202 protein-coding genes, 3 tRNA genes, 1 other RNA gene and 3 pseudogenes are annotated in these 219,078 nt (G+C 63.6%); 109 read left to right on the top strand and 100 right to left on the bottom strand.

Features of this window, described 5'->3' with window-relative positions:
* From MF134_RS16365 to MF134_RS24075, 4 genes and pseudogenes are all read left to right on the top strand, one after another.
* The coding region (locus tag MF134_RS16365) for a hypothetical protein (protein WP_255340530.1) at positions 1–274 on the top strand (274 nt) is incomplete at its 5' end.
* Positions 271–789 (top strand): hypothetical protein, encoded by a 519-nt coding sequence (locus MF134_RS16360; RefSeq protein ID WP_255340529.1) that lies wholly within the window; start codon positions 271–273, stop codon positions 787–789. The genes MF134_RS16365 and MF134_RS16360, both read left to right, overlap by 4 nt.
* A 106-nt stretch (positions 790–895) precedes the next feature.
* Positions 896–1,558, top strand: a complete 663-nt coding sequence (locus MF134_RS16355; RefSeq protein WP_255340528.1) for a hypothetical protein — start codon at positions 896–898, stop codon at positions 1,556–1,558.
* Between the two features lie 355 nt (positions 1,559–1,913).
* Positions 1,914–2,900: pseudogene (locus MF134_RS24075) on the top strand (recombinase family protein); the annotation flags it as partial.
* A 550-nt stretch (positions 2,901–3,450) separates the two neighbouring features.
* Here MF134_RS24075 and MF134_RS16345 read toward each other — a convergent pair.
* Positions 3,451–3,527: transfer RNA gene (locus tag MF134_RS16345), tRNA-Arg, on the bottom strand.
* A 361-nt stretch (positions 3,528–3,888) separates the two neighbouring features.
* Here MF134_RS16345 and MF134_RS16340 point away from each other — a divergent pair.
* Positions 3,889–5,007, top strand: coding sequence for an anhydro-N-acetylmuramic acid kinase (locus MF134_RS16340; RefSeq protein ID WP_255340526.1), 1,119 nt, complete (start codon positions 3,889–3,891; stop codon positions 5,005–5,007).
* 58 nt (positions 5,008–5,065) lie between these two features.
* Here the strand turns inward: MF134_RS16340 and MF134_RS16335 are convergent, their stop codons facing one another.
* Complete coding sequence (locus MF134_RS16335) at positions 5,066–5,506, bottom strand: outer membrane protein assembly factor BamE (protein WP_457590012.1); 441 nt, start codon at positions 5,504–5,506, stop codon at positions 5,066–5,068.
* A 237-nt stretch (positions 5,507–5,743) separates the two neighbouring features.
* Between MF134_RS16335 and MF134_RS16330 the strand changes: the two genes are divergently transcribed.
* From MF134_RS16330 to MF134_RS16305, 6 genes are all read left to right on the top strand, one after another.
* A complete protein-coding gene (locus tag MF134_RS16330) occupies positions 5,744–6,277 on the top strand; it encodes a ubiquinol-cytochrome C chaperone family protein (RefSeq protein WP_255340525.1) in 534 nt (177 codons plus the stop codon).
* A gap of 3 nt (positions 6,278–6,280) precedes the next feature.
* Positions 6,281–6,847, top strand: coding sequence for a DUF177 domain-containing protein (locus tag MF134_RS16325; protein ID WP_255340524.1), 567 nt, complete (start codon positions 6,281–6,283; stop codon positions 6,845–6,847).
* A 54-nt stretch (positions 6,848–6,901) separates the two neighbouring features.
* Complete coding sequence (gene plsX, locus MF134_RS16320; RefSeq protein ID WP_255340523.1) at positions 6,902–8,014, top strand: phosphate acyltransferase PlsX; 1,113 nt, start codon at positions 6,902–6,904, stop codon at positions 8,012–8,014.
* Positions 8,011–8,988 (top strand): beta-ketoacyl-ACP synthase III, encoded by a 978-nt coding sequence (locus tag MF134_RS16315; protein WP_255340522.1) that lies wholly within the window; start codon positions 8,011–8,013, stop codon positions 8,986–8,988. The genes plsX and MF134_RS16315 overlap by 4 nt, the downstream gene beginning before the upstream one ends.
* A 202-nt stretch (positions 8,989–9,190) precedes the next feature.
* Complete coding sequence (locus tag MF134_RS16310; protein ID WP_255340521.1) at positions 9,191–9,547, top strand: integration host factor subunit alpha; 357 nt, start codon at positions 9,191–9,193, stop codon at positions 9,545–9,547.
* 239 nt (positions 9,548–9,786) lie between these two features.
* The gene (locus tag MF134_RS16305) at positions 9,787–10,362 is read left to right on the top strand and encodes a MerR family transcriptional regulator (RefSeq protein WP_255340520.1); all 576 of its coding nucleotides are present in this window, start codon (positions 9,787–9,789) and stop codon (positions 10,360–10,362) included.
* Between the two features lie 10 nt (positions 10,363–10,372).
* Here the strand turns inward: MF134_RS16305 and MF134_RS16300 are convergent, their stop codons facing one another.
* Together MF134_RS16300 and MF134_RS16295 are read right to left on the bottom strand one after the other, a co-directional pair.
* Positions 10,373–11,404, bottom strand: coding sequence for a sodium:calcium antiporter (locus MF134_RS16300; protein WP_255340519.1), 1,032 nt, complete (start codon positions 11,402–11,404; stop codon positions 10,373–10,375).
* Positions 11,405–11,668: 264 nt separating this feature from the next.
* Entirely contained in the window at positions 11,669–12,670 is a 1,002-nt protein-coding gene (locus MF134_RS16295) for an NAD(P)H-quinone oxidoreductase (protein ID WP_255340518.1), read from the bottom strand.
* A 374-nt stretch (positions 12,671–13,044) separates the two neighbouring features.
* Between MF134_RS16295 and rcdA the strand changes: the two genes are divergently transcribed.
* Together rcdA and aspS are read left to right on the top strand one after the other, a co-directional pair.
* Complete coding sequence (gene rcdA / locus MF134_RS16290; protein WP_255340517.1) at positions 13,045–13,572, top strand: protease adaptor protein RcdA; 528 nt, start codon at positions 13,045–13,047, stop codon at positions 13,570–13,572.
* 251 nt (positions 13,573–13,823) lie between these two features.
* Positions 13,824–15,614 (top strand): aspartate--tRNA ligase, encoded by a 1,791-nt coding sequence (gene aspS / locus MF134_RS16285; RefSeq protein ID WP_255340516.1) that lies wholly within the window; start codon positions 13,824–13,826, stop codon positions 15,612–15,614.
* A 95-nt stretch (positions 15,615–15,709) separates the two neighbouring features.
* Here the strand turns inward: aspS and MF134_RS24070 are convergent, their stop codons facing one another.
* The 6 genes from MF134_RS24070 to MF134_RS16260 all read right to left on the bottom strand — a co-directional run bounded on the left by MF134_RS24070 (position 15,710) and on the right by MF134_RS16260 (position 21,527).
* Positions 15,710–16,075 carry a hypothetical protein gene (locus tag MF134_RS24070; protein ID WP_369695433.1) on the bottom strand — a complete coding sequence of 122 codons (366 nt, stop codon included), beginning with the start codon at positions 16,073–16,075 and terminating at the stop codon, positions 15,710–15,712.
* Positions 16,076–16,203: 128 nt separating this feature from the next.
* Positions 16,204–17,592: an Mbeg1-like protein gene (locus MF134_RS16280; protein ID WP_255340515.1), complete on the bottom strand. Its 1,389-nt coding sequence runs from the start codon at positions 17,590–17,592 to the stop codon at positions 16,204–16,206.
* A gap of 126 nt (positions 17,593–17,718) precedes the next feature.
* A complete protein-coding gene (locus tag MF134_RS16275) occupies positions 17,719–19,008 on the bottom strand; it encodes a glycosyltransferase (RefSeq protein ID WP_255340514.1) in 1,290 nt (429 codons plus the stop codon).
* Positions 19,009–19,061: 53 nt separating this feature from the next.
* Entirely contained in the window at positions 19,062–19,592 is a 531-nt protein-coding gene (locus MF134_RS16270) for a 2'-5' RNA ligase family protein (protein ID WP_255340513.1), read from the bottom strand.
* A 46-nt stretch (positions 19,593–19,638) separates the two neighbouring features.
* Positions 19,639–20,286 carry a DUF421 domain-containing protein gene (locus tag MF134_RS16265; RefSeq protein WP_255340512.1) on the bottom strand — a complete coding sequence of 216 codons (648 nt, stop codon included), beginning with the start codon at positions 20,284–20,286 and terminating at the stop codon, positions 19,639–19,641.
* Between the two features lie 47 nt (positions 20,287–20,333).
* A complete protein-coding gene (locus MF134_RS16260; protein WP_255340511.1) occupies positions 20,334–21,527 on the bottom strand; it encodes a hypothetical protein in 1,194 nt (397 codons plus the stop codon).
* Positions 21,528–21,891: 364 nt separating this feature from the next.
* Here MF134_RS16260 and parC point away from each other — a divergent pair, with 364 nt between their 5' ends.
* The gene (parC, locus tag MF134_RS16255; protein WP_255340510.1) at positions 21,892–24,144 is read left to right on the top strand and encodes a DNA topoisomerase IV subunit A; all 2,253 of its coding nucleotides are present in this window, start codon (positions 21,892–21,894) and stop codon (positions 24,142–24,144) included.
* A 20-nt stretch (positions 24,145–24,164) separates the two neighbouring features.
* On the opposite strand, the gene MF134_RS16250 is transcribed toward parC, so the two are convergent.
* From MF134_RS16250 to hemB, 7 genes are all read right to left on the bottom strand, one after another.
* The gene (locus tag MF134_RS16250; RefSeq protein ID WP_255340509.1) at positions 24,165–24,491 is read right to left on the bottom strand and encodes a type II toxin-antitoxin system PemK/MazF family toxin; all 327 of its coding nucleotides are present in this window, start codon (positions 24,489–24,491) and stop codon (positions 24,165–24,167) included.
* Entirely contained in the window at positions 24,478–24,708 is a 231-nt protein-coding gene (locus tag MF134_RS16245; RefSeq protein WP_255340508.1) for a hypothetical protein, read from the bottom strand. Before MF134_RS16245 ends, MF134_RS16250 begins: the two co-directional genes overlap by 14 nt.
* Before the next feature lie 165 nt (positions 24,709–24,873).
* Positions 24,874–25,761 carry a DMT family transporter gene (locus MF134_RS16240; RefSeq protein ID WP_255340507.1) on the bottom strand — a complete coding sequence of 296 codons (888 nt, stop codon included), beginning with the start codon at positions 25,759–25,761 and terminating at the stop codon, positions 24,874–24,876.
* 135 nt (positions 25,762–25,896) lie between these two features.
* Entirely contained in the window at positions 25,897–26,646 is a 750-nt protein-coding gene (locus MF134_RS16235; RefSeq protein ID WP_255340506.1) for an arginyltransferase, read from the bottom strand.
* Positions 26,647–26,662: 16 nt separating this feature from the next.
* Positions 26,663–28,489: an SLC13 family permease gene (locus tag MF134_RS16230; protein WP_255340505.1), complete on the bottom strand. Its 1,827-nt coding sequence runs from the start codon at positions 28,487–28,489 to the stop codon at positions 26,663–26,665.
* A 127-nt stretch (positions 28,490–28,616) separates the two neighbouring features.
* Positions 28,617–29,066 (bottom strand): RDD family protein, encoded by a 450-nt coding sequence (locus tag MF134_RS16225; protein ID WP_255340549.1) that lies wholly within the window; start codon positions 29,064–29,066, stop codon positions 28,617–28,619.
* A gap of 176 nt (positions 29,067–29,242) precedes the next feature.
* Positions 29,243–30,271 (bottom strand): porphobilinogen synthase, encoded by a 1,029-nt coding sequence (gene hemB, locus MF134_RS16220; protein WP_255340504.1) that lies wholly within the window; start codon positions 30,269–30,271, stop codon positions 29,243–29,245.
* A gap of 301 nt (positions 30,272–30,572) precedes the next feature.
* Here hemB and MF134_RS16215 point away from each other — a divergent pair, with 301 nt between their 5' ends.
* Positions 30,573–30,995, top strand: coding sequence for a DUF6163 family protein (locus MF134_RS16215; RefSeq protein WP_255340503.1), 423 nt, complete (start codon positions 30,573–30,575; stop codon positions 30,993–30,995).
* 159 nt (positions 30,996–31,154) lie between these two features.
* Entirely contained in the window at positions 31,155–31,664 is a 510-nt protein-coding gene (gene ldtR, locus MF134_RS16210; protein WP_255340502.1) for a transcriptional regulator LdtR, read from the top strand.
* Positions 31,665–31,901: 237 nt separating this feature from the next.
* Here the strand turns inward: ldtR and MF134_RS16205 are convergent, their stop codons facing one another.
* On the bottom strand, positions 31,902–32,132 hold the full coding sequence (locus MF134_RS16205; RefSeq protein WP_255340501.1) for a hypothetical protein: 231 nt from the start codon (positions 32,130–32,132) through the stop codon (positions 31,902–31,904).
* Between the two features lie 274 nt (positions 32,133–32,406).
* On the opposite strand from MF134_RS16205, the gene MF134_RS16200 reads away from it, so the two are divergent.
* A complete protein-coding gene (locus MF134_RS16200) occupies positions 32,407–33,750 on the top strand; it encodes a L,D-transpeptidase family protein (RefSeq protein ID WP_255340500.1) in 1,344 nt (447 codons plus the stop codon).
* A 628-nt stretch (positions 33,751–34,378) separates the two neighbouring features.
* On the opposite strand, the gene MF134_RS16195 is transcribed toward MF134_RS16200, so the two are convergent.
* The 4 genes from MF134_RS16195 to MF134_RS16180 form a co-directional block, all read right to left on the bottom strand.
* On the bottom strand, positions 34,379–35,137 hold the full coding sequence (locus tag MF134_RS16195) for a Bax inhibitor-1/YccA family protein (RefSeq protein ID WP_255340499.1): 759 nt from the start codon (positions 35,135–35,137) through the stop codon (positions 34,379–34,381).
* Positions 35,138–35,329: 192 nt separating this feature from the next.
* Positions 35,330–37,081, bottom strand: a complete 1,752-nt coding sequence (locus tag MF134_RS16190) for a hypothetical protein (RefSeq protein WP_255340498.1) — start codon at positions 37,079–37,081, stop codon at positions 35,330–35,332.
* 153 nt (positions 37,082–37,234) lie between these two features.
* Positions 37,235–39,724: an ABC transporter permease gene (locus MF134_RS16185; RefSeq protein ID WP_255340548.1), complete on the bottom strand. Its 2,490-nt coding sequence runs from the start codon at positions 39,722–39,724 to the stop codon at positions 37,235–37,237.
* Positions 39,725–39,828: 104 nt separating this feature from the next.
* Complete coding sequence (locus tag MF134_RS16180) at positions 39,829–40,572, bottom strand: ABC transporter ATP-binding protein (RefSeq protein WP_255340497.1); 744 nt, start codon at positions 40,570–40,572, stop codon at positions 39,829–39,831.
* Positions 40,573–40,671: 99 nt separating this feature from the next.
* Between MF134_RS16180 and MF134_RS16175 the strand changes: the two genes are divergently transcribed.
* The 5 genes from MF134_RS16175 (at position 40,672) to MF134_RS16155 (ending at position 44,415) form a co-directional block, all read left to right on the top strand.
* Positions 40,672–41,370: an arylesterase gene (locus MF134_RS16175; RefSeq protein WP_255340496.1), complete on the top strand. Its 699-nt coding sequence runs from the start codon at positions 40,672–40,674 to the stop codon at positions 41,368–41,370.
* Between the two features lie 177 nt (positions 41,371–41,547).
* Positions 41,548–42,141 (top strand): RNA 2',3'-cyclic phosphodiesterase, encoded by a 594-nt coding sequence (thpR, locus tag MF134_RS16170; protein ID WP_255340495.1) that lies wholly within the window; start codon positions 41,548–41,550, stop codon positions 42,139–42,141.
* Between the two features lie 119 nt (positions 42,142–42,260).
* The gene (locus MF134_RS16165) at positions 42,261–42,629 is read left to right on the top strand and encodes a YkvA family protein (RefSeq protein WP_255340547.1); all 369 of its coding nucleotides are present in this window, start codon (positions 42,261–42,263) and stop codon (positions 42,627–42,629) included.
* Positions 42,630–42,988: 359 nt separating this feature from the next.
* Positions 42,989–43,495, top strand: coding sequence for an invasion associated locus B family protein (locus tag MF134_RS16160; protein WP_255340494.1), 507 nt, complete (start codon positions 42,989–42,991; stop codon positions 43,493–43,495).
* A 164-nt stretch (positions 43,496–43,659) separates the two neighbouring features.
* Positions 43,660–44,415 carry a sulfate transporter family protein gene (locus tag MF134_RS16155; protein WP_255340546.1) on the top strand — a complete coding sequence of 252 codons (756 nt, stop codon included), beginning with the start codon at positions 43,660–43,662 and terminating at the stop codon, positions 44,413–44,415.
* A 305-nt stretch (positions 44,416–44,720) separates the two neighbouring features.
* On the opposite strand, the gene fabI is transcribed toward MF134_RS16155, so the two are convergent.
* Genes fabI through fabA form a run of 3 tightly spaced genes read right to left on the bottom strand, consistent with a single transcriptional unit; the run spans position 44,721 to position 47,378 of the window.
* Entirely contained in the window at positions 44,721–45,563 is an 843-nt protein-coding gene (gene fabI / locus MF134_RS16150) for an enoyl-ACP reductase FabI (protein WP_255340493.1), read from the bottom strand.
* Positions 45,564–45,580: 17 nt separating this feature from the next.
* The gene (fabB, locus tag MF134_RS16145; protein ID WP_255340492.1) at positions 45,581–46,810 is read right to left on the bottom strand and encodes a beta-ketoacyl-ACP synthase I; all 1,230 of its coding nucleotides are present in this window, start codon (positions 46,808–46,810) and stop codon (positions 45,581–45,583) included.
* Positions 46,811–46,844: 34 nt separating this feature from the next.
* A complete protein-coding gene (gene fabA / locus MF134_RS16140; protein ID WP_255340491.1) occupies positions 46,845–47,378 on the bottom strand; it encodes a 3-hydroxyacyl-[acyl-carrier-protein] dehydratase FabA in 534 nt (177 codons plus the stop codon).
* 258 nt (positions 47,379–47,636) lie between these two features.
* Here fabA and MF134_RS16135 point away from each other — a divergent pair, with 258 nt between their 5' ends.
* Both MF134_RS16135 and irrA read left to right on the top strand, forming a co-directional pair.
* Positions 47,637–48,113, top strand: coding sequence for a hypothetical protein (locus MF134_RS16135; RefSeq protein WP_255340490.1), 477 nt, complete (start codon positions 47,637–47,639; stop codon positions 48,111–48,113).
* 179 nt (positions 48,114–48,292) lie between these two features.
* Complete coding sequence (irrA, locus tag MF134_RS16130) at positions 48,293–48,742, top strand: iron response transcriptional regulator IrrA (protein ID WP_255340489.1); 450 nt, start codon at positions 48,293–48,295, stop codon at positions 48,740–48,742.
* Positions 48,743–48,996: 254 nt separating this feature from the next.
* On the opposite strand, the gene MF134_RS16125 is transcribed toward irrA, so the two are convergent.
* The 3 genes from MF134_RS16125 to MF134_RS16115 all read right to left on the bottom strand — a co-directional run bounded on the left by MF134_RS16125 (position 48,997) and on the right by MF134_RS16115 (position 53,321).
* Positions 48,997–49,803 carry an OmpA family protein gene (locus MF134_RS16125; protein WP_255340488.1) on the bottom strand — a complete coding sequence of 269 codons (807 nt, stop codon included), beginning with the start codon at positions 49,801–49,803 and terminating at the stop codon, positions 48,997–48,999.
* A 19-nt stretch (positions 49,804–49,822) separates the two neighbouring features.
* Complete coding sequence (locus MF134_RS16120; RefSeq protein ID WP_255340487.1) at positions 49,823–51,520, bottom strand: hypothetical protein; 1,698 nt, start codon at positions 51,518–51,520, stop codon at positions 49,823–49,825.
* Positions 51,521–51,629: 109 nt separating this feature from the next.
* On the bottom strand, positions 51,630–53,321 hold the full coding sequence (locus MF134_RS16115; RefSeq protein ID WP_255340486.1) for a COG3904 family protein: 1,692 nt from the start codon (positions 53,319–53,321) through the stop codon (positions 51,630–51,632).
* Positions 53,322–53,735: 414 nt separating this feature from the next.
* On the opposite strand from MF134_RS16115, the gene MF134_RS16110 reads away from it, so the two are divergent.
* From MF134_RS16110 to trmD, 4 genes are all read left to right on the top strand, one after another.
* A complete protein-coding gene (locus tag MF134_RS16110) occupies positions 53,736–55,247 on the top strand; it encodes a sensor domain-containing diguanylate cyclase (protein WP_255340485.1) in 1,512 nt (503 codons plus the stop codon).
* A gap of 138 nt (positions 55,248–55,385) precedes the next feature.
* Complete coding sequence (gene rimM / locus MF134_RS16105) at positions 55,386–55,961, top strand: ribosome maturation factor RimM (protein WP_255340484.1); 576 nt, start codon at positions 55,386–55,388, stop codon at positions 55,959–55,961.
* Positions 55,962–55,964: 3 nt separating this feature from the next.
* On the top strand, positions 55,965–56,267 hold the full coding sequence (locus MF134_RS16100; protein WP_255340483.1) for a putative quinol monooxygenase: 303 nt from the start codon (positions 55,965–55,967) through the stop codon (positions 56,265–56,267).
* Between the two features lie 7 nt (positions 56,268–56,274).
* Positions 56,275–56,973, top strand: coding sequence for a tRNA (guanosine(37)-N1)-methyltransferase TrmD (gene trmD, locus MF134_RS16095; RefSeq protein WP_255340482.1), 699 nt, complete (start codon positions 56,275–56,277; stop codon positions 56,971–56,973).
* A gap of 893 nt (positions 56,974–57,866) precedes the next feature.
* Here the strand turns inward: trmD and MF134_RS16090 are convergent.
* Positions 57,867–59,087, bottom strand: a pseudogene (locus MF134_RS16090) (polyhydroxyalkanoate depolymerase); the annotation flags it as partial.
* Positions 59,088–59,251: 164 nt separating this feature from the next.
* A complete protein-coding gene (locus MF134_RS16085; protein ID WP_255340481.1) occupies positions 59,252–59,761 on the bottom strand; it encodes a GNAT family N-acetyltransferase in 510 nt (169 codons plus the stop codon).
* A 301-nt stretch (positions 59,762–60,062) separates the two neighbouring features.
* Between MF134_RS16085 and MF134_RS16080 the strand changes: the two genes are divergently transcribed.
* Positions 60,063–61,361: a lysozyme inhibitor LprI family protein gene (locus MF134_RS16080; protein WP_255340480.1), complete on the top strand. Its 1,299-nt coding sequence runs from the start codon at positions 60,063–60,065 to the stop codon at positions 61,359–61,361.
* Positions 61,362–61,433: 72 nt separating this feature from the next.
* Here MF134_RS16080 and MF134_RS16075 read toward each other — a convergent pair whose 3' ends face one another.
* The 4 genes from MF134_RS16075 to thrC form a co-directional block, all read right to left on the bottom strand.
* Positions 61,434–64,328, bottom strand: coding sequence for an EAL domain-containing protein (locus tag MF134_RS16075; protein WP_255340479.1), 2,895 nt, complete (start codon positions 64,326–64,328; stop codon positions 61,434–61,436).
* 185 nt (positions 64,329–64,513) lie between these two features.
* Positions 64,514–65,149: a GNAT family N-acetyltransferase gene (locus tag MF134_RS16070; RefSeq protein ID WP_255340478.1), complete on the bottom strand. Its 636-nt coding sequence runs from the start codon at positions 65,147–65,149 to the stop codon at positions 64,514–64,516.
* A 29-nt stretch (positions 65,150–65,178) separates the two neighbouring features.
* The gene (locus MF134_RS16065; RefSeq protein WP_255340477.1) at positions 65,179–66,486 is read right to left on the bottom strand and encodes a M16 family metallopeptidase; all 1,308 of its coding nucleotides are present in this window, start codon (positions 66,484–66,486) and stop codon (positions 65,179–65,181) included.
* On the bottom strand, positions 66,483–67,898 hold the full coding sequence (gene thrC, locus MF134_RS16060; RefSeq protein WP_255340476.1) for a threonine synthase: 1,416 nt from the start codon (positions 67,896–67,898) through the stop codon (positions 66,483–66,485). Before thrC ends, MF134_RS16065 begins: the two co-directional genes overlap by 4 nt.
* 190 nt (positions 67,899–68,088) lie before the next feature.
* Here thrC and MF134_RS16055 point away from each other — a divergent pair, with 190 nt between their 5' ends.
* From MF134_RS16055 to MF134_RS16045, 3 genes are all read left to right on the top strand, one after another.
* Positions 68,089–68,637 (top strand): hypothetical protein, encoded by a 549-nt coding sequence (locus MF134_RS16055; RefSeq protein ID WP_255340475.1) that lies wholly within the window; start codon positions 68,089–68,091, stop codon positions 68,635–68,637.
* A 794-nt stretch (positions 68,638–69,431) separates the two neighbouring features.
* Complete coding sequence (locus MF134_RS16050; protein WP_255340474.1) at positions 69,432–70,910, top strand: DEAD/DEAH box helicase; 1,479 nt, start codon at positions 69,432–69,434, stop codon at positions 70,908–70,910.
* 42 nt (positions 70,911–70,952) lie between these two features.
* Positions 70,953–71,960, top strand: a complete 1,008-nt coding sequence (locus tag MF134_RS16045) for a hypothetical protein (protein WP_255340473.1) — start codon at positions 70,953–70,955, stop codon at positions 71,958–71,960.
* 19 nt (positions 71,961–71,979) lie between these two features.
* Here MF134_RS16045 and uvrB read toward each other — a convergent pair whose 3' ends face one another.
* A complete protein-coding gene (uvrB, locus tag MF134_RS16040; RefSeq protein WP_255340472.1) occupies positions 71,980–75,231 on the bottom strand; it encodes an excinuclease ABC subunit UvrB in 3,252 nt (1,083 codons plus the stop codon).
* Positions 75,232–75,339: 108 nt separating this feature from the next.
* Positions 75,340–75,903 (bottom strand): flavin reductase family protein, encoded by a 564-nt coding sequence (locus tag MF134_RS16035; protein ID WP_255340471.1) that lies wholly within the window; start codon positions 75,901–75,903, stop codon positions 75,340–75,342.
* A gap of 145 nt (positions 75,904–76,048) precedes the next feature.
* Here MF134_RS16035 and MF134_RS16030 point away from each other — a divergent pair, with 145 nt between their 5' ends.
* Positions 76,049–77,041, top strand: coding sequence for a CAP domain-containing protein (locus MF134_RS16030; RefSeq protein ID WP_255340470.1), 993 nt, complete (start codon positions 76,049–76,051; stop codon positions 77,039–77,041).
* A 17-nt stretch (positions 77,042–77,058) separates the two neighbouring features.
* Here MF134_RS16030 and MF134_RS16025 read toward each other — a convergent pair whose 3' ends face one another.
* From MF134_RS16025 to MF134_RS16015, 3 genes are all read right to left on the bottom strand, one after another.
* Positions 77,059–77,790 carry a peptidase gene (locus MF134_RS16025; protein WP_255340469.1) on the bottom strand — a complete coding sequence of 244 codons (732 nt, stop codon included), beginning with the start codon at positions 77,788–77,790 and terminating at the stop codon, positions 77,059–77,061.
* A 333-nt stretch (positions 77,791–78,123) separates the two neighbouring features.
* Positions 78,124–79,077, bottom strand: a complete 954-nt coding sequence (locus MF134_RS16020) for an alpha-E domain-containing protein (protein ID WP_255340468.1) — start codon at positions 79,075–79,077, stop codon at positions 78,124–78,126.
* 3 nt (positions 79,078–79,080) lie between these two features.
* Entirely contained in the window at positions 79,081–80,475 is a 1,395-nt protein-coding gene (locus tag MF134_RS16015) for a circularly permuted type 2 ATP-grasp protein (protein ID WP_255340545.1), read from the bottom strand.
* Between the two features lie 287 nt (positions 80,476–80,762).
* Between MF134_RS16015 and MF134_RS16010 the strand changes: the two genes are divergently transcribed.
* From MF134_RS16010 to MF134_RS15985, 6 genes are all read left to right on the top strand, one after another.
* The gene (locus MF134_RS16010; RefSeq protein WP_255340467.1) at positions 80,763–81,719 is read left to right on the top strand and encodes a sugar-binding transcriptional regulator; all 957 of its coding nucleotides are present in this window, start codon (positions 80,763–80,765) and stop codon (positions 81,717–81,719) included.
* A gap of 199 nt (positions 81,720–81,918) precedes the next feature.
* Entirely contained in the window at positions 81,919–83,238 is a 1,320-nt protein-coding gene (locus MF134_RS16005; protein ID WP_457590010.1) for an ABC transporter substrate-binding protein, read from the top strand.
* A 220-nt stretch (positions 83,239–83,458) separates the two neighbouring features.
* Positions 83,459–84,331: a carbohydrate ABC transporter permease gene (locus tag MF134_RS16000; RefSeq protein WP_255340466.1), complete on the top strand. Its 873-nt coding sequence runs from the start codon at positions 83,459–83,461 to the stop codon at positions 84,329–84,331.
* Between the two features lie 15 nt (positions 84,332–84,346).
* A complete protein-coding gene (locus MF134_RS15995) occupies positions 84,347–85,177 on the top strand; it encodes a carbohydrate ABC transporter permease (protein WP_255340465.1) in 831 nt (276 codons plus the stop codon).
* Positions 85,178–85,190: 13 nt separating this feature from the next.
* Positions 85,191–86,195, top strand: coding sequence for an ABC transporter ATP-binding protein (locus tag MF134_RS15990; protein ID WP_255340464.1), 1,005 nt, complete (start codon positions 85,191–85,193; stop codon positions 86,193–86,195).
* A 75-nt stretch (positions 86,196–86,270) separates the two neighbouring features.
* Positions 86,271–87,743 (top strand): mannitol dehydrogenase family protein, encoded by a 1,473-nt coding sequence (locus MF134_RS15985; protein ID WP_255340463.1) that lies wholly within the window; start codon positions 86,271–86,273, stop codon positions 87,741–87,743.
* A 39-nt stretch (positions 87,744–87,782) separates the two neighbouring features.
* Here MF134_RS15985 and MF134_RS15980 read toward each other — a convergent pair whose 3' ends face one another.
* Entirely contained in the window at positions 87,783–89,492 is a 1,710-nt protein-coding gene (locus tag MF134_RS15980; RefSeq protein WP_255340462.1) for a tetratricopeptide repeat protein, read from the bottom strand.
* Between the two features lie 386 nt (positions 89,493–89,878).
* On the opposite strand from MF134_RS15980, the gene MF134_RS15975 reads away from it, so the two are divergent.
* Positions 89,879–90,163, top strand: a complete 285-nt coding sequence (locus MF134_RS15975; protein WP_255340461.1) for a hypothetical protein — start codon at positions 89,879–89,881, stop codon at positions 90,161–90,163.
* Positions 90,164–90,318: 155 nt separating this feature from the next.
* Here MF134_RS15975 and MF134_RS15970 read toward each other — a convergent pair whose 3' ends face one another.
* A complete protein-coding gene (locus tag MF134_RS15970) occupies positions 90,319–91,248 on the bottom strand; it encodes a hydrogen peroxide-inducible genes activator (protein WP_255340460.1) in 930 nt (309 codons plus the stop codon).
* A 112-nt stretch (positions 91,249–91,360) separates the two neighbouring features.
* Here MF134_RS15970 and MF134_RS15965 point away from each other — a divergent pair, with 112 nt between their 5' ends.
* The 3 genes from MF134_RS15965 (at position 91,361) to MF134_RS15955 (ending at position 93,982) form a co-directional block, all read left to right on the top strand.
* The gene (locus MF134_RS15965; protein WP_255340459.1) at positions 91,361–91,591 is read left to right on the top strand and encodes a YdcH family protein; all 231 of its coding nucleotides are present in this window, start codon (positions 91,361–91,363) and stop codon (positions 91,589–91,591) included.
* A 181-nt stretch (positions 91,592–91,772) separates the two neighbouring features.
* Entirely contained in the window at positions 91,773–93,419 is a 1,647-nt protein-coding gene (locus tag MF134_RS15960) for an FGGY-family carbohydrate kinase (RefSeq protein ID WP_255340458.1), read from the top strand.
* Positions 93,420–93,475: 56 nt separating this feature from the next.
* Positions 93,476–93,982: a DUF3429 domain-containing protein gene (locus tag MF134_RS15955; RefSeq protein WP_255340457.1), complete on the top strand. Its 507-nt coding sequence runs from the start codon at positions 93,476–93,478 to the stop codon at positions 93,980–93,982.
* Between the two features lie 13 nt (positions 93,983–93,995).
* On the opposite strand, the gene MF134_RS15950 is transcribed toward MF134_RS15955, so the two are convergent.
* The gene (locus MF134_RS15950; protein ID WP_255340456.1) at positions 93,996–94,493 is read right to left on the bottom strand and encodes a lysozyme inhibitor LprI family protein; all 498 of its coding nucleotides are present in this window, start codon (positions 94,491–94,493) and stop codon (positions 93,996–93,998) included.
* An 80-nt stretch (positions 94,494–94,573) separates the two neighbouring features.
* Between MF134_RS15950 and MF134_RS15945 the strand changes: the two genes are divergently transcribed.
* Entirely contained in the window at positions 94,574–95,080 is a 507-nt protein-coding gene (locus MF134_RS15945; protein WP_255340455.1) for a TspO/MBR family protein, read from the top strand.
* 44 nt (positions 95,081–95,124) lie between these two features.
* Positions 95,125–95,889 carry an SDR family NAD(P)-dependent oxidoreductase gene (locus tag MF134_RS15940; protein WP_255340454.1) on the top strand — a complete coding sequence of 255 codons (765 nt, stop codon included), beginning with the start codon at positions 95,125–95,127 and terminating at the stop codon, positions 95,887–95,889.
* Positions 95,890–95,953: 64 nt separating this feature from the next.
* On the opposite strand, the gene MF134_RS15935 is transcribed toward MF134_RS15940, so the two are convergent.
* Positions 95,954–96,808 (bottom strand): D-amino-acid transaminase, encoded by an 855-nt coding sequence (locus tag MF134_RS15935; protein ID WP_255340453.1) that lies wholly within the window; start codon positions 96,806–96,808, stop codon positions 95,954–95,956.
* A gap of 212 nt (positions 96,809–97,020) precedes the next feature.
* Here MF134_RS15935 and MF134_RS15930 point away from each other — a divergent pair, with 212 nt between their 5' ends.
* Positions 97,021–97,560, top strand: coding sequence for a hypothetical protein (locus tag MF134_RS15930; RefSeq protein WP_255340452.1), 540 nt, complete (start codon positions 97,021–97,023; stop codon positions 97,558–97,560).
* 18 nt (positions 97,561–97,578) lie between these two features.
* Here the strand turns inward: MF134_RS15930 and MF134_RS15925 are convergent, their stop codons facing one another.
* Positions 97,579–98,259, bottom strand: coding sequence for an HAD family hydrolase (locus MF134_RS15925; RefSeq protein ID WP_255340451.1), 681 nt, complete (start codon positions 98,257–98,259; stop codon positions 97,579–97,581).
* A gap of 202 nt (positions 98,260–98,461) precedes the next feature.
* On the opposite strand from MF134_RS15925, the gene MF134_RS15920 reads away from it, so the two are divergent.
* Positions 98,462–99,598, top strand: a complete 1,137-nt coding sequence (locus MF134_RS15920; RefSeq protein ID WP_255340450.1) for a site-specific DNA-methyltransferase — start codon at positions 98,462–98,464, stop codon at positions 99,596–99,598.
* A 517-nt stretch (positions 99,599–100,115) separates the two neighbouring features.
* Here MF134_RS15920 and MF134_RS15915 read toward each other — a convergent pair.
* Entirely contained in the window at positions 100,116–100,328 is a 213-nt protein-coding gene (locus MF134_RS15915; RefSeq protein WP_134763778.1) for a cold-shock protein, read from the bottom strand.
* 296 nt (positions 100,329–100,624) lie between these two features.
* Between MF134_RS15915 and MF134_RS15910 the strand changes: the two genes are divergently transcribed.
* The 3 genes from MF134_RS15910 (at position 100,625) to MF134_RS15900 (ending at position 102,769) form a co-directional block, all read left to right on the top strand.
* The gene (locus MF134_RS15910) at positions 100,625–101,269 is read left to right on the top strand and encodes a pyroglutamyl-peptidase I family protein (RefSeq protein ID WP_255340449.1); all 645 of its coding nucleotides are present in this window, start codon (positions 100,625–100,627) and stop codon (positions 101,267–101,269) included.
* Positions 101,266–102,090, top strand: coding sequence for a class I SAM-dependent DNA methyltransferase (locus MF134_RS15905; RefSeq protein WP_255340448.1), 825 nt, complete (start codon positions 101,266–101,268; stop codon positions 102,088–102,090). The genes MF134_RS15910 and MF134_RS15905 overlap by 4 nt, the downstream gene beginning before the upstream one ends.
* Before the next feature lie 594 nt (positions 102,091–102,684).
* Positions 102,685–102,769 (top strand) — tRNA-Leu (locus MF134_RS15900).
* 63 nt (positions 102,770–102,832) lie between these two features.
* Here MF134_RS15900 and MF134_RS15895 read toward each other — a convergent pair.
* Positions 102,833–103,693 carry a hypothetical protein gene (locus tag MF134_RS15895; protein WP_255340447.1) on the bottom strand — a complete coding sequence of 287 codons (861 nt, stop codon included), beginning with the start codon at positions 103,691–103,693 and terminating at the stop codon, positions 102,833–102,835.
* A 242-nt stretch (positions 103,694–103,935) separates the two neighbouring features.
* On the opposite strand from MF134_RS15895, the gene ade reads away from it, so the two are divergent.
* The gene (ade, locus tag MF134_RS15890) at positions 103,936–105,738 is read left to right on the top strand and encodes an adenine deaminase (RefSeq protein ID WP_255340446.1); all 1,803 of its coding nucleotides are present in this window, start codon (positions 103,936–103,938) and stop codon (positions 105,736–105,738) included.
* Positions 105,739–106,418: 680 nt separating this feature from the next.
* Positions 106,419–107,678, top strand: a complete 1,260-nt coding sequence (ilvA, locus tag MF134_RS15885) for a threonine ammonia-lyase IlvA (protein WP_255340445.1) — start codon at positions 106,419–106,421, stop codon at positions 107,676–107,678.
* A 22-nt stretch (positions 107,679–107,700) separates the two neighbouring features.
* On the opposite strand, the gene ggt is transcribed toward ilvA, so the two are convergent.
* Positions 107,701–109,473 (bottom strand): gamma-glutamyltransferase, encoded by a 1,773-nt coding sequence (gene ggt / locus MF134_RS15880; RefSeq protein ID WP_369695432.1) that lies wholly within the window; start codon positions 109,471–109,473, stop codon positions 107,701–107,703.
* A 254-nt stretch (positions 109,474–109,727) separates the two neighbouring features.
* Between ggt and MF134_RS15875 the strand changes: the two genes are divergently transcribed.
* Entirely contained in the window at positions 109,728–110,036 is a 309-nt protein-coding gene (locus MF134_RS15875) for a hypothetical protein (RefSeq protein WP_255340444.1), read from the top strand.
* A gap of 7 nt (positions 110,037–110,043) precedes the next feature.
* On the opposite strand, the gene MF134_RS15870 is transcribed toward MF134_RS15875, so the two are convergent.
* Both MF134_RS15870 and pimC read right to left on the bottom strand, forming a co-directional pair.
* Entirely contained in the window at positions 110,044–111,192 is a 1,149-nt protein-coding gene (locus tag MF134_RS15870) for an acyl-CoA dehydrogenase family protein (protein ID WP_255340443.1), read from the bottom strand.
* 109 nt (positions 111,193–111,301) lie between these two features.
* Positions 111,302–112,504 (bottom strand): pimeloyl-CoA dehydrogenase large subunit, encoded by a 1,203-nt coding sequence (gene pimC, locus MF134_RS15865; RefSeq protein WP_255340442.1) that lies wholly within the window; start codon positions 112,502–112,504, stop codon positions 111,302–111,304.
* Between the two features lie 408 nt (positions 112,505–112,912).
* Here pimC and MF134_RS15860 point away from each other — a divergent pair, with 408 nt between their 5' ends.
* The 3 genes from MF134_RS15860 (at position 112,913) to MF134_RS15850 (ending at position 114,889) form a co-directional block, all read left to right on the top strand.
* Positions 112,913–113,455 (top strand): SRPBCC family protein, encoded by a 543-nt coding sequence (locus MF134_RS15860; RefSeq protein WP_457590009.1) that lies wholly within the window; start codon positions 112,913–112,915, stop codon positions 113,453–113,455.
* Positions 113,452–114,438, top strand: coding sequence for a YVTN family beta-propeller repeat protein (locus MF134_RS15855; protein ID WP_255340440.1), 987 nt, complete (start codon positions 113,452–113,454; stop codon positions 114,436–114,438). The genes MF134_RS15860 and MF134_RS15855 overlap by 4 nt, the downstream gene beginning before the upstream one ends.
* Positions 114,439–114,583: 145 nt before the next feature.
* Positions 114,584–114,889 (top strand): hypothetical protein, encoded by a 306-nt coding sequence (locus tag MF134_RS15850; RefSeq protein WP_255340542.1) that lies wholly within the window; start codon positions 114,584–114,586, stop codon positions 114,887–114,889.
* 68 nt (positions 114,890–114,957) lie between these two features.
* Here the strand turns inward: MF134_RS15850 and MF134_RS15845 are convergent, their stop codons facing one another.
* Together MF134_RS15845 and MF134_RS15840 are read right to left on the bottom strand one after the other, a co-directional pair.
* Positions 114,958–115,818 (bottom strand): quinoprotein dehydrogenase-associated SoxYZ-like carrier, encoded by an 861-nt coding sequence (locus tag MF134_RS15845; RefSeq protein ID WP_255340439.1) that lies wholly within the window; start codon positions 115,816–115,818, stop codon positions 114,958–114,960.
* A gap of 156 nt (positions 115,819–115,974) precedes the next feature.
* A complete protein-coding gene (locus MF134_RS15840; RefSeq protein WP_255340438.1) occupies positions 115,975–116,910 on the bottom strand; it encodes a quinoprotein relay system zinc metallohydrolase 2 in 936 nt (311 codons plus the stop codon).
* Positions 116,911–117,573: 663 nt separating this feature from the next.
* On the opposite strand from MF134_RS15840, the gene MF134_RS15835 reads away from it, so the two are divergent.
* The 4 genes from MF134_RS15835 to MF134_RS15820 all read left to right on the top strand — a co-directional run bounded on the left by MF134_RS15835 (position 117,574) and on the right by MF134_RS15820 (position 122,223).
* Positions 117,574–119,424 (top strand): methanol/ethanol family PQQ-dependent dehydrogenase, encoded by a 1,851-nt coding sequence (locus tag MF134_RS15835; protein WP_457590008.1) that lies wholly within the window; start codon positions 117,574–117,576, stop codon positions 119,422–119,424.
* A 413-nt stretch (positions 119,425–119,837) separates the two neighbouring features.
* Positions 119,838–120,599, top strand: coding sequence for a c-type cytochrome (locus MF134_RS15830; RefSeq protein WP_255340437.1), 762 nt, complete (start codon positions 119,838–119,840; stop codon positions 120,597–120,599).
* A 3-nt stretch (positions 120,600–120,602) separates the two neighbouring features.
* On the top strand, positions 120,603–121,565 hold the full coding sequence (locus MF134_RS15825) for a substrate-binding domain-containing protein (protein ID WP_255340436.1): 963 nt from the start codon (positions 120,603–120,605) through the stop codon (positions 121,563–121,565).
* Between the two features lie 4 nt (positions 121,566–121,569).
* A complete protein-coding gene (locus MF134_RS15820) occupies positions 121,570–122,223 on the top strand; it encodes a PQQ-dependent catabolism-associated CXXCW motif protein (RefSeq protein WP_255340435.1) in 654 nt (217 codons plus the stop codon).
* Positions 122,224–122,340: 117 nt separating this feature from the next.
* Here MF134_RS15820 and MF134_RS15815 read toward each other — a convergent pair whose 3' ends face one another.
* The 5 genes from MF134_RS15815 to MF134_RS15795 form a co-directional block, all read right to left on the bottom strand.
* Complete coding sequence (locus MF134_RS15815) at positions 122,341–123,867, bottom strand: malonate--CoA ligase (RefSeq protein ID WP_255340434.1); 1,527 nt, start codon at positions 123,865–123,867, stop codon at positions 122,341–122,343.
* Positions 123,864–125,219, bottom strand: a complete 1,356-nt coding sequence (locus MF134_RS15810) for a malonyl-CoA decarboxylase (RefSeq protein ID WP_255340433.1) — start codon at positions 125,217–125,219, stop codon at positions 123,864–123,866. The genes MF134_RS15815 and MF134_RS15810 overlap by 4 nt, the downstream gene beginning before the upstream one ends.
* Positions 125,216–126,544 carry a TRAP transporter large permease gene (locus tag MF134_RS15805; RefSeq protein ID WP_255340432.1) on the bottom strand — a complete coding sequence of 443 codons (1,329 nt, stop codon included), beginning with the start codon at positions 126,542–126,544 and terminating at the stop codon, positions 125,216–125,218. Before MF134_RS15805 ends, MF134_RS15810 begins: the two co-directional genes overlap by 4 nt.
* Positions 126,541–127,089 (bottom strand): TRAP transporter small permease subunit, encoded by a 549-nt coding sequence (locus MF134_RS15800; RefSeq protein ID WP_255340431.1) that lies wholly within the window; start codon positions 127,087–127,089, stop codon positions 126,541–126,543. Before MF134_RS15800 ends, MF134_RS15805 begins: the two co-directional genes overlap by 4 nt.
* A 115-nt stretch (positions 127,090–127,204) precedes the next feature.
* Entirely contained in the window at positions 127,205–128,194 is a 990-nt protein-coding gene (locus MF134_RS15795; protein ID WP_457590007.1) for a TRAP transporter substrate-binding protein, read from the bottom strand.
* Positions 128,195–128,488: 294 nt separating this feature from the next.
* On the opposite strand from MF134_RS15795, the gene MF134_RS15790 reads away from it, so the two are divergent.
* Positions 128,489–129,127, top strand: coding sequence for a GntR family transcriptional regulator (locus tag MF134_RS15790; RefSeq protein WP_255340539.1), 639 nt, complete (start codon positions 128,489–128,491; stop codon positions 129,125–129,127).
* 164 nt (positions 129,128–129,291) lie between these two features.
* The gene (locus tag MF134_RS15785; RefSeq protein ID WP_255340430.1) at positions 129,292–129,837 is read left to right on the top strand and encodes a superoxide dismutase family protein; all 546 of its coding nucleotides are present in this window, start codon (positions 129,292–129,294) and stop codon (positions 129,835–129,837) included.
* Positions 129,838–129,976: 139 nt separating this feature from the next.
* Here MF134_RS15785 and MF134_RS15780 read toward each other — a convergent pair whose 3' ends face one another.
* The gene (locus tag MF134_RS15780) at positions 129,977–130,594 is read right to left on the bottom strand and encodes a glutathione S-transferase family protein (RefSeq protein WP_255340429.1); all 618 of its coding nucleotides are present in this window, start codon (positions 130,592–130,594) and stop codon (positions 129,977–129,979) included.
* Between the two features lie 226 nt (positions 130,595–130,820).
* Here MF134_RS15780 and MF134_RS15775 point away from each other — a divergent pair, with 226 nt between their 5' ends.
* From MF134_RS15775 to MF134_RS15765, 3 genes are all read left to right on the top strand, one after another.
* Positions 130,821–132,023, top strand: a complete 1,203-nt coding sequence (locus tag MF134_RS15775; RefSeq protein WP_255340428.1) for a pyridoxal phosphate-dependent aminotransferase — start codon at positions 130,821–130,823, stop codon at positions 132,021–132,023.
* A gap of 568 nt (positions 132,024–132,591) precedes the next feature.
* On the top strand, positions 132,592–133,917 hold the full coding sequence (locus MF134_RS15770) for a hypothetical protein (protein WP_255340427.1): 1,326 nt from the start codon (positions 132,592–132,594) through the stop codon (positions 133,915–133,917).
* A 37-nt stretch (positions 133,918–133,954) separates the two neighbouring features.
* On the top strand, positions 133,955–134,965 hold the full coding sequence (locus MF134_RS15765) for a COG3904 family protein (protein WP_255340426.1): 1,011 nt from the start codon (positions 133,955–133,957) through the stop codon (positions 134,963–134,965).
* A 12-nt stretch (positions 134,966–134,977) separates the two neighbouring features.
* On the opposite strand, the gene MF134_RS15760 is transcribed toward MF134_RS15765, so the two are convergent.
* Complete coding sequence (locus MF134_RS15760; protein ID WP_255340425.1) at positions 134,978–135,430, bottom strand: MgtC/SapB family protein; 453 nt, start codon at positions 135,428–135,430, stop codon at positions 134,978–134,980.
* A 66-nt stretch (positions 135,431–135,496) separates the two neighbouring features.
* Positions 135,497–136,444 carry an alpha/beta fold hydrolase gene (locus tag MF134_RS15755; protein WP_255340424.1) on the bottom strand — a complete coding sequence of 316 codons (948 nt, stop codon included), beginning with the start codon at positions 136,442–136,444 and terminating at the stop codon, positions 135,497–135,499.
* A 163-nt stretch (positions 136,445–136,607) separates the two neighbouring features.
* On the opposite strand from MF134_RS15755, the gene MF134_RS15750 reads away from it, so the two are divergent.
* Both MF134_RS15750 and MF134_RS15745 read left to right on the top strand, forming a co-directional pair.
* Entirely contained in the window at positions 136,608–137,696 is a 1,089-nt protein-coding gene (locus MF134_RS15750) for a ribonuclease T2 family protein (protein ID WP_255340423.1), read from the top strand.
* A gap of 245 nt (positions 137,697–137,941) precedes the next feature.
* Positions 137,942–139,879, top strand: coding sequence for a hypothetical protein (locus MF134_RS15745; protein ID WP_255340422.1), 1,938 nt, complete (start codon positions 137,942–137,944; stop codon positions 139,877–139,879).
* A gap of 72 nt (positions 139,880–139,951) precedes the next feature.
* On the opposite strand, the gene MF134_RS15740 is transcribed toward MF134_RS15745, so the two are convergent.
* The gene (locus MF134_RS15740) at positions 139,952–140,854 is read right to left on the bottom strand and encodes a PilZ domain-containing protein (protein ID WP_369695431.1); all 903 of its coding nucleotides are present in this window, start codon (positions 140,852–140,854) and stop codon (positions 139,952–139,954) included.
* Positions 140,855–141,031: 177 nt separating this feature from the next.
* On the opposite strand from MF134_RS15740, the gene MF134_RS15735 reads away from it, so the two are divergent.
* Both MF134_RS15735 and MF134_RS15730 read left to right on the top strand, forming a co-directional pair.
* The gene (locus MF134_RS15735) at positions 141,032–141,778 is read left to right on the top strand and encodes a rhomboid family intramembrane serine protease (protein WP_255340421.1); all 747 of its coding nucleotides are present in this window, start codon (positions 141,032–141,034) and stop codon (positions 141,776–141,778) included.
* Between the two features lie 129 nt (positions 141,779–141,907).
* Positions 141,908–142,339, top strand: a complete 432-nt coding sequence (locus MF134_RS15730; RefSeq protein WP_255340420.1) for a CBS domain-containing protein — start codon at positions 141,908–141,910, stop codon at positions 142,337–142,339.
* Between the two features lie 113 nt (positions 142,340–142,452).
* Here the strand turns inward: MF134_RS15730 and MF134_RS15725 are convergent, their stop codons facing one another.
* From MF134_RS15725 to MF134_RS15715, 3 genes are all read right to left on the bottom strand, one after another.
* Positions 142,453–143,280, bottom strand: a complete 828-nt coding sequence (locus MF134_RS15725) for a TerC family protein (protein ID WP_255340419.1) — start codon at positions 143,278–143,280, stop codon at positions 142,453–142,455.
* A 114-nt stretch (positions 143,281–143,394) separates the two neighbouring features.
* Positions 143,395–144,216 carry a TIGR00282 family metallophosphoesterase gene (locus MF134_RS15720; RefSeq protein ID WP_255340418.1) on the bottom strand — a complete coding sequence of 274 codons (822 nt, stop codon included), beginning with the start codon at positions 144,214–144,216 and terminating at the stop codon, positions 143,395–143,397.
* Positions 144,216–144,857 (bottom strand): glutathione S-transferase N-terminal domain-containing protein, encoded by a 642-nt coding sequence (locus tag MF134_RS15715; protein ID WP_255340417.1) that lies wholly within the window; start codon positions 144,855–144,857, stop codon positions 144,216–144,218. The genes MF134_RS15720 and MF134_RS15715 overlap by 1 nt, the downstream gene beginning before the upstream one ends.
* 108 nt (positions 144,858–144,965) lie before the next feature.
* Here MF134_RS15715 and MF134_RS15710 point away from each other — a divergent pair, with 108 nt between their 5' ends.
* Entirely contained in the window at positions 144,966–145,538 is a 573-nt protein-coding gene (locus tag MF134_RS15710; RefSeq protein ID WP_255340416.1) for a CAP domain-containing protein, read from the top strand.
* On the opposite strand, the gene MF134_RS15705 is transcribed toward MF134_RS15710, so the two are convergent.
* Together MF134_RS15705 and ssrS are read right to left on the bottom strand one after the other, a co-directional pair.
* Positions 145,495–146,076 carry a 5-formyltetrahydrofolate cyclo-ligase gene (locus tag MF134_RS15705; protein WP_255340415.1) on the bottom strand — a complete coding sequence of 194 codons (582 nt, stop codon included), beginning with the start codon at positions 146,074–146,076 and terminating at the stop codon, positions 145,495–145,497. The two genes, MF134_RS15710 and MF134_RS15705, sit on opposite strands and share 44 nt — an antisense overlap.
* A 60-nt stretch (positions 146,077–146,136) precedes the next feature.
* A non-coding RNA gene (gene ssrS / locus MF134_RS15700) (6S RNA) lies at positions 146,137–146,293 on the bottom strand.
* A gap of 626 nt (positions 146,294–146,919) precedes the next feature.
* Between ssrS and MF134_RS15695 the strand changes: the two genes are divergently transcribed.
* The 5 genes from MF134_RS15695 (at position 146,920) to gpt (ending at position 149,397) form a co-directional block, all read left to right on the top strand.
* The gene (locus tag MF134_RS15695) at positions 146,920–147,336 is read left to right on the top strand and encodes a c-type cytochrome (RefSeq protein ID WP_255340414.1); all 417 of its coding nucleotides are present in this window, start codon (positions 146,920–146,922) and stop codon (positions 147,334–147,336) included.
* Between the two features lie 135 nt (positions 147,337–147,471).
* A complete protein-coding gene (gene msrB / locus MF134_RS15690) occupies positions 147,472–147,879 on the top strand; it encodes a peptide-methionine (R)-S-oxide reductase MsrB (protein WP_255340413.1) in 408 nt (135 codons plus the stop codon).
* A gap of 114 nt (positions 147,880–147,993) precedes the next feature.
* The gene (locus tag MF134_RS15685) at positions 147,994–148,308 is read left to right on the top strand and encodes a nucleotidyltransferase family protein (RefSeq protein WP_255340412.1); all 315 of its coding nucleotides are present in this window, start codon (positions 147,994–147,996) and stop codon (positions 148,306–148,308) included.
* A gap of 89 nt (positions 148,309–148,397) precedes the next feature.
* Entirely contained in the window at positions 148,398–148,802 is a 405-nt protein-coding gene (locus MF134_RS15680; protein ID WP_255340411.1) for a gamma-glutamylcyclotransferase family protein, read from the top strand.
* 97 nt (positions 148,803–148,899) lie between these two features.
* Positions 148,900–149,397, top strand: a complete 498-nt coding sequence (gpt, locus tag MF134_RS15675) for a xanthine phosphoribosyltransferase (protein WP_255340410.1) — start codon at positions 148,900–148,902, stop codon at positions 149,395–149,397.
* Positions 149,398–149,433: 36 nt separating this feature from the next.
* Here gpt and MF134_RS15670 read toward each other — a convergent pair whose 3' ends face one another.
* Positions 149,434–150,561 (bottom strand): sensor histidine kinase, encoded by a 1,128-nt coding sequence (locus tag MF134_RS15670; protein WP_255340409.1) that lies wholly within the window; start codon positions 150,559–150,561, stop codon positions 149,434–149,436.
* A gap of 510 nt (positions 150,562–151,071) precedes the next feature.
* Between MF134_RS15670 and MF134_RS15665 the strand changes: the two genes are divergently transcribed.
* The 12 genes from MF134_RS15665 to MF134_RS15610 all read left to right on the top strand — a co-directional run bounded on the left by MF134_RS15665 (position 151,072) and on the right by MF134_RS15610 (position 165,772).
* On the top strand, positions 151,072–154,980 hold the full coding sequence (locus MF134_RS15665; RefSeq protein WP_255340537.1) for a vitamin B12-dependent ribonucleotide reductase: 3,909 nt from the start codon (positions 151,072–151,074) through the stop codon (positions 154,978–154,980).
* 686 nt (positions 154,981–155,666) lie between these two features.
* The gene (locus MF134_RS15660; RefSeq protein WP_255340408.1) at positions 155,667–155,855 is read left to right on the top strand and encodes a hypothetical protein; all 189 of its coding nucleotides are present in this window, start codon (positions 155,667–155,669) and stop codon (positions 155,853–155,855) included.
* 35 nt (positions 155,856–155,890) lie between these two features.
* Complete coding sequence (locus MF134_RS15655) at positions 155,891–156,097, top strand: type II toxin-antitoxin system HicB family antitoxin (protein ID WP_255340407.1); 207 nt, start codon at positions 155,891–155,893, stop codon at positions 156,095–156,097.
* A gap of 379 nt (positions 156,098–156,476) precedes the next feature.
* Positions 156,477–156,764: a GIY-YIG nuclease family protein gene (locus MF134_RS15650; protein WP_255340536.1), complete on the top strand. Its 288-nt coding sequence runs from the start codon at positions 156,477–156,479 to the stop codon at positions 156,762–156,764.
* A gap of 298 nt (positions 156,765–157,062) precedes the next feature.
* The gene (locus MF134_RS15645; protein WP_255340406.1) at positions 157,063–157,551 is read left to right on the top strand and encodes a cupin domain-containing protein; all 489 of its coding nucleotides are present in this window, start codon (positions 157,063–157,065) and stop codon (positions 157,549–157,551) included.
* A gap of 115 nt (positions 157,552–157,666) precedes the next feature.
* Positions 157,667–158,011, top strand: a complete 345-nt coding sequence (locus MF134_RS15640) for a hypothetical protein (RefSeq protein WP_255340405.1) — start codon at positions 157,667–157,669, stop codon at positions 158,009–158,011.
* 710 nt (positions 158,012–158,721) lie between these two features.
* Complete coding sequence (locus tag MF134_RS15635; RefSeq protein ID WP_255340404.1) at positions 158,722–159,918, top strand: D-alanyl-D-alanine carboxypeptidase/D-alanyl-D-alanine-endopeptidase; 1,197 nt, start codon at positions 158,722–158,724, stop codon at positions 159,916–159,918.
* Between the two features lie 262 nt (positions 159,919–160,180).
* Positions 160,181–160,903: a Crp/Fnr family transcriptional regulator gene (locus MF134_RS15630; RefSeq protein ID WP_255340403.1), complete on the top strand. Its 723-nt coding sequence runs from the start codon at positions 160,181–160,183 to the stop codon at positions 160,901–160,903.
* Positions 160,904–160,949: 46 nt separating this feature from the next.
* A complete protein-coding gene (locus MF134_RS15625) occupies positions 160,950–161,621 on the top strand; it encodes an HWE histidine kinase domain-containing protein (protein WP_255340402.1) in 672 nt (223 codons plus the stop codon).
* Between the two features lie 218 nt (positions 161,622–161,839).
* On the top strand, positions 161,840–165,022 hold the full coding sequence (locus MF134_RS15620) for a PAS domain S-box protein (protein WP_255340401.1): 3,183 nt from the start codon (positions 161,840–161,842) through the stop codon (positions 165,020–165,022).
* The gene (locus tag MF134_RS15615; RefSeq protein ID WP_255340400.1) at positions 165,019–165,408 is read left to right on the top strand and encodes a sensor histidine kinase family protein; all 390 of its coding nucleotides are present in this window, start codon (positions 165,019–165,021) and stop codon (positions 165,406–165,408) included. Before MF134_RS15620 ends, MF134_RS15615 begins: the two co-directional genes overlap by 4 nt.
* A complete protein-coding gene (locus MF134_RS15610) occupies positions 165,395–165,772 on the top strand; it encodes a response regulator (RefSeq protein WP_255340399.1) in 378 nt (125 codons plus the stop codon). Before MF134_RS15615 ends, MF134_RS15610 begins: the two co-directional genes overlap by 14 nt.
* A 137-nt stretch (positions 165,773–165,909) precedes the next feature.
* Here MF134_RS15610 and MF134_RS15605 read toward each other — a convergent pair whose 3' ends face one another.
* Together MF134_RS15605 and MF134_RS15600 are read right to left on the bottom strand one after the other, a co-directional pair.
* On the bottom strand, positions 165,910–166,032 hold the full coding sequence (locus tag MF134_RS15605; RefSeq protein ID WP_255340398.1) for a hypothetical protein: 123 nt from the start codon (positions 166,030–166,032) through the stop codon (positions 165,910–165,912).
* Positions 166,029–167,285, bottom strand: coding sequence for a hypothetical protein (locus MF134_RS15600; protein WP_255340397.1), 1,257 nt, complete (start codon positions 167,283–167,285; stop codon positions 166,029–166,031). Before MF134_RS15600 ends, MF134_RS15605 begins: the two co-directional genes overlap by 4 nt.
* A 991-nt stretch (positions 167,286–168,276) precedes the next feature.
* On the opposite strand from MF134_RS15600, the pseudogene MF134_RS15595 reads away from it, so the two are divergent.
* Together MF134_RS15595 and MF134_RS15590 are read left to right on the top strand one after the other, a co-directional pair.
* Positions 168,277–168,880 (top strand): annotated as a pseudogene (locus MF134_RS15595) (recombinase family protein).
* Positions 168,881–168,919: 39 nt separating this feature from the next.
* Entirely contained in the window at positions 168,920–169,276 is a 357-nt protein-coding gene (locus tag MF134_RS15590) for a hypothetical protein (protein WP_255340396.1), read from the top strand.
* Positions 169,277–169,394: 118 nt separating this feature from the next.
* Here MF134_RS15590 and MF134_RS15585 read toward each other — a convergent pair.
* Positions 169,395–169,470 (bottom strand) — tRNA-Ala (locus MF134_RS15585).
* Positions 169,471–169,644: 174 nt separating this feature from the next.
* Between MF134_RS15585 and MF134_RS15580 the strand changes: the two genes are divergently transcribed.
* From MF134_RS15580 to MF134_RS15570, 3 genes are read left to right on the top strand one after another with little or no spacing between them, the layout of a single operon-like run.
* Entirely contained in the window at positions 169,645–169,947 is a 303-nt protein-coding gene (locus tag MF134_RS15580) for a YggT family protein (protein WP_255340395.1), read from the top strand.
* A gap of 23 nt (positions 169,948–169,970) precedes the next feature.
* The gene (locus MF134_RS15575) at positions 169,971–170,288 is read left to right on the top strand and encodes a DUF167 family protein (protein ID WP_255340394.1); all 318 of its coding nucleotides are present in this window, start codon (positions 169,971–169,973) and stop codon (positions 170,286–170,288) included.
* Positions 170,289–170,311: 23 nt separating this feature from the next.
* The gene (locus MF134_RS15570) at positions 170,312–170,929 is read left to right on the top strand and encodes a hypothetical protein (protein ID WP_255340393.1); all 618 of its coding nucleotides are present in this window, start codon (positions 170,312–170,314) and stop codon (positions 170,927–170,929) included.
* Between the two features lie 215 nt (positions 170,930–171,144).
* On the opposite strand, the gene MF134_RS15565 is transcribed toward MF134_RS15570, so the two are convergent.
* The 6 genes from MF134_RS15565 to aroC form a co-directional block, all read right to left on the bottom strand.
* Positions 171,145–171,294, bottom strand: a complete 150-nt coding sequence (locus tag MF134_RS15565; RefSeq protein ID WP_255340392.1) for a DUF1127 domain-containing protein — start codon at positions 171,292–171,294, stop codon at positions 171,145–171,147.
* Between the two features lie 471 nt (positions 171,295–171,765).
* Positions 171,766–172,308, bottom strand: a complete 543-nt coding sequence (gene ppa, locus MF134_RS15560; RefSeq protein ID WP_255340391.1) for an inorganic diphosphatase — start codon at positions 172,306–172,308, stop codon at positions 171,766–171,768.
* A gap of 200 nt (positions 172,309–172,508) precedes the next feature.
* Positions 172,509–174,425: a 1-deoxy-D-xylulose-5-phosphate synthase gene (dxs, locus tag MF134_RS15555; RefSeq protein ID WP_255340390.1), complete on the bottom strand. Its 1,917-nt coding sequence runs from the start codon at positions 174,423–174,425 to the stop codon at positions 172,509–172,511.
* Between the two features lie 262 nt (positions 174,426–174,687).
* Positions 174,688–174,960: an exodeoxyribonuclease VII small subunit gene (locus MF134_RS15550; RefSeq protein WP_255340389.1), complete on the bottom strand. Its 273-nt coding sequence runs from the start codon at positions 174,958–174,960 to the stop codon at positions 174,688–174,690.
* Positions 174,961–175,036: 76 nt separating this feature from the next.
* Entirely contained in the window at positions 175,037–175,963 is a 927-nt protein-coding gene (locus MF134_RS15545; RefSeq protein WP_255340388.1) for a histone deacetylase family protein, read from the bottom strand.
* 77 nt (positions 175,964–176,040) lie between these two features.
* A complete protein-coding gene (gene aroC, locus MF134_RS15540) occupies positions 176,041–177,141 on the bottom strand; it encodes a chorismate synthase (protein WP_255340387.1) in 1,101 nt (366 codons plus the stop codon).
* Positions 177,142–177,432: 291 nt separating this feature from the next.
* On the opposite strand from aroC, the gene MF134_RS15535 reads away from it, so the two are divergent.
* Positions 177,433–177,690 (top strand): DUF1344 domain-containing protein, encoded by a 258-nt coding sequence (locus tag MF134_RS15535; RefSeq protein WP_255340386.1) that lies wholly within the window; start codon positions 177,433–177,435, stop codon positions 177,688–177,690.
* Here the strand turns inward: MF134_RS15535 and MF134_RS15530 are convergent, their stop codons facing one another.
* From MF134_RS15530 to MF134_RS15465, 14 genes are all read right to left on the bottom strand, one after another.
* Positions 177,691–178,449 carry an ABC transporter ATP-binding protein gene (locus MF134_RS15530; protein WP_255340385.1) on the bottom strand — a complete coding sequence of 253 codons (759 nt, stop codon included), beginning with the start codon at positions 178,447–178,449 and terminating at the stop codon, positions 177,691–177,693.
* Entirely contained in the window at positions 178,397–179,200 is an 804-nt protein-coding gene (locus tag MF134_RS15525) for an ABC transporter permease (RefSeq protein ID WP_255340384.1), read from the bottom strand. Before MF134_RS15525 ends, MF134_RS15530 begins: the two co-directional genes overlap by 53 nt.
* The gene (locus MF134_RS15520; RefSeq protein ID WP_255340383.1) at positions 179,190–180,176 is read right to left on the bottom strand and encodes an ABC transporter substrate-binding protein; all 987 of its coding nucleotides are present in this window, start codon (positions 180,174–180,176) and stop codon (positions 179,190–179,192) included. Before MF134_RS15520 ends, MF134_RS15525 begins: the two co-directional genes overlap by 11 nt.
* A 128-nt stretch (positions 180,177–180,304) precedes the next feature.
* Positions 180,305–180,895 carry an energy-coupling factor transporter transmembrane component T family protein gene (locus tag MF134_RS15515; RefSeq protein WP_255340382.1) on the bottom strand — a complete coding sequence of 197 codons (591 nt, stop codon included), beginning with the start codon at positions 180,893–180,895 and terminating at the stop codon, positions 180,305–180,307.
* Entirely contained in the window at positions 180,892–181,566 is a 675-nt protein-coding gene (locus MF134_RS15510) for an energy-coupling factor ABC transporter ATP-binding protein (protein WP_255340381.1), read from the bottom strand. The genes MF134_RS15515 and MF134_RS15510 overlap by 4 nt, the downstream gene beginning before the upstream one ends.
* Positions 181,553–182,140, bottom strand: coding sequence for a biotin transporter BioY (locus MF134_RS15505; RefSeq protein ID WP_255340380.1), 588 nt, complete (start codon positions 182,138–182,140; stop codon positions 181,553–181,555). The genes MF134_RS15510 and MF134_RS15505 overlap by 14 nt, the downstream gene beginning before the upstream one ends.
* Before the next feature lie 153 nt (positions 182,141–182,293).
* Positions 182,294–183,235 carry a 2-hydroxyacid dehydrogenase gene (locus MF134_RS15500; RefSeq protein WP_255340379.1) on the bottom strand — a complete coding sequence of 314 codons (942 nt, stop codon included), beginning with the start codon at positions 183,233–183,235 and terminating at the stop codon, positions 182,294–182,296.
* A complete protein-coding gene (locus MF134_RS15495) occupies positions 183,235–183,894 on the bottom strand; it encodes an NUDIX domain-containing protein (protein WP_255340378.1) in 660 nt (219 codons plus the stop codon). Before MF134_RS15495 ends, MF134_RS15500 begins: the two co-directional genes overlap by 1 nt.
* A complete protein-coding gene (locus MF134_RS15490) occupies positions 183,891–185,546 on the bottom strand; it encodes an ABC transporter ATP-binding protein (RefSeq protein WP_255340535.1) in 1,656 nt (551 codons plus the stop codon). Before MF134_RS15490 ends, MF134_RS15495 begins: the two co-directional genes overlap by 4 nt.
* Positions 185,547–185,565: 19 nt before the next feature.
* Entirely contained in the window at positions 185,566–186,702 is a 1,137-nt protein-coding gene (locus MF134_RS15485) for an ABC transporter permease (protein ID WP_255340534.1), read from the bottom strand.
* 113 nt (positions 186,703–186,815) lie between these two features.
* Positions 186,816–187,946, bottom strand: a complete 1,131-nt coding sequence (locus tag MF134_RS15480; protein ID WP_255340377.1) for a microcin C ABC transporter permease YejB — start codon at positions 187,944–187,946, stop codon at positions 186,816–186,818.
* A 142-nt stretch (positions 187,947–188,088) separates the two neighbouring features.
* Positions 188,089–189,966: an extracellular solute-binding protein gene (locus MF134_RS15475; protein ID WP_255340376.1), complete on the bottom strand. Its 1,878-nt coding sequence runs from the start codon at positions 189,964–189,966 to the stop codon at positions 188,089–188,091.
* Positions 189,966–191,915, bottom strand: coding sequence for an extracellular solute-binding protein (locus tag MF134_RS15470; protein WP_255340375.1), 1,950 nt, complete (start codon positions 191,913–191,915; stop codon positions 189,966–189,968). Before MF134_RS15470 ends, MF134_RS15475 begins: the two co-directional genes overlap by 1 nt.
* Positions 191,916–192,155: 240 nt before the next feature.
* Positions 192,156–193,388 (bottom strand): c-type cytochrome, encoded by a 1,233-nt coding sequence (locus MF134_RS15465; RefSeq protein WP_255340374.1) that lies wholly within the window; start codon positions 193,386–193,388, stop codon positions 192,156–192,158.
* A gap of 227 nt (positions 193,389–193,615) precedes the next feature.
* On the opposite strand from MF134_RS15465, the gene MF134_RS15460 reads away from it, so the two are divergent.
* A complete protein-coding gene (locus MF134_RS15460; RefSeq protein WP_255340373.1) occupies positions 193,616–194,344 on the top strand; it encodes a 3-deoxy-manno-octulosonate cytidylyltransferase in 729 nt (242 codons plus the stop codon).
* A gap of 4 nt (positions 194,345–194,348) precedes the next feature.
* Entirely contained in the window at positions 194,349–195,314 is a 966-nt protein-coding gene (locus MF134_RS15455) for a prephenate dehydratase (protein ID WP_255340372.1), read from the top strand.
* Positions 195,315–195,541: 227 nt separating this feature from the next.
* On the opposite strand, the gene MF134_RS15450 is transcribed toward MF134_RS15455, so the two are convergent.
* Both MF134_RS15450 and MF134_RS15445 read right to left on the bottom strand, forming a co-directional pair.
* Complete coding sequence (locus MF134_RS15450) at positions 195,542–196,420, bottom strand: alpha/beta fold hydrolase (RefSeq protein WP_255340371.1); 879 nt, start codon at positions 196,418–196,420, stop codon at positions 195,542–195,544.
* 107 nt (positions 196,421–196,527) lie between these two features.
* Positions 196,528–198,603: a lytic transglycosylase domain-containing protein gene (locus MF134_RS15445; RefSeq protein ID WP_457590011.1), complete on the bottom strand. Its 2,076-nt coding sequence runs from the start codon at positions 198,601–198,603 to the stop codon at positions 196,528–196,530.
* 421 nt (positions 198,604–199,024) lie between these two features.
* Here MF134_RS15445 and dapA point away from each other — a divergent pair, with 421 nt between their 5' ends.
* The 3 genes from dapA to MF134_RS15430 all read left to right on the top strand — a co-directional run bounded on the left by dapA (position 199,025) and on the right by MF134_RS15430 (position 200,923).
* Positions 199,025–199,906 (top strand): 4-hydroxy-tetrahydrodipicolinate synthase, encoded by an 882-nt coding sequence (gene dapA / locus MF134_RS15440; protein WP_255340369.1) that lies wholly within the window; start codon positions 199,025–199,027, stop codon positions 199,904–199,906.
* Between the two features lie 93 nt (positions 199,907–199,999).
* Positions 200,000–200,470, top strand: a complete 471-nt coding sequence (gene smpB, locus MF134_RS15435) for an SsrA-binding protein SmpB (protein ID WP_255340368.1) — start codon at positions 200,000–200,002, stop codon at positions 200,468–200,470.
* A 105-nt stretch (positions 200,471–200,575) separates the two neighbouring features.
* Positions 200,576–200,923 carry an SPOR domain-containing protein gene (locus MF134_RS15430; protein WP_255340367.1) on the top strand — a complete coding sequence of 116 codons (348 nt, stop codon included), beginning with the start codon at positions 200,576–200,578 and terminating at the stop codon, positions 200,921–200,923.
* A gap of 38 nt (positions 200,924–200,961) precedes the next feature.
* On the opposite strand, the gene MF134_RS15425 is transcribed toward MF134_RS15430, so the two are convergent.
* Together MF134_RS15425 and MF134_RS15420 are read right to left on the bottom strand one after the other, a co-directional pair.
* Entirely contained in the window at positions 200,962–201,648 is a 687-nt protein-coding gene (locus tag MF134_RS15425) for a uracil-DNA glycosylase (RefSeq protein WP_255340366.1), read from the bottom strand.
* 30 nt (positions 201,649–201,678) lie between these two features.
* Positions 201,679–202,263 carry a LabA-like NYN domain-containing protein gene (locus MF134_RS15420; protein WP_255340365.1) on the bottom strand — a complete coding sequence of 195 codons (585 nt, stop codon included), beginning with the start codon at positions 202,261–202,263 and terminating at the stop codon, positions 201,679–201,681.
* Positions 202,264–202,592: 329 nt separating this feature from the next.
* Here MF134_RS15420 and rpoZ point away from each other — a divergent pair, with 329 nt between their 5' ends.
* The 7 genes from rpoZ to recO all read left to right on the top strand — a co-directional run bounded on the left by rpoZ (position 202,593) and on the right by recO (position 209,656).
* Positions 202,593–203,024, top strand: a complete 432-nt coding sequence (gene rpoZ, locus MF134_RS15415; RefSeq protein WP_255340364.1) for a DNA-directed RNA polymerase subunit omega — start codon at positions 202,593–202,595, stop codon at positions 203,022–203,024.
* A gap of 124 nt (positions 203,025–203,148) precedes the next feature.
* Complete coding sequence (locus tag MF134_RS15410) at positions 203,149–205,362, top strand: RelA/SpoT family protein (protein WP_255340363.1); 2,214 nt, start codon at positions 203,149–203,151, stop codon at positions 205,360–205,362.
* 404 nt (positions 205,363–205,766) lie between these two features.
* Positions 205,767–206,417, top strand: a complete 651-nt coding sequence (locus MF134_RS15405; protein ID WP_255340533.1) for a DUF2062 domain-containing protein — start codon at positions 205,767–205,769, stop codon at positions 206,415–206,417.
* A gap of 88 nt (positions 206,418–206,505) precedes the next feature.
* Positions 206,506–207,240 (top strand): signal peptidase I, encoded by a 735-nt coding sequence (gene lepB, locus MF134_RS15400; protein WP_255340362.1) that lies wholly within the window; start codon positions 206,506–206,508, stop codon positions 207,238–207,240.
* Entirely contained in the window at positions 207,228–207,938 is a 711-nt protein-coding gene (gene rnc, locus MF134_RS15395) for a ribonuclease III (RefSeq protein ID WP_255340361.1), read from the top strand. Before lepB ends, rnc begins: the two co-directional genes overlap by 13 nt.
* An 11-nt stretch (positions 207,939–207,949) precedes the next feature.
* Positions 207,950–208,879 carry a GTPase Era gene (era, locus tag MF134_RS15390; RefSeq protein WP_255340532.1) on the top strand — a complete coding sequence of 310 codons (930 nt, stop codon included), beginning with the start codon at positions 207,950–207,952 and terminating at the stop codon, positions 208,877–208,879.
* 21 nt (positions 208,880–208,900) lie between these two features.
* A complete protein-coding gene (gene recO, locus MF134_RS15385) occupies positions 208,901–209,656 on the top strand; it encodes a DNA repair protein RecO (RefSeq protein WP_255340360.1) in 756 nt (251 codons plus the stop codon).
* A 22-nt stretch (positions 209,657–209,678) separates the two neighbouring features.
* On the opposite strand, the gene MF134_RS15380 is transcribed toward recO, so the two are convergent.
* Positions 209,679–210,908 carry an MFS transporter gene (locus MF134_RS15380; RefSeq protein ID WP_255340359.1) on the bottom strand — a complete coding sequence of 410 codons (1,230 nt, stop codon included), beginning with the start codon at positions 210,906–210,908 and terminating at the stop codon, positions 209,679–209,681.
* Positions 210,909–211,105: 197 nt separating this feature from the next.
* On the opposite strand from MF134_RS15380, the gene panC reads away from it, so the two are divergent.
* Positions 211,106–211,990 (top strand): pantoate--beta-alanine ligase, encoded by an 885-nt coding sequence (gene panC / locus MF134_RS15375; protein WP_255340358.1) that lies wholly within the window; start codon positions 211,106–211,108, stop codon positions 211,988–211,990.
* Positions 211,987–212,805 (top strand): 3-methyl-2-oxobutanoate hydroxymethyltransferase, encoded by an 819-nt coding sequence (gene panB / locus MF134_RS15370; protein WP_255340357.1) that lies wholly within the window; start codon positions 211,987–211,989, stop codon positions 212,803–212,805. Before panC ends, panB begins: the two co-directional genes overlap by 4 nt.
* Before the next feature lie 163 nt (positions 212,806–212,968).
* On the opposite strand, the gene ilvD is transcribed toward panB, so the two are convergent.
* The 6 genes from ilvD to MF134_RS15340 all read right to left on the bottom strand — a co-directional run bounded on the left by ilvD (position 212,969) and on the right by MF134_RS15340 (position 217,852).
* Positions 212,969–214,813, bottom strand: coding sequence for a dihydroxy-acid dehydratase (ilvD, locus tag MF134_RS15365; RefSeq protein ID WP_255340531.1), 1,845 nt, complete (start codon positions 214,811–214,813; stop codon positions 212,969–212,971).
* Positions 214,814–214,981: 168 nt separating this feature from the next.
* Complete coding sequence (gene arsH, locus MF134_RS15360; protein ID WP_255340356.1) at positions 214,982–215,725, bottom strand: arsenical resistance protein ArsH; 744 nt, start codon at positions 215,723–215,725, stop codon at positions 214,982–214,984.
* Positions 215,726–215,747: 22 nt separating this feature from the next.
* Positions 215,748–216,164: an arsenate reductase (glutaredoxin) gene (gene arsC, locus MF134_RS15355; RefSeq protein WP_255340354.1), complete on the bottom strand. Its 417-nt coding sequence runs from the start codon at positions 216,162–216,164 to the stop codon at positions 215,748–215,750.
* Between the two features lie 41 nt (positions 216,165–216,205).
* Complete coding sequence (locus MF134_RS15350; RefSeq protein WP_255340353.1) at positions 216,206–216,919, bottom strand: MIP/aquaporin family protein; 714 nt, start codon at positions 216,917–216,919, stop codon at positions 216,206–216,208.
* The gene (locus tag MF134_RS15345; RefSeq protein ID WP_255340352.1) at positions 216,916–217,440 is read right to left on the bottom strand and encodes an arsenate reductase ArsC; all 525 of its coding nucleotides are present in this window, start codon (positions 217,438–217,440) and stop codon (positions 216,916–216,918) included. The genes MF134_RS15350 and MF134_RS15345 overlap by 4 nt, the downstream gene beginning before the upstream one ends.
* Positions 217,433–217,852, bottom strand: coding sequence for an ArsR/SmtB family transcription factor (locus tag MF134_RS15340; RefSeq protein ID WP_255340351.1), 420 nt, complete (start codon positions 217,850–217,852; stop codon positions 217,433–217,435). The genes MF134_RS15345 and MF134_RS15340 overlap by 8 nt, the downstream gene beginning before the upstream one ends.
* Before the next feature lie 337 nt (positions 217,853–218,189).
* Here MF134_RS15340 and MF134_RS15335 point away from each other — a divergent pair, with 337 nt between their 5' ends.
* Complete coding sequence (locus MF134_RS15335) at positions 218,190–218,735, top strand: hypothetical protein (RefSeq protein ID WP_255340350.1); 546 nt, start codon at positions 218,190–218,192, stop codon at positions 218,733–218,735.
* 35 nt (positions 218,736–218,770) lie between these two features.
* Positions 218,771–219,078 (top strand): hypothetical protein (locus tag MF134_RS15330; RefSeq protein WP_255340349.1); only part of this gene is annotated, 308 nt, incomplete at its 3' end.

The raw sequence follows: 219,078 nt of genomic DNA, 5'->3' as shown, positions 1-219,078 counted from the left end.
CAGGTTGGCGATGAAACGCGTTCCGCTCCTTCGCCCTGCCTATTTCATCTGGATTGCCCTGCCGGCAGCGCTCTATGCGGGCTATCTCGCTCTCGGCGATCCCTACGTGATCTGGAGCTGGACGGCGTCTTCAGCCGGCGGCCATGGCTATCCCACCTTCAGGGCCGGCAACCATATCACCTGCACCTATGTCGGCTGGCCGGGCACTCTGCGTGAGCCGGCCGAAGGCGGGCAATGCGCTCTCCTGCGCTTCTCCAAGGCAGGCTGGCAATGAGCGCGCGCTTCGACAAGGCAGCAGGCCCCCGCGAGAATCCCTATCAGGCGATTCACGGCTACTTCGATCGGGCGATCATGAAAGCCGAGATCGAGCGCGGCTTTACCGGCGAAGACTGGCGCGAATACCAGACAATTGTCGCCGAGCACGATCGCCGCAAACAGGCGGCGGAAGAGGTCTACCGGTCCGAATACGAGGTGCGCGTCGCAAGTGTGCGCGGGCACCTGATCGACCAGGCCGGAAACGATCAGCCGGCGCTGAACCATCCCTGGTTCCGGTTCGACAGCTTCGGCAAGGAACGCCTCGACCGCCAGGCGCAGCGGATGGTCCAGGCCGATCATGCCCGCACCCTTCAGGCGATCACCCGGGATCAGGACGAAGCGCTCGCCCCGATTTACGCCCGCGCCGAAGCGCGGCTGCCCCCGGAAGATCGCGAGCAAGAACCGTTGAAATTCGAGACGCCCGTTACTCGCGCGACCAAGCAAAACCGGCGCATCGGTCCGCTTCAAACGTAGTCGATTATAGCAAACGCCGAGATAATCCGGAGATTTATCTTGCATTTTTAGGACCTGTGTCCTATTGTTCTTGTTATGTTCTTATTTGGGAGAAAGGAGACAGAACATGGCCATCCCGGTCGAAGACACGAAAAAGAAGCGATACCAGGAAGCCCGCGAAAGCTTTTCCGGGCGGCTCCTGACCGATACCCAGTTCGATGAGGCGGTGGCGATCACCGGCATCATCGAACGGGAAATCCACCGCACCGGCTCCTTCAAGGAGAAGCTCGGCGATTATTCCTACGCCTTCGCCCGCTCCGAACGGTTCGATGCCATGAAGGCGGAAACGATAATCCGTGACCTGTTCAAGGAGCGCTACGGGCGGACCATGAACGCCCTGCGCGAAGGGCTCATCGAGCGCGAGGACGCCCTTGGCGAGGATGATATTGCCCGCGGCCACGAGATGGCGCTTTCCATCGGCGAGATGGTCGAAAAAGGCGACAAGCTGACCTTCAACCGGGCGCTCGCCCATAAGAGCGGCGAGTTCGCCAAGCAGCTCGGGATCACCCACACCGTCGCCCGCAATATCATGGCCGAGCAATTCGAGGCCGTGGAAGGCCAGTCGATCTATGACTGGGGCAAGCAACTCGACGAAAACAACTACCGGGCCCAGGTCGAGGCCGAAAAAGAGGGCCGCTCGCGCAGCAACGGCCGCAGCCCGTATCGCAGTTCCTACCGGAGCGCCGCATCCCGGTCATCCCGGGATCGCACCGGTCCGGCCGGCCCGTGATGGCGGAGGGTATCCTGATGACCGAATTCGCACAGGAGGCCGGCAGCGGCGAACGCCGCGCGCCGGCGTACGCCGGTATTGCCTGCGATGCCGAGAAATATCAGGCGATGCTGGAGGAATCCGACCTCAGCGACGCCCAGAAACGCGAATTCATCGAGACGCTCTGGCAGATTATGGTCCAGTTCGTCGATCTCGGCTTCGGCGTCCATCCGCTCCAATCTATCCCCAGTGACGCCAAGGACAGGGCGATTTCGCTCGATGATCTGCTCGCGGGCGTGGTAAACTCAAGCTCTTCCGACAACAAGAAGAGCAAAGCCCTGTCTGCCCTCCGGGGCCCGGGCGGAGAAGAGGAGTCATGAGGCCGATCCCCACTGAAATCCCGCGCGGCGCCAAGGCCGTCATCTATGCCCGCGTCTCGTCGGCCGCGCAGATGAAGCGCGGCGATGGGATCGGTTCGCAGCTCACGCGCTGCAAGGAATACGCCCGCTATAAAGGGCTCGACGTCGTCAAGACGTTCCAGGACGACATGTCCGGCTCGCTGACGACGCGCCCCGGCATGGTCGAAATGCTCGCCTGGCTCCAGAAGAACCGCGGCGCCGACCCGATCGTCGTTATCATCGACGATATCTCGCGCCTGGCGCGCGGCATCGAAGCCCATCTCCAGCTCCGCGCGGCCATCGCCGAAGCCGGCGGCATGCTTCGCAGCCCGACCATCGAGTTCGGCGAGGATTCGGACTCGATCCTGGTCGAAAACATGCTGGCCTCTGTCTCCCAGCATCAACGGCAGAAGAATGCCGAGCAAACCGTCAACCGCATGCGCGCCCGGATCATGAACGGCTACTGGGTCTTCGCCTGTCCGCTCGGTTACAAATACGAGCGCGTTGCCGGCCACGGCAATATGATCGTGCGCAATGAACCGATCGCCTCGATCCTGCAGGAAGCCCTCGAAGGGTATGCCTCGGGGCGCTTCAAAGCCCAGTATGAGGTGAAGGAATATCTCGAAGCCCAGCCCGTCTTCATGCAGACGCAGCCCGGCGCCGTCATTCACAGCCAACGCATCCATGAGTTTCTGACGCGGGCCGTTTATGCCGGATACGTCCATGCGCCCAAATGGAACATTCCCCTGATGAAGGGCCGGCACGAGGGCCTGATCTCCTTCGCCACCTACGAGAAAATCCAGGCGCGCCTGCGGGAGAACTATTCGCCGCAGCTGCGCGGCGTGATCGGCGAGGACTTCGTCCTGCGTGGCCATGTCGAATGTGCCGAGTGCAATCGCCCCATGACGTCCTGCTGGTCGAAATCCAGCACCGGCGACAAGCATCCTTACTATATGTGCTTTACCCGCGGCTGCCCTGACTATCGCAAGAGCATTCGCCGCGATGAGATGGAAGGTGCCTTCGAAGGCATCGTTCGCTCGCTCCAGCCATCCGAGGGGATGATTGCGGTCGCCCGGACGATGTTCAAGGATGCCTGGGATCATCGCGCCCGGGCCGGAAACGAGCAACGCTTCGAGATCGACCAGCAGATCAAGAAAATCGACAAGCAGATCGAGAACCTTGTCGACCGCGTGGTCGAATCTGACAACGCGACGCTGGTCAAAGCCTATGAGCAAAAGATCGCGAAACTGCAAAAAGAGCGGCTGCTGGCCGAGGAAAACCGCGAAAAAATCGGCAAGCCGCAGCACGCCTATGACGAGATTTTCGAACTCGCCATGACCTTCCTCTCAACCCCCTGGAACCTCTGGGAAAGCGGACAGACGAACCTGCGCAAGCTAGTGCTGCGTCTGGCCTTTCCGGAACGGATTTCCTACAAGCGCGGATCGGGGTTTTCGAACGCCAAAAAAGCGTTGCCATTCAGACTCTTAGAGTCGATTTCCGGCTCTGAAATGGGAATGGCGCGCCCGAAAGGATTCGAACCTCTGACCCCCAGATTCGTAGTCTGGTGCTCTATCCAGCTGAGCTACGGGCGCCCTTGCGATTGTTCAGGACCGGTGCGGCCCTGTCGCTTGGCGCGCTAGGTAGCCGCTCATCGCGCCGATTGCAAGCGTCGATCCGTCATGGATCTGCAATCTTTCTTCTTTGCGGGGTCGCTTCGTTCTGGTCGGGCTCGGCGCAGATGGGCTATGGCATGCCCCAAGTCCCGGTTCCGGGCGGCGGGCCCGGACGGGGCGAGGGCGCGTCGAGGGACATGGCAGGGGCAATCTCCCGTCAGCGCGGGCCTTTGCACGGCAGGAGGCGCTGTGTTGTGATCCGTGACAAGCGCTGTGAATAGGCTCAGCGCGGCGTGCCGTGCCCTAACAGGACCGTCGTGGAAGAGAAGGAACGATCCGAATGAATCCGCAATGGGCCATCGGCCTCATGACCGGCACCGTCCTCGACGGCAATATCGACATTGCGGCGATTCGTACGGATGGCGAGACGATCGCCGAACTCGGTCCCTATGAACTGGCGCCCTATGGCGAGGACATTCCGCCGCTCCTGCAGGCGGCGGTGGCCGATGCGCGTCGGTGGCAGTTCGAAGGCGCCGAGCCTGAAAGTTTCAAGGTCGCCGAAACGGCTCTGACCGAGGCCCAGGCGCAAGCCGTCAATCGCTTTCTCGCAAAGCACGGGCTTGCGGCCTCCAAGATTGCTGCGGTGGGATTTCATGGCCAGACGGTCCTGCATCGTCCACCCGAGCCCGACCGGATCGGCCGGACCCGGCAATTGGGCGACGGGACGATGATGGCACGCATCGTCGGCGCCCCGGTGGTGCATGACTTTCGCTCCGCCGACATGGCGGCGGGCGGGCAGGGGGCACCGCTCTCGGCGATCTATCATCGCGCCATGCTCGATCGGATCGGGGCCGGACCGGAGACCGCGATCCTCAATCTGGGGGGCGTCGCCAACATCTCCTGGCGCGACGAAGATTCGCTCGTGGCCTTCGATACAGGCCCGGCCAACGCCCCGATCAACGACTGGACCAAGGCCCATGACGCCGGTGCGATGGACCGCAACGGGCGGCTGGCGCTTTCCGGCCGCGTCGACGAGGCTCGGCTCTCCAGGCTGCTCGAACACCCCTATCTCACAAGGGTCTATCCGAAGTCGCTCGATCGGTTCAGCTTCCAGATGGCCATGGCCGACGGCCTGTCCCTCGAAGACGGCGCTGCGACCCTGACCGCGTTCACGGCCGGCGCCGTCGGCAAGGCGCTCGATCTCCTGCCAAGTCGGCCGGATAAGCTGATCGTCTGCGGCGGCGGGCGGCACAATCCGGCGATCATGCAGGCGCTGGAGGTGCGGGCCGGCGTGGCGGTCGAGGATGCCGATTCCGTCGGCCTTCGTGGCGACGCCGTTGAGGCGGAGTGTTTCGCCTATCTCGCGGTCCGGGCGCTTCGCGGCCTGCCGATCAGCTTTCCGCTGACAACCGGCGCGCCGGAACCGATGACAGGCGGCATCGTCAATCGACCCGCATAGACGAGGCCGCGCCATCTTCAGGCACGGCCTTGGTCTTCGCCCGTGGGCAAAGGCCGGCCTACATGTTCGGGCGACCAGGCGTGCTGTCGGAGACGGTGTCGCTCAGGATCTGGCCGAGGAAGGAGGCGTCCTTGCCGCCGGTCGGCGTGGTGCGCGAGATGAAGTCGAACAGGCGGCCGTCCTGCAGACCGTAATTGGCGATGCGTTCGACGCGGTCTTCCTCGTTGAAATAGATGGCGAGGACGCGCTGGTCGACGAGGCGCGGCTGCATGAAGGCGACGGGTCGCACGCGCTTTTGCGAAATGTAGTAGAAGACCTCGTTGTCGAAGGTCGCCGTGGTCGAAGGCGAGCCGAGCGCCAGAAGAACCTGTTCGCGGCTGGAGCCTTCCGGGACGAGTTCGAGCGACTTCTCGTCGACGACATAGCCCTGGTTCAGGACCTCGCTGGTGTTGCAGGCCGCCAGCGGCACGAGACACAGGATGGCGGCACCGACGGCGATCGGCCGCGTCTTACGCAAGAAATAGGTCACGCTTTTCCTCTCCAAACCATGCGCCCCGCCGATGATCCCGCATCGTCCCGCCTCAGCCTCGGCATTGCTTTTGGGCAGCTTCGCGGCGAGGCCGCCACAGAACGTCTTTTTTTGCCGCCGGGCGTGTCGTAATCCACCTCAGGCGGCGTTGCAATCGCACACCGCCTATGGCACCGCCACTGAACAAGGCCCAACTCCGGAACAGACATGTTGAAACGTTGGAGGATCGCTCGCCAGAATCGCGCGATCGTCGACCTACTTTATCAGGAACTCGTTTCGCTGACCCGGCAGCCGAAGCTCTATGAGGCGTTCGGCATCGCCGATACCTTCATGGGGCGCTTCGAGGCGCTGAGCGTCCACGTCTTCCTTTGCCTGAGGCGCTGCCGGATGGATGCGGAACTGGCGCCGCTGGCCCAGGATCTGGTCGACCGCTTCATGGCCGATATCGACAACACCGTGCGTGAGCTCGGCGTCGGCGACCAGTCGGTGCCAAAGCGCATGCGAAAGCTGGCAGGTATTTTCTACGATCGGGTGCGGCGCTATGAGGACGCGTTCGACCAGGCGTCGCCAACCGATCAGGCGCTCGCCGAAAGCTTCGCCGGCCGCGCGATCGAAAGGCCGGAAGAAGCACCGGAGGGTGCAGCCGCCGGCCTCGCCGCCTACATGATCACGATGGAGGATCGGTTTCGCTCGGTGCCCACTGAGCGGATCCTGACCGGAAATCTGATCGGAGAGAATTGAGCCATGGCCGAGGAGGAAAGACCGGCGCTGCGCTACCCGGTTCAAGTCGCGAAACTGCCGAAGGACGGCCGGCCGATCAGTTTTTCCGCTGGTCGCAACGTCTGCGACGCGGTCGCCGCGCAGCTGGGCATCCTGGCCATCGAGCAGCTTTCGGCTGAACTCGTGGCACGCCCCTACCGCAAGGACGGCGCCCGGGTGAAGGGGCGCATCCAGGCCCGGGTGAGCCAGGAGAGCGTGGTGACCTTCGAGCCGGTCGAACAGGTGATCGACGAGCCGTTCGAGGCCGCCTATGTCCGCGAGGCGGCCAGACCGCGTCGGAGCGACCAGGACGAAGGCGAGATCGTCATCGACCCCGAAGCCGACGATCCGCCCGAGACCTTCACGGGCGACACGATCGATCTGGGCGAGCGGATCGTCGAGACCGTGGCGCTCGCTCTCGACCTCTATCCGCGCCGAAAGGGCGAGAGCTTCGATCGATTGACCACCGACGAAGCGGAAGACGAGCGGCCGGCTTCCGCCTTCGACGTGCTGGTCGAACTGCCGGTGGAAAAGCGACGGGAAGGCGAATGACGCGCATGCGGTGGTTGCCGATGCCGTCGAAATCGATATTTTCGCGCCGCGCCGATGAGCCACAGGGCGGCGACGGCGGAAAGCGAGAGTGAGTTGACCTCGAAATCCGGCATTACGATTTCGCTCGATGCGATGGGCGGGGACCACGGCCCGGAGGTCGTGCTGCCCGGTGCCACGATCGCGCTGCAGCGGCGCCCCGGGACGCGCTTCATCCTCTTCGGCGAGGAGGCGCGGGTGCTTCCGGTGTTGGAAGAGCACCCGGAGCTGAAGGCGGCTTCGACGTTTCATCACTGCGAGGTTTCCGTCCGCATGGACGACAAGCCCTCGCAGGCCCTGCGCCAAGGGCGCTACAAATCCTCCATGTGGCGTGCGATCGATGCGGTGAAGACGGGCGAGGCCGACGTCGCCGTCTCGGCCGGCAACACGGGCGCCCTGATGGCGATGGCAAAGTTCTGCCTGCGCACCATGGCGAATATCGAACGTCCGGCGATCGCTGCGATCTGGCCGACCCTCAAGGGTGACAGCGTTGTCCTGGACGTCGGCGCCACGATCGGCGCCGATGCCCAGCAACTCATCGATTTTTCGATGATGGGCGGCGCGATGGCTCGGGCGCTGTTCGGCCTGGAGCGTCCGACCGTCGGGCTTCTCAATATCGGCGTCGAGGAGGTGAAGGGGCAGGACGAGATTCGCGAGGCGGGCCGGCTGCTGCGTGAGACGCCGCTGCCGGGAATCGACTATCGCGGCTTCGTCGAAGGCGACGATCTCGGCCAGGGCACGGTCGACGTGGTGGTGACGGAAGGCTTCACCGGCAACATCGCGCTGAAGACGGCCGAAGGCACCGCCAAGCAGATCGCCGCCTATCTGCGCGCCGCCATGTCGCGAACCTTCCTGGCGCGGGCAGGCTATCTGCTGGCCAAAAGCGCCTTCGACCGCTTGCGGGACAAGATGGATCCGCGCAAGGTCAATGGCGGCGTCTTTCTGGGCCTCAACGGCATCGTCATCAAGAGCCACGGCGGCACCGACGCCGAGGGGATCGCCGCTGCCATCGACCTCGCCCACACCATGGCGCGGGCAGGTCTGCGCGAAAAGATCGAGGCGGACCTCGCCAGCTATCACCGCCGCATTTCCGAGGAAGCGGCGATCGTTTCCGAAAGCACTGTCTCATGAATGACCGGCTGACCTCCGTCATCCGCGGAACCGGATCGGCTTTGCCCGAGCGGATCATGCGCAACCAGGATTTCGAGGGGATCGTCGATACCTCCGACGAATGGATACGCCAGCGCACCGGCATTGCCGCGCGACACATTGCGGGCGAAGGCGAGACCACGGTCTCGCTTGCGGAGGCGGCGGCGCGGCGCGCTCTGGATGCGGCTGGAATGGCGGCGGACGATATCGATCTCATCATTCTCGCCACGGCGACGCCGAACAACACCTTTCCCGCCTCTGCCGTGCAGGTGCAGGCGGCTCTCGGCATCACCCACGGCTTCGCCTTCGACGTCCACGCCGTCTGCAGCGGCTTTGTCTACGCCCTGACCACGGCAGATCTCTATCTGCGCGGCGGACAGGCAAGGACCGCGCTGGTGATCGGCGCGGAGACTTTTTCGCGCCTCCTCGACTGGGAGGACCGGACCACCTGCGTGCTCTTCGGCGATGGAGCCGGCGCGGTCGTTCTTCAGGCGGAAACGGCGGAGGGGCCCGAGCCGCACGGCGTTCTCGTCTCGCGGCTGCGCTCGGATGGCTGCCATCAGGAAAAGCTCTATGTCGACGGCGGTCCTTCGACGACCGGAACGGTCGGTCATCTCAGAATGCAGGGCCGCGAGGTCTTCAAACACGCGGTGGGCATGATCACCGACGTGATCGAGGATTCCTTTGCGGCCGCTGGGATCGGACCTGACGATATCGACTGGTTCGTCCCCCACCAGGCAAACCGCCGGATCATCGAGGCATCGGCCAAGAAACTCGGCATTGCGCAGGAAAAGGTGATCATCACCGTCGAAGGCCATGGCAACACGTCGGCCGCCTCGATCCCTCTGGCGCTCGATGCGGCGGTGCGCGACGGGCGCATCAGGCCGGGTCATCTTGTTCTGCTCGAGGCCATGGGGGGTGGTTTTACCTGGGGGGCAGTCCTGATCCGCTGGTAAAAGCAGCTTGATTCACATGGTGGTTTGATTAAAGTGACCAACCGTTAATGTGCTGTGTTAGGTCATTGCGCAGCCATGTGTTTGGCCCGGACGTCGAAGCTCTTTTTGACGTCTGCGATATTTGAAGTCAGGAGTTGGTGCGCTCCGTCGCCTCAAGAGGGACGCGGCGCTTTCCGGTCTTCCAAAGGAGCAGGGGACGGGGATGGGAGACAAGACGCTTACCAGGGCCGACTTGGCGGAAGCGGTTTTCAAAGAGATTGGACTGTCCCGGACGGAATCGGCCCAACTCGTCGAGATGGTGCTCGAAGAGATCTGCTCGACGATCGCCAAGGGCGAGTCGGTGAAGATCTCATCATTCGGGTCGTTTCTCGTTCGCCACAAGAACGAGCGCGTGGGTCGCAATCCGAAGACCGGTCAGGAAGTGCCGATCTCGCCGCGGCGCGTGGCGGTTTTCAAGCCATCCAACGTCCTGAAGGACCGGATTCTCGAGGCGCACACAAAGCGCTCCTCTGCGCCGGCCGAACAGCCGGAGATGGAGTTGATGCGCGCCGCGGAATAGCGCGTCATCTCAGGTTCCCGCTGCGCGGTTGTCGCCAGTGGTCGCGATAGCTGTGCGTCGGTGAAGCGACGCCGTCACCGATTTCCCTTGTCGTCATCGCGTGAGCGCCACTCCAGCTTGCCATGGCAAGCAGCGGGCGAATGCGCACGTGGCCGGATTTGAGGTCGATGGGCCGGGCGGGGATCAGGGGTCGGGAGCGAGCCTTCAGACGCCGTCGCATCCCGAGGGTGGGGATTGATATGTCCGACAAGGGCGAGGAAGCGTTTCGAACGATTTCCGAAGTCGCGGAGGAGCTTGATCTTCCGCAACATGTGCTGCGCTTCTGGGAATCGCGCTTTGCGCAGATTCGCCCGCTGAAGCGCGGCGGCGGTCGCCGCTACTACCGGCCCGACGATGTCGAGCTGTTGCGGGGCATTCGCTATCTTCTCTATGTGAAGGGCTTCACCATCAAGGGTGTGCAGCGCATCCTGAAGGAAAACGGCAGCCGCTTCGTCGTGGCGATCGGATCCGGCGATCTTGCCGGGCTCGACAGTCTGCAGTCGTCCGAACCCGGTGGGGCCGCGCCCGCCGAAGAGCCCGAGCGGCATGTGGACGATCTCGATCTCATCCAGCCCGACCCGGAGACGGTGGCAGAGGTAAGCGAGCCGGTTGCCGCGCCCGAGGCCATGCGGCCGCGTGGCGGCGGCTTCTCCGGCTTCCTGCGCCGCGACCGCGATGCCGAGGGTCTGAAACTGCCGAAGAGCAGTCTGGAGACCCTCGACGCGGTCCTGCTCGACCTTCTTGAATGCAAACGGCTGCTCGATCAGGTCCGCTGAGCGGCAAGCCTCAGATGAAGAGCACGCCGACCGACAGCGCGTAGAGCACGAATACCAGAACGCTTTCGAAGCCGATATTGAAGGCGCCGCGCTTCTCCCGTTTCATCATGCCGAGAAGCACGATGATCACCATCAGGCCGGCGAAGAGGCCGGTCGCCTGATCGTCCGGCTTCATGTCGAGATAGATCGGCTCCGGCGTGACGAAGTCGGCCATGCTGAGGAACAGGATCTCGAACGCATTGCCGCCGATGATGTCGCCGACGGCAAGGCCGACGGCGCCAATGCGCACCGCCGCGATCGCCGTGACGAGTTCGGGCAGCGAATTGGCGATCGCCGTGAAGGTGGTTCCGAAGAGCGTGGACGAAACGCCCGTGATCGATACGAGCGCGATACTGGATTCGCCGACGGCGTAACCGGCAAGCGCCGTCAGGGCGGCGTAAACGCCAAACAGAGACCAGAGCTTCCCGTTGCTGCGGTCGTCCTCGCTTTCCGAGGCGTCGGATATCTCTTCGCGTGTCTCGTCCGTGACCGTAGCCCGCCACATGTCGCTGTCATGCACCGAATTGAGCAGAAGCAGGCCGAGCACATAGCCGATCGGCAGGATGATCGAGACGGGGTGGACGCCGAAGACGGAAATATCGGGAACGGAAGCGGCGATGAGTGCGGTGGCGAGGAGACCGAGCAGGAGCAGCCCCTGGGCGAGCGCCACCGGTGTCGCGGCGGCGTGTTCCAGATTGGCGCGCCGGTAGAAGATGTCGGCCACAGCGATGAACAGCGTCTGCGCCGTCAGTCCGCCGAGGGCGTTGCCGATCGCCAGCGACGGAAAGCCCTGCCAGGCGGTGGCGACGGAGGTGATGGCGCCCGGCAGGGAGGTCGATGCGCCGACGAAGAGCGCGCCGGCAACGACCTCGCCGAGTCCCGTCCTGTCGGCGAGTTCGTCTGCCAGATGCGAAACCTTGACGCCGGCATAGGTAATGACGGCCGCCGCCGCGAGGAAGATCGCAGCATTTACCGTGAAGCCGTAACTTTCGAATTCAAACATGCGGGCTCTTGGCGCCTCTTGTCGGGAGGAACGGGCGCGATGCCCTCGGGCAGGCGATGAAACTACCAACCCAAAGGCCTGAGTGACGGCTTTGGTTTCATCTGCGGCTCGGGCCGACCCAGGACAACGGGTTTCGCAGCCTGCGGATATCCAGGGCTGCCCGGCTGTGGAACGAGCGGGTAGCTGCAAGCCCAGCCCTGGAAACGTTAATGGCTGTGGAGAGTTACCGCTCGCCGACGCGCGGCCGGGAGGCTGAGGCCGGTTTCAATCACGCCCGGTGGTGAGCACGATCTTGCCGATATGATCCCGGTCGAGATGCCGGTGGGACTCCGCCGCCTCTTCGAACGGATAGGTCGCCTCGATCACCGGCTTGACCTTGCCGCTCTCGATCAGTGGCAGGACCTGCGCGCTGAGTTCGTCCGCGATCGTCTTCTTGAAGGCGACGGAACGATTGCGAAGCGTGGAGCCTGTGAAGGTCGCGCGCTTTCGCATCAGCAGGAAGAGGTCGATTTCGGCCTTTCGCCCCTTCTGCACCGCGATCTGAACGATGCGGCCGTCTTCGGCGACGAGTTCGAGATTGCGGCCCGCATATTCGCCCCCGACCATGTCGAGGATCAGGTCGATGCCGTGCCCGCCCGTCGCTTCCTTGAGAACGGCGACGAAATCCTCGGACTTGTAGTTGACGGCGGCATCGGCGCCGAGGGCTTCGGCGGCGCGACATTTCTCGGGGCTGCCGGCGGTCGTGAAGACACGGGCGCCGAAGGCGTGGGCCAGTTGGATCGCCGTCGTGCCGATCCCCGACGTGCCGCCATGGACGAGAAAAGTTTCCCCCGACTTCAGCCCGCCGCGCTGGAACACATTGTGCCAGACCGTGAAGAAGGTCTCCGGAAACGCGGCCGCCTCGACGAAGCTCAGGGCCTCCGGCACCATCAACGCATTGTCTTCGGCAACCGTCACATAGTCCGCATATCCGCCGCCCGGCACCAGCGCCATCACCCTGTCGCCCTCGGCAAAGTGCGAGGCGCCTTCGCCGTGCCCGACGACACGGCCAGCGACTTCCAGCCCCGGCCACTCCGGTGCGCCGGGGGGGGGGGGATAGGCCCCTTGCCGCTGCATCGCGTCCGGCCGGTTGACGCCGGCGGCGGCGACTTCGACCAGGATTTCGCCCTGCCCCGGCTGGGGAACCGGCCGGCTGCCCAGAACGAGAGCCTCCGGACCGCCCGGTTCCCGGATTTCCACTACGCGCATCTCACCGGACGAACCCATCGCAAGAACTCCTTCCCCATGTTTTGGCCTCGTGTTCGAGCGTCGAAAGGTAGAGGAATTCTTTCGAGGAGAAGCCGTCGTTAATCCCCGGGTAAGGTTTCTCGTGTTTATATGATTTCAGTCCAGTTCGCTGGACAGACGGCGCGGCCCGCCGCTCCGTTTGACGCCTCCCTGTTGAAAACTCCTGAGAGCCGTTCGCTGCGGCTCTTTTTTTTGCCTATTCACAGCCAAGTATCGCGTTAACCTTTATTAACGAAAACAAGGAAGTCTCAGCTTGCATTGTGCGCCGACTGGACGCACCTTGCCCGGGCTGCCGATTTGCCCAGTTTGGCGGTATTGATGATTTGGCTCGGCCGGGAGATGAGTGACAGGCGATGAGCACGCAAATGACCGACTCCAAGGACGACGATCGCACCGTCAAGCTGGCCGAGCATCTGGCGTTTTCGCGCTCCTTTCAGCCCTTGTTCAACGAGGGCATGGCGATGGTCGACGAGACCGCGGCCTATCTCGACGAACAGGGGCGAAAGGAAGCCAAGCAGCTGACCAAGGCCGGCGCGACGCTCTACGCCGCCGAATCGATGCGCCTGACCACCCGGCTCATGCAGATCGCGTCCTGGCTGCTTCTCCAGCGCGCGGCCAATCAGGGCGACATGTCGCGCAGCCAGGTCGAGGCCGAAAAGGTCAAGGTGCGCCTGGAAGGGCTCGGGACGGCGAAGGACTCACCGCAATATGGTGAGTTGCCGGAGCGTTTTCGTGACCTCGTGGAGCGTGCGATCAAGCTCGAGCGGCGAATCGCCATGCTCGATCGCGAGATTTACGGGGCCACGACCGAGGATGCGGGCGAGACCGCCAATCCCGTCGGCCAGCAGATCGATCTCCTGAAGACCGCTTTCCACGGCTGAAGCCGAGCCCGGCTCCGGACCGTCACTGCCTGCGGATATGCCCTGGCGACGATGAATGAATGTCATGCGTGCGATCGCTTGGTGGTGATCGGACGCATTTTTTCGCGCGAAAGCCGGGCCAATCTTGACATCACCGGGGGGCCATGTGCTTGTCCCGCCCGATTCAGACAATTTTGGCGCTGCCGGATGACTGCGGCTGCCTTTGCGGTCGAAGATGCCGACCGCTGAAAACCGATCGAAGAGAGACTGCCATGCACCGCTACCGCTCCCACAACTGCGCCGCCCTGCGCCAGGCGGATGTCGGCCAGAGCGTGCGCCTGTCCGGCTGGGCGCACCGCATTCGCGACCATGGCGGCTTGCTCTTCATCGATCTGCGCGACCATTACGGTCTGACCCAGGTCGTGGTCGATCCCGATTCGCCGGCCTTTGCGACCGCCGAGACGGTGCGCGGCGAGTGGGTGATCCGCATCGACGGCGAGGTGAAAGCGCGCTCTCAGGAGACCGTGAACCCGAAGCTGCCGACCGGTGAGATCGAGGTCTTCGCCCGCGAGATCGAGGTGCTTTCGCCGGCCAAGGAACTGCCGCTGCCGGTCTTCGGCGAGCCCGAATATCCCGAAGACATTCGCCTCAAATACCGTTTCCTCGACCTGCGCCGCGAGACGCTGCACAAGAACATCATGCGACGCACGCAGATCATCGCCAAGATCCGTGAGCTGATGCAGGGCGCGGCCTTCACCGAATTCCAGACGCCGATCCTGACCGCGTCGAGCCCGGAAGGCGCCCGCGACTTCCTGGTGCCGTCGCGCATCCACAACGGCATGTTCTACGCCCTGCCGCAGGCGCCGCAGCAGTACAAGCAGCTCCTGATGATGTCGGGCTTCGACCGCTATTTCCAGATCGCGCCCTGCTTCCGCGACGAGGATCCGCGCGCCGACCGTTTCTATGGCGAGTTCTATCAGCTCGACGTGGAGATGAGCTTCGTCGAGCAGGAAGACATCTTCCAGACCATGGAGCCGGTGATCCGCGACGTCTTCAAGGCGTTCGCCGACGGCAAGAAGGTCTCCGAAACCTTCCGCCGCATTCCCTACGCCGAGGCGATGGAGAAATACGGCTCCGACAAGCCGGATCTTCGCAATCCGATCGAGATGCAGAAGGTCACCGAGCATTTCGCCGGTTCCGGCTTCAAGGTCTTCGCCAACATGATCGCGAATGACGACAAGGTCGAAGTCTGGGCGATCCCGGCCAGGACCGGCGGCTCACGCGCCTTCTGCGACCGGATGAACTCCTGGGCGCAGGGCGAGGGCCAGCCAGGCCTCGGCTACATCTTCTGGCGCGAGGAGGGCGGGGCCATCTCCGGCGCCGGGCCGCTTGCCAAGAACATTGGCGAGGAGCGCACCGAGGCCGTCCGCAGCCAGCTCGGCCTCGAGACGGGCGACGCCTGCTTCTTCGTCGCCGGCCGGCCGGAGAAGTTCGTGCAGTTCGCAGGCGCCGCCCGCACTCGCGTCGGCGAGGAACTGAACCTCCTCGACCGCGACGCCTATGAGCTCGCCTGGATCATCGACTTTCCGTTCTACGAATGGGACGAGGACGAAAAGCGCGTCGACTTCGCCCACAACCCCTTCTCCATGCCGCAAGGCGGCATCGAGGCCCTGGAAAGCCAGGAGCCGCTGGCGATCAAGGCGTTCCAGTACGACGTCGTCTGCAATGGCTACGAGATCGCGTCTGGCGGCATCCGCAACCAGCTGCCCGACACGATGGTCAAAGCCTTCGAGATCGCCGGCTATTCCCGCCAGGACGTCGAGGAGCGCTTCGGCGGCCTCTACCGCGCCTTCCAATACGGCGCCCCGCCCCATGGCGGCATGGCCGCCGGCATCGACCGCATCGTCATGCTCTTGTGCGGGGCGAAGAACCTGCGAGAGATCGCGCTCTTCCCGATGAACCAGCAGGCGTTCGACCTGCTGATGGGAGCGCCCGCGGAGGCGACGCCGGCGCAGTTGCGGGAGCTGGGGCTGCGGGTGGCGCCCACACCCAACAGAGAGTAAGGCTTTCGCCTTTAAATGTGCTTCTTTAACTGACCCGCCTTGCTTAATTTCCATATGACGGGCTCAGATTATGCGTAAACTCGTCGGATCAATCCTTACCGGTCCAGATCCCTTCTGACAGCGGTAGGCTCTTTCACGTTCGACAACATACCCTTTTCTCGAAGCTGCCTCTTGAGAGATTGCAACGCTTTGCCATCGGAAGAGTTCGGGTCAATTCGAGAACTGAAGGCTAGCCAAGGAAGCGAAAAGCCACGCTTATCAACTGCATTCGGGTTAGCCCCGCGCTGTAGAAGAGCAAGTACTATTTTCCAAGCATCAATTGAAGCTGCGTGAAGAAGGGGGGTCGTCTTCGCGAACCCCTTGATCTCGATATTTGTGCCAGCTTCCAACTCGGCAATTACGCCCTTTTCGTCGAGCTGGGCAATTCGCCAAAATATTAGTGGTCGTCCGTCGGGTCCCATAGATTCTGCTGTTGCCATAGTCGTCGCTCCAAAGAGAAGAAAAATAAATATAATGAATATGAGAGAATTCCGCATGAAGTCCGGCCTGTTTATATAAACCTATTGCTACAATAATTTTTTAAAATACATTAAATCTGAAAGCAATTGTGAGATATTTGACTGTTTGATATGTTGCGGGCTTTATGTTCGAGCGCTTCAATAACCGACTCCATCATGTGAAGCCGAACGCTGCGCCCTATCCCAAAACCTAAAGCAGCCCCAAAACTCGCAGCTGAGCCTCCACTAAGCACAGATCCCAGAAGGGCGCCACCGACACCAGCCTCAACATCCGACGAGGATAGATTTCTTGCTGGAGTAAGGGGCTTTCGCTTGCCGACCGCCCGTGGAGCGACAGATCGTGTTCCGTCCTGCAGTGAGCTGAGTGCATCTCCCTCAACGTAATAGGCTTCAATGGGCGCAGAAGGTCCATCGCCTCCGTATCTCATAAGTGTTTTATTATGCAATCCCGCAGCGTTGAAGGTGTAACCTCGGCCACCCGATGCGGCGGAGGCGACGGAAGCAAGGCCACCACCTAAAGAATGCCCAACAAATCGCACGTGATTAGGTCGAGCTTCGTTGGCAGTTCTACCGATCAGTGCGGCGCTCGAATAATAGGGCGTCTCCATACCAAGACCTTGCCTGATATTTGCGGACCAGTCAGCGATTGAAGTTGGCCGCGTACCGCGAAAAGCTATAGTATATTCGGTCTCGTGGTTCTCAGGATTAGTGCGTGCAAAAACCTGATAGTGGAACTCGTCGTTCGACAAGTCGCCGGTAATTTCCTCGCCGTCGATAACTAGGCCCAAGTCCTCTAGGTCGTTTTGGGAAGCTGGTCGCCAGTTGCCTGGAAGCGGCGATTGAGAATCAGACGGTTCATACACTGCGGCAGCTAGCACTGCCATCTCATGTGCGATGGCATTTTCCTCGGCTGAGACGGCCAATTGTACGCAAAGCGGTGAGAGAGCAGCCGTCATACCGCTGGCCCGCTGCCCGATGATCACCGTCGGCAACCCCAGCAAGATCTTGTTCATCGGGCCGAAGGCTTCGAGGATGGTGTCGCCCTGGCGGCTGGCCGGGAGGCCGTTGATGAGGACGGTGGGCGAGCCGTCGATGACGACGCCGGGGCCATGGGCGGGGAGCGGGGTTGCGCAGACATGCTTGTCCGCGCCGCCGGAGGCGCTCGCGATCGTTGCGGCCATCGCGGTGATTTCGGCCGCTTTCAGAGCCATTTCGGCGGCCTTGGCAGCGGGATAGCCGGGGGTGCCGGATGCGGCCGTGGTAGCGGTCTCGGCGATCTTGATGCGGGCGTTCGAGGCGGCTTTTGCCGCTTGCAAACCGGACGCGGCACCTACGGGGATGGCGCGCCAGGCGGGTCTGCCGCCAATGACCACGTTGAAGCTGCCGGGGCCCGGCTGAAGGACGCCGGGGATCGGATGCACGACAGGATCAAGGACTCGGGCGGCCGGGCCGGTCGGCATGGTGCTCTCTTTGGTTGTCTAATCTTATCGTATAACAACCAAAACGAGTTTTTACGTCAAGCTGCAATCAAATGCTCTGCGGCTCCATGATCGCTCGGATTCCGGTTGGCGACCGCGTGTGACCTATCAGTGGTGACCGTCTGCATGCTCGCCGGTGATGATTTCCACCGCTTTCGCCACCCCGTCCTCCACCCTGAGCCGCGTGCCGAGCTGCCGGGCGTTGTCGCGCAGTCGCTCGCTCGTCACCGCTTCGCGGATGGCGGCGGCGAGGCGGTTTTCGGTCAGCTTTCTGCGCGGGATCGGCGGCGTTGCGACACCTAGGTCGGCGGCGAGGCTGGCCCAGCCGGGCTGGTCGCCGAAGAACGGGCAGATGACGGAGGGCACGCCGGCATGAAAGGCTTCCAGGGTCGTGCCGGCGCCGCCGTGATGGACCACCGCCGTCATCTGTGGAAACAGCCAGTCATACGGGGCAGGCGGGATCGAGATGATGGTCTCGTCGGCGGCGATCTTGAGGTTTGCCCAGCCTTTCGCGACGACACCGCGCTGGCCGGCCTTGTGCAGGGCGCACGTCACCAGGCGGCCCAGCGCCGCTCCGTCAACGCTCGTCATGCTGCCGAAGCCGACGAAGACCGGCGGGGCGCCGCGTTCCAGGAAGGATCGCAGCGCTTCGGGTGGCGTGTAATCGCGTGCCTTGTCCAGTCGCCAGCTGCCGGTGATGAAGGCCGTTGCGGGCCAGTCGTCCGGTCGCGGGATCAGATGCGGGCTGTAGGCATGCAGGACGCGAAGGGGGCCGGTGCCCGGCGGGGCGAGGACATCGCGGCCATGCCGGACCGGGGGCAGGTCGAGGTCGTCCTGACGAAAGCGGTTGATGCGGCCGCGAAAGGCACCGATCGACTTTTGGACCAGCGCATAGGTCAGCCGGTTATAGCCCGGAAACGGCAGGTGCGGCAGGCCCATGGCCGGAAAGGCCCGCGTCGGCACATACATGGGCTGCAGTGCTCCCAGAAAGGCGGGCACGTTCAGCTTCTCGGCGATGTGGGGCGCGGCAAAGAGCTTGGCGTGGAAGACGATGACGTCTGGAGGAAAGCCTCTCGCCGCTTCCCAGCACTGGCGCATCAGCGCGTCATTGATCGGTCCGGATCGGCGCGCCAACCGGATGCCGGCGGCGATCCGCCGGGTAAGGCCGCGGCCGCCTTCGAGCATTGTCTTGCCGTCTTGTGTCTCGATCGCGGCAAGCGAGGCGTCGGACAGGGGGAAGAAGGCGATGCCATGCTCCGTGACGAAGTCGCGAAAGCGCTCGGAGGTCGCGAAGAGGACGTCGAGACCGGCGCCCTGCAGCCCCTTGGCGAGCGCCAGAAACGGCTCGACATCGCCGCGGCTGCCATAGGTGAGGATAAGGGCGCGCCGGGGAGACATGGCCTCGGATCATTTCCCAATTGGGCGGCCGAAACAATGCCGCCGGCGTGCGTTCAAGATCCGTCCTCCGGCATCCGGGAGGCGACAAAGGGAAACGATCCCGCGGCCTCCCACGGACCGCCGCGATAACGCCACAGGAGGAGACCGGTGCCGGTCGCGGTGAACGGCCGGAAATCTGCACGGAGTGCAGCGAAACCGGCTTTCGCCGCCTCCGCCGGCACCTTGTTCTGGATCGTCACATGGGGGCGAAAGCCCTGGCCGTCCTGAGGCGTCAGCCATTCGTGCCAGAGACTGGCGAGTTCCTTGCGCAGCGCGACCAGGGCCGGCGCGTCGATTTCATAGGCTGTGCCACGCCCCAGAAAGCGCAGTCCCGAAACGGACAGGGGAAAGGGTGCGGTCCGCGCGGCGAGGCCCGTGAGAGTCGCGGCGATCTCGTTCTCCTGCTCACCGGGCAGGTGATGAAACAGCGTGAGATGCGCCGGAATGAGATTGCGCTCGGGCGGAAAGTGCTGGCGTCGCATCCGATCGAGGAAGGCGAAGCTCGCCGCGTCGAAGCCGAGCGTCAGAATGACCGGGGCGGTCATCGCCGGGGAGGAGCCGCAGCGGCGGGCGGCCCGGTGACGGGTCGCCTCACGCCTTCTCGCTCGCGCTGTGGCCGGCCAGGTCGCCCGGCGGCGATCCGACGTCGGCGCCGCGCACGTGGCGCAGCAACTCGGGTGCCACGGTCTCGCCATGTAATACGCTGATGTCGCCGGTGGTCTCCAGCACGACGGCGCGGACTTCGCTCATCGACTGGATGTTGGCGCCGCGCAGCTTGGCATAGACATCACCCGGCGAGACACGGCTCGTGGCCATCGCCTCGTCGATGAAGACGCCGTCGCGCATGAGAAGCAGAGGCTGATTGTCGACCAGCCCGGTGACGAGACGGCTACGGCGGCGGGCGAAGGCTAGAACGACCTGGATCGTCATGAGCGCAAGGATCGCGACCACTGCCTGGAGGAAGCTCGCCCAGTTCGAGGCACTGCTGGCCGTCGCCAGCAGCGAACCGGTGGCGAGCGTGATGACGAAATCGAAGGCCGTCATCTTCGAAAACGAGCGCAGCCCGATCGTTCGCACGAGCGCGATGATCACGGCGAGCGCCAGACCCCCCAGGAGAAGGCCGGCGATCAGGCTGTCGGCGATGTCGGGCAGACCGAAGATGGCGGTGTCCTTTCCGTCGGGCGTGTGGGTTCTACGCCAGGATGAGGACTGACCTTGCCCAACGAAAACGCCGGTCAAGCCCAGGAGGCCGACCGGCGCGAAGTTTTTCGCTATGCGGCTAAGCCTTATTCGTCGGCCTCATTGGCCGTCACGTCGAGCGAAAGCACCTGCGGCAGTGTCTGCGGTGCGCCCATCGCGGCTCCGACGATCTGCATGGCCGGAACCGGGCTTTCGGGATCGATCGAAATCGAAATCGACTGCGGATCCTGAAGGAAGCTCGAGACCGCGTCGTTGACCTTCTGCTGAAACTCCGGATTCTGCAGTTGTGCCAGCATCATCGGAGCCATGCCGGAGATCATCTGGACAAGCTGCTCGCGGGTCTGGCCCTGCTGTCCGGCGTAATAGTCGAGAAGCTTGTTGGTCAGGGAATCATCGGTGAAGGTGAGGTCCGCCGAGCCGATCGAGAGCTGCGACATCAGCCCCATCATCGCCATGCCGGAATTCTGGTTGCCCTCCGGATTCTGCGCCATCTGCTGGGAAATCTGCTGCATCGACTGGATGAAAGCCGGAGTGTAGCCCGACATGTCGAAGGTGAAGGACAGATTCCCGACATTCTCCACATCGATCTCGAAGGGGTCGAGGTCGATCGAACCCGAGGTCGGATCCCAACTGCTGCTGCCCTTGATCGTGCCCGACAGCGTCTCGTAGCCCAGCTCGGTCATCGTCTTGGCCGCTTCGGGATCGGCCGTGGTGAAATCGACGTTGAAGGTGCCGAGATCCATGTCGGACGAGAATGTGCCGTCGTCGGCGATGGTGTTCTCCACCTTCACGCCTGAAAGATCGAAGACCTGCTGGCCGTCCTTCTCAACGGTGACCGACTCGACGCCAGCCCGCTCGAAATAGAGTTCGGAGACCTGCTTGACCGCCGGCATGTCGCTTCGCGCCCCCTCCGGCAGAAGCTCCACGCCTTCGATGCTGATCCCGGAGATTGTCGTGCGCATGCCGTCTTCGGTGACGTCGATGTCCTGGACAGGGATGCGCTCGACGCGCCAGCCATCGGCTGTCGATCCGGTGACGTTCTCGAAGGTGACGTCGCCAATTTCTTCCGCGCTTTCACCCGTGGGAGCGCCGGAAACACCCTGCAAGATGACATTGTCTCCTTCCGAGACCGCGCTGTCATAGGTGAGGGTGAAGTTCTGCTTGCCGGCGACTGCCTTCAGGCGCTCGGCGAATGCCTCCGCGTCGGCGGCGAACGCCGAGGTCGACATGAGAAGACCGGCGGTAAGCGCGGCGAGGGGGACCGAAGTCTTGGCGAACATGAAAAACCTTCTCTTGCTTGTGGCCGGCGAAAGGGCCTCCTGATCGTACATGGGCCCACATGTCGCCGAAGCCTTGCCCCATCCGCAGTTTAGGGCGGCACCCGGCCGCAATCTACGGCGAATTCGGGCGCCGGAAAGGCGTGAACCTCGCAATCGGGGATGAGAGGGTTAATCGCTTTCGAAATCGAGGTCGCACGATGGTTCGGGATCGAGGGCTCATCTTCGACGCCGCAAGCGCTCAGGCCTTGCCGGGACCCTTCAACACCCATGTTTGTCGTGGTTGAACTACACCTAAATCACAAAAAGCTGAGGATCGCTTCGTTCCGGTCTTGTTCCGCTTTGACGGGTTGGCTACACGATCCCTATGGGCAAGGACGCGGAACCGCCTCAAGACGGCGGCGGCATCGAACCGATCGATCTCAAGGCGGCGCTCGAGGAGCGCTACCTCGCCTATGCCTTGTCCACGATCATGGGCCGCGCGCTGCCCGACGTGCGCGACGGGCTGAAGCCGGTTCACCGGCGCATCGTCCATGCCATGCGCATCCTCCGCCTCGATCCCGGCGACGCCTACAAGAAATGCGCCCGCATCGTCGGCGACGTGATGGGCAAGTTCCATCCCCATGGCGATGCGGCGATCTACGACGCGCTGGTGCGTCTCGCCCAGGATTTCTCGGTCCGCTATCCGCTGATCGACGGGCAGGGCAATTTCGGCAATGTCGATGGCGATAGCGCCGCGGCCATGCGCTACACCGAAGCACGGATGACCGACGTCGCCACGCTGCTTCTGCGCGGCATCGACGAGGACGCGGTCGATTTCCGCCCGACCTACAACGAGGAAGACAAGGAACCGGTCGTCCTGCCCGGCGCCTTCCCGAACCTGCTCGCCAACGGTTCGTCCGGCATCGCCGTCGGCATGGCGACCTCGATCCCGCCACACAACGCCGCCGAACTGTGCGACGCGGCCCTGAAGCTGATTGAGAACCCGGACGCCACCACCGACCAGCTCCTGCGCTTTGTGCAGGGCCCCGATTTTCCGACCGGTGGCGTGATCGTCGACAGCCAGGCTCAGATCCGCGAGGCCTACGAGACCGGACGCGGTGGGTTCCGGGTCCGGGCGCGCTGGGAGAAGGAGGATGTCGGTCGCGGAAATTACGTGATCGTGGTCACGCAGATTCCCTATCAGGTGCAGAAATCGCGGATGATCGAGAAGATCGCCGAACTCCTGCAGGCCCGCAAGCTGCCGCTTCTGGCCGACATTCGCGACGAATCCGCCGAGGACGTCCGCATCGTTCTGGAGCCGAAGAGTCGCACGGTCGATCCCGAACTCCTGATGGAATCGCTTTTCCGCACCACGGATTTCGAGACCCGCATTCCGCTCAACATGAACGTCCTGTCCGGCGGCAAGGTGCCCAAGGTCCTGTCGCTCAAGGAAGTGCTGTCGGAGTGGCTGGCCCACCAGCGCGAGGTTCTGCAGCGGCGCACGCGCTTCCGGCTCGGCCAGATCGAGCGTCGGTTGGAGATCGTTTCCGGCTACCTCATCGTCTTCCTGAATGTCGACGAGGTGATCCGGATCATCCGCGAGGAAGACGAGCCGAAGAAGGAACTGATCCGGACCTTCGAGCTCACCGACAATCAGGCCGAGGCGATCCTCAACATGCGGCTGCGCTCGCTGCGCAAGCTCGAGGAATTCGAGCTGAAGCGCGAGTTCGACGCGCTGACCGCCGAGAAGGCCGAGAAGGAGGCGCTGCTCGCCTCCGGCGAGAAGCAGTGGGCGGCGGTCGCCGACGAAGTGCGCGAAGTTCGCGAGACCTTCTCCAAGAAGACCAAGCTCGGAAGAAGGCGCACGCTCTTTGCGGACGCGCCGAGCCGGGCTCTGGACGACATTGCCGTCGCGCTCATCGAGAAGGAGCCTGTGACCGTCGTCCTTTCGCAGAAGGGCTTCCTGCGCGGCATGAAGGGCCATTTGTCGGATCCGAAGGCGCTGAGCTTCCGTGAGGGCGACGGGCTGAAACTTGCCTTTCATGCGATGACGACGGACAAGCTGATCTTCCTCTCGACCGGCGGCCGGGCCTTCACGCTCAATGCCGACAAGCTGCCCGGTGGGCGCGGGCAGGGCGAGCCGATCCGTCTGGCGATCGAGATGGAGGACGAGCACGACATCGCCGACGCCTTCGTCGCCGAGCCGGAGCGCCAGCGCCTGATGGTCGCGTCCGACGGCACCGGCTTCGTCGCCGGCGAGGGCGACATGCTGTCAGGCACCCGCAAGGGCAAGCAGGTCGTCAATATCGCGGCGAAAAATCGTCTGCGCTTTGCTGTGCCGATCGCGGGCGGCGACATGGTCGCGATCGTCGGCGAGAACCGCAAGCTTCTCGTCTTCCCACTCGCGCAAGTGCCGCAAATGGCCCGCGGCAAGGGCGTGCGCCTGCAGCGCTACAAGGATGGCGGCGTTTCCGACGCCAAGGTCTTCAAACTGACCGAGGGGCTCACCTGGACCGACTCCGCCGGCCGCGCCTTCCTGCGCTCGGAAGCCGAGCTCCTGGAATGGCGCGGCGACCGCGCCCAGGCCGGCCGCCTGGTTCCGAAGGGTTTTCCGAAGAACAACAAGTTCGTGGGCTGACAAAGTCCGGAAAGCGCCTGTCAGGGCGAAAGGGCAAGATGCTGCCTGATCGCGGCTTCTACCGCTCTCATATCTTCGCTCGACAAGACTCCCAATCGATCCCCGAGCCGCGATTTGTCAGCAGCCATGATCTGGTCGGCCATGGCTTTGCTCGTTCCTTTCCCCACAGAAACCAAAGCCTCACCGGGATAGACCCGCTGAACAGCGCTCGTCAGCGGAACGACAACGAGGCGCCTCAGATGGCGGTTGGCGGCGTCGTTGCTAACGATGACGGCTGGCCGCCGCTTGCGGATCTCGCTGCCGACAGAAGGATCGAATTCAACCCACCAGACTTCACCGCGCTTCATTCGCGAGGTCCGCGGAAAGGCCTTCGCACCACTCCTGGGCCTCTGCCTCTCGATCGTCGTCCGCTGCCATCGCACGGTAGCCATCGTCGAGCGTTCTATCGAGCACCAGCGGACGCAGGAGGTTTTCGATGACGAGATTCAGGTCGCGTTGACCGGCTGTCCGCAGGAGTCCCTCATAGATCTCCGCATCGATGGTAATCGTCATCTTGCGTCGCATGGGGCTGCTCCAACAATTGCAAGAAATCGGTTCTCGCAATTCTACAGCATCGGCCCGAGGATCGAAATCGTTTCTCGGGAATGCCCGAGGCGGAGCCCAGATATCGCGAGTTTGGGCAGCTGGTCCGGAACAGGACCGTATGGCTCTTGCTGGATCCGGACAGGGCTACGACCGAGCCCGACCGGCCCGCCTCGCCCGGAGTTCGGCGAGGGAGTGCGCCACCAGGGTCAGGATGATCAGCGCCCCGCCGACGAGGGACAGGGTCGAGGGCTCTTCGGCGAAGATCATCCACATCCAGACGGGTGCCAGAACCGTTTCCAGGAGAAATCCCATCGCCACCACGGGCGAGGGAACGAAGATCGGGGCGGCGGCAAGGCAGGTCAGCGCCAGTGGCACGACGAGCGCGCCGTTCAGCGCGAGCCAGCCGATGTGCTCCGATTCCAAACCATTCGAGGCCACGAAAGGCAGGACGATCAGCGCCGGCACGGCCGCTGCCAGCGCTGGGGCGTAGCGCATGTCCTGGCGGCTTCGCCGCGCCAGCGTCAGCGCCAGGGCCATGGAGAAGGCGGTGCAGAGTGCGGCGATGTCGCCGAGCCATCCCCCCGTTTCGAGCCCGGCCCCGATGATCAGGAGTACGCCCAGGAGTGTCAACGGAATGGCGAGGAGGGTGGCCCTGGAGGGCCTTTCTCCCGCGATACCCCAGGAGAGAAGGGCTGCGAACATCGGATTGAGGGCGAGAATGAACACGACATTCGCGGCCTTGGTGTTGAAGACAGCGATGAGGAACGTGGTGGCGCCGACGGCATAGACCGCCGTCACCAGAAGCCCGGCGCGGCCGGCGATCAGCCGGCGGCCGCTCGAATGGCCGGTGCGGCGCGCGAGCGTCCAGAGCAGAAACGCGGCGCAGCAGGTGAGCAGCCCGCGCACGCAGATGACGGTGTAGAAGCCGCTTTCCGACAGGCGAATGAGCGGAATGTCGACCGAGAGGATCAGCCCGCCGAAGCCGATCAAGGAGAGGCCGCTGGCATAGCGCGCGGCTTCGTTCGCCGGCATGAGAGATTCGGAGGATGGGATGGACATCGCCGGCTGGTAGCCGGTTTCAGGGGGCTATTCCAGAGGGAACATCGAAGTCCGCAGGGAGGGCCGGAGTGCGCTTGCCGGTCGGGAGATTGGCGGCCTGCTCTCCGCTCAGCCCTCGTAGCGTTCCCAGCCACGGGCCGTCAGATGTTCCTGGGGCTGGAAACGGATCTTGTACTGCATCTTCCGCGATCCCTTCACCCAGTAGCCGAGATAGAGATAGGGCAGGCCGAGCTTGCGGGTGCGCTCGATGTGATCGAGGATCATCAGCGACCCGAGGCTGCGATCGTCCTCTTCCGGATCGAAGAAGGAATAGACCATCGACATGCCGTCGCCCATGACGTCGGAGAGGGCGACCGCGACGAGATCGCCGTCGGAATGGCTGGTGAAGGACGAATCCGGGCCGCGCCGGCGGTATTCGATGACCCGCGTATCCACCTGACTGTCTTCGAGCATCATCGCGTAGTCGAGAATGCTCATTTCCGCCATGCCGCCATTGGCGTGGCGGTCCTCGATATAGCGGCGAAACAGCGCGTATTGTTCTTCCGACGGGTTGGGCGCCGACATGCGACCAACGAGGTCGGAATTGCGGGACAGGATCCGGCGCATGGATTTGCCCGGGGCGAACTCGTCCACGAGGATGCGCACCGAGATGCAGGCCCGGCAGCGCTCGCAGGCCGGCCGGTAGGCGATGTTCTGGCTCCGGCGGAATCCACCCTGGCTCAGAAGGTCGAGGAGCGCCGGCGCGCGTTCGCCGATCAGATGCGTGAAGACCTTCCGTTCCGATTGACCCTCGAGATAAGGGCAGGGCGAGGGCGAGGTCAGGAAGAACTGCGGCGTCTGCGGGTGATGGACGGTCACGTGCGATCCTGAATATTCAAAACGCGTAGTAGATCGGCGCAATGAGAGAGAATGTTAACCACACGATGATCACGAGGGGAACACCGGCTTTTACGAAGTCCATGAAACGGTAGCGGCCGGGCCCCATGACCAACAGGTTGGTCTGGTAACCGATCGGGCTGGCAAAGGATGCGTTTGCCGCGAAAATGACGCAGGCAAGCCATGGTTCCGGCGTCGAGCCGAGGTTTGCGGCGATGTCGAGCGCGATTGGCGTGAACAGAACCGCGGTGGCATTGTTGGACAAAAGATTCGTAAAGACCGCGACAACGAGGAAGAGTCCGGACAGGATGATCACCGGGGCTGCACCCGCAAGCGCCTGAACCACGCCGTCGGCGATCAAATTGGCGCCGCCGGTTCGCTCGAGCGCGGTCGCAGCCGCGATCGAGGCGCCGACGAGCATGAAGATTGACCGGTCGATCGAGCGCGCCGCTTCGCCGATCGTCAGGCAGCCGGTCATCACCATGGCAATGGCGCCGGAGACGGCCAGCACTTCGATCGGCAGGAGGCCCGCGGCTGACAGGGCAACGATCGTGAGAAAGATCGCCGTGGCGAGCAGCGCCTTGGCCGATTGTGGGACCGGCTGGGCGGAATATTCCAGGAGCAGGAGGTCGTGGTTGCCCCGCAGCGCCGAGATGTTCTGTTCGCGCCCGCAGAGAAGCAGCGTATCGCCCGGTTCGAGCCGGATCTCCGAGAGGGCGGCGCGCGCCATGCGGCTCTTGCGCTGGAGGCCGAAGAGCGTGATGCCGAACTGGGTTCTCAGTCCCGAATACTGCATCGTCCGGCCGGCATAGCGAGAGCCGGGCGCGACCACCGCCTCCGCCATCACGATGTCCGGTCCGATCTTGTTCGCGCGATCCCCCTGTTCGCCGCCGGAAGGGTCGAGCGTCTTGACCTTGAGATTGCCGCGCGAGAGGGCGCGGGAAAAGGCCCGGCGGGTCGCCGTCACGATCAGCCGGTCGCCGACCGAGAGCTGAATGTCGTCGAACGGGGGCAGGATCGTCGCTTCGTTGCGGATGATCATGCGCGGCATCAGATCGCCGAGGCCCGGGAAGAGGCCGGAGCGGGCGCGAAGCCCCAGAAAGCTGTGCCCCCGGGTGATGTCGATCTCGCCGAGGAATTGTTTGCCGCCGGGATCAACGACCCGGCCTTCCTGCCCCGCGCGCGGCGTCAGCGCTCTTGGCATGACGCGAATCACATAGATCGCGCCGACCACAGCGATCACCAGCCCGGGAACGGTGATGTCGAAGAAGTCGAGCGTGATGCCGGAGCGGGCGGCGACGCCCGCAACGAGAAGGTTGGTCGAGGAGCCGATGAGCGTGGTCATGCCGCCCAGAATCGAAAGGAAGGACAGCGGCATGAAGACATGTGCCGGCGAGATGCCCCGCTGGGTAGCCAGCATGGTGAGGATCGGTATGAAGATCACCACCACCGGCGTGTTATTGAGAAAGGCCGAAAGCGTCGCGGCGCTGATGAGCACGACTGCAACGGCGCCGGCGCCGGCATTGCCGCCGATCCGCGTAAGCCAGGCGGTCGGGCGGGCCATCGCATCCGTCGCGAACAGTCCCTGTCCGACGATCAGCAGGCACAGGACGGTGATCAGCGCCGGGTTGGCGAAGCCCGCCAAGAGGTCCGTCGAAGTGACCCGGTCACCCGACGCATCGACATAGGGAAATACGGAAAACAGGAGCAGAAACGCGCTCAGCGACGCCGCTGCCACGCCTTCGATGGGCCAGCGCTCCAAGGCATAGCCCACGATGCTCACCAGGATGAGAGCGTAGGTGAGCCAGATATGCAGCAAATCCATGAAAAATCGCGAGCCGTTGTCCCCGCGACTTTATCCCCGGCATGACCTCTCGTGGCAACCCGCCCGTGTCATTCTCCGCCGTGCCATGGCTTGCCGGCCACGCCCGGTGGCCGGCGAGGCCCGCGTCTTACAGGCCCTCGCGATCGCGGACGATCACCGTGCCGAGCAGCAGATCATGAAGAAGCTGCTTGCGCGGCGTGAACAGTCCGATCAAGAGGATGAAGGGCGTCAGGACGGCATTGGCCGCCCAGAAGAGGACGCCGTGCAGCACGGCGAGCGGTGGGTCGACGCGGCCGCCATCGAGCCGGGCGACGCGAATGCCTGCCATTCGCATTCCGGGCGTCGCCTGCTTTTCGCCACCCATGGTGAAGGCGAGGTAAAGAATCGCGATCAGCGGCAGAAGAAAGGCGTAGAGGCCCCAGGCGAGGCCGAGGGAAAGGATGCCCAGCACAAAGATGATGATCGCCGCCGGCACGGACAGAAGCAGCACCATCGTGTAGTCGAAGACGAAGGACAGCATCCGGCGCGTGCGCACGCCGCTGTAGGCCCGGGGCGCATCGAGAGACTGAGCATGCATCTCGCGAAGAGGTGTTGCGGTATAGTCGCTCACGGCAGGGTCCTTTGCGTCCAGGAAAAAGAAGGGCCAAGAAGGACGTATGTCTTTCCTGGCGAGTTGCTTGCTGAACATCAAATGGGGATCGTAACCCCGATTTGCAATGGACCAGGAGAGGGGCCGAAGGTCGATCCGAACCCTTAGCGACCGTCCTTCAGCATTTGGGCGACATGCGGCGAGAAATAGCTGAGGATGCCCGCAGCGCCGGCGCGCTTGTAGGCCGAGAGGGTCTCGACAATCGCCTTGTCGCGCTCGAGCCAGCCATTCTGCACCGCAGCCATGATCATCGAATACTCGCCGGAGGTCTGATAGGCGAAGGTCGGCACGCCGAGTTCCCGGGCAAGCCGTGTCAACACGTCGAGATAGGGCAGGCCGGGCTTCACCATGATCATGTCGGCGCCTTCGGCGAGATCCTGGGCGGCCTCGCGAAGAGCCTCGTCGGTGTTGCCGTAGTCCATCTGATATGTGCGCTTGTCGCCCTTCAGCATGCCGCCGGAGCCGACCGCGTCGCGGAAAGGGCCGTAGAAGGCCGAGGCGTATTTGGCGCTGTAGGCCATGATCATCGCGTCGCGGCAGTCGGCCTGGTCGAGCGCGGCGCGGATGCAGGCCACGCGCCCGTCCATCATGTCCGAGGGACCGAGAATGTCGCAGCCGGCCTTGGCCTGGACGACGGCCTGCTGACAGAGCACCGCGATCGATTCGTCGTTGAGGATGCGATCGCCCTCCATGATGCCGTCATGGCCATGGCTCGTATAGGGGTCGAGAGCCACGTCGCACAGAATGCCGACCTCCGGCACGGCATCCTTGATCGCGCGCGTCGCCCGGCAGACGAGGTTGTCTTCGTTCAGCGCCTCGCTGCCGCCCTCGTCGCGCTTGTCCGGATCGGTGTAGGGAAAGAGCGCGATCACCGGGATGCCCAGATCCCGTGCGCGCTTCGCAGCCTCGACGCAGTCTTCGACCGAGAAACGGAAGACGTCGGGCATCGAGGCGACGGGCTGGGGCTCGCCGCCGCCCTCGCGTACGAAGATCGGCCAGATCAGGTCGTTCACCCCGAGCGCTGTCTCTCGAACCAGCCGCCGGCTCCAGTCGCTCTGGCGCAGACGCCGCATGCGCAAGCCTCCCGTCGCGGCGTCGATGCGTTCGGTGATGGCGGTCGGGGATCGGGTCATGGGAAGGGCCTGTGGTCGGCTGGCGTTCTACGTGACGTGGGATGATGCAGATCCATGGAAGGACGGATGCGCACCGGTGGGTGGTCCTTGAAATGGTTTTCTGCCGACTCCGGTAGGCCTTTGGGCGTCCGGCTGCAAGATTGACGTTGCCAAGGCCAGACACCTAGGCTCCAGGCAGCTATGCTTTTGACTGTGCGCTCGACGCCGTTTCGTATTCGATACGGGAAGCGGTGCGAGTTCGGCATTTGAATGCCGCTTTCGATTCATAAGGCCAGGTGCCGACCGGGAGTTTGCCCCACGCATGACGATCGAGCTTTCCGAGAGCGAGAAGGCGGCGACCCTGAACCGCCGATTGACGGTCTGGCTGTACCGGCTGGTGGGCATCGGCCTGATCGCAGTCGGCGTCCACTACTGGATGCGTCTGATCGGTATCGACAGTTCGTCCCTCGGCCGGTTCGATCTGATGCCGATCTGGTGGCGGATCGCCGCGCCGGCGCTGGCCGTGCTTTATCCGATCGCCGGCATCGGTCTGTGGATGACGGCGGTCTGGGGCGCGGTGGTCTGGGTCATGATCGTGATCATCGAAGCGGTGATGCATCTCGGCTTTCCCGCTCTGTTCGGGCCGGAACTCCTGTGGCTCGGCATCCATCTGTGGGGTTTGTCGATGCTGGCGGTGCTCAGGATCATCGGCTGGCGCGAGCGCCGGCAGGCTCGCGGTTACTGATTGATGAAAAGTCGATTTGTTAAGCAAGAAGATTGGATCGATCGTTGTAACACCGTGTTAAGTCTGCGGTTTAAGTCGAATTTTAGATGCGGCCCGTAGATTGCGAGGCAAGATGGAATTCAAAACAAAAATCCATCGCCTCAACAGTGGAGCAATACTATGGTCGCGAATAACAAGGTTCAGCCGGTCCCCGTTCCCGAAGAGAAGGCGGAGCTGAAGACACTCTACCTGGAAACTCTTCAGCTGGTCGAGCGTCTGCATCGCCGTCTTCTGGATGTGATCAAGGACGAGTTCGACCGGTCCGGTCGCACCGACATCAATGCGGTTCAGGCGCTGCTCCTGTTCAATATCGGCGACTCGGTCCTGACCGCCGGCGAATTGCGCACCCGCGGCTTCTATCTGGGATCGAACGTATCCTACAATCTGAAGAAGCTTGTCGATCTCGGCTTCATCGACCATCAGAAATCCCGCGTCGACCGCCGTGCGGTGCGGGTCTCCCTGACCGAGGCGGGCATGGAAATCGCGCAGATCGTCGGCGAACTCTACGACCGGCACATCGGCTCGATCGACAAGGTCGGCGGGCTCGACGAGCAGGAATTCCAGAAGATGAACAAGTCGCTGCAGCGCCTCGACCGCTTCTGGAACGATCAGATCCTCTATCGGCTCTGATAAGCGAGTAATCGACGACCTCCAGCGTCGACGCACTCAGCCCCAACACCCCGCATCGTTAGTCGATGGCGGGGTGTTCGTCGTGGGAGGCCGCATCTCCGCGCAACGCGCCGTCGAAGCGATGTCAACGGCGTAGCTCCTCGCGATGGTTTCGGCTGCGGTCATGCAGGGCGAAGGCTCCGACCACCGCAAGAGCCACCACCACCGGGATGAACAACATCAGCACGTTATAAAGGCTCATCTGTCCAACTCCTCGAGATGGGAAGCCGCGTAAAAATGTAGGATGAGGCCGACGGCAAAGCAAATCACCGCTGTTGCGGCCATGAGAAAGAAGGCATCCCTTGTCGCCTGCCGATTGTATATGGCGCTCGTGATCGGAGCGAGCGTCCCCACCAGCCAGAAACCGATCCCGACGCCGTTGAAGAATGTTGCCCGGAGTTTGATCCGCTCTCGTTCACCTTCGGTCATTCAGCTGCTGGTCTCCATCATGTCGTTTCCGGTCCGGGCGGCTGAAGGAAGATAGTGAAATCAAATCACCAGGCGCACGCCACGCCATCTTGCGGACTAGGTCGTCCAAGCTGGTCCAGTTCGCCCCGCTGCTTCACGCTTTGGCCATATTGACCGGAATAATACGCGTCAGAGGGTGGTGTCTCGGCATAGCGCCGTGGATGTGATGGTTTCGTAAGTCTTATCATGCATCCTGCGACGCCGAAGACGTCTTGCAGACCAAATGGGGGCATTCATGACGAGAGCATCGCATCGCGGCGCCGATCTGTCGACGCGTCGACGGTTTCTTCTGGGCGCGGCTGCGACGGGATTGGGATTGGCGCCTGGCGCCGCCTTCGCTCAGAACGCACTGGAAGACATCCTGCGCGCGCCCTCGCGCGGCAATTGGGATGACCAGTTCGACACCCGCGGCTCGAATGTGCGGCAGGTCGCCTCGAATACACCGATCTTCTCCCAGTACACGCAGCTTGCGACCCAGAGCGCCATCGGCGCCTATCAGGGAATCGTGCAAAGCGGCGGCTGGCCGATGGTGCCCCAGGAGCATGTCCTGAAGCTCGGCGTTCAGACGCCCGCGGTCTCCGTTCTGCGGCGCCGTCTGGCGATTGCCGGCGATCTGGCCACGAATGCCTCGGCGTCCCCGGCTTTCGATACCTATGTCGAGGCGGCGGTGAAGCGCTTTCAGGCACGCCATGGCCTGCCTGCCGACGGTGTCGTGTCGACCCATACCTTCAAGGCGCTCAATGTGCCGGCGCATCTGCGGCTCAACCAGCTCGTCACCAACGCCCAGCGGCTGGACGAGATGGTCGGGCAGGATCTCGGCCAACGCTTCGTGATGGTCAACATTCCGGCCGCGGCGATCGAAGCGGTGGAAAACGGTCAGGTCGTCCAGCGGCACACCGCCATCGTCGGCAAGGTCGACCGGCAGACGCCGATCCTGTCCTCCCGGATCACCAATCTGAATCTGAACCCTTATTGGCACGCGCCGGCGTCGATCGTGAGGAAGGACATCATTCCGCTGATGCAGAAGGATCCGACCTATCTGCAGCGCAATGACATCCACATCTTCGACGGCAATGGCGACGAGATCCCGCCACAGGCGATCGACTGGAACACCGACGAAGCGGTGAAGTACCTCTTCCGTCAGGAGCCGGGCAAAAACAACGCCATGGCTTCGGTGAAGATCAACTTCCCGAACCCCCATGCGGTGTACATGCACGACACGCCGCAGCAGGGGCTCTTCTCCGAACTGATGCGCTTCGAATCCTCGGGCTGCGTGCGGGTCCAGAACGTGCGCGACCTGATCGTCTGGCTCGCCCGCGACGAAATGGGCTGGGATCGCCAGGCGATCGAGCGCATCATCGCAGCGCGCCAGCGCCAGGACATCGATCTCACCAATCCGGTGCCGGTCTATTTCACCTATGTCACCGCCTGGGCGACTGACCCGACCGTGGTCCAGTTCCGCGACGACATCTATCACCGCGACGGTGCAGAGCAGCTCGCCATGAGCGAACTCACGACGACGGCCTATGCTGGAAACCAGCAGAACCCCTACGTCCAGGGCGACGACTTCTATCAGTGACGGAAAGCTCTCCGTCCGCCTCAGCGAGGTCGTTCCTTGCGTAGGGCGGGCGGTTTCGGTTTTTTGCAGGGCCATCACGCGCCACAGTCAGGGTGAAGGTCCTTCCCCTCCCAAATTGATCCCGATTTCGGTGGGCATGAGAATGCGCCCGGTCGTCTGAAGAGATTGAGGCTTCGAGCCCTGTCGACTGTGCCGATTGCGCTGTCGGCTGACGGTCTCCTCCTACACAGCTTCCCCGGTGCCTGCCACCCCGATGAAGGGTCTTTGCGATACGTCATGTCAGTGCGCGTCGGGGCTTGCAGGCTCCCGACCAGAGCTTGCTGCGCAACATAGGGCCGGGTCCCCTCACGTTGCCTGTGCCCGCCTCGCCGCGAGAAGTCCGCAATAATCAAAAGAGCAAGATCGGTGGTGCACAGACAGCAGCATCGCCGCGATGGCGCGTCAGATGAATGCGAGACGGGTCCGGGTCTTCCGCGATGTTCGTTTCGATCGAGCTGTAAACTGTCAGGCTTGGAGGTGCGCCGAGATCGTCTCGGCCTAACGAAAAACCCCGCCGAGAGCCTCGGCGGGGTTTTTGTCTTGCATCACCTGTCTGCGGCGGGACGGCCAGCGGCCATGCGCCGGGTCTTTACTCGCGGCTGCCGAAGAGCTGCAGCAGGAAGAGGAACATGTTGAGGAAGTCGAGATAGAGACGCAGCGCGCCCATCACGGCCTTGCGGCCGGCCACGGCCGAGCCGTCGCCCTCATAGTACATTTCCTTGATCTGCTGCGTGTCGTAGGCGGTCAGGCCCGCGAAGACCAGAACGCCGATCACCGAGATCGCGAACTGCAGCGCCGGCGAGGCCAGGAAGATGTTGACGATCATCGCGATGATGATGCCGACCACGCCCATGAACAGGAACGAGCCCCAGCCCGAAATGTCGCGCTTGGTGGTGTAGCCCCACAGCGACAGCGCGCCGAAGGCGGCGGCCGTGATGAAGAACACCTGGGTGATCGACTCGCCCGTGAACACGGCGAAAATCGAGGCCAGCGACACACCGACCATCGCGGCGTAGATCCAGAAGGTCGTCTGCGCAGCCGCCACGCTCATCTTGTGAACGCGGAACGAGAGGAAGAACACCATCCCGAGGGGCGCAAGCATCACCACCCATTTGAGCGGCGTATTGAAGAGCGTATTGCCAAGCTCCGTCACGCCGACGACCTGGCCGGCATCGTTCGTGACGAAGGAAAGCATATACATGACGTAGGCCGCGACGCCGGTGAGCGCCACGCCGCCTGCCATCAGATTGTAGACCTTCAGCATGTAGTTGCGAAGGCCCTGGTCGATATCAGTCCGAGCACCGGCAGCGGGTACGGACCGCACGCTGGCATTCCGATAATCAGCCATGGATTGAATTCCTTTCTGCGTGTCCCGTCCGGTGTCCTCGCGCGCCAGGGCGACTGACCGAGGAGGCGCCGCTGGCGGGACGCCCAGCAGTCCTGCCGGTAATATGCGGATTGAAGGGTTGCGGCACAAGAGTTTCCGCCCGCGCCGCGGCGTTTTTCGTCGGCTTCGGCGCTGACTTCGGCGTGATTTTCGTTAACGACTTCTTTCCGGCGACCAAGCCAGCGGCCCGGCCGCACTTCTCCCGGCGGGCAAGACGGAATCACGCGTAGCATCGCCGCGAATAAAGCCGTCCCAGCAAGGGGAGAGCGAGACGGCGCGCCTGCCTTCGAGCCCGGCCGCGTAGATCTGCCTGATCTTTCGGTTGGCGATTGTCTCGAAACATCTGGGCCAGAGGATGAGATCGGTCTCGGCGAGCGCCTTGACAGTCCTTGCGTCGGGGGGCGGGATCGTCCGGAAGGGATCGGCGCCGATCGAGACGTGTTTGGGTCCCTTCCGATCCAAGAGATAGGGAAAGGGATTGACGAAGTTGAGGTTGAGGATCGTCTCGAAGCGAGCGCCAGTCCTTTGCTCATAGGCCCGGATTGCGGAAACGCCTTCGCCGATGGCACGGAGCCAGGCGATCTGAAAGTCGGGCTCGTTATAGACGATGTAGTTCGGCAGATGCCCCTTGTCGGCGGCATGGGCATAGAATTCGGGGAAATTCACCGAGAGTTCACGGATCAGCGCCGCGCGTTCGAAACTTTCCGGATGCTGGGTCACCGCGGCGAGAGGCCCGAGTTCCGGAGCCTCCATCCGCACATAGCGGGTGTCGGCTGCAAAGCTGCGCAGGGCGCGGCCGGCGACATTGTCCACGGCCGGCAGAACCGTTGCCGCCCCCAGCACTGCGATTACGGCCTGGCGCGCGCCTCCCTGAAGATCGCGGTCGAGGAGGCAGCGAAGAACCGGCGGCCACAGGAAGATGAAGGCCTGACCGCCCCAGTTCTCGCTTTCGAAAACGATACCGACCGCGATCGAAAGCGCGATCCAGGCGGTATGGCTGTCGAAACCGGCGGCAAGGCTCGGCCAGCCTGTGCGCCGGACCAAGGCGCCGAGAGCGGCGAATATGCGATGTCGCTCGTAGACCATCAGGGCGGCAGCGAGCAACAAAGCCGGGACGATCTGGCCGAGATGGATCGACGTTCCGCGCAACAGGCTGAAGGTCAGCGAGTTGCCGTTGATGGCCACCAGCCTTGCGATGTCATGGAGATAGGCTCCGATCACGCCGCTCCAAAGCTCGAGACCCGCCAGGGGCAGCACGACGAGCACCAGAACGAGGGTCCCCATGCGCCATGAGAGCCGTCCCGACAGCAGCGCCAGCGCGATCAGGGGCAGGGCGACGAGAAAGCCGGTGATCTTGATCAGAAACAGCGCCAGCAGCGTCGCTGCCGCGCAGATGACGCGAATGGCGCGAGCCTCGGCGAAGAGCAGGGCGGCCAGAAGGACGAAGAGCAGCTGGGCGGGCTGACGATTGTAGATGCCGTATCCGTCGGCGCCGGGATAGGGATAGAACTGCTCGACATTGAAGGGCAGGACCGAAAAGAACAGGAACGGCGCCGCGAGGCCGAGCGCAGTGAGCGGGCTTCGGCGGGAGACGTCGTAGACGACCAGCGCCATCAGCGGCCCGGTGATCAGAAGCAGCATCCAGGAGGCGGCGTAGAGTCCCTGGGCGTTCGGAAAGACCTGCAGGATTGCATAGAACAGCCAGTAGCCCAACGGTCCGCCGGGCGTCATGAAGTCGACGCTCGGGATCTGCCCGTCAGCCACCCGCGCCGCGCCGTCGTAGTAGATCAGCGTGTCCCAGTAGAAGGGCCCCACCGGCACCGTGAGCGGCAGAGTGAGGAGACCGATCACGCCCAGACAGACGGCCAGGAAGAGTGCGGCAGGACCGGTGGCACGGACGGACATGATAGGCTCGAGCTCGGGGGCGGCATGGGCGACGATCGACGCGCGCCAAGCTCCACTCTCGGCCTGAAATTTCCGTTAAGTCACGGGCCTATGCCATTCCAGACGCGCCGTGTCCTCGCCACATCATCAGCCCGCTTCGTGCATCATCGTGACCTACAGGTTCCGCAGGACCGGTGCTGCCTTCTGGCCGAGAATGCGCCAGGTGCCGGCGAGGCCGAAGCCGACGGTAAGCACCAGCGAGACGATCAGCGTGGTCAGCGCCACCGTCCAGTTGAAGACGTATGGCAGCGTCATGATCCAGTCGACGACAAACCAGGAGGCGGCAGCGCCGGCGGCGATCGCGAAGACACCGGTTGCGAGCCCCAGAAGCATGTACTCGGTCGCAAAGGCCTGGATCAGGGTGATGCGCGTCGCGCCGAGCGTTTTCAACACGACCGCGTCGTGCATGCGGCCGCGATTGCCGGCGGCGAGCGCACCGGCGAGCACGAGAACGGATGCCACGAGCGCGACCGCGGCGGCCACGCGGATCGCCAGCGCGAGCTGCGCGATCAGGCCGTTGACGGCATCGAGCGCTTCCTTGACGCGGACTGTGGTGACCGCCGGAAAGCGGTTGGTGACACCGTTGACGACAGCCTTTTCCTCGGCCTCCGTGTCGGCATCCATCGAAAGGGTCGCGAGCCAGGAATGCGGCGCGCCGGCAAAGGCGTTCGGCGAGAACACCATGACAAAATTGATCGACAAACTCTCCCACTCGATCGCGCGGAAATTGGCGATACGGGCGGTAATGTTGCGCCCGAGCACGTTGACGGTGAGCGTGTCGCCGACTTCGAGGCCGAGTTCGCCGCCTTCCTCGGCGGCGAAGGAGACGAGCGGCTCGCCCTGATAGTCTTCCGGCCACCATTCACCCTCGGTGAGCGTCGCATTGTCGGGCACCACCGGCGAATAGGTAACGCCGCGATCGCCCCTAAGGACCCAGCCGCCTTCGGCCGGGATCTCCATCGTGGCGACGTCCTGATCGTTCAGATGGGTGATGCGACCGCGCAGCATGGGGGCGGCATCGAGCGTGGCGTTCGGGGCGAGCGTCGCGATCTCCTCGCGAAAGGCGTCCATCTCGCCGTTCTGGATGTCGACGAAGAAGAAATCCGGCGCGCGATTGGCCAGCCCCGAGCCGATCTCCTGTCTGAGGTCGTAGTCGATGATCGCCAGGGTCACCAACAGCGTCAGGCCGAGGCCGAGCGACAGCACCACCGAAGGGGTCAGTGCGCCGGGGCGGTGGATGTTGCCGATCGCAAGCCGGAGGGGGGTGGACCTCACGCTCGGCGCGCGTCGGGCAAGCGACTGGATGCCCATCGCGACCAGCCGCAGGATGATGAAGGACGCCGCCGTCCCGCAGAGAAAGATCAGCGCCACCGTCTTGTCGCGCGCCATGAACAGCGCCAATGCGGAGATCATCAGCGCCAGGACGATCGCCGCCCCGAGATAGGTCCAGCGCATCGGCGCGGTGCCGCCGCTGCCGGCCTCGCGGAACAGGGCGGTGGCGGGGACGTCGCGGGTGCGCCCGAGCGGGATCAGCGCAAAGGTTAACGCCGTGAGCACGCCGAAGGCCGCGGCGATCGCGAGTGCTCCGGGGTAGATCGATGCGTCGGCGGAGACCGGAATCAGGCTTTCCAGGAAGCGGGCGGTCAGGAACGGCGCGATCATGCCGAGCACGAGGCCGAGCAGGATGCCGAGCGCCGCCAGCGTCATGATCTGGATGAGATAGAGCACCACCACGAAGCGGCCCGAAGCGCCCATGCTCTTGAAGGTCGCGATCACGTGGCGTTTGGCGTCGAGATAGGCGTTGACGGCATTCGCCACGCCGACGCCGCCGACGATCAGCGCCGTAAGGCCGACGAGGGTCAGGAATTGCGAAAAGCGCTCGATATTGCGCTGGAGCGAGGGAGCCGCCTCGTTGGCGGTACGGATTCGAAAGCCCGCCGTCGGAAAGCGGTCGTTCGCCTGCTCGGCGATGACCTCGGCATCGGCGTTCGCCGGCAGTCGGACCTTGTAGTCATATTCGACGAGGCTACCGGGCTGCACGAGGCCGCTTGCCTGAAGCGCGTCGCGTGAGACCATCAGCCGCGGGGCGAACGCCATTCCTTCCGACAGGAGATCGGGTTCGCGGTCGAGAACGCCGGTCAGAGTCAGGTTTAGATCGCCGAGCCGGATCGTATCCCCGGTGGAGAGGCCGAGCCGATCGAAGAGCTCCTGCGCCGCGACGGCGCCGAACCCGCCCTCGGTCTCGGCAAGGAGTTCGCCCAGTGGACGGTCCGGCGTGGTGGCGACACTCCCATAGAGCGGATAAGTGCCGTCGATCGCCTTCACTTCGGCAAGCGACTGGTCGCTGCCGTCGGAAAGGCGCGCCATGGAGCGCAGGGTGGCTGTCTCGGAAACCTGTCCGAGGCCTTCGATATAGCTGCGCTCGTCGGGCGCGACCTCGCGCTGGACGAGGGCAAAGCGCAGATCGCCACCCAGGATCGCGCGGCCTTCCGTGCGGATGCCCTCGGCCATCATCGAGGCGACGGAGTTCACCGCCGCGATCGCGAAGACGCCAAGCGTGATGCAGGCGAGGAAGATGTAGAAGCCCGACAGCCCGCCCCGCATCTCGCGGAGCGCAAAGCGGAAGGCCAGTCTTAGCCGGTCCCGCGTGCCAAGCGACTCGTGACCTGTGCCAAGAGAGATGTCGGAAGCGTCCGCGAGCGTGGTCATCAGGCGGTCTGCTCCGAGGCCGTTTCGTGGGCCCTCGATCCGGGCCCATGGCCGTAATCGCCCGTCACCCGATCATCATGGATGTTGCCGGAGCGGACGGCGATGGTGCGCTGGCAGCGCTTCGCCAGACCTTCATCATGGGTGACGAGAACCAGGGTCATCTGCCGCCTTGCCTGCTCGGCAAAGAGCAGGTCGGCGATCTGCCGCCCGGTTTCCTGGTCGAGATTGCCGGTGGGCTCGTCGGCGATCAGGATCGCCGGCTCCGGAGCAAGTGCCCGGGCCATCGCCACGCGCTGCTGCTCGCCGCCCGACAGTTCGCCGGGGTAATGCGTGGCGCGATCCTTGAGCCCGACATTGCCGAGTTCCCGCTCGGCCCGTTCGAAGGCGTTGTCGACGCCGGCCAGCTCCAGTGGAACGGCGACGTTCTCGAGCGCCGTCATGTTGGGAATCAGGTGAAAGGACTGGAAGACGATGCCGACATTCTGGCCGCGAAAGGCGGCGAGCGAGTCCTCGCTCATGCCCTTGAGCGATGTTCCCGCGATCTCGATCAGACCCTCATCGGCGCGTTCGAGCCCGGCGAGCACCATCAGGAGTGTCGACTTGCCGGAGCCCGACGGGCCGACGATGCCGACCGATTCTCCGCGATCCACTTCGAGGTCCACGCCTTTCAGGACATGCACCTCGCTGCGGCCGGTGCCGAGCGTCAGATGAACATTTCGTAATCGGATCGCCGTTTCCGCCAAGATCGTCGCATCCTATGTCAGTCGTCGTCAGGTCGGCGGGCATCGTTCAACAGCCCGCACGGCGGTCTCGGCCCGATCGGCTGACCATATGGGTGATTGATGCAGCGCTTCCAACCGTTCCGTAGCCGAACTTTCGGTCTCGTCACGACCTTGTCATGGCTCGTCCTCCTCTCTTTCACGCCCGGCTACGCGCAGGATGCCTCGGAACAGGCGGGCGGCGAGCCGATCGAGATCGTCGCCTTCGGCGACAGTCTGACGCAGGGCTATGGTGTCGCGCCGGGCGAGGCGTTTCCCGAACAGCTTCAGGCCGCGCTGCGTGAGGACGGCTACGATGTCGAAGTCCTGAATGCCGGGGTTTCCGGCGATACGACGACGGGCGGGCTCTCACGGCTGGATTGGTCGGTGCCCGCGACGGCGGAACTGGTCATCGTCGAACTCGGGGCCAATGATGCGCTACGCGGGATCTCGCCCGAAATCACGCGGGACAATCTCGACCAGATCCTTCAGAAGCTGACCGATCGCGGTCAGGAGGTCGTCTTCACCGGGATGATGGCACCTCCCAATATGGGCTCGGACTATGCGGCAGAGTTCAATCCGATCTTTCCGGATCTTGCCGAAAAATACGACGTCACCTTCTATCCGTTCTTTCTGGAGGGGGTCGCGGCCGAACCTGAACTGAACCAGGACGACGGCATGCATCCGAACAGCGAAGGAGTGGCAAAGATCGTCGCGGAGATGAAGCCGGTGATCGAGAACATTCTTTCCGGCCTCGGCGAGAGCGTTCCGCAATCCAACTGAGAAGGTCGCGAGAGGGGCGAATTCCGGGCTTTCGCCACGTTCAAAGCTCAGCGCAGATACTTGTGCATGGCAGCAAGATGCGTTCACCAAATGCCGCCCAAAGCGCGCTGCGTCCTTGAAACGGGATTCTCGAGATGAAAGTGTCTCCTTGAGGCACCGACGCACGGAGGTCATCCGATGCCGCGACTGTTCACTGCCCTCGAGATCCCCCAGGATGTCGCCTTGTCCCTTTCGCTGTTGCGGGGCGGATTGCCCGCGGCACGGTGGATCGATCCGGAAAACTACCATCTGACCCTGCGCTTCATCGGCGACGTCGAGGCACGGATCGCCGACGAACTGGTGGCCGGACTCGACCGGATCGAGCGCTCTGGCTTCCAGCTGACGCTGAGAGGGCTCGCCGCCTTCGGCAACCGCAAGCCCCATGCTGTCTACGCCGAAGTCGCGCCATCGCCAGAGCTTCATGCTCTCCAGGCGGATATCGATCGGGCCTGCAAGCGGCTGGGGCTGGACAGCGACCAGCGCAAATTCGTGCCGCATGTGACGCTGGCGCGGCTGCGCCAGGCCAAACCGGCAGACGTCGCCCACTATCTGGCCCTGCGCGGCGGCTTCCAGAGCCGCAGTTTCGAGGTCAAGCGGTTCGGTCTGTTTTCCGCCAAGGATTCGGTCGGCGGCGGTCCGTATTTGCTGGAGGAGGCGTTCGATCTCCACGCGCCGGAAGCCGGGCGCCCGGTGCATGAGGAGGCCTTCGCCTACGCGCCGAACTATCGCTGACAGGGGCTAAGGGCCCGTCCGAAAAGGAAAAATCGAGCAATTCTCCGGGCACCGGGGCTTGAGCCACAGCGCCTGCTTCGCCATTTCTCTCATCAACGTGATGGGAGACTGTAATGTCGTTGGATGACCGCAAGATCGGCGAAATCCTGAGGATCGGCTCGCACAAGGAGCATAGCCGGCGCGAAAAGCGTGTGCGGTCCTCCTTCTTCGACACGGTGCGTCGTGCCATTCGCCACATCCCGTTTATGGAGGACGTGGTCGCCTCCTATTATTGCGCGCTCGACCCGGAGACGCCGAGCGCCACGCGCGGCATCCTGATTGCGGCCCTTGCCTATTTCGTGCTGCCGACGGATTTCGTGCCCGACATTCTCTTCGGCCTCGGTTTCACCGACGACATTGCCGTGCTGCTGGCGGCCTTCCAGGCCGTCCAGCACAACATCAGGCCCGAGCATTATGAACGGGCGCGTGAGACGCTGGCAGATCTGTAGCGTGCGCAAGCCTTTCCGTCCCGCGTGAAAGCGCGGTTCGGGTCAAACTGTTGCCGGATTCCTTTTCTTGTTCATAAGCCGTGATCGCCGGCGGAGGGGCGGGCATCCTGTCAAAACGGGTGGAGGTCCTGTCAGGGGCGGGGAGCGAACCGGGCCTCGCATACTTCGATCAGGCAATGCTGACCGGCCTGGCTGCCCTGACGATTGCAGAGATATGTCGCGAAGCCTTTTGCGGTTCTTTAACCATCGATAAAGGGGCCTCGATTAATGTTTTCAAAGTCATCGACCCTGGGCGGCCACCGAACGCGATTCCCGGTGCGACCGTCGCTTGAGATATGCACACCGGAGAGCAGGAAGCCATGAAATACAAGAACGTCCTGACCACTGCGGCGGCCATGCTGATCTGTTCGAGCGTTGCCAGCGCGGCACAGACCCCGACGCGCATGAACACGTTCAACGACTGGGGCACCTACTCCTACACGAGCTCGAACGGGAAGGTCTGCTACATCCTGTCGACGCCCAAGCAGAAGTTGCCGACCAATGTCGATCATGGCGACATCTTCTTCCTGGTCTCCCAGCGGCCCGGTCAGAACGTTTCCTATGAGCCCCAGGCCGTCATGGGCTACCAGCTCAAGGAAGGCTCGAAGGTCAATGTCGACGTGGACGGCAAGGACTACACCATGTTCGTCAAGGGCGAATCGGCCTGGATGGAGAACGCCGCCGAAGAGCCCCAGCTCGTGGCAGCGCTCAAGGCCGGCCGGACGCTGACTGTCGAAGCGACCTCGCGCCGGGGCACGAATACCAGCTACACCTATTCGCTGTCAGGTGTGACAGCCGCGCTGAACTCGATTCAGAGCTGCAATTAAAGCTCCTTCCGGCGATCCCTTGCGACTCTCGTCGCGGATCGCCGCAACACGCTGACCGTCCGGTTTCGCGCCAAAGCCCTGCATGCCATTGGCAGCGGGGCGTCGTAACGTTTGGTCAAAGCCAGATGTTGCGGGGAGCCGGGGCGCTGCCTATCTCCAATGGCATGATCGTCACCGCCGCCCGCCTCGCCCTTGCCGATATCCTGTCGCCGCCTTTCCGTGCCGCCTTGTGGAAGTCGCTCGGGCTGACCCTGATCGTGCTCATTGTCCTGTGGTTCGCGGTCGAGGCGGTGTTCGAATGGCTTGCGGTGCCGCTCCTGACGAACCTCTTTCCCGACGCGCCCGGCTGGGTCGATTCTGCCGGCACAGTCGCCGGCTGGGGGGCAGGGATCGCGCTTGCCATCGCGCTCGTCTTCCTGATCGGCCCCATCAGCGCGATCATTGCCGGCCTGTTCCTGGACGATGTCGCGGAGGTCGTCGAGAAGCAGTCCTATCCCAATACGCCGAACGGCCGTGCCGTCCCTTTCGTCCAGGGCGTGATCCTGTCGGCCAAATTCTTTGGCGTGGTCATCCTCGGCAATCTTCTGGCATTGCTTCTGCTCGTTGTGCCGGGCATCAACCTCGTCGCCTTCTTTCTGGTGAACGGCTATCTGGTCGGCCGGGAATATTTCGAGTTCGCCGCGATGCGCTATCGCTCGGAGGCCGAGGCGAAGGCGATGCGCGGGCGCCACGGCACGACGGTCTTCTTCGCCGGCCTCGTGGTCGCGCTGTTTTTGATGATCCCGATCGTCAATCTGCTGGCGCCGCTGTTTGCCGCCTCGATGATGGTGCATCTCCACCAGCGGATTTCGCTGAAGACAGGCGGGCTCCCGGCACCGGAACGGCGGGAGCCGCTCGCGGAGGGGCATAGCTCGGTTTGACGTCTGGGTGACGGTTCGACGTGAGGTCGCGGCTTGGCAATGACGAGGCGCGGGTGACTGCGAATCCCGTCATCCTCGGGCTTGTCCGAGGATCTACTGCCAGCGACGAGTCAAAATCGTTTCCGAATGCCTTTCCGCCCGAGGAGGGCCGTATGAACTCGCCTCGGTAGATCCTCGGGACAAGCCCGAGGATGACGACGTCGCAGCATGGGGCGCCACATCTCATGCCGCCGCCGCTATGACACCTCTGCTCTTCTAAGCCTTAGTATGCGCAATGTTTCCCGCCGCCTCACGCGAAAGGCCGCTCAACCCTCGCCGGGATCCTCGCCTTCGACGATCACCTTGCGGTGCTCCTGCGCTTTCAACTCGTCGAGCGCCGGCATGGACATGATGTTGTAGCCGGAATCCACATAGTGGATCTCGCCGGTCACGCCGTTGGCGAGTTCCGACATCAGGTAGAGGACCGCGCCGCCCACTTCCTCGATCGTCGTGTTGCGGCGCATCGGCGCGTTGCGGCGCTGATAGTTGAACATCAGCCTCGCATCCGAAACGCCGGCACCGGCCAGCGTGCGGACAGGGCCAGCCGAGACCGCATTGACGCGAATGTTGCGTGGGCCGAAATCGGCCGCGAGATAGCGCACCGACGCCTCGAGCGCCGCCTTGGCGACTCCCATGACGTTGTAGTTCGGCATGACGCGCACGGCGCCGCCATAGGTCATGGTGACCATCGACCCGCCATTCTCCATCATCTCGGCCGCGCGCTTGGCGACTTCGGTGAAGGAGAAGCAGGAAATCACCATCGTTCGGGTGAAATTTTCCCGCGTCGTGTCGGCGTAGAGACCCTTGAGCTCGCTCTTGTCGGAAAAGGCGATGGCGTGGAGAACGAAGTCGATCGAGCCCCATTCCTCCTTGAGCGCCGCGAAGACGGCGTCGAGGGATTGGGGGTCTTCGACGTCGCAGGGAAGAACGAGCTTCGTGCCGATTTCCTGTGCGAGCGGCTTGACGCGGCGGCCGAAGGCCTCGCCCTGATAGGTGAGCGCGACCTCTGCGCCTTGCCCGGCCAGCGCCTTGGCGGCGCCCCAGGCGATGGAGTTGTGGTTGGCGACGCCCATCACGAGCCCGCGTTTGCCTTGCATCAGATCGCCCATGGCGGTCGCCCTCTTCCTCAATCGGATACGCGTTGGAAGACAAGGCAGGCATTGGTGCCGCCAAAGCCGAAGGAATTGGAGAGAACCCGGTCGAGTTGGATGTCGTCGCGACGTTCCTGCACGATCGGCAGACCCTCGAATTCGGGATCGAGATTCTCGATGTGTGCGCTCTTGGCGATGAAGCCGTCGCGCATCATCAACAGCGAATAGATCGCCTCGTGCACGCCCGTTGCGCCCTGGCTGTGCCCGGTCAGCGACTTGGTTCCGGATATCGGCGGGATGCTCTCCCCGAACACCTCGCGGATCGCCTGGATTTCCATGCGGTCGCCGACGGTCGTCGAGGTGGCGTGCGGGTTGATGTAGTCGATCGGGCCGTCGAGGCGGCCCTTGAAACCGGAGAGGGCCTGGCGCATGCAGCGCACCGCGCCTTCTCCGGAAGGCGCGACCATGTCGGCGCCGTCGGACGTCGCACCGTAGCCGACCAGCTCACCATGGATCGTCGCGCCCCGTGCCTTGGCGCGCTCATACTCCTCCAGAACGAGAACGCCGGCACCGCCGGAGATCACGAAACCGTCGCGATCGGCGTCGTAGGCGCGCGAGGCGACGTCCGGGCGGTCGTTGTACCCGTCCGACAAGGCGCCCATGGCGTCGAACAGGTTCGAGAGCGACCAGTTGAGATCCTCGCAACCACCGGCGAACATCAGGTCCTGCTTGCCCATCATGATCTGTTCAGCAGCGTTGCCGATGCAGTGACTGGAGGTCGAGCAGGCCGAGGAAATCGAATAGTTGATGCCCTTGATCTTGAACCAGGTGGCGAGCGTCGCCGAGGCGGTGGAGGACATGGCCTTCGGCACCATGGTCGGTCCGACCCGCTTCGGGCCCTTTTCGCGGGTGATGTCGGCGGCGGTCACGATGGAGATGGTGGACGCGCCACCCGAACCCATCACGATGCCGGTTCGCTCGTTGGAGATCTCGTTCTCGCCGAGCCCGGCATCCTTGATCGCCTGATCCATGGCGATGTGGTTCCAGGCCGTGCCGCCGCCGTGAAAGCGCATGGCCCGGCGGTCGAGCACCGTCGTCGGATCGAGGGTCGGCTTGCCGTGCACCTGGCTGCGGAAGCCGAGTTCCTTGTATTCCTCGGAAAAGCTGATTCCGGAGCGTGCTTCCTTAAGGGAGCGCGCCACCTCCTCCACATCGTTGCCGATGGGGGAGACGATTCCCATTCCGGTCACGACAACCCGTCTCATCGCGCGCTTTCCTCTCTGTCCTGCCGGCAATGGTTCATGCGCTTGCGGCGGCTGCCGCCTGTTCGTCGGTAAACAGCCCGACGCGAAGATCGCTGGCCCGATAGATCTCCTCGCCATCGGCCTTCATCCAGCCATTGGCGATGCCGAGCTTCAGTCGGGAACGGATGACCCGACGGAACTCGACGCCGTACTCGACCGTCTTCACCTTCGGCGTGACCTGGCCGGAGAACTTGACCTCTCCGACGCCGAGGGCGCGCCCGCGACCCGGCTCGCCCAGCCAGCCGAGGAAGAAGCCGGTCAGTTGCCACAGAGCGTCGAGGCCCAGGCAGCCCGGCATGACCGGATCGCCCTGAAAATGGCACTGGAAGAACCACAGGTCCGGTTTGACGTCGAACTCCGCGGTGATCAGACCCTTGCCGTTCTCACCACCGGTCTCGTCGACCTTTGTGATGCGATCGAACATCAGCATCGGGGGCAACGGAAGCTGCGCGTTGCCGGCACCGAACAACTCGCCACGACCACAGGCGAGAAGGTCGTCGTAGTCGTAGGAGGATTTGCGCGCTGTCATCGGTGTTGGTTTTCCACCCTGTCGTTGGTCGGCCGTCATCTCCGCAACGGCCGGATTCGCTTGCGCCCTTAGCACGTCCGGTGCGGGGCTGAAAACCGCGATGGCGGACAGCTCCGAACAGGCCGGAACGCGAGGACCTGCGCCAGGGCTATGTGTGGCGGGAGAGGACGCATTTCGATAGGTTTGCGCCGTTTGTCGAAAATGACCGGCCCATGATCCGGCATATGGGTCGGATTTCCCAAAGGATTTGCGGACTGCATGTCACTTCTGCGTACCGTCTTGCCGTGGAGCCGCGCATCGAGCCTTGCGGCGCTTCTCCCCTTTTTTGCGCTTTCGCCGGCCGGCGCGCAGAGTTGGGGCTATGCCAATGGCACGGCAGGCTTGTCCGTCGAAGATCGCTTCACCGGACTGACGGTGGAATGCGCCGGCGCCGGGCTTGCCCTCGGCTTCTCCGGCTTCTCGACGCGGCTGCAGGCGGGCGCAGCCTATACGGTCGTGATCACCATCGATGGGATCGCCCGACGGTTCCGAGCGATCGCCTTCACGGGTGGCAGAGAGGCCGGATCGGTGCTGCGTGCGGCCGTCACCGGAGGTGAGGCGACCGATCTCGTCGAGGCGCTGCGAAGGGGGCGGAAGGCCGTCGTCGCGACGCCGGCCGGCCGTTACGAGGTGCCGCTGGCCGGCTCGGCCCAGGCACTCGAAAAGTTGCGCACCGGCTGCGGGTTCGCGGATTGAGGTGCGGCCTTGCCACGCCGGGGTTGCCCCGGCTGCGATAAAGCTGATAAATTTTGTCAACGTAATCGCTGTTTTTTGATGCTTGACACTTACCTATATGCTATGTCCAAGCATCGAAACGGCGTTGCCGCTTTTCTGCGGTGATCGAGACACCAATACCAAGCGTGGCATTGTCGGGAATGGAAAATCAGACGCGTAACCAGAGCTTTTGTGTGTTCGAGCGGCTTCGGTCGGTGGGCCTGCGGCCGACACGGCAGCGTGTTGCCCTGTGCAACCTGATGTTCGGCTCGGGCGATCGGCACCTTTCGGCCGAGGAGCTCTATGAGGAAGCGCACAAGGCCGGCGAAACCGTTTCGCTTGCCACCGTGTACAACACGCTTCACCAGTTCACCGATGTCGGTCTGGTCCGTCCGCTCTCGGCGGAAGGACAGCGCACCTATTTCGACACCAATACCTCCGATCATCACCATTTCTTCGTGGAAGAGGAAAACGAGATGATCGACATCCCGCGCAACACGTTGAAGTTCGACGATCTCCCCGAGCCGCCCGAAGGCATGGAAATCGTCAATGTCGACGTCGTGGTTCGTGTGCGCCGGAAGAAGGATGCCGAAGCGCGCAGCGCGGATTGAGACGGCGCGGCTCCGCCGCGACGAAACACCCTCTCTTGCTTTGTAAAGACCCGGCCGCTGACAAGCGATCGGGTCTTTTTTTGGCCTTTGGCCCCGCCGCGGCAAGAGGGGTGCAATTTCAATCAGGTTCCGGCCGTGGCGGGCGGCCAAGGGCGGATGGCATCGGCCAGCGCCCGGTGGGAGCGGCAAGGATCTCAGTGCCGACCCATCCTCGGGCTGCGATCGGCCTCCTTCGGTGCTCGACGACCGGCGTCTCAGCGGTCGAGAAGCACGATCTGAACCCGGCGGTTTTCGGCTGCCTCGGGAGCCCAGGGCGTCTTCAGATCCCGCTCCCCGCGCCCAGCCGTGACAAAGCGGTGGCGCGGCAGGCCGGAAGCCCGCACAAGGGCCTGGGCAAGCGCCTCCGAACGACGCTGAGAGAGTTCGAGATTGTAGGCGTCACTCCCGGCCGCATCCGTATGGCCCAGGAGTACGAAGCGCTTATCCGCGAGCCGCGGATCGCTGAGCGCCGCCGCAAGCTCGTAGATCTTGCCGTATTCCGAGGGCAGAGGCTGGGCGTCATTATAGGCGAACAGCACCTCGATATCGATCGAGGGAAGGGGCTTTGCCTTTTCGACCGCGATCGCCGCCTGACGGCGTTCCTGATCCCGCCGCTCCTGCGGCGTGGCTTCGGTCGCGGCGATCGGGGGCGGTGCCGGCTCCTCCTCGATGACGCCGAGATTCTGCAGATCATCCAGCGAAAAGCTCTTGGAGGATTTCTTGGCCTCGCCGGAGCAATTGTCGCCGCCGCTCACCAGGCAATCCCCGAGGCCAGTGGAGGCGTTGAGAAGCGAATCGTCCACTTTCGGCGCTTCGTAGGCGGTGGTGTTGGACTGGCCGGCTCCGGGTGCGATGGAATCGAGGTCGAAGCTGTCGAGCGACGTGCCCTGTGAAAGCGTCGGCGTCGCGGCGACACAGGTTGCCGCGAAGAGGGCGCCCGCCAGGGCGAGGCGGCGTCGAGACGACCTGACGGACGGGGCCGAGAGAGCCTTTCGAAGCCGGAGGTGCTGTTGCGTCTTCATCGACAAGTCTCCCTTCATTTCAATTGACCTTTTCGACCGAGCCGAAGGCATAGCCCACCCCGTTCGGAAGCGTCGCAGCCCCGGAGCGCTGGTCACTCGCAAGCCTGTCCCGGACGCCGCGCAGCCATTCGACCAGATCGCTCTGAGCGGGATTGACCACACAGCTCGAACAGAACAGCACGATCTTGTTCAGGCCGACGGGATCCTGCTCTTCGAGGTAGAGCTTGATCTTCGTCTCCGGCGAGGATTCATAGGAGATCGCGCCGGAAGGCTGTGATCCAAGTTCGAAGATCCGCAAGGGAACCGGCGTCACCTTGCCGGAGGCATAGGCGAAGAAGACCGGCTGGCATTGGCGGACGAGGCCCCGCAGCGAAAGCCGGTCGCCGGTCCGGGCGATCCGGGGCCCGACGGTGAAGTCGAGGATCTCGCCGCGTTCCTGACAGGCCGGCGCCGAGGACTGATCGAGCGTGGCCAGATCCTCTCCCGGTTCTGTGGCGTCCGGATCGTCGATCGGCTGCGGCACGGAGTTGACGGTTCCGTCCCGCGCCACGTCGGGCGCACCACCCGGCTCATCCGGATTGCCCGTGCTCGCGACCCGGTCGGCGCCGTCCCCGGCCTGACCCGTGTCGGCGGCGTTCTGGGGATCGGTGGGCGGGACTTCGCCGCCGTCGACCGGTGTCGCATCGGCCGTTGCCGGCGCCGGCCGACAGGCATCGAGATCCTGCGTCTCCGCGGCCACGGAAAAGCGCTGGCGCGACAGGACGCGACCCTTCGCGGTCAGCGAGACGAGAAGATCGAGCGTATTCTCCACACCTTCGGGAACGCTGTACTTGAGCGCCAGCGTGGCTGCGCCGTCGCCCTCGCCGGGCTCTTCGAGAAGGAAGTCCGGCAGGTTGCGGTCGGTCAGGCCGGCCGAGAAATTGACCTGGCCGTTGCCGTAATAGGCGTCTTCGAAACGGGAAACCGCCCGCGAGATATAGGGGCAGCTGTTGTCGGTCTGCGTGTCGAGCCAGATGCCGGTGACGCCTTTCAGCCTTGGCGCGAGGCTGTCGAGCGCCATTCCATAGGCGCCGTCGAGGGTGACGTAATCCCTGAAGCCGCGGCTGTCGCGAACCGGCTCCAGCGTGCCGAGATCGAGATTGAAGGTGATCGAGCGGTTGCAGCCATAGGCGCCCTCGGCGCCGCGTGCGAAGACCGCCATGTCGAGACGGGCGATGTTCGGCTCCGGGCGCGTCGCCTTGAGGACGATCGGCAGGGTCGAGGAGCCCAGGCGGGAGAGCGCGTTGGCGAGAGCGGTGCGGTCGCTGGCATCCTGCCCGGAGATCGGAGCGAGGGCGCCGGCGTTCTCGGCCGCGCTGACGTCGATCGAGACACGCCGTGCCTCGCGCAGGCCGGTCAGCACGGTCTGATTGATACGCTCGCGATCGTTCTGGGAAAAATGCGGGTCGGTGAAGGGCAGGCCGTAGAAGGTCACCGTGAAGGGCCGCGGCTCGCCCGGTCCGATGCAATTGCGGGTGAGAATGTCGGCGACCGTGTTCTGCAGCCGGTCCTCGATCAGGGCAAGGGTGTCGTCAGTCCCCTGGGCACGGGCCGTGCCGTTGACGCCTGCGACGAGCGGTGCCGAAAGGACCAGCATTATCACGGCGGATAGCATCCGGCGCGCCTCACCTCGGCCGATCCGGCTCTTCGACGTGGCGGCATCGTTGTTCTGGACCACCTGGCCTCCCCTTTTTTGATCTCGATACGCGAATTCGTCCGTCAGCGTATTGGAAACCCGAGATCGGTCATTGATCAAGCTTGGCGGCATGCGGACAGGCTGCCGGCCGTCATTTCTTGGCGCAAGGTAAACCGGCCGCCCCGAACCGCGCCGAGCATGCGATCTGGCCGATGAGTCTCTGAGCTTCCTGCGTGGCGCGGCCATCGGCCCCGAGCGCAAAGCCGATCCGGACAACGGCTGTGGCGTCGCCATCGAGAAGTGCGAAATTGTAGAAGCCGCTCTGGCGGTCGGCCTCGACACCGGAATAAACGAAGGAATCGTCGAAGTGTTTGTTATAGGTGAGCAGCCGCTGGTTCAGCCTGTCGCGACGCGCCGCTTCAGTGCTGTAAAGCGAAAACGAACCCACGGTGACCTCCACGTCGAGATCGCCGAATCGGTACAGCCTTCGGCTCTGGTCCTCGATCGTCGGCACGGCGTCTGAAATCACGGCCGCGCGGAGGCGCGAGAAGTCGGCGGTGCGGGGAGGCGTTGCTGCCGGGCCGCGAGTGAGTTGCGGCGTCGGGCGCGCTGCGATGCCTCTCTTGTCCGCTTCTATGGCGGCACGCACGGGTCCCGGCAGATCCGCAAGCCGCATCTGCTTCGGCAACAGCCAGGAAACCATTGGCGTCAGTCGCAGGATGCTTTGGGTCGCGCGTTGACCGTCATAGGCGGCCTGGTTCCAGCCGACCTTGGAAAAGACGAAGTTCGTGAAGGGCTCCGTATAGGTTTCGCTCACATCGTCCTTCCAGGCCATGCGCGCCAGCGAGATCGTGAAGTCGTCAGATGGAATGGCCTGGGATGCGTTGGCGCCGCAAAAGGCGATCGTCAATGGCCTGTCCGAAATCTCGAAGCCCAGGAAAGCCTCGCCGCTCCTGGTCTTGCCGGTCTGCGCTTCCCCATAGGATGACTCCAGATTGCTCGGCGCGTCGAGATCAGTGCCGTTATGGTGCGCAAGGAGCTTCAGGCAGACATTGTACGTGATCGCCCGACGGTCGAAGCCGAGGGTCGAAACCGGCACCGGTGGCAGCTCGCCCCTGAATGCCACCACATCGGCCACGGTCTCGATCGTCATCACTTCGTCCGGACCCATGGCGACGATCCGGTCGATGACCAGAGGATCGACGCCGAAGCTCGCGAGAAACCGCACCATCTTCGAAATGCCGAGCCGCAGGCCGGTCGCCTGGGTGCCCAGGCGTTCCTCCTCGGGCAAGGCGGCAATCGCCGCGTCGGAGAGGTAGGGCGAGTGGAAGCCGATCTGCCCGTCCGGCTCGACATAGCGGTCGATATAGGTGCCGACGCCGCCGGTCGGATGGAAGCTCGACCCGCCGAGCCAGGCGAGCGCGCAGGCCGACAGGCATAGGCTGCCGTTCTCGACGATGCTCGCAACCTGTTTCTCGCGCATGGTCTCGGCCAGCGCGATCCCTTCGGTGAACGAGCCGCCCGGGCTGTTCAGGCTCAGCATGGCCGCGGTATTCTGATAGTCGCACTCGCGACTCGCACAGACCTCGTCGATCAATGCGGCGAGCCGCTCGGCGTCACCCTTCTCGATCGGTCCTGATAACAGGATCAGCGGTTCGGATCGCGTTGCGCTGAATTGCTCACGCACCAGACGGAATTCGCCGGCCGCGGCCGAGGCTGCTGACAGAGCCCAGGCCGCGACAATGAAGAGGCTCACCACGAGGTGAATCAGGTTCGCCTGAGCATGATGGGCCGCATCTTTGGCCTCAGGCCCGCGGGACGCAGATCCGTTCGCGCCAAGCATCGACGTTTCGCACCCGGCATCTGGCATGTCAGAAAGCCGCATCGAGCCCACTCTCAAAGATTGTCGTCAAAGGCAAAGCTGCCGGGTCAAAGACAACGCCACCCAGCCTGCCATGAGGATATGACGTTCCATGCCGTAAGGGAAGAACGTGCTCTCAGCCCGAACGAATCGTCCCGGTCGCGGACATTGGTCGAGTGCGCCGCGCTCGAAGACGGCAAATCGAGTCCTGAATCGCTTCAACGTTGCGGAAAAGCGTCGGGCAGGGACAAGGAAAATTTATTAAACTGTTTACATAACCGATGCGCTTTGCAACCTGTTAGTAAGCATTCGAACCTAAATTTCCGCCGCGGCGGCCGTGATTCGCGTCGCGACAACGTTGGCACATGCCGCAAAAATCTGGAGGTCGAGGCGCTCATGGACACCCTGTCATCTGAGGCACTTCCCCTGGAAGCTTTGCTCGACGAGTCTTCATCGAAGGGCGGCGTATTCGAACTCGCTCCGCTCCCCCTCTGGCTCGAAGATTACAGCGGCGTGAAAGCCCTGATGGATCGGTGGCGGGCGGAAGGTGTCGTCTCCCTGCGCGAGCATCTCGAAGCCCGGCCGGATCTGGTCGAAGAGGCGGCCCATGCCATCCGCATCCTGGCGGTCAACGGTCCCACGCTCGAACTGTTCGAGGCCGCCGATTTCGACGAACTGACGGCCAATCTCGGTGTCATCTTCTCTCGTGAGATGTTCTCCACCCATATCGGGGAGCTCTGCCAGCTCTGGGACGGAGCCACCGGCTTCGAAAGCCAGGCCGTCAACTACACGCTGTCCGGCCAGCGCCGGGAGGTCCAGCTCAAGGCCCGCATCCTGCCCGATTACGAGGATGACTGGAGCCGGGTGCTGATTTCCACCGAGGACATCACCGAGCATGTCGAGCAACGCCGTCGTCTGGCCGACAAGGAGAACTTCGCCCGCGGCTTGTTCGAACACTCGCCGATCTCGCTCTGGGTGGAAGACTTCTCGACCGTGAAGGAACTGATCGATGGGGTGCGCGCAAGCGGCGTCGTCGATTTCCGCACCTTCACCGATGTGCATCCCGAATTCGTTCGCCGCTGCATGAGCGAGATCCGGATCATCGACGTCAATCGCCACACGCTCGAACTATTCGAGGCACCCAGCAAGGAGATGCTTCTGCGCCGGATCGGCGAGGTGTTTCGCGACAACATGGAACAGCCCTTCCGCGAACAGCTCATCGATCTGTGGAACGGCAAGCTCTTCCAGCAGCGCGAGGTGGTGAACTATTCGCTGTCGGGTGAAGAGCTTCATGTGCACCTGCAGTTCTCGGTATTCCCTGGGTGCGAGGACGACTGGTCCCTGGTGCAGGTCGCGCTGACCGACATCACGGCGCGCAAGAAGGCCGAGGCCTATCTCGAATTCCTCGGCAAGCACGACATTCTGACCAAGCTCTACAACCGCTCCTTCTTCGTCGACGAGCTCAATCGTCTGGAGCGCAAGGGGCCTTCGCCGGTGACGATCGTCATTGCCGATCTCGACGGGCTGAAGGCGGCCAACGACACGATGGGCCATGCCGCCGGTGACGCGCTGCTCAGGCGCGCGAGCGAAGTGTTCAAGGAAGGCGTCAAGAAGCCGGCGACCGTGGCGCGCATCGGCGGCGACGAATTCGCCGTTCTGATGCCGGGAAGCACGCTGGCGGAAGGCCGGCAAATGGTGGCCGAGCTTCAGGAACTCGTGGAGGTCAACAACCAGTTCTACAGCAATGCCCGCCTGTCCTTTTCCTTCGGACTCGCCACGGCGAAGGACGGCGAACGGCTGGAAGATGCGGTGATCCGCGCCGACGAGAACATGTACGCCGAAAAGCGCAGGCACTACGCCAAGCGCGCCGACAGCGGGACGGCCTCCGCCTCCTCATCGGTGCAATAGCCGCTCGGTCCGGGATCGCCGCTCACGGAGACCTTGCCGAGCGCTCGTCGCCTCCTGTATCTGCCCGTCCATGTCTAGGGCAGAAGATCCCATCGAGAACGGTCGGCGAGCGGCGTGACGCTGGAAAATCCTATCCTCATGGCCGTCATCGGCGGCGCCCATGGCATTCGCGGAGAGTGCCGCGTGCGCTCCTTTACCGAAGAGCCGGAGGCCTTCAGTGCCTACGGTCCGCTCTTCGACGCCAAGGGAAACCGTTACACGGTGAAGGCCGCCCGGCCGCAAAAGAACGTGCTTCTGGTCCGGTTCGAAGAGGTGGGCGACCGCAACCATGCCGAAAGGCTGAACGGGACCGAGCTCTTCGTCGACCGCGCGGTGCTTCCCGAGACCGAAGACGATGAAGAATTCTATCTGGAGGATCTCGTCGGTCTGGTGGCTTCGACGGCCGCCGGCGAGACCATCGGCGAGGTGGTCGCCGTCCACAATTTCGGTGCCGGCGACATCCTGGAGATCGCGCCACCCGAAGGCGCGACGGTGATGATCCCGTTTTCCGAAGCCGCCGTCCCCGCCCTCGACGTCGAGGCCGGAGTCCTGACGGTCGACCCGGTCGCGGCAGGCCTTGCTGCCGGGGAGGATGAAGAAGATGTCGAGGACGAGCGGAGATCGGTCGAAGCGGCGCGGGTCGCGCCCTCGCAGGACAGGAATGAGGAGGAATAGGCCATGATCATCGTTGCGGGCACCCTGCGCTTGAGCCCGGAAGATCTTGCCAGTGTCCGCGACGCGGCCAGGACCGTGCTGACGGAAACGCGCAAGGAGACGGGCTGCCGTGTCTATTCCTTTGCCGAAGACCTTCTGGAACCTGGCCTCGTGCGCATCTACGAGGAATGGGATACGCGCGCCGATCTCGATGCCCATGCCCGTGCGCCGCACATCGCCGACTGGCACAAGGTCCTCTCCGGGGTCACGATCCTCAAGCGTGAACTGAGCGTGATCGAGGCCGGTGCGGTCGAGCCACTCGGCTAGGCGTCCCATGGCGTTTCACGCGACGGTTCTGACGCTCTATCCCGAAATGTTTCCGGGTCCACTCGGCATATCGCTCGCGGGGCGGGCGCTGGAGCGAGGCGATGTCCGCCTCGAAACCCGGCAGATTCGGGATTTCGGCCGTGGCCGTCATCGCGCGGTGGACGATACGCCGTCAGGCGGCGGAGCCGGCATGGTGTTGCGGGCCGATGTCCTGGCCGAAGCGATCGATGCGGCTTCGCCCGCGGCGGACACGAGGCCACGGCTCCTGATGAGCCCGCGGGGACGCCCGCTCACGCAAGGATTCGTGCGGCAACTCGCGGCGGGGCCGGGCGCCGTGATCCTGTGCGGCCGTTTCGAGGGCGTCGACGAGCGGGTCATCGAAGGGCGGAATCTGACGGAAGTCTCGATCGGCGACTATGTGCTGTCGGGCGGGGAAATCGCCGCGTTGGTGCTGCTCGATGCGGTGATCCGGTTGCTTCCCGGCGTGATGGGGAACACGCTGTCCGGGGAGACGGAGAGCTTCGAGGAGGGGCTTCTCGAACATCCCCACTACACGCGACCGGCAGAGTGGGAAGGGCAACGCATTCCGGACGTTCTTGCCTCCGGCGATCACGGCGCCGTCGAGCGCTGGCGCCGCGCCGAGGCCGAGCGCATCACGCGCGAACGTCGGCCCGATCTGCTGGCTGCAAAAGGAAGCGGCGACTGAACGCCTCAGTCGCCGCCTTTCGAACTCTGCCTTCGTCTCCGCTCGAAAGCGGTGCTCTCACATCTTCATTGGCAGCGCGCGGTCGCTCAATGTCGCCGCCTGCCGGTGCCGGACGACTGCGGACTCTTGCGGCGGGCCGGCCGGCGCGGCTTGGTGCTGCGCGTCGCGCCCTTGGTTGTCGTCGCAGCGGCGGCCGGCTTGCTCTCGGCTTTGTCCTCTGCGGTCTTGGCCGTGTCTACGGCAGGCTTTGGCGCTGACTTGGCTTCCGCGGGTGCCGCCTCGCTCTTGGCTTCCTTGCCTGCGTCATTGGCTGGTGCCTTTTCCGCAGTCTTGGTGGCGGCAGTGGGCGCCTTCGCCTTTTCCGCCGGCTTGGCCGCTTCGGTCGATGCCGGTGCGGATTTCGCGGCGGCTGGAGTCGCTGGAGCCTTCCCGGGCTCGGCGGGAGCGACAGCTTCGGTCTTCAGCGCCGCGGGAGTTTCGAGCGTTGCGGTCTCCGAGGCTTCCGGCTCAGGCTGCGGCGCCGGCTGGGCCTCCATCGTCTTCGGACCGCTCGGATAGCTTTCCGTCCCGTTCGGCTTCTTCGCCTGGAAGGGAAGCCCGATCGGGGCCGAGAACCCGGCATTGTTGCCGCCGGCGAAGGAACCGAACGAATAGTTCGTGGCCTCCATGGCGCCTTCCATCATCGCCTTGGCCGGCGCGGTCATCACGCTCATCGCGGCGTTGAAGCTCGGCAGGCCGGCCGCGGCGTCGAAAGCGCTGTCGCCCGATTGCGAGAGGTTGCGCCCCAGCTTGCCGGCCTTGGCGACGCGTTCCGCATACGCGCCCATGCGCCGCGGCGTATGGTCGACATTGGCGTCTTCGCGCGGCTTCGTGGCGCCGGTGTGTGTGGTGCCATGGGTCAGGGCGAAGTCGACGATACGCGGGCAGATCTCGGCGCGGTAGCGCGAGCCGTTGAAGACGCCGTAATGGCCGACCTTCGCCTGGACGTAGTGGACGCGCTTCTCGCCGGGAATGTTGATGCACAGGTCCTGGGCGGCCTCGGTCTGGCCGACGCCGGAAATGTCGTCGTTCTCGCCCTCGACGGTCAGAAGTGCCGTGCGCTTGATGGCCGTCAGGTCGACGCGCCGACCGCGATGGGTGATCTCGCCCTTCGGCAGGGAATGCTTGATGAAGACGTGTTCCACCGTCTGGAGATAGAACTCCGCGGTCAAATCCATCACCGCATTGTATTCGTCGTAGAAGGTCCGATGCTTTTCGGCAGAGTCGCCGTCATCCTTCACCAGATGCCAGAAGAAATCCTTGTGCGCGATCACGTGGCGGTCGAGATTCATCGACATGAAGCCGGTGAGCTGCAGGAAGCCCGGATAGACCTGCCGCATGAAGCCGGACTGGGGAAACGGCACCGACATGATGACATTGTCGCGGAACCAGTCGATCCCCCGCTCTTCGGCGAGATCGTTGACCGCGGTCGGGTTGATGCGCGTGTCGATCGGCCCGCCCATCAGCGTCATGGTGGCCGGGGCGCAGGGATCCTCGTCCTCCTCCATCACGGCCGTCGCCATCAGAACGGGAACGGCGGGCTGGCAGACGCCGATCACATGGGTGTCCGGCCCGAGGACATGCAGCATGTCGATGATGTAGTCGACGTAATCGTCGAGATCGAACCGGCCCAGGGTCAGGGGAACGGTGCGCGCATCCTTCCAGTCCGTGATGTAGACTTCGGCATAGGGTAGGAGCGCTTCGACCGTGCCGCGCAGGAGCGTGGCGTAGTGTCCCGACATGGGTGCCACGATCAGGATGCGCGGGTCCTTGCCGTGATTCTTCGGCAGTTCCCGTTCGAAATGCAAGAGATCGCAGAACGGCTTGGAGAGGATTGGCTTGTCGGTGACGGGCACACGCTGGCCCTTGATGAAGGTCTCGTAGAGACCGAATTCCGGCTTGCCGTAGACGCGCGTCGTGCGTTCGAACAATTCGGCCATGGCCGCCATCGACCGCCCGGCCGTGGTGTGGGACAGCGGATTGAGCGGGTTCTGGTAAAACAGCCGGGTAGCATCCGCGACAGCACGAAACGGCGTCAGCGCAGCGTGATTCCATTCATAAAGTTGATACAACATGGCTTTTGCCTTCCGTTTGCGTCAAATATAGCAATTTTTGCTGCAATGCACAAATTTCGAGTGGGTCGTCTCGCCTCGGATCGGGTCGACGGTTACTACTAAAAACCCAGAACTCGCCGCTCTTCCGCCGTCCAGTTCGTGTCAGCTTCGAGTTCGGTTTGTCGTCAAAGCCATTTGACATGGATTGCCCGCGGCAAGGATGTCTTGAGCGCGTTTGCTTCTTCCGCGACCATCTCCTCGATACTAGGCGTCCAATCCTTTCGTGAAACCTTCATGAAACCGTGTCGGACATGAGAGGGCGGATCGACCTGCGAGTCCAGTGGGGCTCTGAGAGCGATCGCGCGATGGTGGAACCAGCGTGCTCTCTCCGTCACACAGACGAGGAGCGCGTCTTCGAGACTGGCCTGCGGACGGTCGGGATCGACCATGATTTCGGATATCCAGTAGAGATCGATCCAACCCCCGGCCGCCGCATAACCGGCAATCTCGCCTGTGGCCTTTTCTTCTGCGACGTAGATCTCGCGGGTCACGAGGAAGGTGACGAAGTCGGAAAGGCTGATGGCCGGGGCAGTCGCCGTGTCGATGGCGGCCATGAGCACGCGCCCCCGCAAAGCATGGAGGGCAGGGGCTTCGCCCGGCTCCATCATGCGAATGCGATAGCCTTTCGGGGCCATGCCCTTGAAGGGTTTGCGTCCTGGCTTGGCTGTGGCCGTCTCCGCCTCCTGCTGCAGTCATGCCTGACGCGACCATCTCGGGCCATGTGACCGCGCGGCAAGGGGGCCGCTTTCACAGAACCCTTCGGCCGGAAACACAGGCGATATGACGTAGGGTCGCCGAGAGCCGTTGCCGTTCCGCGCATGATCTGGTCTGATCCTTCCAAGATGTTCCTGACAAGGTCCGGCCACTGCAACATCGCGGTGACCGGAGAGCGCAGGAAGACGTCAATTGGAGGACGGCGAGGCAAGAGCTGGGACCATGATGATACAAGCTCTGGCAAGAGGTCTTCTGTTGGTGACCTTCTTCTACACGGCTCTGCCGGCCGCTGCGCAGCAGGCCTTGCCCGCATGGCAAACGACGACGATCATCAACTTCCTGGCCTTGCAGACGAAGCCCCAGTGTTTCCCTGGCTCGGAGCGGGTGAGGAGCGTGCATATTCTCGGCGTGACCGGCGAAGCGGTGAAGATCGAACACGCCGCGCAGATCGAGATCCTGAACCAGCTCCTGCAACTCGTCTCCACCCAGTCCGGCGCCCGGATCACCAAGGCGGATTCCTTCCGTTTCATCGCCACGAGCGGCACGGATTTCAGCGAAGCAAAGGTGCGCGAACTCCAGACGCTGATCGACGGCGCCTCGGATGCGGATGTCACGATCCTCCTGCGCCCCTACCGCGAAGTGGGACGCAACGTCGACACCGAGATCATTCTCTGGGCACGGGGGGCGGGCAAGGACGGCCGGCGCGAGATCCAGTGCACGCCCTCCTTCAGCGTGACCATTCCCGTCACCCATGTGGATCCACGCTGCGATGCGGCCTACCAGTCGGCCGTCGAGAAGGGCTCCCTCGATCTTTTGCAGAGCTTTGTCGCCTTCTTTCCTGATTGTCCCCAAGTGGGCGAAGCCACCAGCCGGATCGCCGAACTCAAGGCGGTGGAGAAGGGATTGCAGTGCGAGCGGAGCCTCGCCATCGCCCAGGCCAAGAACACGGCGGCAGCGCTGACGGAATATCTGGAGACGACCGACTGTCCGGGCCAGAACTCGGTCAAGGTGCTGCGCGATCGCCTTTTGAACAACGAGCGCTGCGACACCAATTTCACCGCGGCCAAACGCACCAATACGAGCGAAGGCTTCGAGCGCTTCATCATCGAGAACCGCGATTGCAGCCTGCAGGTGGAAAACGCCCAGATCCAGATCCAGCTGATCAAGACACGGGATCGCCAGGTGCCGGCACCGGTGACGCCCAGTCCCGCGCCGCAGCCCGCGCCCGTCCTCCAGCCCCAACCCAAACCGCGTTTCGTCTCGCCGAGTTTCGATTGCCGCAAGGCCGGCACAGCGACGGAATTCGCCATCTGCGGCAATGCCGAACTCGCCACGCTCGACCGCGAACTCAGCCAAAGCTATGCCAGCACGCGCGGCCGGGTCGGCGCGAGGGACCGGCAATATCTGACCGAGGAGCAGAAGAGCTGGATCGCCCGTCGCGATTCCTGTGGCAACGATGCGGGCTGCATCGCCCGGTCGATTCGTGAACGGATCGACGAGTTGTCCTGGTGGAGCCGATAGGCCGAACCCGGCGGTTCGCCGCTCCCGGCTTCATCTCCCACCTGCTGATGCGCAGACCGCCGCGCTTCCCGATCAGCTTGCCCGCTTGAGGCTCGCCGAGCGATCGACAAGAAGCCGTTTCGCCATCTCGAAGGAGAGCGGCGGCGAGAAGGCAAAGCTCTGGGCGTACTCGCAATTGAGCTGGCGCAGCTGGACGATGTCGGTCTCGCTCTCGGCGCCTTCGGCGACGACCTTCAGACCGAGGTCATGCGCCATGGTGACGATCGAATGCAGGATGATCGGGCGCTGCGGGCGATTGTCGTTGCGCAGGAACGACTGGTCGACCTTGAGCGTGTCGAAGGGAAAGCGCATCAGATAGGCGAGCGACGAATAGCCGGTTCCGAAATCGTCGAGCGACAGGCCGACGCCGAGATCCTTCAACCGGCTCAGCAACTGTGCCGAGCGCTCCGGATTGTCCATGACCATGGATTCGGTCAGTTCCAGCTTCAGGGTCGCCGGCGGCAGCTTGTAGCGCTCCAGCGCCGCCTTCACGTCGGCGATCAGATCCTGGCGAATGAGTTGTCGGCTCGAAATGTTCACCGACATGAAGAGCTTCTCGGCGGACGTCGCGCGATGAAGATCGCTGAGACGCTTCGCCGCTTCCTCCAGCGCGAACTGGCCGAGCGGCACGATCAGGCCAGTGCTTTCGGCGATCGGCACGAATTCCGCCGGCGAGATCGCCCCTCGCTTGGGATGCTCCCAGCGCAGCAGCGCTTCGAAGCCGGCGACCTTCTCGTTGTCGAGATGAACGATGGGCTGGAAGGCGAGGGACAATTCCGAGCGCTCGAAAGCTCGGCGCAGATCTGATTCGAGCTGCAGGCGGCCCGATCCGATGGTCTTGTAGGCCGGGCGGAAGGGTTCGATCCGGTCGCCGCCGAAGCGCTTCGCCTGATACATGGCCAGTTCGGCCTCCTTGAGAACGTCTTCCGCCATGGCGCCTTCGGCCCAACCGCTGAGGCCGATGGAGCCGGTCAGCACGATCTCGCGGCCAGCCAGCGAAATCGGGGCCTTGATCGCCTCGCGCAGTTCCTCGGCGAATTCCGCGACCGCAGCCACCTCGGTCTTGGAGATGAGGATCAGGCCAAACTGGTCACTGCCGAGGCGGGCGAGTGAATCCTGCGGGTTGATGATGCGCTTCAGCCGGCGGCCGACGGTGAGAAGGATCGTGTCGCCCACCGCCAGACCGAAATCGTCGTTCACCTGCTTGAAGCGGTCGATGTCGATGACGAAGAGCGTTGGCCGGACATCGGGCCGCGAGGCGGCGAGGATGCCAATCGCCTCCATACGGTCATTGAAGAGTTCGCGATTTGGCAAACCCGTCAGCTGGTCGTGCAGCGCATCGTGGAGAAGCCGCTCCTCGGCCTTCTTGCGCCCGGTCACGTCCTTCAGCGTGCCGACACAGCGCACCACCTCGCCATCGGATCCGAGCACCGGCCGTGCCCGCAGCGACATCCAGTGATAGTGCCCGTCCTCATCGCAGACCCGGAATTCCTGGTCGATCCGGCCGCGGCGGTGTTCCAGTATGGTGTCGAAGGTGAGCTTGAAGCGGTCGCGATCGTCGGGATGGAGGATCGGCAGCCAGTCTCGCGCCGGCCCGTTCATCGCGGCGATCGGCATGCCGCTCAACACGTCGTCCTCCGCGCCGGTGAAGATCCGGTCGCGGGAGACGTCCCAGTCGAAGACTGCATCACCCGCACCGGCGAGTGCCAGCGAGCGCCGCTCCATGTCTGACAGGAGCCCCTGCGCGAAAGTGCCGCCGGCAAAGGCATGCTGCATGACCGTAAAGCCGATCAGAAGTACGATCAGGACGAGGCCGCCACCCAGCGCCGGCTGGATGATGTCGTTGTCGATCTGGCCGGTTACCGTCATCCAGCTGGCCGCAAGCCAGAGGATGATCAGGCACCAGGTGGGCACGAGCATGACCGCGCGGTCGAAGCCCTGGAAGGAAAAGCCGGCGATCAGCGCGAGCCCTATACCGGCCGTCGCCGCCAGCGAAAGCCGGGCGATGCCGGAGGCGACGATCGGTTCGAACACGGCCAGCGCACCGAGCCCAGCCAGCATCGCCAGCCAGATCAGGAGCGAGATCGACAGCGCCCGGTGCCAGCGATTGAGGTTGAGATAGGCAAACAGGAAGACTGCGAGGGTGAAGGCGAGTGCCACCTCCGTGCCCGCGCGCCAGATCGTCTCCTGTCCGGGCTGAAGCGGAACGAGCTTCTGCCAGAAATCGAAGTCGATGCAGATATAGGCGAGTACCGCCCAGGCGAGCGCGGCGGCGGCCGGAAACATCGCCGATCCCTTGACCACGAAGAGGATCGTCAGGAACACCGCGAGAAGGCCGGCGATGCCCAGCACGATGCCGCGATAGAGCGTGAAGGCGTTGACGGTGTCCTTGTAGGCGTTGGGCTCCCACAGCCGCAGTTCCGGCAGCCGGGAGGAGGTGAGTTCGGCGACGAAGGTCACGACCGAACCCGGGTCGAGGGTCACCAGAAAGACGTCGGCGTCGGTGCTCGCCTGCCGCTCCAGGGCAAAGCCCTGTGAGGGGGTGATCGAGGCAATGCGTTGGGAGCCGAGATCCGGCGACAGGATGCCGGAATCGACAAGGCGGAAATGCGAGGCAACGACCAGTCGGTCGAGCTGTTCGTCGGTGTTGTTGGCAAGCGCGAACACGGCCCAGTCACCGGAGGCCTGCGCCGACTTGGCTTCCACCTCGATGCGGCGCACGATCCCGTCGGCGCCGGGCACGGTGGTGACCTGAAAGCTCCGGCCCTGGCCGTAATAGATGTCGGCGGCCGGCTTCAGGTCGATTGCGGTATCGTCACGCGATACGCCGACCGGCTCCAGAGCGTAGGCCGAAGAAAGCTGGGCGAAGGCGACGAGAAAGGACGCGACGAGCAGCTTGAGGATAAAACGCGAAACGATACAGTGCATGCCCCCCGGCACTTTCTTTTCTTGGCCCGGACGGAGGCCGCGCCGAACCCCGTCGCGCTCCTCCACAGGAAACATTCGCCCGCGATCGATCGCCCATGATCCGACGCGCCCACCCGCCCCGACATGTCATGCCGGGACGAACGGATGCGCCAAGACCGCGCGCCGATCACGTCCATTCGAACCGTTTACGACACGGACACGCGATCGCCTTGATGCCGCGAAGTGGGATCGCCTGTCTGCGTCACGGCACTAGCCGTCGAACGCGACCATTGTTCGGCAAGAAGAGCATATAAGCAATGGTCTTCCCACCGCCCTGCGATCTTAAGGTAACCGCGCAGGTGGCCTTCGTGGGAGAATCCACAACTCTCCAGCAGGCGGATCGAACGTTCATTGCGCGGCAGGCAGGCCGCCTCGATCCGGTGGAGCCCCTCGATGTCGAAGGCGAAAAGCTTCACCGCCTCGACGGCGCGCCGCATGTGGCCCTGGCCGGCATGGCGCTCGCCCATCCAGTAGCCGAGCGTGCAGGACTGGGCGACACCGCGGCGGATGTGGCCGACCGTCACGCCGCCGAAGAGTGTCGTCTCAGCAGCGTCGAAGATGAAGAAGGAATAGCCGCTCCCTTCCCGGGCCTCCTGATTGTAGCGGCGGATGCGCCGCCGGTAGGCTGGCCAGGAGAGTTCGTCCAGCGTCCACATCGGCTCCCAGGGGCGCAGGAAGTCGCGGCTTTCCTCACGCAGATTGCGCCATGCAGGAAAGTCCGTATGGCGCGGCAGCCGCAGGAGAACGCCATCGCCCGTCAGGACCGGCGCGGAACTTCCCATGAAATGGTCGATCAGGCCCATCGCCCCGGTCAGGCCCCGGCAGCCGCCCGGACAGGCGCATTGCGCCCTTCAGAGAACCGGTTCGCAAGCTCGTCCGCCGAGGGCAGGCGGCTGACCGGCCCGATTGCGGCGAGGGTCGGCGTCGAGCCGCCGAAGATGCGTTCGGCAAGATCGGCGAGCCGCGGCGCGGTAATCGCGTCGAGCCGCGAGATCAGTTCCTCGTTGGGAATGATCCGGCCGTTGAACATCAGCTGCCGGGCGATCTGGCCGGCGCGCGCCGTCGGGCTTTCCTGCGACATCAGCAGGCTGGCGCGCATCTGCGCCCGAGCGCGGGTGACCTCGCTCTCCTCGATGCCGTGCGCCGCCTCGATCAACTCGTCGACGATGACGGGGGCGAGCTCGGCGAGTTCCTCCTCGCCGGTCGCGGCGTGGATGCCGAAGATGCCGGAGTCGGAAAAGCTCCAGTGAAAGGCGTAGATCGCATAGCACAGGCCGCGCCGCTCGCGGATCTCCTGGAACAGGCGCGAGGACATGCCGCCGCCGAGGATGATCGAGAGCACCTGGCTCGCATAGAAGTCGCGGGCGTAATAGGGCCGGCCCTCGAAGCCGAGCACCAGCTGGGCGTCCATCAGGTCGCGGGTCTGGCGGAACTCGCCGCCGACATAGGAGGCGGGCGTGCGGGCCTCGGTGTCCGGCGGTGCCGGGGTGGCGCCCGAGCCGAGAGCAGCACTCACCTGATCGACGACGGCCTTGTGGGAGACTGCGCCGGCGGCGGAGATGATCATCCGGTCCGGCCCGTAATGGCGGGCGAGATAGGCCCTCAGATCGTCCGGCTTGAAGGATTTCACCGTCTCGCGCGTGCCAAGGATGGGGCGGCCGACGATCTGATCGCGAAAGGCGGTCGCCTGGAAATGGTCGAAGACGATGTCGTCGGGCGTGTCTTCGGCGGCGCCGATCTCCTGCAGGATCACATGCTGCTCGCGTTCGAGCTCGACCTCGTCGAAGCGCGAATCGACCAGGATGTCGGTCAGGATGTCGAGGGCGAGCGGCACGTCGTCCTTGAGGACGCGGGCGTAATAGGAGGTGGTCTCGACGCTGGTCGCGGCGTTGAGGTCGCCGCCGACATCCTCGATCTCCTCGGCGATCTGCCGGGCGCTGCGCCGGCTGGTGCCCTTGAACGCCATGTGTTCGAGGAGATGGGCGATGCCGTGCTCGTTCTGCATCTCGTCGCGGGCGCCGGACTTCACCCACACGCCGAGCGCCGCGCTTTCCAGATGCGGCATCGTCTCGGTGGCGATGGTCAGGCCGTTGGCCAGTTGCGTCAGTTCCACGGTCATGCGTTTTCTCCCGCCGTCACGGCTCTGGAGCGCGTGCGGATATAGTCTTCCACCGCATCGAGGCTGGCCGGCAGCCGGTCGAAGCGCTCGGCGCGTTCCATCAGCCCGTCATGGGCGGGCGGCAGGGCCGGGGTGACCCCGGCCGCGTGCTTCACCGATTCGGGGAATTTCGCCGGATGCGCGGTGCCGAGCGTGATCATCGGCACGCTGTCGCTCGTCTCCTGCGCCTCGGCGACATGGACGCCGACGGCGGTGTGCGGATCGAGAAGGTAGGCGTTTGCCGTGAGCACGCGCTTGATCGTCTCGGCCGTCGCCGTCTCGTCGCTGGCGCCGGCGTCGAACTGCGACCGGATCGCCCCGAGCACGTCCTCCGGGAGGTCGAAGCCGCCCGATTGCGACAACTGCTGCATCAGCTGGCGCACGAGGCCGGCGTCGCGGCCGCTCGCCTCGAAGATCAGCCGCTCGAAATTGGACGAGACCTGAATGTCCATGGAGGGCGACATGGTGGCGTGGACGTCGCCGGTCTCGTAGCGCCCGGTCGCAAGGGTGCGGGCGAGAATGTCGTTGGCGTTGGTGGCGATCACCAGCCGCTCGACCGGCAGGCCCATGCGCATGGCGGCATAGCCGGCGAAAATGTCGCCGAAATTGCCGGTCGGCACGGTGAAGGACACCTTGCGATGCGGTGCGCCGAGGCTGGCGGCGGCGGTGAAGTAGTAGACGATCTGGGCCATGATCCGGCCCCAGTTGATCGAGTTCACCCCCGACAGACGCACATCATCGCGGAAGCGCCGGTCGTTGAACATCGCCTTCACCAGCGCCTGACAGTCGTCGAAATGCCCGTCGACGGCGACGGCATGGACGTTGCCGGCGCCCGACGTGGTCATCTGGCGCTGCTGGACGGGCGAGACCCGGCCGTTGGGAAACAGGATGAAGATGTCGGTGCGTTCGCTCGCCGCAAAGGCGGCGATCGCCGCGCCGCCCGTGTCGCCCGAGGTGGCGCCGACGATGGTCGCGCGCTCGCCGCGTTCGGCCAGCACATGGTCCATCAGCCGGGCAATCATCTGCATCGCCACGTCCTTGAAGGCGAGCGTCGGCCCGTGGAACAGCTCCATGACGAAATGCGACGGCCCGACCTGGACCAGCGGCGCCACCGCCGGATGGGCGAAGGTGCCGTAGGCCTCCGCGATCATGCGCTTCAGGGCGTCGGCCGGAATGTCCTCGCCGACGAAGGGCGTGAAGATCGCCTCGGCGACTTCCGCGTAAGGCCGGCCCGCGAAGCCCGCGATCGTCTCGGCCGAAAATTGCGGCCAGGTCTCCGGCACATAGAGCCCGCCATCGGCCGCCAGCCCCGCCAGCAGAGCGTCGGCGAACCCGAGCGTCGGGGCCTCGCCGCGCGTACTCACATATTTCACGTCGTCTTCACTCCCTGGCGGATCGCGCCCGTCATCTCTCGTCCATGGTTCGGGCTCCGTCATCGCCCGTCTGCCCGAACCGTTCCGGCGCCGGTCCGGCTCCGCTCGGCGCGTGTCGCGCCGCCGCTGTCGCCTAACCGAAATCGACCTGATATAGAACGCCGCCTCACACTAAAGGAAGAACCGCGCGATGCATACCGCCTGGACCCTGAGGAGCCTTCTCGCCACCGCGAGCCTCGTGATTCTGTCCGCCTGTTCGACCACCGCCAACAACGAGCTCGCTGCTCTCGATCCACCGGCCGCCGCCTCCGAAGACGCCGCCCCCCGGATCGCCGAAGGCACCGAGGCCCGCTTCTGTCCGAAGGTCTCGATTCGCGAGGGCACGGCGATCATCGAGAAGAAGGAGGGCGAAGCGGTCGACTATGTCGCCTCGATCGCCGACGCCAAGCGCGACTGCCGCATCGTCGACGGCAAGCTGAAGATCGTCGTCGGCGTCGAAGGCCGCGTCATGCCCGGCCGCGCGGCAAAGAACCGCAATGTCGAACTCCCGATCCGCGTCGCCGTGGTCGGCAATGACGGCGTCATCTACTCCGAACTCGGTCAGCGCACCGTCCCGGTCCAGAAGGGCGGCACCGCCCAGAATTTCCGCTATGTGGACGAGGAGATCCTGCTCGAGCCGATGGCCGGCGGCGTGGTGATCTACACGGGGTTCGACGAGGGGCCGCCGAAGCGGGGGTGAGGGGACTGCGGGGCGTGGCGCTGTGTTTGGCCTGAGCGAAGACGGCCGCTGACGTCCGCGATTGGCATTGAAGGCCGCGGAAGGCCGCGCCCGCCCGCGATTGTCGTCATCCTCGACCCGCAGGGTCGGGGATCCATGCCTCAGACGTTTTCGCGTCTCGGCGGCCGAACCCCCGCCACACATCCCCCACTGCTCTTGATGAAAGGGCGCCGCCACCCCCGATGATCGTCATCCCGGACTTGAGCCGGGATCCATGCCACGAACGATTTCGCATCTCGACGGTGCCGAGTCACCGCACCCCATCCTGCGCCGGACTGCTCCGTCACCGGCGAGGCATGGATCCCGGCTCAAGGCCGGGATGACGGCGGTGGTATGATGGATATTCACAGCCCAGCGCCACGTAATCCCTTCTTGTGCGACCGTCTGCATGAACCCAGCGAACAACATAACCGCTTCAACAAAAAAGGGCTTCTGATGCCCGGCCCCTTAGTCGCAATCGAATACGACTAGAAGCGAGCTACCGAACGGGCCTAAGTCGGAGTCCCAAATTTCCAACTAGTTCTGTTCGGCTGCGTTGGCAGGGTAAATGATTTAACCTACCGCACGAGACCCGGGTTTGAACCGGCGTCCGCTCTGAGAATGGCTTTGCATTTTTAACCAGGGATGAAAGCGACCCATTGCTAACGAACAACAAGCCTCAGTCTGCTATTTAAGGTTATATCTTGCAAAATCCGCTACCAACAAGCAGGTTTAGGTCGAACGCGCAATCGATTCGTTAATGGGGCAATTATTGAATGAGCAATGGTTTCGACTTTGGTGGACTGAAAAAACCAAAGAAAGGCGAAAAGGCAACTCATCCGCGCGAAATTTTTCGTAGCCGCCCTTCGGGCAAGGCCAAGATCAAAGAGTTGTGGCAAGGGCAGGCGCAGGCTCTCGACAAGTGGTACGAGGACCCCTCCAGAAACACTCTCATTTCGATGTACACGGGTGCGGGAAAAACGCTTGTTGGTGTTCTTATCGCACAAAGCTTCATGAACCAGGGTATCCGAAACGTTGTATATGCGTGCCCCACGATTGATTTGATACATCAGACCATAAAGGAAGCAAATGGCGTCGGTATACGGCCGACAACGTATTTTGAATCACAATTCTCTGACCAAAATTTTGCACAAGGGAAATCATTCTGTATTACCACGTACCAAGCACTGTTGAATACGAGAAACAAATTCCGAGGCCAGGCCGCCCCGGGCGCCTTAGTTCTTGATGACGCGCATGTCGGCGAAAGGCTTGTGCGCGATTCTTTTACATTGCGCGTTGCAAAAAAGGATTATGAAGAGACTTTCAATGCCATTGCAAGGGAAGTCCGCGACGCCTACGAAGAAATAGGCAAAAGATACAATTTCGACAGCGTATTTTCGGAAGTTGGATCGCCAGGTATATTGATTTGCCCTCCAACAGAGTTATACGCGCGTGGAAATAAAATTGAATCGCTTATTGAAGCAATAAAAGACAGCGATATTTCGTTGCAATTACCCTTTGATTATTTGCGCGGTCATTTTGGTTCATGTGTTCTAACCATAAGTAGGCGTCTGGTTGAAATAACACCAGCGTTTCTTCCCGCTTTGGAAGTGGGAGCATTTAAAGACAACAATGTGCCGCGAGTGTATCTCTCTGCGACTGTTCAATCGAAGGGAGATATAACTCGTGCGTTCGGGCGGGCTCCGCACGTGATTGAACCTGATGTCGATGCCGGGCTTGGCGAACGGGTCCTATTGTTTGGATCCGCTTTGGGGCAGATAGCTTCTGACGCAGCGAGCATCAATTCTATATCGGAAGAACAGAAGGTGCTCATCGCGGTACCTAGTGATCGGGAAGCCACGAATTGGGAGGACGTTGCGATCCCGCCGCAAGGGGCAAAGTCTTTTTCCGTCGAACTAGATAAATTTCGGCACGCTGCAAATGGTTCGTTTCTCTTGCTTGGTCGCTATGATGGTATCGACCTCCCCGATGATGAGTGCAGGTTGATGATCGTTGATGGCTTGCCAGTTGGATCGTCCCAGTTTGAGCGATACCAATTTGACAAAGTTCACTTAGACCAAGCATTCTTTCCTCGAGTTGCGAACCGAATTACACAATTATTTGGGAGAATAAATCGCGGGAAAAACGATTATGGAATATATATTATAGCATCAACGGATGTTGAAAATTGGCTGCGGAATCCTGCTAATCAAGCTTATTTCCCGCGAGTGCTGCAAGAGCAAATTCGTCTCTAGGAAGAATTTTGTGATCAATTGGGAGATCCAAAACTCGATACGGTGAAAAGTATTATTAATCAGATTATTGAGCGAGAAGCAGGCTGGGTTGACTACTATACGGCGCAAATTGGCCTCAATCCAATTGACGAAAAAAGAATTCAAGAGCGAGAAGCAGATGCAAGACTTGATGATCAATTGGCAAAGCACGAAATCAAATTTATCACGAAGCTGTGGCACGGTGATCAAAATGGTGCTGCCGACGAACTAGTTGGTGTAATTGAGAAGGTCCGGACTGAAAATCCTAGGCTGGCTGGGTGGTATGCGCTATGTATTGGACAGGCATACTGCAATTGTGGTGACTTCGAGAATATGCATGGATGGTTTGATGAAGCGCGAAACCGACTCGGTGGCGGGCTTCCTCTGCCGCGGCAAGACAGTGGAGAATCAGAGGTACCGAAGCCCCCTCGGTCGATAGTTGAGGAAGGTCTTCGTGCAATTTGCACTGGAAAGATACCGCAGATCAATCGCCGATTAAACAATATTGAAGATCGCTCAAAAGGAGCATTTCAGGACTGTTCGCACAAAGTCGCGGAAGAGGCTGTTCGCCATATTGGAAGCGTCCTAGGCTTTGATTCCAGGCGGCCATGCACCGACGTTCACGACGGGCCGGATAATATCTGGATTGATCATCATAAAAAGCTTGTTATTCCATTTGAGCTTAAGACGGATAAAAAGAATAATAATCTTAATCAAGAGGAGGTCGGGCAAGCGTTTCAACATCTTCAATGGACACGTGAAAATTACTCTGATTATGACGTTCCTGGGATTTTGATGTACACCGAATCAGCGGGGATTTCGAATGAGGCTAATCCGTCCGCGGAGATGTTTTTCTGCAATAGAGAGAAAATGCAATTACTGTGGGCTGAGTTCATCGGCGAAGCTCGTAGCATGGCGAAGAAGACACCGTTGGAAATGCACGGAGCTGCATCTGCCCTCGGAGAAGAGGAAAGGTGGACTGTACGCGGGATCTTTGAGCGCCTTATCTACAAGCCGTTAAAGCCGACGTGATCTGAGTTAGAGTTTATGGTTACCGCCCCGGCCGCCCCGTCTTCGTCGGTCGCCGCTTGCGCTTCTGATCCCCCGCATCCTCATACGACCCGCGCCCGATGCGTTCGCGCCTGATCGGGGCGGGGGAGTCGTCCTTGCCGTCTGCCGCCGGACCCTTCGCGCCACCCTCTGTCCTGCCGGACATCTCCCCCTCACGGGGGGAGACTGGCTGTGTCTTCGTGGGTGTGTCGGGCTTCTTGGGTGGGGTCTTGCCGGTGGGCTTTTCCGTGCGGCCGACAGTCATTTCGTCGAGGGTGTTCTTGCGGAAATAGGAGCGGGGGGCTTCCCCTCGCCCTTCGAGGCCCGTTCCGGGCTCCTCAGGATGAGGGGAAGCGGTGCCCTTGCCGGCGGGGACCGCCGTGTCGGTGCCGGGGCCCATGTCGTCGAGGCTGGGTTTGCGGAAGAGGGAGGCGGGGGCGCTGACGGCGCCGGAGCCGGGGGCCTTGAGGACTTCGCCGCGCGGGCCGAAGCGCTCGTCGCCCTGGGGGGCGCGGTCGCGCTTGGCTTTCTTGCCGTGCTTGGTGCGGCCGGTGGAGGGGCCCATGACGGATTCCTCCAGCTCGACGGCGGCGGCCATCGGGTCGGCTTCCTCGACGGCGTTCTTCGCGCCGCCCTTGCGGCGGCCGGAGCCCGGGCCCGAACCGCCGAATTCCAGCTCCTTGGCGTTGAGCTTCTTGATCTCGTCGCGCAGGCGGGCGGCGGTTTCGAAGTCGAGATCGGCGGCCGCCTCGCGCATCTGCTTTTCCAGATGCTCGATATGGGCGCGCAAATTGTTGCCGACGAGTTCGCCTTCCTTGGCGGCCGGGCCGGCGTCGATGCGCACATGGTCCTTCTCGTAATAGCTGTCGAGAATATCGGCGATCTTCGCCTTCACGCTCGCTGGGGTGATGCCGTGCTCGGCATTGTAGGCTTCCTGCTTCTCGCGCCGGCGATTGGTCTCGGCCATCGCCCGCGCCATCGAGCCGGTGACGTGGTCGGCATAGAGGATCACCTTGCCGTCGACGTTTCGCGCCGCGCGGCCGATCGTCTGGACCAGCGAGGTCTCCGAGCGCAGAAACCCTTCCTTGTCAGCGTCGAGAATGGCGACGAGCCCGCATTCGGGAATGTCGAGACCCTCGCGCAGCAGGTTGATGCCGACCAAGACGTCGAAGGCGCCGAGGCGCAGATCGCGGATGATCTCGATGCGCTCCAGCGTGTCGATGTCCGAATGCATGTAGCGCACCCGGATGCCCTGTTCGTGCAGATATTCGGTGAGGTCCTCGGCCATGCGCTTGGTCAGCACCGTGCAGAGGACGCGGTAGCCGCGCTCCACCGTCTCGCGGATCTCGCCGAGAAGATCGTCGACCTGCGAGCGCGCCGGGCGCACCTCGACGGGCGGGTCGGTGAGCCCCGTCGGGCGGATCACCTGTTCGGCGAAGACACCGCCGGATTCCTCCAGCTCCCATGACCCGGGCGTCGCCGAGACCGCCACGGTCTGCGGCCGCATCGCGTCCCATTCCTCGAAACGCAAGGGTCGGTTGTCCATGCAGGAGGGCAGGCGGAAGCCATATTCGGCCAGCGTCGCCTTGCGGCGGAAGTCGCCGCGATACATGGCGCCGATCTGCGGCACGGTGACGTGGCTCTCGTCGATGAAGACCAGCGCGTTGTCGGGGAGATATTCGAACAGGGTCGGCGGCGGGTGGCCGGGGGCGCGGCCGGTGAGATAGCGCGAATAGTTCTCGATGCCGGGGCAGGAGCCCGTCGCCTCGATCATCTCGATGTCGAAGCGCGTGCGCTGCTCCAGCCGCTGGGCTTCGAGCAGCCGCCCGGCCTTTTCCAGCTCGACCAGCCGGTGCTTCAGCTCCTCGCGGATCTGCTTCACGGCCTGATTGAGCGTCGGGCGCGGGGTGACATAGTGGGAATTGGCGTAGATCTTCACCGACTTCAGATTGTCGGTCTTCTGGCCGGTGAGCGGGTCGAACTCCTGGATCGCCTCGATCTCGTCGCCGAACATGGAGATGCGCCAGGCGCGATCCTCCAGGTGGGCGGGGAAGATCTCGATCGTGTCGCCGCGCACGCGGAAGGAGCCGCGCTGGAAGTCCATGTCGCGGCGCTTGTATTGCTGGGCGACGAGATCGGCCAGAAGCTGGCGCTGGTCCAGCCGGTCGCCCACACTCATCTGGAACGTCATCGCCGTATAGGTCTCGACCGAGCCGATACCGTAGATGCAGGAGACCGAGGCGACGATGATCACGTCGTCGCGCTCGAGCAGCGCGCGGGTCGCCGCATGGCGCATCCGGTCGATCTGCTCGTTGATCGAGGATTCCTTCTCGATATAGGTGTCCGAACGCGGGACGTAGGCTTCGGGCTGGTAGTAGTCGTAATAGGAGACGAAATACTCGACGGCGTTGTTCGGGAAGAAGCTCTTGAACTCGCCATAGAGCTGCGCCGCCAGCGTCTTGTTGGGCGCCAGCACCAGCGCCGGACGCTGGGTCTTCTCGATGACATTGGCGACGGTGAAGGTCTTGCCCGAGCCGGTCACGCCGAGCAGCGTCTGGGTCTTGTCGTGATCGGAAATGCCGGAGACGAGATCGGCGATCGCGGTCGGCTGGTCGCCCATGGGCGTATAGTCCGAGGCGATCTCGAAGGCGACGCCGCCTTCCGACTTGTTGGGCCGGGCCGGCCGGTGCGGCAGCCAGACCTCGCCATTCTTGATCAGCGGGTTGCCCTCGGAGATCAGCTTGGTCAGCGCCTCCACCGTCGCGGTGACGCCGCCTTCCGGCAGGCTCTTGGCGTCCTCCAGGCTGACATCCATGCCGGCGACGGGATTGAGTCCGGCGGCGGCGCGCTTCTTCGGGTCGTTGGTGCCGCCCATCGACGTGCCGCGCGAAGTCTTACCCGGCTTTTGCCCGGTCTTCTGCGTCTCGCCCCGCGCCGATTTCGGCTTCTTCCCGGCCGCTTTTTCGGGCGCCTGCTCTGCATCGGCCGTCCGCTCGGCCCGGGTCTCGGCGTTCTTCGCGATCTCGTCGGCCCAGCCAGAAATCGGCCCGGAAAACGCCTCGCCCGAATCGAAGCCCGCCTGCGGGGCCTCTTCGAATCCGCTCGGCTCGTCGGCGCGCTCGGACGCGTCGGAAAAATCGCTCAACGGCCCACGCCGCGGCGGCGCGGAGGGATCGAAAACGGCGTCGTCGGATGCGTCGTCGCGATCGGCGGAAGCGGGGCGGCGCGGAGCCTTGCGGGGTCGGGAAGCCATGGCGGAACATATAGAGATCACGGCAGGCGGATGGAAGGTGCGGCCACCCGCGAAAGGCGCCCCGCGCACAAGGACGTGAGGACCACTTTCGACCCCCACTTGCGGTCGTCAGTCCAGCATTTCCGGTTGGAACAGCTCTCGACGGTCGATGATGTCGCCCGAGACCATGAAGATGCCGTCGCCCTTGTAGTGCAGCGTTTCGGGATGTTCGGGCGACGGCGCCGCATGCGCCTTGACCACCTCGAAGACGAAGAAGCCGTGGCGACCGACCAGCGCTTCGTCGGCCAGACGGCATTCGAAACTCGCGTGGCACTCGCCGATCAGCGGCGCGCCGACCTTCGACGCCGGCTCGGCGGTCAGGTCGAAATGCGCGAATTTGTCGATCTCGGTGCCGCTGGTGTTGCCGATGCCGATCACCGTGTCGGTCAGCGCCGTGGTCGGCAGGTTGATGACGCATTCGCCGGTGTCGCGGATCAGCGAATGGCTGTGATTGCCGGCGGAGATCATCAGCCCGACATGGGAAGGCAGGAAGGACAGGACGACGTGCCAGCCGAGCGTCATGATGTCGGTCTCCTCGCCGCGCCGGGACGAGACGAGCACGACCGGGCCGGGCTCGAGGAAACGCCGCACGCGGCTGACCGGAAAGTCCTCCTTGGCAATGACGTCAGGCATCTTGTTCCCCTCGTGGTCGTTGCGCACCGTGCGGCATTCTGCCCGACGGCTTGTCCGGCACCGACGCAGCCATCCGGCGGCCGGCGCGTTGGTCGATGACGGCAATCGAGAGCGTCCCGGCGCAGGGACAAGAGGATCGACGAGGATGGGTGGACTGATGACGATGGGGCAGACGGGTGCGGGCCTTGCAGGAATTTTGCGGTCCGTCGTCGGCGGTGCCGGGCTCGGCCTTCTTGCCATGACGACCCAGGCGACGGCGATCGAGACCGGCGATTTGGACGCGTTGCGGGAGAAGGCGCTGGCGGTGATGAACGCCGATCGCGCCGAGCATGATCTGCCGCCCCTGAGCCTGGAGGAGAGCCTCAACGCGGCCGCGCAGGCCCATGCGGTGGAGATGATCGAAGAGGACTATTTCGCCCATGTTTCTCCGGACGGCGTCAGCCCGCAGGATCGCTACCTCGATGAAGGTGGAAGCCGGGCGAAACTGGTGGAAGAAAACATCGCCCGCTGCTCCGAATGTCCGCTGCCGCCGGGTGAAGAGCGGGTCGAATCCTTTGAACAGGGCTGGATGAACAGCCCGGGGCACCGCCGCAACATCCTCGCGGAAGGACTGGAAACTTTCGGCTTCGGGATTGCCGGCGAGGATGGCCGCATCGTCGCGGTGCAGACATTCGCCGGCCCCGGAACTTCTCCGGCCCATGGGCCCGACCAGTCCGCCGAGGCGGTGCCGGAAGCCCAACGCTCGGAGGAGTTGATCGCGCTTCTGAACCGAGCTCGCGAGCGGCAGGGGCTCTCCGGCCTGAAGTCAAACGAGACCCTGGCGCAGACCGCGCAGGCGCTACTGCCGGAGAGTCCCGACGATATTCTGGAACAGGATGGCGAACAGGATCTGTTTGCCGCGCTTCCCGAAGCAGCCCGCAACGACTGGCGATCCCTGCGCGTGGTCTCGGCCGGGTGCGGGGGCTGCGGCACCGAGATTACCGACTCGGATCTGCACTTCTTCAAGGACCAGTGGCTGGACAATCCGCAGTTCGCCTCCGCCATCCGGAGCGAGCGCTTCGGTCAGGCGGGCGCCGCCTTTCTCAGCAATGGCGACGGGGCGAAGCGCGCGATTCTCGTTCTGGGCGTCGAGCGGTAGCGTCTTGCGACGCCGGCTCAACGCTCGAAGGCGGGCAGGGCGTCGAAGGCGCTCTTCAGGGCGTCGGACCAGCCGCCGGAAATCGTCTGGTAATATTCGTCGTTCTGGTCGAAGCGCCGGCGGTAGCCGCGCTCGAAACTGTCGGTCTCGTAGAACTGCATGTCGATCGGCAGACCGACCGAAAGGTTCGACTTGATGGTCGAATCGAAGGAGACGAGGAGCAGCTTGGCGCATTCCTCCAGCGACATCTGCGGATCGTAGGTGCGGATGATGATGGGGCGGCCGTATTTGTGCTCGCCGATCTGGAAGAAGGGATTGTCGGCACCAGCCTCGATGAAGTTGCCTTCCGGATAGATCATGAACAGGCGCGGGCGGCCGCCCCTGATCTGACCGCCGAGGATCAGCGAGGCGAAGAAGCGTCCGTCGGCGGTCGGGCCAGTCGGTGTGCTTTCCGAGATCACCTCCTTCAGCGTCTCGCCGACCAGCTTCGCAGTCTGAAACATCGAAGGCTGCGAGAGGATCGAGGGTTCACGCTCGGAGGGTGCCAGCCGGCGCTCATCGAGAAGCGAGACGGTCGCCTGCGTCGTGGCGAGATTTCCGGCCGAGAGGAGACAGAGAAAACGGTCCCCCGGGATCTCCCAGGTCTTCATCTTGGAGACCACGGAAATGTTGTCCACGCCGGCATTCGTCCGCGTGTCGGACATGAATACCAGCCCGGCCTCGACCATCAGCCCGACACAATAGGTCATCGCGGCTCGCCGCCCCTCCACCGCAAACCGCTTTGGCCCTGACGATCGGGGTTCGACTCGAACCGCTAGGATCGCCCGGCGTCAGCCCGCGCGCATTCATGTCGTCAATCGGACCACGCCCGCCATCGCGGAATGGAATCACTTCCCGAGCGACTCTCACCGAGTCCACTTTGGAATGATTCCGCCAAGTCGCACGCTTTGGCAATGGGCCACATGGACCTCGTCCCCATGTTCGGGCGAAATCCTGCACCATCGTGGCGGAAAAGCGACGGCTTTCGTAGCGCGCGCCCGGCATACCCGACGCGCGCCCCAAGAGGAGGCCTGGGCCTGCGCTTATCGATCCGGATAGAAGCGATAGTTCCAGCCGATCTCCTGGGCGAGGCGGTTGTTGTCCATGATGAACTGTTCGAGAAATTCGTGCAGCCCGTTATCGATGATCTGGCGGACGGTCAGACCGGCGAGTCGCTCGTTCATCTCCGTCGCGATCTGATGGCAAGGCTGGTGGACCTCGTAGTTGCGGTCGAGATAGTCGAGGCTGTCCTTGATCACCCGGTAGCAATAGCCGAGGGATCGCGGCATGCGACGGTTCAGCATCATGAAGTCGATGATGTTCACCGCGCGATATTCGCCGTCATACTCCCAGGCGTAGGAGCGGTGGGCGGCGACCGATCGCAGCACCGAGCGCCATTGGAAATCGTCGAGCGCGGAGCCCACCTGGCTGTGCTCGGGCAGAAGCAGCCAGTACTTCACGTCGAGAATGCGGGCGGTGTTGTCGGCGCGCTCGATAAAGGCGCCGAGATTACAGAAGTCGAAGATCTCGTTGCGCAGCATCGTCGAATAGAACGTGCCGCGAATGAGCGCCGCCTGCCGCTTCACGAGATCGATCGCGGTCGGCAGTTCGCTTGCCGTGATCCGGCTCGAGAGACGCCGCTGGATCGTCATCCAGCTCTCGTTGACCACTTCCCACAATTCTCGGCTGAGGGCGGTTCGCACCATGCGCCCGTTCGTGCGCGCCGTCTCGAACGAGCAGCGCACGCTCGACGGGTTGTCCCGGTCGCACAGCATGAAGTGGATGATATTCTCAGGCTCGAAATCATCGTATTTGGCCTTGTAGGCCGTCTCGACTCCAGCCGAGACCAGGACCGACTGCCATTCCTCGGGCTCGGCTGACAGGTTGGTGAGTGCGATGCGCTGGCCGGCATCGAGCAGTCTTGCGGTGTTTTCCGCCCGTTCGATGTAGCGAAACATCCAGAACAGGCCGTTTGCGGTGCGTCCGAGAAGTGCCATCGCTCAGTCCCTCAAAACCCAGGTGTCCTTGGTGCCGCCGCCCTGGCTGGAATTCACGACCAGGGAGCCCTCCTTGAGGGCGACACGCGTGAGGCCGCCGGGAATGATGCGGACCTTGTCGGAAACGAGAACGAAGGGACGTAAATCCACATGCCGGGGGGCGAGCCCGCCATCGACCAGGATCGGGACGGTGGACAGGGCCAGCGTCGGCTGGGCGATGTAGTTCGCCGGGTTCTTCTTCAGCTTGGCGGCGAAGAGCTCCTGCTCGTCCTTCGTGGCGGTGGGCCCGACCAGCATGCCGTAGCCGCCCGAACCATGGACCTCCTTCACTACCAGTTCGCCGAGATGTTCGAGCACATATTTCAGGCTGTCGTCCTCGGCGCAGCGCCAGGTCGGTACGTTCTCCAGAATGGCCGGTTTGCCGGTATAGAACTCGACGATTTCCGGCATGTAGGAATAGATGGCCTTGTCGTCGGCGATGCCTGTGCCCGGCGCGTTGGCGATCGTGATGCCGCCATTGCGATAGACGTCCATGATGCCGGGAATGCCCAGCATGGAGTCCGGGTTGAAGACTTTCGGGTCGAGAAACGCGTCGTCGACCCGGCGGTAGATGACGTCGATCGGCTTGTAGCCCTCCGTCGTGCGCATCTGGATGCGGCCGTCGATCTCGGCGACGTCGGAACCCTCGATCAGCTCGACGCCCATCTGATCGGCCAGGAAAGCGTGTTCGAAATAGGCCGAATTGTAGATGCCCGGTGTCAGGACCGCGATGGTCGGTGTGCCCTCGCAGGCAGGCGGCGCGACATTGGCCAGCGAACGGCGCAGATGATGCGGATAGGTTTCCACCGGCCGGACCCGATTCTGCGAAAACAGCTCCGGGAACATCTGCATCATCGTCTCGCGGTTCTCGATCATATAGGAGACGCCGGAGGGTGTGCGGGCATTGTCTTCGAGTACGTAGAACTCGTTCTCGCCAACGCGGACGATGTCGGTGCCGATGATGTGGGTGTAAACGCCGCCGGGCGGACGAAGACCGCGCATCTCTTCGAGAAACGCTTCATTGCCCGCGATCAGCCGCTCGGGCACTTTGCCGGCCTTGATGATCTCCTGATCATGGTAGAGGTCGTCGAGAAAGGCGTTGAGCGCAATGACCCGCTGCTCGATGCCTTCGGCCAGGCGGTCCCATTCGGCCTTGGCCATGATCCGCGGAACGAGATCGAAGGGGATCAGCCTTTCGGCCGCCTCCTCCTCGCCATAGACATTGAAGGTGATGCCGGTCCGCCGGAAGAAGGCTTCGGCCTCGCCGGCCTTTTCGCCAAGAGCGGCGACATCCTGTTCCTTAAACCACTGGTAAAAGCGCGCGTAAGGATCGCGGACGGTGTCGTCCGTTACGAGCATCTCATCGAATGGTTTCACTGGCCATCTCCGTTTTGCTGCCAAATAAAGAGAAAGCCGAATTCGAGAAAATCAAGCCATCTGGTCGCACGCTTCAACGCTTGCCCGCGATTTGGGCGGGTTTTCGGGTGGCAAGTCAGGGATATGCCTGTTTTCTGGGCAGTGCTACCGGAGTCTCCCATGGGATGATGTGACCGGCGAGGTGGCGGACGTCTTTTCCTGCTCGCATGCATTTGCCTTGGCGTCGCCGGCCGACTTAAACAGAGGCCGAGCGAAAGAGCAGAGGGCCAATGGCAAGAACGCGGGACGACGACACGACGCGCCTGGACGAGGCGGCGAGGGCCGGCTGGCTCTACTATGTCGCTGGGAACACCCAGGAAGAGATCGCTTCCAAACTCGGCATCTCGCGGCAGGCGGCGCAGCGGCTCGTCTCCCTGTCGGTGACGTCCGGGCTGGTGCGCGTGCGTCTCGATCATCCGATCGCCGCCTGTCTGGAACTCGCCGAACGGCTGAAGACGCGCTTCGACCTTCGCTACGCCGAGGTCGTTCCCTCCGATCCGACGTCCGCGTCGACGACGCTCGGCATTGCCGAAGCCTGTGCCACTGAAATGGAGCGCCGGCTCAAGCAGGAGAACCCGCTCGTCATCGCCATGGGAACCGGGCGGACGCTGAAGGCGGCGGTGGAGAACCTGCCGCCGATGACATGCGAGCACCACCGAATCGTCTCCCTGACCGGCAACATCGCTCCGGATGGTTCTGCTTCGGTCTACAACGTGATCTTTTCGATGGCCGACCAGGTCAAGGCGCCGCACTATCCGATGCCGCTGCCGGTCATCGTCTCGACCCCTGAAGAGCGCCGCCTGCTGCACCGGCAGACGGTGGTGCAGTCGACGCTGCATCTTGCGGCCGAGGCAGAGGTCACTTTCGTCGGCGTCGGCGAGATCGCCGCCAATGCCCCCTTGCTCGTCGACGGCTTCATCACGCCGAAGGAGCGGGAGGAACTTTTGGCGATGGGCGCGGTGGGAGAGATTGTCGGATGGGTCTTCGACGCCCGCGGCAGGCTGATCGAGTGCGCTTTCAACGAACGCGTGGCAAGCGCGCCGATCCCTTCGACCGAAACCAGTGAAGTGATCGCGGTGGCCATGGGGCCGGCCAAACGGTCGGCCATCCGCGCCGCCGCCGAGGGGGGGCTGGTCAACGGTCTGATCACGGACGAGGCGACCGCGGAGCGCCTTCTCAGGAACTGAGGTCTCCTCCCGGGTGCATCGAGCGGTCGAGCCCTCGATCCGGCATTGCCCGCCGACCGGATCGTCCTAGCATTTCCTTCAGTCTGCGAGTCGCGTCGTGCTGCGCTGCGGCATGGAATTCGTTTGACATTAGCTGTGTAGCGGACGAACATTTGCCCCGCCATTGAACAAATGCTCAAGCGAGAGCTGGGAGGCTTTTATGAGATTCACCAAAATGGCGGCTGGCGCGATTTCGCTGCTCGCCGTCGCGGCTGCGCCTGCTGCCGCGCAGACCACGATCACGATCGGCACGGTCAACAACTCCGACATGATCCGCATGCAGGGTCTGACCAACGTGTTCGAGGAGGCTCATCCCGACATCAAGGTGAACTGGGTGACGCTGGAGGAGAACATCCTGCGTCAGCGCGTCACCACCGACATCGCCACCGGCGGCGGCCAGTTCGACATCATGACGATCGGCACCTACGAGGTCCCGATCTGGGCCAAGCAGGACTGGCTGAAGCCGCTCGACGATCTCGGCGAGAACTACGACTATGACGATCTGATCCCGGCGATCCGCTCGGCGCTTTCGGTCGACGGCACGCTCTATGCCGCACCGTTCTACGCCGAGAGCGTCCTGACGCTCTATCGCAAGGACCTCTTCGAAAAAGCCGGGCTGGAGATGCCCGAGCAGCCGACCTGGGACTTCATCGCGGAGGCCGCCGAAAAGGTCACCGACAAGGACGCCGGGGTCTACGGCATCTGCCTGCGCGGCAAGCCGGGCTGGGGCGAGAACATGGGCTTCCTCGGCAACATGGCTCGCAGCTTTGGCGCGAATTACTTCAATGCCGACTGGCAGCCGCAGTTCGAGTCGGAAGGCTGGAAAGAGGCGATCACCCTCTATGTCGACTTGATGACCAAATATGGCCCTCCGGGTGCGGCGTCGAACGGCTTCAACGAGAACCTCTCGCTGTTCAGCCAGGGCAAGTGCGGCATGTGGATGGACGCCTCCGTCGCCGCTTCCTTCGTGACCGATCCGGACCAGAGCCAGGTGCCTGACCAGGTCGGTTTCGCTCCGGCACCCTGCGGCGTCGAGAACTGCCCGAACGACGGCTTCAACTGGCTCTGGGCCTGGTCGCTGGCCGTCCCGGCATCCTCGGAGAAGGCGGATGCCGCGCAGACCTTTATCGGCTGGGCGACGTCGAAGGAGTATCTCGAGCTCGTCGCGGAGAAGGAAGGCTGGGCCAACGTGCCTCCCGGCACCCGCACCTCGCTCTATGAGAACCCGAACTACACCGAGGCGGCGGACTTCGCGGACGCGACAATGAACGCGATCGAGCACGCCGATCCCTCGCCGACGGACGACAAGCCCTATTACGGCCTGCAGTTTGCTGCGATCCCCGAGTTCCAGGGTCTCGGCACGGCGGTCGGCCAGCAGATGGCCGCGGCGCTGTCGGGTTCGACCTCCGTCGATCAGGCGCTGGCCGCAGCTCAGCAGATCGCGACCCGCGAAATGACCCGAGGCGGCTACATCAAGTAGGCCTCTGCGATATCCGGGCGGGCAGCCCGAACTTGAGAGAGTCTCTGCCCGCCCGGCTCGGCCGCACTGGGAGGAGTGGCCGCCGGAACGCAATCTGAGACGCCGCATGCTGGGCATGCCGCGCCGGGTTCGCCAGCCGACACCCTTTCCCCTGGCCATCCGATCCTTTTGACGAAGCCGGCGCATCGCCCGATGCGTGGGCCGGAGGCGGGACAACACCATGGCGACGATGCATACCAAGAGCGCGGCGCGGGCGATGATGGCCCCGGCGGTGATCGCGCTTCTGATCTGGATGGCGGTCCCTCTCGCCATGACGCTGTACTACTCGACCCTCGGGTACAGCCTCTACAATCCCATCTCCACGCCCTTCGTCGGCTTCGAGAACTACTCCTATTTCCTCTCCGACCCGACCTTCGTCGCAGCGCTGACGAACACGCTGATTTTGGTGGTGGGCGTGCTTTGCATCACGGTCGGGGGCGGCATCCTGGTCGCGCTCCTCCTCGACCAGGACTTTTACGGCGTCAACATCGTCCGCCTACTGGTCATCGCGCCCTTCTTCGTCATGCCGACGGTCGCGGCGCTCGTCTGGAAGAACATGATGATGAACCCGGTCTACGGCGTCATCGGCCAGTTCCTCTCCTCGATCGGACTGCAGCCGATCGACTGGATGACGGATGCACCGCTTCTGTCGATCATCATCATCGTCGCGTGGCAGTGGCTGCCCTTCGCGACGCTCATTCTCCTCACCGCGCTGCAATCCCTGTCGGAAGATCAGAAGGAAGCGGCGGAGATGGACGGGGCCGGGGCCCTGTCGATCTTCTGGTACATCACGCTGCCGCACATGAGCCGGGCGATCACGGTGGTGATCCTGATCCAGACGATCTTCCTCTTGTCGATCTTCGCCGAAATCCTGGTGACGACCAATGGCGGGCCGGGCTCCCAGTCCACCAACATCACCTACCTCGTCTATCAGCAGGCGATCTCCTTCGGCGATGTGGGTGCGGCGTCGGCCGGCGGCATCGTGGCGGTCATTCTCGCCAATATCGTCGCGATCTTCCTCGTCCGCCTCATCGGCAAGAACCTCGACGCGTAAAGGGGAGAAAACACCATGGCACGCCGCGTTTCCCCCCGTCGCAAGATCGGCATGACGATCCTCGCCTGGTCGGTCGGGCTCCTGATCTTCTTCCCGATCCTCTGGACGTTCCTGACGTCCTTCAAGTCGGAGCTCGTCGCGATCTCGATCCCGCCGCAGTTCCTGTTCTTCGACTGGACGACCGAGAACTATGCGACCATCCAGTCGCAGTCGAACTACTTCCACTTCATGATGAACTCGATCTATCTGTCGATCGGCTCGACGGCGCTGGGTCTGCTCTTTGCGATCCCGGCGGCCTGGGCGATGGCGTTCTCGCCGACGCCGAGGACCAAGGACATCCTGCTCTGGATGCTGTCCACCAAGATGCTGCCGGCGGTCGGCGTGCTCATTCCGATCTACCTGCTCTTCGTCAATTTCGGGCTGCTCGACTCCCGCCTCGGCCTGATCGTGGTCCTGTTCCTGATTAACCTGCCGATCATCGTCTGGATGCTCTACACCTACTTCAAGGAGATCCCCGGCGAGATCCTCGAGGCCGGCCGGATGGACGGCGCGACGCTGCGCCAGGAGATCACCCAGATCCTCGCCCCGATGGCGGTGCCCGGCATTGCCTCGACGGTGCTCCTCAACGTCATCCTCGCCTGGAACGAGGCGTTCTGGACGCTGAACCTCACGACATCGAACGCTGCGCCGCTGACGGCCTTCATCGCCTCCTTCTCCTCGCCTCAGGGCAATTTCTACGCCAAGCTGTCGGCCGCCTCGATGCTCGCCATCGCGCCGATCCTCATCGTCGGCTGGTTCAGCCAGAAGCAACTCGTGCGCGGTCTCACCTTCGGCGCGGTCAAGTAAGGGACATCAGACAATGGGTGCCATTCGGCTCGAAAAGGTCCGCAAGGCGTTCGGCGACGTCGTCATCATTCCCGAACTCGACCTCGACATCGAGGAGGGCGAGTTCGTCGTCTTCGTCGGCCCGTCGGGCTGCGGCAAATCCACACTCCTGCGCCTGATCGCGGGTCTCGAGGACGTCACCGACGGCAAGATCACCATCGACGGCGTCGACGCCACGACCCTGCCGCCGGCCAAGCGCCGGCTGGCCATGGTGTTCCAGTCCTACGCGCTCTATCCGCATATGAGCGTCAGAAAGAACATCGCCTTCCCGCTGAAGATGGCGGGAATGGATCAGGCCGAGATCGAGAAGCGGGTGAACAACGCCGCCAAGATCCTGAACCTCGACAATTACATCGACCGGCGCCCGGGCCAGCTTTCGGGCGGCCAGCGTCAGCGCGTCGCGATCGGTCGGGCGATCGTGCGCGAGCCGGCAGCCTTTCTGTTCGACGAGCCGCTTTCGAACCTCGACGCCGCGCTGCGCGTCGGCATGCGTCTCGAAATCTCCGAGCTGCATCAGCGACTGAAAACCACGATGATCTACGTCACCCACGATCAGGTCGAGGCGATGACCATGGCCGACAAGATCGTGGTGCTGAACGCCGGCAATATCGAGCAGGTGGGCTCGCCGCTGGAGCTCTATTCCAAGCCCCGCAACACTTTCGTCGCCGGTTTCATCGGCTCGCCGAAGATGAACCTGCTCAATGGCGGCGAGGCCAAGAAGCACAATGCCGCGACGATCGGTGTCAGACCCGAGCACATCTCGCTGTCCACCTCCGAGGGCCAGTGGAAGGGCACGGTGAAGGTCTCCGAGCATCTGGGCTCCGACACCTACCTGCACGTAGAATCGCCGGTCCACGCCGAGCCGCTCACCGTGCGCGCCGGCGGCGAGTTTCCGGTCCATTATGGCGATACGATCTATCTGACCCCGCAGGAGGACAAGATCCATCGCTTCGACGACAAGGGTCTGGCGATCCGCTGAGTTGCTCGAGATCCGAGCCCGCGATCCCCTGTCTTTCCAGACCGTTTCGAACCGACTGAACCAGGAGGTTTTTCGATGAGCGTACGGCTTTCGTCCGCCAACCTCCCGCAGATTGCGGGCAATGCGTCCATTCCGGCCTATGATCGCGGGGCGCTCACCGCTGGCATCCTGCATTTCGGCGTCGGCAATTTCCACCGCGCCCATCAGGCGGTCTATCTCGACGACCTGTTCAACACCGGCGAGGGCCATGACTTCGCGATCGTTGGCGCCGGCGTCATGCCTTCGGACGCGGCGATGCGCGAGAAGCTCGCAGGCCAGGACTTCCTGACCACCGTGGTCGAACAGGACAACGCCCGTTCGGCCGCCCGCGTCACCGCGCCGATGGTCGACATCCTGCCCGTCGGCGAGCCGCAAGCGATCATCGACAAGCTCGCCGATCCGGCGATCAAGATCGTCTCGCTGACGGTGACCGAAGGCGGCTATTTCATCGATTCCGACGGCGTCTTCGATCCGAGCCATCCGGCGATCGCCGCCGATGGCCACAATCCCGCCGAGCCGAAGACCGTCTTCGGCCTGATCGCGGCGGGGCTGAAGCGGCGCCGCGCGGCGGGCACCATCCCCTTCACCGTCATGTCCTGCGACAACATTCCGCACAACGGCAAGGTCGCGCGCGCCGCCGTGGTCGGCACCGCGAGGCTATCCGATCCCGAACTCGCCGACTGGATCGACAGCAATGTCGCCTTTCCGAGCGGCATGGTGGATCGCATTACGCCGGCCACCGGCAAGCGCGAGATCGACATCTGCCGGGACACCTACGGCATCGACGATTCCTGGCCGGTCTTCTGCGAGGAATTCAAGCAATGGGTTCTGGAGGACGACTTCCCGGCTGGGCGGCCCGCTCTCGATAAGGTCGGCGTCCAGTTCGTGCCGGATGTCAGCCCCTATGAGACGATGAAGATCCGCATCCTCAACGGCGGCCATGCGATCATCGCCTATCCGGCCGGGTTGATGGACGTGCATTTCGTCCATGAGGCCATGGAGCACGACCTCGTCGCGCGGTTTCTCGACAAGCTGGAAGCCGAGGAGGTGCTGCCGATCGTCCCGCCGGTGCCGGACACGGACCTTGCCGAATATTACGCCCTCATCAAGCGCCGCTTCGCCAATCCCAAGATCGGCGATACCATTCGCCGGCTCTGCCTCGACGGTTCGAACCGCCAGCCGAAATTCATCGTCACCTCGATCCTCGACAATCTGAGGGCGGGCAGGGAGCCGACCGGTCTCGCGCTCGAATCGGCGCTCTGGTGCCGCTACTGCCGCGGCGTGACGGACTCCGGCGCCAAGATCGAGCCGAACGACCCGAACTGGGATCGCCTTGTCGAGCGCGCCAAGGCCGCCGAGTCGGACCCGATGGAGTGGCTCGCAATGAGCGACGTCTATGGCTCGCTGAAGAACGAGCCGCGCTTTGCCGAACCCTTCGCCGCCTGGCTCAAGATGCTGGCGGAAAAGGGGACGGCCGAGACGCTGAAGGTCTATCTCGGCGACAGTTGAGAGCCGGACGGCTGCGGAAGTTCTGAGCGAGAACGTCGGCTACCGGGCGACGCCGTCCATTTTCGCGTCCAATTCGACCTGCCACGACCGACTGGTGGATTTGTAGTCGAGTTCGGGCGCGGCGATGTGCCGTGTATAAAGGCTCCGTGGTATGCCCTGAGGCAGGGTTTCGCCAAGTCCGAGGACAATCTCGGCATGGAGCCGCGCAAAGCCCACCGAGAAGAGCCCGGGTCCGGTGTTCCACCAGATCCCGCCATTCAACAGCTCATCCTCCGGCATCCCCAGAACGACGTCGATCAGCCTGTGAAGCAGCGGGTCGTGTCTGACGAGCGCCAGATACATGTTCGGCAACTCGACGGGCACGGTGATCGGCTGAAGCCTCACGCATCGCGCGGCGCCGGTGAGAAAGGACGGCGGCGATTTCAGATATTCGTCGGCGTCGACATAGACCCCGCCGCGATCGTAGAGATAGGAGATCCGAAAGAGATCGGCCTTCATGGCGGGGTGTCCCGCCCGCTCGAAGCGTCGCGCGACATCGTCGCCACAGGCGGTCTTCAGGAAATCGCGAGCCTCCGCCTCGTTGAAGATTGCGTAGTCGAATCCATCTTTGGCCGCCATCGCCCGCCATGTCCGGCAGCATCGCTCGACATCGCTCGGAACCGCTGCGCTATCCCAGAACTGCACGAGCGATCTCGGAACTCGCCTGTCGGGCTCGGGCCCATCGTCCAGCATGCGGATATGCGGGTCGTCGCGGTGAATGACTTGCGAGAGGTAATGCTGGGAAAGGCAGACCCTTTTCTCCTGTCCCGCAGCCTTGAGGTCGAGCCTGAGATAGCGCTCGGCCATTTCCTCGAGGGAGCCTGCCTCGTTGAGATCAGAGAGGTTCTTGGTCGCCACGAAAACGCTGGCGTAGAGGCTTCGCATCTTGTCGATGCCGGAGATCGAGAACTTGCTGGAAATCCGGGTTGCAGCCGCAAGGCAGTGCTGCATCTCCTCCGACGCGCGCCGGACGCCATCGCGATCCGCCGCATGCATCGCACTGTAGAATTCCTGGGCCCATCCGGCCTTTCTTACAAGCGGATCGTGAACGGCTTTCGCCTCTTCGGCGAGTTCCTTGTCCCGGGCATCGGGGGCGAACATGCTCTGCCGCGCTTCGAGGAGTTGCAGACGGAGACGCAGATCGTCCTTGATCCGTAGAAGCAATGCACGTGCATCGTCGAGGCGTTCAACTCGAATGGCATGATGGGCGAGAAGGGTCAGGGAGCGTTGGGACAGTGACAGTGCCCCTGACGCAAGCTGCGTCAGCGACGTGTGATACGAGCCCGATTCAAGGCCATGGAAGGCGAGTATCTTGAAGTTCATCCGCCATATGTTGTCCGTCCAGGTGGCGAAGTCGGAAGAATCCAGCCTTGAACACAGCTGTCGGAACGCGGCGTTGGCTTCGTCGATCAGCGCAGATCCCAGAAGTTCGTCGATTTCGCGTTCGGTGAGAGCGACCAGGTTCTCGACGGCAAGCCCACGCCAGTTCGACGGTCTGTCGGTGCTCAGATAGCTCGCCAGCGTGGCGCGTGCTTCGGAAAACCGCGACAATTCGCGAAGGCTGATGGCGATGTCGATCCAAGAGCGTTGATCTGCGGGATGCTGTTCCAGTAACTGTCGGAAAAGACCCAGGGATTCCTCGTGATTGCCGCTCTTTCGCGCCGTCAAGGCACGGCTGCGCAGATCCTCGATATCATGCATGTCACTCATTTGCGGGGCCGGTTTGGATCGGGAATCGGATCGATATCATGTGCTGGTTTCGAGTGTCGGTGAGGCCAAACACCCGCGAGATTGAAGGATACATGCCTGTATTCAGCAGATGGGAAGATGTTTCCACTTTCAAGAAGAAGACGGCGCGCGGGCTTTGGTTCGACTTGCAGAAGGGGTTGAGAAGTCTGCTTGAGGCATGGTGAGAATGCTGCTGGAAATCACCGATTGGACAGGAGAGCGAAGGCATCGGGGGTCCTTGAGCATTCATCGGAAAAAACTATCAAAATGCGCGTAGTTGTCTATTAGATACTATCGTCGTCACTCCCCAGATCTCTCTCACGGCGGTTTCGCGCCGTCATGGGAAGAAGACAATATGGGAGACCGACATGTCCAGACTGACGACCTCGATCCTGCTCGCAAGCGGCCTTGTTCTCGCTGCCGCGCCCGTCCATGCGATGGTGAAGGTCACCAACGAGACCGACGCCACCCATTCCGTGACCTTCGATCACGGCGCCGAAGAGAACCGCCACGACCTCGAACCCGGCGCGACGGTCGAGGAAGCCTGCCCGAACGGTTGCGGCGTCCGCTTCACCGGTCATGACTTCCTGGCGAACAACGGCGACGAATTGCTCATTCAAGACGGTGCCACGCGTCCGGTTCTCCAGAACTGATCGACAGAACAGCATCGCCGCCGGCACGACACGAGAGCACAAGGCCCGATTTCGGAATCGGCCTTATGATCCAAGCTTTCGGTCTTGCATCGGAATTTCCGAGAACCGGTCCCAAGGTTCCGGTCCGATGCGTTGGGCTGGCGGCGATGCCGGCACTATTCCAGTGTGATGCCGGTAAAATTCTTCCCGGCGATCGACCGCATCATGGCGGCGATCGTCTCGAAGACATGCGCCTGTCCGGACCGCTCGCGCCAGACGAGGCCGATGGAACGGGTGATCGGTCGGCCGGCGAGGGGAATCGCCACGACGTCGGATCGTCCAGTCACTTCCGATTGGACGTAGAGCGCGGGAAAGAAACTCAGGCCCATTCCCATTCCGACCATCTGCCGCAGGGCATCGAGGCTCGTTCCCTCGTATTCGCGCAGGAAGTGCGCGCCATGCTCCTCGCAGAGGGCGCGGATGCTTTCATGCAAATGATATCCGCTGCGCATGCCCAGAACCGGGCGTCCGCGCAATTCCTCCGGGTTGATGCTCTCGCGCCTGGCAAACGGATCGTCGGCCGCGACAGCGATATAGAGCCTTTCGCGGAAGAGGCGCCGGACGACGAGGTCGTCGCCTGAGACCGGCAGCTGGGCCAGAATGAGGTCGTGCCTGCCCTCGCGCAATTCGCGTTCCAGATCGAGCGGCATCGCGTCGCGGATATAGAGGCGCAGCGATGTATATTCGCGATGCAGATGCGCGACGATCTGCGGAAGCATGTAGGGCCCGAGAGTTGGCTTGGCGCCGAGATTGATCGTGCCGACGATTCCCTCCTGACAGGTCTCGGCGAACTGGATGATGTTGCGGATTTCGTCCATCACCGTTGCGGCGTGTGTCGCGACCGTTCTGCCGGCCGGAGTCATCAGAACACCGCTGCGGCTCCGCTCGACCAGCCGGATCCCGAGACTGGCTTCCAATGTCTGCAATTGTGCACTCAGGGAGGGCTGCGCCATGCCGCACCGTCGGGCGGCTTCGCCGAAATGGAGCGTGCGGGAAAGTTCGAGCAGGCATTGCAGCTGGCGCAGGCTGGGCGGTTTTTGAGCCATCGTGACGTCCGCTAGATAGGAAATTCCGATCGAAAATAGAAGCGAGACCTTCTCCCATCAATCAGAGCCCACGCCCATCTTCCCTCTGTCGATGAAAATCAAGGAGGATGGCATGATCGTCGAAAGGAAGGCCCCCAAGCTGCGTGAGCGCATGAGGAAGCTCGTCGAGCGCAGGGCGCAGATCGAAAGGCGGATCAGCGACGAAATGAAGCGTCCGCTGCCGGACGCGGTGCGTCTGGCGACGCTGAAGCGCCTGCGTCTGCGCATGAAGGACGAGGTGACCGCGATCAGCCGGCAGTTGCGGCCCCGTCTGCCAGGATCGTCGCGCCCTTCGTTCTCATGATGGGTCATCGGCAGCCCCCGAGAGCCTCTGCGGGCCTGCCGTCTGATGCCAGCCGGCCGGTCCACGGGCTGACCGGCGGGACCGCGCCGGGTTCGCCGCTTCGCCGGAGTCCTCTCGGTCGCCCGTTCCTTCACGCCGAAAAATCGGCTACGTCGCTTCCGGGGAGTGAAAGGGAGCGAGCATGGCCCAGGCTTTTCTCGGCATCGATGTCGGTACGGGCAGCGCGAGGGCAGGGCTGTTCGGCAAGGACGGAAGGCTGATCGCTGCCGCCAAGCGCCCGATCAAGATCTGGCGCGAAGATCCCGACATCGTCGAACAATCCTCAGAGGATATCTGGCAGGCGATCTGCGACAGCGTCCGTGCGGTCCTGGCCGAGGCCGACATCGACCCGCAGGACGTGGGGGGTCTCGGCTTCGACGCGACCTGTTCCATGGTCGTGCTGGACCGGGACGACCGGCCGCTGTCGGTCGGCCCCTCCGACGAGAACGAGCGCAACGTCATCGTCTGGATGGACCACCGCGCCCTCGACCAGACGGCTCGCATCAACGCCACGGGCCATGACGTGCTGCGCTATGTCGGCGGGCGCATCTCGCCGGAAATGGAGACGCCGAAGCTTCTCTGGCTGAAGGAGAACAAGCCGGAGACCTTCGCTGAGGCCGGGCAGTTCTTCGATCTCGCCGACTTCCTGTCCTTCCGGGCGACAGGCAGCCGTGCGCGTTCGGTCTGCACCATGACCTGCAAATGGACCTATCTCGCCCATGAAGGCCGGTTCGATGCGGACTATTTTCGCACGATCGGCCTTGAGGAACTGGCGGAGGAGGGCTTCGAGCGGATCGGGGCCCAGGTGGTGGATATCGCCACGCCACTTGGTTCCGGCTTGACCGAAAAGGCCGCCGCCGAGCTGGGCTTGAGGCCGGGTACGCCGGTCGGTGCTTCGCTGATCGACGCCCATGCCGGCGGCGTCGGGACCGTCGGGGGGACCTCGCCGACGGGCGAAGCGTTCGATCCGACCCGCGAACTCGCCTTCATCATGGGCACCTCGTCCTGCACCATGACGCTGACCACCGAACCGGCCTTCGTCGATGGTGTGTGGGGTCCGTTCTGCGGCGCCATGCTGCCGGGATACTGGCTGCTCGAAGGCGGCCAGTCGGCCTATGGGGCCGCGCTCGATCATCTCGTCACCATGCATCCGGCGTTCGGCGAGGCCAGCAAGGCGGCGGCCGAAAGAGGCGTCTCGCTCCTCGACCATCTGGAAGCTTGCGCCGTCGAGATGGCCGGCTCGCTGGAAAAGGCAGCGCTTCTCGGCGCGGCCCTGACCGTGGTGCCGGAATTCCTCGGCAACCGCTCGCCGGAAGCCGACCCTCATGCGACCGCCGCGATGTCCGGCCTGACCCTGGTCAACAGCAAGGAGAGCCTCGTCCGGCTCTTCGTCGCGGGGCTGTGCGGGCTCTGCTACGGCACAAGGCAGATCGTCGAGGCGAACCGGGCCAAGGGGCTTGAGCTCGGAACTATCGTGGCCTCCGGCGGAGCCGCGCGCTCTCCCTTGTTGCGGCGCATTCTCGCGGACGCGACCGGTCTCACGATCACCTCGCCCGAAACGCCGGAGCCGGTGCTCCTCGGCAGTGCGATGGTCGGCGCGGTCGCCGGGGGAGCCCATGAGGATCTTCGCACCGCTGCTGCCAGCATGTGTCGCAGCGGCGACGTGATCAGCCCTGCCGGCGGGACCATCGCCGAATTCCACTCCACCAAATACGAAGCCTATCGCCTGCTTCAGCAATGCGAGCGCCGCACGCGCGAGATCATGCGCGAATACGCCGCGCCGCATTGACCTTTGAGGATGCTGCTCATGTTTGTGGTCTGCAAAGCGGCAGAAGAGGCTATGTCATGACAACCCACCGGGAGAGCCGGACGATTACGGCTACCGAACCGGCCGATCCGCCGCCGATCGGCGCTATGCTGGCTCTGGCCGCCATGCTGCCGATCGCGGCGGGGGCAGTCTATCTCTGGTTTGGCGACGAAGCCCAGGCCTTCCTGGCGCTGAACCTCACCCTGCTCTGGGCCTCCGGGATTCTGATGTTTCTCGGCGGCGTCCGGCGGGGCGTGAGTTTCCGCCAGCCCGGTGGCCCGACATGGGCGCAGCTTGCCATCATGCTCTGGCTCTTCGGTCTCGGCTTCGCAGCCGTCGTCTCCACGGTCTGGGCCTATCCGCTGACCGCAGTGATCCTCGAACTGATCGGCTATGTCAGCCTGGCCGTCTTCGATCCGATCGCGGCGAAGCGGGGCGAGGCGCCCCTGTTCTTCGCCACCCTCCGGCCGTTCCAGATGGCAATCCCGATCGTCGCGCTGATCGCCACCGGGGCCTATATCTGGCAGAGCCCGCTTTTCGGCTGACGGAGGGGCCTGCCTATTCCCCGGAAGGCGCCAGATCGATCGCGCGGCTTGCCGTCAACTCGTTCTGACAGGCGGCAAAGACCGTGAAGCGGATCGTGCCGTCCTTGTAGCGGTCGTAGAGACGGTCGCATTCGGCATCGCGATAGGCGATCCAGGCGCGCTGGGCCGTCTTCAGGCTCGCAGCGACGGTGGGTTCGCCGCCGCCATATTCACGAAGGTCGGTGTCGACCGACTGCGCGTCCTTGAGCGCGATCTGGTAGTTTTCGTTCAAGAGCACGTCCCAGGCTTGGGCTTCGCGGTCGTAGCAGCCGTTGACGCCGTCCTCGCTTTCTTCCGAGAGCCCGTCGACGCAAGGGGTCACGATGCTCTCGATACAGCTGCGCGGATTGTCGCCCGCCCCGGCGACGCATTGTCGAAGCTCGGTGACGTCGGCTCCGGTTGAAGCATCTTGCGCCATGGCGGGATGGGCAAGCAGGATCAGGCTCGATAGGATGAGGGGAAGGCGGCGCATCGCGAGGCGACCTTGAGCGAGTTGGCGAAGCTCCAGATATTCAACGGATTTCTCTTATCCGCAACGGGAATTTTTCAGACATGGACGTCTCATCGATCGTCAGCCTCTTCGTCTTTCTGGGCATTGTCTTCGTCGTCGCGATGAGCGGCGCGGTCTTCAAGCCCGGTCCCTGGTACGAAGTCCTGGACAAGCCGCGCTGGACCCCGCCCAACTGGGCATTTCCCGTGGTCTGGTCGGCGCTTTACGTGATGATCGCCATCGCCGGCTGGCGCGTCTATGAAGCCGCCGGGCTCGTCGCCCTGCCGTTTCTCGCCTATGCGGTGCAGCTCGTGCTGAATGCCGCCTGGTCGGCCTTCTTCTTCGGCCTCAGGCGGCCGGGCCTGGCCTTCGCCGATGTTCTGGCGATGTGGCTGGCGGTGGCGGTCAACGCGCTTCTGTTCTATCCGATCGACGCCATCGCCGGCCTGCTACTGATCCCCTATCTCGTCTGGGTGACGATCGCCGCGTGCCTGAACCTCTCGGTCTGGCGGCGCAATCCGGGGGCCTTCGCCGCATCTCGCGCCGACAGGGTCCAGGCGTCGGGCTGACCGACGAGACAAGCTCACAACAATCAACAATGGAGGAGACGACCATGCCAGATTTCGCCACCTATCCGAGCCTTGCCGGGCGAACCGTACTTCTGACCGGCGGCGCTTCGGGGATCGGGGCGGAGATCGTCAGGGCCTTTGCCGGCCAGGGCTCGAAGATCGGCTTCATCGATTTCGACGCCGAGCGATCCGAGGCGCTGGTCGCGGAATTGACCGAGAAGGGCGCGACGGTGGCCTACGCGTCAGCCGACGTCAGGGACATCGAAGCCTTGAAAGGCGCCGTCTCCGCCCTTGCCGAGAAAAACGGCCCGGCGACGGTGCTCGTCAACAATGCCGCCCGTGACGACCGGCATGGCTGGGAAACCGTGACCCCGGAATATTACGACGAGCGGATCGCGACCAATCTCAGGCACATGTTCTTCGCGACGCAGGCCGTCGCGCCCGGCATGATCGCAGCCGGCGGCGGATCGATCATCAATATGGGCTCGAATTCCTGGTGGGAGTCGACCGGCGGCATGCCGGCCTACACCACGGCAAAATCCGCCGTTCACGGCATGACCCGGTCCTTCGCCCGCGATCTCGGCCCGCACCGCATCCGCGTCAACACCCTCGTTCCCGGCTGGATCATGACCGAGCGGCAGAAGGAACTCTGGGCAACACCGGAGGCTCTCGAGAAGCATCGCGACCGCCAGTGCCTCAAGGATCTCATCGATCCGGTCTATGTGGCCCGCATGGTGCTGTTCCTCGCCTCCGACGATTCGGCGATGTGCACGGCCAACAACTACATGGTCGAAGCCGGCTCGATCTGACACTCGGGCCAAAGCGGGCGCCCAGGGCTCATGCCTAGGTGTCTGCCGATCCGAGAGGAGCCATTCAGATCGCCGTCCGTTCGGCCTCTTCGAGATAGATCGTCCGCAGTTTGCGGGCGATCGGCCCGGGCGAGCCTTCGCCGATGACGGCCTCGTCGATCTGAACCACCGGCATGACGAAGGTCGAGGCCGAGGTGACGAAGGCCTCGCGAGATTGCTTTGCTTCCTCTACGGTGAAGGGCCGCTCCTCGACGGGTACGCCGTGTTCGGCGGCAAGCCGCAGGATTGCCGTGCGGGTGATCCCGTGCAGGATCGAATGGGACAGCGGTCGGGTGATCAGCTTGCCGTCTGCCGTGACGATATAGGCGTTGTTCGACGTTCCCTCGGTGATCACCTCGTCTTCCACCAGCCAGGCGTCGTCAGCGCCGCGGCGCTTGGCTTCCATCTTCGCCATGGACGGGTAGAGCAACTGGACCGTCTTGATGTCGCGTCGCTGCCAGCGCAGGTCCGGCACCGTCACCACGCGGATTCCTGTCTGGACCTGCGGGCGGGCACGCAGATTGGCGGCCTGGGTGAAGAGGACAAGAGAGGCGGGTGTGTCCTCGGGCGGATAAAGGAAATCCCGGTCGGCGCTGCCGCGCGTCACCTGGAGATAGATCATGCCCTCGTCAAGCCCGTTCTTGTCGACGAGTTGGCGATGGATCGAGAGCAGTTCGTCTTCGCCTGCAGGGGCGGCCATGGAAAGCTCGTCGAGGGACCGTCGCAGCCGCGCCATGTGCCCCGAAAAGTCGATCAGCCGTCCGCCCAGGACGCTCGTCACCTCGTAGACGCCGTCGGCGAAGAGAAATCCCCGATCGAAGACGGACACGACGGCCTGGTTTTCCGGGCAGAAGATGCCGTTGACGTAGACCGTTCGCATGGACCGAGCCTCCTTCGTTTCTGCAACCAGCCGGAATTGATCCGTTTGCCTGCCAAAGTTTTCGGGTTTTTTCACATCGCGGAGCGAACACAAAGGGGGCGAGGGGGATTTTCGCGTTCCGGCTCACCGGCGCTGTCCAGCTTTACGAAAGCTTCAGATCCCTGCGCGATCCTTCGGAGATCAGTTTTGCGTTTGGATCGGTGCCGCGTTTCATGGTCGATCAGACATTCGAGGCCGTTCTGGAAGGGGTGGCCGCACGGCATGAGGACAAAAGCTGGCGCTCGGTTCTGAACCGGGCATCAGACGGCATGATGTCGGCCTTCGGCATGGGACGAGGTCCGAAGATCGCCGAGACGCGGGCTCACACCCAGGCCGCTCGGGCCGCCTATGAGGAATTCGACGACGAGGGCGAGGAGGCAATCCAGCCGGACGCCAAGCAGACCGCGCGCCAGAACGAACGCGTCGATCCGCGCCGCACTGCTTCTGGCGAGGCGCAGAGCCGAAGAGCCGGCTCCCAGCCAGGGCCGGCCATGGTCGCACCCAGCACCGATCCGAGGATGATCGCACGGGAACTGAAGCTTCACACCGCGAGAAGCCTTGCCGAATTGAAGGAATTGCGGCGCAGCTTCGCCCGGGCCAACCATCCCGATCGGGTCGCGATCGCGTTCAGGACCGAGGCCAATGTCAGAATGCAGATCGCCAACCGACTGATCGACGAAGCGATGGCCCGGGCCTCTGTCGCCACGAGGTGATCCCTGGCAGGCCTGCGCTCAGGCGTCCTGCCAGCTTGCCAAGACTTCGACGACGGCCGGAAAGTCCACGAGCCGATTGATCACGGTCTCCGCACCAGCCTCGGTCAGAGCGTCGGCATGGCCGTGATAGGTGTGGCGACCACCGGTGAAACCGACGACGCGGCAGCCCGCCGCCCGCGCTCCCTTTACCCCATGCACCGAATCCTCGATGACGATCGTCGCCTCGGGGGCTGCGCCGAAGACCTTCAGCGCGTGCAGAAAGACGTCCGGTGCCGGTTTGCCCTGGCCGATGTCGCGGGCGCTGAAGATGTGGGGATTGAACCGGCCCCAAAGCCCGACATGCTCCAGTTCGATCTCCAGTCTCTGCTTTGTCGAATTCGAGCAGATGCAGCGGGGCAGGATCAGGCGGTCGAGAATGTCGTGGGCGCCGGCGATCTCCTCGGCGTCGGTCCCGAGTCGCCGGTCGATCTCCTCGTCCACACGGGTCATGAAGTCCTTCGGGAACGTCTTGCCCGTTTCTTCGCCGATGCGCTCCAGGATAGCGGGCCATGTCATGCCGGCGAAGCGGGCGGCCGAATCCGCCGGATCGATCTCGACACCCTCCGCCTTCAGCATCTCGGACTGGACCTCGGCCGCGATCATCTCGGAATCGATCAGAACGCCGTCGCAGTCGAAGATCAGAAGCTGGGGTTGTTGCATGCAAGCCTCCGCTTTGGAGATGGCGTCGATTGGGCGGCCGTTCGGTCTCTCGCCGTGCCGGCGTCGCGCGTCCGGTAGCACGCTGCGCACGCCGCGCAAAATCTCGGGTTCATTCGGCCGGCGGATCACTGGTTTATCGATTGTTTACCCTGCTCGGTAACCATGGCGGCAATTGTGTTCCTCGCGTCTACGAGTACCCGACATGGCTTCACAGCGTTCCGCTTCTCTCGCAACTGCCTACGAGCCCGATGTCGGGTTCGTCGACCGCATCTTGAAGGGGCACTGCGTGACGCGGATGGAAATGTTGCCGGAAAAATCCGTCGACGTGATCTTCGCCGACCCGCCCTACAATCTCCAGCTTGCCGGCGACTTGCACCGACCCGACCAGTCGAAGGTCGATGCGGTCGACGATGCCTGGGACCAGTTCGACAGCTTCCGGGCCTATGACGCCTTCACTCGCGCCTGGCTGCTGGCCGCCCGCCGCGTCCTGAAGCCGAACGGCACGATCTGGGTGATAGGCTCCTACCACAACATCTTCCGGGTGGGCGCCAGCTTACAGGACCTCGGCTACTGGATCCTCAACGACGTGGTCTGGCGCAAGACCAATCCGATGCCGAATTTTCGCGGCCGCCGCTTTCAGAACGCCCATGAAACCCTGATCTGGGCCTCGCGCGACCAGAACGCCAAGGGTTACACCTTCAACTACGATTCCATGAAGGCTGCCAATGACGACGTGCAGATGCGCTCCGACTGGCTGTTTCCGATCTGCACCGGCGGCGAACGCCTGAAGGACGACGACGGACAGAAACTCCATCCGACCCAGAAGCCAGAAGCGCTGCTCGCCCGCATCATGATGGCCTCGACCAAGCCGGGAGACGTGGTCCTCGACCCCTTCTTCGGCACCGGCACGACTGGCGCCGTCGCCAAGCGGCTGGGGCGGCATTTCATCGGCATCGAACAGGACGAGGCCTATGTGGCCGCGGCCGAGGAACGGATCGCCGCCGTCGAGCCCTTGGACCCGGACAGTCTGACAATCTCGGGGGGCAAGCGCGCCGAGCCGCGCGTGCCCTTTGCGAGCCTGATCGAGGCGGGCCTGATCGCGCCCGGTGCGAAACTCACCGATGCGGGCCGCCGCCATGTGGCGAAGGTCAGGGCCGACGGGACCGTCGCCATCGACGGCGAGGCCGCGTCGATCCACCGGACCGGAGCCCGCGTACAGGGGCTCTCCGCCTGCAATGGCTGGACGTTCTGGCACGTGGAAGCGGAAGGCGAACTGCGCCCGATCGACGAATTGCGCCGGCTGGTGCGCGAACGCATGGCTCTTCAGTCGAAGGGGTGATGGCTGAGCGGGGCTGATGTTTCGAGTCCTGATGCCAGCCGATTCGACGACTGCCGGTGCGCGCTGGAACCCTCGTGGTTCGACAGGCTCACCATGAGGGTGTCGATGGGGGTGCAGCGGGCGTACCGGGATCCGGAGGCTTCGGACGAACGCAGCGTCTCCGCAGAGTTCGGCATGGCCATGGCTATGTCGCCGATACACCCCTTCGCCTCAGTAGCCCTCACCCTGAGCCTGTCGAAGGGCGAGGGTGCTCGGCTCCAACGTGAGCCCGGCTTATCCTAGCAACGTCGCAAATGTCGGAATCGAGTGGATACGCAATGCCAAAGCGGCTTCCGACGTCACATTGTCGAAGCGGCCCTGTGGCCGTGGCGAGGTCCCGCGCACCGAGCCGATCGCCGGAGCACCCCAGCCAAAAACCAAAACGGCGCAACCCGCCGGGCCATGAGGCCATCAGCGATGTCGCGCCGAAGCGTGTTGCAAGCCCAGGCGGGATAACCGCCGGGCGAAACCTGTGAGATCAGGCCGGCTGAAGATTGACGGCCTTCGGGCCCTTGCCGCGCTTGTCCGGCTCGGTGTCGAAGGAGACCTTCTGGTTTTCCTGAAGACCCGGCAGGCCCGATGCCTGCACGGCGGAGATATGCACGAAGATATCCGCGCCACCGTTGTCCGGCTTGATGAAACCGAAACCCTTTTCGGTGTTGAAGAATTTGACCGTACCGGTCTGTGCCATTCCCGGATTCCTTATCCTGGCATGTTGGTTCGCCCGTGGGCAGCGGCAGGCAAGTCTTGACTAGGATAGGAACCGATACATCGCAGGCTCTGCCGAGCCTGCCCGGGAGAGGCGCCCCCGACACGCAATTCGTCCATTACCCGTGTTCGCGAATTTGCCCGAACGTCTCATCAATGCTATCTGCGCCCGTCGTTTGCAAGTGAAACATTTCTGACGAGCTTCACGTTTCATTACGATACAAGCTCTCCGCTGCATCTACGTCACATGAAATCCAACAGTACGGACCATTTACGGCCATGTCGATTCTCGTCGCCGGCTTCTCGTCCTTTCCGGGCGTCGCCACCAATCCGTCCGAGGATATGATCCGTCGGCTGGAGGCGCGGACGGCTGAGAGCACGGCCGTCGCAACCCTCGTCCTGCCGGTCGAGTGGGAGAGCAGCTGGCCGCGTCTGAAGGAGGCGATCGCTGCCACAGGGGCGACATCGGTTCTCCTGTTCGGTCTTCACATGCGTTGCGAGCGGTTTCGCGTCGAACTGATGGCGCGCAATCATCGCGAGTTGGGGCGAGCGGACGCCGTCAACGCGTTTCCGGCGGGGCCCTCGATCAGCGATGGACCGAAGACGATACCCTGTCGGCTCGATTGGGGCGCTGTGGCGAAGGCTCTGCGGGATGCGGGAACCGACTTCGAATGGTCGACCCATGCGGGGGGGTATCTGTGCAACGACACCCTCTACCGGCTGGCCGAGCGCGCGGCTTCCCTCGGCGTGGAACGTTTCGGTTTCTTCCACATGCCGCTCAGCGATGAGCGTGTGGGCGAATATGTCGACCGCCATACCCTGCCGGAGGTCTTCATGAGCATGCCGGCCGGCCGGATGGACGCGGCGGCGCTGGCACTGATCGCGATGCTGGCGCCGGGGAATGAGGAAAGGGTCGACCCATGAACGAGACGACGTTTGACGAGGACGCCCTCGACGAGGCCTATCAAAGGGCTCTCTCGGAGGAGAAGGCCGGCCGCTTCGAGACGGCGGCGGCAGCCTATCGCACCTGCCTCTCGATCGATCCGCATGATCATGTCGGTGCGCACCTGCGCCTTGCGGCCATCGGCGCGGGCGAGACACCGGCTTCGGCAGGCGAGGCCTATGTCGCCACGCTGTTTGATCAGCAGGCCGAAATGTTCGAGGACATTCTGGTGCGCCAGCTCGGCTATGGCGTGCCGGATCTGATGGCCCGGCGCCTGGAAAGCCTCGGGATCAGCGATTGCGGGCGCGTGCTCGATCTCGGCTGCGGCACGGGTCTGGTCGGCCTCGCGCTGCAGGGCAGAGCGCGCGAGATGTTCGGCGTCGACCTGTCGGAAAACATGATCGAACTGTGCTTCGACACCGAAGCTTATGACCATCTCTTCGTCGGCGAGGTCCAGGGTTTCCTCGAGGATTTCGAGGACGACGAACCCTTCGATCTGATCACCGCGGCGGACGTCTTGCCCTATATCGGCGACCTCACTTCGCTTCTTGCAGCGGTCACAGGCAGGCTGGGACCGGGCGGCCTCTTTGCCGCGTCGACCGAGACGTTCTCACAGGCCGTTTCGGCCCCGGCCGGTTTCGTCGTGGGGCGGGACCACCGATTTCACCACGGCGAAGACTATGTGCGAAACGCTCTGGCTCAGGCGGGGCTGGATGTCCTGAGCTTCGAGGCGATCACGGTGCGCATGCAGGATGGGAAGCCGGCGCCCGGCCATCTCCTTATAGCGCGAAAGATCGCCTGATATCTTTGAAGAAAGGCGCCGCTTCCCTTCGCTTCTGCGCGTTGGGCGGCCAAGAACGCATGCCGTCGCCGCCCGACATCATCCAACTTCGTCGCAAACAGGGAGGAACCCGGGACTGCCGGTGATGCGGAGTTGCAGCGACCCAAAATTACAGCGTTCGCCGGTGCTCTGACATCGTGTGGACGAGCACCGAGAAAGTTAATTGGATTTCCGTGGAAAACTCAGGCCGCGCCGTTTTCGGGCGCGTCTAGATCCGGAAATGAGGCGAAAGCGTGAACTTCCGCATCGAGAGCCTCGCGCAAGCTATCGAGTGCATCATTGTTGGCACGCAAACGAAGAAGAAGTCCTTCCTCTTCAAATACATCCGGTGCTTCCACCCAGGACCGTGCGGCTGGGCTGAACCATCTGCGACTGCTGTCTTTCCTCGTCCCCATGGCCACCCCTCTCGCTTGGCCTTCAAGAATCTGGCACTTCCAAGGCACGAGGTAACCATACGCCATTTTCGGCATTTTGCTAAGCGCTTTTCTGCGCGCTGTTGCGCGGCATCAACAAATGTTGACAGGCGACTAGCGGATCGATCAGGAGTGGCGCGTTGCGGGCGTGGCGGAATGGTAGACGCAAGGGACTTAAAATCCCTGGGCTTTCAGCCATGCGGGTTCGAGTCCCGCCGCCCGTACCATTGCAAGCCGTCGCGACATAGGTGTGCCTCGGCCACCAAAGATCGTTCTTGCCATGCTGGGTTCTATTTAAAGCTGCAGCCAAACCCGAAGCTGCTCCAGCGGACGCAGGACTCAAGATGCTCTGCGATCTTGGTATTCCCGGTGTCACGCGCGGTGGCAGCAAGCAGGTTCAGGGCGAGTTTTTCATCATCGCGAAAACCCGCGCGCATCGCGGCTTCCAGGATGGCCATCGGTATCCGTTGATCGGGAACATTGACGAGGCGGACGAAAGAGAGATTGGCGTCCATGAATAGTCCAATCCTGTCGAACGGGATCTCGGCTTGAATGAGCGCGTAGCGATGGACGTCAAGTGCACCCGATGTGCCGAGCAGGCAAGTCGTCCTTCCCTCCGCCGGATCGTGCACGTCTTGAAGGGCTTTGATGGCGCGCTCGCGATCATTGAGGTGAAGCCAATGATGAACGACAGTGATTCCGATATGCGCTTTGCAACTCGTGTCCTCAACATTGCTCACCAGCATCTCGCGTGTCGCTGAGACCACGTCTTCTTTCAGGACGGGTTCTTGAATTCGGGCAAGCTCAAGGGTCTTACGAAAGACGAGCATTACACGGACGGCCTCGTTCTCCCGCCCTGCCACACGACGTAGAATGGCGTCAGCCGCAGCTTCGGGTTTGCTCTCTCGCATCGCCTTGAGAATGTTCACGGTGCATTCGTCTGGCGAATGCACACGTTCGCCCGCACACGGCCCCGATGTCGGTCGGGGATGGGTCGAAGCGGTGGCCTTGGCCGCAGCATGGACGCCATCGACCACGATATCTATCGCTTTTTCCTGAACGGCGTCCGCCGGCATCCAACTCACCGTCGCGAAGGTGGCGATCACGGCGAGGCAAGAGATGCCAAGGATGGAGGCGGTCTTATTTTTCATGGAGAAGTAGTACTTGGCGTCGATTGAAATTGGGCTAAACGGGACCGATAAGATTGTTCCGACTCACCGATCGAGGTGAATTTCTATTCGTGCTGGTTGGCTGAGCCTGCCGGCGAGGCCCCGCTTTCACCATGACCGAGCAGAGCAGGGCGCTGGTCTTGCGGAAGGGGCGTTCGGTGCGTTTGCGCGGATTGACCTCGACCCCATATTCTTCGGCAATCGCAGCCAGAGGGGAGCAGCCCATGCATAGCGGAATGGTCGAGCCGTTCGAGGCGGTCGCGCCTCGTCTCGTGGATGTCGCGATGGGACGGCAGAAGGCCGATCTGGTCGTCAGGGGCGCCCGGTGGGTCAACGTCCATTCCGGCGAGATCATTCCCGAGACAGACATCGCCGTCGTCGCCGGCCGCTTCGCCTATTGCGGGTCGGATGCTTCTCACACCATCGGCCCTGACACCGAAGTCGTTGAGGCGGATGGGCGCTTTGTCATGCCGGGGCTTTGCGATGCGCACATGCATGTGGAAAGCGGCATGGTCACCGTCACCGAATTCTGCCGCGCGGTGATTCCGCACGGCACGACCTCGATGTTCATCGATCCCCACGAGATTGCCAATGTGCTCGGGCTCGCCGGCGTGCGGCTGATGCATGACGAGGCCGTGAAGCAGCCGGTCAATGTCTGGGTGCAGATGCCCTCATGCGTGCCCTCCGCGCCGGGCCTCGAAGAGGGTGGGGCGGTGCTCGGCCCGGACGATGTCGCCGAGGCGATGGGTCGGCCGGCGATCATCGGGCTCGGCGAGGTGATGAATTTTCCGGGGGTGGCCGGCAACGACCCCAAGATGGTCGGCGAGATCGCCGCAACGCGAAAGGCGAACCGGACCGTCGGCGGCCACTACGCTTCGCCGCATCTCGGGCTGCCGTTCCACGGCTACGTCGCTGGCGGGGCGGAGGACGATCACGAGGGCACCCGCATGGAGGATGCTGCGGCGCGCGTACGCCAAGGCATGAAGGCGATGCTGCGCCTCGGCTCGGCCTGGTATGACGTGGCGGAGCAGGTGCGCGCGATCACCGAGATGGGCCTCGACTCACGCCATTTCATTCTCTGCACCGACGACTGCCATTCCGGCACGCTGGTCCGCGACGGCCATATGAACCGGGTGGTGCGTCATGCGATCTCGCGCGGCCTCAAGCCGATGACGGCGATCCAGATGGCCACCATCAACACGGCCGAACACTTCAAGCTGGAGCGCGAGATCGGCTCGGTGACGCCGGGGCGACGCGCGGATTTCCTGATCGTTTCTGACCTCGCGGAACTCAAGATCGACGCGGTCTACGGCCGCGGCGTCCGGCTGGCGGGCGCGGGCCGGCTCGAAGCCGACATGCCGGCCCATGCCTATCCAGACAGTGCCATCGACACGGTGAAGCTCGGCAAGCGCCTGTCGACTGAAGATTTCGCAGTGAAGGCGCCGTCGGGCGCTGGGGATACGGTCGAGGCGCGGGTGATCGGCGTGGTCGAGAACCAGGCGCCGACCAAGGCGCTGACGGCTGCGCTTCCGGTTCGCAACGGCATCGCCATGCCCGACCCAGCCGCCGATATTTGCCGGATTGCGCTGGTCGAGCGCCATCGCGCGTCGGGCGACGTCACCAACGGCTTCGTCTCCGGCTTCGGCTATCGCGGCCGCTGCGCCATGGCCTCGACAGTCGCCCATGATTGCCACCACATGATCGTCGTCGGCACGTCCGAGGAGGACATGGCGCTTGCCGCGAACCGCCTGGGCGAGGTGGGTGGCGGCGTCGTCTTCTTTGCCGATGGCGCGGAGAAGGCGCTGGTCGAAATGCCGATCGCCGGGCTGATGTCGAACGAACGGGCTGAAATCGTCGCGGAAAAAGCCGACCGCCTGATCGGTGCGATGCGTGACGCCGGCTGCACTCTCAACAATGCCTATATGCAGCACTCGCTGCTCGCGCTGGCGGTAATCCCCGCCTTGCGGATTTCCGACAAGGGGATCGTCGACGTCGAAACCTTCAGCCTGGTCGATCTCTTCGTCTGATCGGTCGCGGCCCTGGTGAGGGCGGCAAGCCGGTTGTTGCTTTTTGGGAAAGAAGGGGCGGCGGCTCCGGCGCGTTGGGGCGTTATACGCCGGAGCCGCCCATCTCAGACCACAGCGGCGAGCGGCCCGAGGAATGGAGTGCAGTCTGTTCTGGAAGGCCTTGGGAGTGGCCGTTTTTTCCTCGCGACTGCTATGATCACGAAGTTAGACCCCCGATGTTTCGCGCAAATGGCGTCGTTCACTCATTGTGTTTCGAAACCGTTTCATGGCGATGTCGCCCAAGGGCCGGGGCGAAGCAGAGCCGGACTTTGACAAAACGCCCGTGGTGGCGCATGACGCGGCCGAATTTTTGAACGGCAAGAGAAAGGGGCGTTGCGATGACGATCGTTCAATCCGCGAACGGAGTTTCGTCCCTTTCGATTATCGCGCTCGGTGCGCGGCCGCGGATTATCGGCGCCGGCGCCGCTGAGGTTTGAGGCGGGAATCCGCCTCGCTTCGCCGCGACCGGCTGCCCTTTCGGCTTTGCAACGAAGTCGTTTCGGCAACTCCATTTGATGACAGTGTCGGGACACGGCCCGACCCGATCGCGGATCGACGCCAGATCATGGGGGCGGCGAGAGCTTTACGCCCTTCGGTCAAATGGCTGCCTACGGTCCGCCAGACGAGAAACGAATTGTGACATGAGTCAATCATCCTTCAACGCCAGCGTCGCAGCCGCCGAGACCGCCCTGCGCGATCTGTTTCCCGAAACGCCGCTGCAGCTCAACGAGCATCTGTCGAAAAAATACGGGGCGCGGATCTTCCTCAAGCGCGAGGATCTGACGCCGGTGCGCTCCTACAAGATCCGCGGTGCCTTCAACTTCATGCGCAAGCGCATGGCCGCCGGCGCGACCAACGCCAAGTTTTGCTGCGCCTCGGCTGGCAACCACGCGCAGGGCTTCGCCTTCGCCTGCCGCCATTTCGGCGTGAAGGGCCGCGTCTACATGCCGGTCACGACGCCGCAGCAGAAGATCGAGAAGACTCGGGTCTTCGGGGGCGACGCCGTCGAGATCGAACTGATCGGCGATTTCTTCGACGATTGCTATGCGGCCGCCAAGGCCTATTCCGAGAAGGAAGGCGCCGAATTCGTACCCCCCTTCGATCATGAGGATATCGTCGAGGGCCAGGCGAGCGTCGCGCGCGAAGTGCGCGAGCAGCTCGGCGAGGAAAAGCTCGATCTGGTGGTGCTGCCCGTCGGAGGCGGTGGGCTCGCCTCGGGCATGTCGCGCTATTTCCAGAGGGAAGGGCGGCCCGCCCCGGAGATGAAGTTCGTCGAGCCGTCCGGCGCGCCGAGCTTTCGTACCAGCCTAGAGAATGGCGCTTTGACGCGCCTGCCCCAGATCGACGGTTTCGTCGACGGAGCGGCCGTTGCGATGATCGGCGCGATCCCGTTCGAGACGCTGCGGTGCTTCGGGCCGCATGACGTGCTGCTGGCGCCCGAGGGGCGGCTCTGCAACACCATGCTGGAGATGTTGAACATCGAGGGCATCGTGCTGGAGCCGGCCGGTGCGCTGGCGATCGACGCACTGGAAAGCCTGAAGGATGAGATCAAGGGCAAGAGCGTCGTGCTGATCGTCTCCGGCGGCAATTTCGACTTCGAGCGTCTGCCGGACGTGAAGGAGCGGGCGTTGCGCTATAACGGGCTGAAGAAGTACTTCATCCTGCGGCTGGCCCAACGGCCGGGGGCCCTGAAGGACTTCCTGAACCTCCTCGGCCCGGAGGACGATATTGCCCGCTTCGAATATCTGAAGAAGTCCGCCCGCGACTTCGGCTCGATCCTGCTCGGCATCGAGACGCGGAACCCGGAGAACTTCCCGGCGCTTCTTCAGCGCTTCGAGGCCGAGGGCATCCGCTTCCAGGACATCACCAACGATCAGATCGTCGCCGATCTCCTGATCTGAGCCGGTTTGCCGGCAATACGGCCTATTCTCCGACCGCGATCCCCTCGCGGCGGGGATCGGCGCCGCCTTCGAGTCCATCAGGCGTGATGGCGATGGCGTGGATGCCGGAGTTGAGGTCACGCTCTTCGATGGCGAAGCCAAGTTCGCGAAGCGGATCCGATAGGCTGGTCGCATCGGTTTCCGCCTCGATGTCGAACGTTCCGAAGCGATTGACCAGATGCGGCATGGCCGCCGCTTCCTGGACGTTCATGTCCCAGTCGATGATGGCGATCAGCGCCTGGGCGACATAACCGATGATGCGGCTGCCACCGGGTGAGCCGATGGCCAGAACCGGCTTGCCTTCCTGCATGACGATGGTCGGCGCCATGGAGGAACGGGGCCGCTTGCCCGGCGCCACAGCGTTGGCGATCACGTGGCCGTTCTCGTCATGGGTCTCGAAGGAGAAGTCGGTCAGTTCGTTGTTGAGCAGGAAGCCGTTGGTCATCAGCCGCGAACCGAAGCCGTTCTCGATCGTCGTCGTCATCGAGACGACGTTGCCGGCCGCATCCGCGATGGAGAAGTGGCTGGTCGAAGGCATCTCGATCGCGGTATCGTCGCCGAGGAGCATCGCATGGTCCCAGGGTGGCGAGCCGGGCTCCACCTGATCGGCCGGCAGCGCTTCCTCACCCTTCAGAAGCTCCGAGCGCGAGGTGAGATAGTCTTCGTCGAGAAGACCGCGCATTGGCATCGGGACATAGTCGATATCGGCCATGTAACGGCCGCGATCGGCGAAGGCCAGGCGCGAGGCATTGCCGATCAGCCGCCAGGCCTCGGGGCTATTCGGCCCCAGCGCTTTGATGTCGAAGGGTTCGATGAGGCCGAGGATCTGGCCGACGGTGAGCGCGCCGGAAGAGGGCGGCCCCATGCCGCAGACATCGTAGGCGCGATAGGTGATGCAGACCGGCGCGCGCTCCACGATCCGGTAGCCGGCAAGATCGGAAAGCGACAGGCGGCCGGGATTGCCCTCCGCGCCCTGTACGGTCGCGACAATCGCCTCGGCCACCGGGCCTTCGTAGAAGCCGGCGGCTCCCTCTTCGGCGATCCTCTCCAGCGTTTCCGCGTAGGGCTCGTTCTTCAACAGCGTACCCACCTTCAGGGGCGTGCCGGCGTCGTCGAAGAAATAGTCGCGCGTCGCGGCAAAGCGCTTCAGGCGCTCGCCGTCCTCGGCGATCAGCGCATGAAGCCGCGGCGAGACCTCGAAACCTTGGCGCGCAAGGTCGATCGCCGGTTCGACGACGGTCTTCCAGTCGAGCGCGCCGCGCTGCCTGTGGGTTTCGTAGAGGAGACGCACCGTCCCGGGTGTGCCCACCGAGCGCCCGCCGACGACTGCGTCGAAGAAGCTCAGCGGATCGCCCGCCTGGTCGAGGAAGAGGGTCGGATCGACGGCCTCGGGAGCGGTTTCGCGGCCGTCGAAGGTGGTGAGCTTGCCGGCCCGTGCGTCGAAGAAGACGAGAAAGGCGCCGCCGCCGAGACCGGAGGATTGCGGCTCGACCAGACCGAGGACCAACTGCGTCGTCACCATCGCGTCGATGGCGTTGCCGCCCTTCTTCAGGATGGCGAGGCCGGCTTCTGCGGCGAGCGGATTGGCGGCCGCGACCATGCGGCTCTTCGCCTTGACGGGCTCGACCCTCGTTTCTGCCGTGGCGGTCGTGGTTTCCGGCTGGATCGCGTCGGCCGCCTGATCCTGGGCGAAGGCGGGGGCCGGCAGGATGAGGGCGAGGCCGAGAAACAGGCTGGCGAACCGATTGCGCGACACGACGCGTCTCCTTGCAGGCTGGAAGCGATGGCAGGTGAGCTATGGCGAGGGTTGCCGATGAACAGGGCGGAACGGGTCCGACGATTCGGCGGCTTCGCAACTCCGCCCGAATCTCATGGAAATTCCCTCGTGAGGAATGCGTTCACTGAGAAATCAGGGAGGTTGGCATGACACGGATCTTTTCGAGGCTTGCGGCAGTGGCGGTCGCTGGTGCCCTCGTGACATTACCGGCAATGGCGGGCGGAGCAGCGCAAATGGGCAAATTGAAGAATGTGAAGGCCTGGCTCAACGTGCAACCGGGTTCTCCGCCGCGGCTCCATGTCCAGGGCACGGTGACGGCGCCGACCCCCTGCTACAAGGCGACTGCTTCCCGGCGCGACGGTGAGGCCGGCCAGTTCGTGGTCGCGGTCACCTTGCAGGAGGAGCCGCAAGGCATGTGCGCGCAGGTTCTCAGCGACATCTCGTTTCGCTTCCGGGCCGACGACGCAGACACGTCCATCGAAACGGTGGAGGTCGTCAGCGATTCGGACCGCAAACGAATTTCGGTGCTGACGGCCCATTGAGGCGCCGTCACGCCGCCTCGAGCCCGCCCGATTCCCCCAGCAGTGCCAGATGATGGTCGGCATCGCCAAAGGCGAGGTCGATCATGGTCTGGCGTTTGAAGTGGTGGGCGATCTCGTATTCCATGGTCACGCCGACACCGCCATGGAGCTGCACGGCGCTCTGGCCGATGAAGCGGCCCGAGCGTCCGATCTGGACCTTTGCGGCCGAAATCGCAGCGCGGCGCGCAACAGCGTCCGGTTCCTCGGCACTCATCGCCGCGAACATCATCATCGAGCGGGCCTGTTCGAGGGCCATGTACATTTCAGCCGCGCGATGCTGGAGCGCTTGGAAGCCGCCGATGGGCATGCCGAACTGCTTGCGTTCCTTGAGGAAGGCGGTGGTGAGTTCGACCATGCGCTCCATCGATCCGACAGCTTCGGCGCATAGCGCGGCGATCGCCTCGTCGATCACCCGCAAAATGACGGGATAAGCCCCCTCGGGATCGCCCAACACGTCGTCGGCCGTGACGCGGACGCTGGAAAACTGCACTTCAGCTGCGCGCATGCCGTCCTGGGTCGCGTAGCCGCGACGGCCGAGACCTTCGGTGTCGGCCGGAACGTGGAACAGGCCGAGGCCGCCGGTATCACCGGGTGAGCCCGCCATTCGCGCGGCGACCACGAAGCCGTGGGCGCTGTCGCCATGGAGAACCAGCGACTTCTCGCCGTCGAGACGATAGCCTTCCCCATCTTTCGTCGCGCGCATGGCGATCAGCGCCGGATCGTGCCGCGTCTGACGTTCGAACAGCGCGAGGGCAAGGCGGGTTTCGCCGCTCGCAACGCCCGGGAGAATCTCCGCCCGCTGTTCCGCCGACGCGGCATGGCGCAGGGCGCCACCCGCGAGGACGACACTGGCGAGATAGGGCTCGACGACCAGCGCCCGGCCGAAGGCTTCCATCGCGATCATCATCTCCACCGGCCCGCCGCCAAGGCCGCCATCATCCTCCGTGAAGGGCAGGGCGGTCAGCCCAAGTTCGGCAAAGCTCTGCCAGATCTCCTCGCTGAAGCCGAGTGGTGCAGCGCGATGGCGCTCGCGCTTCTCAAAGTCGTACTCGCCCTTGAGAAGCTTGCTCACGCTGTCCTTGATGAGAGTCTGTTCTTCGGAAAGGTCGAAATCCATCGGGCGTCTCGGAAATTAGCGTTTCAAATCGTGGGCGATCGGCACGGATTCTCTTTGTCGGGTGCAAGGCCGTTTGAGATTGCGACCAACAGTTGAGACAATGTCTGCCTCACAGCCCCAGAATGGCCTTGGCGATGATATTCTTCTGGATCTCGTTCGAGCCGCCATAGATCGAGACCTTGCGGGTGTTGAAATAGCCGGGCGCAACGGGCGCGGCATAGTCCGGGCCGACGGGCGGCTCGTTCCAGCCCTCGTCATGTTCCGGCTCGAAGGGCAGCGCATAGGGGCCGATCGCTTCCATTGTGAGTTCCGTGACCGCCTGCTGAAGCTCCGAGCCCTTGATCTTGAGGATCGAAGAGGCTGGATCGGGCGTGCCATGGGTGCGTTTGGTTTCCCCCGAGACGACGCGGAGCTGAGTGATCTCCAGCGCCTTCAATTCGACCTCGAGGGCCGCAACCTTCTCGCGAAAGCGCGGATTGTCCCAGACGGCGCCGCCGCCTGCGGGCTCGGCCCTGGCGATCTCCTTCAGCCGGCGCACGCGCTCCTTGGTCGCGCCGATCCGGGCGATGCCGGAGCGTTCGTTGCCGAGCAGGAACTTGGCGTAGTCCCAGCCCTTGTTTTCCGCGCCGACGCGGTTTTCCACCGGCACCTTCACGTCGTCGAAGAAGACCTCGTTCACCTCATGCCCGCCCTCGATGGTGCGGATGGGGCGCACGGTGATTCCCGGCGTCTTCATGTCGATCAGCAGGAAGGAGATGCCCATCTGCTTCTTCGGCGCATTCGGGTCCGTGCGCACGAGGCAGAAGATCCAGTCGGCATGCTGCGCGAGGGTGGTCCAGGTCTTCTGGCCGTTGACGATATAATGGTCGCCCGCGCGCACGGCGCGGGTCGAAAGGCTCGCAAGATCCGAACCGGCGCCGGGTTCGGAAAAGCCCTGGCACCACCAGTCGTCGAGATTGGCGATGCGCGGCAGGAAGCGACGCTTCTGCTCCTCCGTTCCGAAAGTGTAGATGACCGGGCCGACCATCTGATGGCCGAAGGGCAGCATCTGCGGAGCGGGCGCGAGCTGCAATTCGTCCTGGAAGATGTACTGCTCGATCGGCCCCCAACCCGTGCCGCCGTGCTCCACCGGCCAGTGGGGCACGGACCAGCCCTTGGCGTTGAGGATGCGGGTCCAGCGCACCAGCCCGTCCTTGCCGACCGAGCGGCCATCACGCAGCGCCGCGCTGACATCATCCGGCACATTGGCGCGAATGAATTCCCGCACCTCGGTGCGGAACCGGCGCTGCTCCCCGGACAATGCGAGGTCCATGGTTTCCTCCCCGTTCTTCGCAGCGATCTTTCGACAGGATGGCCCTGTCGGTCGCTTCGAGCGCACTGCGTTTTCTAGTAACTATAACGTAAACGTAAGACTTGAACAGCGCTCGCTCGCGTCGCAGCTCCGCCTGTGGCGGAAAACGTCTCACAATCGCGACAGCACGACTCTGACGATGATCAACAAAGCCGTGACGCGCCGGTGACTTGATCCAGGAGGGCCTTTCCCTCAAAGAGCGATCGCAATAGGGTCCGCCCGCGCCGACCGGATTTCGGCAGGGGAGGTCTCTTGCTTGTCGTTGCAAGCACCGGAAGGGCTTCGGGGTGCGGCGCGCAACGCAGGATCAGATAGAGAAGTGCGCCACGTCGGCGGCTGGAGTTCGCCGGGCGCTTCGAAAGGGGAGAGATGGCCTTGATCAAGAGATTGGCCGCGTTCGTCGTCGCGTTGATGCTGGTGCCGGGGCTTGCCCTTGCCCACGGTCCGACGCGGCAGAAGGCAAGTGAAAGCATCACCATCGACGCTGCGCCGGACAAGGTCTGGGCGGTGCTCGGCAATTTTGCCGACATGTCCTGGCATCCGCGCGTGGCGATGACCGACGCGCCGAAGGGCAACGAGAAGGGGTCCGTCCGCACGCTCGGCTTCACCGAAGGCGGGTTGATGGAGGAGGAACTGTCCAAATACGATCCGGACAAGATGCGCCTGTCGACCTTCATCGGTCATGTGAACACCGATGTGCTGCCTGCGACGAACTATTCTTCAAACATCTCGGTGAAGCCCGTCGAGGATGGCGCGAAGTCCGAAGTGACGTGGCGGGCCGCCTTTTATCGCGGCTATCCGAACAACGATCCGCCGGCGGAACTCAATGACGAGGCCGCGGTGGAAGGCGTGACCGCCTTCATCCGTGAAGGCCTCGAAAACCTGAAGGCGACCGTCGAAGCCGGATCATGATCGGCAGCAAGCTGGATGCGAAGGCCGCCCGGGTTTGTCGGCTCGGGGCGGCCCTCGTTCTTGCGTTGACGGTCGGATTCCCGGCCGTTTCGGTGGCCGACACCGCCTTCGTCACCAGCCAGGAAGCGGAGGAATTGTCGATCGTCGACCTCGACACGATGACGGTCGAGAAGACGATTCCGGTACCCGGCAAGCCGGCCGGGATCGCGGTGAGCCGGGACGGCAGCCGAGCCTATGTCTCGCGGCCCGAGGCCAAGGCGATCTCGATCGTCGACGCGGACAAGGGCGAACTCATCGGCGAAGTGAATACCGGCGGCGGCCCGCTCGGCATTGCGGTGCATCCCTCCGGCGCGCCGGTCTATGTGGCGGACTGGTATTCCCACAGCCTTCTGGTCGTCGATCCGGAAAAGCGGAAGGTCGTCGGCAAGTTCGAGACGGGAGAATCGCCTTCCGGCGTGATCGTCTCCCGCGACGGCTCGGTCGTGGTGACCGCCGACCGCGACTCCAACCAGATCTCGTTCATCGATACCGAAACCGGCCAGGCGATCGCCCGCGTGCCGGTGGGCGAACGGCCGTTCGGAATCGCCTATTCGGCCGACGAGCGGTTCGTCTATGCCGGCAATGTCGGTGGCGACGATGTCAGCATCGTCGATGCGGTCACACACACGCTCGTCGACACCGTGCCGGTCGGTTCGCACCCCTATGGCGCGGCCGAGACCATGGGCAAGGTCTTCGTCACCGACCAGTACGCTGGCACGGTCACCGTCTTCGATGCGATCTCGCGTCGACGGCTCGCCCAGATCGAGAGCGGTGAGTATCCGGAGGGCATCGCGGTGGGCGGCGCGGGTCGCTATGTCTACGTTGCGCACTGGTTCGACAACACGCTCGTCAAGATCGACGCCGAGACGCTCGAGATCGTCGGGAGTGTCGATGTCGCCGACGGGCCCCGCGCCTTCGGAGCGTTCATCCGGTACGATCGCTGACGGCGCTGTTGAAATTGGGAGGAAACAGATGACCTGGAAAAACCGAGGGCAGGGCATTGCTCGTTGCGCGGCCTTGTCTGCCGTGGTGTTCAGTTCGGCCGTCTCGGTCGCTTCCGCGCAGAGCACATTGGGCGCCGAGCCCGTCATGCCGGGACAGACGCCCTCGGCCGCGACCGCCGACTACCCGACCACGGCGACCGCCGACTATGTCTTCGGCTGCATGGCGAGCAACGGCAACACGCGCACCGCTTTGGAACAGTGCTCCTGCTCCTTCGACGTGGTGGCCTCGCTGGTGCCTTACGACCGCTATGTCGAAGCCTCGACTTGGCTCTCCATGAGCCAGGTGACCGGCGAGAAGGGCGCGCTCTTCAAGGGGGCCGCCGAGGCGAAGGCCGCTATCGGCGATCTCCGCCGCGCCCAGGCGGAGGCGGAGATCCGCTGCTTCGAATAGCCCCGTACGACATTTGAGCCCGCCGACGCCGAAAGCCTCTCCGGCGCGCGGCCTCAATTGCCGTCCGATCAGCTCTGGCTGCCGCCGAAGCTCTTTTCGAACACGTTGCCTTCGGTGTCCGTCGCCTTGGCGTGGAAGGCGCCGCCGGCGTCGGAGCCGTAGCGGAAGCGGAAGCTCGGGTCTTCGGAGATCGAGATGCCGCCGCTCATCGAGAACAAGCGCTCGCCGCCCTTGGCGACTTCGAGCTCGGTGATGAAGTGGGCGGGGATATAGAGCAGCGTCACCTGATCCTTCTGCAGCCCGGAATTGTTGGGATGGCGGATCATCAACTGCGCTTCCTGCGTGCCGCCCGTCTCCGTTTCGAACTGCCGCATCTTCATCTTGCCCATCTCGCGGGCAGCGACCTCCGGGTCCTTGGCGGCGGGTGCGGCGCAACCGCCGGCGGCCTTGACGAAGGTCTTTGTCACATAGAGCTTGCCATCCGCCGTCTCGGCGACTGCGTGAACATCGGTGTAGGCGTTGACGCGCACGCGGGTGGACAATTCGGTGATTCCGGCGCCCTCGGCGATGTCGAAGGTGGCGGCCACCGGCGCGGGGTTCTCGTCGATGACCAGCGTGACCTTTCGGATCTCCTGGCTCGGGTCGAGCTTGAGCTTGACCGGAACCACGGCGGGGTCGGTCGCGCGGGCCGGGGCCTCGATCGCGATCAGGTCGCTGCCTTCGATCAGTTCCCTGTCGCCGAAGAGGTCGGCGCGCAGGCCCGGCCAAGCCGATTCGGCCTCGCTCGCCTGCTGTTCCGGCGAAGCCGCGACGGCCAAGGAGCCTGCCGGGGCGAAAGACAGCGCCAGCAGCAGCGCCGTACCGGCGGCGAGCGTGGTCCGACTTGCCAAGGCGCGAACGCGACGTGCGCCTGTCATTGAATATGCCATGATCGTCATCCTCCCGATCGACTTCGGATGCACGCGTCGTGCGTCCAGGCTTTGTGGTCTGAGAATTGCGGCTCTCGGGCCATCCCGCAAGCCATACCGCGTTCACGAGGCGGGGAGGGAGTGCCTGGGCGCTCCAGCCCGTCCGCCCTCATCTGACTACTCCCATTCGAGTTCGGCGAAGGCGGCCGTGGCGTTACGGCCGTTGTAGAAATCGAAGAGCTGCCATTTGCCGGACTCGGACTGGCCGGCGGTCTCGACGGCATCGGCGAGGGGCACGCCGTCCGCAATGGCTGCTCGCAGATCGGCGGCGAGGGTCTCGAGATAGGTGGTCTGAGGCTCGATCGCCTCGGGCCAGGGGGCGCTCACCGGCCCGTGGCCCGGGACCACGCGCTCGGCCGGGATCGCTTCGAGTTCGGCCGTCTGGTCGAGCCAGCCCGTGATGCTGCCATCGATGACGGGCAAATGCTCCATGAAGACGAGATCCCCCGCAAACAGCGTCTTCGTCGCCGGGTCGAAAACGGTCACGTCATTGTCGGTATGCGCTGTCTGCCAGGCCTTGATCACGAGTTCACGGCCGCCGAGATCGATGCGCATCTCGTCGGCGACGGTCTCGTCCGGCAGCGTGATATCGACGGCGCCGGCGAGCTCGGGGCCGATCTGGTTGCCGATCGATGTCTTGTAGAAATCCGCACGTGCCCCGAGCGCTGCAGGCAGGCGGCGATGGCCGACGACGGTGGCTCCCGCTTCCTTGAACACCTGATTGCCGAACACATGATCCGGATGCATGTGAGTGTTGATCAGGTAACGGACGGGTTTGTCCGTCACCTGGCGGAGCGCTGCCAGTGCCGCTTCCCCGACCGGAACGCTGCCGCCGCTGTCCACCATCGCCACGGCCTCCTCGCCGACCACGAAACCGATATTGGCGATGTCGCCCTGATTCGCGCGGCTCATTTCGGCTATTCGTCCCTGATGGACGAACACCCCCGGCGCGATCTCTTCGAGGTTGAACGCATCACTCCCCTTCGCGGGCATCGTCGAAGCGGCGAAAGCGACGATGAAGAGAGTCTTGAAGAACGCAGCGATGTATTTCATCAGATCCCTTCTAGTCACGGTGTTCTCCTCCAATGCCGTGCCTCATGCTCCGAATTCACAGGCTTCCAGCGCTCGGGCTCTGCCATTCCGCTAGGCTCTTCTTCGCGGAGTTCGGCTGTCATGATCGCTGATCTCCGAATGTGCCAGTAACGGACAGTTCCAAGCTCCCTTAGGCTTTGCTCGACGCGATACAGGACTTCCACGCCGAAATAACAGGAAAACAAACGATTATTCCGATCAAGATGGAGTTTTCGGCCCTCCGGCAAAGCGTCCTGAGTTTAACGTCGCCAGGTGACAGATTGCCACGGAATATGACCAAGAATTATGCATTCTGGACCGCTTTATACCCAAAAATAACTAAGTTGAGAGGGCTCCGGGGAGGTGTTTTTGTGCAGTGCACATAGAAAGATGTCGAAAAGTGCTTGCAGAGGAAAAATTCCCGAATTAGGGTACCGCCCATGGTTTCCGGCTTCAAGATCGGCGGTGTTGGGAGCGCCCCGAATTCTCGAAGGCCACTGGTAGGGTAATGACCAACGGTGCCCACCAAGACCCCTATTGGAGGTCGTGACACGCTGCCGGAAGCCTTCCCTTCGCATTGTTAGCATCATGATGGCCGAATTCGTTCGGCCGGCATGGTTAAACTGTTCCTTGGGAGGACACTTGATGCTGAAGACTCTGACGCGGACCGCGCTGGCGACGACCATGATCGTCGGGCTCGCCGCCTCGGCTGCGGCCAACGAAAAGCTGCAGGAGATGGCGCAGGATGCGAGCCAGTGGGTCATGCCGACTGGCGATTACGCCAACCAGCGTTACTCCACACTCGACTCGATCAACAAGGACAATGTCGGCGACATGGTCCCGGCATGGGCCTTCTCAACGGGCGTCCTGCGTGGTCACGAGGGCAACCCCCTCGTCATCGGCGACACGATGTATGTGCATACGCCGTTCCCGAACATGGTCTACGCCCTTGATCTGAACGACAACGGTTCGATCAAGTGGAAGTACGAGCCGAAGCAGGACCCGAACGTCATTCCGGTGATGTGCTGCGACACGGTCAACCGTGGCGTCGCCTACGCGCCGGGTCAGGGTGACGGCGGGCAGGACATGGTGATCCTGCATCAGGCCGACACGACGGTCGTCGCGCTGAACGCCGAGACCGGCGAGCAGATGTGGTCCGTCCAGAACGGCGACCCGTCCAAGGGCGAGACCGGCACCTCCGCGCCGATGGTCTTCAAGGACAAGGTCCTCATCGGTATCTCCGGTGGCGAATTCGGCGTCCGCGGTTCGGTGACCGCCTACAATCTGTCGGACGGCAGCCAGGCCTGGCGCGCCTATTCGACGGGTCCGGACGACGAAATGCTGATGGATCCCGAGAACACGATGGAACTCGGAAAGCCGGTTGGCGCCGATTCCTCGCTGAAGACCTGGGAAGGCGATCAGTGGCAGATCGGCGGCGGCACCACCTGGGGCTGGTACTCTTATGACCCCGAGCTGAACCTGATCTACTACGGTTCGGGCAACCCCTCGACCTGGAACCCGGCTCAGCGCCCGGGCGACAACAAGTGGTCGATGACGATCTTCGCCCGTGACGCCGACACCGGCATGGCGAAGTGGGTCTACCAGATGACCCCGCATGACGAGTGGGACTTCGACGGCGTCAACGAGATGATCCTCGCGGACATCGACGTGAACGGCGAACAGCGCAAGGCGCTCGTCCACTTCGATCGTAACGGCTTCGCCTATACGATGGATCGTGAGACCGGCGAGTTGCTCGTCGCCGAGAAGTACGACCCGGCCGTGAACTGGGCGACGGAAGTCGTCATGGATCCCGAGTCGGATCAGTACGGCCGTCCGCAGGTCGTTGCCGAATACTCGACCGAGCAGAACGGCGAAGACGTGAACTCGACCGGCATCTGCCCGGCCGCGCTCGGCACCAAGGACCAGCAGCCGGCTTCCTTCTCGCCGGATACCGGTCTCTTCTACGTGCCGACCAACCACGTCTGCATGGACTACGAACCATTCCGCGTCGCCTACACGGCCGGTCAGCCTTATGTCGGCGCGACCCTGTCGATGTATCCGGCTCCGAACAGCCATGGCGGCATGGGCAACTTCATCGCCTGGGACGCCGGCAAGGGTGAGATCGTCTGGTCGCTGCCCGAGCAGTTCTCGGTGTGGTCGGGTGCTCTGGCCACCAAGGGCGGCGTCGTGTTCTACGGCACGCTCGAAGGTTATCTGAAGGCGGTCGACGCCGAGACGGGCGAGGAGCTCTACAGCTTCAAGACCCCGTCGGGCATCATCGGCAACGTGATGACCTACGAGAACAATGGGCAGCAGTATGTCGGCGTCCTGTCCGGCATCGGCGGCTGGGCCGGTATCGGCCTCGCGGCGGGCCTCACCGATCCGAACGCCGGTCTCGGCGCGGTCGGCGGCTACGCGGCCCTCTCGAAGTACACGGCACTCGGCGGTCAGCTGACCGTCTTCACGGTGCCGAACCAGAGTGCTTCCGCCAACTAAGCTTTGAACAAAAGCTGCGAAGGACGAGCCCCGCGAAACATCGCGGGGCTCGTTCGCTGAAAGGGACTGCTTACCGGGATTTATTCCCGACTTTGCCGCAGGATACGGCATAACGCCGCGGGCCGACTGTCCAAAGCGTTCCTTGCCGGGTAGCCAAGGATTGCGTCGCGTGAAACCGCTTCGTTCGCCTCGGTTCCTGTCCGAGACGGCAGAGCCCGGCGCCGGGGCGATTTCGTCCCCGCCCAACCCGGCTCGCGTTGCTGGCGCCGTGTGCACCGGAAGCGACGAAGCCAGTCAAGAACTGTCGCGCTTCGCATGGTGTTTCGAACGTCAGCGAAGGCTTCAAACGGCATCTCGGTCGCAAGGCGTCGAACCCACGTCAGTCCGCCCTGCGCAACCTGTTGAGGACTCGCATGAAGACAAAGTTGATTGCCTTTGCCGGCGCGTTGCTCCTGTCGGCGTCCGGTTTCGCCCTGGCGCAGAACTCCGGCACCACAATCGTCCCCGCAGGCCAGACGGCTGGCGGTGGCGGAGCGGCCGCGGCAACGGCGACGGACGCCGGTCAGGGCGCCGAAACCACGCCGGCAGCCAGCAGCCAGAACGAGGGCGCAACGCAGGACGGCGCCAGCTCCGGCGGCCAGAGCGCCGAAGTCACTGAAGTTTCCGAAGACGCCGAGATGGCCAGCGCCGAGCACATGAAGCCCGACGCTCACCCGTCACTCGACACGGCGAGTGAGGGCAATGAGCCCACCGAAGGCGATCTCGGCAAATATCTCGATCCGGCTGGCAACCCGACCTACTTCGTGAACGAGGAGGGAGAGGCCGACTGGTACGCTTGGCGCGGTTACAAGAAGTACACGGCGAACTGCATGCAGTGCCACGGCCCGGACGGTCTCGGCTCTTCCTTCGCGCCGAATCTGGTCGAACAACTGCAGACGCTCAGCTACTTCGACTATGCCGGAATCGTGGTCAGCGGACAGCAGAACAAGTGGAGCACGTCCGGCAATTCGATCATGCCGGCCTGGGGCGAGGACCCCAACGTGATGTGCTCGCTGGACGCGATCTACATCTATCTTCGGGCCCGTGCCGACGGCGTCGTCGGGCGTGGTGAGCCGAAGCGCATCGGCAACAACAAGGAGGCTCAGGAAGAGGAGTATTCTTGCCTGGGATTTTAATCGATGACGAGTCTTGATGGACTGAAGAAATTCGGCATCGCAACTTTCGCCGCGCTCGCTCTGTCGAGCGCGGCATCTGCGCAGGACCGCGAGTTCGGAGGCGAGATCGAACTCGTCGATCCGGACGTGTTCCGGGTCTGCGCCGATCCGAACAACATGCCCTTCTCCAACGAGGCCGAAGAAGGCTTCGAACAGGCGGTTGCGCGTCTCCTGGCTGAAAAGCTAGGGCGCAGCGAGGTGTCCTACACCTATTTTCCGCAGGCCACCGGCTTCGTGAGGATGACGCTGGGCTCCAATCTCTGCGACGTGATCATGAGCTATCCGCAGGGCGACGAGCTCGTTCAGAATACCAATGCGTATTATCGCACGTCCTACGCGCTGGTCTATCCGGAAGGCGGTGATCTCGCCGGCGTGGAGACGCTGGAGGACGAGAAGCTGAAGGACAAGCGGATCGGCATCGTCGCCGGTACACCGCCCGCAACCTATCTCGCCCGCGCCGGCCTGATCGGCAAGGCGAAGCCCTATCAGCTGATGGTCGACACACGCATCACCAATTCCGCCAAGGCGATGATCGACGATCTCAGCGCCGGCGAAATCGACGCGGCGGTGCTCTGGGGGCCGATGGCGGGCTACTACGCCAAGACTGCGAGCGAGGATTACACCGTCGTGCCGCTCGTTCACGAGAGCGGCGGGCCGGCCACGACGTTCCGCATCACCATGGGCGTGCGGCCGTCGGATCAGGAATGGAAGCGCACCCTCAACCGGGCGATCCAGCAGAACCAGACCGAGATCAACGACATCCTCCTGTCCTATGGCGTTCCGCTTCTCGATGAAAGCGACAGTCCGATCGAGCCGTCGAATGCGGCAGCGATGACGGATGATCCCGTGCCGTCAGACGGTGAGATGCAGAAGGCACCCGAGGATGCCGGTGATGCGGTGGAGCCTGAAGCAAGCACAAAGGGTTGAGCCGATGACTGCCGCCTCCGCGACCCCTGCCGGTGTCACCACACATCGCGACCGGGCGCGGATGGGAGCAAGATTTGCCGCGGTCATCGCCACGACCGCGGCATTCTCGTTTCTGGGCCAGCCCATCGCCGGCTCCCTGGCGTGGGCCGAAGACGGTGCCCACGCGACAGTCGATGTGCCCGAGCCGGACAATTATCGTATGTCCGACTATCGGGCGCCGGTCCCTTCGACGCTTGCAGGCGGCACCGTGATCGGCATCGACGACGCCATCTCGCTGCACGAAGCTGGCGCTCTCTTCGTCGACGTTCTTCCCCGAGCGCCGCGACCGAAGGGCCTGCCGGAAGACACGATCTGGCGCCCCGAACCGCGCCAGAACATTCCTGGATCGATCTGGCTGGTCGATACGGGTTATGGGGAACTCGCCCCGGTCATGGAGCGGTATTTCTTCGATGGCCTCGAGCAGGCCACGCAGGGCGACAAGGCTGCGCCGGTGGTCTTCTACTGCAAGCGGGACTGCTGGATGAGCTACAACGCCGCCAAGCGCGCCATCCGCGATGGCTACACGTCAGTCTCCTGGTATCCCGAGGGCACGGACGGCTGGGCTGAGGCCGGCCGGCCCCTGGAACCAGTCCAGCCCGAGCCTCGCCCGGACGAGTAAAGCTTGCAGTTGCCTCTTCGCGGGAGACGAATGGCCCATCGCCCTTCGAGATTCTCCCGGCTTTGGCGGCCTCGCACATGAGCGTGGGGTGGCCGATTTCTCTGGCCTGAGGTCGAGTTACGACGACAGCAGGTCCGCGTATTTGTCGCGCAGGACGTTCTTCTGCACCTTGCCCATCGTGTTGCGCGGCAGTTCGTCGACGAAGACGACGCGTTTCGGTTGCTTGAAGCGGGCGAGCTTGTCACGCAGTGCGGCGACAACCTCGTCTTCCGTCATCTTACGCTGGGCGACGACAACACCGACGACGCCTTCGCCGAAATCCGGGTGCGGCACACCGATGACGGCGCTCTCGACGACGCCGTCGAGCTCGTCGATCACGAGTTCCACCTCCTTCGGATAGACATTGTAGCCACCGGTGATCACGAGATCCTTGCCGCGGCCGACGATGGTCACATACCCATCGGTATCGACAAAGCCGAGGTCGCCGGTGATGAAGAAGCCGTCCTCGCGGAATTCCGCCCTGGTCTTTTCCGGCATCTGCCAGTAGCCGGAAAACACGTTCGGACCCTTCACCTCGATCACACCGATTTCGCCCTGGGGCAGAGTCGCGCCAGTCTCGGGGTCGGTGATGCGAATCTCCGTGCCCTTGAGCGGAAAGCCGACAGTGCCCGCCCGGCGCTCCCCTTCATAGGGGTTGGAGGTGTTCATGTTGGTCTCGGTCATGCCGTAGCGCTCGAGAATGCGCTGGCCGGTCCGCGCTTCGAAGGCGCGGTGGGTCTCGGCGAGGAGCGGGGCCGATCCGGAAGTGAAGAGCCGCATATGGGCGGTGGAATCCCGGTTCAGCCGCTCGTCGGCCAGAAGCCGCGTGTAGAAGGTCGGAACGCCCATCATCGAGGTTGCCTGCGGCAGGTAATGGAAGACCGCGTCCGGGTCGAACTTCGGCAGGAAGATCAGGCCGGCGCCGGCGATCATCGCCGTGTTGGAGGCGACGAACAGGCCGTGCGTGTGGAAGATCGGCAGGCAGTGGAGAAGCTCGTCCTGTGCCGTGAAGCCCCATGTGTCCCGAAGAACCTCCGCGTTCGACAGGAGGTTGGCATGGGACAGCATCGCCCCTTTCGAACGGCCGGTGGTGCCGGAGGTGTAGAGGATCGCGGCCAGGTCTTCCGGGGTCCGGGCGACCGTCTCGAATCCGGTTTCCGCGGCAAGCGTCTTGTCGCTGAGCGAGCCGGCGCTTTCATCCGGCGAGTGCCAGACGCCGAGGGTCTCGATCACGGCGCCCGCCTTCTGCGCGACGGGTTCCAGCGCGTCGCGTTTCTTCGGATCGCAGACAAAGATACGCGGCCTGGCGTCGGTCAGGAAGTATTCGATCTCCGCCGGGGTGTAGGCGGTGTTGAGCGGCAGGAAGACGCCACCGGCGCGCACGGTGCCGAGATACAGGATCAGCGCCTCGATCGACTTTTCCACCTGAACGGCAACCCGGTCGCCGGGCTGCAGCCCGAGGCCCGTCAGTACATTCGCGAAGCGCCCGGAAACATCCTCCACGTCCTGGTAGGTGAAATGGCGTCCGTCCGGAAGTAGCGCGAAACGCCGCTCGGGTGTCTTGCGGCCGGCAGCGGCCAGCCCGTCGAACAGAGTGTTGGTCATGCGACGTCCTTCATCGTATGTCCGCTGCGGCCGGGCAGAAGGCCGGTGACGCCGCGGCTCGCGGCGATCTCGGCGTCGGCCGCGTAGGCTTCGTGCCGTTGTTCGACGCGGGGCAGGTCGTAGAGATAGTTCACCATCAGGCCATAGGCCTGTTTGAGGCCGCGCGGCGAGGGATCGCCCATATGCATGATCCGGTTGAGCATCGCGCCATTGCCAAGATGGAAACGGGCGACGGGATCCTGTGGTTGTCCGTCGCTGCGCTTGGCGCGCAGGAAATAGCGGGCCGCGAGCGACAACATGCCCTGACGGGCCTCGTCCACCTTTGTTGGGTCGGCGTACCAGTCATTTTCCCCAATGACCTTGAGGGTCCGCTTTTCCGCAGGCTCCAATCGTTCACGAAGTTCGTCGGGCAGGCCCTCCAGCCAGGCGGCGAATCCGGGCACCGGCGAAAGCGTCACGAAGGTCTTCAGGGACGGGATTGTCTCCTTGAGGTCTTCGGCGACCTGCTTGATCAGGAATGAGCCGAACGAGACGCTGGCGAGCCCCTTGTGGCAGTTGGAGATCGAATAGAACACGGCGGTCTGCGCTTCTTCCGGCGCGAGCACATTCCTTTCGCTGTCCAGGACCGAGGCGATCGAAACCGGGATTTCGTCGGTGAGCGCGACCTCCACGAAGATCAGCGGGTCGTCGGGGATCGAGGGGTGGAAGAAGGCAAAGCAGCGTCGGTCGGCGGGCTGGAGGCGCTGGCGCAGCGCGTCCCAGTTTCCGATCGCGTGGACGGCCTCGTAACGGATGATCTTCTCCAGGATGCTCGCCGGGGTGTTCCAGTCGATCGGCCTCAGCATCAGGAAGCCGCGGTTGAACCAGGACTGGAACAGATGCCTGAGATCCTTGTCGACCGGCCCGAGCCGCGCGGGGTCCTCCCGGCAGAGCGGCAGCAGGCGTTCCCTGAGCTTGACGAGTTCGGCCGTGCCGCCGGGCGCGAGATTCAGCCGGCGGAACAGTTCTTGGCGCGGCGGCTCGGCGATCCGTTGCAGGACGCCCAGCGTCTCCGGTCCGGGCTCGGCCGCGTAGGCGGTGGCTGCTTCCGCGAGTTTCACCGGATCGGGCGCGAACTCCTCGGCCAGCATGTGGAAGAAGCGCTTGATGCCCTTTTCGTCGAGGGCACGAACCCCGTTGATGATCTCGGCCGCCATGCGCACGCCCGTCGCCTCGCCCGGCGAGGAAACGAGCCGGTGGCAGAGCGCCGCCAGTTCCGTGAGTTCGAGCGAACGCGGCGCTTCTTCCCCCGAGAACCACGACCGGGCGCCGATGGAACTCAAAAGGTCGGAGAGAAGCGAAACGCGGCTCATAGTTCGGGTCCCATGATCAGGTCCGGCAGGAACAGTGCGATCTGCGGGAAGAGGCATAGCGCGACGATGCCCAGCACCATGCACAGGACATAGGGAATGGAGCCTCGCAGGATCGAGCCCAGCGAAATGTCCGGCGCAATGCCGTTGATCACATAGAGGTTCAGACCGACCGGGGGCGTGATCAGGCCGATCTCCATGTTGATCGTCAGAACCACCGCGAACCAGTAGGGATCGAAGCCGGCATTGGTGACGATCGGCAGAAGGATCGGCGCGGTCATCAGGATCACGCCCACCGGCGGCAGGAAGAAACCCGCCACCAGCAGGAAGACGTTGATCACCGCCATCAGGACCCAGCGGTTGACCTCCATGTCGGCGATCGCCTGGGCGACGGTCTGGGTGATGAAGAGCGAGGAAAGGGCGAAGGCGAAGAGTTCCGCGGCGCCGATGATCAGCATGATCATCACGCTCTCTTTCAGCGTGTCGCGGAAGATCACCGGCATCTGCGAGAACTTCCACGAGCGCGAGAAGATGCCGTAGACGATCGCGACCAGGAGCAGACAGAACAGCGCGCCCACACCCGCGGCCTCGGACGGCGTCGCGACGCCGCCATAGAGGACGTAGAGAACGCCGACGATGATCGCGAGGAAGGGGAGAACCCGCGGCAGTGCCGAAAAGCGCTCGGACATGGTGAAGCGCTGAGTGAGGTCCGACAGGCCCAGGCCCTGACGTTTGCAGGCGATGATCGTCCAGGCCATGAAGAAGGCGGTCAGCATGAAGCCCGGAAGCAGCCCCGCCAGAAAGAGTCGGCCGATCGAGGTCTCCGTGGCAATGCCGTAGACGATCATCGTCACCGAGGGCGGGATCAGAATGCCCAGCGTGCCGCCGGCCGCGATTGATCCCGCCGCGATTTCGGACGGGTAGCCGCGTTGGCGCATTTCCGGAATGCCCATCTTGCCGATGGCGGCGCAGGTGGCCGGCGACGAGCCGGAAAGCGCAGCGAAGATCGAGCAGGCGCCGAGATTGGACAGGACAAGGCCGCCGGGCACACGGTTCAGCCAGCGATCCAGCGCTTCATAAAGGTCGCGGCCCGCCGGCGAGGAGGCAACCGCCGCTCCCATCAGGATGAACATCGGAATGGCGACGAGACTGAAGGGAGCGAGAAACCCGAAGAACTGCTCGCCAACCGTCTCCAGGAAGAACCCGCCATAGACCATGTAGAGCGCGCCCATCGAGACGAGGCCGAGGGCGAAAGCGATCGGCATGCCGATGGCAAGAAGCGCCAACAGCGCAACCAGCATGACAAGGCCGGAGATGAGCGGCGTCACGGGCGGGTCTCCTGAGGCGATGTCGCTTCGAAGGCTTCCTGGGGTGTGTGGCTCACCTCATCGCTGCCGTCGAGGCTGAGGCGGATGATTTCCGCGACGTATTGGAGGGCGAGCATGACCGTGCCGACCACCATCGGCAGGGCTGGCATCCAGAGCGGCACGGCCCAGACCGTCTCGCTGGTCCAGTCGTTGACCCACGCTTCCTCGAAATAGAACCAGGCGGCATAGGCGAGAAGAACGACGAAGACGAGCGACAGGAATGCCGAAAGAAGCTGCATGATCAGGCGGACGGGCCGGGCTGCGGCGATCTGCAGGAGGTCGACATTCACGTGACCGCGCACGATCAGCACCCAGGGCGAGCCGAGAAAGGTCGCTGCGACGATCGCATAGGCGGTGTATTCCGTCTGCCAGATGGTGGACTGGTTCAGGACGTAGCGCACGAAAACCATGTGGCAGACCGAGAGCACGGCCGAGAACAACAGAATGGCGGCGAAGACGCCAAGCCCGCGCGAAATCGCGGAGACTGCCGCAATATAGAGGCGCATGGGCGCTCTCCGTCGAGGCCGAGACGTGAAGAGCAGCGCCCCGGATAAGAAAACAATGTCGGAATGGAAACGGGCCGCCGGTGATTTCCGGCAGCCCGCGAAAAGCAGTCTGTGCTTATTCGACGGCGAGAGCCGCGTCGATCAGTTCCTGACCGTTCGGAACCTTTTCGGCGAAGTTCTTGTACGACGTCTCCTGGGCGATGTTCAGCCAAGCGTCGTAGTTCTCCTTGGACATCTGGACGACTTCGACGCCGTTGTCCTTGTAGGTCTTGATCAGATCCTCATCGAGCTTCTTGGCCTCGCCGGCGAAATAGTCTTCCGCTGCCTGGCCGGCGGCCATCACGGCCTGCTGCTGCTCTTCGTTCAGACGATCGAAGGTGCGCTTCGACATCAGTATCGGCTCGTACATGAACCACAGCGCGTTCTCGCCCGGTGCCGTGAGGCACTTGGAGACTTCGTAGATGCGGTAGGAGACGAGCGAGCCCGACGAGGTGTTGGCGCCAGTCAGAACGTTCTGCTGCATGCCGGTGTAGATTTCCGACGACGGCATGGAGGCGATCGAGGCGCCAGCGCCGGCGAGCATCTCCTCGAAGGCTGGTCCCGCTGCGCGCAGCGTCTGACCTTGCGCGGAATCGGGCGTGGTGATGCACTCCTCGGAGGATACGAAGCCGCCGGCGAGCCAGGCGTCGGAAATGACGATTGCTCCGGCGTCCTCGATGATCTTCTTGATCTCGTCCATGAAGGGCGAGTCGTTCAGCCGCATGGCGCGGTCGTGATTGCCGACGAGGCCGGGCATGAGCGTCGCGGAGAATTCCGGATGGCGGCCGGAAGCGTAGTCGAGCGGGAAGGCGGTCAGGTCGACCTGTCCCTTGGTCACCGCGCCCCACTGATCGCGCGGCTTGAACAGCGATGCGCCCGGGAAGACCTGGACGGACAGACCCACATCGGCCTTCTCCAGTTCCTCACCGATGAGCTGCACCATTTCGTCGCGGACATCGCCTTTGCCGCCGGGCCACTGGTGCGAGGCGCGCAGCGTCATGTCCTGTGCGATCGCCGACCCGGTGAGCGCAGTGGCGCAAACGGCGGACAGCAAGATTGCCTTCATTGTCATTCCTCCCAATTTTTCATGCATTGCAGGCTCCTCCGGCCCTTGTGATCAGCCAACACTCACTTGCACACTCTGTCAAGGAGATTGTATACGATTTCCATGAGTTCGTTTGTTCACAGGCCTTTCCACGTGTCGGATGTCAGTTCGTCGAGCGTCGCGTCCCGCTCGAACACACAGCGCGGCGATCACTCCGCCCCCAATAGCAGCGGACAAGGCGACGCCTCAGCCGGGGCGGGGCCGCAAGACCGTCCCCGCGCGGTCGGAAGGCCCGCCCGTCCCCGAGCGGGCGAAATTCGCGACTTTCTCGAACAAGAAATCGTGACCGGCGAGCGCCGGCCGGGGGAACGGCTCGACGAATCCGCCGTCGCGGCGCGGTTCGGCGTGTCCCGCACGCCGGTTCGCGAGGCGATCAACCAACTCGTCTCCGCCGGTCTTGTCGACCAGATCCCCAATCGCGGCGCCTTCGTGCGCGGCATGGGGCTCGCCGAACTCGTCGAGATGTTCGAGGTCATGGCCGAGCTTGAGGGCATGGCCGGGCGGCTTGCGGCGCGTCGGATCGGGGAGGGCGAACGCAAGCGGCTCCGCGAGGCGATGGCGGCCTGCGCCGAAGCGGCCGAATCCTCCGATACCGACGCCTATTATTACGAGAACGAGCGTTTCCACCAGGCGATCTACGATTCCTGCGGCAATGCCTTCCTGGCAGCGGAGGCCCGGCGGCTGCACATTCGCCTGAAAGCCTACCGGCGGCTGCAGCTCAGAGTGCCGCAGCGCATGCGCCAGTCGCTCGCCGAGCATCAGCGCATCGTTGCGATGATCGAGGCCGGCGATGGCGAGGGGGCGGAAGCGGAACTGAAGTCGCACATTTCCGTCCAGGGCGAACGCTTCGCCGATCTGGTGGCGAGCCTCAAGGCACCGCTGCCGCGCGGATGAAACGTCTCGGAACCTTCCGAAATCACGGTCTCTATCGAGGTTCAGCGCCGTCGCGAACGGCGATCGAGGGCCGGACGCGGCGCTCCGTGCAACATTCCGGCGGCTGCGGGATTAGCCCCCGAGCAAAGGGCCTTTGAAATGGTCCGAACCTTGAGGAGACAGTCATGAAGAAGACGCTTGCTTTCGCCCTTCCCCTGCTTCTGGCCGCGGCACCCGCTGCAGCCCAGACCGATGCCTCGGGCTCCAGCGACATGATGGAAGGCGCCAAGACGGTCGAGATGAAGGGCGCAGACGGCGGCTCGATGGGAACTGTCTCGTTCATTCCGACGCCACAGGGCGTCATCCTCGACGCAAACCTGTCGAACGTGCCGGAAGGAACGCACGGCTTCCATATTCACGAGACCGGACTTTGCGAGGGCGACTTTTCCTCCGCCGGCGGGCACTACAATCCGACCGACAAGGATCACGGCTTCCTGGCCGAAAACGGCCCCCACGCCGGCGACCTGCCTAACATCAGCTCCGCGAACGGGACCGTCCGGGCGGCCGACTTCACGCCGCTGGTCACGATGACCGGCGGCGACGCGCCGCTTGACGACGATGACGGATCAGCTCTGATCATCCATTCGGGTGCCGACGATTACATGTCGCAGCCTTCCGGCGACGCGGGCGACCGGGTTGCCTGCGGTGTGATCTTCCCGCCGGAGTCCTGATCGCCAACGGCCAAGGCTTTCGAGCATCATCGGAAATGCGACGGTCGCCCCTGTGGCGGCCGTTTTTGCGTCGGCACATCCTGGCCAAAGCGAAGGGCCATGGCGCACCATCAAACGCGCCGCGGACTGCGCGACCCTCTCAATCCTCCGGCAGCCAACTCTTCGGCTTGTAGCCGGGCAGTGCTTCGATCCGCGCAAGCCAGGCGCGGATGGCCTCGTGGGCCGAGAGGTCGAATCCGCCTTCTTCGGCCGTCGCCGTATAGGGATAGAGTGCGATATCGGCGAGGCTTGGCCGTTCGCCGCCAAAGAACGACTGCTTTCGCAGATGCTGTTCCATCACCTGCAGCGCCTGTCGCCCACCTTCGAGAGTCAGGCGGAGCCGCTCCTCGGTCGCTGCGGCCTTGCGATGCGGATAGATCGACAGGGACCGCCGCACGGCGACGGTCACTTCGTGGCCGTTCTGCTCGAAGAACATCCAGCGCAGCATCGTCGCCCGGTCGAAAGAATCGTCCGGAACGAAGGCGGTGCCCTCGCCGAGAAAGGTCAGGATGGCGTTCGACTCCGGCAAGGTGCGGCCGTCGTCCAGTTCCAGGAGCGGGACCTGCCCGGCCGGGTTCTTTACGAGATACGCCTCCGAGCGGGTGGTGCCGTCGAAGGTCGAAACCTCGACATGGCGAAACGGTCGACCGATCAGCGCCATGAGCAGCCGCGGCTTGTAGCAATTGCCTGAGTCGGCCATGCCGTAAAGGGTGATCATAGTCGGGCCTGTTCCTTCATTTGTCTCGAGCTTGCCCGTCGGAGGGCCGCCGCGCCAATTCATTCTCGTGAAGTCACCCATCAACCGTAGTGGCGACGAACGGGACTTGCGCGTGCGACGAGCCTCGAAGCGGCTTGCACCTTCCCTTCGCGAGGACTAGGGTCCGCGACGTTTTGCGGCACAGCATGGCGCCGTGCCCTCATCCTGAATCAGCGGAGTTTTCGAAATGGCGTTTCTTGCCGCCGCCCTCGATCGCGTGAAGCCTTCGGCCACCATCGCCGTCTCTCAGAAGGCCCGCGAACTCAAGGCGAAAGGCCGCGACGTCATCGGGCTCGGGGCCGGCGAGCCGGATTTCGATACGCCGGACAACATCAAGGCCGCGGCGATGGAGGCGATCCGTCGCGGCGAGACGAAATACACGCCCGTCTCTGGCATTCCGCAGCTTCGCGAGGCGATCTCGAAGAAGTTCAAGCGCGAGAACAATCTCGACTACAAGCCGGAGCAGACGATTGTCGGCACCGGCGGCAAGCAGATCCTGTTCAACGCCTTCATGGCGACCCTGAACCCGGGCGACGAGGTGATCATTCCCGCGCCCTACTGGGTCAGCTATCCGGAGATGGTTGCGATCTGCGGCGGCACTTCGGTCTTCGTCGAGGCGGGAATTGCGACGGGCTTCAAGCTGACGCCGGAAGCACTGGAAAAGGCGATCACGCCGAAGACCAAGTGGTTTCTGTTCAACTCGCCGTCCAACCCCTCGGGGGCGGCCTACACGCATGACGAACTGAAGGCCCTCACCGACGTGCTCCTGCGCCATCCCCATGTCTGGGTGATGACCGACGACATGTACGAGCATCTCGTCTATGGCGACTTCACCTTCGCCACTCCGGCTGAGGTCGAGCCGAAGCTCTACGAGCGCACGCTGACGGTGAACGGTGTGTCGAAGGCCTATGCGATGACCGGCTGGCGGATCGGCTATGCGGGCGGGCCGCTGACGCTCATCAAGGCGATGGACATGATCCAGGGCCAGCAGACCTCGGGCGCATGCTCGATTGCCCAATGGGCGGCCGTCGAGGCGCTGGACGGGCCTCAGGACTTCATCGAGACCAACCGCAAGATATTCGAGGGCCGGCGCGATCTGGTCGTCTCGATGCTCAATCAGGCGAACGGTGTCGACTGCCCGTCGCCGGAAGGGGCTTTCTACGTCTACCCGTCCTGCAAGGGCCTGATCGGCAAGCGCGCGCCGAGCGGAAAGACGATCGAGACGGACGAGGATTTCGTGACCGAACTCCTGGAAACCGAAGGCGTCGCCGTTGTCCATGGCTCGGCTTTCGGACTGGGCCCGAACTTCCGCATTTCCTACGCCACCTCGGAGGCGTTGCTGGAAGAGGCGTGCTCGCGCATCCAGCGCTTCTGCGGCTCGCTCGCCTGAGCGCTGCCTCTCTCAGAGTTCAGCTGATATTGCAGGTCGCCGTGGCCCTTGGCCGCGGCGACTTTCGTTATGCGGGAAGCGCGGGCAAGAAAAAAGCCGGGTTCGAAGAACCCGGCTGAGCGTGGTCTTGAAAAGACCCTATGGGAGGAAACAGCCGGAGACGATCGACTGGGAGGAGGTGCCGATCCGTCCGACTGAGAAAGAGAATAATATCTCAGCGTCGATGAGCAATCTGTTTCACGGCATGGCAGCTATGCGCGAGTGTAATAGCTAATTTTTATCGAACGAAGAGAAAATAAGAGAAAATACAAAAGTCGCAATAGAAAAAATCTATCATGCGTCAGCGAGGCATGAGCGAATGCGATAGCTCCGGTCAGTTTGCCCTTCGCGGCGTGACGACTGAAGAAAGGGCTCGTCGGAGAGCCATTAACCCTGTCCAGCCATTTTACCGGTTCGAAAGGCTGTGATCGGTCTGCACCCTTACCGAAGCCCAGCGAAAGACTTAATCTCTCCTTAACGAGGATCGCCCCGCCTCCGGGCGAACCGTTTCCGAGAGGATCCCCACAGGATGAGCGCATCGCAATCCTACACATTGCGCGGGCAGGTCACGCGGCTGGATGCGACGACGCGGGTGACGCTGGCCGTTCTGGCGCTCGCCAGCGGCGTCTACACCTATCTCGGCGTGCGCGAACTGCTGGACGGCACCGTCAACACGGTCTTCCTGGGCGCGATCATCTATTCCTCGGCGGTCTCGGTCGCGATCTACGCCTTCTGGTCCTACCTGATGCGCCTGATGCCGCATGTGCGCCATCCGAGCGGCCGGCGCATGCTCTATCTTGCCATGGCGATCGGTTCGGCGATGATCATCGCCATGTCCTCCTGGCTGAACGCCGCGGCGCTCGCCGGGGCGGCGGCGCTGGAGCAGCATCTGGCGGTGACAACCGAATCCTACCAGCAGAAGCTCAACGAAGCCCACGAGAACGCGCTCGCGGCCCAGAGCCTCCTGCCGGATATCCAGCTCGCCTCGCAGCGATTCTCCCAGCTTTCCGATCAGGAAGCACGATCCGGCGTGCTGACCGGCACGTCCGGGTCGGGAACCGTCGTCCAGCTCCTCCGCCAGATGTCGAGCCAGCTGACCGGCCTGCAGCGGGAGATCGAGGGCTCGCGCGAGCAGGTGCGCACGCTGTTCGAACAGGGCGGGGAGCATCTGTCTTCGATGCGCAGGCTGGTCAGTTCGCAAGGGCCGATCGCCGAACGCGCCAACGCCTATGCCGAGGAAGCAGTGGCCCTCTCCGGCCTCCTGACGGCGCTCGAGCAGACCTCGGTGGCCCCCGCCGTCCGCCGCGCGGCGGAGGATCTGGGCGGCAGTTTCATCGCCCCGATCGCCGATGGCAGCGATGCCGATCTTAGGGAGCGCCAGAGCCGCGTCGTCGGCACGATCGAGGCCGCGGTGCGGGCGCAGAGCGATGCGCTGGCCCAGGCGGCCGACGAGATCCTGGCCCGGCCAATGGTCGAACCCCTGCGCTTCACGCCGCTGTCAGCGCCGGAAGCGGTGATCCGCTATGCGCGCGATTTCATGCCGTCATGGGCGGGGGCGATTTCCATCGACCTCCTTCCCGCCGTGCTGATCTTCGTCCTGTGCATCGTCCAAGACGTGATCCGCCGCGAGGAAGGCGAGGAACTGGAACTCGGCGGCGATATGAGCGCGGCCGAACTGATGCGCGCGCTCCGGATCCAGAAGCGCCTGCGGGCGACTGAGGCCGGCCACGGCGCGGCGGAGGCGGAACACGGCGCCGATGCGGACGAACCGGTCCATCCGCCGGACGATGACGACATCGTCCAGCGCAATCGCCCGGCCGGTGCGACGCCGTTTCCCAAGACGGCGGCCCGATGAGGTCTCGCTCTGACCGCATCGCCGGGGCCGGGCGGCGATGATCGGCGACGAGAAATCGCCGGGCTGGCTGGAGCGCATGGTGCTGGCATTGCCCGAAGGCGCCGTGTTGCGCTGCGTCTTCGTCGCGCTTCTGTCGGTCGCGGCGGGAATCGTCTTCATCGACTATCGGGAGATCGCCGAGGCCTCCCCCGATGAAGGGCGGATCAGCCGAACCACGCCGCTGCCGCTAGACCGGCCGAAGCCCGGCGATCAGATCCGCCCCTATCTGCCGCGCACCATGCCCGTCGCCCCCGATCGCGGCGAGCCGAGCCTGCCGGGCTATGACGGCCCGGTCGAAGGCGAGGCGCTGGCCGAGCCCATGCGGTTCTTTTCGGGGCCGGATGGCCAGGTCACGGCGATCGGCCGGATCGAGATCGGTACGGCGGAGGCGATGCGCGAGTTTCTGGCGAGGCCGGAGGCGGAAGACGCCAAGGCCATCGTCCTGCATTCACCCGGCGGATCGGTGGCGGATGCCATCGAAATGGCGCGCGACATTCGCGGGTTGAAGCTCTCGACCGCCGTACCGGCGGACGGCTATTGCGCCTCGGCCTGTCCGCTCGTCTTGTCCGGCGGCCTGACGCGCAAGGCCGGCGAGGGCGCCTGGGTCGGAGTGCATCAGGTGTATGCCGTATCCGGTGCGGAGCCGGGTCTCGCCTCGACGATCGACCGCTCCATTGCCGAGATCCAGGCGACGACCGCGGAATGCCAGGAACTGCTCGTCGAGATGGGTGTCGATCCCGCTTTGTGGATCAAGGCGATGCAGACCCCGGCCGCAAGCCTCTATGTCCTGACCGAGGAGGAACTGGCGGCATTCCGTTTGGTGCGGCCGTTCCCCGACGGCGAGAGCTTCATCGGCCCACCGGCGCCGCGCTACCCGCGCTTCGAGGCGCTTCCGCCGGAAGCGCCCGATCCGGAACCGACGGCGTCCGAAATCTCGGATCGAGAACCGGCTGCGCCGGTCTCGCGTCCGGGCGACGACGCGGAAGAGGTCCCGGGGTCAGCGTCCTGAGAGTCCGCCCCGTCAGATGTGCCGTTCGAGGGATTTGATGCCGCGCAGGACGATCAGCGTCACGAAGACGGCCAGAATGGCGATCCGGAACTCACCCAGTCCGCAGGCCAATCCCACCGCGCCGGACAGCCAGAGAGAGGCTCCGGTCGTCAAGCCACGAACCTCGCCCTTGGCCTGAATGATCGCCCCCGCGGCCAGGAACGCGACGCCCGAGGTGATGGCGCCGATCATCCGGATCGGATCGGCACGAACCTGATCCGCGTCGTAGAGACTGACCAGCACGGTCATGAGAAGCGTGAACACACACGCGCCGAGGCCAACCAGCATGTGCGTGCGCAGGCCCGCCGATTGCTCCTGGTGCTCGCGCTCGAACCCGACGGCACCACACAACACCGCCGCCGCCGCAAGACGGATAAGGTCGGACCATAATTCCGGCCAGTCGACAAGAGACGTCAATTCACTCATGCCCGACATAGGGCGGAACGACCGATATGGTTCCACCGGCGAGGGAGTTTTGCGACCTCCATTCGATCAGGAGGCGTGGTCGCTCGTTGCCTCCCGCAGAAAGGCGCTCAGCGAGGCCAGCGCCGGAGCGCGATACTCTTCGCTCTCTTCGAGGGTCTCGTGTCGCGCGCCTTCGACAAGAAGCGTCGTGACCGCTTCGCAGCCGACCTTCTTCAGCGCGGTTTCCAACTCGGTGATGGCGCGGCCTTCACGGGTCGCCGGATCGGCCGTGCCGCCGACGAGGTGGATCGGCAAATGGGTCGGCAGTAGCGACAGACCGGCCTGCGATCCTGCCTCGAAGATCAGCTGGGTGATGTCCTGCATCATCGAGATGGTGGGCGTGAAGCCGCATAGCGGGTCGGCGATATAAGCATCGACCGCCGCCGGATCGTGGCTCAGCCAGTCGAACGGCGTGCGGCGCGGCTCGACCGATTTCGCCCAGGCGTCGAAGGTGGCACGGCGGGCGAGATCGCTGGCGACGTCGGATCCTTTCAGAGCCTTCTCGGCCTTGAGCGCCCAGCGCCCCACCCGGCGCTCGACGCCGGCCGAAAAGTCCGCGTTCCACACGCACAGTCCGGCCAGTTCGCGGCCGAAGCGCTCGCCGTAATTCAGGGCGATGTGGCCACCCATGGAGTGGCCGAATACGACCACCGGCAGATCGGGATGCGTCTCCAGCGCATGGCGGTGGACGGCGCGACAGTCCCGCAGCACCGCCTCGGCGCCATGGTTCCGCGCGAACCGTCGTAGCGGGGCGTCCGGCGCGACCGTGGAGCCGTGACCGCGATGGTCATGGGCGTAAACATGAAAGCCCAGCGCCGCCATTTCTCGCGCAAACCGGCCATAGCGACCGGCATGTTCGGCCAGACCGTGCAGGACCAGGAGGATCCCGCGTGCCGGCGCCCTGGCCTGCCTGTAATAGACGTGCAGCGTCGCGCCGGATCGGCTGTCGAGCGAGAATGCCGTGTCGAATGCCAAATCGTGCGCGCCCCCGAACCAGTTTCTGGCAGGGGAGCTAGGCTTCGTTCCGGTCTGTGCCAGAGCGTGGGCCGGGAATGCGACGCCCCCAATCCTCGATCGTCATTGTGGTGCAACCCTGAGGAGCCTATCGTGATCTAGCGTCGCTACAGGGAGGATCACGATGCGCAGGCTTGCCTTGGTCGTTCTCATGTTGGCCGCCAGCCAGGCCTTGCCGGTATCGGCTGCGGCGCAGGAGCCGCTTGACGGCTTCGTCATCGCGCGGCAGGCCTGTGACGCGACCCCATCCATTCGCAATGCCGAGAATGAGCGCGGCACCACGCTTACTGTCGGTCAGGCCTACGAACTCCTCGGCGAGAACCGCGCGAACGGCTCGCACTACTATGTCGAAGTCCCCGGAACGAGCCCGTCGCGCCGCTGGATCGAAAAGCGCTGCGGCGACTGGGTCAAGCTTCTTGCGCGGGGCGAAGCCTTCGATCGTGGAACGCCAGCCCCGGGCACAGGGTCCGACCAGGGCAGCGGCAATGGCGCAAGCCAGCCGGTCGCTGACGAAACAGGCGCGGGTGCGGGCGAAGGAGCCGAGACCTCGCGCGAACTGGCGCGGACGCTTGTGTTGGCGATCAGCTGGCAGCCGGCTTTTTGCGAGCGGGCATCGAACCGGCCGGAATGCCGGAGCCAGACCGGCGATCGCTTCGATGCCGACCATTTTTCGCTCCACGGTCTCTGGCCGCAGCCGCGCCGGGTGGAATATTGCGGGGTCGCCCCGTCCGACAGGGCAGCGGACCAGGCCGGAAGCTGGGGCGAACTCGATTCCGTCGCGGTAGACGAGGCCACGCGCCAAGAACTTGCCAGGCAGATGCCCGGAACCCAGTCGCATCTCGATCGACACGAATGGGTAAAGCACGGCACCTGTTACGGTACCTCGGCCGACGAATACTTCGATGATTCGCTCGCGGTGCTCGAAGCGATCAATGCCTCGGCTGTCCGCGATCTGTTTGCGGGCGCGGTCGGGGAGAGGTTGACGCGGTCCGAAATTCGCGCCGCGTTCGATCAGGCCTTCGGCCCGGGTGCCGGCGAGCGGGTCCGCGTTTCCTGCAGCCAGGATGGCGGCCGGACTCTGATCGGTGAACTCACCATCGGCCTCGTGGGCGAGATCGAAGCCGAGCCCGATGTCGCATCACTGATGGCGGCAGCGCGGCCGACCAATGGCGGGTGCCGCGAAGGTCTCGTCGATGCGGTCGGACTCCAGTGATGCGGCTGCAGAAGCGAAAGTAAAAGATGCTTCGCATCGAGCTTATGCCACCTTTGCTCGGCTTGATGTCCGGCCGAATGCGGCTGACACGGGTTGAAGCGGTGATTTCTTCGGCGTTATAGTCTGTGGCATCGGTGGCAGGACTGAACTCGATCCTATCCCGACTGTCAGGATCGTTTTTCACGATTTGTGCGGTCGTCATCCTGCCGCAGCGGTAATGATGGCAAGACCGGAGACGTGCTCCCATGTCAGGCAAGGCTGCTTTTGCCGCGCTCCTCTCGTCATGGTTCGCAGTGTTGGGGCTCGTTCTGACCGCGCTCGGACCCGCCAGCGCCGAACAGAAAAGCTTCGGCCCCTTCGTGGTCGACAGCACCAGGCCCGAGGTCATTCGCCTCGATGGGGTGATCGACAGCCGCACGGGGCTGAACTTCCGCTATGCGCGCCGGGCAGCGCCCGATGCCGATACGCTGCAATTGAACAGCCGGGGCGGCTCGCTGATCATCGCGCTTCTGATCGCCGACGAGATCTTTCAGGACCAGATGAAGACGGTGATCGGCGAAGGCGATGTCTGCCTTTCGGCCTGTTCCTACATCTTCCTTGCCGGCAACCAGCGCCAGGCGAGGGGGCAGCTGGGCGTCCACCAGATCTCCTCGTCCACCGGCAACGTGCAGGCGACGCAGACGGCGATTTCGGATATCGCCGAATTCCTCAACCGGGTCGGGGCGCCGCCGGAGATCCTGCCGATCATCTTCCGGACGCCGCCCGACCAGATGTATGTCTTCGATCCGGACGAACTGACGAATTTCGGCATCAACAAGCTGGCCGCCCTCGAGCCGGCGCCCCAACCTTCGCCTGCTCCAGCCCCTTCGCCGGACCCCGTGCCGTCACCGATCCCCCGCCAGCCGGCCCCCGCGGTCGACGCGCCGAACAGCGCTGTCGATGCAGCGCAGCGCAGCCAGGCGGAAGCCATGCTCAAGCTCGGCCTGCGTTATGCGCAAGGGACGGGTTTCGCGAAGGACGAGGCGAAGGCGGTCGAGCTCTACACGCGCGCCGCCGAACTCGGGAGCGCTCAGGCCCAGTATTTCCTCGGTTCCCGCTATGCCCACGGCAATGCGGTTCCCGAAGATCATCAAAAATCGGCCTTCTGGTATCAGAAAGCCGTGGATCAGGGCCATGCCGGCGCGATGCTCAATCTCGGCGTCAAATATGCGCAGGGCAAGGGCGTCACGAAGGACGTCTCCCAGGCCATCTCGCTGTATCAAGGCGCCGCAGATCGGGGCAAGACGCGGGCGATGCGCTATCTCGCCAAGCGCTACGCAGACGGGGACGGCGTGCCGCAGGATCTGCGCCGGGCCGTCGACCTCTATCGTCAGGCGGCGGAGAAGGGCGACGAGAGGGCGCAGTTCAGCCTGGCCGTGCGGCTGGCGAACGGCACCGGCGTGCCTAAGGACGAGCCTCAGGCTGTCGCCTGGTACCAGAAAGCCGCGCAGAAGGGGCACGTCGTCGCGCAGCGCTATCTCGGTCGTCGTTATGCCAAAGGCGACGGCGTGCCGAAGAGCGACGAACAGGCGGCCTACTGGTATCGCAAGGCGGCCGAACAGGGCGACAAGGACGCGCAGTTCAGCCTCGCCGTGCGGCTGGGCAACGGAACCGGCGTGGCAGAGGATCAGACAGAGGCGGCCGCATGGTACCAAAAGGCCGCGCTTCAGGGACATACGGTGGCGCAACGCTATCTCGCCATACGCTATTCCAAGGGGCGCGGCTTGGCCAAGGACCCGGAAGAGGCTGTGCGATGGTATCGCAAGGCGGCCGAACAGGGCGACAGCGCGGCCCAACTCAATCTCGGTGTCATGCTCGCCAAGGGCACCGGGACGCCGCGCGACGTTTCGGAGGCGGTGTCCTGGTATCGCAAGGCGGCCGAGGGCGGGCATGCCGTGGCCCAGCGCTATCTGGGTGCGCGCTACGCCAAAGGCTCCGGCGTGCCCAAGGATGCCGCTCTGGCCGCCGAGTGGTACCGCAAGGCGGCGGATCAGGGCGATGCGGACGCCCAATTCAGTCTCGGGCAACTCTACGAGAACGGCAGCGGCTTGCCGAGGAACCGGTCCGACGCCCTCGAATGGTATCGAAAGGCCGCCGCGCAGGGTAACGAAGATGCGCGGAAAGCACTGGCGCGGCTACAGTAGTTGCGATCCGTGCTCCATACGCGGACCTCGACGACCCGCATCGAACAGCTTGCTGCTCCGTCCTAGAGACGGTCAGCGCAACAGACTCTCGATCGTATCGCTCGACTGCACGGCCGCGAATTCGATCGCGAAGCCGTCTTCCAGATGACGCACGACACGACCATGCATGGCGCCCAGCGTGATGCGGGAATTGAGCGCCGGGCGAACCGCGGCCTGCAGTGCGGCACCGGAGAGCGAAAGGTCGATGATCTTGACCTGGTAGCGGCGGCCATCTTCCAGCACGACCTCCACTCGCGGATCCTTCGGCGCGATACGCTGGTGACGGCGATCTTCCGGCAGGTCGAGTTCGGCGCGATTGGCGAACCAGGTGAGCTGCGCGGCGAGCTTTTCGCGCTTGCGGTCCGAATTGACGAGATCCACGGCGAAACCACCGGAGAAGCTGCGCACGACGCTGCCTTCGAGGCGACCGATGTGATCGATGTAGAAGATGATGCGCTCGCCGATTCCCGGTTCCACCGGCGTCAGGACGGAGATGCCGCCAGGCGACATGTTCTCCACACGGCACGGAAATTCGGAGAAATCCTCGCGCATGAACCGCCCGAGAAGGTCGAGCTTGACGCGGGCATACCGCCGCTTTTCGACGAACTCGGCCTCGGGGGGGGGAATCATCATGTTCATGGCTTCGGGCGCTCCCCGCTCGCGTGGTCCTGATGCACGCCCCAAGATTAGCTGAAGAGGGTTAACGATCGGTTCGTTCTTGTCGCACGTGCAGGCGTCGACGCTGGGGAGCAGGGATGAGGGCGGCGAAAGGAGCAATCGCGAAAGGTAAAGAAAAGCTTGCAAAACGCGCGCGGCGTTAACCAGGCATAAGAGATCGCGTTGCCGTTTTCGCCTGAAGAAGCTAGTGCGTAGCTCGATGATCTTGGTCTCCGTAGCGTAACGGCGGAGGTCGCGTTTACCGCCGGCCGCCGCCATTTCAACCGCCTTGCACTCTTTCTGTGCGGGCGGTTTTTTTTGCCCGCGCCTGGGATGCTACTGCATGTCCGGGTCGCGCTGGGCGCCGGCAGGACCATATGAAGAAGGCCAACCGATGGCCGACGGGATTGCCACGGGGACGGCGGACCGACGAGATGTGCCGCAAAGGGGGAACGCGTGTCGCAAGACGAACTGATCACCGACCGCGGATCGCGGCCGCCGCGGCAGCACCCGCCGGCCTTCAACGTGCCCGGCATCATCCTGGTTCTCGTGGCGGCCTTCGGCTTCGTCCATGCCTTTCGCACGCTCTGGCTGGGGCCGGTGGCCGGTTCGCAGTTTCTGCTCGACTTCGCCTTCGTGCCCGGCTGTTACGGAGCGCTGGAGGAAGTCTGTCATCTCCGCAGCCCCGGCGCCGATCTCTGGTCGGTCGTCACCTATTCTTTCCTGCACGGCGACTGGACGCATTTCGGGGTCAACACCGTCTGGCTTCTCGCCTTCGGGACGCCGGTGGCGCGTCGTCTGGGGACGCAATGGTTTCTCGTCTTCTGTCTGGTCGGTGTTCTGGCGGGCGCAGCCGCCTTCTATGTGGTCAACCCGACACTCGTCGTGCCGGTGATCGGCGCGTCGGGCGTCGTGTCCGCCCTGATGGGGGGCGCTTCCCGTTTCGCCTTCGTTCGCCTTGCCCCGGGCCGGGGTCTGGACGCCGGGATCAACGAGCCCTGCGTCCCGATCCGCGAGGCGCTCGCCAATCGCACGGTGCTCGTCTTCGTGATCGCCTTTTTCGCCACGAACTTCTTTCTCGGTGCCGGTTTCGCCGGGGCGTTCGGGGGCGGGCAGGTCGCCTGGGAGGCGCATCTCGGCGGCTTCCTGCTCGGCTTCCTGGCCCTGCCGCTCTTCGATGAGCGAGCAAGGCTCAGGCGGTGAGACTCGGATGGACCGCCCGTGTCCGGTTCCGGCCGCGGGAAGCAAATATGCGAATCCGACCCGAGAAATGGTCTTGCCGTCGCCACGAGCCTGTCACACCATCACGGTGATGACTGTAGGGAGGTTCGTATGACAGTTGGACATATTCTCGAGACGAAAGGGGGGGATGTCTTCACCTTGCGGCCGGAGGCGACCCTCGAAGAGGCGGCGAAGGTTCTGGCGGAGCACCGGATCGGCGCGATCGTGCTCATGGATGAGTCCGATCATGTCGCGGGCATCGTGTCCGAGCGCGATATTGTACGCCTCGTCGCCAAGGCCGGCGCGGAGAGCCTGACGCATCCCGTGCGCGACGTCATGACGCTCAAGGTCGCCACCTGCTCGCGGGAGACCTCCATAGACGAAGTGCTGGCGATCATGACCCACGGTCGTTTCCGGCACCTGCCCGTGGTCGAGGACGGCAAGCTGCTCGGAATCGTCTCCATCGGTGATGTGGTCAAGAAGCGCATCGAGGATGCCGAGCGCGAGGCCGAACAGATGCGCGAATATATCGCCGCCGGCTGACCGGCGGTTCGCGATCATCCGGAAGGCGGGTTATGCCGGGCGGCGACGGCTCGTCCGGCAGCCTGACGTGCCGCAGTGTTTGCCGGGGGCGCGGGCCTGTCCCGCGACTTGTATCAGGTCACGGTCGGCGGGGCGCCATGGGGTTGAGCCGGCACGGTGCCCGGCTCGCCCCCCGTTTCGGCCGACTTCGCGGCCGCGGCCCTTTCACGGTCGATGCGGCGCTTGCGCTTCGCCATGATGTTGAGGAACTCGACGAAGCCCGAAAACGCCATCGCCGCGTAGATGTAGCCCTTCGGCACGTGGAAGCCGAGGCCGTCGGCGATCAGCGTCGTGCCGATCATCAGGAGGAAGCCGAGGGCGAGCATGACGATGGTCGGGTTCGCCTCGATGAAGCGCGACAGCGGTCCGGAGGCCACCAGCATCAGGATGACCGCAGCGACCACCGCGATCACCATGATGCCGATCTCGTCGGTCATGCCGACGGCGGTGATGATCGAATCGACCGAGAAGACCAGGTCGAGGAGCAGGATCTGGAAGATGATCGCGCCCATGGTCACGGTCGCGGCCTTGCCGACCATCGTGTCCTTGTGGTCCTCGGGATCGACCGAATGGTGGATCTCCTTGGTCGCCTTCCAGACCAGGAAGAGACCGCCGGCGATCAGGATGAGGTCGCGCCAGGAAAACCCATGCCCGAAGGCCTCGAAGAGCGGCTCGGTAAGCTGGACGATGAACGCGACCGTCGACAAGAGGCCCAGCCGCAGGATCAGCGCGAGGCCGATACCGATGCGCCGCGCGGTTGCGCGCTTGTTCTCCGGCAGCTTGTTCGACAGGATCGAGATGAAGACGAGATTGTCGATGCCGAGCACGATTTCCATGATCACGAGCGTGATCAGCGCGGCATAGGCCGACGGGTCGGCGAGGAAGGCGAACATGTCGGCCATCGGGGCTCCGGGCGCGAGGTGGTCGAACGATTGGCTCAAGGCTCTTGGCAAGGGTGATGCCGCGAGCGCGAGCGCTTGAAATGTGGCGCTATGTCAGGAAGGCCAGTGGCCCGCTCACCAGAAATTGGGCAGCGAATTTTCCAGCCGCGGCCCGACCCTCACAGCCGCAACCTTTTCGGCGAGGCCGGTGCGATCGGAAATCTCGACGGCAAGACCGGCGATCGTCGCGGGGCCTTGTGCGGCTTCGAACCGCCCGCGCGGCACTTTGGTGAGGAAGCGGTTGAGCGGCTCCTCCTTCTCCATGCCGAGGGAGGAATCATAGTCGCCGCACATGCCGGCATCCGACTGGTAGGCCGTGCCGCCAGACAGGATCTGATGGTCGGCCGTGGGGACATGGGTGTGCGTACCGACCACGACGCTTGCTCTGCCATCGAGGAAATGCCCCATCGACTGCTTCTCGCTGGTCGCTTCGGCATGGAAGTCGATGATCACGGCATCGGCCTGTTCGCCGAGGGGGCAGGCGGAGACGAGTTGGTCGGCAGCGGCGAAAGGATCATCGAGATCCGGCGTCACGAAGAGCCGGCCCATGATGTTGGCGACCAGGACACGGGCGCCGTTCTTCGCCTCGAACAGGCCGCTGCCATTGCCGGGCGCCCCCCTTGGGTAGTTCAGCGGCCGCAGGAAACGCTCCTCGCGGGTCGAAAATTCCAGAGCTTCGCGTTGATCCCAGACGTGGTTGCCGGTCGTCACCACATCGGCGCCGGCCGTCAGCGTCTGGCGAAAGATGTCTTCGGTGATGCCGAAGCCGCCGGCGGAATTCTCGCCGTTGACCACCACGAAATCGAGCCGATAGTCCGAGACGAGGCCGGGGAGGGCGGAAAACACCGCGTTGCGGCCGGAGCGGCCGACCATGTCGCCGAGAAAGAGAAATCGCATCAGCCGCTCTTGGCCCGTTTTGCCTGATCGAGCTTGTCGAGCGCGGTCTTGACCGCCGGCCGGGAGCCGACACGCTCGACCCAGTCCATCAGTGCGGAGAATTGCCCTGCGCCCTGATCCTTCAGCCCGGAGATGCCCGAACGCACCCAGCCGAAATTGATGATGTCGGCAATGGAATAGTCCCCTGCGAGATACTCCCTGTCCTTCAGATGGGAATCGAGGACGCCGAGGAGCCGGATCGACTCGTCCCGGTAACGCCCGATCGCATAGGGAAGGCGCTCGTCGGCGGCGCTGTCGAAATGATGCCACTGGCCGAGCATCGGACCGGTGTTGCCCACCTGAAAGAACGTCCAGGAGAGCGTCTCGACACGCTCGGGACCCTGCGAGGGCAGAAACTTCCCCGTCTTCTCCGCCAGGTAGATGAGAATGCTGCCGGATTCGAAGACGCGCTGGTTGCTCGCCTCGCCCTGTTCGACCAGCGCCGGGATCTTGCCGTTGGGGTTGATCGCCAGGAAGTCGGGGGTCTTCTGCTCGCCGCCCGAGATGTCGATCATGTGCAGCCGATAGTCGAGCCCGCATTCTTCCAGCATGATCACCGGCTTTTCGCCGTTCGGCGTTTGCCAAGTGTAAAGGTTGATCATGAAAAATCCTTGGATCGACGTCATTCAGGGTGATCGCGGGGAACGTAGGACGACCGCCCGACGGAAAAAGGTTGGTCCTGGGGCCGAGGGGACAGGAGGATGGGAAGTATGAGGGAGCAAGGCACGAAAATCGTTCGCCGGTGCGCCGGACTGGGGTTGGCCGGGGCGCTCGCGATCATGCTGGCCGCCTGTGCGGCGAGCCCGGGTTCGGTCAACGTCGCAGCCACCCAGACGGTGCCGGTGGACCGGCAGCTCGCGCTGTCGTCGATCAACGCCTTTCGCGCCCAGAACGGCCTGCAGGCCCTGCGCTTCAACACTCTCCTCGACAAGGCGGCGGAGCGCCAGGCGCGCGCCATGGCGGCGCGCGGCGATCTGAGCCATTCGGTCGATGGCGACCTGCCGAGCCGGGTGAAGGCCTACGGCTATCAGGTGAATGCGGCGGCCGAGAATATCGGCTGGAACTATCGCTCGACCCCAGCCGTCATCACCGGCTGGAAGAACTCGTCCGGCCATCGCAAGAACCTGCTCAATCCCCGGGTGACCGAGATCGGCTTCGCCGCCGCCATGGGCGCCAATGGCGAGCCCTATTGGGCGCTGATCCTGGGGGCAGCCGACGAACGGCCCATGCCTGCAGCGATCAACGCGGCGCCGGGACGATCAATTCCGTTTCCGTTGCGATGACATCCAGCGGAATGTCGTGGGGCTCGACCGGAACGCCGTCGGCTTCCTGACAGGCGAAGGCCACGCCGATCAGCGTCGGCGAAATGCCCTTAGCGCGCAGGGCCGAGATCGCCGTATCGTAATAGCCGCGACCATAGCCGATCCGGCCGCCCCGCCGATCGAAGGCGGCGAGCGGGACCAGCATGAGCCGAGGATCGAAAACGGCGGCATCCGCGCCCGGCGCGTAGGTGCCGAAGCCCTGCGGCTCGAGCGGCGCGCCGCGCACGAGTTCGCGAAACTGCAGGGCGCCTTCGACGATCGCCGGCACGCAGAGCCGCGCGCGGCGATCCGCGAAGGTCATCATCAGCGGCCGTATATCGATCTCGGAGCGGATCGGCAGGAAGCCGGAGACGATGTCCGGCGTGTCCGTCACATCCTCGGCAAGCCGGTCGCAAACGGCCAGGGACGCCTCGATGCGTGTCGCCTCGTCCATCGCGTCGCGGCGCGACAGGGCGGCGCGGCGAACGGCTTGCTTCAGGCTCTTCAGGTCGTCGGTCATGGGCGCTGGCCCGTCGGTCGAGTGTCAGCGACGGGCGGTCTGCCCGCGGAGGAGGGGAGATGGCGAGCCACCCGGCCGATGGAGAAGTCGATCCCGGGAACCTACAACGTAGGTGGGCGCCGTGTGCCCCGGCCCACGAGCCGAGGCAGGGACAGCTCCCTTCGGAATGACTAAGGCCCCGAGGAAAAGTTACTCCTGTCGCACCGCGCAGCCCGCCGAGACCCGATATAGGCTAGGGACGAAGTCGCCGAAAGGGGCATGACGAGAGAATGCCACAGCGAAGCCGCGTTTTGCGATATGCTTTGCGCCGACTGGATTCGAGAGCGACATGACTGAGCGAGGCAAACTACGCGACTGGAGGCGGCGGGACCGGCGAACGGCTCCTCGGCTCGTCGCGCAGATCTTCCTCGCCGTCATCCTCGCATTGGTCTCGGTGCCGATGTCATCGGTCCAGGCGGCTGATCATCCGAGCATGCCGGCGCCTTGTGGCGGGCAGGCGGGCTGCGAAACGCAACGAACGATCGTTCACGCAGCGTCCTGCGATTCCTCCGGCTGTCTCGCCCTGCAGGCAGGGCCCTGCACTATGCACTGCGGGCTATTGGCCTTTGCTTTCGATCCCGAGGCGAGCCGCCCGCAAATCCTCAGCCGCGCCGCCTTCGGCACCGCTGCGTTGCGTCTGAACGGCCGTGACGTCCCGGTCTCGACCGGACCGCCGCGCATCCGGCGAGCCTAGCCTCTCCACGGTCGCCCACTCCTCCCGGACATCGCCGCAGGCTGCGGCTGTTTCGTTGCGTGGAACGCACGGGCGATCATCCCGAACGACTTCATCAGGTCCGTAAAAACATGAAAACCCAGAGAATTCTCATCATCGCCGGCGCCATAGCGCTCGGCGGCTTCCTCGTCTGGCGGATCGCCGGCCCCGGATCCAGCGCCGAGGCGCGCGATCACATCGTCGACGTCACCATGCCCGCTTCGCTGAGCCAGCGTGCCGTCGAGGGGGAGGAACTCTTCAGCCAATATTGCGCAACCTGCCACGGCGACAACGCTGCCGGGACCGACAGCGGCCCGCCGCTCATCCATCGCATTTACGAAAGCGGACACCATGGTGATCAATCGTTTCTGATGGCGGCCATGTACGGTGTGCGCGCCCATCACTGGAAGTTCGGCGACATGCCCCCCGTCGAAGGCATCACCGAAGCCGAAGTGGCCGATATCGTCACTTATGTGCGGGAGGTACAGCGCGCCAACGGCATTCGCTGAGACGCACTGGCGCCTGGTGGCCACCCGGTGTTTCATCGGGCGTCGCGCGGCCCCATATTGTGAGCGAGCGATAGGGTGGTCACCCGATGGACGGGCCACCCGACGATGCAAAGCCTCGCAACGAAGGAGCGGACGATGGATCATCATAGCTTTCCCGTGACGCGCACCGATGCCGAGTGGCGCGAAATGCTCACGCCCGAGCAGTATCAGGTGATGCGAGGGCACGGCACGGAGCGTCCCGGAAGCTGCGCGCTTCTCGACGAAAAGCGGGCTGGCACCTTTTCCTGCGTCGGCTGCGGCCAGCCGCTTTTCGTGGCCAAGACGAAGTTCGAAAGCGGCACCGGCTGGCCGAGCTTCGACACGCCGGTGGAAGGCGCCGTCGAAACGACGGAAGATCGCAGCTACGGCATGGTGCGCACCGAAGTGCACTGCAGCCAGTGTGGCAGCCACCTTGGCCACGTCTTCCCGGATGGTCCGCCGCCGACGGGTCTGCGCTACTGCATCAACGGCGTTGCCCTCGATTTCGAACCCGACGAGGCCTGAGCGGCGGTGGCATGACAGGCGATACGCGCTGATATAAACAAGCAAGAGACGATTGCTTGCTTGCGATCGGAGTAGCCGGCAATGCGCGTAACGAAGCTCGACGAGCGCAAGAACATGGAAGCGGAACGCCGCAAAGATGCGGCGAGGAAGCTGATCGAGCAGCTTCGCCGCTATGCTTTGGAGCATAGCGGTCGTTTCCATGTGTTCGGCTCGGCTGCCACCGGCATGGTGCGCCACGACAGCGATTTCGATGTCCTGGTCGACTTTCCTCCCGAGGCGGAACATGACGCGTTCACTTTCGTCGAAGAGCTTTGCGGGACGTTGCGCCTGCCGCTCGATGCCCTGAGCTCCCGCACGATGTCCGAGCGCTTCATGCGACGAAATCGCGCGACCATGACAACGTTGGGCGAGGAACGGCCGGTGGCATGAGTGGTGCGCGATCGCTGGTGATCGGCCCTGTCCGGCTCCCGACCTTGCCTTATCTCGCCCCGGAGCTTTTTCCATAGCCGGGTTCGCGGATGACAGAGTATTTCGCCTTCTATGGGACGCTGATGGACAATGTCGGCGATCCGCATGCGCCATCGACGGCCGGCCTCGTGAAATTCCTCCGACCCTGCCGGCTTGCGGGCACGCTGCGGTCCCATGGGCGTTACCCCGGCTTCTTCCCGGCCGCCGGAGACGAGGCAGAACCGACTGGCGTCGTTCGTGCGGAACTCTACGAGATCCTCACGCCCCAGGCCTTTGCGATCTTCGACGGCTGGGAGGAATACGATCCGCGGGACGAGGCGAACTCACTCTATCTCCGCCGGCGGGTGAGGCTTTACGACGCCGATCTCGAAGCCTGGGTCTATGTCTCGCAGCAATCCGATGCGGATCCAGTGGTGCCCGAAGGCGACTGGCGAGCCTATCAGGGCGTGCGTTGAGCGGGCGGGCTCGGTACTCGGCCGGATGCCGCGCGCTTGCATGGTGTGAGCGTTTCGATCTATCGGAACTCCCTCTTTGGCGAAGGTGGATTGCACGATGTCGATTGCGGAAAAATCGTTTCCCGTTTCCTGGGATCAGTTTCATCGCGATGCCCGGGCGCTGGCCTGGCGGCTGGCGGGACTGCAGACGGAGTGGCGGGCCATCGTCTGCATCACGCGGGGCGGTCTGGTTCCAACGGCGATCATCTCGCGCGAACTGGGCATCCGTCTGATCGAGACGGCGTGCGTCGCCTCCTACCACGACTATACCGAACAGGGCGAACTCAAGGTCCTGAAGGAGATCTCGGCGCCGCTTCTCGAAAATGGTGGCGAGGGCATTCTGATCATCGACGACCTGACCGACACCGGCAAGACTGCCGGCATCGTCCGTGCCATGCTGCCCAAGGCGCATTTCGCGACCGTCTACGCCAAGCCGAAGGGGCGGCCGCTGGTTGATACCTTCATCACCGAGGTCAGCCAGGACACCTGGATCTACTTCCCGTGGGATCTCGGCTTGTCGTTTCAGGCACCGATCGGCAAGGCGACGGCCGGCTGAGGGGAATATGCCGGCTGCAGACCTCCGCGAAGCCGGTCATCGCTTTGGATCGGCGAGCTTCAGTTCGGCCCTGAAAAAGAGACCTGAAGACGTCCAGTCCCGCTCCATCGTCCCGCGCATCTGACGCAGGACAAGGGTTTCGAGGAGTTCGGTCCCGAAACCTGCTCCGTTCTGCGCGTGGGTCGCGGACTGGCTACCGACCAGCCGTTCCCGCCACTCGAGCCGGATCCTGTTTTCGGCTTCGTCAAACTCCCACTCCACCGTCACACCCCCCGGCGAGCGTGGCGCGAGCGCCCCATGTTTCGTCGCATTGGTCGCGAGCTCATGGAGAATCATACCGATCGTCACCGTATCGTCCTTGCCCACGAAGACATCGGGTCCGCGAATGACGACATTGGTACCGATGCCGAAATGCTGCAATTCGGCGCGCACGATATCGGTGAAGATTGCCCCCTGGCCGTCCTGATCGGCGAGCAGCGACTGGGTCTTCGCCACCGACGCCACCCGTTCCAGGAGGTCGCTGCGGATCTCCAGCGCGTTCTGACCCTCGCGTACCGACAGGAGAATGATCGCCTGGATTGTCGAGAGCGAGTTCTTGATCCGGTGCTCCATCTCTCGGGACAGTAGCCGCGTATTCTGTTCCAGCCGCCGGCGCCGCTCGACCTCCTCGCGCCACGACAATTCCGTGGCGAGGATGGCGAGAAGGTCCTCAAGGGTCGCCCGCTCCTCCTCCGACCACTCGCGTGGTTTGGTGTCGGCGGCAGAAAGCGAGCCAGCGACGGTGCCGTCCGGAAGCGTGACGGGCAGCCCGATATAGGCGCCGATTTCGAGTGACGCCACGCTTGCGTTCTGCGCAAAGCATGGGTCGGACCGGACGTCGTCCAGAATCAGCGGCTTGCCGGTGGCCGTGACGTGGTGGCAGATCGATTGCTCCGTGCGGGCCGTCCGAAAACCTCCAGGGGTGAGCCCGGCGTCGGATCGCGGCGGCAGCCCGATCTCGCTGATGAAGACCATCCGGTCGTCTTCGGCGAGCGAGATGTAGCTGACGGGAACGCGGAGGAGTCGCGCCGCCAGACGCGTGATGCGATCGAACGCCTCAGAGACACCAGGCTCCCTGAGATCGGCCGTCGACAGGCTCCAGTCCGAATCATGATGGCGAGACAATCAGCGTCCTTCCATGGCACCAACAACACGGTGCACGGAGCACGATCCCGCCGCTGACCGACCCGTTAACCGATTCGCATATTTTTACGCGAATTTGCACAATCCGACTTTGGGTCTGTAATGGCCGAATATCAAGGGTTCCGGCTCGTTTCACGCGAGTTTGTACACGGTTTGTGCCGTCAGGCAGGGCCCAGTGTGGCTTTCCCGCAATTGACCGTTTCGCCGGACTCACCTTACCGTTTCCACGCCTTTCGCACGAGATTCGAGGGCATTCGGCTGGCAAGAAGCCGGCTGATCGGAATGGCCGGTGAATTCCGTTGATAACTCCGGCAAGGCCCGGATTTAAGCTTCGCTTAACCTTCGAGAACCACTATATGTAGGGCTGCCGTGTCGCATGCACACAAGATGCGCGACAGGCGAAGTTCTGAACAAGCTGGCAGCATGACCGCGACGGGTCGAGCCTGCTTGTGATTCTTGAGACAGCCAAGCGAGGATGGGGCTCCCATGGGCATGAAGATCGAACGCCGCCACACCAAGGCCGGCGAAAGCCCGTATCAGGCAATCGCCTTCCGGAAAGCGACGAGCGAGATCAGAAACCCTGATGGCTCGGTGGTGTTCCGTCTGGCCGATATCGACGTTCCTGCGCAATTCAGCCAGGTGGCCTCCGACATCCTTGCCCAGAAGTACTTCCGCAAGGCGGGTGTGCCGGCGCGCTTGAAGAAGGTCGAGGAGCACGACGTGCCGTCCTGGCTGTGGCGCTCGGCGGCGGACGAAAAGGCGCTGGCGGAACTCCCCGAGGAGGAGCGCACCGGCTCGGAAATGGATGCGCGGCAGGTCTTCGATCGCCTGGCCGGCACCTGGACCTATTGGGGCTGGAAGGGCGGCTATTTCGAGACCGAGGAGGACGCCCGCGCCTTCCGTGACGAGCTCGCCTACATGCTGGCCACCCAGAAGGTCGCGCCGAACTCGCCGCAATGGTTCAATACCGGTCTGCACTGGGCCTATGGCATCGACGGTCCCAGCCAGGGCCATTATTACGTCGACTATCGCTCCGGTCAGCTGACCCGCTCGACCTCGTCCTACGAGCATCCCCAGCCGCATGCCTGCTTCATCCAGTCGGTCGCCGACGATCTCGTCAATGACGGCGGCATCATGGATCTGTGGGTGCGCGAGGCGCGTCTGTTCAAATACGGCTCGGGCACTGGCTCGAATTTCTCCTATCTCCGGGGCGAGGGCGAAAAGCTCGCCGGCGGCGGCAAGTCCTCCGGCCTGATGTCCTTCCTCAAGATCGGTGATCGCGCGGCCGGGGCCATCAAGTCCGGCGGCACGACGCGCCGTGCGGCGAAGATGGTCGTCGTCGACATCGATCACCCGGATATCGAAGCCTACATCAACTGGAAGGTTCGTGAGGAGGAGAAGGTCGCCGCCCTCGTCACCGGTTCCAAGACCGTGGCGAAGCATCTGAAGGCGATTCTTTCGGCCTGCGTGAATTGCGAGGGCCCGGATGGCGACTGCTTCGATCCGATGAAGAACCCGGCGCTGAAGCGCGCCGTCAAGGACGCCAAGAAGGCGCAGGTTCCCGAGAACTACGCCAAGCGCGTCATCCAGTTCGCGCGCCAGGGCTACGCGGATATCGAATTCCCGGTCTACGACACCGATTGGGATTCGGAGGCCTACCTCACCGTTTCGGGCCAGAACTCCAACAATTCCGTCTCGCTGACCGACGACTTCCTGCGCGCCGTCGAGGAAGATGCCGAGTGGAACCTCGTGCGCCGGACCGACGGCAAGGTCCACAAGACCGTCAAGGCGCGCGAATTGTGGGAGCAGATCGGTTACGCGGCGTGGGCCTCGGCCGACCCGGGTCTGCACTTCAACACGACCATGAACGACTGGCACACCTGCCCCGAGGCGGGGCCGATCCGGGCGTCGAACCCGTGCTCGGAATACATGTTCCTGGACGATACCGCCTGCAATCTCGCCTCGCTCAACCTGATCCAGTTCCAGGAGACGGTGAACGGGCCCGACGGCAAGGCGACGAAGCGCTTCGACACGGCTGCCTTCGAGCATGCTGTGCGGCTGTGGACGATCGTCCTCGAAATTTCCGTCCTGATGGCGCAGTTCCCGTCGAAAGAGATCGCTAAGCTCTCCTATGATTACCGCACGCTGGGTCTCGGCTTTGCCAATATCGGCGGTCTGTTGATGACCTCCGGCATTCCCTATGATTCCAAGGAAGGCCGAGCGATCTGCGGCGCGATCTCAGCGCTGATGACGGGCGTTGCCTACAAGACCTCGGCGGAGATGGCCGGAATTCTCGGCGCCTTCCCTGATTACGAGCGCAATGCCGAGCCGATGCTGCGCGTCATGCGCAATCACGCCCGCGCCGCCCATGGCATCGCCAATGGCTATGAGCAGCTCGCCGTCGACCCCGTGCCGCTCGACCATGCCGCGCTGACCGACAAGCGCCTGTCCGGCCGCGCCAAGGTGGCCTGGACGGAAGCCGTCGAACTCGGCTCGCAGAACGGCTATCGCAACGCGCAGGTCTCGGTGATCGCGCCGACCGGCACGATCGGCCTCGTCATGGACTGCGACACCACCGGCATCGAGCCCGACTTCGCCCTGGTGAAGTTCAAGAAGCTCGCCGGCGGCGGCTATTTCAAGATCATCAACCGCGCCGTGCCGGACGCGCTGCGCACGCTCGGCTATTCGGAAAGCCAGATCGGCGAGATCGAGGCCTATGCGGTTGGCCACGGCAATCTGAACCAGGCGCCCGCCATCAATCCGGGCTCGCTGAAGGCCAAGGGTTTCGAGGACGAGCAGATCGCCGCGCTGAATGCCGCGATGGGTTCGGCCTTCGACATCAAGTTCGTCTTCAACAAGTTCACGCTGGGCGAAGAGTTCTGCAAGGAGAAGCTGGGCTTCACCGATGAGCAGCTGAACGACTTCACCTTCGAGATGCTGCCGGCGCTCGGCTTTTCGCGGAAAGACATCGAGGCCGCGAACATCCATGTCTGCGGTGCGATGACGCTGGAAGGCGCGCCGTTCCTGAAGGACGAGCATCTGCCCGTCTTCGACTGCGCCAATCCCTGCGGGCGGATCGGCAAGCGCTATCTCTCGGTCGAAAGCCACATCCGCATGATGGCGGCGGCGCAGCCCTTCATCTCCGGGGCGATCTCCAAGACCATCAACATGCCGAACGACGCGACGGTCGAGGATTGCACGGCCGCCTACATGCTGTCCTGGAAGCTGGCGCTGAAGGCCAACGCGCTTTACCGCGACGGCTCGAAGCTCTCCCAGCCGCTCAACGCCTCGCTGATCGCCGACGAGGAGGATGAAGACGAGGATCTCGTCGAGGAGACCGCCGCCGCGCTGATCGCCTCGCCGCCCGCCGCCCAGGCGACCCAGGTTGCCGAGCGGATCGTCGAGCGCATCGTCGAGAAGGTGGTGCGCGACCGCGAGAAGCTGCCGAACCGCCGCAAGGGCTATACCCAGAAGGCGATCGTCGGCGGCCACAAGGTCTATCTCAGAACCGGCGAGTTCGACGACGGGCGTCTCGGCGAGATCTTCATCGACATGCACAAGGAGGGCGCCGCCTTCCGGGCGATGATGAACAATTTCGCCATCGCCATCTCGCTCGGCCTGCAGTTCGGCGTGCCGCTCGAGGAATATGTGGAGGCCTTCACCTTCACCCGCTTCGAACCGGCGGGCATGGTCCAGGGCAACGAGGCGATCAAGAACGCCACGTCGATCCTCGACTATGTCTTCCGCGAGCTCGCCGTCTCCTATCTCGGCCGGCACGATCTCGCCCATGTCCAGCCGGAGGACATCACCGCCTCGACGGTCGGCCGGGGCGTCGAGGGCGACAAGCCCGCGCCGCTGCCGATCTCGTCCGGCATGGTGCGCGGCCAGACGGCGAAGTTCCGTCTGGTCTCCTCCAACGAGCCGGCGGGCTCCGCCGCGGGGACGCCGGCCGGTGCGGCGAAGCCCGGCGCCACGCCGGTCACCGCCGCCGCGCGCCCCGCGACGACCGCCGCGTCGAACGTCAACGCCAAGGCGCAAGGCCCCGCCGCGCGTCCAGCGGTCTCCGGTTCGAGCGCCGTCGCAGGGCAGGGCGGCTCGACCGCGACCGCCTTCAAGCGCGACTATGACGAAGCCCCGCTGGCAACGCCGGCCCCCTCGGCCGACACCTCGCCGGCCCAGGGCCTGTTCGACCAGCCGCTCGCCTATTCGGCGAACGACAAGGACAACGCCAACGTCGCCGAAGCCCCTGAGCCCAAGGCCTCCAACGCCGAACGCCGCACCATCGCGATGATGAAGGGCTACACCGGCGAAAGCTGCTCGGAGTGCGGGAACTTCACGATGGTTCGGAACGGGACGTGCCTGAAGTGCGACACGTGTGGGTCGACGAGCGGCTGTAGCTGACAACCCAAAGCCCCGGCGAGTGAAAGCTCCTGGGGCTTTTTTTGGACTCAATGCGAATCGCTACGCCATTCTTCACGGGCGGAACGAGATCCAAGTCAATCCATAGAAAGGAAGAGTAATGTGAAATACGCAAAAAGAAAGCGCCGCGCCGATCTGATCCATCGGCACGGCGCAACTCACCCCAATATTCCCCAGCGAGCGGAGAAATCCTATGGGCGAGATTATTAGTCTCGAAATCTATCGGCGCAAACTTACCGGGAGCTTAACATCGGAGAAGACATCCAGACGTTACGTTATCGCTAGCATTCGGCAGCCCTACACGAGGGCAATGAATGGCCAGTTGATCGAGTGCCGCATCTGGAGTGATGGTTCGACTGAGAATGTCCTCGTACCTCTCAGTCGGCCTTTCGGACAGCATGGCTTCTGCCCTGAGTCTTGATGACTCCTGAGTACTCGCCAGAGCCCTGGCGGTCAATCATGGTTTTTTCCGCGCCGTCTTGGGCGGCGCGGAAAAAGCCGCAGAAAAGACTGGCCTATCACCACCGAGAGACCGCCTTTCCAAACTGTGTCGAAAGCTGTGGAAAACTACGCCCATAGCCCACTCGGTCACTGAGTTTGGAACAAAACAGGAATACTATGCAACTAGAAGAGAGTTTTCTCCTCTGACTAACTATGGAGAGAATGTGATGGCTACGAACAGTGGCAAGGGATATCGGAAAGGCGCAATTACAGCCAGGACTCAGTTTCAGAGGCCTGATGGGCATTTTCAGAAGCGCGACGAGCGCACCGGTCAGTTGATGGAGGTCAAGCAGACTCCCGGCAAGTTCAAGGGCGTGGCAACGGAGCCCGATGGACGCGATACGGAGAATTCCTAACGGGGGCCAATGCCATTCTTGGACAGGAATGATCGATGCGATACGCCGTGGTAATCGAAAAAGCTGGTGACAACTATGCGGCCTACGTCCCCGACCTTCCCGGCTGCATTGCGACGGCTGCGACCCTTGAGGAGGCTGAGCGCGAGATTGCCTCAGCCATCCGGTTTCATCTCGATGGGCTTGCAGAAGACGGGATCGCGGTCCCGGCCCCGGTCAGTCAGGCCCGTTTCATGGAGGTCTGAGGCTCTCGTTACGCCGACGGGCGTCCAACCGCCTGCATCTCTGCAAATGGCGAGAGGGGAGCTTGACGTTTCCGGTGCCGCTATCATGCCTATTCGGTAACGTTCAGCTCCTGTGACTTCATTTCATGACAAACCCCACGCTCAGGATGTTGGGGTATCGCTCATTCAGGTCGTCATCCTCGTGCGCAGCACGGGGATCCATGCCTCGCCGGCTGAGCGGCGTTTCGGTATCGGAAAGGTGCCTGTTCTCCACCGAATCTGTAGCAGAACCGAAGAGGCATGGATCCCCGACCCTGCGGGTCGAGGATGACGGAGTGTTGGTGTTGCGTCGGTGCGGAACATCCTTGACGGCGATACCGCCGCACGCAACGCTCGCGCCATGGCCGGGCACGTCTACATCATGGCGAGTCAAAGGAACGGCACGCTCTATATCGGCGTGACGTCGGATCTTGGACGGCGCGTCCATGAGCACAAGAACGAGATCACGAAGGGTTTCACGAGCCGCTACGGCTGCAAGCGTCTCGTCTGGTACGAGGAGCACTTCGACATTCGCGACGCTATCGCCCGCGAGAAGGCGTTGAAGAAATGGTCCCGGGCGAAGAAGATCGCGCTGATCGAGGGCATGAACCCGCAATGGGAGGAACTCTACCGCGGCTGGGGATGGTAGGCGCGCAACGGCGCCGCCGGCGGTCCTTCGAACAGAGATAGACCCCACCGCTTCGTCATCCTCGTGCGTAGCACGGGGATCCATGCCTCGCCGGCTGAGCGGCATTTCGGTGCCGGATAGGCGCCTCTTCTGCACCGAAGCGGAGTGCGAAGACAGAGGCATGGATCCCCGTCCCTGCGGGCCGAGGATGACGAAGCGGAGAGGGCGGGAGACGCCTCAGAGGCCGGCCCGTCTTCGGGCTTTTGCGCCGCCACATCTCCCGATACGATACCAGCACCACGGAGGGAGGAGCACCACCATGACCGAACACACACACGACACCGCCGAACCCCGCTGGAAGCACGACGGCGTGCGTGTCATCAAGGGCGACAAGCTCGACTCCAACACCGCCCAGACCCCCGGCATGTTCCGCCAGGCGGCGATCAACCATGCCCGGGTCGGAGCGCAGAAGATCTGGGCGGGGACGGTGACGATCGAGCCGGACGCCAAGACCGGCGTGCATCACCATGGCGAACTCGAAAGCGTGATCTTCGTGCTCAGCGGCAAGGCGCGGATGCGCTGGGGCGAGCGGCTGGAATTCGTCGCGGAGGCGGAGGCCGGCGACTTCATCTTCGTGCCGCCCTTCGTGCCCCATCAGGAAATCAACGCCGATCCGGCCGCGCCGCTGGAATGCGTGCTGGTGCGCTCCGACAATGAGGCGGTGGTGGTCAACATCACCGATGTCGATCCGGTCGAAAAGCCGGAAGAGGTGTATTGGGTCGACCCGATCCACAAGCATCCGGGATAGGTGGCCTTTCCATGCTGTCCAGGGCACGCCTGATCGAGGCTTTCACGCTCCTCGGCGAAGATCTTGCCCGGCGGGGTATCTTCGTCGAAATTGCCGTCTATGGGGCAGTGCCCTGATGATGCAGTTCGAGTGGCGCCGCGGCACCGAAGATGTCGATGCCGTCGTTCGTGACGGCTATGACGAGGTGGCAATCCGCCCGTCGATCACCCTTGTCGCGGAGGCAATGGGCCTCGATGAGAACTGGCTCAACAACGCCGTCGGGATGTACACCCCCCTGCATGAGACCGATGATCTCTTCGAGGCGGCTGGCAACTATCCTTCCGAAGGACAACCTGGGCTGCGGGTTCTTCTCGCGTCGTCTCGCTATCTCCTGGTGATGAAGCTGCAGGCCCTGCAAAATCTCGATCGGGGCGACCGCGATCTCGACGTGCCCGATCCTTGGCGTAGCATCTCGGTCTGACAGACATGCGAGCGCTGTGCGAGATCTACGAAACCATTCTTGGCGAGACGCCCTCTGCGGCGGTTCTCTCGTGGCTCTCCTCAATCGTTGAGGAGCGCTGAAGCCTTGAGACCGCAAACGCTCAGCCAGGTGGCGGCCAGGGCAGTCGAGGATCCCTACCGGTATCATCACTTGCTCGAATTTCTGGACAGCTTCTACGGCGCCGATGGAGAAAAGGATCGTCAGGCCGCGATGCTTCGGCCAGAACCTCGCCTCCTGGACAGGCCCGAGGCCGACGCCTTTCTCGGTAGAGCTGGCGAGCACTTGGCAAGACGGTGGGGGCTGCCGATCCCGTCATGGGTGCGCGATGAGCGACGTTATCTGGATCGGCCGATGTTCCTGCCGAGCGATCGGAGCTTGCGGCCCTTCTTGATGGTGGTGAGCCCGGTCGCCTTTCGAACGCGGCTGATCTTCACCGGCCCCGACCCGCTGCAGCGGGCACGCTTTCCTTATCACAAGGGCCTCGTCACCTGCCGCGATAATCTCACCGCTTCGCCGGCAGACGCCGTTCGGTCAGCACGCCGGATATTGCTTGCGAGCCAACCGCTTCGCCGGCCGTTCGGCGACCGGACCGCAAATGGCGACGCTTCGATCGGCCGGATTTGGCGCCGGGCGTCGCTGCCGATAGACTCGAAAGCGAACGCCGCACACATTTTCGGAGCCTGACTCCCATGTTGCCTCGAGTGCTTGCCGCCCTCTCAGCCTTGCTTCTGCTGCTCGTGCCCGCCTCGGCCGGGCCGAAGGAGACGATCGCCGCCCTCGCGCCCTCGGGGCTGGTTCTCGTGCTCGACGAGGAGGGCAACGAACTGGTCGCACAGAATGCGGACCGGTCCTTCGTGCCGGCTTCCGTCGCCAAGCTCGTTACCGCCTGGCTGGCGATGGAGGTTCTGGGGCCGGATTATCGCTTCGAGACCCGGTTCTATCTGGACGAGGAGCGGGTGCTCTATGTGCGCGGCGGCGGCGATCCCTTCCTGGTATCGGAGGAGCTGGCGCTGCTTTCGCCCGATCTCGTCGCAGCCGTGGGCGAGGAGCCGCTCACCGGCCTCGTCGTCGACGCGAGCTATTATCCGGACGATCTGCGCATTCCCGGCATTGAGGACACGGGCGAGGCCTATGACGCCCTCAACGCGGCCTTTGCCGTGAATTTCAATACGATCCACGCCCTGCGCCGCGGCAAGACCGTTCGCTCGGCCGAGGAGCAGACGCCGATCACGCCGCTGGCGATCAGCCAGTTCCGGGCACGGGGACCGCGGAGCGGACGGGGCCGCATCAGCCTCGCCCAGGAAGATCCCGAGGTGGGCCTGCGCTATGCCGGAGAGCTTCTTGCCGCCTTCATCGAGCGTGAAGGTGGGACGATGGAAGGCGAGGTTTCGGTCGGCTCCGTGCCCGAAGGGTTCGATCCGGTTCACGTGCACCGCCAGTCGCGTCCGCTTTCCGGGATCATTTCGCAGATGCTGCTCGGCTCGAACAACTACATCGCCAACCAGATCTTTCTGGAGATCGGCGCCCATCGCCGGGGCGGGCCGGTGAGCCTCGAAAAATCGCTCGCCGTCGCCCGCAAGATTTTCGCCGAGCATGAGCTTGCCGACGGAATCCATCTCGTCGAGGGCTCGGGCATCAGCCGCGACAATCGCTTCACCACCCGCGGCCTGGCCCGTATGCTTCAGGACTTCGCGCCTCATGCCGATCTGCTCCGCAAGACGCGACGCGGCTCGCGCTACAAGACCGGCACGATCTCGAATGTGAAGACCCTGGCGGGTTACGTCAGAACCTCCAGGCACGGAGACGTGCCCTTCGTGATCTCGCTCGGCGGCAACACCGGCAAGCTGCGATTCCGCCTGCTCAATGCCCTTGAGCGCGAGCTATAGCCGCAGCAGCCTGCGTGCAGAGCGTGCCGCGTCGGATCTGGTCGTCGGAATCTCGGTTTGATGGAGAAGGTCTGATGGAGCTGAGGGGGTTGGCCTTTTCATAGGTTAATGAGCGCAAGAGTTATTGGTGCTATACTGGCGCAAATAACCTGAGTAGAAACGAGGCCGCTTGGAACCCTGCGGTGGAAACACTTCGTGCCTGGCACGTGGTAACATCCGGGGGCGGGCAACATGGTTTGACTTTCCCTCTCAACAGTCCTGTATGGGTCCAACCCTTCCTCAAGAAGCTCGGCACGGGGCGCAACTGGCCGATGCCGACGAACGGATCCTGATCGAACTTGCGCGGCGGACCCAGCGCGCGGAGGCGGGAAGAGACATCGTTGCCGAAGGTACCGAGCCGCATTCGATCATCCTGATTCTCGATGGTTGGGCCTGCCGATACAAGGTGCTTCCGGACGGCAAGCGACTGAACACTTCGATCTTTCTGCCGGGAGATCTTTGTGAGCCGTTCGGCGTGCTTCCGCGTTTCATGGATCATGCGCTTGCCACCCTGACGCCGGTGGTCTTCGCCCGCATCCCGCTCTCCGCAATCAGAAGGGCCGCTCGTGAACACCCTCGTATCGAAGAGGCCTTGTGGTGGGACCTGCTCGCCATGACCGCCATCGAGCGCGAGCATATGATCAGCCTCGGGCGTCGGTTGGCGACCGAGCGCCTCGGGCATGTCTTCTGCGAGTTTCATCTGCGCCTGGCGATGGCCGGCCGCGTCGATGGGCTGAGTTACGACATGCCTGTGACGCAGAGCGCCCTGAGCGACCTCTTCGGCCTTTCGGTGGTTCAGACCAATCGTTCGCTGGCTGAATTGCGGCAACGCGGCCTGATCTCTCTGCGCAAGCGCCGACTGACCATTCTCGATCTCGAAGGCTTGCGGGAGTTTTCGTCCTTTGACGGAACCTATCTTCAGACGGCAGAGCCTGTTGTGACCTGATGCATCGCCATCTTTCGTTGAACCGAAGCGACTGACGAGACATCCCATGAGCGATCTCACCACGCGCCTCGCCGAACTCGAGGCCGACAACAGGCGGCTCCGGCGTCTTCTCGATCAGCGTGATGCTCCGGGTGAACTTCGGCACCGGCTGCGCAGCACCGTGGCGATGCTGCGGATGATCATCCGCAAGTCGACAGAGACCGAACGCGACATCGAAATGTATGTCGGCCATGTGGAAGATCGCATGGATGCACTCGCCCGTGCCCAGGCGCAAGCCGACGAAAGCGGAGGCGTCGACCTGCACAAGCTGATCGCCGACGAGTTGTCCTTCTACAGGGCCGGCGAAGGCGAGCAGGTTTCGCTGACCGGGCCCCGGGTGATCTTGAAAGCCAGAGGCGGGCAGGTCTTCGGGCTGGCCATTCATGAACTCGCCGTCAACGCCGTGGAACATGGCGACCTCGGCACCCGGAAGGGACGGCTCGATGTCGAATGGAGCGTTGTGGAGGAGGAAACCGACACGACCCTGACTTTGACATGGCAGGAGCGCGATGCAACCGGCGTGGAGCAGCCCACGCACTACGGTTTCGGAATGGAAGTGCTGACAAAGATGCTCCGCTACGAACTCGACGCCCGGACGGTGTTCGTGTTCGAGCAGGATGGGTTCCGCTGCACCATCCGCGTGCCGTTGACGGAGAAGGTCGGAACCGTGGAGCCGTAACCGCGGCGGGTCGTTCCATGTTTCGCCTCGGCTTTCCCGTGATCCCGGATGTCTCCAGACCGGGCGCTGCATAAGCAGATCCCCGCCAAGCCGGGAGGTTCCTGAGACCGTACTCTCAAGCAGGGTGCAAGATTGTACCGTGAGCGCGAAACGCACTATCATGCGCTCAACTGCAGGGTGGAGCGATGATAGATTTCGGCCCCAGCGGGACGGCCGACTTGTTGCAGGAGGAACAGCAGGACCACCTGTACCTTGAGGCGATCCTTCGGACGATGCGCCAGCCGCTGATCGTGCTGAGCGGCGCGCTTTCCGTGGAACGTGCAAACCGTGCCTTCTATGCTGCCTTCGATGTCGATGAAGCCGAGACAGAGGGGCGCAAGATCTACGACCTGGGCAACGGCCAGTGGGACATTCCCGAACTCAAACGATTGCTCGAAGACATCCTCCCGAATAGCGGGGAGGTGACGGACTACCGCGTCGAGCACGAGTTCGAGCAGATCGGCCGTCGTGTCATGCTCCTGAATGCCTACCGGATGAAGGGCGACGACCGTGACGACAGCATCCTGCTTTCGTTCGAGGATTTCACCGAGCGCGAGCGGGCGCGCGAGGAACTGGAGGGGCAGAAGGAACTCGCCGAGAAGATCGTCGACGCCTCGCGCGACCCGCTCCTGATCCTCACCAGCGATCTGCGCGTCGAGGCGGCGAACGAGACCTTCTACGAGACGTTCAAGGTCGACCCCGCCGAGACCAAGGGGCGCAAGGTCTACGACCTGGGCAACGGCCAGTGGGACATTCCCGAGCTCCGCGATCTGCTGGAAAGCGTGCTGCCTGACAATGATGCATTCAACGATTTCCGGGTCGAGCACGAGTTCGAGGAGATCGGCTGGCGGACGATGGTTCTGAATGCGCGCAGGGTCGACCACTTGCAGCTCATCCTGCTGGCGATCGAGGACAGGACGGACGCCCGCCGCACCGACGCCCGGCTTCGCAACGTGCTCAACGGCATGGACGAGGCTTTCGGTCTGATGGACCACGATTTTCGGATCATCACCCAGAACGAGGCGGCACTGCGGCTCGACGGGCGCTCGCTTGAAGACATCCGCGACCGGACCCACTGGGAGGTCTATCCGGGCTCCGAAGACACCGAACTCGGCCGGCTCTACAAGCATGCGCTGGCCGAGCAGACGCCTGTCTCCCTGGAGCATCGCTACGAATGGCCCGGCGGCAAGATCAACTGGCTCGAGATGCGCGCTTACCCGGTCTCCGAGGGCCTGGCGGTGTTCTGGCGCGATATTTCCGTGCGAAAGGCGGCTGAAGAAGCCCGGCGCGAGAGCGAGGAGCGGCAGGCCTTTCTGCTGCAATTGAGTGACCGGCTCGGTGCGGCGGAGGACGCGGAGGCGGTCATTTCCGTCGCCAGCCGGATGCTCGGGGAACGGCTGGCGGCTTCCCGCGTCGTCTTTGCGGAGATCGACGAGGGGGCCGGTGTCGCGAATATTCGCCCAGGCTGGGCGGCACAAGGTGAGCAGCCCCACCCCACTGTCTTGAAGCTGAGGGATTTCAGCGGGCCGCTGCTGGACGATCTGCGGGCAGGCAAGACGGTTCGTTACGACGATGTCGGGGAACCGCCATACGCCCGGTCCGATCTCGGGGCGCTCGCGGCCATCGGAATCAGGGCCGGCCTGAGTGTACCCTTGGTGGTCGCCGGCCGTTTCCTCGTGAACATCAATGTCCACCAGACTCAGCCCCGCATATGGACCGATGCCGAAGTCGCGCTGGTGGAAGCCGTTGCCGAGCGTATCTGGGCAGCGGTTCAGCGCGCCCGCGCGGAAGCGGCCTTGCGCGACAGCCAGAAACAGATGGCGGTCGAGCTGGAGCGCACGACCCTGCTGCGCAATCTGGCGGAACGCATGGTCACCGAAGAGAGCCTGCCGGCGATCCACGAGGAAATCCTGTCCGCCGCGATTGCCATCACCGGCGCCGACGCGGGGACTGTCCAGCTCTATGACCCCGTGACCAATTCGCTCCTCCTCTTGGTGGCGCGGGGGTTCGAGCGCAACATGACGGATCACTTCCACCGCGTCGACGCCGACAGCCGAACCGCCTGCGGAATTGCGCTCAGGACCGGGCAGCGCACACTCATTGATTTCGATGACGACGGAACCGATGCGGCGTGCCTGATGCATGTCGATGCCGGCTATCACTCGGCGCAGGCGACGCCGCTTGTCTCGCGGACCGGCGTGCCGATCGGTATGTTGAACACGCATTGGCAGGCGGCGCGGCATCGGCCGAGCGACAGCGAACTGCGTTTTCTCGATCTCCTCGCCCGGCAGGCGGCCGACCTCATCGAGCAGCGCCAGGCGCAGAAGACCCTGGAGCAAAGCGAGGAACGTTTCAGGGACGTGACCAGCGCTGCCAATATCGGAATCTTCGACTGCGATCTCCGGACCGGTTACTGCTACTGGTCGAAAGAGATGCGGGAGATCGTCGGCTACCCGCCCGACGCCGAGCCACCCCCTGCGGGCAGTACGCCGGACTTCATCCATCCCGAGGATCGGGCTGGCTTCGACGGGATGGCTGAACGGCTGCTTACGGCAAAGGGCGGCAACAGTCTATCTTATGAGCACCGGATTGTCCGTCCCACCGGTGAAATCCGTTGGGTCGAGATGAAGGGGAGCATCGAGCGCAGCACCGGCCCGTCCGGTCCCGTCCCGAGCCGGTTGCGGGGAACGATCACCGACGTCACGGGGCGCCGACGCGCCGAAATGGCCATGCGTGAGAGCGAGCAGCGACTGCGCAGCGCCGTCGAGGTCGGCGGCCTGGGACTCTGGGACTGGGACCTGCGGACTGGCGTCGTGCACTGGTCGGACGAGCATTTCCGGATGGAAGGTTATGATGTCGGCGAAGTGACGCCGAGCTACGAGGTTTGGGCGGCGCGCATCCACCCCGAGGACCGCGAGGAAACCGAGGCGACATTGCGCCGAGCGCAGGAGACCGGCGTCGAATACGAGCACGAATTCCGCGTCGTCCACCCCGACGGGTCCGTGCACTGGCTCTCTGCCCGCGGCCGGTTCTTCTACGATGAATCCGGATCAGCAGTGCGGATGGCTGGGGCCATCGCCGACATGACGGAGCGGCGCGAAATGGAGGAGCGCCAGAGAGTGCTGATCGGCGAATTGCAGCACCGCACGATGAACCTGATCGGGGTCGTGCAGTCAGTCGCCGACAAGACGGCGCGCACGAGCGCGGACATTGCCGACTTTCGATCCCGCTTCCGCACTCGTCTGGAAGCCCTGACACGGGCGCAGCGGCTCTTGTCCCGGCTGGAAGAGCACGACCGGGTGAGCTTCGACGAATTGCTCGAGGCGGAATTCCTGACGATCGGGGCGATTCTCACCGCGTGACCCTGGACGGCCCTTCGGGCATCCTTCTGCGGTCCTCCACCGTGCAGACGCTCGCAATGGCCCTGCATGAACTCATGACCAATGCTGTCAAATACGGTGCCATCGGGCAGCCTGCCGGGCGCTTGGATGTGAGATGGACATACGAACAGCCGGAAGAGACAGCCGAACCGTGGCTGCACATCGACTGGCGCGAGAGCGGTGTGACGATGCCTCCGCAGGGCGCTTCGCCCACGGGGACGGGCCAGGGCCGCGAACTGATCGAACGGGCGCTGCCTTACCAGCTCAATGCCAGGACATGCCTCGAGATGGGTGTCGAGGGAGTACACTGTACGATCTCGATCCCTGTTTCCAAACGCACAGGAGCAGATCGACGTGACGGAGTTTGACCTGCGAGAACGAAACGTCCTCGTCGCGGAGGACGAATACATGATGGCCGATCAGCTCGCCACTGAACTCGCCGCCGTCGGAGCTAGGGTGCTTGGACCGGTTCCCTCTCTCGACAGGGTCCTCGACCTGCTCGAAAAGACCGCCGACATCGACGCCGCCGTACTGGACATCAATCTGCGCGGCGAAATGGTCTACCCTGCAGCCGACAGGCTGGTGGAACGCAAGGTGCCTTTCGTCTTCACGACCGGGTACGACACGTCTTCCATCCCGGCCCGTTTCGAGCATATCCCCCGGTGCGAGAAGCCCGCACAGGCAAGTGAGATCACGAAAGCGCTCAAACGGGCGCTCGGCGCTCAAGGTTAGCCCCGCGTTTGGTTCGGCGAAACACTATGACCCCGTTTCATGGTGCGCTCCGCTCCTATTTCAGACGCTTAGCAATGTGACCCCGCGCCGATCGGCGTTGGCCCCCGGCGCCAGTTCACACATCGACTCCCACCCCGTCAGCGCTCGATCGCCAAGACGTAGAACCGCGACATGCGCCGCTCGAAATTGACCCGGCACAGATAGAGCCGCGGCGGCAGGGATGCCGCCAAACTCTCCATGAGGTTGAACTGCGCACTCATGGCCGCTCGTTCAGCTTTGCGGTCTGAGCCGTGCACGCCGCGTTCATCGCCTCGATCGCTCGAGATGAGCCGGTCAGGTGAAATTCAAACGTGGCGATTCCGACATCGACCCGTGCTCCACTGCCCTGCTTGAGGCGTTCGATCAGGCCACTTCCCCGTCCGACCCCGAAAACGCCCACATCGCTGCTGCTCGGACCCTTTTGTCGAGCGAGCCTGATCGGCGTGCCGTCGATCGTGATCTCGATATCTTGGGGGTCGGCGCGCGACTCGGCGAGGAATTGGGGCAGGACAGTCATGGTGATATCACCGGTCTTGTGGTCGCATTCGAGACGAACGACCGCCCCAGCGTCTCCATTACATGTCCGGTAACTGGCATGGGCGATGGCCTCGACGAGCGCAGCGCCCGCCCAACCGCCTGTCCATTGCATGCCATTGCGGCACTCTCCATCGACCTGGGAGGGCGGCTCTTGTGAGACCAAGTTGCTGAGTTCTGCCGGTGCGGTCGCATTCCCGCCGCTGCCACTGGTCTCCGGCTTGGCCAACATCTCATGGGAGTCCCCGAGCGAAAGCGTCGCGATGGCTCTGTCATGCGGGTAGAAGGCCAGCCAACCGCTGGCAAGCGCCGGTCCACCGCCCGTGGCGTCGCTCGTATTGTGTATCTCCGGGCGAAGTCCTGAAACGACCGCGCGACAGTTGACATTCCGAAGCTCGTTAAAGGGGAGTTGGAAACCTGTCTCGCGGCGGGATTGGTCGTTAAACGGATAAGCTTCTGCCCGGAAATCCTCAGCCGCCCGGCGACCGCCGTCGACGTCGTAGAACGGTGCGCCGGTGTCGATGTCCGACCAGGCGAAGGCGTTATGGCACGCGATGCTGGCAGAGCGGGCGTCTACCGAAGCGGGTGGCAATGGCGATATCGAAATGCCCCAGCGCCCCGCGTCTTCCACGGTCTCGACGTAGCGCATGGTCGTGCTCGGGGTGGAAAGAATGGTCGCGACGAGCGATGGCTCAAGCCAACCGCCGCCGCCGACCAATCCCTCGCCCACCTGCAGCAGGGAAACGAGATCACCGATCGCTTCCGACGCCAGTGCATAGGCTTGCGCCACAGCTCGCGCGTCATAGTCGCCCTCGGCAATGTTCAGCGACACCGCATGGAAACCCAGCCGAGCACTCGGTGCGATGAAGCGCCAGCGGCCGATCTCGCCCTCATAGTATCGAACCGTCCCGGCAAGAAAGGTCAGCGCACAGGCCGACACGCATGTCCTGTTGGGCTCGACATGCGTGCCGATCGCCTTTGTCCTGACGATCCGAGCAAGGCGAACCGCTTCAGCGTAGTTTCCGCCAGGACCTTCGAGACAGAGAACCAGCGGCGGAGGAGCATCGATGGGAGGTTGGGGAAGGTCGGAGATCGCCGATTGTCTCTGGGACCAGGCTGGATAGTCCTCCAGTGCCGTCTCGAGGGCTTGCGCATCTCCTGAACCAATCGGGCCAGACAGTCTTAGATTACATCCGCGAATGACCTCCCCATCCTGAGATGCAACAGGCCCTGCCATGACGAGCTCGATATCGGCGGCGCTCGCCGAGACGCCGCTTGCAACGACAATCAGGAAACTACCCAGAAGCGCGCGACCGAAGCGTCGATCACGCTGGCGCGGAAGAGAACCGTCGATCATGCTTCTCCTCCGATCGACAATCGCTCCAATCATCTCCGAGTCCGCAAGGAACACAAAAGCCCCTGCTCAATTGGAGCAAGCCGCTGATCGTTACAAAATCGACTGTCTTTGAGACGGAGCGTATTGCAAGCCATCATAGCACGGAATTCCGCTGCGTTAAGCGCTTCAAAGAACCTTGTTAAAAGCGTTTCAAGACGTGTCCATGCCGAGGAGAACTGAGACCCCAATAGGTGAGAATTGGATACACCCCGCGCTTCAAATTTTAACGAGGCCCGCCCATCATGGGTGAGGGGCTGTTGGACAATCCAAACGTGACAGAACCGCCCGGAAAGAGCGTTGAAGGTCGGCGATCAAGCAAATGAGGGTTTCGGGTGACCGTCGCCCACACTGGTGACCGTCTCCTTTCGGCCCAACAGCGACAGTTGCATTCGGCCAAGAGCTTTCGCAGTCCCTGCGACCTTTTTGGAAAAATTTGTCGGGCCATTTACGTATATGCTTCGACAATGTGTTCCCCCGGCGGCGGTGTCAGGAACCGGTCCTTTGAAGTGTCATTTGAGACTGGAGGCTGATCGTTATGGCCAACGCAATCGTCGGATACGCTCGCACGTCGACGGTGGATCAAGAGGCCGGTCTGGGCGCTCAGAAGAAGGAACTGGAGGCTGCCGGATGCACCAAGATATTCGCCGAGCAAATCTCGTCGGTATCAAAGGAGCGCCCCCAGCTTGAGGCTGCATTCGAGTATGTTCGGGAGGGGGACGTGTTCGTCGTCACCAAGCTCGATCGCTTCGCTCGCTTTGTGCGCGATCTGGTGAACCTGAGGGAGCGCCTAGACACCAAGGGCGTGACGCTCCGCATCCTCGCGATGAACCTCGACACCAGCAATGCCACGGGAACGCTCATGATGAATGTGCTGGGCTCAGTTGCAGAGTTCGAGCGCGAAATGATGTGGGAGCGGCAACGCGAGGGGATCGCCAAGGCGAAGTCCAAGGGGGTTTATAAGGGCAGACAGCCGACCGCGCGACGCAAGGCGGGCGGATGATGTGGTTCGCTTGAAGGCCGACGGGCTGTCCGCAGATAAGATCGCCGCGCAGCTTGGTATTGGTCGCGCAAGTGTCTTTGGCATCCTGAAGCAGGAGCGACCCGCGTCGAGCTTGCCAATGGGACAGCCGCGCACTTAGGATCGCGTATAGCTTAGTTTTTTCGGTGGATTTGGAAAAATGGCTAAATACAAGAATTGTTTGCTGGCGATGCCTGTTATTTTCATGCCGTCAATGGCTGGGGCACAAGCAAAGAGCGACAATGCTCCTCGAAAATACGCGGTATGCTTAGAAGACGCTGCAGAGGATTTTGCAGCGGATTGTTATAGTTTGATCGACACGGTTACCGCAGCCGAAGGTGTATGCCAATCAGAGAAGCTTGAAGCGTACTGGTATCATGCCAAAAGAGACCAGACCACGCCGCCAGAGTATTCGCTTGCAGATAAATTCGTCGAACTTGAACGTAGTCGAGCCGCTGCCATGATACTGCTCCAACGTCGCGCAAACCCCGAACTGTGTCCCGCTATAAAGCGGTAGACGATCTATGACATTTGTGAAGTGGTAGCCGCTTGGGTACGCGGAGTGGGTACAAACCGCAGACGGCATTTCATCTAAATCGTTATAATCATTAATTTATGTGCGTAGTTGCGGCAATTGGTGGAGCTGAGGGGGATCGAACCCCTGACCTCGTCATTGCGAACGACGCGCTCTCCCATCTGAGCTACAGCCCCGTCCACCGATGCTGGCGGCTTTTAGAGCCAGCGGGGCCGCGCTGTCAACGAATTTCGCGTGGCCAGCTCAAGGCGCTTGCGGCGCGCAAATTAACGCTCGAGGCCCGTCTTGCTTGCGCCGACACCTGCGGATGTCTACATCGGCAACGACCGATGAACCAAGGCACCGGATCGATGCTCGCAGTCACTTTCGTTCTCTATCAGGCCCTCAATCTCTATTGGTGGATCGTCATCGCTTCGGCCGTCCTGTCCTGGCTCTACGCGTTCAATATCGTCAATCCGGGCAATCCGGTCGTGGACGCGATCGGCCGATTCCTTTGGCAGCTAACCGAGCCGGTCTATAGGCGGATCCGCCGGTTCATGCCCAATCTGGGCGGCATCGATCTTTCTCCTCTGGTCGTCCTCTTCGGCATCATGTTCCTGCAGATCCTGATCTCGCAGTACATCAACCCGGCGATCTACCGGGCCGGGATCTGACAGTCTGCCTTGCGGGAGAGGATGTGGCGGAACCTGCCTACCTGCAGCCCTCGGGCGAGGATCTCCTCCTCTATGTGCGCCTGACGCCGCGATCCTCCAGGGACGCTGTCGAGGGCCCCGTCGCGGACGCGGCCGGCAGCGTGCGTCTTGCAGTTCGCGTCAGCGCCGTGCCGGAATCCGGCAAGGCCAACAAGGCGCTCATCGCGCTTGTGGCCAAGACATTGAAGCTGCCGAAATCCGCCATCGCCATCACCAGCGGAGAGACCGCGCGGCAGAAGACCCTGTGCATTTCAGGGGAGGCTGCTAATCTCGCTTCGGTCGTTCAGCGTCTCGGCTCATGAGGCGCTCAGCCGGAGAAGCGCGGATGTCCTCGATCGCATGTTTCGCCTCCAAGTCGGTCGGGGAGAGACTTCTTCCTAGGCTCACGGCTTCCGCGCTTGCCGCCGGACTTTTCGCCATGCCGGTCCAGGCAGCGTCCTTCGACAGCGCCTATACGAAGCTTGATCTCGATCGGTGCCATATCGAGAACGTGTCGGAGGAAGGCGGCGGTGCGGACTTCCTCTGTCCGGGCTACGAGGGGATCACGGTCTATCTGTCGGAGGGTGATCTGCGCTTCGACGTCGACTTCGGCGCAAAGAACAGAGACTTCGACACGTTCTCCGCCTTCAACGAACCCGGTGAGACGATCGAATGGCGACTGATCGACGGCGAGCCCTTTGCCGCGATCCTCAGATTCCATCTCGATGCGGGTAGTGTGCCGCCGGAACGCGCCCAGGTGCTTGGCGTCTACCGGATCGGCCGACCAGGCGTGCCAGGCTGCACAGTGGGCTATGTCGACGCAAGCGCCAATCGCGACGCCAACACACTGGCGCGGCAGTTGGCTGACGAGCAAGCGGTCGATTTCGTCTGCGGATCGGATCCGGCCCGCTTCCTTGGTCAGGTCGGAAATCTCGCGGCGGGCGCGACGGCCGTCGGTCGATAGGGTAATTGACCAAGTATTGTGCAAATTCCGCTGGCCTGCCGGTGGCTGCCTCGTAGTTGGGCGGGGCCTGGAAAAGGAAATCGGCCGATCGATCTCGTCGAACGGCCGATCTCAATTGTCGCGACAGGGACGCCGGAACAGCACGCTGTCGGTCGTGGGCATGGTCGGCCGATCAGAACCGGTGCCGTTGCCCGTCTTGCGCTTCAACAAGCTGCTTAGCTGCGACCGTAGCGAACAGCGCGCCGGATCTGCGCACGGGTGAGGCCGATATCTTCGAGCGAACGGTCGTCCATGCGCTGCAGGGCGATGATGTCGGAGTGCGCGGCGCGCATCGATTTGAAGCGTTTGGCAAATTCGCGGAACATTGGAGGGACTCCATCCTCATGGGTTGATACCGCCTAATTATTGTTCATTACTGCCTGAATAAAGGGCAGCAAATTGCATGTCAGATTTGCAGTTTTCGCATGGAGCGAACCCGGCCGAGTTTATCGAAAAACAAGAGGTGCAGCGGATGGCCGCGCTCTTAGCGTCACCGGCCGAACGCCGTCGCGAAAGTCCTCGGGCCGGCAAGAGCGCCGGCGCAAGATCGGAGCGATTTTCGCAAAGCGCTGATCCGATGAGCGAGGGCGCCTTTCGCGTGTCAAATCGGACGCGCGGCGCTCTGGCCGAGCAGCCGCAAACGCAACGCGCTGTCGTATGCGATCGGCCCTCTCGCAGCGGGATCGGTATCGCTGTCTTTCAGGCCGGTCGCGGGCAATTCCGCCGCGACCGAAGCCTTCGACCGCTGAGCGGCCTTCCTGACGAATTTCCGACGTCGGGGCTCTTCGTGGCCTCGTTCAGACGGCCTTCGGCTGCTGGCCGGCGCGTTCGACCGCTTCGCTGATCAGCTTGCGGGCCTTTTCGCTACCGCCCCAATCGCCGATCTTGACCCATTTGCCGGGCTCTAGATCCTTGTAGTGCTCGAAGAAATGTTCGATCTGTTTCAGCGTGATCTCGGGCAGGTCGCTGTACTCGAACACTTTCGAATAGCGCTGGGTGAGGTCGGGCGAGGGCACGGCGATGATCTTCTCGTCGACGCCCTTGTTGTCTTCCATCACCAGGACGCCGATCGGCCGGCAATTGATGACGCAGCCGGGAAAGAGCGGCCGCGTGTTGCAGATCAGGACGTCGATCGGATCGCCATCGTCGGACAGCGTATGCGGCACGAAGCCGTAATTGCCGGGATAGGTCATCGGCGTGTAGAGGAAGCGATCGACGACGAGGCAGCCGGCCTCCTTGTCCATCTCGTACTTGATCGGCTGGCCGCCCAGAGGCACTTCGATGATGACGTTGATGTCGTCGGGGGGATTGTTGCCGCGGGCGATGGCGTCGATGCGCATGGATGGCTCCTCAAACGTTTTGGCGAAGACACGCGCTGAAGCCAATTCCCGCAAGGCGAGTCTGGCCGGCGAAACCGTTCGCCACGCCGCTGGCCGCAGGCGCCCTCGATGGCGGGCTGATTACCCGCTCTCGCCACCCTGCGCAACCGACCCGTTCGTCGGAGAGAGCATCCCGCGCGACGTCTCGCGCGGCTCGGCGCTCAAGCCTGCAGGACCCGGTTCGCCTCTTCGCCGAGCGCCCGGAACACCGTGTCGACGATTGCCTTCGCGTCGAGCCCTGCCGCCTTCACCATGGCATCGGGCGCGGCCTGATTGACGAAGCGGTCAGGCATGACCATTGGACGGATCTTCAGGCCGCTGTCGAGCAGGCCCTTCATGGCCAAGAACTGCATCACCTGCGAGCCGAAGCCGCCGACCGCGCCTTCCTCGACGGTGACGAGAACCTCGTGTTCGCGTGCGAGCCGGGCGACCAGGGCCGTGTCGAGAGGCTTGGCAAAGCGGGCGTCGACGACGGTCGTCGAAAGCCCGAATCCGTCGAGTTCCCCGGCGGCCTTCAAGGCATCGGCCAGCCGCGTTCCGAAGGAGAGGATCGCGACTTTCGAGCCTTCCTTCATGACGCGGCCCTTGCCGATTTCCAGGAGTTCGCCCCGCTGCGGCATCTCGACCCCGACACCGTTGCCGCGCGGATAGCGGAAGGCGATCGGGCCCTCGTCATAGGCGGCGGCGGTGCGCACCATGTGCTTCAGTTCCGCCTCGTCGCCGGCCGCCATCACCACCATGTCGGGAAGGGCTGTCAGATAGGAGATGTCGAAGGAACCGGCATGGGTCGGACCGTCGGCACCGACATAGCCGGCGCGGTCGATGGCAAAGCGAACGGGGAGCTTCTGGATCACCACGTCGTGGACGATCTGGTCATAGGCCCGTTGCAGGAAGGTCGAATAGATAGCTGCGAAGGGGCGGTACCCTTCGGCGGCGAGGCCGGCCGAGAAGGTGACGGCATGCTGCTCGGCAATGCCGACATCGAAGGTCCGGCCCGGAAAGCGGGCGCCGAACTTGTCGAGGCCGGTGCCTGCCGGCATGGCGGCGTTCACGGCGACGATCTTGTCATCTTCCTCCGCCTCGCGGATCAGGCTTTCGGCGAAGACGCCGGTATAACTCGGAAGATTGCCCTTGGATTTGGCCTGGGCGCCGGTGATCACGTCGAATTTCGAGACGCCGTGATACTTGTCGTCCGAGCTTTCGGCTGGTCCGTAGCCCTTGCCCTTCTTGGTGATGACATGGACCAGGATCGGGCCGGTCTTGGCATCGCGCACATTCTTCAGAACCGGCAGGAGATGGTCGAGATCGTGGCCGTCGATCGGCCCGACATAGAAGAAGCCGAGCTCCTCGAACATCGTGCCGCCTGTGAAGAAGCCGCGGGTGTATTCCTCGGTGCGCCGGGCGCCCTCGCGCATGAAGTCCGGCAGGTGCCGGGTGAAGTTCTTGGCGCGGTCGCGCAAGGTCCGGTAGGTCTTGCCGGAAACGAGCCGAGCAAGATAGTGGCTCATCGCCCCGGTGGGCGGGGCGATCGACATGTCGTTGTCGTTGAGGATGACGATCAGGCGGGCGTCGAGCGCGCCGGCATTGTTCATCGCCTCATAGGCCATGCCCGCGCTCATCGCCCCGTCGCCGATGACCGAGATGACATTGTTGGTGCCGCCGGAAAGGTCGCGCGCCACCGCCATGCCGAGGCCGGCCGAGATCGAGGTCGAGGAGTGGCCGGCGCCGAAGGCGTCATATTCGCTTTCCGCCCGCTTGGCGAAACCGGAAAGCCCATCCTCCTGGCGGATCGTTGTCATCCGGTCGCGGCGGCCGGTCAGGATCTTGTGCGGATAGGCCTGATGGCCGACGTCCCAGATCAGCCGGTCGTCGGGCGTGTTGAAGACGTAATGCAGCGCCACGGTCAGTTCGACCACGCCTAGACCGGCACCGAGATGGCCGCCGGTCTTGGAGATCTGCTCGATCAGATCGGCGCGAAGCTCGTCGGCCAGCTGGCTCAGCTGGTGCTCGTCCAGTTTGCGAAGGTCGACCGGCGAGGCAATCTGATCGAGGAGCGGCGTATTCGTACTGTCTGGCACCGGGCAAAGACCTCTCAATGACACATCCGAACTGCCCGACGAGATCGTTTTAGCCGGCACCTCCCGAGTGGGGGTGCGGCTGCAAGTCTCGCGCTTGCCGAAGCGAACTGATGCTTCAAGAGGCAGCTCGGCAGCTTAAATCGGTTACAGAGTGCGCTCTTCAAGCCTCTGTCCGCAACCCCGCGGCCATGTGCGCGCTCAATCTTGCGTAAAATTTCATGAGCTTGCTGCTTTTCGCCGCGGCATGGGGGCTTTCATCCCCTCAGCCCGGATCGAGCGGTTCGGTGCCTGTCGGCTTGCCGGCGCGATTGAGCTTGATCTTCTCCACCTTGTCCTCGGCGGCGGACAAGAGACGGTCGCAATGATTCTTCAGCTTCTCGCCGCGCTCGTAGATCCGGATCGAGATGTCGAGGGGCACGTCGCCGCGCTCCAGATCGGTCACGATCCGCTCCAGGGCTGCGATCGCATCCTCGAAGCTCATGCGCTTGATGTCGGAATCGTCGGCCGGCAGCTTGGCTTCGGCGGTTTCGGCCATGGGACGAATCCTCTCATTCCTGGTCCGGTCGAGTCACCGGGCGATCGGCTTGGTGGAAAGGCGCAAGGTGCGGCGGTCAGCCGGTCATCAGGCGCTTGATGTGGGCCGCGCTCGAAAAGGCGAGTCCCTGAAGGTCGTAGCCGCCCTCCAGCAGACTGACAAGCCGGCCCTTGGAGAAGCGGTCGGCAATGTCGAGAAGCTTGCCCGTCGCCCAGTCGAAATCGGCCTCCGTCAGATTGATGCCGGCCAGCGGGTCGCGCCAATGGGCGTCGAAGCCGGCCGAGATGATGACGAGATCCGGCTCGAAGACTTCCAGTTCCGGCAGGATGCGGTGATTGAAGGCCTCCCGGAACGCTTCGCCTCCGTCGCCCTCGGAAAGCGGCGCGTTGACGATGTTGCCGGCGCCGGTCTCGTCCTTGGCGCCGGTACCGGGATAAAGCGGCATCTGGTGGGTCGAGGCGTACATCACGGTCTTGTCGGACCAGAAGATGTCCTGGGTGCCATTGCCGTGATGGACGTCCCAGTCGATGATCGCGACCCGCTCCAGCCCATGGACGGCCTGGGCATGGCGCGCGGCAATGGCCGCGTTGTTGAACAGACAGAAACCCATCGCCGTCACAGCTTCGGCATGGTGGCCCGGGGGCCTGGCCGCAACGAAGACGTTCTGCGCCTGATCGCTCATCACGTCGTCGACGGCGGCGGTAGCCGCCCCGACGGCGTGCAGTGCGGCCGTGAAGCTCTTCGGACTGACGATCGTGTCGGCGTCGATCCGGCCCATCCCCTCTTCAGGAATGGTTTTCGCGACCTTGCGGACGTAGTTCTCCGGATGGCAGCGATAGATCGACTCGAGCGCTCCTTCCGGTGCCTCGGCCCTGTCGAGGAGATGAAAGGTTTCGGCTTCGAGTGCCGCTGCGATGGCCTTCATGCGATCCGGGCGCTCGGGATGGCCCGGGCCGGTCAGGTGCTCGGCGAAGATTTCATGATGATAGAACCGGGTGTGCATCAGATCGAGCTAACGTTTTCCCAAGATTGTTCAATCGCCGAGCCTATCATGCCCCGAACGGCCCGCCCGCGCGACAGCTAAGTTCTGTTCCGTCCCGTCTGTCCCCTGTCTCTGAGGTAATGGTCGGCAATCGCGCAGGCGACCATGGCCTCGCCGACGGGGACGGCACGGATCCCGACACAAGGGTCGTGGCGACCCTTGGTCATGACGTCGACCGGCTGACCGTCGGCGTCGACCGACTGTCGCGGCGTCAGGATCGAGGAGGTCGGCTTGACCGCGAAGCGAGCGACAACCGGCTGGCCGGTCGAGATGCCACCGAGGATGCCGCCGGCATGGTTCGAAAGGAATTCCGGCTTGCCGTCGGGGCCCGGGCGCATCTCGTCGGCATTGTCTTCGCCGGAAAGGGCGGCCGACGCGAAGCCGTCGCCGATCTCGACGCCTTTGACGGCGTTGATCGACATGAGACCTGCTGCGATGTCGGCGTCGAGCTTGCCGTAGATCGGCGCGCCGAGACCCGCCGGCACGCCCTCTGCCACGATCTCCACGACGGCACCGATCGACGAGCCGCGCTTGCGTACGCCGTCGAGATGCTCCGCCCAACGGCTCGCGGTCTCCACGTCGGGGCAGAAGAAGGGATTGCGATCGACCTCCGCCCAATCCCAGCGGGAACGATCGACCCAGAGGTCGCCGATCGCAACGAGCGCGCCGCGCACACGAAGAGCCGGCACGATGCGCCGCGCGATCGCACCGGCGGCAACGCGCATTGCGGTCTCGCGCGCCGAGGAGCGGCCGCCGCCACGATAATCGCGAATACCGTATTTGACGTCATAGGTGACGTCGGCGTGGCCCGGCCGGTAGCGCTTGGCGATGTCGGAATAGTCCTTCGAGCGCTGATCGGTGTTGTCGATCTGCAGCGCGATCGGCGTGCCCGTGGAGATCAACTCGCCTTCGGTCTCGCCGGGCATGACGCCGGAGAGAACCCGGACTGCGTCCGGCTCCTGGCGCTGGGTCGTGTAGCGCGACTGGCCGGGGCGGCGGCGGTCGAGATAGGCCTGGATATCGGCCTCGGAAAAGCGGATCCCCGGCGGGGTGCCGTCGACGGTGCAGCCGATGGCGATCCCGTGGCTCTCGCCCCAGGTCGTCACGCGGAAGAGATGGCCGAAACTGTTGTGGGACATATGGGGCCGGAGGCTTTCAGAATAGTGTTCAACCCAGCCGCCGCGGCTGCGATCTTACGATCTGCAGCCCGCATATCGACCAATTCGTTGCATATTCCGCCTCTCGCACCGCGGTCAAATTTTCAGACACAAAACGTCATCGCGGCGTACGACTTTGGACACAATCGAGGACAAGTCTGTGCCTTGTGAACGACGGCCCGGTTCGTCTCGCCCGAAGCGTTCCCAGTAACGCTCCCGGAACCGACGCGAAGCGGGCTGGAAGGAAGGGAAGCTGCAAGTGAGGTCAAGGTCGTGACGAGGCGTATTCTGGCATTTTTCGCAAGCTCTTTCCTGACGGTCGCCCTGTCGATTCCAGCCATGGCGGCCGAAAGCGACGGCGTGATCGAATCGATCGATCCGGAGCGTTCGCAGATCAAGCTCAGCGACGGCGAGGTGTACGATCTGCCACCGGATTTCGACTACGGCGCGATCGCCCAGGGCATGATGGTCGTCGTCATCTATGACGAGGCCGATCAATCGCAGGACCAGCCCGAGCTTCGGGTGCTCTGATCACAGCACTCCGGAATAGCGCTTGGCGAGGGACGACAGGGTTGTCTCCCGCCAGCGCGTATCACGTTCGGCACGCGGCTTGTCGAGCCGATGGATGCCGCGAACTCGCGCAGGCCGCTCGGTCAGGAAGATGATCTGGTCGGAGAGCTGCACCGCCTCCCGCAGATTGTGTGTGACCATCAGAGCCGTGGTCGGGCGGGCCGACCAGACCTCGATCAGGAGTTGGCGCAGTCGCGTCGCCGTCTGTTCGTCGAGCGAGACGAACGGCTCGTCAAGGACGAGAAGCGACGGTTTGATGGCGAAGGCGCGCGCGAGCGCGACGCGGCGGGCAAGGCCCAGCGAGAGCTCCCCCGGATAACGCGAGCGCATCTGATCGAGCCCGAGGATTTCGAACAAGATATCGAGATCGGCGCCCTTTTCCGTCTCAGGCAGGGCGAGGCGGACATTCTGTTCCACCGTGCGCCAGGGCAGGAGCCGGGGCTCCTGAAAGACAGCCGCTACGCGCGCGCCGTCGTCGGGAAATCGGAGCCGGCCTTCAAACTGCTGTTCGAGGCCGAGAATGATCCGAAGCGTCGTGGTCTTGCCGCAGCCGGACGGGCCGATCAGCGTCGCGAAGCTTGCCGGTTCGACCCGGAAGGCAATCTCCGCGATCGCCTCCACCCGGCTGCCATCGGCGCCCTGAAACGCCTTGTTGCGGATCTCGACCTCAAGCGCGTCGCGGCCGCCAGCGGGTGGAGTAGGCTTCGAAAGGTTGGACAAGGGCGAACTCGATGATCAGCATGACGGCGACGAAGGCCAGCGTGTAGGCAAGGATCGCGGCCACGTCGAAGAGCTGGAAATAGAGATTGATCTGGAATCCGACACCGTTCGAACGCCCCAGGAGTTCGACGACCAGCGCGATCTTCCAGATCAGCGAGATCCCGGAGCGCGAGGCGGCGGCGAAATAGGGCTGCAATTGCGGCAGCACCACGTGGCGCAGCGTCTTGAAGCTTGAGAAGCGGTAGACCCGGGCCATTTCGCCGAGGTCCCGGTCGAGAGCGCGGGCGCCTTCGCGCATGGTGACGACGACGTTCGGGATCTTGTTGACAGCGATTGCCCCGACGGCCGCCACCTCGTTCAGGCCGAACCAGATATAGGCGAGCACGATCACCACCAGCGCCGGGATGTTCAGGAACAGGATCAGCCAGGGATCGAAGAAGCGATCGGCCTGCCTGCTCATGCCCAGCGCGATGCCGATGGCCGATCCAAGCACCATGGCGAGAATGAAGGCGCTTGCCACGCGCATCAGCGTCATGGCGAGGTGAAAGAACAGTTCTCCGGTCGCGGCGTCCTGCCAGAAGGCGCTCGCGACCTCGGGCGGCGTCGGCAGAACGCGACTGTCGGCGATCTCGGCCGCGACCCACCAGATGGCGAGCAGGCCGAGCAGCGAGACGGCGGTGACGACACCGGGCTTCAGCGCAGTGACGAAACCCGTGCGATCCGATGCGGGTGCTTCTGCCTCAAGAGCCATTCTTCGTGTCGTCGAAATAGGTGCCCTCGACAAGCGTCGGGGACGGCCCGACCAGCTTCTCGCCGCCGATCTCTGCCAGCACCTCGTAAAGCTTCTCCGTATCCGCGGCTTCTTCCGCGCCGGAGCGCGAAGGGATGCCTTCCCGGTAGCGATCGCGCAGGGTCTCGAAGGCCTCCTCGCTGTCGGCCTTCATCAGCGGCTTCAATTCCTGCCAGGCCTCGTCGGAACTGGCGAGCAGCTCCTTCGTCGCCTGGTCGGCCTTCAGGAAGCCGTTGACGGCCTCGGGATGCTCCTCGGCGAAACTGTCGCGGAAGACCCAGCCGATCGCCGCGACCGGACCGGAGGTGCCCATCTCCATCGCCGCCTCGGTGCCGGAGATCAGCGTGCGGAAGCCCTCGGCTTCGAGCCTGGCGGCATAGTGCCAGAAGTTCAAGACCGCATCCAGCTCACCCGAGCGCGCCTTTTCGGCGAGCAGAGGCGGTGCGCCGAAGGCGATCTCGTTCTCGGCCGACAGATCGACCCCGTATTCCTTTTCGGCCAGCGCCTGGATCAGGAGCCAGTTCTTGTCGAGCGGACCGCCGGCGACGCCGATCGTCTTGCCCTTGAGGTCACCGAGATTCTGAACGTCGCTGTCGCCCGGAATCATCAGCGAGCCGACGGAGGTCGAATAGGGCACGAAAGTGTAATCGGCGCCGTCGGCGCGCTGGCGCGACACCCAGAGCCAGTCGGAGACGATCATGTCGACGCTTTCGGCCTGCAGGGCCACGGTCGAGGCGTTCTCACCGGCAAAGGGCACGACTTCCAGGTCGATCCCGAACTTCTCGTCCATCCCGGCGCGCTGCATGGCGTCGAGTTCCCAATTGACGGTCCCGTATTTGAGGACGCCGACGCGGACGGTCTCGTTTTCCTGTGCGTGGGCCACGTGGAACGTGGCGAGCACCAGAACAGCAGCAAAGGCAGCGCGCAAGATTCGCATATCGTCGATCCTCCCGAAATCGGCGGAATTTGCAGCGGCAAAATAGGGGAAATTTCCCTGTTTGCGATGGGAAGTTATCCCGATCGGTACGGGGAAAGCCAGCATCCGCTGACCGATCGGAGCCACGCTCAGGAGCGGGCGTCGATCGCTTCGGCGACGGCGTCGGCCATCTTCAACAGCCGGATGATGACGGGCACGACGAGGGTCAGGGGCGAGGGACGTCGCCCCCGGGCGATCTGGGCTTCGCGAACGTCGCTGACGATCTGGCCGACGGCAGGAATGAAGCGGATCGCAAGCGAAATCGCCAGGCTGATGCGGCTGACATCGACGCCGAGCCGGCCGAGTGGGGAAAGGCCCCGCTCGATAGACGCAACGAGATCGCTCGTCCGGGTCGTCAATGTCACCAGCCCGGCCGCGAGGATCAGGGTGGTAAAGCGCAGGAGAAGCAGAATGCCTCCCGCGAGGGATTCAAGCCAGAGCTGCGCGGCAAAGAGGATGATCAGGATCACCGCCACCGGCTTGATCTGCTTTTCCATCACGCCGACGCCGAAACCCGCCACGGCATATCCGAGCATGACCGCCAGGAGACTCAGCCCGGCCAGCCAGAGCGACGGGAGCGACAGGAGCACCGTTCCGAGCAGCAGCAGGGCGGCGAGCTTCCAAGCCGCCTTGAGGCGGTGGATCGGGCTGTCGCCCGGCCGATAGAGGCCCGCGATCATTCGACGATTCGCAGATAGGCGGCGATCGCCTCTTTGGGCGGAGCATCCGCGACGACGCGCCCCGCCTCGAAGACGAGAACCCGATCGAACCGGTCGAGAAGACTGAGATCGTGAGTGACGAGGATGACATGCTGATCGAGGTTGCCCACCGCCTCCATGATCGTCTTCGTGTTCCTGCGGTCGAGGAGCGTTGTCGGCTCGTCGAGAACCAGCCACTCTGGCTGCAGGATCATGACTCCGGCAAGCGCCACCATCTGCCGCTCGCCGCCGGAAAGTTCATGCACCAGCCGGTCCTCGAAACCGGCAAGGGAAAACCGCTGCAAGGTCCGGGTGACGCGTTCGGCGATCTCGGACTTCGACAAGCCACGGCCCTTGAGGCCGAAGGCGAGATCTTCCCCGACCGTCGGATAGACGACCTGGTTGTCCGGATTCTGGAACAGGAAGCCGACCTTGCGGCGAACGGCCTTGGCGTCCCTTCTCGTGTTCAGCCCGTCGATCGAGACGCTCCCCTCCGTCGGCAGAACCAGTCCGTTCAGGAGCCGCGCGAAGCTGCTCTTGCCGGCACCGTTGGCGCCGATGATGCCGATGCGATGCTCACCGAGTTCGAGGTTGATGCCGGTGAGCACTGTCCGCTCGCCGCGGTCGAGGCGAACGTCCTCAATCGAAAACATCGGGCCGTGCCGCCCGCCAGGCTTCGTCCCCCGCCGGAGTGATCATCGGGTAGGCGCGCTTGACCATGACGATCGCGGCGGCGGCCAGACCGGCCTTGATCAGATCGCCGGGGATGAAGGCCAACGAGCCCGTGAAGGCGGTGTTGAAGGGGACGCCGCCGACGAGCGCGATCCAGGGAATCCCGATGGCGTAAAGGATGCCGACCCCGCCGACGATCGTGGCCAGAAAGGCGATCACGAAGTTGAGCTTTCGCCAGAAACGCTCGACGATCAGGCCGATGACGAAGGCGGCGACGATCCAGCCGAGAATGAAGCCGGCGGTCGGGCCGGCGAAGATCGCCAATCCGCCGCGTCCGCCCGGCAGAAGCGGCAGGCCCACGGCGACGAGGGCCACGAAGAGCAGCATCGACAAGGCGCCGCGCTTTGCCCCGATGATGCCGCCGGCCAGCATCGGCCCCATCGACTGGGCGGTGATCGGCACGCCGATCGCGGGGATCATCAGCGGAGGGAAGGCGCCGAGAGCCGCCATCAGCGCGGCGAAGAGGGCGATGAGGACGATGTCTCGCGTCGACATGACATTTCCTTGTTCAGGCGGACCGGGAAGGCTGACGAGTCCCACGCTCCCGCTTCACCGCAACACCACAGGAAAATCAATAGTCGAGCCCGGCCAATGGCCCGAAAGACGCTCCGGATCGTCCGCGGGACCGTAGGGCGACCCGACGCCGTTTCAGTAGCCGGCCGACCGGTCGACGAGATTGTTCAGGGCTTCGCCGCGCTCATGGGCCGCGATCTGGCGCATGACGATCGGCGCCAGCGCGTCGGGATCGGAGAGGGCGGCGGCGTGGGGGGTGACGAACACCTTCGGATGAATCCAGAGCCGCGAATCGGAGGGCAGGGGCTCGACGGTGAAAACGTCGAGCGAAGCTTCCATCAGGCGATCGCTGTCGAGCGCTTCGAGGATTGCCGCCTCGTCCTGAAGAGCGCCGCGTCCAGCATTGATCAGGACCGGCCCGCCGAGCGGCGTCTCGCGCCTGAGGCCGGCAAGCAGCGTCGCATCGATGATGCCGCGCGTGTCGGCCGTCAGCGGCAGGAGCACGACGAGGATGTCGGCACTTTCAAGGAAGGCGGGAAGGCCGGCGTTTCCGGCAAACGTGGTCACGCCCTCGACCGTCTTCTCGCGACGGCTCCAACCGGTGACCTCAAATCCCATGACGCGCAGCTTCTCGGCTGCGTCCTGGCCGAGGACGCCGAGGCCCATGATGCCGACGGTGATTTCGCGGGCGGCCGGCTGCATGCGTTCGTGCCAGATCTTCTGCATCTGCTGCTGGCGATAGGCCCGGCCGCGGCGGAAGTGATCGAGCACCCGCCAGACGACGTATTCGCTCATCCGCTCCTTCAGATCGTCGGCGACGATCCGGATGATCGGTACGTCCGGCAGATCGCGGTCGGCAAGAATGTGATCGACGCCTGCCCCGAGAGAGAACACCGCTTTCAGATGCGGGAGCGTCGCCAGCAGGCCCGGCGGCTGTTTCCAGACGACGGCGTAGTCGATCGGCTCGTCGCCGGCAGCGGCAGGATCAACGACGATCTTGCGCTCGGGCGCCGCGTTGTGGAGCGCTTCCCACCAGCGGGAGGGATCGAAGCCGGTGACGGAGAGGAGAACTGCCATCACATCTCCTCGGCGTCGAACAGCGTGCCCTGCAGCGCCTGGGCGCGGGCTCGACCCTTGCGTGCGAACCAGTTTGCGCAGGTGATGAGATAGCCGTTCTCGACGCGACCCTCGTCGACAGCTTCCAGAAGCTGGTCGACCGGGGCGAGAATGGGGCGGATGTCCTCGTGCTCGTCGGCTTTGCCCGCCGTATCGCTCAGCTTTCCCGCATCGACGATCGCGAGGAACACCGTCGCCTGCTCGTCGACGAGACCCGGAGAGGGCAGCATGGAGAAGCAGCGCTCGATGGCGAGCGCCTCAAGGCCGGTTTCCTCGGTCAGTTCCCTTGATGCCGTGGATTCCAGCGTCTCACCCGGGTCGACGAGTCCCGCCGGCAGTTCCAGCGCCGCCGCGTTGGGCGTCGCGATCGCCGCGCAGGTGCGGAACTGCCGGATCACCACGATCGCGTCGCACTTCGGATCGTAGGGAATGATCACGGCGACCTTGCCGACGCTCAGATATTCCCGGTCCATCGGCCCGATCGTCGCATCCGAACTCAGCGCCGCATGCTTGAGCCTCATCACATTGTAGCGGCGAAAGCCCTCATAGACGCTTTCCTGCGACAGGATCTCGACGTCGAGCGGCTGGTCGGCCAGCTGGTCGCGGTAATGTCCGCTCATTGGGAAACCACTCCTTGCGGCGCAGCCTCGATGTCGAAGGCGGCCGCCATCAATGCCTTGGTGTAGTCGGTGCGCGGCCGCTCGAAGATTTCCTCGGCCGGTCCGCGTTCGACGACCACGCCGCCGCGCATGACGATCACCTCGTTCGCCAGCGCGCGAACCACCTTGAGGTCGTGGCTGATGAACAGATAGGCGAGGTCGTGCCGCTTCTGCAAATCGCGCAACAGGTCCACAACCTGCGCCTGCACGCTCATGTCGAGCGCCGATGTGGGTTCGTCCAGCATGACGAAGCGCGGGTTCAGCACCATCGCCCGGGCGATCGCGATGCGCTGGCGCTGACCGCCGGAGAATTCGTGCGGAAAACGGAATCGCGCCGTCGGATCGAGGCCGACCTCGCGCAGCACGTCGACGACGCGCCTGTCGCGCTCGTCGGCGGATAATCCCCGCTCGTGGATCTTCAGCCCCTCGGCGACGATGTCGGCGACGGACATGCGCGGGCTGAGCGAGCCGTAAGGGTCCTGGAAGACGATCTGGATCTTCTCGCGCAGCGGCCGCATGTCGCCCAGGGAGCGATTGTCGATCCGCTCGCCGTTGAAGAGGATCTCGCCATTGGAGGAGATCATCCGGCAAAGTGCCAGCCCGAGCGTCGTCTTGCCGGAGCCGGATTCCCCCACGACGCCGACCGTCTGGCCGGCTCTCACCGTCACGTCGATGCCGTCGACGGCCTTTACATGCCCTGCGACCCGGCGCAGCAGCCCCTTGCGGATCGGAAACCAGACTTTCAGGTCCTTGGCTTCCATGACCACCGGCGCATTGGCGTTGGCCGCGGGCGGGTGGCCCTTCGGTTCGGCCGCGAGCAGGTGCTTGGTATAGTCGTGCTGTGGGCTTTCGAAGATCGTGCGGGTCGGCCCCTCCTCGACGATCTTGCCGCGATACATGACGCAGACCCGGTCGGAGATGCGCCGGACGATGCCGAGATCATGGGTGATGAAGAGCATCGCCATGCCGTGCTCGGCTTGGAGCTTCTTCAACAGTTCCAGGATCTGCGCCTGAACCGTGACGTCGAGGGCGGTGGTCGGCTCGTCGGCGATCAAAAGGTCGGGCTCGTTGGCGAGCGCCATCGCGATCATCACGCGCTGGCGCTGGCCGCCGGAGAGCTGATGCGGATAGGCGCCGAGCCGCTCCTCGGCATTGCGGATGCCGACCTGGTTCAACAGTTCCAGCGTCCTGTCCCGCGCCGCGCGATCCGACAGACCGCGATGGAGCTTCAGGACCTCGCCGACCTGCTTCTCGATCGTATGGAGCGGGTTGAGCGAGGACATCGGCTCCTGAAAGATCATCGAAATGCGGTTGCCCCGCACCTTGCGCAGATCGGTGTCGTCCTCGTCGAGAAGGTTCTCGTCGTCGAAATAGACCGCCCCGCCGGGGTGGCTCGCGGCCGGGTAAGGCAGAAGCTTGAGGATCGACAGCGCCGAAACCGACTTGCCGGAACCGGACTCGCCCACCAGCGCCAGCGTCTCGCCGGGCGCGATGGAGAAGGAGACGTCGTCGACAGCAAGCGTCGTGTTGCCGCCCTGGTGGAAGGCGACGGAGAGGTTCTCGACCGAGAGGAGCCTCGAGCTGGTCCTGCCAGAAGATCGGATAGGTGTCATCATGCCGTCAGACCTCGCCTCAACCAAAGCTCTTGCGCGGGTCGAAGGCGTCGCGCACCGCCTCGCCGATGAAGACCAGCAGCGAGAGCATCAGGCTGATCACGATGAAGCCGGAAAAACCGAGCCAGGGCGCCTGCAGATTGTTCTTGCCCTGGGCGAGCAGTTCGCCGAGCGATGGCGAGCCCGGCGGCAGGCCGAAGCCCAGGAAGTCGAGCGAGGTCAAGGTGGTGATCGAGCCGTTCAGGATGAAGGGCAGGAAGGTCAGCGTCGCCACCATGGCGTTGGGCAGGAGATGGCGGAACATGATCGTCCAGTCGCCGACGCCGAGGGCCTTCGCCGCGTTCACATATTCGAAGTTTCGCGCTCTCAGGAACTCCGCCCGCACCACGCCGACAAAGGCGACCCAGGAGAACAGCAGCATGATCCCGAGCAGGATCCAGAAGCCGGGCGGCAGGATCGCCGCGATGATCAGCAGCAGATAGAGAACCGGGATCGACGACCAGATCTCGATGAATCGCTGGAAGAGGAGATCGACCCAGCCGCCGAAATAGCCCTGGATGGCCCCGGCCGCGACGCCGATTACCGCCGATGCGGCCGTGAGCACGAGGCCGAACAGCACGGATATGCGGAAGCCGTAGATCAGCCTGGCCATGACGTCGCGCGCCTGGTCGTCGGTGCCGAGCCAGTTCATGTTGCCGAAGGTGCAGTTCGGATCGTCGACACCGCCCGGATAGCGCTGGCAGCGTTCTTCCTCGCTCATCGTCCAGGAGGGCGGGGAGGGGGCCGGCGTCGGGATCTCGTTGTTCACCGTGTTGTAGGAGTAGCGGATCGGCGGCCAGACCATCCAGCCATTCGCCTCGATCTCGTCCTGAACGAACGGGTCGCGATAGTTGGTGACGGGCAGGAAGCCGCCGAAGACCTCTTCCGGATAGTCGACGAAGACCGGGTAGTAGAACTCGTCATTGTATTCGACGAGAAGCGGCCGGTCGTTGGCGATGAATTCGGCGAACATTGTCAGGACGAAGAGGATCGCGAAGATCCACAGCGACCAGACGCCTCGACGATTGGCCTTGAAGTTCTGCCAGCGGCGCTTGTTGAGCGGCGACAGCCGCGGCCGCTTGACCTTGCCGGCATCGACGGCGCCCTGGGGCAGCATCTGCCCGATGCCGGAGGTCTCGTCGCGGGCGATCTCGGCGGCCTTGTCCTCGTCGGTGCGCTGACGGTTCGACGGGTCGTTCCTGAGGCGATCCTTGAGTGCGTCGTCCATGGTCACACCTCCCGCTTCTCGAAATCGATCCGCGGATCAATCCAGGTATAGGTGAGGTCGGAAATCAGCGTGGTGACGAGCCCGAGCAGCGAGAAGATGTAGAGCGTCGCGAAGACGACCGGGTAGTCCCGCTTGTAGATCGATTCGAAGCCGAGCAGCCCCAGCCCGTCGAGGGAGAAGATCGTCTCGATCAGGAGCGAGCCCGTGAAGAAGGCCGAGATGAAGGCGCCGGGAAAGCCCGCCACGATGATCAGCATCGCATTGCGGAAGACATGGCCATAGAGCACGCGTCGCTCCGTCAGGCCCTTCGCCCGTGCCGTGGTGACGTATTGCTTGCGGATCTCGTCGAGGAAGGAGTTCTTGGTCAAGAGCGTTGTCGTCGCGAAGGCAGACAGCGACAAAGCGATGAGCGGCAGCGTCAGATGCCAGAAATAATCGGGGATCGTCTGTGTGACGCAGCGCGGCAGGTCGGCCGAACTCGACCAGAGGGCACACCAGTCGCCCCGTACGCCGTCGGACAAGAGACCGCGCAAGGGGAACCAATCGAAGAACGACCCGCCGGCGAACAGGACGATCAGAAGCACGGCGAAGAGGAAGCCGGGAATCGCATAGGCGACGATGACGACGCCCGATGTCCATATGTCGAAACTCGACCCGTCCTTAAGGGCTTTCCGTATCCCGAGTGGGATCGAAATGGCATAGGACAGAAGCGTGATCCAAAGTCCGAGCGAGACCGAGACCGGCATCTTCTCGATGATCAGATCGATCACCGAGACGGATCGGAAATAGCTCTCGCCGAAATCGAAGCGCGCATAGTTCCACAGCATCAGGCCGAAGCGTTCGAGCGGCGGCTTGTCGAAGCCGAATTGCTGTTCGAGCTTGGCGATGAATTCGGGGTCGAGCCCTTGTGCCCCGCGATAGCTGGAATTCTCTCCGCCGCCCTGGCTGCCGCCGAAATCGCTGCCGCCACCGGAAACGCGGTCCGTCGCCCCGCCGGCTTCGCCGCGAAGCCCGGCAATGACCTGCTCGACCGGCCCGCCCGGCGCGAATTGCACGACGAGAAAGGAGATTGCCATGATGCCGAGCAGGGTCGGAATCATCAACAGAAGACGGCGGAGGATATAGGCGCCCATGCGGGTGAAGCGTCTCCGGTTACTGTGCTGCTCGTCAAAAGAGCCGGCGTCTTCGGGCTATCCCGAATTTCCCCGTTGTTAACCAAAAGCTTGGCGGCGTGCAAAACTGCGGGGCGGCGGCATCCTCGCGGAGCCGCCTTGCTCAGGCCTTGCCCAGCGCTTTGGCCTTTTCCTCGTCGAACCACCACAGCCGTTCGACCGGCCAGGCATAGTCGGGCTTCAGCGGGCCGCGGCCGAACATGTCCCAGTAGGCGACGAAGTGGCCGGGCGCGGTGATGTTCGGTAGCCAGTCGAGCCGCCAGCGCAAGACCCGGTCGAGAGCCCGCATGCCGGTAACGAGTTCTTCCCGGCTCGTAGCGGCGCCGATCGTGTCGATCAGGCTGTCCACGGCTTCGCTCGCCATGCCCGGATAATTGTAGCCGCCCATGCGATCGCGCGAATCGGAGCCGAAGAACAGGGTCAGGCTCTCCTTCGACGGCGTGGCGCCGAGGCTGAAGGCCGCCAGCACCATGTCGAAGTCGAAGCGGTTCAGCCGGTCCTGATATTGCGCTTCGTCGACGAGGCGGATCGAGGCGTCGAGGCCGATGGTCCGCAGCGTCTCGAAGAATTTCGAATAGACCCGCTGCTGTTCGGCACCGCGCGTCACGAATTCCAGCCGAAAGGGCTCTCCCGCTTCGTTGACCAGGCGGCCGCCGGAGCGGGTCCAGCCGGCTTCGGAAAACAGGCGGATCGCCTCGCGCAGGATCTCGCGGTCGCGGCCGGAACCGTCGCTGACCGGCTGCACCCAGACCTCGCCGAAGACCTCGTCGGGAATCTGGCCGCGCAAGGGTTCGAGAAGCTTGAGCTCGGCTTCGGACGGCGTTCCCTCGGCCACGAACTCCGATTGCTGGAAGGGCGAATCGGAATGGATGCGCAATCCGAACAGGATGTTCTCGTTGGTCCATTCGAAGTCGAAGCACATGTTGATCGCCCGGCGCACGCGCGGATCGGCGAAGCGCTCGCGCCGCTGATTCAGCGCCCAGCACTGGAAGCGCGGCCGCTTCTCGCCGGGGATCTCGCTGCGCACGACCTCGCCGCGCTGGACGGCCGGGAAGGTGTATTCCGTCGCCCAGTCCTTTGTCGTGAACTCTTCGCGGAAGGTGATCAGCCCCTTCTTGAAGGCTTCGAGCGCGGGCTGCCGGTCGCGGAAGAAGTCGATCCGCAGCGTGTCGAAATGGTCCAGCCCACGGGCGAAGGGCAGGTCCTTCGCCCAATAGTCGTCCCGCTTGCGGTATTCGATGAAGCGACCGAACTCGTAGGCCCCGACCTCGTAGGGGCCCGAGCCCGGAATTATCTCGCTGCTGACGGAGGCGAAGTCGCGATCTGCGAAATAGGACGCAGGCAGGATCGCGAAGGAGAGCGTCGACAGGGCGTCCGGATAGGATTGCCGGTCGTTCATCGCAAGCGTGACGCTGCCGTCTGCGTTGGCCGTGACGGAGTCGAGATTCTTGAGCGCGACCTGCAGGCTCGGATGCCCGGCCGCCTTGAAGGTTTCGTAGGAGAAGACGACGTCTTCGGCGGTCACCTGCTCGCCCGTCGAGAAGCGGGCCTCCGGCCGCAGGACGAAGGTGAAGCGACGGCGGTCCTCCGACAGGGTGACGCTCTCGGCGAGCGCGCAATAGACCGAGTCAGGCTCGTCCATCGCGCCGGTCATCAGGCCATTGTAGAGATACTCCATGCGCGGCGGCGCATTGCCCTTCAGGACGAAGGTGTTCAGCGTGTCGAAGGTGATCGGCGACTGGTTGAGCGTCCAGTTGGCCACGGCGAAATTGATCTGACCGCCGGACGGAGCATCGAGATCCGCATAGTCGAAATGCGTATAGTCCGGCCCGTATTTGAGATCGCCGAAGACCGAAAGGCCGTGGAGTGGCGTGTCGGCCGGCACTTGGGCAAACGCGTGGCGCGACAGCAGCGTCGCCGCGCCCGCTCCCAGCGCCAACTGACCGAAGCGCCGGCGAGTGAGAGTGGTCAGCGCCGCCATCAGTTGGCCGCCGCCGCGTCGGTGCCGCTCTCGGCCGATTTCACCCACCAGGAATACGGATCGATGGTGGCGTAGTCGGGACGTTCCTCAGGCATGCCGAACTTGTCCCAATAGGCGAGCCAGACATCCGAATTGTACCACTGCGGGACGACGTAATACTCCCACAGCATCACGCGATCGAGGGCTCGCGTCGCCGCGACCAGATCCTCGCGGCTCTCGGCATAGACGATGTTGTCGATCAGGGTCTCGATCGCAGGGTTCTTGATGCCGGCATAGTTGCGGCTGCCGGGGCTGTCGGCGGCGGCGGTCGACCAGAAATCACGCTGCTCGTTGCCGGGCGACAGCGACTGCGGGTAATATTTCATACCCACGATCTCGAAGTCGAAATTGGTGATCCGCTCGATATACTGGTTGGTGTCGACGATCCGCACATTGGTGCCGATGCCGAGCCGCTCCAGGCTTCGGGCGTAGGGTTCCATCGTTCGGCTGGAGGTGGGGTCGCTGCCCAGGAACTCGATCGTGAACGGTTCGCCTGTCTCGGCATTGACGAGCTGCGTACCGCGACGCTCGTAGCCCGCTTCCTTCAACAGTTCGAACGCTTCGCGCAGATAGGTCCGGGCGGCACTCGCCTCGGAATAGTCGGGAAGCTCGAATTCCTCCGTGAAGACTTCCGGCGGGATCTGATCGCGGAGCGGTTCGAGGAATTTCAGCTCGCGCTCGCTTGGCAGGCCCGTGGCCGAGAGTTCCGAATTGTCGTAATAGCTGTCCATCCGCTCGTAGAGACCGTAGAACAGCGTCCGGTTCATCTCCTCGAAATTATAGGCGAGCGTCAGCGCCTTGCGCACGCGCCGGTCCTGAAACTTTTCCAGACGGTTGTTCAGGACATAGGCCTGCATGGATTCGACCTGGTGATCCGGGATGGTCGTCCGGATCACCTCGCCGTTTTGTGCCGCGGGGAAATCATAGCCTTCCGACCAGCGCTGCGAACGGTTTTCGAGCCGGTAATCGTCGAGACCGCCTTTCTTGAAGGCTTCCCAGGCGGCGTTGGCGTCGCGCAGATAGGTGTAGGCGATGGTGTCGTAATTGTAGCGGCCGACGCGGGTCGGATTGTCGGCGCCCCAATAATCCTCGACCCGCTCCCACTGGATCGACTGACCGATATCAAAACGCTTGATCCGGTACGGGCCCGATCCGAGCGGCGTCTCGGTCGTCGGCTCGGAGATGTCGCGCGGCTGGCCGTCGGGGCCGGTGCCTTCCCACCAGTGCTTCGGAAGCACCGTCAGGTCGCCCATGATGTTGGGCAATTCGCGATTGCCGGTCTGGTCGAAGGTGAAGGTCACTTCGCGCTCGCCGGTCTGCTCGGCCTTCACGACATTCTTGTAGTAGGCGCCCCACTGCGGGTGGAGTTCTTTCAGCGTGTCGAAGCTCCAGATCACGTCCTCGACGGTGATCGGCTCGCCATCATGCCAATGCGCGTTCGGGTTCAGGCGGAAGGTCGCGGAGGAGAAGTCGTCGGCAAAACGCATCGCTTCGGCGATCAGCGCATGGGAGGTTGAGGGTTCTTCCGTCGATTGCTCCATCAGCGTGTCGTAGAGCAGGCCGCCGCCGAAGGTAACCAGCCCGGCGGCCGGGGTGCCGCGCACGACGAAGGGATTGAACGAATCGAAGGAGCCGATGACGACGCTGTTCAGAGATCCGCCCTTGGGCGCATCGGGATTGACGTAGTCATAGTGCTCGAAGTCATCCGGATAGCGCGACGGCTTGATGAGGGAGATTGACGTGTGCCACTCGCCCGCTTCGACTTCGCCGGTCGCCGGCGCTTCGGACGCGGCCTGGGCTGTTTCGTTTTCTGCGGGTCTGGTCTCCTGGCCGCTCGCGGCAGACAACGAGACACTGATGGCCAGGGATGAACCGGCGAGAATGCGAAGCAGGCGTGTCGCGATCGGCAAAGGCTGATCTCCATTGCTGTGTCGGTTCAAGAAACGCAATCGTCGCCGCGCTTTATGGCGATTTCACCGCTTGCTTGCCAAGTGACGATTCCTTCATCTTGGCGCGAGCGGGTCCATGGCAACCCTTTGTGGGCGCCTGCCTCTCTTCAGGACAGGATCTGAGTTGCCCTGTGAAACAGAAAAAAGCCCCGGCTTGGCCGGGGCTTTTCGTGCGATGTCGAAAGCTTTGGAGCCGCCGAACTACTGGCTCTGGGCCCCGCTCTCGTCGAAGGTCGCGAGATAGGCGATGACATTGTCGATGTCTTCCTGGTTCTTCAGGCCGGGAAAGACCATCTTGGTGCCAGACACCAGACCCCGCGGATCACTCAGCCAGGCATGCAGGTTCTCGACGGTCCAGGTCGGGTTCTCCTGCGCATACTCCTGCAGCGCGGAGGAGAAGCTGTAGCCTTCGACTTCGGCGACGGCTTCGCCGACGATGCCGTTCAGCTCGGGGCCGATCCTGTTCGCAGCGCCTTCGCCGACCGCATGGCAGGCGCGGCACTTGTTGAACACCTTCTCGCCCGCCGCCGGGTCGCCGGCCATGGCGGTCTGGGTCGCTTCCTCGGCCGGCTGCGCCTCGTCACCGGACGCAGCCGCCGCATCCTCGGGCTGATCGCCGGAGCCTTCGGCCGCATCCGCATCTCCCGCCTGTTCCTCGGAGCTTCCCGAAGCAGCGGCATCAGACTGTGCTGCCTCGGAACCGGCCGCGTCGTCTGCGCTCGTGTCGAGCTGGTTATTCTGGGCGGACATCTCGGCCGTGGTGGTCTCGTCGCCGCTCTCGGTCGGAGCAGCGTTCGCCGGGCCGGCATCGGGCGTCGCCTGTGCCTCTTCGCCGCCGGCGCCCATCTTCGTGGTCGTGCCGGGCTCGGTGACTTCGGCGGTCTGCTCGTCACCGGCATCCGCGGCACCTTCCGCAGGCGCTTCCGGCAGCGGAGCAGGCTCATCTGCCAGCGAGCGGAGATAGGCGATCAGATCGGCGCGATCCTCGTCATCTTTCACGCCCGCGAAGCCCATGGCCGTTCCCGACATGTAACCCTGAGGATTTTCGAGGAAACCGTTGAGATGCTCATAGTCCCACTGGACCGACCCGCCCTCGGAGAAATCCTGCATCGCGGACGAGTAGGAGAAGTCGGAGACCTCGGCGATCGGACGCATCACGACGCCCCAAAGATGCGGGCCGATCTTGTTGGCGCCGCCCTTTTCGCCGGTGTGGCAGGCGACGCATTTCTTGAACACGTTGGCGCCGGCATCGGCGCTCGCGTTCTGCAGGAGGGCCGCGATCGAGGGGGCTTCCTCCTGAGCAGCGCCAGCGTCGCCATCGCCCTCGGCACTCTCGGCGACGACGATTTCATAACCCGGGACTTCAGGTTCTTCGGAATGAAACAAGCCCTCGGCCAGCAGGCTGCCGCCGAACAGGACGAAGATCGTGCCCAATACGGCTCCGAAGATCTTATTTGCTTCAAACGAATTCATTGGCGGGACCAACCCTCTCCTGAACTTTCGGCGCCACCTCTGGCGCACCCCCGGCAAAATCGCGCGGAACCTAGGTCTTTTGCCGTTTCAAAGCAACACCTGTAAGAGCCGCGTCGGCGCCACCTTTTGTCACTCCACAAGGCGGCATTCAAGATTGGAATTCTTAGAGAGTGGTTGAAGACGCACCCATGTCCACCCTTGTCCTCATTCCCGCGCGTCTCGGTTCGACGCGTCTTCCGAAGAAAGCCCTGGCCGACATCGCCGGCAAACCGATGATCGTGCGTGTCGCCGAGCGCGCCAGCGCCGCCAATGCCGGCCGCGTGGTCGTGGCGACCGATGCGGAGGAGATCCGCCAGGTGGTCGTGGCGGCCGGTTTCGAGGCGGTGATGACCTCGGTCGATCACCAGTCCGGATCGGATCGCATTCACGAAGCTCTGATGGCACTTGATCCAAAGCGTGAAGTCGAAACCATCATCAACGTGCAGGGTGATCTGCCCACCATCGAGCCGGAGACGATCCGCCGCGCCGTCGCGCCGCTCGAGGACCCGCAATGCGATATTGCGACCCTGGCGGCGGTCATTTCGGAACTCGAGGAGCGGGACAACCCGAACGTCGTGAAACTGGTCGGATCACCAATCGGGGAGACCAGGCTCCACGCCCTCTATTTTACCCGCGCGACGGCACCCTGGGGGGAGGGCCCCCTCTACCATCACATAGGGCTCTACGCCTACCGGCGCGAGAGCCTGGAGCGCTTCGTCGCTCTGGAGCCATCGGTTCTGGAAAGGCGCGAGAAGCTGGAACAGCTGCGCGCCCTGGAAAACGGCATGCGAATCGATGGCGAGATCGTCGATACCGTGCCCCTCGGCGTCGACGGACCCGACGATCTGATCCGCGCGCGCCTGATCTATGGAGCATGATGAGATGAGCGACGACCGCCCGATGATCGCCTTCCAGGGCGAACCCGGCGCCAACTCCGACATGGCGATCAAGACCGTCTTCGGCGATCGCTACGCCGCGCTGCCATGCCCGTCCTTCGACGACGCCTTCGCCGCCGTGCGCAACGGAACGGTCGAGCATGAAGGCCGGGAGCGTCAGGTCGTGCGCGCGATGATCCCGATCGAGAACACTCTCGCCGGCCGCGTCGCCGACATCCATCTCTTGATGCCCGATTCGGGGCTTCAGATCGTCGGCGAATACTTCATGCCGATCCATTTTCAACTGATGGCGCTTCCCGGCGTCGCGCGCGCCGAGATCAAAAGCGTCTACAGCCATATCCACGCGCTTGGGCAGTGCCGCAAATATCTGCGCGCCAATGGCTGGAAGCCGCAGGTTGCCGGCGACACCGCGGGGGCAGCGCGCGAGGTCTCGGAAGTGGGAGACAAGAGTCGGGCGGCGCTCGCACCGCGCCTGGCGGCCGAATATTACGGGCTGTCGATCATTGAGGAGGACGTCGAGGACGCATCGAACAACGTCACGCGCTTCGTCATCCTCGCCAATCCTGGCCAGCAGCCCTTTGCCGATCCCGATGAGTGCCGGCTGAGCCTCTGGGCGCCGCGCGAGCCCTCGGTGAGCGATGACGGACGCAACTATGTCAGCCGCGACGTGGTGACGACCTTCGTCTTCCGGGTGAAGAACATTCCCGCCGCCCTCTACAAGGCGCTCGGCGGATTCGCGACCAACGGCATCAATATGACGAAACTCGAAAGCTACCAGCTGGGCGGCAGCTTCTCGGCGACGCTCTTCTACGCCGACGTCGAAGGCCATCCTCACGATCCGGCTCTCGGCCGGGCCCTCGAAGAACTCCGCTTCTTCTCGGCCGAATACCGCAACCTCGGCGTCTATCGGGCGTCGGATGATCGGCAGGCTCTGCTCCTGCCGGGGGAGTAGGCGGAAAAGGATTGCGAAGACCGCAGATTGCGCGGCGATACCAGTGTGGGAGGCCTGACACGATACGTCCTTTCACGCGAAGCTGGCGAGGCTTTGCCCATCCGCATCCTCATCCCGGATTAGGTCCGGGATGAGGAGAATGTCGGTGCAGCTCGCAAACATATCTTGCTGTCGGATCAGAGCGCTCGGCAATTATTGCATGGCCTCCCGTCAGCCTATGCGAATGTTCAGCTGATCCTGCCCGCAAACCTCGCGATTTTCGCCGGCAGTCCGGCCGTCTCCAGAAACGGTGCATGCCCCTGACCCGGCACCTCGATCGATTCGAGATTGCCGTGCCGGGCCTTCATTGCGTCGACCGTCGAGGCTGAAAAGAGCGTCGAGTTCTCGCCGCGAATGACCAAGAGCGGCACGTCCTTCATCAGGTCGAAGGCCTCCCAGAGTTCCGGCAGGCCGTTTTCGAGATCGATGGTCCGCAAGGGTTCGAGCAGGCGGGGATCGTAGTCGCCGACGATGCGGCCATCGCGCTCGACGTAGCCGGCGCGGGCCATCCGCTCGAAGTCTGCGCGCGTCATGGCAGGAAACGCCGGGCCGAGCGATGTCGCCAGAGCGTCGACGGCGCTCGGCCAGTCGGGGAAGGATTCGACCACCCCGACGGTGTCGCGGATCAATCGCAGGCCCTCGGCCTCGATCTTCGGCCCCGCATCGTTGAAGACCGCAGCGGCGATCGCTTCGAGCCGCATCATCGCCAGGAGGTGGATGACCAGCGTACCGCGAGACGTGCCGACGAAGACGGCGCGGTCGATCTTCAGATGGTCGAGACCGGCGAGGATGTCGGCCGCCTCGGCAGGGACCGTATAGGCCTCGGCACCGGTGGCATATTGCGAGTGGCCGCGGCCGCGATAGTCGAAGGCGACGATCCGACGATCGGGATCGAGGGAGCGGATGGCCAGCGCCATGGCGTCAAAGTCGCGGGAATTGCGGGTGAGACCCGGCAGGCAGACGATCGGCAGGGATGACGATGTCTCCGGTCCGAGGCTGCGGCCGGAAAGCCGCAGTCCGTCATGCTCGTAGGTGAAGGTCTCGAACGTGTCCGTCGAGGCTAACATTCGGCGCTTCTCCGCTGACGACCCATGGTCTCCGTCGAGCGGCATCTATTCTAGAAGCGTGGCTTGGCCAGCGGCAAAACGCTAGCCGCAATGCCGTCCAGCAGCCCTCAGCCCCGTCGGCCGAAGCGCAGGTCGCGCTCGATGGAGAAGCCGGCCCCCAGACGGATCTTGTAGACCTGATAGTTCTCCATGATCCGCTGCACGTAGTTGCGCGTCTCGGTGTAGGGGATGCGCTCCACCCAGTCGATCACCTGATCGAGCGGCTTTCCGCGCGGATCGCCGAAGCGCTCGATCCATTCGCGTGCCCGGCGCGGACCCGCGTTGTAGGCGGCGAAGGTCAGCACGTAGGAGCCGTCGAAATTGTCGATCTGGTCGCCGAGATAGCGCGCCCCCAGCGTGGCGTTGTAGCCGGGATCGCTGGTCAATCGCGCGGGCGAGTAGGCGACGCCCACCTTGCGGGCCATGCTCTTGGCGGTCCCCGGCATCAACTGCAGGAGGCCGAGCGCGCCAGCATGCGAGCGGGCCTTGGGATTGAAGGCGCTCTCCTGCCGCGCGATGGCATAGGCCAGGGCCTTGCCGGAGGCCGAGATATTGGCGCTCGCCGGGATCACGCCGATCGGAAAGGCGAGGGCCGGGGCGTCGACACCGCGCCAATAGGCGAGCTTGCCGACCTGCAGCACGAGGTGATGGTCGCCCCGCTGCTCCGCCATGACCGACAGGAGCGCGAGTTCGCCAGGGCTGTCGAGTTCGTCGGCCAGGCCGCGATAGAGAATGTCGGCGCGCCAGTCCGAGCCGATCTGTTCCAGGCGCTGGATTGCCCGGACCGCCGGACGCGAGGCGAAGCGCTGCCGCTCGGCATCGGACGGGCTGGGAAACTCGATCGCGCCGGGATTGCGGCCCAGCCGCGCCGCTGCGAGCTGGCCGTAATAGGTCGCGCCGTAATGGGCGGCCCGTTGATAGTAGCCGCCGGCATTGCTGGAGCCGGCCGCTTCGGCTGCGCGCGCCAGCCAGTAATAGCCGCGCGAAAGCGACAGCGGCTTGTTCGAGCGTTCGATGATCCTGGCGAAATGTCGGCTCGCCGTCGACGGGTCATTCAGGAAGCGCAGCGCGATCCAGCCGGCGTGGAATTCCGCTTCCACGGCCTCGACGTCGTCTTGGGCGGAATGTCCGGCGGCGATCTGATAGGCGGTCTTGGCCTTGCCGAGATCGAGCAGATCGCGCGCGATGATGCGGCGCTCGTTCCACCACGCGTCGGGATCGACCAGGGCCGCCGGATCGCGCGGCGCCTTGAGGATGATGTCGGCCGCCGCTTCGACCTTATGGGCCTTGCGGTAATATTCGACCAGCGCGAACAGATAGCCCGGATCGGAGCGCTGGGAACTGGGTACGGCGTTGAGCAGGCTGCCGGCATTCCTCTCGCCGCGAATGGCGGCGGCACGCGCCGCGTGCAGCTTCGTCGCGCCGGCGAGCTTGGCCGCACGCGCCGCGTCCGTGATTCGGTCGGCGTAGAGCAGCATGTCCATGCGGTGCTTGTGGTCGGCCTTGCTCAGAAGTGTGCCGAAGGTCGACAGCATCTCGTTTTCGGTCGAGCGATTCATACGCTCTGTGCGCCAGGTCTGGCCGATGATCTGCTTGGCGCGGCCGACCTCGCCGACCTCGATCCAGGCGCGCGCCAGCGCCATCACGCCTTCGGGGCTCTCGGGCATGCTGTTCGAAAAGGCCTGCAGCACTTCGCGAGCCGGCCGCTTCTCGCGGTAGATCGCCTTCTCGGAATTGATCCGCAGCTTCTTCAGACCGGGCCAGCCCGTCAGGCTGCGGGCCGCCGCGGCAATCTCAATGGCCGGCACATTGTCGCCGCCCGTTACCGCGATCGCCCAGGTCAGGATGTCGCGGTCAAGCGTTCCGGGCGCCATGCCCTCGCGGATCGCCCGCGCCTTGGTCGGATTTCGATCCGACAGCGCCTGCAGCCCTTCCTTCAACTCGCCATGCAAGGCGCGCACCGGGTCGAGCCGCGGCGTCAGCGTGGCGATCGAGGCGGTGAAGGCGGTGGCGCTTTGCGGGGCAGCGGGCTGGGGGGCGGGAACGGGAATCGCGGCGATCGCAGGCGCCCGCACCTGGCCGCCGAAGCGGCCCGGATCGATCGAGACGCCGGCCGTCATCCCGCTCGGCCGGGCCGTCGGCATCGGCCCGTAATCGGGCAGGAACGCGGTCTCTGCGAGAGCCGGCTGCCCGACAAGCAGAAGGGCGAGCGCGGCGGAGATCAACTGGCTGGCAGGGGCGAATCCTGGCATGGCCATACCCTCGAAAGGTCCGAAAACGGAACGGTGCGCCGGCAGATCAACTGCCGGATTGGTTTTCAAATCTCTCACGATCGCCCTTAAAAGCCGGTTACTCTGGTCGGAGCGGATGGCGAACGAAGATGCCTTCCCGTGCTTGTTTCCGCCGATTGGCTTCCATATGTTGCCGCGTCCTGACGAAAGCTTTATGGCGGTCTGCACTTTGCTGCCTCGCGCGGTCGAGGCGGTCTTGCATGATGTCTTGCGGCCTGTTCCAGGATTGCCAATGCAAATCCGAGACAGCGTCAGGAGCGAGTGGGAGTAGAAAATGTTCAATGGCTCGATTCCGGCGCTGGTGACCCCGTTTGCCGAGGATGGCAGCTTCGCCGAGGACGTGTTCGCCGATTTCGTCGAGTGGCAGATCGCCGAAGGCTCGACCGGTCTCGTGCCGGTCGGTACGACCGGGGAGAGCCCGACGCTCACCCATGACGAACACAAACGTGTCGTGGACGTCTGCGTCAAGGTGGCGGGCGGTCGCGTTCCCGTGATCGCCGGCGCCGGGTCGAACAACACGATCGAGGCGATCGACCTTGCCCGCTTCGCCCAGAGCGCGGGCGCCGACGGTCTCCTTGTGGTGACGCCCTATTACAACAAGCCGAACCAGCGCGGCCTCTATCAGCACTTTTCGGCGATCGCCAAGGCGGTCTCCCTGCCGATCCTGATCTACAACATTCCCGGCCGCTCGATCATCGATATGACACCGGAGACGATGGCGAGCCTCGCCCGCGATCATGCCAATATCATCGGCGTGAAGGACGCGACCTCCAAGGTCGACCGGGTCTCGGAGCAGCGCGCCGCCTGCGGCACCGAATTCGTCCAGCTTTCGGGCGAGGACGCGACGGCGCTTGGCTTCAACGCCCATGGCGGGCATGGCTGCATTTCGGTCACGGCCAATGTCGCACCGGCGCTGTGTTCGCACTTCCAGGCGGCCTGCGCCGAGTTCGACTATCAGACGGCGCAGTCCTATCAGGACCGTCTGATGCCGCTTCACAAGGCCCTGTTCATCGAGCCAAGCCCGGCCGGCGTGAAATATGCGCTGTCGCGTCTCGGCAAGATTCGCAATACGCTGCGCTCGCCCCTGGTGCCGGTCGAAGCGGCGACGGCCGAGACGATCGACTCAGCATTGCGGCATGCCGGCCTGATCACCTGAGCGAGACGTCCGGGTCGCTTCAAAGGCACATGCGAGACCCGATGATCACGCTCGAGAAAGAGGTCAGGAAGCCCTGAGGCCTCCTGGAGAACCATGGCGAAGAAGAAATCAGCCGATAGCAATGTTGCCGCGGAGAACCGCAAGGCGCGATTCAATTATGAGATCGTCGACACGCTCGAGGCCGGCCTGCAACTGACCGGTACCGAGGTGAAGTCGCTGCGCGGCGGCAAGGCTTCGATCGCCGAGGCCTATGCCACCGAGGAGGAAGGCGAACTCTGGCTGATCAATTCGAATCTGCCGGAATATCTCCAGGCCAACCGCTTCAACCACAATCCGAAGCGGCGACGGAAGCTCCTCGTGCACCGCTCGCAGCTCAACAAGCTCGCCGGCGCGGTGCAGCGGGACGGCATGACCCTGGTGCCGCTCAAGATCTACTTCAACGAGCGCGGCACCGCCAAGCTCCTGCTGGCGCTCGCCAAGGGCAAAAACGCTCCCGACAAGCGACAGACCATCAAGGAGCGCGACTGGAACCGCCAGAAACAGCGGCTTTTGAAGCAGGTGTGATCATTTTGCAGGTCAGGCGGGCGCTTTACTGCATCGACGCGTCTGAGGCTTCCAATTACGTTGCGACACCCCGTACGGGGCAATCGCAAACGGCAGGAGGAAACCATGCGGACACTGATGATCATGCTCGTCGCCGGCACCGTCGGCGCAACGGCGGCCATGCCCCGGGCCGCCGAGGCCTACACCAGTTCAGGTGAATACCAGGTGGCGGCAGCCTGCGGCTATTATGCCTTTGCGGGCGCATTCCGAAGCTACCGCTCGGCGGAGCGCCGCGCCGGTCGTCTGGGTGCCCGGGTCCTCGACATCGACAATTCCGACAGCCCCAATGCAGGCACCGGCCTCTATGTCGTCGGCAGCGGGCCGATGGGTGAGCGGGCCGCCCAGAACCGGGCACGCCAGTTCCGCCGCGCCGGTATCGGCGACGCCTATGCGGGCTATCGCTGCTTCTACTGATCGGCTGACAATTACGAGCGGACCGGGAGCCCTGATTGTCAGGACGACCGGTCCTTTTCGTCGAGATACTCACGCACCGATGCAAAGACCGCTTCGAACATCTCGGTCGTGAGTCGGCCGGTATTGGTGTTGTAACGCGAGCAGTGATAGCTCGGAAACAGCATAAGCTCGTCGACCTTTGTCGGCTCGTTGTGTCGGAAAGGATGCGCGGCGATCCGGCCGCCCAGCGTCCGGACGGTGGAGTCATGGGCGATCTTGCCGAGCGTGACGATGGCGCAAAGCTTCGGAAACCGGGCGATCGTCTCGTTCAGAAAGCTGCGGCAATTGTTGATTTCCCCACCGACCGGCTTGTTCTCCGGCGGCACGCAGCGGACCGAATTGGTAATCGCGGTCTCGATGAGTTCCAGACTGTCGTCCGGGCGAGCCTCGAAACACCCGCGTGCCAGGCCGAAGCGGCCGAGGGTGGCGTAGAGCAGGTCGCCGGCATAGTCGCCGGTGAACGGGCGACCGGTGCGGTTCGCGCCGCGCAGACCCGGCGCGAGCCCCACGATCAGAAGCCGGACCGAGTCCGGTCCCTCCGTCGGCAGAAAAGTCGGAACCGGCGCATTGTGCCACTCCGGCTCCTTGTGCCGCCACTCCTCCCGGAAGCCGACGAGTCGGGGACAGCGCGGGCAGTCGCGAGCGGGCTCGGCAGCGGTTCCGGCGAGAGGGTGGTCCAGCGTCATATCCTGAACGGAAGCCTTGCGGACGTCGGCTCAGTAATCGTCGTCGTCCTCGACTTCGTTGCGACGCGGATTGCGCGCTTCACGCTCGGCCGGGTTGCGGCCGATGTCGCCCTTGAGCGTGACGATGTCGATGAAGTGATCGGCCTGACGACGCAGATCGTCAGAGATCATCGGCGGCGAGGAGGACAGGGTTGAGACGACCGAGACCTTGCGGCCCTTGCGTTGCAGCGCTTCCACCAGCGAGCGGAAGTCGCCGTCGCCGGAGAACAGGACGAAGTGATCGACCGTTTCCACCAGCTCCATGGCATCGATCGCCAGTTCGATGTCCATGTTTCCCTTGACCTTGCGACGGCCGGACTGATCGGTAAATTCTTTCGCCGGCTTGGTGACCACTCGGTAACCGTTGTAGTCGAGCCAGTCGATCAGGGGTCGGATCGAGGAATACTCGTTATCTTCGATCAGGGCGGTATAGTAATAGGCGCGAAGAACATAAGATTGACGCTGAAACCATGTCAGCATTTTCTTGTAGTCTATATCGAATCCAAGATTTTTTGACGTAGCGTATAAATTCGCGCCATCAATGAAGAGAGCAAGTTTCTCGCGTTGATCAAACATACTAGTGCAACTTCCGTGGGAAATTTTTGAACAGGTCTAAGGCGCGATCGTCGATTCGCGGAAATATTTCGCTCGGACGACCCTTGTCCCCTTGGGCGTTATCGAAATCTTGTGGCGGCTGCAAGGCGCAAAGGTCGGAGGGACGGCCAGCTCACGGTTTCGGCGGTTCGGCTGGTAAACTTGCGGTGTATGTGCGGAGATTCGGGGTCGGGCTGCGAAATGTGATAGGCGAATAGCGTCTTCTCGCGCGGTATGCCCCTTGTGGCGCTGCCGCGAAACGTCTATGTCGAAAATTCAGCCACCGAATTCGTCAGTTTCAGGAGACAGGCATGGCCCGCGTCACCGTAGAAGATTGCGTCGACAAGGTCGACAACCGGTTCGAACTGGTTCTTCTGGCCAGCCACAGGGCGCGCCAGATCTCTCAAGGCCAGAACATAACCGTCGACCGCGACAACGACAAGAACCCGGTCGTCGCGCTTCGCGAAATCGCCGACGAGACCCTGTCGCCGGGTGATCTCAAGGAAGACCTCATCCATTCGCTGCAGAAGCATGTCGAGGTGGACGAGCCGGAGCCGCGCCCCGACACCGAGCAGCGGGAGGAGAACCAGCGTCTGGTCGAGGACGTCGCTGCCGAGATTCCGGCCGCGACCGAGCCGGCCGCCGAGGATGCCGAGCCCGTCTCCTTCGACCGCATGTCTGAAGAGGATCTGCTCGCCGGCATTGAGGGTCTCGTTCCGCCCGAAAAGACCGACGATTATTAATGGTACGAGCCGGTCGCCTCTTTCGGTTGGCCGGGTATCATCACTATATTGGAGGGGGTGTCGCGGGCATGCGCGATGCCCCCTTTTCTCGTTCCGACAACGCTGGAGCTCTTGACGCAAGCCCATGATGCGGCAGTATGAACTCGTCGAAAAGGTCGCGGCCTACAAGCCCGAGCTCGACGAAGCGCTTCTCAATCGAGCCTATGTCTACGCCATGCAGAAGCATGGCTCGCAGAAGCGCGCCAGCGGCGACCCCTATTTCTCGCACCCGCTCGAAGTCGCTGCGATCCTCACCGAGATGCATCTCGACGAGGCGACGGTGGCCGTCGCGCTCCTGCACGACACGATCGAGGATACGGATGCCACCCGAAAGGAGATCGACCAGCTCTTCGGGCCGAAGATCGGACAGCTCGTCGAGGGCCTGACCAAGCTGAAGCGCCTCGATCTCGTGTCGAAGAAAGCGGCCCAGGCGGAGAATCTGCGAAAGCTCCTGCTGGCGATCGCCGACGACATCCGGGTGCTTCTCGTCAAGCTGGCCGACCGTCTCCACAACATGCGCACGCTCGGTCCGATGGCGCCGGAAAAGCGCGCCCGCATCGCCCAGGAGACGATGGACATCTATGCCCCGCTCGCCGGACGCATGGGCATGCAGGACATGCGTGACGAGCTGGAGGCGCTGGCCTTCCGGCACATTAATCTCGATGCCTATACGACGATCACGGCAAGGCTGGCGGAACTGCGCGAGCGCCATGCCGAGACGATCGCGGCGATCGAACGGGACCTCACCGCCAAGCTCAAGGAAAACGGCATCGCCGCTACCGTCTACGGACGCCAGAAGACCGCCTACTCGGTCTTCTCCAAGATGCAGCGCAAGGCGATCTCGCTGGAGCAGCTCTCGGACATCTTCGGATTTCGGGTCATCGTCGACACCGAGGAGGCCTGCTACCGCACCCTCGGCATCGTTCACCGGACCTGGCCGATGGTGCCGGGGCGGTTCAAGGATTACATCTCGACGCCCAAGCAGAACGACTACCGCTCGCTGCACACGACCATCGTCGGACCCTCCCGCCAGCGCGTGGAGTTGCAGATCCGCACCCGGGAGATGCACGAGGTCGCCGAATACGGCGTCGCGGCCCATGCGCTCTACAAGGATGCCGACGAGGCCGGCCACGTCCATCTGTCGAAGGATTCCAACGCCTATGGCTGGTTGCGCCGGACGATCGAGCTTCTGGCGGCAGGCGACAATCCGGAAGAATTCCTGGAGCACACCAAGCTCGAACTGTTCCAGGACCAGGTGTTCTGCTTCACGCCCAAGGGACAGCTGATCGCGCTGCCGCGCGGGGCGACCCCTATCGACTTCGCCTATGCCGTCCACACCGATGTCGGCGACAATTGCGTCGGCTGCAAGATCGACGGCCGGATCATGCCGGTGGTCACCGAACTCGCCAATGGCGACGAGGTGGAGGTCATCTGCGCCAGGGGCCAGACCCCGCCCCAGGCCTGGGAGAACATCGCCGTCACCGGCAAGGCGCGTTCGGCGATCCGCCGGGCGGCGCGCACCTCGATCCGCAAGCAGTATTCGGGTCTCGGCCAGCAGATCCTCGAGCGTACCTATGCGCGGTCCAACAAGACCTTCTCCCGCGAGGCGCTGAAACCGCTTCTCGGCAAGCTCGGCCATCGCGACGTGGAGGATGCGCTGGCCGCGATCGGGCGAGGGGAGCTCAAGTCGTCCGACGTGCTGCGCGCCGCCTTTCCGGACTATCAGGAAAGCCGGGCCGCCCGCCGGCCCGAAAAGAGCGAAGACGAGGGCTGGTTCAATCTGCGGACCGCTGCCGGCATGATCTTCCGCATGCCGGGGCGCGGCAAGTCGAAGGACCGCAGAAACGGCAAGGCCATTCCCATCCGCGGCGCGGGTGACGACCTGCCGGTGCATTTCGGGCCGGACGGGGCTGTTCCGGGCGACCGCATCGTCGGCATCATCGAGCCGGGCAAGGGGATCATCATCTATCCCATCCAGTCCCCGGCGCTGACGGCCTATGACGACGAGCCGGACCGCTGGATCGATGTGCGCTGGGATATCGACGATGCGCTGCAGGAGCGCTTTCCCGCGCGGATCACCCTGTCGGCGCGCAACGAACCGGGCTCGCTCGCGGAGATCGCCGAGACCATCGCCGTCAACGACGCCAACATCCACAATCTGTCGATGGTCTCCACGGCGCCGGACTTCACCAAGATGGTGATCGAACTCGAGGTCTGGGACATCCAGCATCTCAACCAGACCCTCCGCCAGCTTCGCGCCAAGCCCTGCGTCGCGGATGTTACGCGCGTCAACGGTTGAGCAGCGGACGGAGGCCGGAAACGCCATCGGGCGGATTGAGCCGGAAGGAACGATTCCCTTGACGCTCGCCGCAATTTCGCCGGGTGAAGCACATAGCCGCCTCGCTCGACCGGGTCGGCATCAATCACTTGGCGAATCGAAGGCTGTGAGGGCTTTCTGAGGCCGTGTGTCTCTGATGCGCTTGTTCCGACTGCGGCCTCGGATAAGCTCCCCGTGCAAGAAGCGTCGAGCCCGAAGGCGTCGCTGTTCAGAACCGGAGCAGGTTATTGCGATTTCCTGGTGCGGGAACTTCAAGGTGGTGATGTGCCCTTCTTCGCTGTGGGGCCGGCGTGAGCCGGGTCCTCGCGATCGGCGGGACGAAGCGGGCCGCGTGGCTCGATGATGGAATGGAGAGTTCGACGGCCATGCTGTTTCGACGTCGTGTGCCTGAAAGCTTCTGGTCACGTCTTCGGACGTGGTTGTGGCCGCGCCGGTCCTTCCGGCGCTCCTATCACTATTTTCACAAGCGGGTCCTCAGACTCGATGCGGCGCCGCACGCCATCGCGGCCGGCTTTGCGGCCGGCGTCGTGGCGTCCTTCACCCCCTTCATCGGCTTTCACTTCCTGATCGCCTTTGCCATCGCCTATCTGATCGCTGGCAACATGGCCGCGGCGGCGCTTGGAACGGCGGTCGGCAATCCGCTGACATTCCCGTTCATCTGGGGCGCGACCTTCGAGGTGGGCCATCGGCTTTTGACAGACCCCACCGTCGATGTCGAAGCGCCGGCCAATCTGGAGCGCTCCTTGTCGCCGATGAATCTGGGGGCGATCTGGGAGCCGATCGTCAAGCCGATGTTCGTCGGATCAATCCCGCTCGGCCTCCTGGCCGGCGTGATCTCCTATGCCGTCGTCCGCGTTGCGGCGAAGAGCTTCCAGGCCCACCGGCAGAGACGCATCGCCAACGGAGGCGCCACTCTGGCGGATGCGCCCAAGGCGCTGGTCGGGAGGCTTGCCGGCCACGGCGCGCCGCAGAAGCTCGGCCGAACTGTAGCCCGGTCGTCTGCGGACAAACTTTGATGCATGGTAAGTTGCGACGATGGTTGCGACCCGGTAGAAGGCGCTCGGGCAGCGCTGCTGCGAGATGAACAGTCGAAAAGAGATGAATATGGTCGACCAGGCCGAACGGACGGAAAAGGGCGGCTTCGGCGAGACCATCAAGGTCATCATCCAGGCACTTCTGCTGGCCCTCGTCATCCGGACTTTCCTGTTCCAGCCCTTCTCCATTCCTTCGGGTTCGATGATGCCGACCCTGCTCGTCGGGGACTATCTCTTCGTCTCGAAATGGAGCTACGGCTTCTCCAAATACTCCTTTCCCTTGTCTCCGGACCTGTTCGACGGTCGGATCCTCGCCTCGGATCCGGAACGCGGCGACGTGGTGGTCTTCCGCAAGCCGAATGAGGAGGACACCGACTACATCAAGCGCCTGATCGGGCTTCCGGGCGACCATATCCGCGTGACGAACGGCATCCTTTCGATCAATGGCGAGAACGTGGAGCGCGAGCCGGCAGGCGAATTCGTCGCCGATGACGGGACGCTCGTCCAGCAATATCGCGAGACGCTGCCGAACGGGATCTCCTATACGACCCTCGACCTCAGCCCGAATTCCGCCGGCGACAACACCCGCGAATTCGTCGTGCCCGACGGGCATTACTTCATGATGGGCGACAATCGCGACAATTCGCTCGATAGCCGGTTCGACGTCGGCTACGTGCCGTTCGAGAATTTCGTCGGCAAGGCACGGGTGATCTTCTTCTCGATCAAGGACGACGTCTCGCCGCTCGAATTGTGGAATTGGCCGACCGATCTCAGGCCCAGCCGCATCTTCACATGGCTCGGCTGACGCGCAAGAAGACGCTCGACGACCTTGAGCAAGCCATCGGCGTTCCGATCCGCGATCGCGAGCGCTTCGAGCGGGCGCTGACCCATTCGAGCCTGCAGGGCAATGGCGGAGACGAGCGAAGCTATGAGCGCCTGGAGTTCCTGGGTGATCGCGTGCTTGGGCTCATCGTCGCCGAACGCCTGTTCACCCAGTTTCCCAATGCCGACGAGGGCGAGCTTTCGTTGCGGCTGAACGCTCTGGTGAGCGCCGAAGCCTGCGCCGAGATCGCCGATGAGATCGGTCTGTTCGACTATGTGCGCCAGGGCGCGGATCTCAAGAAGCTTAAAGGCGATCGTACCCGCAACATTCGCGCAGACCTCGTCGAATCGCTGATCGCCGCCATCTATCTTGGCGAAGGCCTCGAAACGGCCCGCGACTTCGTCGAACGCCACTGGGGCGATCGGCTCGACGCCGACGTCGCGGCTCGGCGTGACGCCAAGACCGCGCTGCAGGAATGGGCGCATCAGACCGCGCCGACCCCGCCGCGCTATGAACTGGTGGAGCGGACTGGCCCCGACCATGAGCCGGAGTTCACGATCAGGGTCGTCGTGCCCGACGTGGAGCCGGGAATCGGGCGCGGTCGGTCGAAACGCATTGCAGAACAGGAAGCCGCCGCCGCCGTCTTGAGGCGGGAAGGTGTCTGGAAGGACGAAGCTTGAACGATCAGCCTATGGACCAGGATGGGGAGAAGGCAGCGGGCGAAGCGCCAGGACGGCGTTCCGGCTTCGTCGCCCTGCTCGGCGCGCCGAACGCCGGCAAGTCGACCCTGGTCAACCGTCTGGTCGGCACCAAGGTCACCATCGTCAGCCACAAGGTCCAGACCACGCGGGCGCTGGTGCGTGGCATTGCCATGCATAAGGGCACCCAGATCGTCTTCGTCGACACGCCGGGCGTCTTCAAGCCGAAGCGGCGCCTCGACCGGGCCATGGTCCGCACCGCATGGTCCGGTGCCAAGGATGCCGACATCGTCATGGCCATCGTCGATTCCGAGCGCGGCGTCAGCGAGGATGTCGAGCGCATTCTGGAGCGTCTGAAGGAGACGCGGCAGCGCAAGGTCCTGCTTCTGAACAAGGTGGACCGGATCAAGCGCGACAAGCTGCTCGGCCTCACCAAGGATATCACCGAGCGGGTCGAATTCGACCGGGTGTTCATGATCTCGGCCCTGGAGGGTTCGGGCTGCGCCGACCTGATGGACTGGCTCGCGGCCGAACTTCCCGAAGGTCCGTGGTACTATCCCGAGGATCAGGTCTCAGATCTGCCGCTTCGCCAGCTTTCGGCCGAGATCACCCGGGAAAAGCTCTATCTGAGGCTCCATCAGGAATTGCCTTACGCCTCCCATGTGGAGACGGAGCTCTGGGAAACCCGACCCGACGGGTCGGTGCGCATCGAACAGACGATCTATGTGGAACGCGACAGCCAGAAGCGCATCGTGCTCGGCCACAAGGGCGAGACGATCAAGGCCATCGGTCAGGCCGCCCGCCAGGAGATCATGGAAGCGGCCGACACCAAGGTCCATCTCTTCCTGTTCGTGAAGGTGCGCGAGAACTGGGGCGACGATCCCGAGCGCTACCGAGAAATGGGTCTCGACTTTTCAAGTTGAGGCTCCTGCCGAGGACCGGCCATGGAATGGCGTGAGCAGGCGATCGTTCTGGGCATCCGGCGCCATGGCGAATCCAGCGTCATCGCCGAGGTGATGACCCGTTCGCGCGGGCGGCATCTCGGCATCGTGCGCGGCGGGCGCTCGCGCCGGCAACAGCCGGTGCTCCAACCGGGCAATACGGTCGAGGCCCATTGGCGGGCTCGGTTGCACGAGCATATGGGCACCTTCGTCCTGGAGCCGGTGGTCCAGCGCACGGCATCGCTGATGAACAGCGCGGCTGCGCTGAATGCGGTGCAACTCGCGGGCGCCCATCTGAGGCTTCTCGCCGAGCGCGATCCGCATCCGCGGCTCTTCGACGGGCTGGCCGTGATCCTCGATCATCTCGGCGACGCCGAGACCACCGCCGCGCTCATGCTGCGCTTCGAACTCGCCCTTCTGGAAGAACTCGGCTTCGGTCTGGATCTCGCGCAATGCGCCGCGACCGGCCAGACCCACGATCTCGTCTATGTCTCGCCGCGCACCGGGCGGGCGGTCAGCCGCGAGGCCGGCCAGCCCTGGCACGACAAGCTTCTGCCGCTGCCAGCGTTTCTGGTGGAGGAAGGGCGTCAGGAGGAGATGACGGAGCTTGCCGAAGCCTTCCGGCTGACCGGCTATTTCCTCGGCCGCAACGTCTTCGAACCGCGCGGCCTCAAGGAGCCGGAAGCGCGCAGCGGCTTCCTTGCGGCCTGTATCAGAGCGATGCCTCTTTCCGTCGAGGCTATCGTCTCCGCAGATTAGGAACGGAGGTCCGTTATCGCACTCAAGCAGCCGCCAGCGCCGGACGATCCACGGGTTCTTCGCGGATCGGCCAGTGCACCAGTGCGGCGAACAGGCCGAGGACGACGCCGATCCACCACACCGCGTCGTAGGAACCGGTGCGCACGAACAGGTAGCCGCCGAGCCAGACGCCGAGAAACGAGCCGATCTGGTGGGACAGGAAGACCACGCCGCCGAGGAGGCCGAGATAGCGGGTGCCGAACATGATGGCGACGAGCGCATTGGTCGGTGCGACGGTCGACAGCCAGAGAAGGCCCATGACCACCGAGAAGACGACGACGGTCGCCGGCGTGATCGGCGTCAGCAGGAACGCCGTGACGACGATCGAGCGCGCGATGTAGATCCAGGCGAGGAAATGCGGCTTCGAGGTGCGCTGGCCGATGATCCCCGAGGCGATCGAACCGATGATGTTGAAGAAGCCGATCAGAGCCATGGCGGTCACTGCCCAGACCGGTGCGATGCCGATATCGGCGAGAAAGGCCGGAAAGTGCGCGGTGATGAAGGCGACCTGAAAGCCGCAGACGAAGAAGCCCGAGGTCAGGAGCACATAGCCGCGTGTCGCGAAGGCCTCGCGCAGGGCGGCACCCATCGTCTGATCGATCTCGGCTGCGAGATTCCCGGAATTCCGGCCATTGCCACGAAGCGCCAGCGCCAGAATCGGCACGAGGAGCATGAGGACCGAGAGAATGAGAAGCGAATCCGACCAGCCATAGCTTTCGATCAGAGCCTGGGACAGAGGCGCGAAGACGAACATGCCGGCCGAACCCGCCGCCGTGCCGAGGCCGAAGACGAAGGAGCGCTGCTCGGCCGAAACCCGCCGGGCAAAGGCGGCCAGCACCACGCCGAAGGAGCCGGCGGCAATCGCGAGGCCGACTAGAACACCCGAGCCGACGGTCAAAAAGAAGGGCGAGGGCGCGACTGCCGTCAGAGCAAGGCCGCTGGCATAAAGAAGGCCCGACAGGAGCAGTACCCGGGCCGTGCCGAACTTGTCGGCGATCGCGCCGAAGAGCGGCTGGCCGAAGCCCCAGCACAGGTTCTGAATGGCGATGGCAAGGCCGAAATCGTCTCGGTTCCAGCCATTGTCGGTGAGCATCGGGATCTGGAAGAAGCCCATCGCCGAGCGCGGACCGAAAGTCAGGAGCGTGATGACACAACCGGCGAGTATTGCGAGCGTGACACCCTCGGCCGGTGTCCTTTCGGCTGTCTTGACCATCTTCCCTCGGCCTCTCGACATGGCGGTTGTCATCGTTCATAGCCGCAAGCGGTCCGCGGCAAAATCGCTTTCTCGTCATGACACCCATCAGCGAATGCGATGGTGCAGCCGCGATCGATGGGCAGCGAAGCGGTGACCTTTCCCGGGACGGCTCGAGCCGCTAGAAGGCTCTTCCGCAAGGAGGCGGACGGAAAGCCGTGCAGACATTCGAACATATCCCGAGCCTTAGGGCGGCGCTGAAGGAGCGCCGGCAGGCCGGCGAGACGATCGGCGTCGTGCCGACCATGGGCTATCTCCATGACGGACATCTGGAACTGGTGCGCCGCGCCAAGGCCGAGACCGATTGCGTGGTCGTGACGATCTTCGTCAATCCCACCCAGTTCGCGCCCAACGAGGATTTCGCATCCTATCCCCGCGACGCCGAACGCGATCTTCAGCTCCTGGCCGGTCTCGACGTCGACTATGTCTTCGCGCCGCCGGTCGAAGAGATCTACCCCGAGCCGCTTCAGACCACCGTCTCGCTGAAGCCACTCGGCGACATCCTGATCGGTGCAGTCCGGCCGGGCCATTTCTCGGGCGTCGCGACGGTCGTCGCCAAGCTGTTCAACATCGTCGGGCCGGACCGCGCCTATTTCGGCGAGAAGGATTTTCAGCAGCTCGCGGTGATCCGGAAGATGGTCGCGGACCTGAACTTTCCGATCGAGATCGTCGGCGTTCCCACGGTGCGCGAACCGGACGGGCTGGCCATGTCCTCGCGCAATGTCCGGCTTTCGGCGGAGGACCGGAAGGCCGCCCGGGTTCTTTCGGCCGCGCTCGAAGCGGGCGCCCGGCGAATCGGGAGCGGTGAGCGCGAGGTCGAACCGGTCCTTGCCGAAATGCGAAGCCTTATCGCCGGCGAGGCCGCGGTCCGGCTTCGTTCGCTGGATATCCGCGACGCGCACGATCTCGGCGAGGTGCAGTCGATCGACCGGCCGGTGGTGATCCTCGTCACCGCCCAGGCCGGTTCGGTTCTGCTGATCGATCAACGCGAGGCCATGCCGCTATTGCCGAGCGCGCAAGGCCGGACCATCTTGGCCCCATGAGTATGCAGAAGCCTGTCAAGCGGCGCACCGCGCCGGAAATTCTTGCCCGCAAGGGCGCAACGCCGATCGTCTCGACGACTGCCTACAGCGCGATCACCGCCAGGCTTGTCGATCCGATCGTCGATTTCATGCTGGTCGGCGACAGCCTCGCCATGGTCGAGCATGGCATGGCCTCGACCTTGGGCGTCGGGCTCGACCTGATGGTCGCCCATGGCCGGGCCGTGGTCTCTGCCACGGTCTCGTCGCTCGTGGTGGTGGACATGCCCTTCGGCAGCTACGAGGCCTCGCCCGAAGAGGCGTTCCGATCCGCCTCGCGGCTGATGGCGGAAACCGGCTGCGGTGCGGTGAAGCTCGAAGGCGGTGTGCACATGGCCGAAACGATCGCTTTTCTTGTGAGTCGCGGCATTCCCGTCATGGCCCATGTTGGCTTGACGCCCCAGGCGGTGAACGCGCTGGGCGGCTTTCGCAGCCAGGGTCATGACGAGGCGACGCGCGAGAAGATCCTCGGCGATGCCGTCGCGATCTCAGAGGCCGGCGCCTTCGCGGTCGTGGTCGAAGGCGTGGTCGAGCCTCTTGCCGACGAAATCACCCGCACGATCCCCATCCCGACCATCGGCATCGGTGCCTCGGCTGCGTGCGACGGTCAGGTCCTGGTTCTGGAGGACATGCTCGGGCTCACCGAGCGCGTCCCCCGTTTCGTCAAGCGCTATGCCGCCCTCGGCGACGCGATCACGGAAGCGGTTCAGACCTATGCGGACGAGGTTCGCGAGCGGCGCTTTCCCTCGACCGATCATGTCTACAAGGCGAGGGGCTGAGGCGGCGATATAGAGCTTGGCCAGTCAGGTCTGGACCTGACTGGCTGGCAACATCGCGAGGCGCTTGGATCAGTCGGCGGGAACGATCGCGGCCATGGTCGAGCCGCCTGCGATGCGCAGACGGTCTTGTGGATCTTTATCAGCTCGCCTCTCCCCGGGGCGCTCAATCCACCTTGCGGACCGCGCCGTAAGCGGCGCTTGTCGTCATGGCGGCATAGGCCCTGAGCGCCTTCGTCACCTTGCGCTTGCGCGGCTCGGCCGGCTTCCAGGCCTCGCTCCCGCGCGCTTCCATCTTCGTCCGGCGCTCGGCCAGGATCGCGTCTTCGACAGCAAGGTGGATGCGGCGATTCGGGATGTCGATCTCGATCGTATCGCCTTCCTCGACGAGTCCGATCAGCCCGCCCTCGGCAGCTTCCGGCGAGACGTGACCGATGGAAAGCCCCGACGAGCCGCCAGAAAAACGCCCGTCGGTAACGAGAGCGCACGCCTTTCCAAGACCCTTCGATTTCAGATAGCTCGTCGGATAGAGCATTTCCTGCATGCCGGGCCCGCCGCGCGGGCCCTCATAGCGGATGAGGACGATGTCGCCGGGGCTGACCTCGTTGCTCAGAATGCTTTTGACGGCGGCATCCTGGCTTTCGAAGATGCGGGCGGGGCCGGAGAAGACGAGGATGGAATCGTCGACGCCGGCGGTCTTCACGATGCAGCCATCCTCGGCGAGATTGCCGTAGAGCACCGCAAGCCCGCCATCCTTGGAAAAAGCATGTTCGGCGGAGCGGATGACACCCCCTTCGCGGTCGGTGTCGAGGCTGTCGAAGCGGCGCTCCTGGCTGAAAGCGGTCTGCGTCGGCACGCCGCCGGGGGCCGCGCGATAGAAGTCGTAGACGGTGCGGCTTTCGGTGCGCTTGACGTCCCAGCGTTCCAGCGCGTCGTACAAGGAGGGTGCGTGGATCATCGGCGTATCGGTGGCCAGCAGCCCCGCCCGGTCGAGTTCGCCCAGGATGCCGAAGATGCCGCCGGCATGGTGGACGTCCTCCATATGGACATTGGCGATGGCGGGGGCGACCTTGCACAGGACCGGCACACGGCGGGAAAGCCGGTCGATGTCGGCCATGGTGAAGTCCATCTCGGCCTCCTGCGCGGCGGCGAGGAGGTGCAGAACGGTGTTGGTCGAGCCGCCCATGGCGATGTCGAGGGTCATGGCGTTCTCGAAGGCCGAGAAACTGGCAATCGCGCGGGGCAGGACGCTTTCGTCCTCCTGTTCGTAATAGCGCCGGGCGAGATCGACGATCAGATGACCGGCCTCGACAAAGAGGCGGCGGCGGTCGGCGTGGGTGGCGAGCGTCGAGCCGTTGCCGGGCAAGGCGAGGCCGAGAGCTTCCGTCAGGCAGTTCATCGAATTGGCGGTGAACATGCCGGAGCAGGAGCCACAGGTCGGGCAGGCGGACCGTTCGATCGTCTGCACATCCTCGTCGGAAATCCTGTCGTCGGCGGCGGCGACCATGGCGTCGACGAGGTCGAGCTTCGTCTCGCGCTGATCCGGCCAGACGACCTTGCCGGCCTCCATCGGCCCGCCCGAGACGAAGACCACCGGGATGTTGAGGCGCAGCGCCGCCATCAGCATGCCGGGGGTGATCTTGTCGCAATTGGAGATGCAGACCATGGCGTCGGCGCAATGGGCGTTGACCATGTACTCGACCGAGTCGGCGATGATTTCGCGCGACGGCAGCGAGTAGAGCATGCCGTCATGGCCCATGGCGATGCCGTCATCGACCGCGATGGTGTTGAATTCCTTGGCGACGCCGCCGGCCGCCTCGATCTCGCGGGCGACGAGCTGGCCGAGATCCTTCAGATGGACGTGTCCCGGCACGAACTGGGTGAAGGAGTTGACGACGGCGATGATCGGCTTGCCGAAATCGCCGTCCTTCATTCCGGTCGCCCGCCACAGGCCGCGGGCGCCGGCCATGTTGCGGCCATGGGTCGTGGTGCGGGAGCGGTAAGCGGGCATGGGCGCGTCCTTCGAATTTTCGGTCATTCATGCATCCGGTACCGTACCGTACGGTACAGCGTCAATGGCCTCGCCACTCAGCGCCCGGAGCGCCGGGGCGACAGCGCTCAGGAGTCATGATGAAAACCTCTTCAGCAAGACCATACCACCGTCATCCGGTGCCTGCGTTCAGATCGTCCGCTGGTTCACCCGCTTCGACAGCTCCTCGGCGCTTTCGACGCGCTCGGAATAGCGGTCGGTGAGGGCGCTGGAACGGCCGCGGGTCATGTAGGTGAACTTGACGAGTTCCTCGCAGACATCGACGACGCGGTTGTAGTAGGCCGACGGCTTCATCCGGCCGGCCTCGTCGAACTCGTTGAAGGCCTTGGCGACCGAGGACTGGTTGGGGATCGTCACCATCCGCATCCAGCGGCCGAGGACGCGCAGCTGGTTCACCGCATTGAAGCTCTGGGACCCGCCGGAGACCTCCATCACCGCCAGGGTCTTGCCCTGGGTCGGGCGCACGGCGCCAACCGCCAGGGGGATCCAGTCGATCTGGGCCTTCATGATGCCGGTCATCGCGCCGTGGCGCTCCGGGCTCACCCAGACCATGCCTTCGGCCCAGTTCGCCAGATCACGCAACTCCTTGACCTTCGGGTGATCCGGTTCGGCGGCGTCGGGCAGGGGCAGGCCATGCGGGTCGAAGGTCTTCACCTCGCAGCCGAACCAGGTGAGAAGACGGCCGGCCTCTTCGGACAAGAGCCGCGAATAGGAGCGCTCGCGCAGAGAGCCGTAAAGCGTCAGGACACGCGGCGGATGCAGCGGATCGTCCGGCGCGGCGTAAAGCGAGGCGTCGATGGGGCGCAGCGCGCCTTCGACGATATTCGGCAAGGAAAGCGCCTCGGCGCCGGAAGGGGCGCCGTGCGAGGGCATGTCGTCATTCATATTGAGGCAATCAGTTCGGCTCGGTTCGCGGCGAAACCGTTTCGCCGTCTTCCTTGGTGAAGGCGCCGATCTCCGGGTTCGGCAGGATATCCAGCACCGTTTCGGAGGGCCGGCAGAGCTTCACGCCCTTGTCGGTGACGACGATCGGCCGGTTGATGAGGATCGGGTGCTCCATCATCGCCTGCAGCAGTTCTTCGTCGGAGAGCATGGGATCGTCGAGGCCGAGTTCGTGATAGGGCGTCCCCTTGATGCGCAGGATGTCGCGCGGCTGCATCTCCATCATGTCGAGAAGCTCGATCAGCGTCTCGCGGCTCGGCGGCGTCTTCAGATATTCGACCACTTCCAGTTCCACGCCGGACTGGCGGATCATCGCCAGCGTGTTGCGGGAAGTGCCGCATTGCGGGTTGTGATAGATGGTCACGCTCATCGGCAATCTCACTCTGCCTGTGAAAGGGAGGGTCTCGACGTTTATTCCGCCGGCGCCCGGAGCGCGCCGCGGATGGTCAGGGGCGTTCCCGGATTGAGCAACCAGCCGAACAGGAGAACGGCAAGGACGGAGCCGAGACATTCCGCAATCACGAAGGCGGGAACGTCAAGGGGCCTGATGCCGGAAAACGTGTCGGTGAAGGCGCGGGCGATCGCCACCGCCGGATTGGCGAAGGAGGTCGAGGCCGTGAACCAGTAGGCGGCGGTGATATAGAGCCCGACCAGCCAGGGGATGGCGTGGGGCGCAAAGCGCAAGCCCCCCAGGATCGCGGCGAGAAGACCGAAGGTGGCAACGATCTCCGCCCACCATTGCGCCGGGCCGGTGCGGGCATGCGCCGAGAAATCCAGCGGCGCCAGTTCGAACATGAGATGTGCGGCGACGGTGCCAAGAAGGCCGCCGAGGATCTGCGCGAGGACGTAGAAGGCCGCGGAGCGCGTGCCGAGCGCGCCGCGCAGGAACATGGCGAGGGTGACAGCCGGGTTGAAATGCGCCCCCGAGATCGGCCCAAGAATGGTGATCAGCACGACGAGGATCGCGCCCGTCGGCAGCGTGTTGCCAAGAAGCGCGAGCGCCGTGTCCCCGGTCAGGCGTTCGGCCATGATGCCGGAGCCGACGACGGTCGCCACCAGCAACCCCGTGCCGAGACCCTCGGCGACGAGGCGACGGGGAAGATCGAATTCGGGCTCGCTGCTCACGCGGTCTCCTGTCTGGGCTGGGCCTCTCCCGCGCCGATGGCTTCGAGCCGCCGTTTCAGGCCGATCCGGTCGAGACTCGCGATCGGCAGGCTCGCGAAGATCGAGATGCGATTGTTCATCTGCCGGTAGGTCTCCGCGAAGGCGAAGGATTTTTCGCCCGGCGTGCCTTCCACCTTCGCAGGGTCGGGAACGCCCCAATGGGCGCTCATCGGCTGGCCGGGCCAGACCGGGCAGGCCTCGCCGGCGGCGTCGTCGCAGACGGTGAAGACGAAATCGAGCTCCGGCGCGCCGTCCTGCCCCTCGGCGAACTCCTCCCAGGATTTCGAGCGCAGGCTGTCGGTCGGATAGTTCAGCCGCTTGAGCAGGTCGATCGCCAGCGGATGCACTTCGCCGCGCGGGTGGCTGCCGGCCGAAAAGGCGCGAAAGCGCTGGCCGAAATCGCGATTCATGATGCTTTCGGCAATGATCGAACGCGCCGAATTGCCGGTGCACAGAAACAGAACGTTGTAAGGCTCACCCATCGTCGCTTCCTCCCAAGAACGAACCTCGATCGGCCGGCTCTTCGACCGTCTCGCCGCATTCTGACCCCGTCTCGCCACAGCCTTGCGACAGCGGCGCCCCGACGCCGCAGATCTCGGGATGCCCGGCGCAGCAATCCTCCGAGAGGAAGGCCAGCAGGCTGCGCATCGCCTCGAAGCGCACGGCGTAGCGGACCTGCCGCCCCTCCCGCCAGGAATGGGCAAGCCCCGACCGGTCGAGCCCCGCCAGATGAAAACTCATCCGCGTCGGCGCGATCGCCAGCCGCTCGGCGATCTCCCCCGACGGCAGACCGCTGGGCCCGGCCTGCACGAGCAGACGGAACGCCCGTAGCCGGTCGGCATGGGCAAGAGCGGTGAGGGCAGTGACGGCAGTGACGGCAGTCTGATCATCCATGCATGCGATTATACAAGGATTGTTGGAGAAAGGAAGCGGGGGTTTTTATCGCAAAGAGCGAACTCGCGTTATTTGACGCCTGACGCTCGACGGCTATGCGCCGATGATGGTCATTCAGGCCCGAAACGAAAAAACCTGGAAGCGGACATTCGATTGACGCGCCTCGCTTAGCCCCCTGAAGCTGCTAACTAGGCAGTTTAAAGACAAGGGGTCCCAAACGCTGCATTGGTTACTGATCATCGGCCAACTCAAGACCATCCTGGCGGAATAGGGCGCCGGTCTAAAGTTGCTTAGGCCGCTGACATGCTCGACACCTGACGGACGGCGGAGGTGAATGATGAAAGGATATCCACCTGGGTCGATCTGGCCTGCCGGGGACACAAAATCTGAGCAGATCCGGGAGGTCTACTCGCGCTACGGCCTAGCCATGTATCAGGCGCAGGTACTCGAGCATGGGATGGTCAACGCTGTCATCTTCGCTCGGATGCTGCCGACCATGCGCGAACACAAGGACAGATCAGCTTGGGAGGAGGCTTTCGACCGCGCCTACGATATCGAGCTCGCGAAGACCTTCGGCAACATGCTACGCGCGCTGGAGCCGCTCGGGCTGCACCCCGATCTGCTGGGCCGCCTCCGTACCGCCAAGGTCGAGCGCGACCGCCTGGCGCACAGCTTCTTCCGCGAGCACGACGAGGACTTTCTGAACCGGTCCGGCCGTACACGCATGATTGTCGAGTGCGAGGATGCGATCGAGCGGTTCAGCGCGATCGACACCGAACTCGAAGAGGCGATGCGCCCGCAGCGCGAGAAGTACGGCATTACAGAGGAGTGGGTGGATCGTCAGTTGGCGGCCGCGCTTGAGCACGCGAGGGCGAAGGATTGATTTGCGCAGATGCGGAGCTGGCATAGAGGGTTGCGATGGCTTTCGGCAGATATATTCCGCTTCGACCTAGAAGCATTGCCATCAATGAATTCAACGACCGCCAAACCGAGATAAATGAACACTTTTGGTCATTCGTTGTGATGACAGAAAACGCGCGATATCTCGCTCGGCAGGCAAAAAAATCAAATAAGGGAGCTTCAACAGCCACACTTTTCCATGCCAGCGGCGCCGATGTATCTAGAATTCCACAAACTGTTGATCAGTGGCTGAAAGCGAATGATGCGCTAAGAAATTGGCTGCGCCTATCAGCTCTGGTCTCAGCAGTGGCATTCCACGAAGCGTA

Source organism: Jiella marina, from assembly GCF_024359545.1.
Taxonomy (GTDB): domain Bacteria; phylum Pseudomonadota; class Alphaproteobacteria; order Rhizobiales; family Rhizobiaceae; genus Jiella.
The sequence above is the reverse complement of the archived record's forward strand: the minus strand, read 5'-3'. Positions and strand labels throughout refer to the sequence as shown.

Coding starts and splice junctions, on each gene's coding strand:
- MF134_RS16360 (WP_255340529.1), top strand. CDS start 271: ATGAGCGCGCGCTTCGACAAGGCAGCAGGCCCCCGCGAGAATCCCTAT.
- MF134_RS16355 (WP_255340528.1), top strand. CDS start 896: ATGGCCATCCCGGTCGAAGACACGAAAAAGAAGCGATACCAGGAAGCC.
- MF134_RS16340 (WP_255340526.1), top strand. CDS start 3,889: ATGAATCCGCAATGGGCCATCGGCCTCATGACCGGCACCGTCCTCGAC.
- MF134_RS16330 (WP_255340525.1), top strand. CDS start 5,744: ATGTTGAAACGTTGGAGGATCGCTCGCCAGAATCGCGCGATCGTCGAC.
- MF134_RS16325 (WP_255340524.1), top strand. CDS start 6,281: ATGGCCGAGGAGGAAAGACCGGCGCTGCGCTACCCGGTTCAAGTCGCG.
- plsX (WP_255340523.1), top strand. CDS start 6,902: ATGAGCCACAGGGCGGCGACGGCGGAAAGCGAGAGTGAGTTGACCTCG.
- MF134_RS16315 (WP_255340522.1), top strand. CDS start 8,011: ATGAATGACCGGCTGACCTCCGTCATCCGCGGAACCGGATCGGCTTTG.
- MF134_RS16310 (WP_255340521.1), top strand. CDS start 9,191: ATGGGAGACAAGACGCTTACCAGGGCCGACTTGGCGGAAGCGGTTTTC.
- MF134_RS16305 (WP_255340520.1), top strand. CDS start 9,787: ATGTCCGACAAGGGCGAGGAAGCGTTTCGAACGATTTCCGAAGTCGCG.
- MF134_RS16300 (WP_255340519.1), bottom strand. CDS start 11,404: ATGTTTGAATTCGAAAGTTACGGCTTCACGGTAAATGCTGCGATCTTC.
- MF134_RS16295 (WP_255340518.1), bottom strand. CDS start 12,670: ATGGGTTCGTCCGGTGAGATGCGCGTAGTGGAAATCCGGGAACCGGGC.
- rcdA (WP_255340517.1), top strand. CDS start 13,045: ATGAGCACGCAAATGACCGACTCCAAGGACGACGATCGCACCGTCAAG.
- aspS (WP_255340516.1), top strand. CDS start 13,824: ATGCACCGCTACCGCTCCCACAACTGCGCCGCCCTGCGCCAGGCGGAT.
- MF134_RS24070 (WP_369695433.1), bottom strand. CDS start 16,075: ATGGGACCCGACGGACGACCACTAATATTTTGGCGAATTGCCCAGCTC.
- MF134_RS16280 (WP_255340515.1), bottom strand. CDS start 17,592: ATGCCGACCGGCCCGGCCGCCCGAGTCCTTGATCCTGTCGTGCATCCG.
- MF134_RS16275 (WP_255340514.1), bottom strand. CDS start 19,008: ATGTCTCCCCGGCGCGCCCTTATCCTCACCTATGGCAGCCGCGGCGAT.
- MF134_RS16270 (WP_255340513.1), bottom strand. CDS start 19,592: ATGACCGCCCCGGTCATTCTGACGCTCGGCTTCGACGCGGCGAGCTTC.
- MF134_RS16260 (WP_255340511.1), bottom strand. CDS start 21,527: ATGTTCGCCAAGACTTCGGTCCCCCTCGCCGCGCTTACCGCCGGTCTT.
- parC (WP_255340510.1), top strand. CDS start 21,892: ATGGGCAAGGACGCGGAACCGCCTCAAGACGGCGGCGGCATCGAACCG.
- MF134_RS16250 (WP_255340509.1), bottom strand. CDS start 24,491: ATGAAGCGCGGTGAAGTCTGGTGGGTTGAATTCGATCCTTCTGTCGGC.
- MF134_RS16245 (WP_255340508.1), bottom strand. CDS start 24,708: ATGCGACGCAAGATGACGATTACCATCGATGCGGAGATCTATGAGGGA.
- MF134_RS16240 (WP_255340507.1), bottom strand. CDS start 25,761: ATGCCGGCGAACGAAGCCGCGCGCTATGCCAGCGGCCTCTCCTTGATC.
- MF134_RS16230 (WP_255340505.1), bottom strand. CDS start 28,489: ATGGATTTGCTGCATATCTGGCTCACCTACGCTCTCATCCTGGTGAGC.
- MF134_RS16225 (WP_255340549.1), bottom strand. CDS start 29,066: ATGCATGCTCAGTCTCTCGATGCGCCCCGGGCCTACAGCGGCGTGCGC.
- hemB (WP_255340504.1), bottom strand. CDS start 30,271: ATGACCCGATCCCCGACCGCCATCACCGAACGCATCGACGCCGCGACG.
- MF134_RS16215 (WP_255340503.1), top strand. CDS start 30,573: ATGACGATCGAGCTTTCCGAGAGCGAGAAGGCGGCGACCCTGAACCGC.
- ldtR (WP_255340502.1), top strand. CDS start 31,155: ATGGTCGCGAATAACAAGGTTCAGCCGGTCCCCGTTCCCGAAGAGAAG.
- MF134_RS16205 (WP_255340501.1), bottom strand. CDS start 32,132: ATGACCGAAGGTGAACGAGAGCGGATCAAACTCCGGGCAACATTCTTC.
- MF134_RS16200 (WP_255340500.1), top strand. CDS start 32,407: ATGACGAGAGCATCGCATCGCGGCGCCGATCTGTCGACGCGTCGACGG.
- MF134_RS16195 (WP_255340499.1), bottom strand. CDS start 35,137: ATGGCTGATTATCGGAATGCCAGCGTGCGGTCCGTACCCGCTGCCGGT.
- MF134_RS16190 (WP_255340498.1), bottom strand. CDS start 37,081: ATGTCCGTCCGTGCCACCGGTCCTGCCGCACTCTTCCTGGCCGTCTGT.
- MF134_RS16185 (WP_255340548.1), bottom strand. CDS start 39,724: ATGCGGGGCGGGCTGTCGGGCTTCTACATCTTCCTCGCCTGCATCACG.
- MF134_RS16175 (WP_255340496.1), top strand. CDS start 40,672: ATGCAGCGCTTCCAACCGTTCCGTAGCCGAACTTTCGGTCTCGTCACG.
- thpR (WP_255340495.1), top strand. CDS start 41,548: ATGCCGCGACTGTTCACTGCCCTCGAGATCCCCCAGGATGTCGCCTTG.
- MF134_RS16160 (WP_255340494.1), top strand. CDS start 42,989: ATGAAATACAAGAACGTCCTGACCACTGCGGCGGCCATGCTGATCTGT.
- MF134_RS16155 (WP_255340546.1), top strand. CDS start 43,660: ATGATCGTCACCGCCGCCCGCCTCGCCCTTGCCGATATCCTGTCGCCG.
- fabI (WP_255340493.1), bottom strand. CDS start 45,563: ATGGGCGATCTGATGCAAGGCAAACGCGGGCTCGTGATGGGCGTCGCC.
- fabB (WP_255340492.1), bottom strand. CDS start 46,810: ATGAGACGGGTTGTCGTGACCGGAATGGGAATCGTCTCCCCCATCGGC.
- fabA (WP_255340491.1), bottom strand. CDS start 47,378: ATGACAGCGCGCAAATCCTCCTACGACTACGACGACCTTCTCGCCTGT.
- MF134_RS16135 (WP_255340490.1), top strand. CDS start 47,637: ATGTCACTTCTGCGTACCGTCTTGCCGTGGAGCCGCGCATCGAGCCTT.
- irrA (WP_255340489.1), top strand. CDS start 48,293: ATGGAAAATCAGACGCGTAACCAGAGCTTTTGTGTGTTCGAGCGGCTT.
- MF134_RS16125 (WP_255340488.1), bottom strand. CDS start 49,803: ATGAAGACGCAACAGCACCTCCGGCTTCGAAAGGCTCTCTCGGCCCCG.
- MF134_RS16115 (WP_255340486.1), bottom strand. CDS start 53,321: ATGCTTGGCGCGAACGGATCTGCGTCCCGCGGGCCTGAGGCCAAAGAT.
- MF134_RS16110 (WP_255340485.1), top strand. CDS start 53,736: ATGGACACCCTGTCATCTGAGGCACTTCCCCTGGAAGCTTTGCTCGAC.
- rimM (WP_255340484.1), top strand. CDS start 55,386: ATGGCCGTCATCGGCGGCGCCCATGGCATTCGCGGAGAGTGCCGCGTG.
- MF134_RS16100 (WP_255340483.1), top strand. CDS start 55,965: ATGATCATCGTTGCGGGCACCCTGCGCTTGAGCCCGGAAGATCTTGCC.
- trmD (WP_255340482.1), top strand. CDS start 56,275: ATGGCGTTTCACGCGACGGTTCTGACGCTCTATCCCGAAATGTTTCCG.
- MF134_RS16085 (WP_255340481.1), bottom strand. CDS start 59,761: ATGGCCCCGAAAGGCTATCGCATTCGCATGATGGAGCCGGGCGAAGCC.
- MF134_RS16080 (WP_255340480.1), top strand. CDS start 60,063: ATGATGATACAAGCTCTGGCAAGAGGTCTTCTGTTGGTGACCTTCTTC.
- MF134_RS16075 (WP_255340479.1), bottom strand. CDS start 64,328: ATGCACTGTATCGTTTCGCGTTTTATCCTCAAGCTGCTCGTCGCGTCC.
- MF134_RS16070 (WP_255340478.1), bottom strand. CDS start 65,149: ATGGGAAGTTCCGCGCCGGTCCTGACGGGCGATGGCGTTCTCCTGCGG.
- MF134_RS16065 (WP_255340477.1), bottom strand. CDS start 66,486: ATGACCGTGGAACTGACGCAACTGGCCAACGGCCTGACCATCGCCACC.
- MF134_RS16055 (WP_255340475.1), top strand. CDS start 68,089: ATGCATACCGCCTGGACCCTGAGGAGCCTTCTCGCCACCGCGAGCCTC.
- MF134_RS16050 (WP_255340474.1), top strand. CDS start 69,432: ATGAGCAATGGTTTCGACTTTGGTGGACTGAAAAAACCAAAGAAAGGC.
- uvrB (WP_255340472.1), bottom strand. CDS start 75,231: ATGGCTTCCCGACCCCGCAAGGCTCCGCGCCGCCCCGCTTCCGCCGAT.
- MF134_RS16035 (WP_255340471.1), bottom strand. CDS start 75,903: ATGCCTGACGTCATTGCCAAGGAGGACTTTCCGGTCAGCCGCGTGCGG.
- MF134_RS16030 (WP_255340470.1), top strand. CDS start 76,049: ATGGGTGGACTGATGACGATGGGGCAGACGGGTGCGGGCCTTGCAGGA.
- MF134_RS16025 (WP_255340469.1), bottom strand. CDS start 77,790: ATGACCTATTGTGTCGGGCTGATGGTCGAGGCCGGGCTGGTATTCATG.
- MF134_RS16020 (WP_255340468.1), bottom strand. CDS start 79,077: ATGGCACTTCTCGGACGCACCGCAAACGGCCTGTTCTGGATGTTTCGC.
- MF134_RS16015 (WP_255340545.1), bottom strand. CDS start 80,475: ATGCTCGTAACGGACGACACCGTCCGCGATCCTTACGCGCGCTTTTAC.
- MF134_RS16010 (WP_255340467.1), top strand. CDS start 80,763: ATGGCAAGAACGCGGGACGACGACACGACGCGCCTGGACGAGGCGGCG.
- MF134_RS16005 (WP_457590010.1), top strand. CDS start 81,919: ATGAGATTCACCAAAATGGCGGCTGGCGCGATTTCGCTGCTCGCCGTC.
- MF134_RS16000 (WP_255340466.1), top strand. CDS start 83,459: ATGGCGACGATGCATACCAAGAGCGCGGCGCGGGCGATGATGGCCCCG.
- MF134_RS15995 (WP_255340465.1), top strand. CDS start 84,347: ATGGCACGCCGCGTTTCCCCCCGTCGCAAGATCGGCATGACGATCCTC.
- MF134_RS15990 (WP_255340464.1), top strand. CDS start 85,191: ATGGGTGCCATTCGGCTCGAAAAGGTCCGCAAGGCGTTCGGCGACGTC.
- MF134_RS15985 (WP_255340463.1), top strand. CDS start 86,271: ATGAGCGTACGGCTTTCGTCCGCCAACCTCCCGCAGATTGCGGGCAAT.
- MF134_RS15980 (WP_255340462.1), bottom strand. CDS start 89,492: ATGAGTGACATGCATGATATCGAGGATCTGCGCAGCCGTGCCTTGACG.
- MF134_RS15975 (WP_255340461.1), top strand. CDS start 89,879: ATGTCCAGACTGACGACCTCGATCCTGCTCGCAAGCGGCCTTGTTCTC.
- MF134_RS15970 (WP_255340460.1), bottom strand. CDS start 91,248: ATGGCTCAAAAACCGCCCAGCCTGCGCCAGCTGCAATGCCTGCTCGAA.
- MF134_RS15965 (WP_255340459.1), top strand. CDS start 91,361: ATGATCGTCGAAAGGAAGGCCCCCAAGCTGCGTGAGCGCATGAGGAAG.
- MF134_RS15960 (WP_255340458.1), top strand. CDS start 91,773: ATGGCCCAGGCTTTTCTCGGCATCGATGTCGGTACGGGCAGCGCGAGG.
- MF134_RS15955 (WP_255340457.1), top strand. CDS start 93,476: ATGACAACCCACCGGGAGAGCCGGACGATTACGGCTACCGAACCGGCC.
- MF134_RS15950 (WP_255340456.1), bottom strand. CDS start 94,493: ATGCGCCGCCTTCCCCTCATCCTATCGAGCCTGATCCTGCTTGCCCAT.
- MF134_RS15945 (WP_255340455.1), top strand. CDS start 94,574: ATGGACGTCTCATCGATCGTCAGCCTCTTCGTCTTTCTGGGCATTGTC.
- MF134_RS15940 (WP_255340454.1), top strand. CDS start 95,125: ATGCCAGATTTCGCCACCTATCCGAGCCTTGCCGGGCGAACCGTACTT.
- MF134_RS15935 (WP_255340453.1), bottom strand. CDS start 96,808: ATGCGAACGGTCTACGTCAACGGCATCTTCTGCCCGGAAAACCAGGCC.
- MF134_RS15930 (WP_255340452.1), top strand. CDS start 97,021: ATGGTCGATCAGACATTCGAGGCCGTTCTGGAAGGGGTGGCCGCACGG.
- MF134_RS15925 (WP_255340451.1), bottom strand. CDS start 98,259: ATGCAACAACCCCAGCTTCTGATCTTCGACTGCGACGGCGTTCTGATC.
- MF134_RS15920 (WP_255340450.1), top strand. CDS start 98,462: ATGGCTTCACAGCGTTCCGCTTCTCTCGCAACTGCCTACGAGCCCGAT.
- MF134_RS15915 (WP_134763778.1), bottom strand. CDS start 100,328: ATGGCACAGACCGGTACGGTCAAATTCTTCAACACCGAAAAGGGTTTC.
- MF134_RS15910 (WP_255340449.1), top strand. CDS start 100,625: ATGTCGATTCTCGTCGCCGGCTTCTCGTCCTTTCCGGGCGTCGCCACC.
- MF134_RS15905 (WP_255340448.1), top strand. CDS start 101,266: ATGAACGAGACGACGTTTGACGAGGACGCCCTCGACGAGGCCTATCAA.
- MF134_RS15895 (WP_255340447.1), bottom strand. CDS start 103,693: ATGAAAAATAAGACCGCCTCCATCCTTGGCATCTCTTGCCTCGCCGTG.
- ade (WP_255340446.1), top strand. CDS start 103,936: ATGCATAGCGGAATGGTCGAGCCGTTCGAGGCGGTCGCGCCTCGTCTC.
- ilvA (WP_255340445.1), top strand. CDS start 106,419: ATGAGTCAATCATCCTTCAACGCCAGCGTCGCAGCCGCCGAGACCGCC.
- MF134_RS15875 (WP_255340444.1), top strand. CDS start 109,728: ATGGGCAAATTGAAGAATGTGAAGGCCTGGCTCAACGTGCAACCGGGT.
- MF134_RS15870 (WP_255340443.1), bottom strand. CDS start 111,192: ATGGATTTCGACCTTTCCGAAGAACAGACTCTCATCAAGGACAGCGTG.
- pimC (WP_255340442.1), bottom strand. CDS start 112,504: ATGGACCTCGCATTGTCCGGGGAGCAGCGCCGGTTCCGCACCGAGGTG.
- MF134_RS15860 (WP_457590009.1), top strand. CDS start 112,913: ATGGCCTTGATCAAGAGATTGGCCGCGTTCGTCGTCGCGTTGATGCTG.
- MF134_RS15855 (WP_255340440.1), top strand. CDS start 113,452: ATGATCGGCAGCAAGCTGGATGCGAAGGCCGCCCGGGTTTGTCGGCTC.
- MF134_RS15850 (WP_255340542.1), top strand. CDS start 114,584: ATGCCGGGACAGACGCCCTCGGCCGCGACCGCCGACTACCCGACCACG.
- MF134_RS15845 (WP_255340439.1), bottom strand. CDS start 115,818: ATGGCATATTCAATGACAGGCGCACGTCGCGTTCGCGCCTTGGCAAGT.
- MF134_RS15840 (WP_255340438.1), bottom strand. CDS start 116,910: ATGAAATACATCGCTGCGTTCTTCAAGACTCTCTTCATCGTCGCTTTC.
- MF134_RS15835 (WP_457590008.1), top strand. CDS start 117,574: ATGCTGAAGACTCTGACGCGGACCGCGCTGGCGACGACCATGATCGTC.
- MF134_RS15830 (WP_255340437.1), top strand. CDS start 119,838: ATGAAGACAAAGTTGATTGCCTTTGCCGGCGCGTTGCTCCTGTCGGCG.
- MF134_RS15825 (WP_255340436.1), top strand. CDS start 120,603: ATGACGAGTCTTGATGGACTGAAGAAATTCGGCATCGCAACTTTCGCC.
- MF134_RS15820 (WP_255340435.1), top strand. CDS start 121,570: ATGACTGCCGCCTCCGCGACCCCTGCCGGTGTCACCACACATCGCGAC.
- MF134_RS15815 (WP_255340434.1), bottom strand. CDS start 123,867: ATGACCAACACTCTGTTCGACGGGCTGGCCGCTGCCGGCCGCAAGACA.
- MF134_RS15810 (WP_255340433.1), bottom strand. CDS start 125,219: ATGAGCCGCGTTTCGCTTCTCTCCGACCTTTTGAGTTCCATCGGCGCC.
- MF134_RS15800 (WP_255340431.1), bottom strand. CDS start 127,089: ATGCGCCTCTATATTGCGGCAGTCTCCGCGATTTCGCGCGGGCTTGGC.
- MF134_RS15795 (WP_457590007.1), bottom strand. CDS start 128,194: ATGAAGGCAATCTTGCTGTCCGCCGTTTGCGCCACTGCGCTCACCGGG.
- MF134_RS15785 (WP_255340430.1), top strand. CDS start 129,292: ATGAAGAAGACGCTTGCTTTCGCCCTTCCCCTGCTTCTGGCCGCGGCA.
- MF134_RS15780 (WP_255340429.1), bottom strand. CDS start 130,594: ATGATCACCCTTTACGGCATGGCCGACTCAGGCAATTGCTACAAGCCG.
- MF134_RS15775 (WP_255340428.1), top strand. CDS start 130,821: ATGGCGTTTCTTGCCGCCGCCCTCGATCGCGTGAAGCCTTCGGCCACC.
- MF134_RS15770 (WP_255340427.1), top strand. CDS start 132,592: ATGAGCGCATCGCAATCCTACACATTGCGCGGGCAGGTCACGCGGCTG.
- MF134_RS15765 (WP_255340426.1), top strand. CDS start 133,955: ATGATCGGCGACGAGAAATCGCCGGGCTGGCTGGAGCGCATGGTGCTG.
- MF134_RS15760 (WP_255340425.1), bottom strand. CDS start 135,430: ATGAGTGAATTGACGTCTCTTGTCGACTGGCCGGAATTATGGTCCGAC.
- MF134_RS15750 (WP_255340423.1), top strand. CDS start 136,608: ATGCGCAGGCTTGCCTTGGTCGTTCTCATGTTGGCCGCCAGCCAGGCC.
- MF134_RS15745 (WP_255340422.1), top strand. CDS start 137,942: ATGTCAGGCAAGGCTGCTTTTGCCGCGCTCCTCTCGTCATGGTTCGCA.
- MF134_RS15740 (WP_369695431.1), bottom strand. CDS start 140,854: ATGGCGGCGGCCGGCGGTAAACGCGACCTCCGCCGTTACGCTACGGAG.
- MF134_RS15730 (WP_255340420.1), top strand. CDS start 141,908: ATGACAGTTGGACATATTCTCGAGACGAAAGGGGGGGATGTCTTCACC.
- MF134_RS15725 (WP_255340419.1), bottom strand. CDS start 143,280: ATGGCCGACATGTTCGCCTTCCTCGCCGACCCGTCGGCCTATGCCGCG.
- MF134_RS15720 (WP_255340418.1), bottom strand. CDS start 144,216: ATGCGATTTCTCTTTCTCGGCGACATGGTCGGCCGCTCCGGCCGCAAC.
- MF134_RS15715 (WP_255340417.1), bottom strand. CDS start 144,857: ATGATCAACCTTTACACTTGGCAAACGCCGAACGGCGAAAAGCCGGTG.
- MF134_RS15710 (WP_255340416.1), top strand. CDS start 144,966: ATGAGGGAGCAAGGCACGAAAATCGTTCGCCGGTGCGCCGGACTGGGG.
- MF134_RS15705 (WP_255340415.1), bottom strand. CDS start 146,076: ATGACCGACGACCTGAAGAGCCTGAAGCAAGCCGTTCGCCGCGCCGCC.
- MF134_RS15695 (WP_255340414.1), top strand. CDS start 146,920: ATGAAAACCCAGAGAATTCTCATCATCGCCGGCGCCATAGCGCTCGGC.
- msrB (WP_255340413.1), top strand. CDS start 147,472: ATGGATCATCATAGCTTTCCCGTGACGCGCACCGATGCCGAGTGGCGC.
- MF134_RS15685 (WP_255340412.1), top strand. CDS start 147,994: ATGGAAGCGGAACGCCGCAAAGATGCGGCGAGGAAGCTGATCGAGCAG.
- MF134_RS15680 (WP_255340411.1), top strand. CDS start 148,398: ATGACAGAGTATTTCGCCTTCTATGGGACGCTGATGGACAATGTCGGC.
- gpt (WP_255340410.1), top strand. CDS start 148,900: ATGTCGATTGCGGAAAAATCGTTTCCCGTTTCCTGGGATCAGTTTCAT.
- MF134_RS15665 (WP_255340537.1), top strand. CDS start 151,072: ATGAAGATCGAACGCCGCCACACCAAGGCCGGCGAAAGCCCGTATCAG.
- MF134_RS15660 (WP_255340408.1), top strand. CDS start 155,667: ATGGCTACGAACAGTGGCAAGGGATATCGGAAAGGCGCAATTACAGCC.
- MF134_RS15655 (WP_255340407.1), top strand. CDS start 155,891: ATGCGATACGCCGTGGTAATCGAAAAAGCTGGTGACAACTATGCGGCC.
- MF134_RS15650 (WP_255340536.1), top strand. CDS start 156,477: ATGGCCGGGCACGTCTACATCATGGCGAGTCAAAGGAACGGCACGCTC.
- MF134_RS15645 (WP_255340406.1), top strand. CDS start 157,063: ATGACCGAACACACACACGACACCGCCGAACCCCGCTGGAAGCACGAC.
- MF134_RS15640 (WP_255340405.1), top strand. CDS start 157,667: ATGATGCAGTTCGAGTGGCGCCGCGGCACCGAAGATGTCGATGCCGTC.
- MF134_RS15635 (WP_255340404.1), top strand. CDS start 158,722: ATGTTGCCTCGAGTGCTTGCCGCCCTCTCAGCCTTGCTTCTGCTGCTC.
- MF134_RS15630 (WP_255340403.1), top strand. CDS start 160,181: ATGGGTCCAACCCTTCCTCAAGAAGCTCGGCACGGGGCGCAACTGGCC.
- MF134_RS15625 (WP_255340402.1), top strand. CDS start 160,950: ATGAGCGATCTCACCACGCGCCTCGCCGAACTCGAGGCCGACAACAGG.
- MF134_RS15605 (WP_255340398.1), bottom strand. CDS start 166,032: ATGAGTGCGCAGTTCAACCTCATGGAGAGTTTGGCGGCATCCCTGCCG.
- MF134_RS15590 (WP_255340396.1), top strand. CDS start 168,920: ATGGCTAAATACAAGAATTGTTTGCTGGCGATGCCTGTTATTTTCATG.
- MF134_RS15580 (WP_255340395.1), top strand. CDS start 169,645: ATGCTCGCAGTCACTTTCGTTCTCTATCAGGCCCTCAATCTCTATTGG.
- MF134_RS15570 (WP_255340393.1), top strand. CDS start 170,312: ATGTCCTCGATCGCATGTTTCGCCTCCAAGTCGGTCGGGGAGAGACTT.
- MF134_RS15565 (WP_255340392.1), bottom strand. CDS start 171,294: ATGTTCCGCGAATTTGCCAAACGCTTCAAATCGATGCGCGCCGCGCAC.
- ppa (WP_255340391.1), bottom strand. CDS start 172,308: ATGCGCATCGACGCCATCGCCCGCGGCAACAATCCCCCCGACGACATC.
- MF134_RS15550 (WP_255340389.1), bottom strand. CDS start 174,960: ATGGCCGAAACCGCCGAAGCCAAGCTGCCGGCCGACGATTCCGACATC.
- MF134_RS15545 (WP_255340388.1), bottom strand. CDS start 175,963: ATGCACACCCGGTTCTATCATCATGAAATCTTCGCCGAGCACCTGACC.
- aroC (WP_255340387.1), bottom strand. CDS start 177,141: ATGTCCCACAACAGTTTCGGCCATCTCTTCCGCGTGACGACCTGGGGC.
- MF134_RS15525 (WP_255340384.1), bottom strand. CDS start 179,200: ATGGCTCTTGAGGCAGAAGCACCCGCATCGGATCGCACGGGTTTCGTC.
- MF134_RS15520 (WP_255340383.1), bottom strand. CDS start 180,176: ATGCGAATCTTGCGCGCTGCCTTTGCTGCTGTTCTGGTGCTCGCCACG.
- MF134_RS15515 (WP_255340382.1), bottom strand. CDS start 180,895: ATGATCGCGGGCCTCTATCGGCCGGGCGACAGCCCGATCCACCGCCTC.
- MF134_RS15510 (WP_255340381.1), bottom strand. CDS start 181,566: ATGTTTTCGATTGAGGACGTTCGCCTCGACCGCGGCGAGCGGACAGTG.
- MF134_RS15505 (WP_255340380.1), bottom strand. CDS start 182,140: ATGTCGACGCGAGACATCGTCCTCATCGCCCTCTTCGCCGCGCTGATG.
- MF134_RS15500 (WP_255340379.1), bottom strand. CDS start 183,235: ATGGCAGTTCTCCTCTCCGTCACCGGCTTCGATCCCTCCCGCTGGTGG.
- MF134_RS15495 (WP_255340378.1), bottom strand. CDS start 183,894: ATGAGCGGACATTACCGCGACCAGCTGGCCGACCAGCCGCTCGACGTC.
- MF134_RS15490 (WP_255340535.1), bottom strand. CDS start 185,546: ATGACACCTATCCGATCTTCTGGCAGGACCAGCTCGAGGCTCCTCTCG.
- MF134_RS15485 (WP_255340534.1), bottom strand. CDS start 186,702: ATGCTGCCCCAGGGCGCCGTCGATGCCGGCAAGGTCAAGCGGCCGCGG.
- MF134_RS15480 (WP_255340377.1), bottom strand. CDS start 187,946: ATGGGCGCCTATATCCTCCGCCGTCTTCTGTTGATGATTCCGACCCTG.
- MF134_RS15475 (WP_255340376.1), bottom strand. CDS start 189,966: ATGGCGGCGCTGACCACTCTCACTCGCCGGCGCTTCGGTCAGTTGGCG.
- MF134_RS15460 (WP_255340373.1), top strand. CDS start 193,616: ATGTCCACCCTTGTCCTCATTCCCGCGCGTCTCGGTTCGACGCGTCTT.
- MF134_RS15455 (WP_255340372.1), top strand. CDS start 194,349: ATGAGCGACGACCGCCCGATGATCGCCTTCCAGGGCGAACCCGGCGCC.
- MF134_RS15450 (WP_255340371.1), bottom strand. CDS start 196,420: ATGTTAGCCTCGACGGACACGTTCGAGACCTTCACCTACGAGCATGAC.
- MF134_RS15445 (WP_457590011.1), bottom strand. CDS start 198,603: ATGCCGACGGCCCGGCCGAGCGGGATGACGGCCGGCGTCTCGATCGAT.
- dapA (WP_255340369.1), top strand. CDS start 199,025: ATGTTCAATGGCTCGATTCCGGCGCTGGTGACCCCGTTTGCCGAGGAT.
- smpB (WP_255340368.1), top strand. CDS start 200,000: ATGGCGAAGAAGAAATCAGCCGATAGCAATGTTGCCGCGGAGAACCGC.
- MF134_RS15430 (WP_255340367.1), top strand. CDS start 200,576: ATGCGGACACTGATGATCATGCTCGTCGCCGGCACCGTCGGCGCAACG.
- MF134_RS15425 (WP_255340366.1), bottom strand. CDS start 201,648: ATGACGCTGGACCACCCTCTCGCCGGAACCGCTGCCGAGCCCGCTCGC.
- MF134_RS15420 (WP_255340365.1), bottom strand. CDS start 202,263: ATGTTTGATCAACGCGAGAAACTTGCTCTCTTCATTGATGGCGCGAAT.
- rpoZ (WP_255340364.1), top strand. CDS start 202,593: ATGGCCCGCGTCACCGTAGAAGATTGCGTCGACAAGGTCGACAACCGG.
- MF134_RS15410 (WP_255340363.1), top strand. CDS start 203,149: ATGATGCGGCAGTATGAACTCGTCGAAAAGGTCGCGGCCTACAAGCCC.
- MF134_RS15405 (WP_255340533.1), top strand. CDS start 205,767: ATGCTGTTTCGACGTCGTGTGCCTGAAAGCTTCTGGTCACGTCTTCGG.
- lepB (WP_255340362.1), top strand. CDS start 206,506: ATGGTCGACCAGGCCGAACGGACGGAAAAGGGCGGCTTCGGCGAGACC.
- rnc (WP_255340361.1), top strand. CDS start 207,228: ATGGCTCGGCTGACGCGCAAGAAGACGCTCGACGACCTTGAGCAAGCC.
- era (WP_255340532.1), top strand. CDS start 207,950: ATGGACCAGGATGGGGAGAAGGCAGCGGGCGAAGCGCCAGGACGGCGT.
- recO (WP_255340360.1), top strand. CDS start 208,901: ATGGAATGGCGTGAGCAGGCGATCGTTCTGGGCATCCGGCGCCATGGC.
- MF134_RS15380 (WP_255340359.1), bottom strand. CDS start 210,908: ATGGTCAAGACAGCCGAAAGGACACCGGCCGAGGGTGTCACGCTCGCA.
- panB (WP_255340357.1), top strand. CDS start 211,987: ATGAGTATGCAGAAGCCTGTCAAGCGGCGCACCGCGCCGGAAATTCTT.
- ilvD (WP_255340531.1), bottom strand. CDS start 214,813: ATGCCCGCTTACCGCTCCCGCACCACGACCCATGGCCGCAACATGGCC.
- arsH (WP_255340356.1), bottom strand. CDS start 215,725: ATGCCCTCGCACGGCGCCCCTTCCGGCGCCGAGGCGCTTTCCTTGCCG.
- arsC (WP_255340354.1), bottom strand. CDS start 216,164: ATGAGCGTGACCATCTATCACAACCCGCAATGCGGCACTTCCCGCAAC.
- MF134_RS15345 (WP_255340352.1), bottom strand. CDS start 217,440: ATGGGTGAGCCTTACAACGTTCTGTTTCTGTGCACCGGCAATTCGGCG.
- MF134_RS15340 (WP_255340351.1), bottom strand. CDS start 217,852: ATGGATGATCAGACTGCCGTCACTGCCGTCACTGCCCTCACCGCTCTT.
- MF134_RS15335 (WP_255340350.1), top strand. CDS start 218,190: ATGAAAGGATATCCACCTGGGTCGATCTGGCCTGCCGGGGACACAAAA.